This window comes from Flavobacterium suzhouense, assembly GCF_042684765.1.
GTDB lineage: Bacteria > Bacteroidota > Bacteroidia > Flavobacteriales > Flavobacteriaceae > Flavobacterium > Flavobacterium suzhouense.
This window is the reverse complement of sequence record NZ_JBHUMD010000027.1, coordinates 116,831-299,336: the sequence shown is the minus strand read 5'-3', so window position 1 is coordinate 299,336 and position 182,506 is coordinate 116,831. Positions and strand designations below refer to the sequence as shown.

The following is a 182,506-nucleotide window of genomic DNA, read 5'->3' as shown; positions in this document are numbered from 1 at the left end:
TCGGGGATAAACCGGTCCCCTTTAAATCCTGATTTTTCATAATATTGACATTTATTAGTCAACTTTTTTCAGGACGAGACAATTAAAATAAAAATCCCCGCAATTGCGGGGATTTCTGTATTTAGAAAGTACTGTTAACTTAAGACTGTTAACCGTAAACTTAATTAAGCTATTTTAAAACGCTTTCTGTCGTTCTCGTTAAGATAGATCTTACGAAGACGAAGGCTCTTAGGAGTTACCTCTACGTATTCATCTTTCTGGATGTACTCCAATGCCTCCTCAAGAGAGAATTTGATAGCAGGGATAATCCTTGCTTTATCATCAGCACCAGACGAACGAACGTTAGTAAGTTTTTTAGTTTTGGTTACGTTAACAACCATATCATCACCACGAGAGTTCTCACCGATTACCTGACCTTCGTAGATATCCTCGTTAGGATCAACGAAGAATTTACCACGATCCTGAAGTTTGTCAATTGAGTAAGGAATAGCTTTACCATTCTCCATAGAGATAAGCGATCCGCTCAAACGTCCAGGTATTTCTCCTTTAAACGGTTGGTACTCAAGGAAACGGTGTGCCATGATAGCCTCACCTGCAGTAGCAGTAAGCAACTGGTTTCTTAATCCGATGATACCTCTTGACGGGATATTGAACTTAACGATCATACGCTCACCTTTAGGCTCCATACTTAGCATTTCACCTTTACGCATAGTAACAAATTCTACTGCACGTCCTGAAAGGTTTTCAGGTAGGTCGATTGTAAGTTCTTCGACAGGCTCACATTTAACACCATCGATTTCTTTGATGATTACCTGTGGCTGACCGATCTGAAGCTCGTATCCTTCTCTTCTCATTGTTTCGATAAGAACTGATAAGTGAAGTACACCACGGCCAAATACCATGAATTTATCAGCACTGTCAGTCTCATTAACACGAAGCGCAAGGTTTTTCTCAAGCTCTTTGGTTAACCTGTCTTTAATGTGACGTGAAGTAACGAATTTACCTTCTTTACCAAAGAAAGGAGAGTCGTTGATAGTGAAAAGCATACTCATTGTAGGCTCATCGATAGCGATAGACTCAAGAGCTTCCGGATTTTCAAAATCAGCAACAGTATCACCAATTTCGAATCCTTCAAGACCTACGATAGCACAGATGTCACCAGCAGTTACTTCTTCTACTTTACGACGTCCAAGACCTTCGAAAGTGTGAAGTTCTTTAATTTTTGATTTTATGATCTTACCATCACGCTTAACAAGCGAAATGTTCATACCTTCTTTTAATACACCTCTTTGAAGACGTCCGATAGCGATACGACCTGTAAAGCTAGAGAAGTCAAGAGAAGTGATAAGCATTTGAGGCGTACCCTCAGATACTTTAGGAGCAGGGATGTGCTCAAGTACCATATCAAGAAGTGGCTCAATGTTTTCAGTCTGGTTTTTCCAGTCAGTACTCATCCAGTTGTTTTTAGCTGAACCATAAACTGACGGAAAGTCAAGCTGCCATTCTTCAGCACCAAGTTCAAACATAAGGTCGAATACTTTCTCATGAACTTCTTCAGGAGTACAGTTTTCTTTATCTACCTTATTGATAACCACACATGGCTTAAGGCCAAGGTCGATAGCTTTCTGAAGTACGAAACGTGTTTGCGGCATTGGTCCTTCAAAGGCGTCAACAAGTAGTAATACACCGTCTGCCATGTTAAGTACACGCTCTACCTCGCCACCAAAGTCGGCGTGGCCCGGAGTATCGATAATGTTGATTTTAGTTCCTTTGTAAGTAACCGAAACGTTTTTAGAAGTAATAGTAATACCTCTTTCACGCTCAAGGTCGTTGTTATCCAGGATAAGATCGCCTGTGTTTTCGTTCTCACGGAACAGTTGGCAATGGTACATGATTTTGTCAACCAATGTTGTTTTACCGTGGTCAACGTGGGCAATGATCGCAATGTTTCTAATTGACTGCATTATATATTTTTTTTGAAGCGGCAAAGGTACACATTATTTTGACAAAAAAAACATTAGTTATGAGCAAGTTAGGTTTTATTCACTAATGGTTTAAGGCTGATATTTCAACAATCGCATTATAACACACCCATTATAGCCAAATTACAAAACTATTCTCAGTAAAGTAACAGTATTACTGCGATTGTTACCAAAAGATTATTTAATTTGTTTTACAATAATATAATATCCAATTCCATATGAAAAGTATCAAATTTTAATAAAAAAATCCCCTCCAGTTTCCTGAAGGGGATTTTTCATCTAACTAATCTCAATTTAATTATTTCTTTTTCATTATATCCATAAAAGGCTTGAGTTTTCCGCTGTCTATCCCCCCTTTTTGAAGAATTCCGACAATGGTCATTACATTGTTTGGGGTCATATCATCACCCAAAACCCTTAGCACACCCATTCCGGTATCCTTGTTGTGCAGGAATACTACAAACTCTTCTATATGCTCGCCCTCGCCTTTAGTGTTTACTGAAATACCTCCACCGCCAAGACTCATTTTCATAAGCTCATCATAGTGATCTTCTTTCAGTACATTTTTAATATTCGCTTTTTCGGCATCATACGTTTTAGCATTATTGTCTGTAGATTTAAAAATCAACACATTTAGCTTATCGACAGACTCCAGGGCTTTTTGCTCATCTTCTGAAAGCTTAAGCTTATCGGTTTTAATGATGCTTTTACCAATGTCTATCGTTGAGAAGTTTTTCTCTTCAGACTTTTTTACAAAATACTTCTGTAACGTAGGTTTCTGATCGCATGATGCCAACACAAGCATCATAAGTACTGAGATATAAAAATAACGTTTCATACTCTTTATTTTTTAGACGCTTTTTTAAGTGATGGTCCACCGGGAAGCTGCATATAATCCGTCAGGAATGATATCTCACTAAGATCAAAGTTACCTGTAAGCGACATTAGTACAGTACTCTCTTTAGCATTACCGCCTTCCATAAACATTAGCAACTCTTTAACCTGAGAAGAAGTAGCACCCGATTTTACATAGATCTTAACCGTTCTGGTCCCTTCATTCATACGCATCAGCTCTTCAAGCGGGTACTTTTTAAGGTAACCGTCTACCGTACCTTTCATCTCAGACACGATCTTTGCATTGGTCGTAGAGAATACTTTAAGGTTATCAAGCTTCTTGATAAGGTTAAGATATTGCTGTGCTGATTTGTCCTTAGGGTCCATTTTAACGTTACCCATAAGTTCAAACATTTTCTTATTCACTATTACCGCATCTACACCATCTTTTTCAAACTTGTCAAACGCTGAAGTGGTTTGAGCAAGAAGGATAGAAGGCAAAACCGCCAGTAACATTGTGATTATAAACTTTCTCATTGTGATCTCTTTATTTTCGTTTGCTGTTGTTTTTGGTATTTGGGGTCTTACTTGGCTCCTTTTTCGCCTTTACTGCCTTTGCAGCCTTTCAGTCCCTTAAAATCTTTAATATCATTAAGGTCTATTTTACCGGTAAAAGATATAAGAACGGTTTCATCTTTTTTGTCGCCATTCTCAACAAACACAAGCCCCTCGGTAATAATATTCTCGGCACTGCCCTGTTTTACATATATCTTAACTTTAGATCCGCCTTCGGCAATAGACATTAATTCCTGAAGCGAATTGGCTTTAAGGTGATCGGAAACTGCTTCGCGCAACTGTTTCTTATATTTCTTTTCAGTAGTCGTAAGGACTTTTAAACGATCAATTCCTTTAGCAGTTTTAAGATACGAACCTGCATCTTCTCCCATTGACGAGCTATCAATACTCGAAACTAATTCAAACAATTCTTTATTCAAAGTAATATTTGCTATGCCCTCTACATTATCGAATTTAGAGAAAGCATTTGTTTGTGCAAAAGTTACAAACGGCATTGCTGCCAGTACTAAGGTTACTATAAACTTTTTCATGATGTTATTCTTTAGATTTTTGTTCTACGTGATGTTCTTTACGTTTTTCTTTGATGATTTCTTTGGTAGTTTTTTCATATTCTTTACCTACCTGATGTACACTCCCCATACCGATATTTACATTCGTAGAAAGCATCTGCAGTGCTTTTTGGGTCTCCCTGAAAGCTACTTCGGGATCGTCATAAGTACCAAGATCTTCCTCAGTTGGTTGGGTATTATAGAAGGTTAACAATCCTCCCAGAAGAACAACGCTTGCTGCCACCGACATCCATCGGCCATAATGCCTTTTAGTTTTTAATGGTAAGGTTTTATCAAACTTTTGTTCTTCCTGCTGCGAAAAATATCCAAACAAAGGCCTGTATTGTTCCAGATGCGGCGCCACATCCGGCGAAGAGAAGTAAAGCTTTAAATCCTTTTCTTCGGCAATAGTAGTCTCTGCGTTAAAATATTTCTCCAGTAGTTTTTCAATTACTCTTAATTCCATAGCTGTGTGTTTTTGCGAGTTGTTCCCTTAATGTTTTCCTTGCTCTCGATAGTGCCACCCTTACGGCGGTCTCGTTCATATCCATTATTTTGGCAATCTCTTCAAATTCATATTGTTCTATATCCCTCATCTGCAAAATCATTTTTTGCTGTTCGGGTAATGTTTCCATAATTTTTTCTACCCAGCTCCAGCTGTCACGGTCTTCCGCCTGTTGTTGTAGCCCTGCCTGCCTGTCGCTATAGTTATTATGTACTATGCGCATTTCAGTCGCTCTTTTCGATTTGAGCTGATCAAGGCAGTAATTTTTTGTCATGGTCATGGCAAGGGCTTCAACACTTGAATAAGATTCCAGCTTACCCTTGTTGTTCCAGAGCTTAACCAGCACTTCCTGCGTTGCGTCCTCTGCCTCCTCGGTGCTTACAAGCAACCTTTTTGCCAACCGGAAAACCCGGTCTTTAAACGGAGTGATGACTTTTATGAAATCTGACTGATTCATAATCGGCCTTTTGGTTTGTTAGTGGTTTATAAAAGGAAGACGATTAGCAACTATTTTTGTTACAAGCATATTAAAAATAATTACATTTACGTTTTAAAAGTAACTAAAAAACGCTGAATGAAAAAGATTAAAACCTTGCTGGCGTGCCTGTTTTTGGCCGCTTTTGCTTTTCAGGGATGTGAAGACATGGATGATAATGCCGTTCCTGTAAATGATTTTATCTGGAAAGGACTTAACCTTTATTATTTATGGCAGGCTGATGTACCTAACCTGGCCGATGACCGTTTTGCTAACCAGGAACAGCTTAATAATTTCTTAGAAGGCTATGGTTCACCGGAAAGCCTTTTTGAAAGCCTATTGTACAGGCATTATCCGGATGGATCTAAAGCCGATCGTTTTAGCGTAATCTTCTCTGACTTCAGGGTTCTTGAAAATACACTACAAGGAGTATCTACAAGCAACGGTGTTGAATTTGGCCTTGTTTATGCAGATGAAGGCATGACTAATATCTTTGGTTACGTACGCTATATCCTTCCGGGTACAGATGCAAGCAATAAAAACATACAGCGTGGTGATATCTTTTATGCCGTAAATGGCGAACAGTTAACTGTAAACAATTATAGTGACCTTTTAGCCCAGCAAGCCTATACACTTTATCTTGCTGATTATGTAGACGGAAACATCGTTCCAAACGGGGAAACTGTCAGTCTTTCTAAAGCTGAGTATGCTGAAGATCCTGTGTATAGTGTTAAAGTTGTTGAAAATGGCGCTAACAAAATAGGCTACCTTATGTATAATGGGTTTTATGCCAATTATGATGCTACCTTAAATAATGCTTTCGGAGAGCTAAAAGCTGCCGGTGTAACCGACCTCGTTCTGGATCTTCGTTATAACGGAGGCGGATCTATCCGAACTGCTACTTACCTTGCAAGTATGATAACGGGCCAGTTTAATGGAGAAATGTTTGCTAAACAACAATGGAATAGTAAACTTCAGGCGTATTATGAAAGTAACAATCCGCAGGCACTGGTAAATAACTTTACTGATAAACTTAGTAACGGAACAGTTATCAACAGCCTTAATCTTAACAGGGTATACATTATTACTACCGCATCAACAGCATCGGCTAGTGAACTTGTTGTAAACTGTTTAAAACCGTATATATCCGTTACACAGATAGGTGATACTACAATAGGAAAAAATGTAGGTTCTGTTACCTTGTATGACTCGCCGGACTTCACTAAAAAAGATGTAGATGGAAGCCACCGCTATGCAATGCAGCCTATTGTGTTAAGAACTGTAAACAAAGCCGGTTTTGGTGAATACAGCTCTGGTATAGTACCGGACATTCAGCACAAAGAAAGCTATGGTAACCTTGGTGTTATTGGTGATCCTGCTGAACCATTATTTGCAGAAGCTATTGGCCTAATAACAGGAACAGGCAGCCCTGACCGCAGAAGACCTTCTAAAGAATTCAAAAGTTTTAAAGGCACAAAAGAATTGCGCCGCTTTGGCACCGAAATGTACCTTGAAGAAATGCCGGAAAGTTCTTTAGGTCTTATGAAACAACTACAATAAATAGAGTATAACTGAAAAAGGCTTTCACAATGTGAAAGCCTTTTTTGTTTCAGACAGAATTGTAAATCTTTCTGATAGCAATTATTATGAAGTTTTCTGTTTCGAGCCGGCAGCTAAACCCTCTGCCGGCTCATTTAACTAAACAGAAAAATCAGAACATTCTTAGTCGTTAAAATAGAAACCTGAAGGTATAACTCCAACTACAAAGTCATTTTGAAGTACTCCTGCAGCAGAGTAAATATAAACTTTACCGGCAGCATTATAATCACCTGCATCAGCAACGTAAATACGTCCATCTTCTACAGCAAATCCATAAATTCCATAAACGCCCTGATCAGCAGTTGTGAATAATGGAGAAGCAGGAAGTGAACCTGAAGCTATTGGAGTTGAATATACACCGTTATCAATAGTATAGAAAATGTTATTATCTTCTATAACAAGGTTAGACGGGTGTGTAGCCGCTGCAAAATCAAGAGTTTTGGTTACTGTATTGTTGTTAAGGCTGATAACATTAAGTTCTCCTGCTGTTTCAACCTCTCCCCATGAAGGAACACCTCCACATAATACATAAAGATTACCATTTTCTACCTCTAATGAATTTGGCACATCACCAACAGTGATTGATTTTGTAACCGTATTGCTTGAAGCATCGATTACGCTAACAGTATTACCGTAGTTGTATCCACCTGAGTGAGCAACATAAAGTTTACCATTCTCTTCTACAATGCTTTCAGGGCCTTCAGCTACAGGAATTGTAGCACCCACAGTATTTAAAGCAAGGTTTATAACCGCCACATAATCATCTGTAGCTACAGTAGCATCACCCCAACAGGTAACATAAGCTTTACCGTTAGCAAAAGCAATATATCTTGGGTTTACAAGTCCTGTTGAAATAGTTGTTTCCCCTGCAAAAGTGTAACGATTTACAACTTCAATTTTGTTAGATCCGTTAAGAACGATGTAAGCAAGATCACCGTTAAAGCCCATATCCTGTGCTGTATCGCCAAGAAGACCACCACCGTTTACCAATGAAAAGATATCATTCTCAACCTGAGCACCTGCTGCTTCAGAAAGGAAAGATACCGAAGCGTTACCTTTAAGGAATCCGCCCTCGTTAAGGATAAGCACTCCATTGTCATAAGCTCCAGATGGTACATCTTTATTATCATCATCGCTACATGACACGAACAATAGCGAACCCGCTACAGCTGTTAAGATTAGTTTGTGTAGTTTCATGTTATTTAAAATTTAAAATTAAGATACATAGTATAGTTGCGTCCGGGCATAGGTCTTACTTCATAGGCGAGGTATTCCTCATCCCATACATTATTAACCTGAACCCCCACATCAATGCCTTTCAATGCTTTTATAGTATATTCGGCACCTGCACTCCCAACATTATAAGGATCAAGGCTATATTTATTATCCGAAGACGTAAACACTTCTCCATTAAATAAATGACGGTAATATACCGATGCATTTTTATAGCTATAAGCTACTGAGGCAGTGGCTTTATGCAATGGCACATAAATAAGCTGCTTATCAGTTTCATCCTTACGGGAAATGGTATAGGCATACGTTCCGGTTACAGCAACATGTCCGGCGCCAAGCTTTTTATTCCAGTTAAGTATCGATTCAACGCCATAGCTTTTAGACTTACCAACATTTCCCGGTGACCAGATACCGTTAGTTCCCGGTGTCCATTGCAGCATATCACGCATTTTTATGTAATATCCGGTAACGCTTAAGGTTAGTCCTTTAAATCTGAATTCGTTCCCCAACTCGGCTTGATAGGAACTTTCAGGTTTCAGGTTAGGATTACCACTACCCGACCAATACAGATCATTGTATGTTGGTATTCTGAAGTTACGGGAAGCATTTAGCTTTATAGTATAAAAACGATTTATCAGCGTATTTATACCTAAAGAAAACAGCACCGGGCTCTCATAACTATCGGTTATTTCCTTACGAACACCCAGTTCATATTTAAACCTCTTTGTCAGTTCATGCTTCATCAACAGGCTGGCAGACCCTATATCCCTTTTTTTATGGATGATATCCGAGCCTTCGCCGTTGTTATGGGTATAATCCAGTATGGTATTCAGCTTTATCGTTTCAGAAACATCATAAGTAAGGTCATATCGGGCGATATAAGTCTTTACGTTACCGTTCGTATAAAGATCATTCTTGTAATTCTCGTAATACTTATATTTTTCATAAAGGTATGCTCCTTTCAATCTGGAAGTAAATTTGCCAAAATAACCGCTCAACTCTACAAGGTTTCTGGAGTCAGTCGATTGATATTTGCTTCGTGAAGGCGCCGCAAGCGTTCCTGAAAAATGCCTTTCACCATCAAACAGGTAACCATAAAAGCGTAATATATTCTTTTGATTCAGCTTGTAGGCCATACCGATATTCAGACTGGTATTATAGTACTGCCCGTTCTCGTTTGTTTTATTGGTCCCCGGATAATCATAATCATTATCGGAACTGTTATGGCTGATACCGGCATTGGCTGTAAAATCTTCTGTTGCGGCATCTACGTGATAATTTACCCCTACGGTATTGAAACTACCATAATCCGTACGCAAACTGTTATTAAAGCGATTACCAAAAGAAAGATCGTTATTCAGGTGAATGCTCCCTCCTATTGCGCTGCTGCCATAAGCAACACTTCCTCCTCCTGCCCTTACACTGATGTTATTAAAATCACGAGTATTAAGAACATTAAAATCGGTTTGCCCATTAAGCTGCGAATTAATATTTATACCATTCCATACCACGGCAGTCTGAGAAGCTGTGGTACCACGGAACGATGGCGACGAAACCATTCCTAAACCATTTTCCTTAAAATAGATATTGGTATTGTAATTTAAAAGTGAAGTAAGCGAAGTAGCATTCCTGCCAATAACCGAATCACTTAGCTTTTGTACCGATTGAGAATCTGAGAAATTGTTTAACTGGGTATCAGATATTATAATCCCTTTTAGGATAATAGTATCATTTTGCGCCGTTAAATACTGGCACAGGAAAAGTAAAATGAATAATGTGGATCTTTTCAGTATCATAATCCGTAAGCCTTTTTTCCCGAAGGCCCGATATTGGTTATTCCTAAGGCAGGTCTCCTGGCTTGCGTACTGTTGTTTACCTTCCCGTCACGCCGCAGCGCGCAGTGGTTTGCAGTTAACAACAGCCTCCGCCGCAGCGGATAAGCTTACAGTTGCGGGAACAGCTCAGGCATTAAACCTGATTCCCTTTTAATGTGATGCTCAACAAAAAACACCACAACCTTAAGTCGTGCAAATATAGTATTATTGTTGAAATATTTAATTTATACATTTGCATTCACTGAATATTTTTTATGAGAAACGCATATTACCTCTTTCTTTTTGTAGTATTGGCAATAGCCGGCTGTAAAAATAATACTGAAAAAAGTGTCACAAAAAATGCTGCTACCGTAAATTCTGTAACGCATGCACAAGGACTACAGCTTTATCGCTATGATGGTTATACAGTGGTTAAAGTAACCAATCCGTGGCCGGAAGCTAAAGATGTTTTTACCTATGTAATGCTAAAAAAAGGAGGCATAGTTCCTGATAGCCTTAAGCAGTATACCACCGTTCAGGTTCCGCTTAAAACAGTGGTGGTAACCTCAACAACCCACATACCATCTTTGGAAGCATTAGGTGTAGAAAACACCCTTGTTGGCTTCCCAAGCACCGACTTTATATCATCTGAAAAAGTAAGGGCGCGCATTGATGCCGGAAAAGTAAAAGAGGCCGGAGCCAATGAAAGCCTGAATACCGAAGTAATGATCGACCTTGCCCCCGATGCCGTAGTGGGCTTTAGTATAAGCAGTAATAACAAATCGCTTACAACGCTTGAGAAAAGCGGCCTTAAAGTATTGTATAACGGCGACTGGACAGAGCAGACTCCTTTGGGTAAAGCGGAATGGATAAAATTCTTTGGGGCACTATATGATCAGGAAGATAAGGCAGATAAACTCTTCGCAGACATTGAAAAAGGTTATAACGAAGCTCTTGTTTTAGCTAAAAAAGCTACATCAAAACCAACGGTATTAAGTGGTGCTATGTTTCAGGATCACTGGTATTTGCCGCAAGGCGGAAGCTGGGCTGCTTTATTTCTGAAAGATGCTAAATCAGACTATCTCTGGGCTGACTCTGAAGGAACAGGAAGTCTTAATCTTGCTTTTGAAACCGTACTGGATAAAGCTGAAAATGCCGACTACTGGATTGGCCCAAGCCAGTTTACTACTTTTAAGGAAATGACCGATGCTAATCCTCATTATGCTCAGTTTAAAGCTTTCAAGACAAAAAACGTATATTCGTACAGCAGCAAAAAAGGCGCTAAAGGCGGACTTATTTATTATGAGCTTGCTCCTAACCGTCCTGATCTTGTACTGAAAGACCTGATAGCTATATTTCATCCTGATTTGCTACCCGGATATCAGACTTACTTTTTTGAAAAATTAAAATAATACCCTTTGTACAGTCAGAAGAGGAACATACCAATTTTCATTATACTGGGCATTGCCCTTGTTATGGCATTTTTACTCAACCTAAGCCTGGGTTCAGTAAAGATTCCATTTATCGATGTTGTGCATAGCCTTACAGGTGGTGAAGCTTCAAAATCTACCTGGGAATATATTATACTGCATTATCGGTTACCTAAAGCCTTAACAGCATTGCTGGCAGGAATGGGACTGTCCGTCAGTGGATTATTAATGCAGACACTTTTCCGTAATCCTCTTGCGGGTCCCGACGTGTTGGGACTAAGTTCCGGCGCAAGTCTTGGCGTTGCTTTTGTAATATTGGGAGCCGGATTTTTACCGGGAATCCTTGCCGGTTTCTTTCTTTCGCCTTACGGAATTGTATTAGCCTCTACTGCCGGAAGCTTTATGGTATTACTTGCCATACTGGTAGTTTCACAGCGCCTTAGAGATACTATGGCCATACTTATTATTGGGCTTATGTTCTCAAGTTTTACAGGAGCCATAGTAGGCGTACTTACCTTTTTTAGCACTTCAGAGCAATTGCAGAAATTTACGTTCTGGTCGTTAGGAAGCCTTGGAAACCTCCCTTGGGAACATATTATTATACTCGCCGTGGTGTGTATCGCAGGATTACTTCTTTCTGCAATCTGTATTAAACCACTGGATGCACTACTATTGGGCGAACGCTACGCTAAAAGTATGGGCATCAACTTTAAAAGAACACGATTCATCATCATACTGGCAGCCAGCCTGCTGACCGGAACAATTACAGCGTTCACCGGGCCTATTGCCTTTGTGGGGCTTGTGGTTCCGCACATTGCAAAACTTGTATTTAAAACAAGTAGTCATCTGATTTTGTATGTAGGAACCATACTGTCAGGTGCCATCATATTACTTGTATGTGATACCTTTACACAAATGCCCGGCAGTGAATATGTATTACCTATCAATGCCATAACATCAATTATTGGCGCGCCAATCGTAATATGGCTACTGATGCGAAAACACAAACCGGTATAACTATGGAAAAGAAAATCGTATTATCGGCACAAGACCTCAGCATTGGCTATCAGCATAAAAAACAAAATGAAACTATTGCACAGGCTATAAATCTGGCATTTGAGGAATCAAACCTGATAGCACTGATTGGAGCCAATGGTATTGGTAAATCTACACTATTGCGAACGCTTACTGGCATACAAAAACCACTTCTGGGCGAAGTACAGCTCAACTACAAAAATATTAACGGTTATAGTTCTTCTGAACTGGCACAAAATCTTGCTGTCGTACTTACAGAAAGCCTTCCGCCAAGCAACCTCACCGTTTTTGAATTGGTCGCATTAGGAAGACAGCCCTACACCAATTGGTTGGGCAAACTGAGTCCCGAAGATCTTGACAGCGTAAACAAAGCTATATCACTTACCCAGATTGAAGATATATCCCACAAAAAACATTTTGAAATTAGTGATGGCCAGCTACAAAAGGTGCTTATTGCACGCGCACTGGCACAAGACACACCTCTAATAGTTCTCGACGAGCCTACAACCCATCTCGACCTTCAACATAAGGTAAACCTTATCAGACTGCTTAAAAAACTGGCTTCAGAAACCGGTAAATGCATTCTATACTCTACCCACGACCTTGATCTTGCATTGCAGCTAAGTGACCAGATTGTTGTTATGACAAGTAATGATGTGGTTCAGGGAACTCCTGAATACCTCATAGAAAATCATGCTTTTGACAAATTATTCAACGACAAAAGTATCCGTTTCGATACTGGTAAAGGAGGGTTTATTGTAAACGATTTTCAGCTTTAACAAAAGCTAAACATAAAGTAGGTTTTGTAATGTTTAAATTTACATGTAATATAAAACCTATTATAATGGCTAATCAGTTTTCACTTAATTATCCGGGAGATAAAAAACAGCTTCTGGAAAAAATAAAAAATGCTGCAGGAAGCAAAGGACAGTTTGCCGGCAATGAATCACAGGGCAGTTTTGAAGGCGATACTCCGCTTGGAAAATTTGCAGGTTCCTATTCTATAGAAGGGGATACTATAAATGTAATCATAGATAAGAAGCCTTTTCTTTTATCCAACGGAATGATAAAAGATGAGTTTGAAAAAGCGCTTAAAAAGGCTTAATCATGCAAAAGCTATTCTGTTTATTATGTTTTTTTATAATATTTACCGGTCATGCCCAGGCACCGGTCCTTGAACTCACCCCAAAAGGTTTTGATGCAGTTGAAGGCACAATACCTACTACCGCAAATGAAAAATTAATTGAACTTTCTAAGATGTGGGCAGCCGAAACTAATTTGAGGATTAAAGGGTATGATGCCAGTAATGTTACCTCAAATAGTATGGTTATAAGCGCCTTTAAAAAAAATGCTTTTTTTCTTAGAAATAAAGGAGAGACTTTTAATTACAACATTGCATATTCTATGAAATTGAGTTTTCACGGTAATTATTATTCACTTCATTTTGTTGTGAATGATATTTATACAGCTAATGATGTAATTGTAAAATATAAGTTACCGGACTACTTTGATAATGATGGTGACCTTAAAGATGGTTATGATACGCTGAAACCGTCGTTAGAACGCTCTGTAAATGAGATTGTGAGATCGTATCATAACTTCCTTGTGAATTACAGATAAAACCTAAAATCAATTGCTATGATATCAGGAACCGACGACCCGAAAGACCTGGGTTCTAAAAAAATGAACAATCAGGAAAAGAAAAGTAAACGAAACGAAGGCTTTAGTGGCGAAAACCTACCTAAGGATTATAATCCTTCTAAAGGAAAACTTACGCCGGAAGTCGAAAAGGACACAGATGGCGATACTGAAGTTGTAAAACGCGCCCGCGATGTGGATGAAAAGAAAGCGGCTCCGGTAAGCCAAAACGACAAGACTTCACGTGATGATGGTAAAGTTGTGAGCAAAAGCCGCGGTACAACTAATGAGAAAGAAGACATGGAAACGGCCGAAAACCGTGATTATAATTCAGACACGCATAAGCCTAAAAGAAAATAGATAAAGAGCCACAAATTTTAATAATTCGTGGCTCTTTATTTTTTACTCTGTCTCGTTAGTAAACTGTATATTGGCAAGTAGCTTTATATCTTCACCAAGTACAAGGCCTCCCGCTTCAGTCACATCAGGAGCATGAATATCAAAATCATTTCTGTTTATAAGGCCTGTAACCTCAAAACCGACTCTGTTTATTCCAAAACCGTCTTTAGCTTCTCCACCAAAAAGAACATCAAGCCTTACATTTTTGGTAATTCCTTTTATCGTCAGGTCTCCGTTAAGTACATATTTATCGCCCATCAGATGCTTAAACGAAGTAGATTTAAAATCGATTTGCGGATAGATATCAGCATTAAAAAAGTCATCCGACTTAAGATGCTCATCCCTTGTTGTATTGTTTGTGTCGATGCTGTACACATCTATCGAAAATTTAATATCGGCATTATCAAAATTGTCGTGCTCTTTTGTTGTTAATGTGCCGGAAAAGATATTAAAAGCACCAGTAATCGTAGAAATTACAAGATGCTTTATCTTGAAATGAACTTCAGAATGTGCCAGATCCAGCACCCATTTGTTTGTTGCCATAGTTTTAATATTGGTTTAGTTACTACCTAAAGTACGAATAAAAGTCGTTTTGAAAAAACTTTTACCAGTAATCACCTGTTAATCACATTCTAATTTAAAGATTACACCATATCTTTTGTGCTAAACACCCGTGAATGCTTTGTTAAACTTTACTAATAAAAAAGAAAAATACATTTGTAAATCTCCCTATTTGCTACGTAACCAACAGATTGTTAAAGCTTTTTATAACGTTTCGGATAAAAGATAACGTTAATTAATATCCCTGCCTGTTTTGTCGTGGCGAACTTTGTAATACAACCTCAAGCAACTAAAACTATGAAAGATAAAAATCAGACACCGGCACCAAAAGTATCAAGCAAGCCTAAAGATCATGATGTAGAACCAAAAGATTCTGTCCTGAAGAAAAAAATGGCAGAGGCAGAAAAAGGAGCAGCTAAAATGGCTTCGGCAACTAAAACGCCTCAGAAAATAGCTACCGGTAAAACAGCAACAAACAAACGGGAATATTAATACCAAAATATATAATTATGCAAACAAACAACAACGACAACCGCGATTGGAATAATCGCGATCGTCAGGACGAAAACAGAGAGCAAAACGAATCAAAACGTATGGGTAGCCGCAACAACGAATGGAATGAAAGTGACCTTGACCAAAATGAAATGAGGGAAAGGGAAAGATCAAATACTTTCGACGCAAATGCCCGCGACAGAGCTTCAAAAACCAACAATGAAGACCAGGAAAACTGGGAAGAAGAAAGAAGAATGGGTAGCACATCATCTAACCGCGGTACAGAAAACAATGACTGGAACCAAAACGACCAGATGCAGCGCAGCCCGGGAAGATCCCATAGTGAAGAAGAAAGAGATGTTTCATCTAGCGATTACTACAAAGGCCGAGATGAAGAGCGACGTGAATATAATGACGGACGAAACCCTCACAACGATGACTTTTAAATACGGGATTAGAGGTAAGAATAATGTAGAATATTTTCCCAACCTAATCCAAAAAAAGCGGGACAAATTAAATTTGTCCCGCTTTTATATTTATACTCTATTATCATCGGCTTTCCAGTTTTGTATGGAACGCTTAATAGCATCAGGTGAAAGCTCTTCATTAATTGCTTTCCGTATCAGGTCAAGCAACTGATCATCCTGTGCAAATCGCAAGGCAAACAACTGCCCTTCGCTTAACATGCCTTCGTACATTTCAAGTCGCTCACCGGTAGTAGCAAAAAAGCGATAGCGAAGTTCCAGCAATACGATCCTGTTTTGCAACGTAAGCGCATAATGCTGACGAAGCATAAAACTTAATATCGTAATAGCAAAAAATGCTGCAGACAGAAATAGCCACAATAGTGTATTGGCTTTATCGCAAAAAGCAAAACATACCGGAGCTATGATAAACACCAGCATAACCGGATAAAAAACAAAATGATGTGGTGTATAAAAGCGGATATGGTTCTTATAGTTTTGCTCTGCCATTTTTTAGATAATTATTTTATTTCATTAAGAAATTCGGTCACAATTCCTGCTATTTCATTTTGAGAAGCAACACTGGTAAGGTATCCCCTGTCAATTTCATTAGAAAGGAAACCTAACTCTACATGAACAGCAGGTACTTCTGACTTTGTAAGCGTCCAAAAAGGTGCGGTTTTTACCCCTCTTACCTTAAATCCTTTATCTTTAAATTTATCCGATAATCGGGTAGCATACATATCCGACTTCTCCCCGTTTACTCCATTTTTATTTACATAAAACTCCATCCCTGAGGCTTCATCATGTTTTGTGTAATTTACATGCAATGACAGCATCAAATCAGGTTTTATGGTATTTACAGTCGCTACACGTTTACTAAGATCTGTGAATTCGTCGCCTTGACGTGTAAAATGCAATACAACTTCTTTATCGTTATTTAATACCTTAATTTTTGAAGTAATTGCATCGGTAATTTGCTTTTCAGCAAACTCATTATATGTCGCTCCGTGGTCTTTGCCACCGTGCCCCGCATCAATAACTACATTAATAACACGTTTAGGCTCTCCTTTATTAGGCAATGAAAATGCAAAACATACTCCTATTGCCAAAAGCGCTAAAATTTGAAACGTTTTTTTCATGTCCGGTTGGGTTTAAGGTTTATATAGATAAACTCAAATATAATCAAAAAAGTGTAATCCTATACCTATAAATCAGGTAATCCGCTTCCCTTCCATACTCGCATTCAGCAGTTTTTCAAAACGGGACTGTCTGGTCTTTTCCTGTTTTGCCGAAACAATAAGGTGCAGCATTACCTTACGGTAACCGGGTGGCTGCGCCATGAAAAAATCCCATGCAACTTTGTTGGCTTTAAACTGTTTTTCCATTTCAATGGGCAATACAGCGTCTTCTGTGCGTTCGTGCGAATATACTCTTGATTTATGTTCCTTACGTTTCTCATAAGCTGCAAGTCCGGCAGGTTTTACCAGGCCCTGTTTTAAAAGGCTTTCCATTTTATCGATGTTAATCGCGCTCCAGATACTTGTAGGCTTTCTTGGCGTAAAACGTATGGTATAACTCTCCTCTCCTAATGATTTTCGAACCCCGTCTATCCAGCCATAACACAATGCCTGATCTACCGATTCGGGCCAGGTAATACTTGGCTTGCCACTATTAGTTTTATAAAAACCAACAAGCAGTTCGGTTTCCTTTTCAGAATTTGCATCAAGCCAGTTGCGGAAATCTTCCGCTGTTGCAAAAAAATGAGGCTCCATCTATTTCATTAAAAGCTGTAATAACTCTGCGATATTCTCTGCTTCCCTGAAATTAGGATGTTCGATAGTATGGTCTATCTGTTCATGCAGCCAGGTAGTGTGAAAAGGAATATGACAGGCATGCCCACCTATTTGGAGCACCGGTAACACATCAGATTTAAGGGAGTTCCCTATCATTAAAAACTCCGAAGGTTCTACTTCAAGTCGTTTCAGCATCTTTTCATAATCTATCTTCTGCTTGTCAGACATCACCTCGATATGGTGAAAATAATGTCCAAGTCCTGAATCGTGTAACTTTCTGTGCTGATCTTTAAGATCGCCTTTAGTAGCCACAACCAGTTTGTATTTTCCGTGCAATGTTTTCAACGCTTCATCAACACCTTCTATTAAGTCTACAGGCTTTTCAAGCATCTCCTTACCATATTCAATGATCTTGGCAATTGCTTCGATACTGATTGTATTTTCCGAAATCTTTATTGCCGCCTCAATCATGCTCAGTATGTAAGCCTTAATGCCATAACCATATACATCGAGGTTATCGATCTCTATCTTAAAAAGCTCTTTGGCAATGCTGTGCTGCGGAAGGTAATCCGCCATCAGTTCATAGAATTTGTGTTCGGTTTCCTGAAAGAAGGGTTCGTTTACCCAAAGGGTATCATCGGCATCGAAAGCGATTACTTTAATATTCATGAGAGGCAATTTTCTTCAAATTTAAGCATTAGTAATTACTTAATCTAATTGCACCTGTTCTCTTACCGCCTGTGTAGAATGCGCCGCGATAATTTGCAATTTATCGCCATGCTCTTTCCAGATACGGGTGAATCTAAAGAAACCTACTTCGGTACTGCCAAAAAAGGAGCCGCTGATTTCAAGAAGAACCGAAACAATAGCAACGTCGGCCTCGATCCTTATTTTTTGTTCTGACGGAATAATGTCAAAGATTTCAATATTCCCTGAAGCATGGGCATCAAGATCATCCTGTTTGGTAAAGAGCTGTCCGGTATGTGAAGTAAACATAAGATCATCGGCAATCAGAATGTCAAGTTCATTAACATTGCTTGTTTTCATAGCTTCAATAAGCCTGTTTTCTAACGATTGTATCTGTTGTATATCCATAAAAGGTTATTTGGTTTGAATCATATTGAACAATCCGGGGTAGTGTGTTACAAAGCCATCATCATCCACCTGAATATCAGCAGAGAAATTGCCTGCACCATTCTCAAATGTGTAATGGTGATGTCCGGATTTTGTATACTTCTGTTGGTCTTTTCGTATTACATTCGCAAGTATGTCTATGTAAACAACATCTATCTGCTCACTTTCGCCATGCGGAAGAAACAGCCCGTTTATGGGTAGTGAATTGGTAAAAGGTGAAAGCGAGATATCTATATAACTGCATCCTTTAAATTCAGGATAGGCCTTCCCTGAAACATCAGTCCAGTTACTTTCTCCGTCACGAAAGAAATGATAATGATGCTGCGTATCACGATCATGAAAACGGATATCAAATTCCAGTACATTCCATTGCAAATCGAGTTTCAGAGTGTAATCAGCATACACGGGAATACTATGCGCCCAGCCTTCAATTTCAGAGCGCACCATAATGGCATTACTCAAAAAATTAATGGCGCAATGTTCATCGGTATCATTTTCTATTCCGCTCCAAAGAATACTCTTTTGCATGACTGATTTTTACTGCAATTTACTTAAAATTCAGATTGCTAATCAGAACAATATGTTAAGAGTGAGGTTCAATTATTTACTTTTTTGTACCGCAGAGATATACTAAGTTAACCGGAGATACACCAAGTTTTAATTATAGAGGCCTCAGAGGTATTCTGCCTATGGCAGAAAATTTGTGCGCTCAAAAACCTAAAGAGCTTTGTGGTACTCTGGGATATCTTTACGTATCTCTGCGATATAACTAAAAAAGCCTCGCTACAGCGAGGCAAATCTTTTACGGCTCAGTCGTTTAATGAGCAGTAGTGTCAAAACAATAAGCATTTTATTTTCTTGTTTTAAGGTAACCTATTTTCTTCCCGTAGTTGTTTACCAACATTCCTCCTGAACCGATATAAATCGTATTTAAATCGGTATCTGTCCACATCATTTTGTAACCGGGCTTGTTTGACTGCGTGAGGCTGCCAATAAGATATACCTTATCCCTGTCTACCTGTACCAGGTTTCCTTTTGAGGTAACATAGTACTTTCCGTTGGGATCTGAAGCAAAATAAGCTTCCGATACCACATTTTTGTCATACTTTGCGCTTTGGGCAATTTTTTCAGCGCGGGTTAAACTTTTTGTTTCTGTTCTCTGCGGTGCAGGTGCAGGTACGGCAGCTATAGTTTTAGGAGTTGCAGGCTGACTGGCCGCAACTGCCGTAGTAGTAATTTTTCCTCCTGCCCTGCTCCACCCTGTAGCAATGGCTGTCAGGCGTTGTTGTTTGGGCGGATGCGTATGTGAACCCTTAATCGAAGCGATGGCAGCCATAGCGGCCTGTGCATCGGTAAGTGAGGCACCCATTTTCTGAAGTACGAATCCAGAGAACTCATCAGCTTCCAGTTCGGTGGCAGGTTTACTCGTTTCATTATCCAGCGTATGTCCGTTTAGGTGATGCCCTATCTCGTGCGCCATAATGCTCACAGCAGTCCATTGGTTTCCTGTTGCCGAAACGATATTTCCCATAAACTTCGGATTGTACAATATATATCGACTCCCCTTTTTAATTACGGCAGCGGCTGTAGGTATATCGGATGAAGCACGCAACTCAAAATTAGCACGAAGCCCAATAACCGACATAATATCCTGCACCACTTTCTCCGCTACCGGGCTTGCCGGTTTTATGTATATGGCTTTGGCCGAAGTCTCACCATAATAGTTGCACATTGCTGTGTATTTATCCGACCCAAATGTTTTTTGTGCCAAAGCAGGCAGTGTGCAGCCCCATGCTGCAAGAACCAAAAAGATCCTGATGCTTTCCATATAGATTAGGCGAAATTTTTAAAGTTATAAGAACCATATTCACATTTATTTAACGCAAATGCCCTGCCAAAAAGTGCATCACTTCATTGGCAGGGCATGTTAAATATTTTTTTACGAAAGCTTTTCTGAATAATCTGTTATTCCTTTGGCCAAAAACGAAGGGTAATATAAATCAAAGCCATTACAATAGACAGAATAAATATATTTTTCCCGCTTTTACGATCCTTTTTGCTATAAGTATAGACCATCTCGCCATTAGGAAGTGTTTTTTGAGAAGTCCACAAAACATAACCAGTAACTATCCCTAAAAATGCTCCCAGAAGCGCTAAAACATAACCAGCTATAACCCATCCTTTTTGATCTTTTTCAGGCTTAGCCAATTGATTGAGTTCTTCCATCCTCATGCTTTTAATATGTGCATCATCAATCCCGTGGCCTCGCTCAGCCAGAAGCTTACGGGCAAGCATATAATCAAATTCGCTCCATTCATAATGCTTTACTACAACATCATGCAATTCTTCATTGGTAAAAGAAAGCAAATAATAATCTTCCGGCAGATTAGCTATCATACCTTCGGCTTCCTTTTCAAGCAGTGTTTGTGCCTGTTCAAAATTATCAGGGTGCAACTGCAATTCATATTCCTTAGATAATTCGCCAGCCATAGCGCTTCCCATTACTGACCCGCCATCTATAAAAGTGCATTCTATACCATTATCAATAAGTAATTGCTGTATGGCACGAGCCTCTTTGGCATCAGGATATTTTTTAAAGGATACGTAGTTTTGTGACATGGTTATATGTTTTGAATTTGGGGTTTTTTAATTAATCTTCTTTTGATTTCTGAGTAGTAAAATCCTGCTTCCCATTTTTCCACCACCAGTTATGTACAGCCTTACCATTTATCCATTCATACTGATTACCTCCGATTATATGAAAAATCTCCCCGGTAAGTTTTTTCTTTTCTGAATATCTATGTTTTTTAGTCGCAACTGTAAACTTTGCCTTCAATGTATCGCCAGACTTAAAAATGGTATCATTTATTTCAAGTTTATAATTTGCATTTTCAAGCTCAACACTCGATTTACCATCATATGAATTTGTATCTGTCCACTTAACAACTTTTGGAATGACTTTTCCATTAACCATAATTAATTTAAACGTGTCCCCAGCTAGCCCAACTTTACTAACATAAATAGTTATGGTATCATTTTTTATAATATCATAGCAATAAAGCCTACCATTACTAGGATATTTTTCCTTTATTAAAATTTCTGTTTCGGTAACTTTTATATCCTTATTGACAATTATTTTTTGCCCATAGCCACTACTAAAGACAAAACTAATAATTAGATATATTAATAATTTCAAATTCATTTTGCCGATGTTTGATTCCCAAAGATAGAAGTATTTTCATTATTTTTACCTCTTACAAATTTTACATCAATGCCCGATACTATTTCCATTTTACTTGCCTTTATTATTGCCCTTGCCATAGGTACTTACGTTGGCAAGATCGTATTTTCATCTAAAGCCGCTGCCGATAAAAAAGTGTCTGAAGAGCGCACTAACAGTCTTCAGCAGCAGATAGAACAGCTAAAACAGCAATCGCAAAACGAGCTATTAGGCATCGAGAAACAACTCGTTCAGGCGCATGCCGAGCGTGACAGCCTGCGTCAGGCCAAAGATGTCCTTGCCATACAACTTACCAAAAAGGAAACCGATTTTGATAACCTGCTTGAGCGTATGCGCGAGCAACGTCAGGAGACCGATGAACTTCGCGAGAAATTCACCAAAGAATTTGAAAATCTTGCCAACAAAATACTTGAAGAGAAATCGGTTAAGTTTACCGAACAAAATAAAGAGAACCTTAAGAATATACTTTCTCCGCTTCAGGAAAAGATACACCTTTTCGAAAAGAAAGTAGAAGATACCCACAAAGAAAGTATTGACTACCATGCCGCACTACGCCAACAGATTCTTGGCCTGCGTGATATGAACGAGCAGATGAGCAAAGAAACCCTGAACCTTACCCGTGCACTTAAGGGTGATACCAAAATGCAGGGTAACTGGGGCGAACTTATACTGGAGCGCGTACTTCAGAAATCAGGACTTGAAAAAGACCGCGAGTATTATGTACAGCAAAGCCATGTAAATGATGAAGGCAGCCGTATACAGCCCGATGTGGTTATCAACCTTCCGGATGGCAAAAAAATGATAGTCGATTCTAAAGTGTCGCTTGTGGCCTATGAGCGTTACGTGAATGAAGAAGACGAACTGCTTAAAACAGCACGCCTGAAAGAGCACATTAACTCTATAAAAAGACACGTAGACCAGCTTAGCGATAAAAACTATCATGATCTTTACAAAATAGAAAGCCCTGACTTTGTATTGCTTTTCATCCCTATGGAGCCGGCTTTTGCCATTGCGCTCAACGACGACGCTACACTATACAACAAGGCATTTGAACGTAATATAGTTATCGTTACTCCTACTACCCTATTAGCCACGCTTCGTACCATCGACAGTATGTGGACCAACCAGAAACAACAGGAGAATGCCTATGAGATTGCCCGTCAGGCTGGAGCTCTTTATGATAAATTTGAAGGTTTTGTGAGCGACCTGACCAAAGTAGGCAATAAAATGAAGGATGCCCAAAGCGAATACCAGAACGCTATGGGCAAACTGGTAGACGGTCGTGGTAACATCATTACAAGTATTGAAAAGCTTAAAAAAATGGGCGCGAAAGCCAAGAAGTCGCTTCCGGAAAACATCCTTAACCGTGCATTACAACAGGAGGAAGAGGCTGCCGAAAATGATACTAACCTATTAAATCCGTAAGCAATGTCTGAAATCAAATACAGAAAGGTAAGCACCTCTAAAGTTACCATTTCCGAGCTTATGCTGCCTTCGCACCAAAACTTCAGCGGTAAGATACACGGAGGTTACATCCTTATGCTTATGGACCAGATTGCTTTTGCGGCAGCATCTAAATATTCTGGAACTTATTGCGTAACTGCTTCGGTAGACACTGTAGACTTTCTGAACCCTATTGAGGTTGGCGAACTTGTTACCATGAAAGCATCGGTAAACTATGTGGGTAACAGTTCTATGATCGTTGGTATACGCGTAGAGTCTGAAAATATTCAGACAGGCAAGGTAAAGCACTGTAATTCATCTTACTTTACGATGGTTGCCAAAGATTCGGAAGGTAAAAATATAAAAGTACCACACCTGATACTGGGTAATGGAGATGAGATACGCCGTTTTTGCAAGGCGGTAATACTCATCAATCAGAAAAAAGAGCATGACAAGCACTCTAAAACATTCGACTATACTTCACCTCAGGCTTTGGAAGAACTTAAGAATTATAACATCAGACTGGATTTTAAATAATCCGGTCTTTTTTTTGATACTTCGTTAATTACTATATATTTGCGGTTAAACAAAAACTACTTACCAACCGCATGAAAAAACATTACTTAGCTGCCGCCTTACTGGTTTTATCTGTATTTACAATCTTTTTATCATGTGGATCGGATGATTCAACAGAATATAAGGAGGTATCTCCTGTAGTAATGGATCTTACTACCGTACCCTATCCTAAACTTTCTGACTATAAGTTCTTTGTTGGCGAACTAAAAAATCTTGAACCTGCTTATAAAGTACTGCCCTACGACCTGAACAGCTCACTTTTTACGGACTATGCGCTTAAAAAGCGTTTTGTGTGGATGCCGGAAAATACAAAAGCTACCTATACTTCAGACGGTGAAATACTTAATTTCCCAGTTGGTGCAGCCCTCATTAAAAACTTTTACTATGAAAATGTGTTACCTGATAATGTAACAAAGATTATAGAAACACGTATACTCATAAAAAAAGCAAGCGGCTGGATATTTGCTAATTATAAATGGAATGATGAACAAACTGAAGCCTTCCTTGACATGAACGCAAGCACAGTTAACGTTAGCTGGATGCACAATGGTAAAGAAAAATCGATTGCTTATAAAATACCCGGCAATCTGGATTGTGTAACCTGCCATTCAAGTCATACTGTTTATACCCCTATTGGTCCTAAACCACAAAATCTTTTTAAGGATTTTAGTTATACTGGCGGCGCAGAAAATCAGCTTGAAAAATGGAAACAGGAAGGCTATCTGGATACTTATTCGCAAAACACACTGGCAACAGTAGACTGGCGTGATACTACCAAATCACTTGATTTAAGGGTACGCTCCTATCTTGATATTAATTGCGCCCATTGTCATAAGCCGGGAGGAGCCTGTGATATTATGCCCGAAAACTTTTCATTTACAGCAGAGGCAAATCGTACTGCTCTTGGAATATGCGTTGAACCACATGACTTCGTGCCAAATGGCGAAAAATATATTATTGAAGTTCAAAATAGCAATAATTCGCTTATGTATACTAAAATGATATCTATAAAAAAAGAAGAAATGATGCCTACAATAGGAAGGACCATAGTTGACAGAGAAGGTTCGGGACTTATAGCCGAATGGATAGACACTATGGAAACACCTTGTCCTTAACTATTTAACACAAAACAACAATTATTAATTAACAAGTATTATTAGCATAAAAAAGCGTTAAAAAAAGTGTAAATTTTATACCTTGCGGTTTTAAAAACCAACCATGAAACGCGTCCTAATCCATTTATTGGTGCTGGTGGCTACTTATCAGTATGCTATAGCACAAAAAGGTGTTGATCCAACTCCCGAAGACATTACCCATGCAAAAAATTTAAGGGAAAAATACAGCAAAGATGATGTAGTCATACTTTCGGGTGATGAAAAAGTAACGTTTGGACTTTCTAATACTGTTACGGTTCAGCACACTATTGAAGAAAAAATGATGAATATCAACCACAGGGCTGATATTCAAAAATATGAATTTTACGATAGTGAATCGGAGCTTGAAGGTTTTTCCATGAAGTTTAGGAACGATAAAACTGCAAACTTTCCTGTAAAAGATGAGTTTTACAAAAGTGAAGACTTATTTTTTTACGATTACAGGGTGAAGTACATGAATGTAGATTTTCCTGTACAGGGCTACACTTATAATTACGAGCTTAAAAAAAAATATAAAGATGTAAAGTATTTTACCACTTTGTATTTTCATGATACCTATCCTACGCTAAAAAAACAATTTACAATAACAGTTCCCAGCTGGCTTGAAATAGATATAAGAGAGTTCAACTTTGCAGGCTATACCATTAAAAAAGACAAGAAACCGGATCCTAAGACTAAAAGCACCATTTACACCTATTCCATTGAAAATTTAGACGGTATTGCTAAAGATGATAATGCTCCGGGAATGAGCTACAATTATCCTCACATCCTTATTATTGCAAAATCATTTACTAAAGATGGTAAACAAACAACACTATTTAACAGCACCGCCGATTTATACAAATGGTATAAATCGCTTGTTGATAGTATGGATGAAAAACCTTCAACCCTGAAAGCGAAGGTTGATGAACTTACTGCTAATGCTAAAACCGATGAAGAAAAAATAAAGAATATTTATTACTGGGTACAGGATAACATCCGTTATATTGCTTTTGAAGATGGTATTGCTGGATTTAAACCTGACGCTTCTCAAAATGTTTTCCAAAAACGTTATGGCGATTGTAAGGGTATGGCCAACCTTACACGACAAATGCTGAAAGAAGCCGGTTTTGATGCAAGGCTTACCTGGATTGGAACAAAACATATCGCCTATAATTATAGTATTCCTTCGCTTGTGGTAGACAATCATATGATATGTACTCTTTTTAAAGATGGTAAAAAATACTTTCTTGACGGAACTGAAAAATACAACTCATTTGGTGAATATGCAGAAAGGATTCAGGGTAAAGAGGTGATGATTGAAGACGGAGACAAGTTCATAATTGAAAAAGTCCCTGTAATGACCGCCTCGACAAATAAAGAAGTTTATACCTCAAACTTCCGCATTGAAAATGAAGCCCTTGTTGGTAAAATTCAGGGAACAATGAAAGGTGAAAGCCGTTCAGGATTTTTATATGGATATAACAACATTAGAAAAGATAAAAAAGAAAATGCTCTTCAGTACTATATTTCAGGGGGCAATAAAAACTTCTCCGTATCTAATATTGTAACATCTGACCTTACAAACAGGGACAAAACCCTTACGATGGAATATAACGCAAACCTAAAGAACAGGGTGTCGTCATTTGATAATGAAATGTATGTCAATCTTGACTATATGGAAGAGTTTAGCAATCTTGATTTTAAAGAACGTAAATCTGACTATGAATTTGCTCATAAAAGAGATTATGAGTCTGTAATAACATTAGAAATACCTGAAGGATACAAAGTATCAAGGCTACCTGAATCATTTAAAGTTGCCAATGACACATACACCATGAGTGTTTCGTATGAACAGAAAGGAAACACTGTTATTTACAAAAAGCATTTTGTTGTTAATGATTGTACAATAAAAAAAGGCGACTTCCAGAACTGGAATCAATCAATTGCTTCTCTTAAGAAAATATATAACGACCAAATCACCCTAACCAAAAACTAAATGAAAACCAGAATTTTAATTGCATTCGTATCCCTCTGGGCATCTTTTACTTTTGCACAAAAAAAAGAAGAAATAAGAGATTTATTCTGGGGGGCTAATGACCCTTATAAATCAGTAATCGAAATTCCTGAAAAATGGAAAAACGAATCGGCTGTCGTTATCTATAAAAATGAAAACTACGATTTTCATAAGTTTGGAGTAAATGTAACTTACACCTCATCAACCCGAAAAAGGGTTAAACTTCTGGATCAGGCAGCAATCAAAGAATTTTCTGAATTCTCATTTAAAGACCGTTTCTATTCTACAAAAGGTTTTGCTGTAAAAAAAGGAACCAACTTTGTGGGTATTAAAGTTGTAAAACCAGATGGTTCTGAAAAGATAATAAATGTAGATGAAGAGGCAGTAACCGCTGATGACAGAAAAAAAATTGCCATTTCAGGACTTGAAACAGGTGATATTATCGATTATTATTTCTACTCTGTAGAACCTTTCAAAACATCCCTGGAATACGGATTTGAACCTGTTGAAAATACTTTAGGTGATGAATACCCTATCATGAACCTAAAACTAAAATTTAATACTGAAAATGACTTTTTTGTAAACTTCAATACTTATAACGGTGCTCCTGAACTAAAACAACTAACCACTAAGGGAAGCGATCGTCAGTATGAACTTACTGCCGAGAACATAGAAAAGAATGATTTCCCAAGATGGTATTATCCGTTAGTGGAATTGCCTTGTTATAAATTCCAGGTATACTTTGCACGTAGCGGTGCTTTCGAGGAAAGAGCTAATGCTTTTCTTCCTGAGAAAGAAAGCATAATCAAGAAAACTGTTTCTCCTGATGAAGTGCTTACCTACTACCAAAATAAATTCAGGCCATTTGGAGATCTGGGAGAAATAGAACGCTTTTTAAAAGGAAAGACCTTTAAAAACAATGAAGAAAAAGTAAAGGAGGTATATTACTACACAAGACATCAATATTATACCCGTTATGTAGAAGCTTTTGTTGCCAATGAAGCAAAAATCATGGAGCCATTTGCACTGTATGGCTACTATCCCACTTTCTTTAGTACGGAATACCAATTTATCAATCACTTTATGGCTTTCTTAAAAGACAATAAAATTGATTATGATATTATTGTCGCCACACCTAGAGTAAACGGCCCTATCAAAGATTTACTGATAGAGAATAACGCTTTGGTATTACTAAAAATAAATACTGAAAATCCGGTATATCTGCAGTTTTTCACTCCTTTCAAAAATGCGGATCAGATTCCTTTTACTATCGAAAATAGTGATGCGTATGTGATTGAGGTGACAAAGCAGAAGAAAATAACCAAAATTGAAACATTAAAACTGCCATCATCAACCTATGAAGAGAATCAGACTGCACAAAAAATAAATGTTAGCCTTAATCCAGACCTGACCGAAGTTAAACTTCAAAGAGAATCTTCGTTTTTTGGACATAACAAAGACGGCGAACAACCGGATAAAATGTACTTTTTTGACTATGTAGATGAAGACTATACAAAATATGGAACCAGCCCGTTGCTTTCTCTTGTAAAAAACAAAAAGAAACAGGAACAATACACGAAAGAATTTGATGCTCTTAAAAACAAGCTAAAAGACAAACAGAAAGAAGAGTTTAAGAAATCAGCGGAATCAGAATTTGGCTTCACTATCGATGACCATTCATTAAATATTACCAATACAGGTCGTTTTGGAAAAAGTGATCCGTTTACCTTTACTGAAAACTTTACCGTAAAAAACCATCTTCTTAAAAAAGCTGGTGCAAACTATGTGTTTGAAATTGGAAAACTTATAAGCCAACAGGCTGAAATTGAAGAGAAAGAAAACAAAAGAACCGATAACATTTACATGCCTTATCCACGTTCATACAAAGAGGAGATAATATTTGATATCCCCGAAGGTTATACCGTTACAGGTCTTGATAAACTGAACAAGAACATAAAAAACACAACCGGCGGTTTTGAAAGTTCAGCTAAAACAGAAGGTAATAAACTGGTTATTAAAACTTTTAAATATTATACAAACTACTACGAACCTAATGCTAACTGGAAAGATATGGTTTCTTTTCTGGACGCGGCATACCAGTTCACACAGGAAAAAATACTTATAAAGAAAAGCTAATAACTATATAATAAGACTCCGGCATAAAGCCGGAGTCTTTTGTTTAACAACACTATCAATTGTTTAACAACTCAATTAGTTTTTAATCACTTTAATGCCTTTAGCATTTTCTCCTGCAAAAACCTTTACATAATAAATACCGGCAGGATAATTATCCATATAGATCTTACTTGTAGTATTACCTGATTTAGAATTCATAATTTCTTTACCATTCATATCATAAATCTGTATGCTGTCAATAACTTCTTCAGAGTTTATTGTAAGCACATCTGTCGCAGGATTGGGATAAAACTCCAATCCTTTTTTACTAATCTCACCTATCCCCGCTACAGCACTAACTGTAATTGTACCCGTCATCATAGAGTGAATATTACACTTATAAGTTGTTGAACCTTCATTCACAAACGTATGGGAAAAAGTTTGCCCGTTTCCTGTGACGTTTCCACTATTGAAACTTTCTGCACCCCCGGCATTACTGGTTACTGTGTGTGGTAATGCATCTGTCCAGGTCCACTCAACGGTGTCTCCCTGATTAATTGTAAGACTTGCCTCTGTTGATGATACTCCCATAAACCAATTGATATGGTGAGTTTCCTGTGCTGTTACTATCAATGTAGCAAACAGCATTGCTAATAGTAATTTTCCTTTCATAATGTTTGATTTGATTTTATGCAAAGGTCAATCCTAAAAGCACAACAAAATGTTACTGATTAGCAATGTGTGGCTACGAATTAGTATTTAGCATATACCATTTAGTATTTGCTGAAGAGAATTAATCTAATTTAACCTTATTGAAGGAATTGAGCCTGTCAAGATGAAGAATTGTCTTTGTGTCTTCATCATTCTCAGAATACATAAGATTAAATTTTGCACCATAAACAATTTCATCGAAAGTATAAGAAGTACTAGAAGTTACCGTAGCACTAAACAGATCATCAAAAGCTTTTACATACACTATGATTTCGCCGTCTCCATTAGCAAAATCTTCTTCTGTAAACCCATAAAAAGGACTACTCTCATCTATTTTATGCACCAGTGTCCAGCTTAGTGTTAATGCACTAATATTGACAATCTCCAAATCGAGAGTGTAAAACTTATTAATGAGCTGCCCATTCTCCTCAACACTCATACCTACAGTTATCCTGGCATGTGCATCGATAATATTAGTATTCTTGTAGGGGGCCATACGCAGCATAAGTCCTCTTCCTTCTTTATAAGGAGATATAAGCGCGTTGTGCGAAAATTTAATATAAGCTACAGGCCTGCTGAACCTTCCGTAAAAAAGACCTGTCGCAATTGCAAAACTCAGTAATCCCGTTAGCGCTTCTGTGGCCGCAAGGGCACTGGTCATAAATCCATTTGGGCTAATGTGGCCATAACCAACTGTCGTAAACGTTTGGGCACTAAAAAAATAAGCCTTCCCAAACTTTAGCAATTCAGATCCTGTTGCATCAATCCCGCTTAGATATTCAATACCTATTAAATAGTATAAAACAGCAAAAAACAGATTTGCAATGCTATAAAAAGCCAACAGAACTCCCATGAATTTCCAACCTGACATGGTTATCATAGTATGATACCAACTGGTTCTCGTAAAAAAAGACAGCCCTCGCTTTTCTACATTAGCGGAACCGTCTTTATTTATAAACCGGCCTCCGTAACCCGATGGATTACTGCCAAAGCCGGTATTATCACTTGATTTTGCTTTTTCGTTTATCTTCCTTAACAGGTTCATAAATTAGTTATTGCTTTACAATTTTCTGTGTCAGGATACCTGTCTCTCCTGTAATTTTGACAAGATAGATACCTGATGAGTATTTTGCAAAGTTAATAACAATTGTGTTTGAATCTGGAGATAAAGCAGTAAGCTGTTTGCCAGTCATGTCATACACCTCTATATTCCTGATAAGATTTACAGAATCTATTGTAACCAAATCATTTGCAGGGTTAGGATATATTTTCACAGTGCCCGCCGTAAATGTTTTTACAGAAAGCGTAGCATCCTCATTTGCTGACCAGCTTGACGCAAGACTGTTATCAAGTCCGTTATCTGTCAGGTGAAGATATTTACCGTTACCATCGGCATCAGGCCACGGAGATGAATCAGTATACTGAACCTCATCAATCTTATTTCCAAAAGCATCCGAAAGTACCAGCTTCTGACTTTTATTAGACATATGACGTAGATATTCTCCAAAAGCGGTGATATCATGCTTTTGCTCAAACACAACAGCATTGCTAACTATGTATATTTTTTCTCCGGCAGAAATGGTTGATGCCACAGGAAACTGATAGGACAAACCAAGTTCACTCAGATAAACACCTGTAAGATCAACATTTTCAGATCCCGTATTTGTGATTTCAATAAACTCCTGGTCGTCAGATTCAGGAAATTCAGTGTCTTCTCCCGGATTATAGTTTATTCCACTTATCACCAATGAAGGCATCTCCACATCACTACAAGCTGTAAACGTACCTATATTGTTATTTATCCAGTCTATACGTTCAGCTATAAAATCTTTTACATTATCAAGCTCATTTTGCAAATTGGCTACAGTTCCCCAACGTTGGTTTTCCCTTGCTGCAGCATCTGCAATAAGTAAAGCGGTTGCATCAATAAAATCTTCAATACTATCATAATTTAATGGCTGACCTAATGAAGTAACCTGATTCCAACGTTTGGCGAAGTAGCATTTATAAGTATCGTTATCAAACAGGTCTTTCCAGAACTTGGCTCCTGTATTGTCTCCATTATCAAATTGCCATACATCAGGATGACTTCTGTCATACCCAAACTCATCGTGCCCAAGGCTAAGATTAAAATCCCAAACCGGTCCTGCTCTAAGTTTCCCTCCACGATCTTTATGAAAGAATGTGCTCACCTGATAGGCATCAACGTTAGATGATAACTCATTGATTACCATAAAATCTATAAAAGTAGGCACATCAATAACCGAGGGATAACCGTTTCCTATATTATCATTATCAGCCCCGGCAAGTGTTTCAAGAGATATAAATTGTGAATGAATATAGTCGTTCTGTTCTGTGGTTACATCATCAGGTTTAGGCATTTCATGAATAAAATCAGTCCAGCCATTATACGAATCCATAGTCCAGGCAACAGGATCACCCCCGGTAGTTTTATCCGCTTTGGTGATATATCCTCCCGTAAGATTTACTCCTGAATTATCATCCTCCGTAATTTCTTCGATATTAACGCGGTTAGAGTCATCCTTAATCTTTTCCTGAAGGATGTAAAGTCCCCGATAATCCCCATTAATTATCACTTCACAATATTGGGTTCTTGAAGCATACTGGCCAATAGCCCTGGCAAGATTATAGTTGATATAATCCCTCATTAATGAAGGATCAAAAGCAAGGCCATTAAGTATCCAGTCATTTTCACTAGGCATACCTAAAAGGCTTACATTTTGTTTTGCTCCACCAGCATCATAGGTTGTCCATCCATATTGTTTCTTCTCCAGCATTTGAGAAGAGGAACCACGGGTTTCGATCTTTATACGTCCGTTATAATTTAAGTATTCCGGTGTATCCTGATCTGTTAGGTAGTTTTGAGATCCATCTGCATGATAAATAATCTTAAGACTTGCCCAAACTTTTGGATCATCCGGAATTACAGCAGGCTGTCCTGTATCAGGATCTTCATCAGTGGTAATAATAAAAATTGGAAGGTTACTATCTGTAAAGTTAACCTGCCCATAAGAAACAGCTCCCAAAAACAATGTGATGGAAAGCATACTTTTGCGTGCGATAAGTAAAATGTTTTTCATAGTAGTTTTAAGATGTTTTTAACAAATATAATAGTATTTTATTTACATAAACATAACATTTTCAAAACATTGAAATCAATTTAGCATTTTTATGAAAAACAAAACACGAAAACGTTTTACAACAGCCTCAAGCACACTAAAACATTGATTTACAACAAATAAAACAAAAAAAAGCCCTGTAATGATTATTACAGGGCTTTTTTAATATATCAGAAATATTACTTACTCAGGTACATTTTTCTTCTTGAGTACAGTTCGTAGAACTGATCGTCTTTCAGGTCGTCTATGAACAGGATGCTCTCACCTGTAGATTTCATCTCAGGTCCAAGTTTCTTGTTTACACCGTGGAACTTGCTGAAAGAGAATACCGGTTGTTTGATAGCAAAACCTTTAAGCTGTGGGTTAAAGTTAAAGTCAGTCACTTTGTTGTGTCCAAGCATTACTTTAGTAGCATAGTTTACATATGGCTCTCCGTATGCTTTTGCGATAAAAGGAACCGTACGTGATGCTCTTGGGTTTGCTTCGATGATGTATACAATATCGTCTTTAACCGCAAACTGTATGTTGATAAGACCTACTGTTTTAAGCGCAATTGCGATTTTCTTAGTGTGGTCTTTTATTTGCTGCATTACAAACTCCCCAAGGTTGAATGGAGGTAGCGTAGCGTTACTGTCACCAGAGTGTACACCACATGGCTCGATGTGTTCCATGATACCTATGATGTAAACATTCTCTCCGTCACAGATCGCATCAGCTTCAGCTTCGATAGCACCATCAAGATAGTGGTCAAGAAGCAGCTTGTTACCCGGGATACTCTTAAGCAGGTCAATTACATGCTCTTCAAGTTCCTGTTTATTGATAACAATCTTCATCCCCTGCCCACCAAGTACGTATGATGGCCTAACCAGTAGCGGGAAGTCAAGTGAGTCAGCAAGTTTAGATGCTTCGTCAGCACTTTCGGCGATACCAAATTTAGGGAAAGGAATGTTAAGCTCTGTTAGAAGGTCAGAGAAACGTCCTCTGTCTTCTGCAAGGTCAAGCGCATCAAAGCTTGTTCCTAATATTTTTATGCCATACCTGTCAAGTTTTTCGGCAAGCTTAAGAGCAGTCTGCCCTCCAAGCTGCACGATAACACCTTCAGGCTTCTCATGGCGGATAATGTCGTATATATGTTCCCAGAATACAGGCTCAAAGTAAAGCTTATCTGCCGTATCAAAGTCAGTTGATACTGTTTCAGGGTTACAGTTGATCATGATGGTTTCGTAACCACACTCGGCAGCAGCAAGTACACCGTGTACACAAGAGTAGTCAAACTCGATACCCTGTCCGATCCTGTTAGGACCTGAACCAAGTACCACCACTTTTTTCCTGTCAGAAACGATACTTTCGTTGCTTACATATCTTGTACCGTCAGCTTTCTCAATCTCAGCTTCAAATGTTGAGTAGTAGTAAGGTGTTTTCGCCTGGAATTCAGCCGCACAGGTATCAACCAGTTTGTAAACACGCTTAACACCCATCTCCTCACGTTTATTGTATACCTGGCTTTCAAGGCAACCCATCATGTGAGCAATCTGCCTGTCGGCAAAACCTTTCTGTTTAGCCTCAAGAAGTAATTCTTTAGGAAGATCATCCACTTTGTAAGTAGAGATTTCTTTCTCAAGGATATAAAGATCTTCGTATTGCTTAAGGAACCACATATCGATTCTTGTGATCTCGTGGATTCTGCTCAATGGGATTCCCATTGCAATTGCATCGTAAATTACGAATACCCTGTCCCAGCTTGCGTTGGTAAGCTTATCAATGATCTGTTCATAGTTAGTGTAACCTTTTCCGTCAGCACCAAGTCCGTTACGTTTTATCTCAAGAGATTGTGTCGCTTTGTGAAGTGCTTCCTGGAATGAACGTCCTATCCCCATTACCTCACCTACCGATTTCATCTGTAGTCCTAGAGTTCTGTCAGCTCCTTCAAATTTATCAAAGTTCCAGCGTGGTATTTTCACGATTACGTAGTCAAGCGTAGGCTCGAATAAAGCCGACGTTGATTTCGTAATCTGGTTTTGTAGTTCGTCAAGGTTGTACCCTAAAGCCAGCTTAGAAGCGATTTTTGCGATTGGGTAACCTGTAGCTTTAGAAGCAAGAGCCGAAGAGCGCGATACCCTTGGGTTGATCTCGATAGCTACGATATCTTCTTTTTCATCCGGGCTTACGGCAAACTGTACGTTACATCCTCCGGCAAAGTTTCCGATGCTGCGCATCATCTTGATTGCCATATCCCTCATTTTCTGGAAAGTCTTATCCGAAAGCGTCATTGCCGGCGCAACCGTGATACTGTCTCCTGTGTGGATACCCATTGGGTCCATATTCTCAATAGAACAGATGATAACCACGTTATCATTTTTATCGCGGAGTAGCTCAAGCTCATACTCTTTCCATCCGAAAAGAGCCTTATCGATAAGCACTTCATGTATAGGTGATGCTTCAAGACCTCGGGTAAGAAGCTCATCAAAATCTTCTGCTTTGTGCACAAAAGCTGCCCCTGTACCACCCAGCGTAAACGAAGGACGAATTACAAGCGGAAAGCCAAACTCCTGAGCGATTTCTTTTCCTTTAAGGAAAGAGTTAGCTGTTTTAGCCGGTGCAGCAGGAATATCTATTCTTTCAAGAAGCTGTTTAAACTGCTCCCTGTCTTCAGTAATGTTGATTGCGTTAACATCAACCCCAATAAGTCTTACATTAAAGTCTGCCCAGATACCTTTTTCCTCTGCCTCAAGACAAAGGTTAAGTGCAGTCTGCCCTCCCATTGTAGGAAGTACCGCATCAATATTTGGGTGAGCCTTCAAAATCTCCACAATAGATTTTGTGGTAAGCGGTTTCAGGTACACATGATCAGCCATCGAAGGGTCTGTCATAATGGTAGCCGGGTTAGAGTTTATCAGGATAACCTCTATACCTTCTTCCCTGATTGAACGTGCGGACTGCGATCCGGCGTAGTCAAATTCACAAGCCTGCCCAATAACGATTGGACCAGAGCCGATGATAAGAACCGATTTAATTGAAGTGTCTTTAGGCATTGTATCTTTTCTGAAGTTGTATAAAAAATTGCTCTTTCGAGCGTTTGCAAATTTAGTGTTTTATTTTCAAAAAAAGGCCCCTGTAAAAGCGGGGCTATTTTTCGATTAGGTATAAAAAAAGGCGTTACCTACAAATAGTAACACCTTTATGTATGTTTTTTCAAACATTATTTTTTATGTCTTGGCTCACTAGAAACCGTTAGTTTGTGCCTTCCTTTAGCTCTTCTGCGAGCAAGCACTTTTCTTCCGTTGGCAGATGCCATTCTTTCCATAAAACCGTGTTTGTTTCTTCTTTTTCTTTTCGATGGTTGAAATGTTCTCTTGCTCATTGCTTTGTATCTTTAAATCTTATTTGAATATCTTTACGTAGGCATTAGAAAACCGTCTTTCCAAAACCGAGTGCAAATATACAAAGGTTTTTTTTGTCTGCAAGAAGTTTTTAAAAAAAATTTCGCATAAATAAACCCTCTGTTATAACACAAAGATTCTCTGAGGGACAAACACAGAGATTCGCCGAGTCTTTGCATACATTGAGAGTACACAGAGTTAATTATTCTGCCAAAGGCAGAATTCTTAGCGAACTCAAAAAGCTGATTGTCCTGAAACTTAAAAAACTCCGTGAATCTCTGAGACTTCTCTGTGTATCTCTGCGGTATGACTTTTGTTTAAGTAGTCGAAAAGTCATTTTGCAGCCAATTGAAAAAAGTCAGAAGGAGTTCAACTCCTTTTATTACGTTTTCATACCTTTGCATTCGCAAAAATAAAACAACACTATGTTCAATAAAAATATCAAGCTTGTAATTGCAGCTTTATTAGTTATAACAGCCGTTTGGCAGTTTACCGAAGGAAACATCGGTAACGGTATATTCTTACTCCTTATTACTGCATTAGTAGTATTGCTGTACTTTAAAAACGAATACATCCTTCTGGCCTTCCTTAAATTAAGGAAACAGGATTTTGAAGGAGCTACCCAGATACTTAATAAGATTAAGAACCCTGAAACTGCTCTCGTACGTAAACAACAGGGCTACTATAACTACCTTAACGGACTTATGCTCTCTCAGACAAACCTGAATGCAGCAGAAAAGTACCTTAAAAAAGCGATAGAGCTTGGTCTAAACATGGATCAGGATCTTGCAATGGCTAAACTGAACCTTGCCGGTATTGCGATGACAAAAAACAAAAAGATGGAAGCAGAGAAGCTTCTAGCCGAAGCCAAGAAACTTGACAAACAGGGAATGCTGAAAGACCAGATCACAATGATGAAGGCTCAGCTTAAAAAAGGCCCACAGGTTCAACAGAGAAGATATTAAAACAAGCCGCCTCACAAGGGCGGTTTTTTGTTTTTAGTATATTTGACGTATGATATCAAACAACTCAATACAATTACCACTTAGCGAAAAAAATAAGCAAGAACTAAAATCACTAGTTAGTTTAGGCAAGCGATTAGCTAAAAGAACAGGAACCAGTTGTTGTGCATTCATTACATTATATCTCGTATATATCTATTTCAATAAAAACAATCTATATTTTATTGAAACATGTATAATAGCCTTAATTAGCTTCACTTTGGTTTTTATTTTATTATATCAAAAGTATTACAGAATATATCTAGATCTAAAATCGAAAACAAAAACAAGATATGTAGTGACAGAATATGAAATAGTAAGCAATAAAAAAGATGTTTTTCTTAAATCAAAAGAACCAAAATTAAAAATAGAACTTTATAATGATATAGCTCCATATATTTCTATTAACCAATCACTGATTATCGAAATAACCAACCACAGCAAGACATTACTCTTCATATCCCACAGCGAGAACAATCTGCTTGACGAAAATTAATTACAAATCATCAATCAATATAATTATGACAATTACAAGACCTGCCGTTAAACTTATAGGCGTATCACTTGGCTTTAAAACCACTAACGAAAACGGAAAAGCAGCCGAAGACTGCGGCTCGCTTTGGCAAACCTTTAGTGGTGGCTTTATGGCACCGCGCATTAAAGGCAAACTGAATAAAGACACCTATGCTGTTTATTACGATTACGATGGCGACTATACCAAACCCTATGCTTACTTTATAGGATGTCCCGTAGCCGACGATGCTGAAGTTCCTGCCGGAATGGAAACCATTACCATTCCCGAACAAACTTATGAAGTTGTTACCGCAAAAGGGCAAATGCCTAAATGTATAAGCGATGCATGGCACGAAATATGGAAACAGGAAAACCGAAACCGTGCTTACGGCTATGATTTTGAAATCTATTCTGAAAAGGCAGCCGACTGGAACAATGCCGAAGTGGATATTTTTCTTTCCGTAAGTTAATACATCAATGCTGATTACTTCAAAAAGAATCATTTTTTATATAAGCCATCTAAAAGATGGCTTTTTATTTATCCTTTGAGTAATCAAATCGATAAAATACACTGATAGCAGGTCACAAACATCGTTCTTTAATAAGAAATATTATACGATTTACAGAAATTTTAACTAAATTTACTCATCTATTTATCCAAATATGATGAGAAATTTATTAACCCTCATAATAATGTTCTTGTTTTCATTAACGGTATTTTCTCAAATACCGGATAGTCTTTATTTTTCCAATGCTATAAAAATCAATTTTGCCCAATACAAGAAAGAGAGTACCCTCGCTTTTGTTACCGGCGATCTTGAACGTGGACAATTTCTTTTTGACTCACTGGTACAACACAGACTTATAGGAACCACCTTTGATAATATCACACTAAAAAAATCGTCAGGTGCACGACTAAAGCTAAGTTCAGTAAAGCAACCTCTATTCCTGTTAACTTATGCATCGTGGTGCGTGCCTAATCAGGGAGAGATTCCGGCTTTAAACAAGCTGGCACGTAAGTATGGTAAAGACGTTAAAATAATTGTACTCTTTTGGGACCGAAAGGATAAAATGAAAAAACTGGCGCGCAAGTTCAGTAGCAGAATAACGGTTTGTTATGCACATGAGTATTATAAAACCGATACCCGAACCGTAGCAGCACTAAAACATACATTAGGCTTCCCTACCTCCTATTTTCTGGATGCCGAACGTAAGATTGTAGACATTCGCCGCTGTGGCGTATACACTGGCTTATCAAAAGAACAGTCGCAACAGGCACTGGCAGCTAATTATAAATCGTTCCTTGATGGACTTTTAACCATAACTGTAAATAAAGATATTTCTAAAGAACATATAGCCGATAGTGATTAGATCTTTAGATTTTAGTATTGAGAATGAGATTCTAGAAAATAAAAATCCGCTTTTACATTTGTAGAAGCGGATTTTTTATTATCGTAGGTAGCCGGATTAATAATCTAGCATCTTAGTACTAAGATCTCAATTCTCATGTCTATTAATACCCCTTCAAAGGAATCTCTATTATATATCCCTTTCCGCTGGCAACATCAAGTTTCCTGTCGCGAAGCCATGGATTATGTATCTTCAGTATCTTATAATTAATACCCTGTTCCTTAGCAAATACAGCCAAATCAGGAATTGAACTTGTAACATCAACTGTTTTTACAGGAAGAACCTGATACATTTCGTTTTGCGGCACTACAAAATTATATCGTTCAGGGTGCTGCATAATTTCTTTAAGCGCTAATATCCTGAATACGTAACGGGCTGTTTCATCCGTCAGGAGTAAGTCATAGTAATTGCTTACCCCCTGAAAAGTGATCTGCTTATTAACCCCTGTTACGCCTCCATTATATGAAGCAGCAGCCAAAGTCCACGATCCGAATTTTTTATATGCATTCAGCAAATAAGTACATGCTGCCTCAGTAGATTTTTTAAGATCATAGCGTTCATCTACAATGTCATTAACTTCAAGGCCACGTTCACGGGCTGTATCCGGCATAAACTGCCACACTCCCTTTGCTCCTGCCGGAGAAGTTACGTTTACCAAACCGCTTTCAATAACCGCAAGATATTTAAAATCGTCCGGCACCCCATTTTTCTTTAATATGGGCTCAATAACCGGAAATGCACGGTTAGCACGTTTTATAATAATTTTCGTAGTAGCGTCAAGATTGGCATTAACCAATAGCTCACGATCAAAACGCTCCGCAACATCTGATATAGCAAGAGGTGTCTTTTCACCTGCAAAATCAATTTCCGATGGAACGTAATGCTCCTTTTTAGCCGTTTCATCCGTCGGTTTTTCATAAGCCGAATGTATCAGCACTCCACTCATCAGTATTGCCGAAGCAATAACTCCTGTTTTCTTGATTAGTTCCATTGTATTTCTATAGTTTAGTGTTCTCTTGTAATATTATCTGTGGCAAATTCTCATTCAGCCACTTATACTTATTGATTATCATAATGTGTGTTCCTCCCTTTACCGGAATATAATCTTTTACATACTTCGTCGGAAAAACCTCATCAGCATCACCATGAATGTGTACAACAGAGGTATCAGGCTCGCATCTGTCCCAGTTTATTATAGTTTTAAACGCCCAGTCAAGATATTTCTTATCGCGAACAGAAAGAAATTTTTCATAAAGGTTCAGCCTTTTGGAGATCATATTATTACCTACAGCCATCTTACCCAGCCAGTCTACCTTAACCATAAGTCCGGTAGGGAAAAACCTGTAGGCTCTGGTCATTTTGGCGAACTTCATTCTCCTGGGAAACTCCGTGTTACATTTCACACTGGATATGATTATCACCTTACGCGTTTTTATCAGTTTAGCCATTTCCTGAACCAGCACCCCACCAAAAGAAACTCCGATAAGTACCGGATTTTCGTGTTTAATATCCTTAACGATGCGGGCAGCATAATCGACTATGGACTCATTATTCTCCGGCAGGCACCATTCAAGATAAAACATTTCAAACTTATCTTCGGGTAACTTTATGTTCTCAAATATCTTTGGACTTGCAGCCAGTCCGGGCATAAAATAAACGGGAATCCTGTCCATTCGCTGTGTTTTAACGCTTTGAAAGCGGAATAATCGATTTTTATTACGAAATTTGTATAAAATTAAAACTTTCCGCACAAAAAGAAACAAGACGGGATTTTAATTTACAAATAAATTATGAGGACAAGGCTATTCACTAAAAACGAAAGAGGCACTGCAAATCACGGTTGGCTTCAGGCTAATTTTTCTTTTTCATTTGCCAATTATTATAATCCTGACATGGTACAGTTTGGTATGCTTCGTGTACTGAATGACGATACTATTGCTGCCGGTATGGGCTTTGGTACCCACCCTCACGATAATATGGAAATTATTACCATACCTCTTGAAGGCGGATTGACACACCGTGACAGCATGGGGAATCAGGAAACAGTACGTTTTGGTGAAGTACAGGTTATGAGTGCGGGAACAGGAATTCAGCACAGCGAAATGAACGCCAGCCAAACCGAAAAGGCAAAAACACTACAGCTGTGGATATTCCCTGACAGACAGAATGTAGTGCCCCGATATGACCAGAAAGGATTTGATCTTGAGAATAATCGCAACAGCCTTGTAAACATTGTTTCTCCTGAAGATAAAAATGATGGCAACGCCCTTTGGATACACCAACAGGCATTTTTACATCTTGGTGTGTTTGACGCAGATAAAACCTTTGCCTATGACATAAAGATTCCTGATAATGGGATTTATCTTTTCCTTATCGAGGGCGAACTTGAAATTAACGGGCAAACTGTAAATGAGCGTGACGCTTATGGTGCAATAGAGTTTGACAGTATAGAAATAAAAACCAAAAGTGCTTCTAAAATTCTGATTATAGAAGTACCAATGAAGTTTAATGATTAGCTATGGAAATAAAAGACAACGAATTTTCAAGACAGTTTGAAACAACAGCGGATGGAAAGCTGCTTACAATAGAGTACTCTGTACAGGAACGCAAACTTTTCCTTACCAAAGTAAACCTTCCTGAAGGTTTTGATAATGAAGAGCTTTTATCTGAATTCATAAAAAACATTCTTGATACAGCTGAAGAAAAAAGGCTACGTGTAGTACCTACACACCCTAAAGTTGCAGCTTTTTTCAGGAAAAACCCTAAATACAAAGAGATGCTCCCTCCGGGCATCCGACTGTAATTAATTTCAATAAACATCTATAATGCAAAGTTTAAAAAACAAAAACGCGCTTATTACAGGCGCCGGGAAAGGTATTGGTAAAGCAATAGCCCTTGCTCTTGCCGAAGAAGGCACTAACGTAATACTTTTAGCACGAACTACTGCCGACCTTGAACAAACAGCAGCCCATGCTCAGGCGTTTGGTGTAAAAACGCTGGTGCTTACTGCAGATATCGCCGACATCAACTCGGTTAATCAGGCTGTAGAAAAAGCAATCGCTGAATTTAAAACTATTGATATCCTGATCAATAATGCCGGTGTGGGCAAATTTGGCAAGTTCCTTGATCTTACTCCTGAAGAATTTGAAAACATTATCAAAGTAAACCTGTTCGGTATTTATTATGCTACCAGAGCAGTATTACCGGGCATGATTGAGCAACAAAGCGGAGATATCATTAATATATCTTCTACTGCCGGATTGAGAGGTGCTGCATTGACAAGCGCTTACAGTGCTTCTAAATTTGCTGTTTTGGGTCTTACCGAATCACTAATGCAGGAAGTTCGCAAACATAATATCAGGGTTACGGCACTAACACCAAGCACTGTCGCTACCGATATGGCTTTGGACCTGAACCTTACCGATGGAAATCCTGAAAAGGTAATGCAGGCTGAAGACGTTGCCGAACTTATTATTGCCCAACTGAAATTGAATAAAAGGGTATTTATCAAAGAAAGTGGCATCTGGTCTACAAATCCATAAAAAATGAAATTAGTTGACTGTCCGTTATGCAACGGAACATCAAAACATTACCATACTAAACGGCAAAGGGAGTTTTTACAATGCTCCCTTTGTCTTTCTGTTTTTACACATCCTGATTGTTTTCTTACTCCCGAAGAAGAGAAAGCACATTACCTGTGTCATAACAATGATCCGGAAGATGTTCGTTACCAAAACTTTCTTAGCCCGGTTACCAATCTTATACTGAATGATTTCAATAAAAACCACAAGGGCCTTGACTTTGGAGCCGGTACCGGATCGCCCATTGTAAAAGTACTTACTGATAATAGTTATGATATAAACCAGTATGACCTGTTCTTTTACAACGATCCTGAAAAGCTTAACCAAAAATACGACTATATAGCCTGTACCGAAGTAGCAGAACATTTTAAAGAACCTCATAAAGAGTTTGCCCAATTAAGGGATATGCTTTTGCCTGGCGGAAAATTATATATTATGACTGATATGTTCGATGAGAACAGGGATTTTGCATCATGGTTCTATAAAACAGATCCTACACATGTATTCCTGTATCATCCTAAGGCATTCGAATGGATTGCATCGGCTTTCGATTTTAAAAACGTACATATCAATGGGCGTGTTATAACCTTACAGGCATAATATTATTTGTAATTTTGTAAACACAATATAAAACAACACCATGAAACTTGACAAAATAATCGTTTCTGAAAACTCATTTAAGAGTACAGAAACTCAGGATATAATCAACTCAAATATTGCGGTAATAAATCTTTTGCGTGAAGAAGGCGTAAAAGACGAAAACATCCACGAAGATGCCCTTACCAGTTATTACCTGGATTATTACACTACCCATGTTAACAGCGATGGGTTCGCCAAGTTCGTTCATGCTTCAGGATGGACTGATGAGCTTAACACGCTGCTGGAAAAGGCTTTCGAAAAAGTAGGCTCTCAGGAGCATCTTGATTACTTCCTTGCCCAGACTGAAAAGATCGATGCACTTACCCGCAAAGAGTTTGATGGCTTTATGGAGCAGGAATTCGGTAAAAGCCCTGTAAAAGAAAGAATAGATGATGATACTTATTTTGAAATCCCTGAAGCTTTGGTAAAACTAAATGCTGATTTTCTAAGAAATCACCCGGATCTTAAAGTGCTATCTATAGATGATATGTATACCGAACTTGAAAAGTTTACCGGAAAAAAACTAGAGCGATAAATCCTCTATTGAAGAGAAAACTTAAGGCCAAGAAATTCAATTTTCTTGGCTTTTTTTATTTAAAATACGCTTCTATAAACAAATTTTCATTATCACAAAATACAGTGTTTTTGTGATAGCCATTTTTTGAATTTGTTAAAATATGTTAAACCTTACAAAATTCAAGTATTCATTATAACTTAAATATTGACTAATTAAATTTTTAGTTAAAAGATAAATGGTAAGAAAAAAAGCACATAAAAAAATATAACATCTGATTAATTAAGTTTGGATATTATTAATCATCCAACTATTTAATCATGAAAAAACAACTTTTTACATTGTCTTTTGCACTATGTGCAGCTTTCGGGTATTCTCAGTTTCAATCGCCTAACTCATCAGCTTGGCCAACAACAGGAAAAGTAGGATTAGGAACAACATCACCAGCCTATAAACTACAGGTTTTAACTAATGAGACCCTTGCACCAATAAGCACATATAGTGAAACAATTGCAAGCATTGGTTATTTTGCGAATAGTTCACTATTTTTTGATGCGCAGGGAACTGTGGCAGGTCGTGTGAGCCCTACCGAATACCATACTATGAAAATTCAGATGAAAGATGTAGGCAATAAAGTAGGATATATAGAATTTAACGGACAGCCAACCACCAATACCACTAAAGCTGCCATGTCTTTTGGCACAAACAGTGTAGAGGCCATGCGTATTAACCAGAATGGAAAAGTCAGGATTGGATCTAGTGACCGCGCAACACCGGATGGCTACAAACTTTTTGTTGAGCAGGGTATACTTACCGAAAAGGTAAAAGTAGCCGTAAGCACTACAGCTGACTGGGCTGATTATGTTTTTGCATCTGATTATAAACTTATGCCTCTTGAAGAAGTAGAAAAATTCACAAAAGAGAACAATCACCTTCCTAATGTACCATCTGCTGCTGATATGGTAAATAATGGTCTTGATGTTGCTAAAATGGATGCAAAACTTTTAGAAAAAATAGAAGAACTTACTTTATATGCTGTGCAGCAAAATAAAGAAAATAAAGATCTGAAGGCAGAGCTTGAAAACCAAAAAAGAGAAATCGAAGAACTGAAAGGAATGCTTAAAGATCTTTTAACTAAGAAATAGTATTCATCAATGACAAAGTTTTTTATATCCGCGGCTTTGCTAGCCACGCTAGCTAGTTATGCCCAAGAGTTTCATAATGCCAATTGGTATTTTGGTTATAATGCAGGTCTTAGTTTTTTTCCGGACCCTTCAAATCCTACAAGTATTTCTACAGCATTACAAACCATGGAGGCTCCGTCTTCCTATTCTAATGCTGCCGGACAATTAATGTTTTATACTAATGGCAGGGATGTGTACAATGGAAACCATACTCCCATGACAAACGGAACCGGACTGAAGGCACACAATTCCAGTGGTCAGGGGTCTATGATCGTAAAAAAACCTAAAAACATCAGCTCAACTCAGACTATGGCAATTGGAGAAAATGAAACTCTATATATTGTAACCCTGGATGGATTGTCTGGAGAAAAAAAGGGGTTTTATTATTCAGAAGTTGATTTAAATGAATCAACTGGTATTGGTACCATTACAAATAAAAATGTACAACTTAATGACCATGAGAACATTCCCATAGGCCTAAATTATAAAGTATACGGAAACTTTTCTGAAAAACTCACTTCTGCATCGCATTGTAATGGTAGGGACTATTGGATTATTACTCAGATTGGCGAGTTTATTTACTCTTATCTTGTAAGCCCTAATGGCATTTCAACCACCCCAACAGCTGTAAGTAACGCGCCTATTAACATACAAAACTATCTTGCCAGCGGAGCTGCTATAGGTCAGATAAAAGTTAACTTAAAAAACGAACGTTTAGCTGTAATATATTATGCTACTGGTCCTAGTGGGGTCCCTTCAGGTTCTTTAGCCATGGCAAATTTTAACAGTAATACAGGCGAAGTAATATTTGATGATAATCTGATCGAAATTCCTGTTTCTCCTGAACCAAGTGATGATGGTCATCCCTGGGGAACTTTAATGAATGGTGTTGAATTTTCTCCAGATAGCCAGCAGGTATATTTTTCAACAACATACCAAATGTTTAAAGGTGATGCATATAATGCAACTTCGGCCAATGTTGAATTAGTGGAAGCTATCAACAATGTACCGCAAACAAGATTTATGAGCTATATGCAGCTTGGCATGGATGGAAAAATATATGTAATTACTGAGGATATTAATGACGTAACTCATATCGGTAGAATAAATGACCCTAATAGTATTAATAATCCTGACTTTAGGATAAATGATGTCACATTACAATATGGTGCTGTTGGGGTAGGTTTTCCCGGGTGGATTCATTCACAATTAGGGGGTTGTGACGCTTCTCTTGAGCTATACAAACCGGAGTTGAGCCCTATCTCTCACGAATATAAAGTGGGTCAGGTTATTAACACCAACCAAAACTATACCGTTGGTCCGGGTAAGGACATTACCCTGAAAGCTGGTCATGCTATATATTTATTTCCAAATACAAGTATACAGACAGGAAGCAAATTCTTAGCAGAGATCGAAGAATGTGATTGCATTGCAACATCAGACTTGAATGGTAGCGGAACACAAACCTTGAGGAAAACTATCAGTACTGAAGAATTGGAACTTTATCCTAACCCAGCGAGTGAATATGTAAAAATTAGTAATACCCAGGATATTATTATTTCTATAACCGCCACAGCCATGAATGGTCAGATAGTGTTTAGAGGCAATAATGATGGTAACGATATTACGCTGGATACAAGCACATACCAAAAAGGCATCTACATCCTCACAATACAAACCAAAAACGGTAAAGTATATAATGAAAAACTAATTATTAAATAATAAATCATCTAACTAATTAATCATGAAAAAACAACTTTTTACATTGTCTTTTGCACTATGTGCAGCTTTTGGGTATTCTCAAAATAGTAACCCTTGGCCTACTACAGGGTCAGTAGGCATAGGGACTTCAACACCAAGTTCTACGGTTAAACTTGATGTGGTAACTACTTCAACAATTGGTGGCCTTGGTACTAAACTAGCCTATTTTGGCTCTAGAACCTCCTCTGGCGATGTTAGCAGAGGTTTGTATCTTGGATCTAAAGCAGTCTCTTATCCTTTAGGAGAATACAATGTTGCTGCTGTATGCAGCAGTATCATGTCAGCCGTAGGCACAAGCACTAATGGTGCTTTTATTGATTTTAATATTCCTATTGCTTCAGGTGTATCGGCTGCATTGCGTTTTGGCTATGGAACAACAGATTTTATGCGCATAGGTACTGATGGTAAAGTAAGAATTGGAGCTAGTACTCTTACAACCCCAGATGGTTACAAACTATTTGTAGAAGAAGGTATCCTAACAGAAAAAGTAAAAGTAGCTGTGAAAACAACTACAGATTGGGCCGATTATGTTTTTGCTCCGGATTACGGGCTTATGCCTCTTGCAGAAGTAGAAAAATTCACAAAAGAAAACAATCACCTGCCAAATGTGCCATCAGCTGCCGACATGGTAAACAATGGACTTGATGTTGCAAAAATGGATGCAAAGCTTTTAGAAAAAATAGAAGAGCTTACACTTTATATTATCGAACAAAACAAAACTAACGATAAGCAGGCTAAAGAAATAGAAGAGCTTAAAATCATGGTAAATGCATTATTATCAGAAAAAAAATAATGCATGAAAAAACATATCTTAACCATAGCACTGATGTCCACATTGGGCAGCTTTGCCCAGCAAGTACAAAATACCAACTGGTATTTTGGCGAACAGGCCGGTTTTCATTTTAATGGAGCAGGCTTAGATCCATCAATTATAACAACATCATTAAATACGCTGGATGCCTGTGCTTCGTATACCGACCAGTCAGGCCAGTTTAGATTTTACAGTAATAGTATAGCTGTAGTAAGAGCGAATGGATCACCTATGCCTAATGCTAATAACCTATTAGGAGGTGAATCTAACGCCCAGGGTGTGGTATTAGTACCTCGTCCCGACAACAACAACCGTGTATTTATTGTAACTATAGATGGAGCTTCCGGAACTCAGAGAGGACTTCATTTTTCTGAAATCGACCTGGGTGGTACAACTCCAGGCAGCGAAACGCTTATTGCTAGTACTCTTAATACAACTCTTCTGGATGGCTCAGGGGCTCCAATTGGTCAGGGAAACTTATCGGAAAAGCTTACTACTGCTCCGCATTGCAATGGAACCGACTACTGGATTATTGCACAGATAGGAAGCAATATATGTGCCTATCTTGTTAATAGCAATGGTGTATCATTAAATCCTGTTGTAAGTCAGGCTCCTGTAAATGCACAGAGCACTTCGGGTGGTTTAGGTCAGATAAAAATAAGTCCCGATAATCAACGGGTAGCTATATGTTATTATTTCAATGTAAATTCTTCGGGAGCGCTTGCCTTAGGTACATTTGACAGCAATAATGGATCATTTATTGTAAGCAACCAAATGGTATCAATTCCATCTGGCGTAGACAGTGAAGGGAATATCATCCCTAAAGGACTCTATGGTGTTGAATTCTCTCCTGATAGCGAGTCTGTTTATTTTAGTGTAGCAGATGATATTTATGTGGGCGATGCAGCATCTGCTACATCGGCAAATGTAAATCAGGTTATAGTTTCAAGTACAGGAACTGGCCCTGACTCTTCAATTCCAATAGCATATAGATTGTGCCTTCAGCGTGGAATAAATGGCCATATTTATATTGCCAATACAGACAATGATGGAAATTCTACTGTTTCTGTGATAAGAAATCCTAATGTACCTACCAATGCTGATATGGAGGATTATGCATTTGATTTTCCAAACAATAACCCTAAGTATGGTTTTCCTGCATGGGTACATTGGCAAATGGGTAATTGTATCGATTCATATACATTGTCAACACCTGATCTTAATTTAGCCCCTTATACCTATCGTGTTGCCGATTTTATCAGAACAAATGGGACTTACTCTGTTGGAGCCAATCAGGTAATAAATATGAGAGCCGGAAACTTTATTGAAATAATGCCGAATACAACAATTAACACCGGAAGCGTTTATACTGCCGTAATCACCCCTTGTATTCCTACAGAATGTAATTCTAATGCATCTTCACAAAGGGTAAACCCATACTCTCTGGATGAAACCATCAAGGAGCTACAGCTATATCCTAACCCATCGAGTGACTATGTAAATCTGAATATTGCAAATGAAACCATCACTAACATTAAAATAACTTCTCTTGAAGGAAAAACAATGTTTGTGACATCTAACGCATCATCAGATTTTACTTTGGATGTAACCGGATATTCAAAGGGTATGTATATTGTTACAATAGTAACTCAGGAAGGAAACACTTTTACCAAAAAACTATTGGTTAAATAATAAGACTCTTTTTACTTGAAAACACTACTTATGTAGTGTTTTCTCTTTACATTTTTAATGTCGTACTAATTAAATCCAATTATTATAAATTCAACTAAATCAAATCATGAAAAAACAAATTTTTACATTGTCTTTTGTACTATGTGCAGCTTTTGGGTATTCACAGATTCAGACTGAATCATCAAATTCTGCTACATGGCCCGCTACAGGAAAAGTTGGTATAGGAACGACTTCTCCAACTTATAAATTACATGTTGCAACTAATCTAAATCTTGTACCAATTGGAGCTGCATACTCAGAAACAACTGCTCAAATCGGAAGATTTTCAACTATGGGATTACGCTTTCAATCGATTGGATACAACTTAACTCCAGGGGGGCAATTCCCTCTTACTATTGGTGAAGCTTACAAATTACAATTTGCTTCGGGAACAAATCTATATGGGTTTATTGAATATAGTAATCCGGCTACGTCAAATACTACTGTTGGCGCAGTTTCATTTGGTTACGGTACAACTGAACTTATGCGTATAAACCAAAATGGTAAAGTAAGAATAGGTAATGTGTTAACTCCAGATGGCTACAAACTTTTCGTTGAACAGGGTATACTTACCGAAAAAGTAAAAGTAGCCGTAAGCACTACGGCAGACTGGGCAGATTATGTTTTTGCACCTGATTATAAACTTATGCCTCTTGAAGAAGTAGAAAAATTCACAAAAGAGAACAATCACCTTCCTAATGTACCGTCTGCCGCAGAAATGGTAGATACTGGGCTTGATGTTGCTAAAATGGATGCCAAGCTTTTAGAAAAAGTAGAAGAGCTTACTTTATACCTAATTGAACAAAATAAACAAATTGAAGCGCTTAAAGCTGAAATCAGTTCGCTAAAAGAGCAAAAAAAATAATATAAGTTTAATTCTAAACCAGACAATTTATGAAGAACTTATATTTAATCATAGTAGCAATACTTTTGTATTGCAGCGCAGGATATTCACAAAACAATGAATATCTGGAAGTTGAGAAAGTCAGGCTGGAAAAAGCAAGAAAAGTAGAAGATGATATCGAAAAATTCATTTCTCTTAACTTAAATAACTATAGACTTCCGGTAGATAAAGAGGTATTAATTAAAGAGGTATTAATTAACGAAAGTCATGAGCATGGTGAAACTTTAAATGAAACGGAAATACAGGATGCACTTACAGATGCCAAGAAAGGGCAATTAAGAAGGCTCTATTTTAAAAATAATCCGGAAAAAGAAGCTATAATGAAGGCCACTCCGAGGCCGATAACCCAAAAAGATGGGGGTGTAGCATTAACCGTTCCGGCAGATTGCGTTAATGGTGATTTTGAGCAGGGTTTGGCAGGCTACTCATTTTCTTTAAATGATTTAGGACAATTTCAAATATTAAACTGTGTTATATCCACAGATCCTGATACTGATCTTAATCCTGGCTTTCAGGATTTCATTCCTTCAACAGACAATTTCAATACCGAAGGAGGAACATTAGTAACGCAACAAGGGATTGATGCAAGCTTATTACCTTTTGGCCCCTTTCCTGCGGGAGTAAATGTGAACATGATACATGGCGGTAATGCTTCAATGAAACTAAACAGAAGCACCGGGGGAACTCACGTTACAGCCATGAAAAAAACAGTTCATCCCTCAACAAATGATATCGGTTTTCATTTCTCTTTGATTGTACAAAATCCGCATTCAGCTAATCCTGAACTCCAACCTTTTTTCACAGTAAGAGTATATCGTGGGGATGAAATTGTAAGCACCAACAACATATGTATCACAGCTGACACAAATAATACAATATTCACAGGGGTTAATAATAATTCACTTTTGTATACAGGATGGGTGTGTGACAGGATGAAAATTCCGGATGAATTAGTTAACACAGATCTAACGATGGAATTCATAATTACAGATTGTGGTCTAACTGCACACTTTGGAACAGTATATGTAGACGATATCTGTGATGTTTGTGAACGTCCTGCATTTGGATCTATCGAGATGGATGATACAGGATTCAATTGTCCGACTGCTCCGTTTCAGGTATGCGGCGTAATAACAATGCCTAATGAAAATAATGGCAATCCAAATGGCATGGTATTAAATGTAGAAGACAGTAATGGAAATATTGTGCAGACATATACTAACGCTGTTATTACAAATCCTACTAATTCGTTGTTTGAAAGAAGATTCTGTTTTACTGTTGACCCTTCCGTTTTCAGTGCTGGTAACTATACATTTGTAGCAATCGCAGACTTTGGCACACATACAGTATCAGATTTTGGTGCAACAGGTAGCGTAGATTTAAGTTTTAACAGCAACGGAACGGTTTTAGACTCCTATGTTGTTAGAAATGAATTATACTGGACCGATTCAGAAGACAGTTATGACCTTGAGTTTGTTGTTGATTCTGTGTGCTGCCCTGACAATGAGGTTATCGACCCAATACCTGCATATTATGCCACAACTGTAACCGAAAACCATATTAATATATATGATGTGACAAGTCATATTCAATTTGAATGTTTCAGATGGCGAGTAAGGACAAGCTGCGGATGGTCTGAATGGTGTTGTATCACAACTTCACAGGGTAACGATTTCCCTCCACAGGCTTATTGGGGTAACGTGTATGAACCCGGATGTTATGACGGAACCATAGATTTATGTGATCCATTTTTAGAAGAAGGTGACCCGGTTGCTGCAAATGGGTCACAGTTTGAACAGCGTGAACATTATATTAAAGCTTTTAACACTATTAATAATAATGCCCGTGTTACTTATCAGGCAGGAAATTATGTAGAATTAGCTCCCGGTTTTAGTGCAGCTAAAACTTCTGTATTTACTGCAAGGATTGAAGAGTGTATTCCACAGACTGTATTTACAACCGTTGCTAATACATCGAGAACGGGCGAACCCAATATTGTGTCGGTTACACAATCTGAACAACCAGATAATGGATTTAAAGTATACCCTAATCCAACTGATGAAATAGTATATGTAGCGTCTCAAACTCAGGTTAAGGTATATATAGTTACTGATATAACCGGTAAAGAAGTAATGAGGGTTAATGCTGAGAAAGATCAAACCAGTGTTAATCTTTCAAATCTGGAATCGGGCATATATATGCTCATGGCCGAAGGAAAACTAATTCAGAAAATTATTAAAAAGTAATTGTATTCTTTATAATTTAAAAGGGACTCATATGAGTCCCTTTTTTATGATTTTTAAGCCGATATATCTTTAAACACGCTTGTAGTAATTTCTCCCTCCTGAGGATTTACAAACTCCATTCTTACGATACCATCTTCATCAATAGTAGTAAGTTTAATTTCATGAAGCGTATTTACCAATTCAGGATTCCATGGAGTTTTTACTTTTACATAGTTCTCCGTAAATCCGTGAATATAGCCTTCTTTATTTTCTCCTTCAAACAATACCGTTCTTGTAGTACCTAACTGGCTTTCATAAAAAGCGCGACGCTTTTTAACCGAAAGTCCCCTTAGCATTTTGCTTCGTTTAGCACGAACGTTATGAGGTACTTCGCCCTCCATAGTCGCTGCAGGTGTATTATCCCTTTCTGAATAAGTAAACACGTGCAGGTATGAAATATCAAGTTCGTTAAGATAATTATACGTTTCAAGGAAATGTTCATCTGTCTCCCCCGGGAAACCTACAATCACATCTACTCCAATACAGGCATGCGGCATAACCTCCCTTATTTTTGCAACACGTTCGGTATATACCTCACGTAGGTAACGACGACGCATTAACTTCAGTATATCATTGCTTCCTGATTGTAAGGGAATATGGAAATGCGGCACAAAAGTGCGGCTTTGTGAAACAAATTGTATGGTCTCGTTCTTAAGCAGGTTCGGCTCAATAGAAGAGATACGTAAACGCTCTATTCCTTCAACTTTATCCAATTCCTGAACCAACTCATAAAAAGTATGTTCGTGCTTTTTGTTTCCGAATTCTCCTTTACCATAGTCACCTATATTCACACCGGTAAGTACAATCTCTTTGATGTTTTGTTGGGAAATCTCCTTAGCATTTTTAAGTACATTCTCAAGAGTATCACTACGAGAGATTCCTCGAGCCAACGGAATGGTACAATAAGTACATTTATAGTCGCAGCCGTCCTGAACTTTCAGAAATGCACGGGTACGATCACCTATAGAATAACTGCCTACATAAAAATCAGCCTCTGATATTTCGCAAGAATGTACCTCACCCATATCATTTTTAGACAGGTCGTTGATGTAATCGGTAATCTTGAATTTTTCGGTAGCACCAAGCACCAGGTCAACGCCATCTACAGCGGCAAGCTCTTCCGGCTTAAGCTGGGCATAACAGCCAACTGCTGCTACAAAAGCTTTATCATTATTCTTAAGTGCTTTTTTTACTATCTGTTTAAACTGCTTATCGGCATTTTCGGTAACCGAGCAGGTATTGATAACATAGATATCCGCTACATCTTCAAAATCAACACGGTCAAAACCGTCATCCTGAAAACTGCGGGCAATTGTAGATGTCTCTGAAAAGTTCAGTTTGCATCCTAATGTATAAAAAGCGACTTTTTTCCTGTTTTCCATTCTCGAAGCTACTTGTAAAGTAGTAACTTTAATTATATTTACCCTCTTTAAAAAGAGTTTGCAAATTTACACACAAAAATCGACTTGATGAAATCAATAATATACTATATATCAATTTGTTGCTTAATATTATTTTTCTCTTCTTGCGCTAAAACCAATTCTGAAAAGCAGGATAACCTTGTTTTTCGCTACAATGAAAATGCCGCCGTTAACTCTTTAGACCCGGCATTCGCTAAAATACGCCCTTCTATCTGGGTATGTAATCAGTTGTTTAACGGACTTGTACAGCTTGATGACAGCCTGAACATAAGACCTGATATCGCAAAATCATGGACAATATCGCCGGATGGCAAAACCTATACCTTTACACTTCGCAACGATGTGTATTTTCATAAAAACATCCTTTTTGGGGCAGACAGTACACGCACTGTAAAAGCTGCCGATTTTGCCTATAGCCTTAACCGACTTCGCAGCGAAAAGGTAGCAGCTCCCGGAGGATGGATACTTCAAAATGTAGACAACTTCAAAGCGGTTAACGATACTATCTTTGAAATAAAACTCACCAAGACCTTCCCGGCTTTCCTTGGTTTACTTACCATGAAATATGCATCGGTTGTACCTATTGAAGCCTTTAGTACAAATGGTTATGACTTTAGGTCTAAGCCAATTGGCACAGGGCCGTTCCAATTAAAAATATGGGAAGAGAATGTGAAAATGGTACTTCGCAAAAACCCATTATATTATGAAAAAGATGACAAAGGAATGCAACTTCCATACATGGAAGCCGTAGCAATTACTTTCCTTCCCGATAAACAAAGTGGCTTCCTCCAATTTGTACAGGGTAAGCTTGATTTTGTTTCAGGTCTTGATCCTTCATATAAGGACGAGATACTGACTCCAAAAGGACAGCTTCAGCCTAAATACAGTAAGGATGTAAAAATGATTACCGGTCCTTACCTGAACACCGAATATATGGGCTTCCGACTTGATGGGACCGACAAGGCCGCAAAAGACAAGCGTATCCGACAGGCACTTAACTATGGATTTGACCGTGCCAAAATGATACTATTCCTTCGTAACGGTATGGGTACAGCTGCAACAAACGGTATGATTCCTAATGGTCTTGGTGGCTTTGGCGCTAAAGGGTATGATTTTGACATTACCAAAGCAAAACAGCTTGTTGAAGAATATAAAAAACAAACCGGCGACAGCAAACCTAAAATACAAATGAGCACCACTGCTTCTTATCTTGACATTGCTGAATACCTACAGCGCGAATGGCAAAAAATAGGACTCGATGTTCAGGTAGATGTAAACCCTCCTTCTACCCTTACGCAGTCCATATCCACCGGAAAGGTTTCGTTCTTTAAGGCCAGCTGGATCGCTGATTATCCTGATGCCGAGAATTACCTTTCTTTGTTTTACAGCAAAAACTTCTCTCCGGGCGGACCTAATTATACTCATTTTAAAAATGATAAATTTGACAGGCTGTACGAAGCTGCCTTCCTGGAAACTGACGACTTAAAAAGGCATGAACTTTATAAACAAATGGACGCCCTAATGATGGAAGAAGCCCCGGTTGTACCATTATTCTATGATAAGGTATCACGATTTACACGTAACAATGTATCCGGACTTGGTATAAACCCACTGAATTTGCTTGTTTTAAAGAGGGTGAAAAAAAGTTAATGAATCTTTTCAATAACAAATACAGAATTGAATCTCCCAGATTTTCTGAATGGGATTATTCATCAAATGGAATATACTTTATAACGATATGCACAAATCGTAAAGAGCATTTCTTTGGAAAAATACAAAATGAGAAAATGGAATTTTCGTCGATTGGATTAATTACCAAACAATTTTTAATTGATGTTCCTAAACATTTCGAGTATGTAAAATTGAATGCTTCTGTTGTTATGCCCAATCATGTTCATGTCTTGCTTACAATAAATACTCCTAAAAACGAAATCTTTAAAAATAACCATAAATGTATTCAGGACGAAGACATTTTTATAGATGTACGTAAGACATTGCAGTGCAACTTCTCTACGGACAATATAGATCAACGGATGTCTAAAATATCGCCCAAAAAAGGTTCAATTCCTACAATAATAAGATCGTACAAATCTGCAGTAACACGTGAAGCCAGAAAAATTGATCTGGATTTTGCATGGCAGGAAAGATTTCATGATCATATTGTCCGCGATAAAACTACCTACCACAAAATAAAACGATATATACTCGATAATCCTAAAAATTGGGAATCAGATAAATTCTATTGATTCATTTGGTATAGAGTTAGACGTTGCAATGCAACGTCTCTACCGAAGACTTAGATGAATATGTATACACTTAAATTATATTCTTTTGTAGAGACGTTGCATTGCAACGTCTACCACAACGACAATCATATCTGGCATAAACCCACTGAATTTGCTTGTTTTAAAGAGGGTTAAAAAAAATTAACGCTTTTTTTGCGCAAAAAAATCATAAAGAGTTAACAGTAGCGTTTTTTTTATTTAACTTAGGAATACCAAAAAACGCTGAAATATGAAATCATTATTATCTGCCGCCGCGTTATTCATATTGTTGTCTGCCAAAGGACAGGAAAAGGAAACTGTTTACAGATCGGAGCTACCATCACCGGTACGTTCATTCCTGACTCATTTTAAAAGTCCGCTACATCATGCAATGAGAATATATGATGAAACCAAAACAACATATGGTATCGTTCTGAATGATAATACGGAGATTCAATTTTCAGACAAGGGATTCTGGACTATAATAGACGGCAAAGGAAAACCGGTTCAGTATAAATTTTTAGGTAAAACATTTACCGAATATTTTAAAACCAACTTTGCCAACACCATCGTTAACCGCATAGAACGATCCGAGTCGCGCTGCAAAGTAATGCTCAGTAACGGAAGCGCATTTAGCTTTGCTCTTGATGCCAAAGGCAGTGCAATACTCAATTAAAATTCCAAAATGTTTCCAAAATCACGTTTTACCTTGGCTGCCTAATCAGTATATTTGATATACCAAAAGCGATTTGTGCATGAAAATCTTAATTATTGAAGATGAACAAGGCCTTAGGGAAGTAATTAAGGAATCTCTCGAAAAAGAAAAATACATTATCGAAACCGCGAACGACTATTTATCCGGAATGGATAAAATAGGCGCATACGATTATGATTGCATACTAATAGACATTATGTTACCGAATGGTAGTGGTCTCGACTTACTTCAGGAGCTTAAGAGACTTAAAAAAAAGGAAGCGGTAATTATTATTTCTGCAAAAGATGCTGTAGACGATAAAGTTGCCGGACTGGATCTTGGTGCCGATGACTATCTTGCCAAACCTTTTCACCTAGCCGAGCTTCATGCACGCATTAAATCTGCTATCCGTAGAAAAAACCACGATGGTGATACATCTGTTAACTGGAATAACCTGAAGCTTTCCCCTGAACAGCGTACCGTCAGTATTAATGGAAATGAGCTGATGCTTAATCGAAAAGAATTTGACCTTTTGTATTATTTCATGATTAACCCCAACAGGTTAATCAACAAAACAGCATTAGCTGAAGCCGTTTGGGGTGATTATATCGATCAGGCAGATAATCTCGACTTTGTATATTCTCAGATAAAAAACCTCCGCAAAAAACTTAAAGATGCCCAGGCTGAAGCCGACATACAGGCAGTTTATGGAATGGGGTATAAAATGAGCTGATGAAATTACGTAATTACACACTCCGTTATCTTATTATTGCCCTATTGTTTGTGATAGCATTATGGGCAGGCTTGTTCTATGCCGTGATTCTGGAAGAGGTATATGATAATATTGACGACGGACTAAAGAACTCCAAAATACTTATAATCCGTGAGGCATACGCCAATGAAAAAGTACTTGAAGTAAGGGAATTTGGGATCAATCAATACAAGGTAGCACCACTAGCTAAAGGTAAGCTTTATGATTTCTCGGACAAGTTCATCAGCACATTCGAATTTATGGAGTACGATGACGACAACGAACCAGTACGCCTGTTGGAAACCGTTTTTAACGACAAGAACGGAAATCCATACAAACTTACTATCCGGGCATCAATGGTGGAAGAAGACGAACTGCTTGAAGACCTGCTTACTGCACTTGTTGCCTTATATATCATGCTGGTTGTTAGTATTGCCCTAATAAACCACATTATATTAAGAAAGGCATGGAAATCATTTTATGAAATGCTGAACGGACTTAAAAATTTCAGGTTAGGTACAGGAAATTCGTTTACAGCACCCCACTCCCCTATTGCAGAATTCAAAACCCTGGGCATCGAACTGGAAGACCTGCTTAAGCGCAATGAAGCGATTTATGCAAGCCAGAAACATTTTATCGAAAATGCATCGCACGAATTACAGACCCCTTTAGCGATAAGCCTTAATAAACTTGAACTGTTCGTAGAAAAGAATGAACTTTCAGAAGACCAAATGATGGAAATCGGACGTGTTAGTGACACGCTCAACAGGCTGGTTCGCCTGAACAAATCATTACTGATGCTCTCTAAAATAGAAAACAGGCAGTATGCCGACGAAGAAACTGTAAGCTTTAACCAGCTTACCGAACAGCTCGTTGAAGATTTTCAGGATCTCGCCGACTATAAAAACATTACGCTTAGCATTGATACAAAACAACTGCTTACCTTTAATATGAACAAAGGACTTGCAGCAACATTAGTAAGCAACCTGCTTAAAAATGCTATAGTGCACAACCATAACGAAGGAAAGGTAAATATCATAATAAGTCCCGACAGCCTTACTATAAGTAATACAGGCAATAAAACCGCCCTTGATAAAGATGCCATTTTCAGAAGGTTTTACAGGGATATTACAAATGAACAATCAACCGGCCTTGGGCTTTCCATTGTAAACTCGATTCTTACCAATTACAGGCTTAAAGCCGATTACAGTTTTAATGGACTGCACACATTTACCATAACCTTTCCTGTAAAAGAAAGTTAATTTTTAATTTTCCCAATTGTTTCCAGATTCAGATAATAGGTTTGTATAAGAAATTTAAAACATACCTATCATGAAAACGAAATTCAGCTTATTACCTACAATTGTAATTACCCTTTTATTTACTATATCGGCATGTGCACAAAAGCGTAACATTACAATTAAACAGCTTCCCGCACCGGCACAAACGTATCTGGCAAAACATTTTCCAAATCAGGCACCATCCTACATCAAAGAAGATAAAGACCTTATGAAAACTGACTATAAAGTAGTGCTAACAGGTGGTGCAGAAATAGAATTTGACGGAAAAGGAAATTTTGATGAAGCCGACGGCAATAAGACAGCTTTACCTGTTAGTATACTGCCTCCACCAATAGCTTCTTACATTGCAGCAAACTACAAAGGACAACAGGTAGAAAAATTTGAAAAAGAACGTTGGGGCTACAAACTAGAGTTTATGAATGACCTTGAACTGGAATTTGACAACAATGGTAAATTTTTAAGAGTAGACGACTAAAGGCAAGGTTTTTGTTTTGAAATACTTAACAGAATAATTGATTAATTTTATGTTCTAACCAGGAACTATCCATTATGAAAAAACAATTAACGGTTCTCCTTACCTTATTAATATTAACCACAGTATCCCTTTCATCTGCTCAGGAGAAAAAGATAACTACTGCACAGTTACCCGCTACTGCCCAAAACTTTATAAAGCAAAACTTTAAAGGCGCAACGGTTACCTCAGCTAAACTGGACAAGGAAATGTTTGATACAGATTATGATGCAACACTTTCCAATGGAGTACGAATCAATTTTGATTCAAAGGGCAACTGGGATGAGATAGAAAGCCGTAACGGGTTACCCTCATCGGTAATACCAAAAGCAATCAGCAGTTATGTAGTTGCTAATTTTAAAGGACAGAATATTGTTCAGATAGATAAAAAAATAGCCGGTTATGATATTGAACTTTCAAACGGAACCGAACTTGAATTTGACACAGCAGGTAAATTTTTAAGAATAGACGATTAACACAAAGAGGAGCAAATGCTCCTCTTTTGTTTATTAATAATTCGTGTGTCGTTGCTTTTGTTCTTTTCTCCATTGCCACGGATTTACAGGATCCTCATCAGCCCATAAACCAACACGGCGTTCACGCGCTTCCTGTTGCCATGCTCCATATTCCTTATTTTTAGAATACTTATACCTCCATGCATAACCCGCTTTTATCATCTCAGCATTTACATTAACCGAATCATCTACATAAATAGTTGCTAATATGCGTCCATACTGATCCCTCTTTTTCTTCGGCTCAACCCTTACTGTTTTACCAAAGCATAAATCAGAGGCATATTTCTTGGCAGCCTTCCCAAAGGCTTGTTGACTTTCAGGGGAATCGACATCCACAAGGCGGACCCTTTCCGGCTCACCATTGCGCAACACCTCAAAAGTATCGCCATCTTTAATTCCGGTCACTTTACCTTCAAAAGAAGTCAGCGAATCGGTAGCCTCATGGCTTTCAACCTTATGCCTTTTTGTCCTTTGCCTCTCCTGTCTTTTATCAGGATTGCAGGCCATATAAAAAGAGAAAGCCAGCAATAACAGCAGGCTTCCTATGGTATATTTTGATTTTGATCTATGTCTTCTCAATTGTGAAATTGCTACATTAAAAAATTAAACAATTGATGCATTAATCTTCTTTTCTCCATTTTTTGCTTTCCTCAAAAATATGCTCCATGATAGCAGCATCCTGCTCAGTAAACTCAACATTACGGCGTGACATTACAATTTTAGCAGTTTCAAAAGCCTTTTTGGTAACATAAGTAGTAAAGCCCGAAGCACCTCCCCATGAGAAACTCGGCACAAAATTACGCGGGAAGCCACTACCAAAAATATTGGCGCTTACTCCTACTACAGTACCGGTATTGAACATGGTGTTAATACCTGATTTACTATGATCACCCATCATCAGTCCGCAGAATTGCAGTCCGGTTTTAACAAAACATTCTTTCTCGTAACTCCAAAGTTTAACCTCTTCATAGTTATTTTTCAGGTTAGAATTATTAGTATCAGCACCAAGGTTGCACCATTCACCAAGAACAGAATTTCCAAGGAAACCATCATGCCCTTTATTAGAATAGCCAAACAGTACCGAATTGCTTACCTCTCCCCCAATCCTGCTGTGAGGACCCACGGTAGTAGCACCGTACACTTTGGTTGCCAGTTTTACCTGAGCTTCTTCGCAAAGCGCGAATGGCCCACGGATAACTGAATTCTCCATTATCTCTGAATTCTTACCAATATAGATAGGCCCTGTTGAAGCGTTCAGTGTAACGAATTCAAGCTTGGCGCCTTCTTCAATAAAGATATTTTCGGCAGCAATCACGTTAACACTTGACGGTATAGGCTGAGAAACACGTCCTTCGGTCAGCAATTCAAAATCTTCGCGGATTGCAGCATCATTCTTTTTAAAGATATCCCACGGATTCTCTATTGTAAGACAATCTTCTGTAAAATCAATAATTTCGTATGTATCAAAGTCAACCTCTTCCTGTGTATCCTGCGAATAAAACGCGATAACATCGTCCCCTTTAAAGATTGCCTGATTAGGCTCAAGAGCCATAACCATCTCGGCTAATACCTCATTAGGTAAAAAAGAAGCGTTTATCATTACATTTTCTTCCATCTCTACCATCGGAAACTTCTCCATAAGATACTCCTCCGTAAGTGTTGTGGTAGTATAGCCAAGGTATTTTTCCCATTTTTCGCGAATGGTAAGAATACCTACGCGAATATCAGCTACAGGACGTGTATAGGTAAATGGAAGCAGGGCATTGCGCACGGTTCCGTCAAAAAGGATATAATTCATCGTGATAGATTGTCGGTTTACAAAGTCTCAAAGTTACAAAGTTTCGACGCAATACAAAGTACTGCGGAAAATAAAAAAGCCTTCCGTTTCGGGAAGGCTTCTGTATATCTGAAATCCAAATATTACTTTTGGAATTTAGCGTATTTGTTTTTGAATTTGTCGATACGACCAGCAGTATCGATAAGTTTAGATTTACCAGTGTAAAAAGGGTGAGAAGTTCTTGAGATCTCCATTTTCACTACAGGGTACTCAACACCTTCGTGAATGATTGTTTCTTTTGTGTCAGCAGTAGATTTAGTGATAAAAACTTCGTCGTTAGACATGTCTTTAAAAGCAACTAATCTGTAATTTTCCGGGTGAATACCTTTTTTCATCTTGATAAATTTTTATTGTTTTGGCTATACCTCACTTTGAAGCTTTCTTTACGAAAGGTGTAAATGATTTACAGCTTTTTGTTTTTAAACTTTTTATTTGAGTGTGCAAAATTACAATTATATTTTAAATATCAAACAAGAATTATATTTTTTTTCGCTGTAACTCAAATGCAAATGTAGCGACTCATTATCGTAGAATTAGTATATTTGTAGATTATTTTAACCAATCAATTAAAAACAATAAATCATGGAAAACAAAAACGTTGTTCAGAAACCTACATTAGCAAAGTCGACTTTACCATACGGTATCATTTTTGGAACTATACTGGTTCTTGAATTCGTTGTTTCATACACTTTACAACTTAATGCCGCAGAAAATAAGATGATTGGTGTTCTTATGAGCCTTATGAATTATCTTGTTTTACCTTTTGTTTTCATACTACTTGCATGCAACAATTTTAAAAATAAATTAAACAAAGGATATATCAGTTTTAGCCAAAGTATTAAAGCAGGTGTTGCTGTATCGGTGGTAGCCGCTTTAGTTTCATCAGTTATAACTTCAATTTTCTATGTGGCTGTACCTGATGCAAAAGCGCAAATACTTGAACAGACAAAAATCTCATTAGCATCTCAACCCGGAATGACATCTGAAGCTGTTAATGCCGCTATAAAAATGACTGAAGTATTTATGGCTCCTTATATAGCAATTCCTGTTACAGTTTTAATATTTGCCTTTGTAGGCCTTATCATATCGCTAATAGTTGGCGCTATAGTTAAAAAAGAAAACCCTTATGGTGACTATACACCTAATGAAAACTCAGAAGGGAACGAATAATAATCAATGAATATATCAATAGTCATCCCTCTTTTAAATGAAGAGGAATCGTTACAGGAACTGCATCAATGGATCGTAAAGGTCATGGCTGAAAATAATTTTAGCTATGAAGTTATATTTATAGATGACGGAAGTACTGACAATTCCTGGAACATTATAGAGCAGCTCGCTGCTCAAAACCCGAATATAAAAGGTATCCGTTTCCAGAAGAACTACGGAAAGTCGCAGGCGTTACACGCCGGCTTTGCAAAAGCACAGGGTGATGTTATCATTACCATGGATGCCGACCTGCAGGACAGCCCCGACGAAATTCCGGAACTGTACAACATGGTTACAAGTGGCGGTTTTGACCTGGTTTCGGGCTGGAAGAAAAAACGCTATGATTCAGTTGTAGCAAAAAACCTTCCATCTAAACTATTTAACTGGGCTGCACGAAAAACATCGGGCGTTACTCTTAATGACTTTAACTGCGGACTTAAAGCTTACAAAAACATCGTTGTAAAGAACATCGAAGTTTCGGGCGAAATGCACCGTTACATCCCTGTATTGGCCAAGAATGCCGGTTTTGCTAAAATTGGCGAGAAAGTAGTAATCCATCAGGCGAGAAAATATGGCACATCAAAATTCGGCATGAGCCGTTTTGTAAACGGCTTCCTTGACCTTATTACCATCTGGTTTCTTTCCCGCTTCGGTAAAAGGCCAATGCACCTGTTTGGTGCACTTGGAGCTGTGATGTTCATGATTGGATTTGGCTCTGCACTATATATAGGTATCGCAAAACTTATTCATCTTGCTAAAAACGAAAAGGCCATACTGATTACCGACAATCCGTGGTTTTATATTGCTTTGGCAACCATGATTATAGGAACACAATTGTTTTTAGCCGGATTTTTGGGCGAAATAATCCTTCGCACAAAAAATAACGAGGAGCGTTATAAAATTAGCAAAACCTTATAATTTCTATTTTGTAACTTGAAATCCTTTAGACCAACTAATTTTTAATATAAAATGGATATCAAACAAGACATTCTCGATAAAGTAAATATCTGGTTAACCCCTGCATTTGACACCGCAACGCAAGATGCAGTAAAAGAAATAATGACCTCTTCTCCAAAAGAACTTGAAGAGTGTTTTTACAAAAATCTGGAATTCGGAACAGGTGGTATGCGTGGTATAATGGGACCCGGCACTAACCGAATTAATAAATATACCCTGGGAAAAGCAACTCAGGGACTTTCAGATTACCTGAAAACATCATTCCCGGGTGAAGAGCTTAAAGTTGCTATTGCTTATGACTGCCGTCATAATAGCGACACGCTGGCAAAAGTAGTTGCCGACGTATTTTCGGCTAATGGCATTAAAGTATATCTTTTCTCAGAGCTTCGCCCTACCCCGGAATTATCATTTGCCGTAAGGCATCTGAATTGCCATGCTGGTATTGTACTTACTGCATCACACAATCCACCGGAATATAACGGATATAAAGTGTACTGGCAGGATGGCGGACAACTTGTACCCCCTCAGGACAAAGAGCTTATTGATGTAATTGAAGCCATTGATTACAATCAGATCAATTTCCAGCCGAATGAAAATCTGATCGAATACATTAGTAACGATATTGACACAGCCTTTATACGTTCATCACTACAGGCTGCCACGTTTAACACAGCGCAGGAAGCCAAAGATGAGCTGAAAGTAGTATTCACACCACTTCACGGAACATCTGTTACACTTATCCCCGATCTTCTTGAAGATGCAGGATATAGTAATATACATATTGTCTCCGATCAGGCGAAACCTGACGGTAACTTCCCTACGGTCAAATCACCAAACCCGGAAGAACCTGAAGCCTTATCCATGGCTATTGCACTTGCCGATGAGATTGGCGCTGATATCGTTGTGGGTACTGACCCTGACAGTGACCGCCTTGGTGTAGCAGTTCGCAACGGAAACGGCATAATGACACTGCTGAACGGAAACCAGACCATGGTACTTATGACGCATTTCCTTTTAGAGCAATGGAAACAGAAAGGATTGTTTAAAGGGAATGAATTTATTGCCTCAACAATTGTTTCTACCCCTATGATCATGGAGCTGGCATCGGCTTATAATGTAGGTTTTAAAGTAGGACTTACCGGCTTTAAATGGATTGCAAAAATGATCAAGGACTTCCCTAACGAGAAATTCATTGGAGGTGGCGAAGAAAGCTTTGGTTACATGGTAGGCGACGAAGTACGCGATAAAGACGCCGTTACCTCTACCCTGCTGCTTTGCGAAATGGCAGCACAGGCAAAATCTAAAGGCAGTTCACTATACCAGGAAATGCTTAAGCTGTATGAGCAATATGGTTTCTACAAAGAATACCTTATCTCATTAACCAAAAAAGGCATTGATGGTGCTGCCGAGATCCAGCAGATGATGCTTGACCTGCGTAACAATCCGCTTAAAGAAATAAACGGTGAAAGCGTTGTTATGGTTGAGGACTACAAAGCCTCTACTGCGTTGAACATGTTTACCAACGAGGTTGAAGAACTTACATTACCTAAATCGGATGTACTTATCTACTACCTTGCTGACGGAACTAAAATATGTGCCCGCCCTAGTGGTACAGAACCAAAAATCAAATTTTACTTCAGCGTAAACGAACCGCTGGATAGCATTAATAACTTTAAAGAAGTTGAAGCATCATTAGATGCCAAGATTAAAAACATCATCGAGGAGATGAACCTTATTTAATGAGTAATTTCAAGAAAATTTTTCGTTTTGCCTTACCGTATAAAAAATACGCTTACCTAAACATTCTTTTTAATGTTTTATATGCCGTTTTTAGTACACTTTCTTTTATGGCATTGATACCGATGATTTCGGTAATATTTGACGACACGAAAAAAGTATACACAAAACCGGTTTATACCGGAATAGGAGATTTAAAAGACTACTTAGGCAATTATCTTAACTATTATGTAACTATTACCAATGAAACCAAAGGTGTTGAGTTTACATTGGCCACTATGGTTGCAATAATAATAAGTATATTCCTTTTAAAGAACCTTTTTAATTATCTGGCTTTGTTCTTTGCAACCTACCTTCGAAACGGTGTATTAAGAGATTTGCGTAATGCCATGTATAAAAAGGTTATCGAGTTGCCTTTATCTTTTTATTCCGAAAAGCGCAAAGGAGATGTAATAGCGCGTATGTCTTCGGATGTAAATGAAGTACAACAATCTTATCTGTCAATCCTTGAATTGATCGTAAAAGAACCGCTCAGTATTATTTTTGCCATCGTTGTTATGGCAATGATAAGTCTGAAACTGACTTTGTTTGTTTTTATCTTTATTCCCGTATCAGGATTCATCATTTCTAAAATAGGTAAATCATTAAAGAAAAAATCCGGCAGAGCACAGACAGAGCAAGGTATGTTCCTTTCTATTATTGAGGAAACACTGGGAGGATTAAAAGTTATTAAAAGCTTTACCGCAGAAGGTTTTTTTTCAAAAAAATTCTACGACTCAACTAACAGGCACTACAATTTATCAAATAAAATCCTTAACCGACAAAACCTTGCTTCCCCTTTAAGTGAATTCATGGGAATTACTGTTATCGCTATCTTATTATGGTATGGCGGGCACATGGTTTTGGTTGAGCATACTTTAAAAGGTGCCTCTTTTATTGGATACATGGGATTAGCATATCAAATCCTTACTCCGGCAAAAGCAATATCTAAAGCATCGTATGACATTAAAAAAGGTAATGCAGCCGCAGACAGACTTATGGAAGTATTGGAACAGGAAAACCCTATTACAAGTAAGACTGATGCTATTGAAAAAACAACATTTGACAGCAACATATCAATAGAGAACATTAACTTTAGTTACGAAAAAGAAAACGTACTTAAAGATTTCTCTTTAGTTGTTCCAAAAGGACAAACCGTTGCCCTTGTAGGACAATCCGGAAGCGGCAAGAGTACCATAGCTAACCTGCTTACACGTTTTTATGATGTACAGGAAGGTGCTATTAAAATTGACGGCAACGATGTTCGCGACCTGAAACTGGAATCGTTACGCGGACTTATGGGACTTGTAACTCAGGACAGTATTCTGTTTAATGACACTGTAAGAAATAACGTATCTCTGGGTAAACCGGAAGCTTCTGATGATGAGATTATTGAAGCGCTAAAAGTTGCCAATGCCTATGAGTTTGTAATCGGGCTCCCTGATGGTCTTGACACCAACATTGGTGATAGCGGAAACAAGCTTTCAGGCGGTCAAAAACAACGCCTTAGCATTGCCCGTGCAGTGCTTAAAAACCCTCCTATCATGATTCTTGATGAGGCCACTTCTGCACTTGACACAGAAAGCGAAAGACTGGTACAGGAAGCCTTAGAGAACATGATGCAGAACAGGACATCGGTAGTTATTGCCCATAGACTGTCTACCATCCAGAAAGCCGATAAGATCGTGGTAATGAAAAAAGGACGTATCGTTGAACAGGGAACACATGATGAGCTTATCACTCTTGACGGCACCTACAAAAAATTAGTAATGATGCAGTCGTTTGAATAGATTATTCTATTGTTAGACATCATTAAACAACATAGTATTAATAGCTGCAGTTTTGCAGCTATTTTTTTATGCCGTAACTTTAGACTTCCAAAAAACTCTTATATGCCTGTAAAAGCAATTATCTACGACCTGGACAATACTATTTTTCCCGTAAGTTCTATTGGCGACAAACTATTCAAACCTGTATTCGACCTCATTGCCGAAAGCGGTCAGCACAATGATAATCTTGAAAACATCAAAAAAGCTATAATGCGCACGCCTTTCAGGATCGTTGCCCAACGCAATGGCTTTAGTGATGAACTTACCCAAAAAGGCATCGATATTCAGGACACCATCGATTATCAGGGTGAAATAATCCCTTTCGAAGATTATCCCGAAATAAGAAACATAAACTCAGAGCGTTTTCTCGTAACTACGGGTTTCAGAACGATGCAGTTAAGCAAAATAAGACAACTGGGAATTACGGAAGACTTTAAAGAAATTCATGTTGTAAATCCTGTTGTAACTTCTAAAAAAGAGGTTTTCGCAGATATATTAAAGCGTTTTGATTATAGTCCCCAGGAGGTTCTTGTTATTGGCGACGATCCTGAAAGCGAAATTGCTGCCGCCAAAGCTTTAGGTATCCCAACAGTATTATATGACAAAACAGATGCATTTGAAGCCAAAGAGGCCGATTATAAAATAAAGCACTTCGCTGAGCTTGCTGAAATTGTTACGTTAAAAAACAATTTATAACAAAAACATAAATTAAATCCCGATGATTACCCGTAACTTTAAGTTACATTCGATGAAAATCCCAACCCATGTACGTACCCAACGAAGACATAAAAATTCCATCACCTGACACTATTGTCTGGAAATATCTCGATCTGTCTAAATTTCTCGACCTGTTGCTTTGCCGCCAACTTTTTATGGCCCGTTCAGATAAATTTGAGGATCAATACGAGGGTACGTTTAGCGAACCGACTTACGAAGAACTGAAAAAGGTATCTGAAAACAATCCCGGATTCCTGCTTTATCACAAGAGCCATCGTAAGAATGTAGTGATCAGTAGCTGGCACATCAACGAATACGAATCATTTGCCATGTGGCAGATATTTACCAAAAACAACGAAGGACTTGCCATACAATCGACTATTGGACGAATGCAGGAAGCACTGGCTCCCGAATTGCGTTATGAGCAACATATAGGTGCTGTAAAATACATCGACTATAAAAGGGAGTATGTTCCGCTAGACAACAGCTTTTTCCCTTACCTTTTTAAAAGAAAGAGCTTTCAGTATGAGGGGGAAGTAAGGATAATATCAGATCTTTCGGATCAAAACATTTACATAAACGAGGGTATAAAGGCTAATGTAGACATCAATAAGCTTATTGATAAGATTTACATTCACCCTAAATCTGAGAACTGGTATAAAAACCTTGTAATTCAGCTAATGCAACAACTTGGATTTGATTTCACTATCGAAAAATCAGATCTGGAAAGCGATATTTTTCTTTAAACATAAACAAAACACCATGCCATTTAATGATGAAACCGTATTGCGGATAAGGGAATTTTTTCTTGATAAAGGAGCCAATTTCTATGAAAAGAAAATGTTTAGCGGCGTATGTTTTATGGTAAATGATAAAATGTGCTGCGGAACACATATCAATAAAAAAACAGGCGAAGACATGCTTATGTGCAGAATCGGCCCGGATGCTCATGAAACGGCTCTTGAAAAAGATTATGTAGTACCCATGGAATTTACTGGCAAACCTATGATTGGCTATATATATGTATACGAAGGAGGATTCACTACTGCAAGAGACCTTGCGTACTGGTTACAGTTATGCCTTGATTTCAATCCCATTGCAAAAGCCTCTAAAAAGTAAACTAATTTACAGGCTCATAAGTCACCGGCTCCCAGGTATCCTGAAGAAGATCTACATAATGATAGTGTACCTTATCATTTTTATCGAAAGCACCATTTTTATTGATATCCTCAATAGTTCGGAAATAAATCCTTCCCTGCGCTTCGATCAGATTCCAGTCGATCAGTTCCTGAGAGTCCTGAGATAATTTTTTGAATTCTCTCCCTGAAGCATCGCTAATATAAAGCGATTTAATATCATTCACATCTACCTTCCCATCCTGATTGGTATCGGCATCCACAAGCGTGTACAGCAATACATTCTTCTTATATCGTGCAGCTAGCGTGTTAAGGTATGTGGCTGTCTGAATTTGAATTTTTTTATCGGTGAGCGGTCTTAAAGCCGTTGAATCGACGTGCTGAAATTTAAGATTTTCAAAGTAACCGGTTATCTCAAAACGATTGTAATTAGAGATCGCATAACTAACACCATTAGTTCGGCTAGAGCCATAACTCCTGTTACTGTCATCATACACCCTTATATCTCCTATCGGATGAATAAGATATTTGGTTCCTTCCATTTGTACCGGAAGATCGGCAACCTTAATCTCTGTTGAGTCAATTTTCTTTACCTGGCCTTTAGCTCCGGCTTCATCATAAATTACTTTAGGCTTTTGCTGTTCCTCTTTACAGGCAACAAAAAACATTGATGATAAGGTGATGATTGCTATAAGGACTTTTCTCATTTTAAAAGGATATATATCAAAAATAAGCAAAATGTTTCAATAAATTAAATGCTTACATTCAGCTTAAGGCTAAATACACGACTCGTAAGATAGTTAGGCACTCCATACTGATTCTTGGTATACACATCACGCACCCATGTATTTGTAATAGCATTCTGATTGTTGAACAGGTTAAATATCTCTAATCCCAGTGACAAATCCCTGAAAACAGAAAGCCAGTGACCTTTAGGATAATCTGATTTAGAATCAACAAAAACATAGGCAAAACCGGCATCTACCCTACGGTAATCGTTAAGGCGTGACTGATACAGATAAGGATCGGCATAAGAAGGCGAACCTCCCGGAAGACCTGTATTGTAAACCATATTAAGATACACCTTAAGGCTTGGTATGTTGGGCACATAATCCTGGAAAAGGATGGCAAACTTAAGCCTTTGATCCGTTGGACGCGCGATATACCCCCTGTCATTCAGATTTTCTTCCGTTTTCATGTATCCTACACTAACCCATGACTCCGTGCCGGGAACGAATTCGCCATTCATCCGCATATCTAGTCCGTAAGCATAGGCAACAGCATCATTGTTGGCGCGGTAACGCATACGCACATTTTCAAGCGTATAGGTATTTACATCATCCATTTTTTTATACCAAAGCTCAGAAACAAGTTTGAATGGTCTTTCCCAAAGCCTGAAGCTGTAATCATTACCTGCAACTATATGTATAGATTTCTGTGCTTTTACATCCGGCCTTACCTGACCCAGTGAATCACGCAATTCGCGATAGAATGGCGGCTGATTGTAAAAACCTCCCGAAAGACGGAAAAGCATATCCATATCCCAGGCCGGCTTTAAGGTTAGCTGTGCTCTTGGACTGATGGTAGTCTGGCCTTTACCTTCTACATTTCCGCCAACTTTCCAGTATTGTGCTCTTGCTCCAGCATTGATAAACAGATCGGCCTGACCTACTTTCGTTCTGTGACTCCATTGTGCAAATCCTGAAAAACGGTTTATTTGCGTAAAATTAGTGGCCCTTACGTCCTGATAAGGTACAAGCGGTCCTGTGAATGGTTCATAAGGCTGATCATTTTTAATATCAGCAACAGGAGGCCTTATAGAGAAACCGGCAGAATCGATAACCTCCCACTCCAACAATCTGTCACGGATATCTTCATGAGTGTATTTTACACCCCACTCCAATCGGTTATTATTAATAACATGGTATCCTTTAATCTCTGCATTAGCTATAAGTGCATCAAGATTGTTACGAGCATGGTTTAACTGAGAGCCAACACCACGTGCATTTTTTACTTGTCCAAAAGTATCTGAACCAATATTGGTATCAACCTCACCTAAATTATACTGTGCAAGGATGTCGAAATACTCCTGCTCCATCGTATGATAAATGGATCCAATAACCTTGAACTGGAAATTTTCAGAAACAGTATATGTCGATTTTAATGCTCCAAAGTAAGTTGTATACTGGTCTTTTTCCTTACCGTCATAATAGATAACCAATGCCACAGGTTCATCTACAGTACCAAAATTGGTTTGGCGATAAAGGGGCTCATAGTTGTATTTGTTTTGGGAGATATTCCCTAAAAAGTTAAGTTCCCATTTTGACGAAGGTGTAAAATTAACCATAGCCTGCACATCGGTAAACGTAGGCTTGTAGTTTGATTCTGTCTGTTGGCTATTAACCAGCAGACTGTTATCGCGATAACGGGCACCAACAATACCACTCCATTTTTGGTTTTTAGAGATGGCATCAGCTGTTACACTACCTCCAAGAAAGCTTGCCTCTGCCTGAACACCAAATCTTGTTGGTCTTCTGTAGCTAATATCCAATACCGATGACATTTTATCGCCATACTTCGCCTGAAAACCTCCTGCTGAAAACTCTACATTCTCAACCATTGATGTATTGGTAAAGCTAAGCCCTTCCTGCTGCCCTGAACGGATCAGGAACGGACGGTATATTTCAATATCTTCAACATATACTAGATTTTCATCATAACTACCCCCACGAACGGCATATTGGGTACTCATTTCATTATTTGAGTTACCTCCCAATAACTTTACTATATTCTCAACTCCCGCATTAGCCCCCGGAATATTCCTGATTACTTCAGGAGATATTCTTGTAAGCCCAATAATCCTCTGGCGGCTTGTTTCTCCTGTAATTGTAACTCCCTGGAGTTGTTTACTTGAAGACTCAAGAATCGCGTTAATCTCACCTTTTTTCCCCGGAGGTAATGTAATTGGCACCGAAGCCGGTATAAAACTTACGTGATTATAGGAAATAATGATTTCTCTCCCTGCCGGTATCTCAAGCTTATAAGCTCCTGTCTTATCCGATACCGCATGGCCTTTCTCGCCATTATCATCAAAGGAAATACTAACACCTTCCACAGGCTGACGGCTTTCATCTAAAAGCACACCATATATAAGAGCTTTATTCTGGGCAAAAGCATTGGCACTGCATACTAAGAACAACAGCGCAAAAAGTTTATTTATTGTTTTCAACAGAGGTTGGGTTTTGTGTTCTGAAAAAATGCGTCTCAAAGGTAGCAGAATTTCCCACATTATCAGTAACCGTGACCTTTAAATCATTTCGCCCCTCACTAACTACACCATCACTGAAATTATGGAAGATAACCCTGGTCTTATAATCATAATGCATAAGTATCCATTTACCATTCAGCCAGGCATCTATTGTTGCAATGCCTGAACGGTCGTCGCTAACCTTCAAATTAAACTGCTTATTTTTAGTAAGCCACTTGCCCGGCGTAAAACTCGGACTGTATATTTTTGGAGGATTATAATCCTGCGCCAGTTTATAATTACCTAATGTTTTTACTTTTGCCGACATCCTGCCATCTTCAACCACACTTGCATTATACGAGAGCTTCTTTTCGTTAAATGTGGCAATGAATGTTTTTTGGAGTACTTCTTTCGACATTCCTTTAACATCAAACGAAACCGTGATTGGGGTATGTACCGGAACCGACTCGTTGTTAATGTATAGTATAGAATCTTTTGCATCAAGATCCATGTAAAAATCCTCATAAAAAGAATTCGCCGGAACAAATACCGATATATTGTTCTTCGAATAATTATTATCGTTGGCAGCTTTTACCAGATAAGGTGTAATATTTTTTACCTCCGTTACCTCTGCAGGTTTATCGGAATATTCTATACTCCCGTTTATTGTTGTCTTATTACCATGATAATCACTCACTACTATCCTGTAATTTTGAGTTTCTCCGGGTTTAACTTCAATCTGTCCATTGGTAGTATTACCTTTTATCATTGAAAAAGGATAAGGCGTTCGGTAAAACAATTTTTGAAAACGCTGACCCGTATAATAATACTTAGGATAGTCGATAAAATTATTAATATAACGCCCTTCGTTGAAGGCAAATGTATTGAAAGTATAACCAAATCCCGGAGTGCCGTTATAAAACGTCTCCATCTTGTAAATACCATTGTTGCCTACACTACCAGTAGATTTATCGGTGGCACTGATCTCAATGCCGACTTTTCCTTTTGCAAGAATCTTATCGGCAAGATAAGTCCCGTCGGCCTGCATCTTTACATTCACAGTTACCGGCTTAGCCGACTCATCCACAACAGCATCGCTGCTCAAAGGATAAGCCAGCAATCCGTGAAAAGATGGCGCTTTTTTATCTTCCATTTTTTTATCCAGGCCAAAAAGCAACGGATTGATAACCCATTCCGTTTTGGTATCACGAACTTCAAAATGTAGGTGTGGCCCTCCTGAGCCTCCTGTATTTCCGGAAAGTCCAACAAGTTCACCTTTAGTCACCTTAATCTCGTCCCTTTTTGGAAATAACTCTATTTCAAAGGATTTCTTTTCATATTGTTTAGCCCTTACGTAAGATTCAATCTTATCTGCATAAGCACTAAGATGCCCATATACAGTGGTATATCCATTAGGGTGATCGATATACAATACCGTTCCATAACCGTATGACGATACTTTTATACGCGACACATAACCATCCGCAGCAGCAAAAACCGAGAGCCCTTCGCGCTGTTCAGTACGAAAGTCAAGTCCTGCATGAAAGTGATTAGTACGCAATTCCCCAAAAGTACCCGACGGATGGATAGGTATATCCATTGGCGAACGGAAATAGTCTTGCGGATAAGGGTTTTGTGCCCAAAGAGTAACGGTAAACAGTAAGGATAAAAGAAGTAATCTCATAGGGCTAAAATATAAAAAAGCACAAAAAAAACCTCGGGCTTTGGGATAATCTTATAACTCTTTACCCTCCAATTTATTACACGTTTACGAAATTTTTCGCATAATTTTTTCCTAAACTATTGTTTCTAATTAAAGTAATATTAACTTTGTAAAATCATGTAATGAAAGTTGACTGTTATGAACGGATTATCCGAAATAGTTGATGCTCTTGAGGTTAAACTCGAAAAGCTTGCCCAAAAACTGGAGCAGCTTCAGGCAGAAAATCAGGGGTTGGAAAACGAGGTTTCCCGGTCAGCTTTGGCCTTAAGCAGGCAAAGTGAGGAGATTGCATTGCTTAAACAGCAAAATGAATCTCTTAGGATGGCCAACTCATTACTGGGCAGTGACGACAATAAAAGAGAAACAAAACTCAAAATAAATTCATTGATCCGCGAAATTGATTATTGCATAGCGCAGCTCTCTGATTAAGACAGAAGATGGACGATAAGCTGAAGATCAAAATATCAATTGCCGACAGGGTTTACCCTTTAAATGTAGATCCGGCGCAGGAAGAAGGCTTACGAAGCGCTTCTAAGAAGATTGATGCCATGATCAGGCAGTTTGAAGAAAACTATGCAGTTCGCGATAAACAGGACGTTTTAGCCATGTGTGCATTACAATTTGCATCTCAGGCAGAACAAAAGCAGATCGATAAATCTGCCGACCTGGAAGAAGCCTTTGAAAGGCTAAAAAAAATGAATGAAAGAGCTGATGAGCTTCTCTCTAAATAATAAAATACGTTCTTTACATACGTCAAAAATACTGCCTACATTAGTACAAATTTGATAAACTCAACGCCAATTCTTTAAAATGGGTGAATCGTCGCTACTATAGCATGCTGCCTTGAGCAGATCCTAGAACAGCTTGTTAGCCCAAAACTTGTCAATACGAGTTTATACAATTCTTCTGATGTGGGCTTTTTTTATATTTAAAAACAACCAAACAAAATCTAAATGGATATAGCTTTAATAATAATTATCGGGATTGTAGGAGTAGCGGCAGGATTTGGGGTCGCGAAGTTCCTGGAGAAGAAAAATGTGTCAACCCTGATAAAAAATGCGAAAAAAGAGGCCTCAAACATCATAAAAGATGCTACCAAAGAGGGTGACAACATAAAAAAAGACAAAGAGCTTAGGGCTAAGGAAAAATTCCTTGAGCTAAAAGCCGAGCACGAGCAGGTTATCTTGGCCAAAGACAGAAAAATCGCTGAAGCTGAGAAAAGAACAAGAGATAAAGAATCGCAGGTATCTAACGAACTTGCCAAGACTAAAAAAGTAAACGATGAGGCTGAAGCTAAAATAGCTGACTACAACTCACGTATCGAATATCTTGACAAAAAGCAACACGAAATAGACAAGCTTCACAAAAGCCAGGTAGAGCAACTTGAGGTAATCTCAGGCCTTTCTGCTGACGAAGCTAAAAACCAACTTGTGGAAAGCCTAAGAGCTGAAGCAAAAACGGCTGCTATGTCTCACATTCAGGAGACTATCGAAGAGGCTAAACTTACTGCACAGCAGGAAGCCAAAAAAATCATCATCAGCACTATTCAGCGTGTAGGTACTGAAGAAGCAGTAGAAAACTGTGTATCGGTGTTCAACATCGAATCGGATGATGTAAAAGGACGTATTATTGGCCGTGAAGGACGTAACATCCGTGCGCTTGAAGCTGCTACAGGTGTAGAGATCATCGTTGACGATACGCCGGAGGCAATTATCCTTTCATGCTTTGACCCTGTAAGAAGGGAAATTGCACGCCTTTCGCTTCACAAACTTGTAACCGATGGCAGGATTCACCCTGCACGTATCGAAGAGGTAGTTGCTAAAACTACTAAACAAATCGAAGACGAGATCATCGAAGTTGGTAAACGTGCCGTTATCGATCTTGGTATCCACGGGCTACATCCTGAGCTTATCAAAATCGTTGGACGTATGAAATACCGTTCGTCTTACGGACAGAACTTACTACAACACTCAAGAGAGGTTGCTAAGCTTTGTGGTATCATGGCTGCTGAACTTGGACTTAACGTTAAGCTTGCTAAAAGAGCAGGTCTGCTACACGATATCGGTAAAGTGCCGGATGCTGAAAGCGACCTTCCACACGCACTACTTGGTATGCAGTGGGCTGAGAAATATGGTGAGAAAGAAGAGGTTTGCAACGCGATTGGTGCTCACCACGACGAAATAGAAATGAAATCATTATTATCACCTATCGTTCAGGTGTGTGATGCTATCTCAGGTGCCAGACCGGGTGCAAGGAGACAGGTTCTTGACTCATACATACAGCGTCTTAAAGACCTTGAAGATATCGCTTACGGATTCCAGGGCGTTAAGAGTGCTTATGCTATCCAGGCAGGACGTGAGCTTCGTGTTATCGTAGAAAGCGAAAAAGTAACCGACGATATGGCGGCTAATCTTTCTTTCGAGATATCTCACAAGATCCAAACCGAAATGACGTATCCTGGTCAGGTAAAAATTACCGTTATCAGGGAAACGAGAGCAGTTAATATTGCGAAGTAAGAAGCTAATGCTTTAGAAATATAAAACTCCGGAGGAAACTTCGGAGTTTTTTTGTGGGTATTTATGCCGCTCCTCCGGAGCTCATTTTGATCATCCATAATATTTTCTATAAATATATCGCACCTCCGGAGCTAACATTCAACAAGTCCCGGAGGGACGGCATATTTGTAGTATTAGGCATAACGATACCGCATGAGCTCCTGAGGAGCGCCATATAATGTATTCCCTACGGGAAATTCTCATCATTAAATCTTCTCTTTTCTACCAATATTATTTCCCTAACGGGAAATCACTCCTGCTGGTTGTCGCGTAGCTATAAAAATAAATTATCATAAATTTGATATAACAATCTATAATAGAAATGCAGGATACTAACACAAAGAGTATAATCAAATTAATCGCTAAATATTGTTCTCCCAAAGACATTTTAAATCAAGACACCCGAATTTACCATGATTTAAACATATACGGGGATGATGCAGATGAACTGTTAGAAGAATATTCGAAATTATTTAATGTTAGAATCAGCTCTTTCAAATTCACAGATTATTTTCCTGAAGAAGGAGACATAATAACTTCTACTATTATCAGAATTTTATCTTTAAAGCCAACTAAGAAATATAAAGAATTAAAAATAGTTGATTTAACTCTCGGTATACAAACAGGTTCTTTGGATTTATCGTAGTTCAAATAAACCACAAACCCCCCCCTGCAATGCAGAGAAGGGTTTCTTCCACTTAAAACAATAACACCATTATCTCCAGCCCCCGCCAAGTGACCTGTATAACTGGGCCACAGCGTTAAGCTGGTCTCTTTTTAATACTGCCAGATCCAGTTCGCTTTGCAGCACATTTCCCTGTGCTGTAATCACTTCCAGATAATTGGCCATGCCGCTTTTAAACAGCATATCGGCATTTGTTGTCGCTTTTTGCAGGTTGGCCACTCTATCCGCCGCAAACTCCTGCTCCTGTTTAAACTTCTCTACTTTTACTAAAGCATCAGATACCTCTCCTACAGCATTCAGCACCGACTGCCTGAAGGCAATCACCGCTTTTTCACGCTCTACTTTGGCTATCTCGTACTGTGTGCGAAGCTGCTTTCTTTGCAACAGTGGCTGCGTAACGCTACCGGCCACCATACCAAATAAAGAGGCAGGCATATTAAACCAGTTATTTGATTTAAATGAATTTACCCCACCCGCAGCTGTAATATTCAATGCCGGGTACATTGATGCTTTAGTTATACCTACTCTTGCATTGGCAGATGCAAGTTCATATTCTGATGCCTTTATATCAGGCCTGTGACTGATGATTGATGATGGAACTCCCGAAGATAATTCAGTAAGTAATGGCGTCAGGTCAAGCGTACTGCTTCGCGAAATCTCAGCCGGAAGCGCACCGGTCAGTATGCTTAAACCGTTTTCCTGAATAATGATCTCTTTTTCAAGCATTGGCACTATCTGTGCTGCTTTCAGGCGTTGTGTTTCTGTCTGCTGCACTGCCAGCGATGTAACCTGACCTGATTCGAACTGCATTTTTACGATGCGTAGCGTATGTTCATTCAGTTCAAGGTTCTTTTTGGCAACAGCCAGTTGCTGATCCAGCATCAGCAGGTTATAATACCCCTGCGCCACTCCGGCAACAAGATTAGTCTGTAGCAGTTTTTTAGCCTCTTCCGATTTAAGGTACTGGTTCAACGCTTCTTTTTTACGGCCTTTTAGTTTACCCCAGATGTCAGCTTCCCATGAAAGGTTACCTCCGGCGTTATAATCTTCAATATGGCTTGTGTTCAAAAAGTTGTTAAGGCTGATACCGTTAAGGCTGTTTTGTGACGGAATAGATGTATTAGCAGTCACGCCAAGGCTAAGCTGTGGTACATTATTCCATTTTGTCTGCCTGAACTGCAATTGGGCTGCCTCAATATTCTTAAGGGCCGTCTGCATATCATAATTGTTCTTAATGGCTTTGTCAATAAGCCCCTGAAGTGTTATATCAGGAAAGAATTGTTTCCACTCAATCGTGGCGATACTGGTAGTATCAGTACTTGCCGCCGCATTCCTGTATTGCTGCGGAAGCTCAGGCTGCGGTGTTTCAATATCTTTAGACACTTTACAGCCTGTAAGTATCAGTAATGCTGTAAAGAGCAGATAAATATTATACGTTCTCATTTTTAAATGGTGGTATATTTTAAGTTATCCTCATTGGCACTGCCTACAGACTCCCTCCCATTAGTGGTGAGAGGGAGCGGGCAGCTTTATAAAACAAACAATAAAGGATTTTTGATTTTTTATTTGGCTAATTCTAACTCTTCTTTAAGGTGTTCTACAGCTTCAGCTCCATGAGCTTTAGCAGGAACACCGCTAATTTTTTCATGAAGGTACTGGAACAGTATGAACAATACCGGAATAATGAATAACCCCAGTACAACACCGGTAACCATACCACCCGCAGCACCAATACTGATGGAGTGGTTACCTTGTGCTGATGGTCCTATAGCTCCCATCATTGGAATCAATCCAACGATGAATGCCAATGAGGTCATTATAATTGGTCTTAACCTTAGCTTGGCAGCCTCGAGCGATGCCGACAGCAATGACTTACCTGCCCTTCTGCGCTGTACGGCAAACTCAACGATAAGGATGGCATTCTTGGCAAGAAGTCCGATAAGCATTACAAGTGCTACCTGCACATAAATATTGTTAGATATATTGGTCATGCCAATAGCCGCGAATACTCCAAATACTCCTGTTGGGATTGAAAGGATTACAGCCATAGGAAGGATATAACTTTCATACTGTGCCGCAAGCAGGAAGTACACGAACAATAAGCTCAGTACAAATACAACTGCCGACTGGCCTCCTGAAATAATTTCTTCTCTTGTCATACCTGAGAATTCATAAGAATATCCAGGCGGAAGGTGTTTGGCAGCAACTTCTTCTACTGCTTTAATCGCAGCACCTGAGCTGTAACCCGGTTTAGGGATTGCATTCACCGTCATCGAGTTGAACAGGTTATAACGTGACGCATTTTCAGGACCGTAAACTCTTTCCAGTTTTACAAGTGTATTTACAGGAACCATTTCGCCGGTTTTGTTTTTTACAAATACGCCTCCAAGCGATTCCGGGTTAGCCCTTGTATCTTTATCAGCCTGAACCATTACACGGTAATATTTACCGAATCGGTTAAAGTCAGACACCTGGGCACTACCATAATAAGCCTGTATGGTTTGTAATAACTCTTTTACGCTAACACCAAGCTGTTCGGCCTTAACATCGTCAACAACCATTTCATATTGCGGATAATCGGCTCTAAACGGAGTAAACGCTACTGCAATTTCAGGGCGTTTCATCAGTTCCATTATAAAGTTGTTACCAATCCCGCTGAATTTATCCAGTCTTCCGCCTGTACGATCCTGAAGTACAAAGTCAAGTCCGTCGATATTACTGAAACCGGGAACGGTTGGGAAGGTAAACACAAAGAAGTTAGCTCCTTTGATGGCAGACAATCTACCTCTCACATCGTTCATAATCTCGTCGATGTTCTTAACATCACCACGCTCGTTGTTTTCTTTAAGCAGGATGAAGGCAACACCAAACGACGGACTCGACGATTGTGTAAGCATATTAAAACCTGAAAGTATGTTTATAGTACGTTGGTAAGGTGCAGCACCAAGAACTTTTTCCACCTCAGCCAATGCTTCTGTAGTACGCTCAAGGGATGTACCCGCAGGCATTGATGCCGATATGGCAATAAAGCCCTGGTCTTCTGAAGGAATAAATCCTGAAGGTGTTGTTTTTACCATCCACGCGGTTGCAAGTACAACAACTGCCAGACCTCCCATGCTCCACCATCTGTATTTTATAAGGAATCGGATACTACCTATATAACGGTTCGTCACCTTATCAAAACCTACATTAAAGGCTTTAAAGAATCTCGTTTTAAATGTAGATTTTTCAACCAGTGCATGAGTGTCATGTCCGTGATCGTGACGTGTATCATGTGGTTTAAGAAATAAAGCCGCCAAAGCAGGACTCAACGTTAAGGCATTTACAGCCGATATTACAATTGCAATAGCCAGTGTTAATGCAAACTGCCTGTAGAATACTCCTGTTGAACCTTCCATGAAACCTACCGGAAGGAATACCGCCGACATTACAAGCGTAATGGAAATAATTGCACCGGTAATTTCGCTCATTGCAGAAATTGTAGCCTGTTTAGGCTGATAGCCCCGCTCCAGTTTGGCATGTACCGCCTCGACGACGACGATGGCGTCATCCACCACGATACCGATAGCCAGTACTAACGCGAACAGGGTTAGCAGGTTGATGGAAAAACCGAACAGGGACATGAAAAAGAACGTACCCAATATAGCTACCGGAACCGCAATGGCTGGAATAAGCGTTGACCTGAAATCCTGAAGGAAGAGATAAACCACAATAAATACCAGGATGAACGCTTCTAAAAGCGTATGCTCTACCTGTGCGATAGACGCATCAAGGTTTCTCTTCGTATTATAAAGGATAAGGTATTTTACATCTTTAGGGAAGTTTTTCGAAGCTTTTTCCATCAGCTTCGCTATCTCCACCTGTATATCATTAGCGTTAGAGCCCGGAAGCTGTATAACCGCGATATTAACCCCCGGTTTACCATTTACCCTGGTAAAGTTACCGTAGGTATAAGCACCAAACTCTATACGAGCCACATCTTTTAAGCGAAGTAATGAACCATCAGGATTCGTGCGAACTATGATGTTTTCATAATCGGCAGGCTTATTAAGCTTACCTTTATATTTAATTACATATTCAAATGATTCGGTACTATTCTCACCAAATTTACCGGGAGCTGCTTCAAGGTTTTTGTCCTGAATAGCTGCCATAACTTCTCTTGGTGAAATGTTGTAGGTGCTCATCTGGGCAGGCTTAAGCCAAACCCTCATCGAATAATCCTTATTACCTCCAAAGATCATCGCCTGTCCTACCCCCGGAATCCTTTTGATATCGGGAATAATATTAATCTGTGAGTAGTTAGCCAAAAAGGTCTGATCATATGATTCAGGATTATCCGAATACATGGATACCACCATGATAAGGCTGTTTTGCTGTTTTGCTGTGGTTACCCCGGCCTGTACAACTTCGGCAGGAAGCTGGCTTGTAGCCTGGGATACCCTGTTTTGAACGTTTACCGCAGCCTGATCGGGATTGGTTCCCAGCTTAAAGTAAACCGTAATTACAAGCGAACCGTCATTACTGGCAGTAGAAGTCATATAACTCATATTCTCTACCCCGTTTATAGATTCCTCAAGTGATGGCGCTACCGATCTCAATACGGTTTCAGCATTCGCTCCGGGATATAGTGCTGTTACCTGCACCGCCGGAGGAGCAATGTCCGGGAACTGCTGCAGGGGTAATTTTGTAAGTCCGAGAACCCCTAAAATTACCAATAGGATGGATATGACCGTAGCCAAAACCGGCCGGTCTATAAATCTTTTTAACATGTTTCGTTTTGCTTAAGTGATTATATAGTAATTATTTAGAGACAACTTCTTCCTGTACTTTCTCAGGAACTACTACTGTGCCATCGGCAAGTGTTTCAAAGCCTTTATAAACAATTCTGTCGCCTGCTTTCAGACCTTCTTTTATAAGATAATCAGTACCTGTTTTACCTGAAATAGTTATTGGAGTTCTGGTTACTTTGTTGTCTTTATCAACAATATAAACAAATACTTTATCCTGAATTTCGGCAGTAGCTGCCTGTGGTACTACTATAGCATTAGCATGGCTGATACCCAGCTTAACCCTTCCTGTATTTCCTGAACGTAAAAGTCCTTTAGCATTAGGAAAACTGGCTCTTAAGGTAATCGCACCTGTGGTCCTGTCAAACTGACCGTCTACCATATCGATTTTACCTTTTTGCTCATATTCGCTGTTATCAGCCATTACAAGAGTAACAGGAGGTAGTTTTTTAAGCTTATCGCTAAGGGTGTTGCCTTCGTATTTTTCTTTGAATGCGATAAAATCAGCTTCTCCTATAGAGAAGTAAGCATATACCTCATCAATATCCGAAAGCAATGTAAGTGGTGTAGGGTCTGCAGCCGATACCAGGTTACCTTGTTTTTTAGGTAGTCTTGTAATATATCCGTTTACAGGAGCCGTAATAAGCGTGTAACCAAGGTTTATCTTAGCGGATGCTACAGCTGCTTCGGCTTGCCTTTTATTAGCCTCAGCTATTTTTACTGATGCTTTTGCATTTTTTAGCTGGTATTCCGATACGACTTTACCTTCAACAAGCGGCGTCATTTTTTCCACCTCAAGTTTAGCGTTCATAAGAGCACCCTCAGCAGCATTTAGCGAACCCTGAGCATTATTCAGTAATTCTCTGTATCGGTTTTCGTTGATTTTGAAGATAGGTTGCCCTGCTTTTACAAAAGCACCTTCATCTACAAATACCTTATCAAGGTAACCGTCAACCTGAGGGCGTATTTCTACGTTTACCCTTCCTTCAACAGTAACAGGGTACTCCTGATAGGTAACTGCCTGCCCCTGCCCGATTGTAAGAACCGGAACCGAAACAGCCTGAGGTGCAGGAACCTGCCCCTCTCCGCTACCGGAAAATCCATAAAAGGCAAGACCGGCAACAAGTACTATAGCTACAATTATTATTATACGTTTCATAATAGAGTTAAATAATTTAATGATGTTAAGTGATAGTCCAAAAAAATTTAAAATAATGATTGATGATACGACTTTATGCTTTTAAACTATTTAACAGCGTTAAGTAGTTTCGCAAAAAAAAGCCATTGAGCTAGAAAAGAGTTTTCATGATATATAGATATTAAATGATTTAACGGTGTTAAGTGAAATGCTAAATTTTTTTATTCTTTTATATAGCGGACAATGCCGCTTATCGCGTCTTTCAGTATTTGCTTGTTGATTTCATCAGAAAGCCCATTACCAACAATATTGATGGAGATAAGACCATGGATTACTGAAAAGAACGTAAAATATTTTTGCTTTATAACTTCCGGTTTCGGATTTTCCTGATCCATCAGTTTTGCAATAACATTTGCAATTAAAGTGTAGGGAGCATCAGTCTCGGTATTACGCTGTGCGCAACACGTCATTTCCACTCCATACATAAGCTGGTACATTTCTTTGTTCTTTAAGGCAAAGTTCCAGTAGGCCAGCCACATCCCTTCTAACTGAACCGCAGGATCATCCGATTCTGCTTTTGCAGCTTCCAGGTCTTTGGTAAGAATCCCGAACCCTTTACAGGTAAGCTCCTGTAAAATGGCTTCTTTGTTAGAAAAATATTCGTAAATTATAGGAGCGGTATATTCAATCTTATCAGCGATCTTTCGCATGCTAAGGCCTTGCCATCCCTCTTCCTTTACAATCTCTCTCGCAGCTATAAGTATATTTGAACGGGTTTCTTCTTTCTGTCTTAATATTCTTTCTTTACTTCCCATTTTATAGCTTTTAAATTACTTAACAGCGTTAAGCAAAGGTAATATGTTATAGTTTACGATTACAATTTTTCTTTATCATTTTTATTTATAGCAGCCATAATAAAAATTTATACTGCTTCTAAACAAAGATTAAATCAAGGTCTTCCTTGCATATAGGCTTTAAAAAATATCCTTTTACAGCCCCATCAAACTCTTTAGATTTATTAATATCTACTTCATTATTAGATGAACTAATCATATAAATGGTAGGTTTTTTTATCAGCCCGGACGAAATTTTACCAAATTCTTCTAAAAACTGCCATCCATTCATAATTGGCATATTTACATCCAATAATATCAAATCAGGAAGCGTTTCCTCATTATTATTGCTCTTAATATGATCTATCGCATCTGAACCATTTACAAAAAATGTCGAGGCAACGTCAATCCCATTCTGTTTGAACAGATTTTTCAGAAGAAAATGATAAATCTTATCATCATCTATAACATAAAGGTTGCTAATTTTCTTCATCAAAATACACTTTAAATGTAGTTCCTTTATTTAGTTCGCTGCTCACTTCTATCTTTCCTCCCATCGCCTCTACCTGGTTCTTGGTAATAAAAAGACCAATACCCCTTGCATTCTGGTTTTTATGAAACGTTTTATACATTCCAAAAAGGGAGTTCTTATGTTTTTTAAGGTCAATTCCAAGTCCGTTATCCGAAATTGAAAGCACCTTTTGCCCTTCAACTATCTCAAAATCATACGAAAGCATAGGCTTTCTCTCGGGGCTTGAGTATTTAATTGCATTTGTTGTAAAATTAAGCAATATACTCTCAAGATATGCAGGATTATAATCTACAGTAACATCAAGAGGTATATTTATCTCAATATCAACATTATGCTTCTTTATTTCGTTGTGTAAAATATTAAGAATGTTCTTCAAATAGTGTCTTAAGTTAAGCTTTTCTCTTACAGTTTTAATTTCAGTTTGTATTTCTACCAACTCTTTAAGATGGCTTATAGTAATACTAAGTCCGTCTGATATCGCTTCAAGATGCTGTAGCATTTCTTCTCTTTCAGCTTCGTCTGCGGTTTTAAAAAGATCGAGCAACATCTTTAGGTTACTTGCGTGTGATCGGAGGTTATGCGATACAATATGAGCAAAGTTATTCAGCCGGTTGTTCTGGCTAACTATAATATTAATAGTATTACCAAGCTCTACTTCTTTTTCCTTAAGCTGGTTAATATCCTTTAATGTCCCTATAGACCTCTCCGGATTACCGTGCTCATCATAACTTACAACCCTACCCCTGCTCAGTACCCATCGGTATTTTCCATTATCCGTAAGAATCCTGTAAATACTCTCATAAGAAGCATTTTTCTTTTTAAAATAATCGGTTTTGCTTTTATCATAGGTGTAAGCATCATCGGGATGTATGCGGCTCAGCCAAAAAGTATTAGGAAAATAAGCCTCAACTTCTTTCTTACCAAGTATTTTCATAAGTTGGGCAGAAAAATAGACAACATTAGTTTTCATATCCCAGTCCCATATACCTTCTGAAGCAGCTCTCAGGGCATAATTAAAGCGTTCCTCAGATATGTGCAACCTTGCTTCTTTTTCTTTATGCTCGGTAATATCGGTAGCCCTGCCGTAAAAAACTACGGAACCATTGGCGGTAAGTTCAGGATTAGCGGTTACCCGCATCCAACGCAAGCCTTTTTCAGGAAGCTGTAACCTGTAGGTATGATCCCATTTCGCAAGCTTTTCCCTTGACTCCTGCAAAGTTGCTATAAAATCAGCAGCATCTTCGGGAAACATGCGGTCATAAAAAAAATGATGAGGATCGGTAAGGAATACATCCTGTGGAATTTCATAAAGATCTTTAATACTCTCACTCAGGAAAATTATGGAGAACTTCTCGGTTTCAACATCCCATCTTATTTTGAAAATGAGATCCGGAACCTGATCGAGCAGTTTTTTATAAAAAACATTCGGACTTTCGCCATCATACAAGTCCGGATTATCAAAAATCTTCATCCACTTTAAAAATTATAGCCTACGTGTTAAAATTAATAACTTTTATCAATTAATAAAGCGTTTTCAGCTTTAATTTATCGTCGCGGATGATAAGTGTTTAAAATATTATTAAGAAATTTTCTATCAACATGCATGTAAATCTCTGTTGTAGTGATAGATTCATGCCCCAACATTAACTGTATTGAGCGCAAATCGGCGCCGTTTTCAAGCAAATGCGTAGCAAACGAATGACGAAAAGTATGAGGACTTATTGTTTTATGTAACCCTATCTTAACAGCCAGATCTTTTATAATTGTAAAAACCATGGCACGGGTAAGTGCTTTTCCCCTTCTGTTTAAAAAAAGCGTATCCTCAAAACCTTTCTGGATATTAAGTTTATTCCGGTCGGTTTCAATATAAATAGTAATATACTTTTGCGTAGAACTACCAATAGGCACAAAACGTTGCTTGTTACCTTTACCGGTTACCTTGATGAATCCTTCCTCAAAAAAAAGGTCGGACAACTTAAGCTCTACCAATTCCGACACCCTCAATCCGCAACTGTAAAGCGTTTCAAGCATAGCCCTGTTACGTTCACCCTGTGATTTGCCTTCCCTGTCAATTTTATTGAGCTCAATTGCTCCTATCAGAGCATCAATTTCTCCTACAGAAAGTGTATCAGGAAGTTTCCTGCCAATTTTTGGCACCTCGATTAGCTCCATTGGAGTCTCTTTTCGATAGTTTTCAAACACCAAAAAGTTAAAAAAACTCTTAAGGCCGGAAATAATCCTTGCACGAGAACGAGGATTTAATTCGGTTGCAATATGGTAAATGAACTGCTGAATAATTTCTTCATCAACTGCAATTGGCGATACATCCATATTGTTAGCAATAAGGTAATCTACAAGCTTTTGCACGTCAAAACCGTAATTTTCAACAGAATTTGCAGCCAAACCACGCTCAATTTTCAGGTACGATTTATAGTCATTTATAAATTTAATCCAACTTTTCATACGCGGTTAAAGTTATGTGAATTAAGAATCCTTTCAGAATAGTGCCAATTTTAATGAGATAATTTTGAAATACAAAACTAAAACTTATAAAGTGATGAAACTATTTAAAATGTTATCAGTAGGTGCACTATTACTTGCGGGAGCAGTAACGCATGCACAAAACCCTAATGGGACAACACCAAGCTTTGGTGTAAAAGGTGGTGTAAACTTTGCAACAGTAACAGGAGACGATTTTGACAGTCCTGATTCAAGAACAAGCTTTCACGTAGGTGCTCTGGTAGAACTTCCATTAAACGAAATGATATCAATTCAGGGAGAAGCGCTGTACTCGGGGCAGGGATTTAAAACAGACATTCCGGGTGGACTTTTAGGAGGAGATGAAAAAGTAGAATATCAGCTTGACTACATTAATGTACCTGTATTGGTAAAGGCATATGTGTTTCAAGGATTAAGTCTTGAAGCCGGTCCTCAATTCAGCTTTAAAGTAAACGAAGAGTTTGATTCGGATGCAGATGCTGATTCTGGAGATTTTGATGTAAACGAAGCGAAAGACTTTGAATTTGGTCTGGCAGCTGGTATTACATTCCAAACTCAAATGGGACTATTCGCATCGGGAAGATATAATCTTGGGCTAACCGATATTTTTGAAAACAGTGATGCTAAAAACTCTGTTTTTCAAATAGGTGTAGGATATAAATTTTAAGCGTGCCATTTTGCTTAAAACAACAAAGCCTCCGCGTAGCGGAGGCTTTTGTAATATAACTAAGAACAAATATTAGAATTTGTAAACCATACCAAAGTTGATATCGCTAAAGTTAGCGCCAAGGTTGAAAGTGTTTGTAGATTCAGCACCATCAACATCCGGTTTTAGAGTTCTGTAACCCAAAATACCGAAAGTAGCTTCAAAAGCGATGTGCTCAGAAACAAAGTAGCTAACACCCGGAGCAAGAGCGATGTTTACACCGTTCTCTTTGTACTCAGGATCACCATCGTTTTCTACTTTGTTAGACACATAACCTGCTGAAAGCTGTCCGAAGAAAGAAAAGTTTCTTGTTGGAGTGAAGTAGTATCTACCAAAAGCACCAATTTCAAGAGCAGTTTGCTTATCTTCAACATCTCCTAGTGGAGTTTCAACTTTATCAGTTTCGCTAGATAGACCAACCTGAAGACCAACAGCAATATTACTAGTTACAAAGTAACCTGCTTTTGGAGAAAAGTTGAAAGAGTTAGTTTTAGCATCGCCTGTTTTTTCACTTCCAAATCCTACAGAACCTGTAATGAATACATCTCCCTGAGAGAAACCTGTTGTAGTTGCAGTTTCCTGAGCGTTTGTAAAGGCAAAAGCCATAACAGCCGCAGCTGATAATAATAATTTTTTCATTTTTAATTGATTTGATTATTTGATGACAAAACTATGGAAAATTTTTAATAGGAAAATACCCTTTGATGGTGATTTTTCATTCCTAACATTATAGTAACCTCATAGTCAAAGATTAATCATTTTATAAATAAACCCTTTACATTATAATGTTTTTCTATTTAAAGCTAAGATTTAGTATCTGTAGCTGATCCCTCCTCCGAGCGTGGCAATATTATATCCATCTCCCGGCAAACCTTTATAGCTAACATAAACATCGAGCGCATCAATGATATGATATCCCAGCTTAGGCTGGTAATAAACACCGCTCTTTCCTAAATCACTATCGCCGGAATAAAAAGCAAAACCAACATCGGCGGCAGCAAAAAGTTTACCAAAAGAATACTGGGCCGAACCGGCAAAATAGATATAATTAAAACCATCAAGTTTTACAGAGCTAAATTCGTTATCTATTTCCTTACCTACAAAATGAGTAAATCCACCGGCCGCTCCAACATAAAGTTCATCTGTGACATAAAACAAAAACGCTGCATCAACACCAAAATTAAATGTTGATATATCGGCAGCGTCACCTACCGGTGCGCCAAAATGCACACCCAACAAGCGATCGGTCTGTGCCTGCACGTTGCAAGCGAAAAATATAATAGCAAATAGTAATAGTTTTTTCATATTCTGGATTGAGTTAAGATTCATAAACCTATTAGATGGTTAACAGGAACCATGTATTAATTAAACTTTCGAAATAAAAAACCCCTGCAATAATGCAGAGGTTCTTATAGTTTAAAACTTATTCTGTTAGAATTTATAAGCAGCTCCCACAGAAATTGCAGATACAGTAGCACCATCAACTGCAATACCTTTGTAACCTACATAAACATCAAGTTGCTCAGCAATGTGGTAACCTACTTTTGGCTGATAGTAAAAACCACCATCTCCATCTCCGCTTCCGGCATAGATAGCATAACCAAGATCTGCTGCTACAAAGAACTGATCAAAAGAATACTGCCCTGTAGCTGCTACAGGAATATACCCAAAGTCATCAGCTTTAACTGATCCAAATCCGGGAACATCATAATCTTTACCTAAAAAATGCGTATAACCTGTTGTAACACCGGCAGAAAAATTGTCTGCCACAGACCATAGATAAGATACATCTGCACCAAAATTAAAAGATGAAACATCGCCTGCATCACCAATAGGAGCACCTACGTGAATACCTGCCTGAAAACCACTTTCCTGTGCCTGTGCCGCATAACCAAAGGCCATAACAGCTACAGCTGATAATAAGATTTTTTTCATGATTGGTCTAAATTTTAGTTATTGTATCTAACAAAAATATCAAAATATTTAACAAAATAAACCCCTATAAACAGGGATTATCACCAATTTTATTAACAATATCACAAATAAATAATAAGTAAAAGCTTTACAGATTTGAAACAAAAAACACAAAATATTATAAATCAACATCTTAAAATAAAAAAAGGAACACAAAACAGCATCATTGAATAATTATCAGTTTTAAGGCTGTTTTTCAATTAAATTAAAACAAATTTAACATTTTAAAAAAGCCAAAATAGGGTTAAAAAAATCGCTGTTAGTACTACTTTTCTTTACTTTTGCAAGGAATATAAAGGTACAAGCACCTTTTGATCACTTTAATTCGTAACCAATTTTAATTAATCTAAACTATGAAAAAGATCATTTTTTTATTTGCAATGCTAACAGCAGGTGTTACATCACAGGCTCAGGGCATAGACTTTGGTATAAAAGCGGGTGCTAACTTCGCTAACTTTTCAGGAGATCTTGACTCAGACGGAATCACTAATTTTCATGCCGGTGCAGTATTAGAACTAAACATTGTACCTATGTTCTCTGTACAGGCAGAAGGATTATTCTCTTCTCAGGGTGGTAAAGCTAAATATGATGATGGTGGCGTTGTAGGTGTTGCCGAAGATATTAACCTTGATTATATTGCTGTGCCTGTCCTTGCTAAGTTTTATGTATTACCGGACAGACTAAGCATCACAGCAGGACCGCAATTCTCTTTCCTTGTAAGCGATGCAAAAGACGCATGGGAAACTAAGAAATTTGACCTTGCCGCGTCTGGAGGTGTTGAGCTTAAAATTATCGCAGGACTTTTTGCTCAGGCACGTTACAACGTCGGACTAAGCAACATTAATGATGGTGATGGTGAAGGCAGCTTTGACGTTAAAAACAACGTATTCCAGCTTTCTGTAGGATACTTTTTCTAAAAAATTAAATAATATGCAAAAGCCGGTATGTCTTTTAAGACATAACCGGCTTTTTTATAGGTATATATGTTAAAAAAAATATTAAATCGCATACATTCTCCAAGCCTTATACTTAAATTTACAAAAACATACTAATGAACATTATAATTATAAACGGCCCTAATCTTAACCTGCTTGGCATACGCGAACCTGAAGTATACGGAGGCAGAACTTTTGAAGACTACCTTGCCGAATTGCAACAAAAATTTCCGGGCATAAAACTGGAATATTACCAAAGCAATATCGAAGGTGAAATTATAACTAAAATACAGGAAACCGGATTTAATCATGATGGGATCATATTAAATGCCGGAGCCTACACCCATACTTCAATAGGTATTGCCGATGCCGTAAAAGCTGTTACATCACCTGTGATCGAGGTACACATATCAAATACCTTTTCACGTGAGACCTTCAGACACCAGTCGTACCTGTCTCCTGTTTCAGCAGGAGTAATAGTAGGTTTTGGACTTAAAGGCTATGAGCTGGCCTTACAAGCGCTGCTTCCTTAAAAAAAACGCTATGAAACATGTCCTTTTACTTTTATTGCTGTTAACCGGCACGATTTCTTTTGCACAGGTAAAAGGACGAATTACCAGAAAAAACGGTGAGCCTGTTTCTTTTGCCGGAATTACTGTAAAAGGAACCTACAACAGCACTTCATCAAATGAAGATGGCAGTTATTCCCTTAATGTAAGCAAAGGTCACCACACATTACTTTTTCAATCACTGGGTTATAAGACCAGGGAAATTGAAACCGACGCATCGTCACAACCTGTTACCCTGAATGTGATTCTTGAAGAAGAGCAATTCATTCTGAAAGAAGTTGTAATAACCAATGAAAATAATCCCGGAGAGCAAATAATGCGATTTGCAATTGCGCACCGAAAAGATAACAGTGAACGCACTAAGGCGTTTGAAGCTGACTTTTATTCACGAGGCATTTTCAGACTGCAAAATGTTCCTGAGAAAATTTTGGGGCAAAAAGTTGGTGATATGGGGGCCTCGCTCGACAAATCCGGTAATGGTATACTGTACCTTTCTGAAACGGTATCACATATTAAATATGAAAAGCCGGGAAAGATGTATGAACGCGTTATTGCATCAAAAGTAAGCGGCGAAGATAACGGCATGAGCTATAATAATGCTCAGGCTGCCGAATTTGATTTTTATGACAACTACCTGCCCTTTAATGTAAATGCGGTTTCGCCAATAGCAGAAAACGCTTTTAATTACTACAAATATCAGCTTGAAAGTACTTTTTATACCAACGACCGTCATCTCATTAATAAAATAAAAGTTACTTCTAAAAGAGAAAAGGAACCTGCTTTTAATGGCTACATCTATATAGTAGATGACAGCTGGCAGTTATATGGCGTTGACCTCAGCATAAAAGGAAGCCAGATTGGAAAGGATCTGCTGAACACCCTTAACATAAAGCAAAACTTTGGCTATAACAGCAAAGAAAAAACTTGGACTAAAAACACACAAATACTGGATTTTGATGCCGGATTATTTGGCGTGGGCTTTAATGGCAGATTCTCATCAGTATATAGTAATTATGTTTTAAATCCCGATTTTGGTCCCAAAACTTTCACTGCGGAAATTCAGCGTTTTGAAGACGGCGCCAACAACCTGCCTGATAGTTATTGGAATAAAAACCGCCCGATACCGCTTACCAGCGAGGAAATTACCGATTATCGCCGCAAAGACAGCCTACAGGAAGTGACTGGAAGAAAATCGCATATTAATGCTCTTGATCGTCAGCGTAACCGCTTTAAATGGCTTTCGACACCTATAGGTTACGTATATTATAACACCGAAAAGAACTGGCAGATAAGCTATACCGGAATTGTACGCAGGCTTGGTTTTAATACAGTTCAGGCTTATAACCTTGCACCCGGATTTTATTTTACAAAACACAATCCCGACAAACAAACATACACTACCATAGGCACCGACATGAACTATGGCTTTGCCGAACAGCGGTTCAGGGCTACGGGTACGATTTCACGTAAGTTTAATAATTTCAGCAAAAGGATAATCACGCTGAAAGGAGGCAGCAGCATTGAGCAATTTAATCCTGAAAACCCTATAAACAGGATTGTAAATAGTATCAGCACGCTTTTCTTCAAGGATAATTACATGAAACTGTATGACAATAATTTTTTACGCCTTAGCTATGAGGAAGAGGTTATTAACGGGCTTTATCTTTATGGAACCGCGGAATACACCCGCAAGAAATCGCTTTTCAATAATACTAAGTTTTCAACACTTAAAGATGCTTATAAACCTTATACATCTAACAATCCATTGTTGCTGTATGACGATGACTCCCGTTATGATAATGAGACTCCTTCCTTTGAAAAGCATCACATGTATAAGGTATCCCTTGCAACACGCATAAGTTTCGGGCAAAAATACAGGACGCGACCTAACGGCAGGGAAACTATCGCTAACGATAAATATCCGCGCATATTCCTGAAATACGAGAAAGGGTTTGCCTCAAGTATTGACGATTATAATTTTGACCATCTTTCTGCCAAAGTAAATTATGATCTGACAGTGGGCAACAAAGGAGAACTGGGAGTTAGTTTCAGAACAGGAAAATTCTTCAATTCAGAAAACATAGCCTTTACCGATTACAGGCATTTTAACGGGAACGAGACGCATGTGGGTAAATCAGAACGGTACCTTAATGTATTTAACTTCCTTCCATACTATTCGCACAGTACAAATGATCAGTATTTCGAAGGGCATTTGGAACACAATTTCAAAGGATTCCTTACCAATTCAATTCCGTTATTCAACAAACTGAATTATCATTTGGTAGCAGGTTATCATATACTTGCCACACCGGAACGTAACCCGTATTCGGAATTTACAATTGGACTTGATAATGTAGGATGGGGAAAAGCGCGCTTTTTCAGGATAGACTACATCAGGTCATACGAAAGCGGTTTTGTAAATGACGGTGTAATATTCGGATTGACCTTTTTAGATATATTGGAGTAATTGTTATCGGTAGATGGTTGTCAGTTGTCGGATAAAATCTGTACTGCCTACTCTTTTTTCCTGTTTTTAAGTACACTCCCCCTAAAACTTTCTACCGGGTCTCTGTGCAGGAATCGTTCAAGGTCTTCCCATGTAGTACACTGAATGGGATATTTTACGCCATCAAAGTCCAACGGCAGCGTAACTGACTCTATTCCGGTAAGATCTTCTTTCAGGTAATCTTCAAGATCTTCTACTGAATAGAACCATTCCTTATCAAACTGCGTTTTGTTTACGCTTTTGTCTTTTCGCAGTATGGCTTCGGTAAGTTTCTTTATTTCTTTCATTTTATTTATTCCTTACATATACGTGCTTAATTTTGCTTTTGCCCGTATCCCTTTCATCAACAACAAATTTATCAATACTTTTTATAAGTGCCAGCATTTTTGGATAACCATAATTTCTGGAGTCAAAATCAGGCTGTTTTTTCAGGATGAAATTACCCAGATCACCCAAAAAGGCCCATCCATTTTCATCTGCAAGATCGTTTATACTCTGACTAAGAAGCTTTATAAGCCCTCTGTCTACTTTACTTATAGGATGTTTGACTACAGGAGTTACTTTTTCTTCTTTCGCATCATCTTCAATATCAGCATCAGTATCATTTTTACCAAGTATCTCGATATAGATAAACTTATCACAGGCTGATATGAACGGAATAAGCGTCTTTTTCTCCCCTATGCCTATTACCTTCATACCGGCTTCGCGAAGACGGGTAGCAAGACGTGTAAAATCACTATCGGAAGAAACAATGCAAAATCCGTCAACCTTACCCGTATAAAGTATATCCATGGCATCGATGATCATAGCGCTATCGGTAGCATTTTTTCCGCTTGAATAGCTGTATTGCTGTATGGGCGTAATGGCATTTTCGAGCAGTACCTTTTTCCATCCTGATACAGTTGGCTTAGTCCAGTCGGCATAAATCCGCTTGAATGTAGGTGTGCCATACTTGGCGATTTCCTCAAACATTTCCTTTACATTGGCATAGGGAACATTATCGGCATCGATTAAAACGGCAAGCCTTAGATCCTGTATTGTACTACTCATAAGTGATAAGATTTACTCAAAGGTAGCGCAAAACCTCACAGGATGACGTTATTTATTGTATAATAATATAAATAATCAATCCTAATAAAAAATATATCAACAAAGACAACAGGACATTTATACCAAAATAACGCTCTTCAATTTCTTTGAACGGCATTTTCTTCCTTTCAGAAGCCAATGAAGATATGTTCCAGGCAACTCGACAAGCATAAAAATTGTTTCTCCAATAATTTCAACTATAACTTCAAGTCCCATGTTGAAATTTTAAACTATAATGGCTTATCCCCACTTATAATTTTAGAGATAATCCCTCTTTCCTTTCCTGCATCGGCGATAAGAACACCGGCAGTATGAAGCACTATGAAAGTTACTGAATAATATAGAGAAAGTACATGGATATCTTCCATAGTATGCTCAAGGCTTTCGGGACCAAATTCCATCATCAACCCTGTAAACAGCGAAGCTCCTAAAAAGATATAGAAAATCACATAAACCCATGATTTGAATCTTTCATATTGTGTAATACCTTTCTTTAACGGACTTACAAAGCCTGCACCCTGTACCCAGGTAAGAATAATACGCAATACAAATAACCCAACCAAAACATAACCGGCGATAATATGAGTATCCCACATAGGCCTACGCACTTTTTTAGCTAAACCAATAGCATCATCCTGGGAAATGGCAATATTTTGTTCGGTAAGACCATCATGTATTATTGTTCCCATACTGCCCTTGTTCATCCACCCCATACGAAGCAGCACAGTTAGCATTATATATAAAAAAGTAAAAGCAATAGCCCAATGTAGAAGTCTGCTGGCAAGGTTGAATCGTTTTTCTCTCATACTACAAATGTAAACGGTATTTGTTATTTTCAAAAGCTTATCTTTATTGCTAATGTTTTTTTAATCAAACATTGTAAGAAAATAAAAACAAAATCGTTATAAGAGCATATTTTTAAAAAATTTAGCCGCGGCGATACAACCATTATAACCGGGAACACGTCTTACTTTATATATACCCGATTGCCTAACTATAACCATAAACCAATGCACAAATTATTGACTACTTGTTTCCTTTTGCTTAGTGCTGCATCTTTTGCACAGATAAAAGGAAAAATTACTTCTGCTGACGGACAGGGAATCCCTTTTGTGAGCATAACCATTGAAAATACTTATAATGGTACCACTGCCAATGAGCAGGGCCAGTATGAACTCGCTGTAAAAACAACGGGAAAATATACCGTTATCTTTCAGTCGATAGGCTTTAAGACCCAAAAACTATCGGTCGACGTAAAATCGCTACCGCATGTGCTTAACGTTATGATGCCCGATGAAAACTATCAACTTAATGAAGTAGTGATATCGAATGCTGAAGATCCTGCCTATGAAGTGATCCGCCAGGCGATTGCCCACCGAAAAGAAAACTCTGCCAAAACAGGACGTTTTGAATCGGATTTCTATTCTAAAGGTATCTTCAGGATTAAAAACCTGCCTAAAAAATTTCTGGGCCAAACCGTAGAAGTTCCTGATGGCATGGTAGATTCAACAGGAAGCGGCATCCTTTATCTTTCCGAAACCGTTTCGCACATTACGTTCGAGCAGCCCAACAATCTGAAAGAACGCATTATTGCCTCTAAAGTAAGCGGAAACGACAATGGTTTCAGCTTTAATACCGCCATGAATACCTATTACAACTTCTATGACAATTATGTAGACATGAGTGAAGTTCAGGTAATCTCCCCTATTGGTTCGGGCGCTTTAACGTACTATAAATACAAACTGGAGGGTACTTTTTTTGACGAGAACAATAACCAGATTAATAAAATAAAGGTTACGCCACGCCGCGACAAAGAAGCTGTTGTTGAGGGTTACATTTATATTGTAGACAACAGTTGGGCTATCTATGCCACCGATTTTGACATGAAAGGCTACAGGTTACAGACACCATTCCTGAATAACCTGAACCTGAAACAAAACTACACTTATAATAGCCAGAATGGCATTTGGGCTAAAAACTCACAGGTATTTGATATTGACGCAGGAGGTTTCGGAATAACCTTTAGCGGCTCCTTTACCCACGTATATACCAATTATATATTCCACGACAAGTTTGATAAGAAAACCTTTGGTAAGGAGATGATCGTTATCGAAGATGAAGCAAACAAAAAAGATTCTGTTTACTGGAATGCCATGAGGCCAATTCCGCTTACCGAAGAAGAAACTATTGATTACATCAAAAAAGACAGCATACAAACGCTGCACGAATCGGTAGCTTACAAGGATTCCATCAATAAAAAATATAATAAGTTCAACTGGAAAGACCCTATAACAGGCTACAATTATAAAAATTCAAAAGACACCCGTTTTAATTATGACGGAATACTGCATATTCCATCATATAATACCGTACAGGGCTGGGTACTGAATACCGGCATGAATGCAAGTTTTGCTCTTAATCCTGAAGAAAAGTATGATTTTAAAAAGAGGCGACTTTATACTGGAGTTAAAGCCGAATATGGTATCGCTGAAGACAGGGTAAGGTTTAGCGGATCGGCAAGTGCCTACAACTTTTATCTTAGCGGAGGTAATACCGTAGAACAATTCAACGCTTCTAACATTTCTCCTTTTGTCAATGCGATAAGTACACTTTTCTTTGAGCGCAACTATATGAAACTTTATGACAAGACCTTTGCCAAAATAGCCTATTCCAACAGGATTGCTGATGGTATTACTGCTACAGGTAGTGTGGAATATTTACGCCGTAGGGCATTGTACAATAATGCGCCTTGGGTTTTCATCAAGGACGACAATCACAGCTATACATCAAACGACCCATTGCAACCTTACAACTATTCCTCGGCTCCGTTCGAAAAACACACACTTTATAAAGCTAGTATAGGTGCTAATTTTAATTTCGGACTAAAATACAAGGTGTATCCGGGAGGTGAAAAGAGAGCCATGAATTATGGCCAGTACCCAACTCTTGGCATTAAGTATGAAAAGGGCTTTGCAGGAAGCATAAAAGAATACGAATACGATTTTATCGCAGCCGGAGCACAGTACAGAACAACTTTTGGCAATAAGGGTGATTTTGCTATCAGTCTTAAGGGTGGTAAATTCTTTAATGCCGATGGTATTGCCTTTACCGATTACAAACACTTTAATGCCAATGAGACTCACGTAAACTCAGGAGGTACTAACATAAGCAGCTTTAACCTGCTACCCTACTACAGCCTGTATACCAATGACGCGTATTTTGAATCGCACATTGAACATAACTTTAAAGGTTACATCATGAATAAGATTCCGCTACTGAATGTACTGCAATGGAACTTAGTAGTAGGCTACCATGCCGCTGCAACACCGGATAGCAAACCGTATCAGGAATTCACAGCCGGATTTGACAACATCGGTTGGGGTAACTTCAGGATGCTGCGCGTAGACTACGTTCGTGCCTACCAGGGAAGCGGCTTTGCCACCGATGGTGTAATGTTCGGACTTAAATTTTTAGATATTCTTGATTAATTCAAAAAACAACAAACCCCATTCGATAGCGGACGGGGTATGTTGTTTTTATAATGAATTATATAAAATTGAAGCTTTACGATTTCAAAGGTTTGGACACAAAATCTGAAATGCCTGACTTTACTGCCGATGGCTCTAAATAATGTTTATTTTTTGAAATTTTTCCATTTTTGATGACATAAGGATGGGTAAGCAATACTTCAGTAAGCGTATCCTCACTAAAACTACTGACATCATACATACAAATCAGAGAACAGGAATGTTTCGGCGTAAGCACATTTAAGCTGGCCTCATAAGCCAGAAGCTCGTCCGTACCGGGAAGATTCTTCAGCGCCCAAACCATATCTCCGCACGCCCTTACACTTTCATACCCTGCCCTTGATGCCGATAATAAATTTCGTTCGAGCATATCATACATTTTATCAGCAGCAAACTCGCCACCCTTAATGTAGGTGTCTTCAGAGGCCAATATTTCCAACTGCCCACTCGCCATTGTTTCGGCTATGGATATCCCATTGTCAGCCAGGCAACGGCAATGTTCACCGTGGCGGTTTCCTTCCAATATATTAATTACCTTGTCATTGGCTGCCAGACCCTCCATAATATAGGGAATGATAACTTCATATTGCTGTTCTCTCGAATCAAAAAAACCGCATATATGCATCGGAGACATTAATGATTCTCCACATACCGAAAAAGGTGTCTGCTTACTCATAGACCAAATTTACATAATTATTTTTCTATTGGAGAGAATCAGTTTTGTGATAATTTTGTCTTATAATTATATGTATCCAGGCTAATTTATCCCAACCCTTCAGGTTCTTATTAGAGCTGAGCAATCCGAAACTCTAAACTCTAAACCCGAAACCCAACAATTTACTTGCTTTTTATTCCTGCTACAATGTTATCGCTCTTCTCGGTATAGTATAAAACATTACGTTGTTTAGGCAATTGGCCATCAAGCTCTGAACCCAACAAGTAGCAGCATACCTTCTCAGTAACAGCGGCATCATCCGGTCCCTGCACATACATGCTTACTTTATCTTTGTCTTTATAAAAAATCCTCATCCCTATCTGCTGTGCACCCCCCGTCAACGTATCAATATGGTTAACAAGTTTTTGGTTTAGCGCCTCATCTGCTGCCGAAACAGGCACCTGGTTTTTCATCACATTCTTAAGATCAAGAACCTCAAATCCGGTAAGTTCTACACCGCAGTATTTCTCTTTGGGAGCAAACTCCTCTTTCTTTTTCTCATTCTGCCCACAGGCAATAAAAGCAAGACAGGCTAAAACCGACATCCCTTTAATAATCGTATTTTTCATGATTGATTTTTTTAATTTGATATACTCTCAAATATACTAATTATCTTACTATCGGAGATTTTATTTTTCGAACCTCACCCATAATTCCGTAGGCGTTGCCTCCGGCTACTATATCTGAACCTTTCAGGTTCATCATAAAACTGTAAACCGGAAACTGTAAACTTTAAACTATTTTTTACCTTTGCAACCCTCATGGAAAACGACACCTACAAAACACTGGCAGCACCGGGAGAAGAAACACTCTTTAAAGAAAAGAACAGCAAGTTCTTTGGCTACGCCTATCCGGTAACCAGTGAGGACGAGATAAAAATCATACTTGAAGACCTTCGCAAACAACATCATTCGGCACGCCACTGGTGTTATGCTTTTCAGTTAGGCACCGATAAAATATACTACCGCGCCAATGACGACGGCGAACCCAACAACTCAGCGGGTATGCCCATATACGGTCAGATACAAAGTTTTGGAGTAACCAATGTATTAGTAGTATCGGTACGTTATTTTGGCGGTGTAAAACTTGGCGTTGGCGGACTCATTACAGCCTACAAGACTTCGGCACAAATGGCACTGGAAGCATCCGAAATCATTGAAAAGACAATCGACGTACATTATACCCTTAAATTTGGGTATCAGAATATGAACAAAGTAATGCGTGTGATAAAGGAAAAAAACCTTGATATTGTTTCTCAAAAAATGGAAATGGATTGTGAGATTGTAATTTCAACGCGTAAAAAAAATGCCCCCATGGTATTGGAAGCATTTACTAATTTATACGAAATAGTTATTAAATAGTGTCTGAAGTCCGAGGTCCGAAGCTATCAGAAACATCCGACTTTAGAGAAACAGTTAAATGTTAAAGAAAAATACGGCAATCTGCATTGTTTTCACGACAAAAAACACACTAAATTAAAGCATTTAAACGTTCTGTAATGTATGCAGGAGGTGCTGTTGGACGACCGGTTTTCCCATCAACAAATACCAAAACTGAGTTACCTGTTGTTAATAACTCACCAGCCTCATTTAATATCTCGTAGTCAAATTCTATCTTAACCGAACGCTGTTCTTTGAATATTGTCCTTACTGTTAATAAATCGTCATAACGGGCAGGTTTTTTGTAGTTCATTGTTAAGCTAACAACAGGAAGCATCACACCATCCTCTTCCATAGACTTATAGCTAACTCCCAGATTACGAAGCCATTCAACCCGTCCCATTTCGAAGTATTGTGCGTAATTTCCGTGATAAACCACTCCCATTTGGTCGGTTTCCGCATATCGCACTCTTACTCTAAATTCATGAAAAATCATATTTTATTTTTGTTAATTTTTTATTAAATCTTTACTTTGATGCTTACAATATTTTTTTTATAAAATCAATATACAAACCGTTTTTTTTTACAAAAAAATGTGTTCATATTTGTTCCTCCAAACAAGAGCATTCTGTATACTCTTTCCATAGTTGGACAACCAATTAATAAACATCTAATATTCAGGATTTATGACTAAAACTGCGCAATCGGTATGGGAGAACTGTCTTGTTTTCATAAAAGACAATATTCAGGATCAGGCTTACAAAACCTGGTTCGAACCGATTAGAGCCGTTGAGTTAACTGATAACGCTCTTTACATCCAGGTTCCGAGTAAATTCTTTTACGAATGGCTCGAGGAACACTATGTAAAACTATTAAAGGTTGCTCTTACAAAAGAACTTGGTAACAGCGCGAAGTTACTATATAAAATTAAGATGGAAAACACTTATGGCAATAAGCAGCCTTTTACAGAGCAGCTGCCAAGTGCCCATCGCGCGCCTGTTAAACCTCAGGAAGTTGACGTTCCGCTACAGAACAAAAACCCTGAACTTAAAAACCCATTTGTTATACCGGGAATCCGTAACCTTAAAATTGAATCCCAGCTGAATGCAAATTACAGCTTCGACAATTTTTTTGAAGGTGATTCTAACAGGCTTGCCCGCTCTGCAGGTATGGCTGTTGCCAACAAACCGGGAGGAACTTCTTTCAACCCATTATTAATATTCGGTGGTGTAGGTTTGGGTAAAACCCACCTTGCACATGCTATTGGTGTTGAAATTAAAGACAAATACCCTGAAAAAACCGTACTATATATTTCTGCCGAAATTTTCACACAGCAGTATATCGACTCGGTTAAAAGGAATACAAGAAATGACTTTATTCATTTCTACCAGCTTATCGATGTGCTGATCATTGACGACGTACAGTTCCTATCGGGAAAAACAGGTACGCAGGACGTGTTCTTCCACATCTTTAACCACCTGCACCAAAATGGCAAGCAGGTTATCCTTACCTCAGACAAGGCTCCTGTAGACATGCAGGATATTGAGCAAAGGCTATTGTCCCGTTTTAAATGGGGTCTTTCTGCCGAGCTTCACCAGCCTGACTATGAGACAAGGATATCTATCCTTAACAACATCCTTTACCGTGATGGTGTAGTGATGCCTGACGAAATCGTAGAATATGTTGCCAAGAATATTAAAAGCAACGTTCGTGAACTTGAGGGCGCTATCATTTCACTTATCGCACAGTCGTCGTTCAACCACCGCGAGGTAACAATTGAACTGGCTAAACAGGTAGTAGAGAAGTTTGTTAAGAATGTAAAACGCGAAATATCTATCGACTACATCCAAAAAGTAGTGTCAGATTATTTTCAGCTTGACGTTGATACGCTTCAGTCTAAAACAAGAAAGCGCCACGTGGTACAGGCAAGACAGCTGGCAATGTTCTTCGCTAAGAAGTTCACTAAAGCTTCACTGGCCAACATCGGTTCGCAAATTGGTGACCGTGACCACGCTACCGTGCTTCACGCTTGTAAGACTGTTGATAACCTTGTAACTACCGACAAGCAATTCCGCAAATTTGTTGACGACATCAACAAAAAATTATCGATATAATGCCCGTTAAGATTTTAATGGTTTGCCTGGGAAACATTTGTCGTTCTCCATTGGCAGAAGGTATCCTGCAGTCTAAATTGCCTGCGGGCGATTTTATCGTGGATTCTGCCGGGACAGGCAACTGGCACGCCGGCGAAGGTCCGGACAGAAGATCAGTTGCTACCGCAAAGAATCGCGGGCTCGACATCAGTTGCCAGAAAGCACGCCAGATAAAAGTTTCCGACTTCGATACTTTCGACCATATTTATGTAATGGACACTTCTAACCTGAGTGATGTACAAAAGCTGGCTCCGAATGCTTCGGCGAAAGCCAAAGTAAAACTAATGATGAACGAAGTACATCCGGGTAAAAACGTTAATGTACCTGACCCTTACTACGGTGGCCCCGAAGGTTTTGACAATGTATATGATATGCTTGACGAAGCCTGCGAAATTGTAGCCCGAAAACTTTTGAAAGAGCATTCATAATGCTTACTTTTTGTCATTGCGAGCGCAATGCAATGAAACGCTGCAATCTCATTCATACTCTAAAATTCTTCGACTCCGTTGCACTTCGCTCAGAATGACAAAAACCCGACTGAATAACCTACCTTTGCACACATATTAATTCATACAAAATTTCAGAATTATGAACCCAACAGGCAAGCTATACCTATTACCCGTACCCCTTGGCGATGACGCCGACCCAAAACTGGTTTTACCCGATACCATAGCACGATCTATTGAGTTCATAGACCATTATATTGTAGAGAACGAGAAAACGGCGCGCCGTTTCATCAAGGCGATCCTTCCCACCAAAAAACAGCCTGATCTAAAATTATCTGTCCTTAATAAGCATACCGATGCCTCAGACCACCTGTCATTTATACAACCCTGTATGGAAGGCAAGAATGTTGGACTGATGAGTGAGGCCGGATGCCCCGGTGTTGCCGACCCGGGTGCGGCTATTGTGAAAATTGCACACGAACGCAATATTCAGGTAGTACCGTTGGTTGGCCCTTCTTCTATCCTGTTAGCTATTATGGCAAGCGGAATGAATGGGCAGAGTTTTGCGTTTAATGGTTACCTCCCTATCGATAAATCGGACAAAAAAAGTGCATTGAAGAATTTCGAAAAGCTTTCACACGATAAGAGCCAGTCGCAATTGTTTATCGAGACGCCATACCGCAACAACAAACTGATGGAGGATATCCTGAACACGCTTCAGCCGAACACCCATCTATGCATTGCTGCAGATATTACCCTGCCTACCGAATACATCAAAACCAAAACCATTGCCCAATGGAAAAAAGAAAAGGTAGACCTGCATAACAGGCCGTGTATTTTTATAGTACACAGGTTCTAAGTTGATAAGGTTTTATATGTATCTAAAAATACATTAATAAATACCCAAAGATACTGCCAAACAATATAATATAAGCACTGTTTAGTGATGGCCTAAACCACAAAATAAGAAAGCTTAAAACCGCTATCGCTATTGTTCGCCAGTCCGTTAATGCCTCTTGTCCCATTTTAAGACAAACTACAGCTATGATGGCAACCGATGCCACATTTATTGCATCTAAAAATGCCTTAAAAAGAATTGATCTCAGCAACTTACCTTTGAAGTAACCTATAAGACTTACAAAAATAAAGGAAGGTATAAATACACCAAGTGTGGACAACATTGCCCCCATCAATCCATTTATTTGGTAACCGATAAAGGTAACGGATGAAAATACAGGTCCCGGTGTAATTTGCCCAACGGAAATAGCATCCATTAGCTGTTCACGTGACAAAAGTCCTTTGGCAACCAATTCATCTTCTATAAAGGCAAAAAGTACGTAGCCGCTACCATACAATATCGCTCCTATTTTTAAAAACACCCAAAATAGTCCTGAATTGCTAGCCGCTTTTACCGGAGCAAAAAAAAGCACCGGAAAAACAGAAACCACTACCTTTTTAGCTTTTATAAAATTGTAGATTAGATATAAAAGCCCCACTCCAAACATTACAAAAACTTCATTAATCCCAATAAAAGCAAGTACTAAAGCTGCAATACCAACAACTATGAGTCCGTTACTTTTTAGCGATGCCCTAGCTAATGGATACACCGCCACAAGTATCACAGGAATAACAACAGCCCTCACACCATAAATAAAAGGTTCTGCCTGAGGCAATGTCCCATATTCCTTATACATCCAGGCAAAAGCAATAGTAATAAGTACAGCCGGCAATATAAAACATATACCCGCAATCACTAAACCTTTTGCACCCCCTTTTTCTTTACCAATGTGTATAGCAAGCTCTGTACTGTTAGGTCCGGGAATCAGATTTGTAAGCCCTAACAGATTCAGGAACTGGCCATCGTCCATCCATTGTTTTTTGGTAACTACTTCACGGCGCATCATCGCAATGTGTGCTGCAGGGCCGCCAAAAGCTGTAAAACCAAGTCTAATGAACAAGCTGAGTATTTCATTTACTATTTGCATACAACAAATATATACAACGTCAAGGTTTTATTTTATATCCATACTTCTACTTTGTAACTTTGCAATTCTAAAAAACTTTGAGACTTAGCTTCTCTGCAACTTTGCAACTTCTAAAAAATGAAACTATTCGACTTCTCCCAAAAAGTAAACTATAAAAACGAAATACTTGCCGGGCTTACCGTAGCCATGACCATGATACCCGAATCGCTTTCTTTTGCGATACTGGCGGGATTTCCACCATTAGTTGGATTATATGCTGCTTTCATTATGGGACTGGTCACTGCTGTTTTAGGTGGAAGACCGGGACTGGTATCGGGAGGTGCAGGTGCAACAGTTATTACCCTTATCGCCCTGATGAAATCGCACGGCATGGAATATGTTTTTGCTGCTGTAGCATTAGCCGGAATAATTCAGATCTTAGTTGGAGTATTTAAGTTTGGGAAGTTCATTCGCCTGGTTCCGCAACCGGTAATGTATGGTTTTGTAAACGGGCTGGCGGTTGTAATATTCATGTCGCAATTAGAGCAGTTAAAAGGAGCAGATGGCAGTTGGCTAACAGGCTCAGCTTTATACACCATGTTAGGGCTTATTGCCCTGACAATTGCAATTGTTGTAGGTTTCCCTAAGATTACAAAGGCAGTTCCGGCATCGTTGGTAGCTATTATAGTAGTGTTTTTGGTCGTGCTTGGCTTTGGTATCGAAACCAAGACAGTTGCAGATATCGCTTCGGTACAGGGAGGCTTCCCTCCTTTTCATGTACCTGATATCGCTTTTAATTTTGACACTTTTCAAATTATTGCTCCCTACGCATTAATTATGGCAGCGGTCGGTTTAACCGAAGGACTGCTTACCCTTAACCTTGTAGACGAAATTACCGGAACACGCGGCAATAGTAATCGTGAATGCATCGCACAGGGAACTGCAAACATCGCCAACGGATTCTTTTTCGGGATGGGTGGCTGTCCTATGATAGCCCAAACGCTGGTTAACCTTTCGGCAGGATCAAGAGCAAGACTATCGGGTATAATTGCTGCCCTGACCATACTACTTATCATATTAGTCGGTGCTCCTGTAATAGGAATGGTTCCCATGGCAGCCTTAGTAGGTGTAATGGGCATGGTAGCTTTTGGCACATTTGAGTGGGCAAGCTTCAGGATCATTAACAAAATGCCAAAGTCGGATATTTTTACAGGTATGTTAGTGGCTGTTATCACTATAGTGCTTCATAATTTGGCTCTTGCTGTATTGATTGGCGTTATAATCTCTGCCCTTGTATTTGCATGGGAAAGTGCCAAACGCATCAGGGCAAGGCACTATATTGATGAAAACGGAGTAAAACATTACGAAATATACGGCCCGCTGTTCTTTGGTTCGGTTACGGCATTCAATGAGAAATTTACCATTGAAAACGATCCACAGGAAGTGGTGATTGACTTCAAGGAAAGCCGTGTATCAGATATGTCTGCTATAGAAGCACTAAACACACTGGCTTCTAAGTATCGAAAAGCAGGGAAAAAATTAAGGCTTCAACACCTTAGCCCTGACTGCATACAACTATTAAAAACAGCCGAAACGATTATAGAAATTAACACTCCGGAAGACCCGGCATACAAGGTAGCTATAGAGAACTTATAACCAATTTAACTAGGCCAAAACGCCTATTTTTGGTATATTTGTAGTTATGGCAAAACTCATCAACCTTAAAATATTCAAACGCTTTTCGGAATCTTCTTCTTTTGGAGGTATTTTGCTTATAGTATGCGTTATAATTTCTCTATTAATAGCTAACACCAGTTTCGCTACAGGATTTCAAAATTTCCTAAATACAGAAATTGGCTTCTCTACTACAGGCATACATTTGGATTATTCCATCCTGACATGGATAAATGACGGACTTATGGCGGTATTTTTCCTGTTGGTAGGGCTTGAAATTAAAAGGGAAATCGTTGAAGGTGAGCTTTCTTCAATAAAACATGCTACTTTGCCTGTATTGGCAGCTATAGGTGGTGTTATTGTACCTGCTATAATTTATACTTTATTTAATGAAGGTACAGCTACCGCAAACGGATGGGGGATACCTATGGCAACTGATATTGCTTTTGCTCTGGGAATATTATCCTTATTGGGCAGCAGGGTTCCAACAGGGTTAAAAATATTTTTGGCGGCATTAGCTATCGTAGACGACCTTATGGCAATTATTGTAATAGCAATCTTCTACTCTACCGAACTACACTTAAATTACCTGGCATTCGCCGGAGCAATGTTTGCATTACAAATAGCTTTTAATCGTTTCGGGGTTAAAAATATCTGGCTTTATATACTACCGGGAATGGTTATGTGGTATTTCATTCACCACTCCGGCATACATGCCACTATTGCCGGTGTACTTACTGCACTTACACTTCCCACTACCGAAGATGATGTAGAATCTCCACTTGAAAAGCTGGAACACGCTCTTTCTAATCCCGTGAATTATGTTATTATGCCCATATTTGCCATAGCAAATACTAATATTACTTTTCAGGAAGGAATGGTAAATGGCTTAACCAGTAATCTTGGATTAGGTATAGTATTAGGTTTATTCTTAGGAAAACCAATTGGCATATTCCTCATGTCATGGCTTTCCGTTAAATTGAAAGTTGCGGAATTACCCGAGGAAACCACCTGGAAGCACATTGCCGGACTGGGTTTATTGGGAGGCATCGGCTTTACGATGTCAATTTTTATAGCTCTTTTATCTTTCAGTGATGCTACTTTACAGCAGGAAGCAAAGTTTGCTATCCTTATCGCTTCAGTGCTATCAGGAATTGTGGGATATACACTTTTAAGCAGTTACAATAAAAAGAAAAAACAAGCCGCTTAATCAGTTACCCTTATTAGTTTAACATCCTTTACGCCTATTCTTTGCTCAAGCCATTTTTTAAGGCGTTCGTTATCTGCCTGGATCAATACCTTATTGCTGTTGTACAGAGCAACATTAATAGGTAAAATACTGTCTTTAGTTTCCAGTCTTTGCCTTGACACAGACAATGAGGTTATGTCCGGAAACAATATTGATGCTTCTTTAAAAAGGCCGTCATAGCTCAACCTGTATTCTTTTAACCTGTTTTCAAGCTGCAGGATTTTAAGGTCTTTTTCATTAAGCTGGCTTTCACCTGTTTTAATCTGATCCATTATATCCTTGCGTAAAGCTGTAAACCTGTCGGTGCTATCTTGCCTGATATGAAGATACACTCCTTTTAAATAACTATTCTTCTCCTTATCCGCCTGAAGTGATTTGAGCTCTTCTTTTGTAAATCGTTTACTAAGAAGTGCTACTTCAATTCTTTTTGGAGCAGACTTAAAATCTGTTTTCTTATACACTACAGTATAACCTTTTTCGGTAAACTCACTGTTTATAAAAGCCTCAACATTCTTTTTAAACTGTTGTTCGCGATAGAGCGAATAAGCTAACCATGCGCTAGGAACCAACATAATAAGCGTAAGAGTTGTAATAGACAACCTTAGCCTCTTTTGCCAGCTTTTATCTACCTGCTCTTTAGCAGGATACCTTAGGTATTTTACAATCAGAAAAGTCGCAATACCTATAAAGGTACAGTTGATGCAATACAGGTAAAAAGCACCCAGCATAAACGACCACTGCCCTGTTGCTATACCGTAGCCTGCAGTACACAACGGCGGCATTAACGCTGTTGCTATGGCAACCCCGGGAATAGGATTTCCTTTTTCAGTACGGGTAACCGCAATAACACCAACCAATCCTCCAAAAAAAGCAATGAGTATATCGTAAATATTAGGAGAGGTACGTGCTAAAAGTTCCGACTGGACATCTTTAAACGGACTAAGGTAAAAGTAAAGTGAAGACACCACAAGACTAACAACTGTAGCAATAAGAAGATTTCTAAGAGATTTTTTCAGCAAATCGAAATCATAAATCCCCAGGGCAAATCCGGCTCCGACTATTGGCCCCATAAGTGGTGAAATAAGCATTGCGCCAATAATTACCGCGGTAGAATTTACATTAAGACCAACCGATGCAATAATAATGGCACAAGCCAGTGTCCAGAGATTAGCACCTTTAAATGAAATATTATTTTTTACTTCTTCGAGTGTCTTCACCCTGTTACCTTCTCCTTCACGAAGGTTAAAGATTTCACTAAACTTTGCCATATAATTACGTTATACTACCAATTTACTAATTAAAAGGTTTCAGCACAAGCAAAGCCATAAAAAAAGCCGCTGTAAAAGCGGCTTTTTCATTATTTGTTTGTTTGTTGCTTTATATTTTACATTACCTTTGGTTGTTGCTGTGCAACAATGTTTGAAGTATCATAACCACCAAATTTTTTGATGTATGTTTTAAGCGAAGTACCGAAACCGTCTTTAAAAGCTTTATTTCCATTACTGTGCAAAAAACTTTTAACAGAGCCCGCTCCTGCAAGGTGAGCTGCAGCCAAAAGGCCTGATTCTGTAATTTTTACACCTTTGATAACCCTACCATCAAAACGATGAATCTCTTTACGAAGTTCCCATTTGTTTTTAGCAAGAAGCGCTTTAAAAGCTTTTTCCTGAAGCGCAGGATTGTTTAAAAATGCCTTGGTATCTTTAATACCTATAGCACGAAGGGCGCTTTTACCAAATTGGTATTTACCCATGTAACCAAAACGGTTTACAAGCTTGTAGAGTCCCTGAGACTCTTTAAAGGCTACTGCCTGTTTAAATCCTACGTAAGACTTTCCAGTGAACGGAAAGTTAAAATCGACCTTTGCAGTCTCGTCGATGGTTGGTACTGTGTAATTCGTGATCTCGTCTTCAGCAAGGTGAAATCCTTCGATCTTTCCAAATTGTTTTGCTTCTGTCTTTTTAAAGCCCGAGCTTACAATCGTGATGAATAGGGCTAACCCTAAAAAGTATGACCATTTTTTTATCATGTATTTTGTTTTCTCATAAGCTGTCACCTTAATGAAATTACCGAGGCAAATATACGACAAAAAACACAGTTGATAATCAATTAGTTATAAACACCCCTAACTTTAACATAACCTTAAGGTCACAATTTAAGAAGAAGAATCTTCCCTAACTACTGCAACCAAAGGGAGTTACAAAGATTACCTTACAAAGTATTTTAACGGGAAAAATGTGCAATTTATCGAGGATAAAATTTATAAAACAGTGGAAAAAACTTTAAATTTAAGTAAGAAAATAAATACGATTTAAGTTTTCAAACATCAAATTTTGATCGTTTTGATATGCATGCAGAATAAAAAAGAGTATTCTGTAAGATAATATTTCGTTTTAAGTGTTAATTCTCGGCTAATCTACATATATCACAGGATGTGGTATTAATGCGTACGGAAAAATTATAAATAGATTTATAAAAACTTATTTAATTTAAATTACTTCCTTTTCTTGATGCTATAGGATATGGATTGATTTTCCAAACACGATACCCCTTCCTTACCAATTTATATAATGGTATGGCATAACTTACAGTAAGAAAGGTTCTTGATTGATTATCACCTACAGTTCCTAATTCATACCCTAAACCTATTTGAAAATCTAATAAGGCCATATTTAAAGTTGGGGCAAAAACATTCTTAGTATCTTCTCCTGTTCCGGAGCTAAATAATACTCCTATATGAAAGCCAATAGTATTTGAATACTCTTCATTTGTTATCTGACCAGTATCATCCCTTGTAATTTCCATTCTACCCCAACTCAATCCTACACCCGCTCCTATCGATGTAAAAAGAGTCACATTTCCCAAAGCATTATCTGTGGAAGTATCATTAAAGTTAAATCTTGCAATAGGAATACTAAAATTAGTATTTGATATTGTTGCTTTATAAATAAGTATAGAATTTTTTAAAGCTTCATTCTTCTTATTTAGAAATTCAACTGCCATACTCGACGCTGTAGGTACTACACCAAGGCTATTTTTATCCTGAATAATTAATGTAAGAGGCTTAGATTCATTGGCTTTTCCATTTTTCACAATACTTGATTTAATTCTAATTACGCTACCTACTGCTAACACAGTAGCAAAAGTGTGTCTAAAGAATCCTTTATCATCAACGACCACACTAACATCTGAATAATCACCATCATTGTTAGTATCAATTCTTACAGTGGTTCCTACTTTGCCTGTTCCTGATATTGATGTTCCACTTAACGATTCAATATTAGGCAGCGTTTGAGCACTCAGTCCGAAACAGATTAAGAACAATAAAAAAAATAGTTTTGTTTTCATAGTAAGATGCTTTAAATATTATGCTTTAAAAGTAAAGCATCTGCACTACGACAAAAATGGATAAATCCTTATTTTGAATAGGTTTTTACCCATAAAAAAAGGATAGTCAAATAACTATCCTTAAATATCCTTTAGAAACGATTTTATCTCGTTATTCCCATTTTATTAACCCAAGCCACATATTTCTGACGGTTTACTTCGTGCTGAGCAGGAGTAACTGCAAACTCATGGTAACCAAAGTTGGTTACGCTCGCGCAGAAGTAAATGTAGTTATGTTTTTCAGGGTTCAGTACGGCATCAATAGCAGTGATATCAGGCATTGCAATAGGTCCCGGAGGTAAGCCCTCATATTTGTACATATTATAAGGAGAATCGATTACAAGGTCTTTAAACAGTACGCGTTTAATTACCTGGTCAAAATCACCCGATTGTTTTTTCATGGCATAGATAACCGTCGGATCGGCTTCCAGCTTCATGCCTTTGTTAAGACGGTTAAGATATACACCTGCCACGCGCGGACGCTCATCTGTTTTCACAGTCTCTTTGTGTACGATAGAAGCCAGTGCAGATACCTGTAGCGGTGTAAGGTTAAGTGCTTTGGCTTTAGCCAATCTGTCCTCATTCCAGAACTTCCTGTATTCCTTAGCCATTTTCTCCCTTACTTTGTTAGGCGTAGTGTTCCAGAAGAACTCATAGCTGTTCGGGATAAACATGCTTAGTACGTTATCTTTATTAAAACCGTTATCGGCAAGGAATTTCTCATCGGTAAAAGCTTCAAGCAGCGAAAGGCTGTCAGGCTCTATCTGGTGCGAAAGACGTCCAGCTAATCTTTCTATAGTCTCCTGATTGTTAAAAGCAACATTAACCGTTACCGGCTGACGCAATGAGTTGATGATGTCATTGCTGTTCATTCCGTTTTTCAGAATGAATTTACCTGCTTTTACATTGGCAGGGTATTCTTTTTTCTCAGCAACCGAGTTAAGCTTGTCCATATCCTCAACATAAGGAGCAACAAGTTTCTTTACGGCTTCATAATCCGATCCTGTTGGAATGAATACTGCAACTCTCTCGTCTCCAAACTTTGTGTTAGGCGAAAAGATCTGTTGATACATCCTGTAACCGATAACAGTTCCTCCAATCACTACAATAAGGGAAACTATCCCTACGATTCTTCTAAGTTTCAATGTAATTAGTTGTTATTGCTGACGAATAAGCTGGTACAGCCCCTCGTCGTGATAGTTATTATTTTTTTTAATCCAGTCTTTTTTCTGACCTATCAATTCAAAGCCAAAATTAGTAAAAAGGCTCACACTTGCAACATTACCCGAATCGATATTCGCATACAACTGATGTAACTGTAACCTACTGAAAGCGTAATCAATAAGAAGCTGCAAAGCTTCTGTACCTATACCTTTGTTTCTTTCTTCAGTATCCTGTATAATGATGCCCACACCTGCCCTGTTATTCACAGGGTCAAAATCGAAAAGATCGATAAGCCCAATAGCATCAAAAGAGTTCTTTTTACAGATGGCAAGGCGAAGCTGTTTAGCCTCATAGATATCCTGATGTGCATTCTCTAAATACTGGCGTATAAGGAAACGGCTGTAAGGGGTTTGCGTATTGCTTACCTCCCAGATGGCCTCATTATTTTCCAGCCTGTAGATGAACTCCAGGTCGTCGGGCTCGAGTGCCCTTAAATAAATAGTATTTCCGGTTAGGGTTACCATTCTATTTCTCCGGTGAAAACATATTTTGCAGGCCCTGTAAGATACACTTCGGTAAACTGCTTGTCATTTTGTTTGAAAGACACTTTCAGTTCGCCGCCCGGTGTTTCAAGCTTTACCTCATTGGCATCAGTATTGCCCAGTACTTTCATAGCGATCGCCACGGCAGTTACACCTGTACCACATGATAAAGTTTCATCTTCTACTCCACGCTCATAGGTACGTACTGAAAATTTGTCAGCACCGGCCTTAGAAACGAAGTTTACATTAGAGCCTTTATCGCCATACAGTCCGCTGTAGCGGATATTAGCACCTATATTTTTCACATCAAAGTTTGCAAGGTCCTCTACGATCTCAACGTGGTGCGGAGAGCCTGTATCCATAAATACATAGTTCTCATAAACCGAAACGGTATGCACATCTTTCATATGCAACGATACGGTGCCATCCGGAGCCACAATAGCATGATGACGTCCGTCAATAGCGGTAAATTCGGTTTCGTCGTCTATAATTTCAAGTTGTTTGGCAAACGCAACAAGGCATCGGCCTCCATTTCCGCACATGGTACTCTCATTTCCATCAGAATTGTAATAGACCATACGAAAATCCGTAGCATTGTCGTTCTCTAATAATATAAGCCCATCTGCACCGATGCCAAATTTACGGTCACATAAATGCCCGATAAGTTTGGTATCATTTTTGGGAAATAAATTATCGCGATTGTCTACCATAACAAAGTCGTTTCCTGTGCCCTGGTATTTGTAAAAAGTGTGTTTCATCATTACTATATTACCGCAAAAGTACAAATATAAATGACATGTAAAATGCATAATACAGTTGTAAAAACAACGAATTTGTTATAATCGGAAATGTAAAGACGTAGCATTGCTACGTCTCTACCTAAGAAAGTTTTTTATGGCTGACAATCGCACAAAAAACAAAAATCATTAATCGATAAATTAAAATTAAATACTGTTTAAATTATGAAGAGAATTTCTGGTTTATTCTTAGTGGCGCTAATGAGCGGCGCTACGACTCTGGGAGCTTACAAACTGGTATTTGATAACGACACACCATCATCTGCCTTATCAATAGCTCCAACTAATTATTCAAGGACTGTAGGTTTTAACGGTGCAGAACCGGCCGACTTTACAGCTGCCGCCGATCAGGCCGTGCATACGGTGGTTCACGTGAAGAATGTTACCTATTCGAACCAGCCCCGTAACATGATGGAATATATTTATGGTTATCGTAGCGCAGAGCCTACCCCACAAGTAGGAACGGGTTCGGGGGTAATTATTACTGAAGACGGTTACATCGTTACCAACAACCACGTGGTGGAAAATGCTTCAGAACTTGAAGTTACCCTGAACAACAACAAGACCTACAAAGCTAAACTTGTTGGTACCGATTCAAAGATGGATATCGCACTATTGAAAGTTGACACTAAAGACAAACTACCGTTTGCCACTTTTGGTAACTCAGACGATATTAAAGTAGGCGAATGGGTGTTGGCGGTGGGTAACCCTTATAACCTTACCAGTACTGTTACCGCAGGTATCGTTTCGGCGAAAGCCAGAAACCTGAGCAAAGACGGAATTCAGTCGTTCATCCAGACGGATGCGGCAGTAAATCCGGGTAATAGTGGTGGTGCATTGGTTAACACTAAAGGCCAACTAATAGGTATCAATACCATGATTACCTCTATGACCGGATCGTATGTAGGTTATTCTTTTGCCGTTCCTTCTAACATTACACGCAAGATTATTGAAGATCTTATGGAATATGGTAATGTACAACGAGGTATCCTTGGTGTACAGGGTGGTGAACTTAACAGCGCTATGGCAAACGATCTTGGTGTTACCGAAACACAAGGCTTTTATGTAAATGATGTAACTGCCGACTCTGGTGCTAAAAAAGCCGGCATTAAAAAAGGAGATATAATTGTTGATATTGATGGTAAGCCTATAAATGGTTATGCCGATCTTAACGCCGCAATAGTTACAAAACGCCCTAATGATGTGGTAAGAGTTAAAATACATCGTGACGGAGATGTGCTTACTATTCCGGTTAAGCTTACCAAAAATGAGGTTAATACCTTTACCTATAGCGGACTTGAACTTGAAGACCTAAGCGCAGCCGAGAAGAAAAAGCTAAACATTACCTACGGTATCAGGATCAAAGAGATTACCGATGAACAATACATGCCTTACTACGACGAATTAAAAGACGGAGTGATACTAAGCATAGGCAACATAAAAGCTAAAGATATTGAAACCGTATCTAAGCTGCTTTCCAACAAAGGTCCTAACGACCGCGTAAGGGTACAGATGATAACTAAAAATGGCGAGTTGGTACGTTTTATAATGTAAAATCAGTTTTAAGTAATCAGTTAACGGTTTGACTAGTCCTAAAATAGGTTGACTATTTTAGGACTAGTCATATATTTGTTAAAAATAAAATTATGCCTACTAACTATAGCCTCGACTGGTTAACCGATCGATATGAAAATGGTGACTCACTGAAATTCATCTACTTTTGGGGAAATACCAATAACAGAAATGAAATTAGTAAAGCGTGTTTTAGCCAATGGTATGAGAGTTCATTTATAGTTAATGACATTAAATATAAAACGGCAGAACACTGGATGATGGCTCAAAAAGCACTACTCTTTAATGATGAGGAATTGTTTGAGAAAATAGTTAACTGTGAAAAACCCGGTGAAGCAAAAGACCTTGGACGTGAGATTAAAAACTTTAATGAGGAAATCTGGATCAACGAAAGGTTTGACATCGTAAAAAACGGCAATATTCATAAGTTTAATCAAAATTGCGAGCTTGGCAATTTCCTTCTCACTACTAAAGATAGAATACTTGTTGAAGCAAGCCCATTGGATACAATCTGGGGTGTAGGTCTCTCTGCCGACAACGAAAACATAAACAATATTTATTTATGGAAAGGAACTAACCTACTAGGTTTCGCATTAATGGAAGCAAGAGACTTTTTATCAAAATATGGTTTCTTTAATCCTTTTGAAACTACTTTTTTACCACCATGGCTAAAATATCAAGGAGAATCTCCTGAAAGTATTTTTTGGAGAATGGGAAATGGTGAAGAGTATATAATTCAATTAGTCAATTATTTAGATAAACTCACCGAAACAGAAGAACAACTTTATAAGCTTACATACCCAGAACCCTACGAATGGAAGGGCTGGTACAACAGTTAACAACCTAATCATAACCTTTATTAAATAGTAAAACAACGTACGCTCTTTACTTTTGCAGAAATATCCCCTAAAAATGAAGAAAAAGACTTTCCGAAAACTGGAAGTGCTGTTGCATTTTGTTACTGCTTTCATCCTTATCATCAAAGGCGTTGACGAGATGAGCAGACGATTGTATTTTCCGGGGTGCATTATTTTAGGGCTGGCCATTACCATACTTATCATTACCATATTCTGGAAAACACTCTATATTTCCCCAAAAAATGCAAGACAGATATGTTATTATCTCGAAGCTCCCGCACTACTCATCACCTCCTATGTATTATATCTTGAAGACAAGCCTTTTTTGCCGCATCTTTTTTTAACCGCAGCATTGCTCTATCCTATGGTTGGTTTTTTATCTTCAAAAAAACCAAAAGACCTTAAAAAACATGGTTTTTAAATTATAAATCAGATCGTTAACATAAAATAACATTCAATAGCATAAGCTAACCATCTTAGCTGATTGGCCATTATACATTTGTCTTATAAACGTTAAAAAATAAGACAATGAAAACCAATACAATTATCAGGCAAACTCTTTTGGTAACCGCTTTGGTGTTTACATGCTACACAAATGCACAGCAACCTAAAGGTTTTGGTAAAACAATCGAAAATCCATGTTCAGCCACACAGTATGACAACTATTTAAAAACAGCTAAAGGAAGAACACAAACCGAAGCCCAATTTGAACAATGGCTTGCTCCAAAAATTGAAGACCTGCGTCGTAACAAAACGCTTCAGAAATCAGGCAATAATGTAGTAACGCTCCCTATTGTAGTTCACGTGATTCATGATGGAGACGCTATTGGTGAGAATGAAAACATTAGTGACGAGCAGGTATTATCACAAATTACTGTTTTCAACAACGACTTCAGAAGATTATTAGACTCTCCGGGATATGTAGAAGGCAATGCCGGAACAGACACTGAAATTGAATTCTGCCTCGCCCAACGCGATCCTGATGGCAACCCTACTAATGGTATTGACCGTATATACCGTAATAAAGCCAGCTGGGGAATGACAGCTATAGAAACGCAACTGAAACCTGAAACACAATGGGATCCTGAAAAATACATCAACATTTGGGTTTGTAATTTTGGTGGTGATCTTTATGGTGTTGGCGGCTATGCATTCTTTCCGGAAGGATCGGGTCTTGAAGGTCTTGAAGGCGCAGAATCGTATGCTGAGAACGACGGTGTAACCATGTACTACAAGTGTTTTGGATCATCCGACCTTGCGCCTGAAGGTATTTACATTCCGGGAATGGACAAAGGCCGTGCAGCAGTTCACGAAATGGGACACTTTTTTGGACTAAGACATATTTGGGGGGATGGCGAAGACTGTACAGCCACTGATTATTGCGAAGACACCCCTAATGCTATTGCTATGAATATAAGCTGCGGACCTGTAGATTCCTGTCCGGATGATCCCGGTTTTGACATGATTGAGAATTACATGGACTATACGCCAGATGAATGTAAAAGCATATTTACACAAAACCAGAAAGAAAGAATGTGGGCTACACTCCAAAATGCGCAACGCAGAGGAACACTTATAACATCCGATGCTTGCCAGGCACCAACCGCAGGATTGAACAACAACCAATTACAGGGAATTAATATATATCCGAACCCCGCAAGAGATATTCTTAACATAACGTCCGATATAACAGGCGTAACAGGAAGTTATGAGATTTACAACACGCTTGGACAATCAATTATTAGTAAAAACATAACTTTTGAAGATGCGTTAAGTATTGATATTTCAGCATTAAGCCAGGGAATCTATATTTTAAAACTAAACAGGGAAGGAAAAACCAAAACCCTGAAATTCATTAAAGAATAAAAGCAAACAGGGTTCGTGTTTTAGCAGCAAATATTGATGGATACAGACTGTTAAAATCCTGTTGGTGATTAATTGATGGAGGGCGGCAGCAATGCCGCTCTTTTTTGTGCTTACTTTATTACTTAAACATATAAATGAGAAACCCCGATAGTGGCGCTACCGGGGTCTCTACTGTTCAAATCAATTAATTAACTATTTACTCTCTTATTACTTTTATTGTTTTAGAAGCATTTTCAGTATTTACCTTAACCATGTAAGTGCCTGATGCCAATTGTGAAAGATTTACTGTCACAGCATTACTGTTATAATTACCTGAAAGTACTTTTTGACCAATAAGGCTGTATACCTCTACTCCTGTGATGTTTTCAGAATAACTTAGGTTAAGCACATCTTTAACAGGGTTTGGATGATAGCTGAAGTTAGCCATATTGAAATTCTCTCTGTCAAGTATAATTTCAACCGTTACCTCAAAAGGTTCTGATGTACATGTACCCACAGTTACAGTAGCATAATAAACAGTATCATCAGTAACTTCTGTAGATGGGCTAAGCGGATTAGTACCCGCTTCGGCATCATCTTCAGTTGCATATACCATTACTGTTCCCTGAACATCAGTGTAGATCTCAAGATCTTCTAAAGTTGCAGTATTTTCAAGAATTATTACAACATCCTCCGGAGTTTCAAGAGTTTCCACAGTTACCATAAATGAAGTCTCATCTGTACAAGATACAGTAGCGGCACTATCCTGTGCATATACATAAATTGTCATTGATGAGTTAATCACACTTCCGGCAGGTAGCGTTGTTCCGGCACCGCCTGTTTGTGTATGATAAGTATTATTAGCTGATAGTTCCGGTAATGTATATAAATCACACACCTCTACATCTTCAAATTCATCAGCAACTGCATTAAGAACTGTTACTGTGAACGATGTCTCTGCAACACATGCATCATTATCCTCCGAAACACCATAAACATAAATTGTTTGTGTACTTGTAATGACATCTCCCTCAGCAAGCATATCTCCCATTCCCGAAACCTCAGTATAATAAGAACCACTTGTTAAAGCAGGAAGAGCATATTCAGAACATACTACAACATCATCAAGCTGATCTACCTCATAAGGGTTAATCGTAACTGTAAATGAATTTTCTGCACTACAATCACCGTCTGCACTATATACAAATAATGTAGTAGTTGCATTTACAGAAGTACCTGCGGCAAGCATATCACCCTGACCTCCCTGTTGTGTATAATACGCACCATTAGTAAGTGCCGGAAGTACATAATCAGTACATGTTACAACATCATCCGGAGCATCAGCCACAGGATTGTATATAGTAACTGTAAAACTGTTCTCATCAAAACATATTGGAGTACCAACAAACGCATATAAAGTCGTTGTTTGCGATATAACAGTACCTGCAGGAAGCGTATCACCTCCTCCACCGGCAGCCGTATGATATGAACCACTTGTTAATGCAGGCAAGGTATAAGAACCACAAGCATCTACATCATCCGGTTCAGCAGCAACAGGGTTACTCACAGTTATTAGGAAGGAGTTTTCAGCACTACATCCGTTTGCAGTATTATATACATATAGTGTAGTTGTAGCGTTTATTACAGTACCTGCTGCGACAACAGTACCTCCACCGCCGGTAGCCGTACGGTAAACACCATTTGTTAATGCAGGAAGTGTATAAGACACACATGCAGTAACATCCGCAGGATCATCTACTGGTACTACTGTAAAGTTAACCATAACTGCTACCCTTGCAGTACCTTCACATACGTTAGTTTGTGAAGCATAATAAGTTGTGTTGTTAGTTAAAGCAGTAGTTGAAGCAAGCTGAGTACCTCCTGAAGCAACATTATACCATTTAACTCCTGTTCCGGTAGCAACAAGATTAGCAACAGTAGCATTAGAGCAAACAGTTTGCGTAGCTGCTGCTGTTGGAGCCGCTGTTGTACATTGTGTTATATTAACTAAATAGTCCTCAACCTGTCCATAACCACCATTGGCGCACGGACCACTAGGATAAGCAGCATACAATTTATACACCCTCATTAAGGTTAAACCTGTAGCCGCATTGGTTGGTATAAAGATAGAAGAAGTAGCTGTTACACCATCTGTTCCCGTTGAGTTAGTAACAGTTCCGATATTAAAAGATTCACCTGGGTCGTTTAGGTTACCGTTTTTATTAAAATCAATATATACCTTAATGTAAGTTGTAAAGCTTCCATCAGTGTTTCCCTGAGCAGAGAAGCTATAAGCCTGGCCTGTTGTAACGTTTGCAGGTGGAAGTGCTGTAAAATCCTGCATTGCAGGAGCGCCAACCGCTGATGCATCGGTAACATTTGTTAAGTTAGAGAAAACAACTGAAGTGATAGGCTCAACATTATTCGTAAATGAAACAGCACAAGTTGTACAGTTAGTACCACTGCTGGTAGCCTGAACAGCGGCACTGGTGGTAGACAGTCCGCTTCCTGAACATGTTACAACTGCTCTAAACCAAGGTCCGGCCGAAACGGGCGCACTTAATGTGGCACTCGTAGCGCCAGCAATATTTGTATAGGTAGTTCCATTTGCAGACCCTTGCCATTGATAAGTAAGTCCCGAAGCACCATAGGCAGGTAATAAACTAATAGAAGCATTTTGCTGATTACAAACAGGTCCGTTTAGCAACGTTGCAGTTGATGCAGCAGGTGTTCCTGTACAACTAGGTAGCTGTTGTACAAGGCTAACATTATCCATAGAAAAAAGAACATCAATAATGTCTGAAGATTGAGCAGCCACACCCGTAACTTTTAAATATACCGGAGAACCAGCTGCAGGTGTGAAAGTTGCCGTTTTAACAGCACAATCAGCAGATACAACATGATTTGCAGAGTTAATAGTGTGAATAGTTGTCCATGGACCTGACAATGAAGTCGCATAAGCAATCGTAACACTTCCCCATTCAAAATTACCAAGCGGTATATAGTCCCAGTAATCAAAAAGTTTATAACTGTAAGTAAGCGTAACAGGCAAACCATTAGAAACGCCTAATGAAGGTGAAGTAGTTACAGCATCGCCGGTATAAAGATCACCATCACCAAAATCCATATAATAAAACTCTCCAACTAAGCTTTGCCCTTCGCAAGACTGAAAGGTATCAGCATAGAAGTCAAGGTCATCCCAGCCTCCTTCATCGACATTAAAATTTTGTGTGTAATTAATTTGTGAGTGTCCCGTGACGGAACATAAAAACGTGCCGAGCAGCACTAAAAGACAGCGTAATTGTGTTTTCATAGGTAATAGGTGATTTAAGTTTTAGCAAGTCATAAACTTAAAAATTTTTTAACACAAAAAACAACCAAAAGAGGATATATTTGTTTTTTTTAACAAAATTTTCACATAAATAAGCTTAAAATTTCACAAAATACGCAAAAATAAGATTGCTTTTCATTGAAATATTAACAACTGAATATCAAATAAATAACATATTCAGAATAAAAACCTGACAAAAGCCCCTTTTTTATGAATAACTCTCAATAATCCAGTCAAATAAGAAAAACCATGAATAAAAACAACTAATCTTAATTTCATCAGACCATTATTATCACTGTTTTAACTGATAAACAGCTATTTTCAAAATAAAGAAAAAAACTTGCTAAAAAACTTTTACGAAAACGTTTGAAATCAATACTTTTGCACCACTAAACAACACCCTTTAAAACATTATCTTCATGAACAACAATGTATTATACGAAAAAGAGCTTTCTTTTCAAGCTGACAGGCGAAGAGCCGGTGTAGAATTCATTAAAATCGTAAGCGATCTATGGTACGATAAGTCAATCGAGCTTGTACTTTTCAGGAACCAACTGATAGACAGGAACGTAAGCGACATCATCAACCTGCACGAGTATGCCGGTGAGTTTGTACAGAAACCAATAAACGTATTTGATTCTGTAGAGATCGCACGCGCTATCGAGGCCCTTGATTTGCCGCCTTCACGTATCGATATCGGGAAGCTAACGTATGAGTATCACCTTGAAGATGACAAATATAACGACGCTACAGCTTTCGTTATCGACAAGCTGAAAGACGCTAAGGAAAGCAAGAACATCCAGCCTAAAGACGTGGTTCTTTACGGTTTCGGACGTATCGGAAGGCTACTGGCACGTGAGATGATGCACAAAATTGGCAAAGGTAACCAGTTAAGGCTTAGAGCGATAGTAGTTCGTGATAAGGCCGACGCTACCCTACTTGAAAAACGTGCTTCACTACTACGTTACGATTCGATCCATGGGGATTTTGAAGGCTCGGTAACTGCTGACCCTGAGAACAACGCACTGATAATCAACGGAACTACTGTTCACATTATCACTGCCAGCAACCCTGAAGAGATCGACTATACTAAGTATGGCATCAACAATGCCCTGCTTATAGACAACACAGGTGCATTCACTACAGAAGAGGCGCTACGTCGTCACATGAGCTCACAAGGTGTTGAAAAAGTGCTACTTACAGCTCCTGGTAAGGGTGTTCCAAACATCGTATACGGTGTAAACCACAACGAGTACAACCCTGAAGAAGTAGACATCTACTCTGCTGCTTCGTGTACCACTAACGCTATTACCCCTATCCTTAAGGCAGTTGAGGACACTTTAGGCGTTGTAAAAGGCCACCTGGAGACCATCCACGCCTATACTAACGACCAGAACCTGGTTGACAACATGCACAAGAAATACCGCCGCGGACGTGCTGCTGCCCTTAATATGGTTATCACCGAAACAGGTGCAGGAAGCGCTGTAGCTAAGGCATTACCTTCATTATCAGGTAAGTTAACGTCTAACGCTATCCGTGTACCGGTGCCAAACGGATCGCTTGTAGTGCTTAACCTTGAGGTAGAAAGAGCTACAACAGTAGAGGAAATCAACGAGATCATGAAGCACTACGCCCTTGAGGGTGAACTAGTTGAGCAAATTAAATACTCTATGAACAACGAGCTTGTATCGAGCGATATCGTAGGAACGGCACAGCCTTCAATCTACGACAGCAATGCTACGATTGTGAGCGCAGATGGCAGAAACATAGTACTTTACGTATGGTATGACAACGAATATGGCTATAGCCACCAGGTTATCCGCCTTGCTAAATATATCGCTAAAGTTAGAAGATATACTTACTATTAGTAGATACAAACCAACCAATCTTTATCTCTTAAATCCGCGGGCTACAACCGCGGATTTTTTTATGCTTTTTTTCGAAAATTTGATGTCATTCTGAACGGCGCGAAGCAAAGTGAAGAATCTCTTAATTGCGTAAACTTACACCTACAAAAAAGTGTTAATATTACGCTTTTTGCTCTCAAAACGCCATTTTCGTGCGTAATATTAGCACCCCTTAAAACACTAATAACCAACAAACTAATTTTTAATATTACTTTTCGCGACACTAAAAAGTCAGACGTTTTTTTGAGTGTTAACGCGATTGCATTTTCCGTAATTCGTTAACATTTGCCTCTCTCGTAATGTAGCCTTTCCGGGAATAAATTTACTGCAACCTCTTTTTCAGTAACAATTTTAACTGCAAAACCGGCTTCAGTAAAGTTGTTGTGGGATGGGGTAATTTTGCATCGTTCCTATCCGGCATGAGTGAAGCTCGTTCCCCTCTTGAGCCTGTGCGCCGCGGCGGAAGGGGCTAGGGGTGTGTTATAATTGAACGCGGATCCCGATAGCTATCGGGACGGATTTGAGCAGATAACCACAGATTTCTCACTCAGCCTTTAAGAACACGAGTGAAGCTGCTGAAAACTGAGCACTGCTACTGCCTACTTTCTTTTGAAGCGAATGGCAAGCGCAACCCGGCAAGTGGTAATTCCTGCTATCGCCCTTTACTACGCCTGCGGCTAGGTATCGGCTCTATCAGGGCTAAGGAGAGCCTAATCGCAATCTTGTGTCATTTCGACCGAAGCGTAGCGAAGTGGAGAAATCTCAAAATAAACCATCCTGTAAGAAAATTAATTTTTATTTTTAGCCTACCAAATCCAGACCATGACAATTCAAGATTACCTTACCAAACTAAATACCCTTTATCAAACAGGAAACGCCCGTGAACACAGTTACCGTGGTGATTTACAAAACCTGTTATCCTCTATATTACCGGATATTTTAGTAACCAATGAACCTGCACGTGTTGCCTGCGGAGCACCTGACTATGTACTTACAAAAAAAGATATCCCTGTAGGCTACATAGAAGCAAAAGATATTGGTGTGGATTTGGGAAGCAAAACCCTTAAGGAACAATTTGACAGGTATAAGTCTGGATTAAGCAATCTGATTTTTACTGACTATCTTGAATTTCATTTTTACAAAGATGGTTTAATAACGACCAAAATCACCATTGGTAAACTGGAAGAAGGTAAAATTGTTGCTATCCCTGAAAACTTTGACCAGTTTATTCAACTCATAAAAAACTTCGCCTTAACCATATCGCAAACCATTAAATCACCAACAAAACTGGCTGAAATGATGGCAGGCAAAGCAAGGCTGATGGCAGATGTGATTGAGAAGTCTTTGAAAATTGATGATGAAAACGACACTATCTCAAACCTAAAGACACAGATGCTATCCTTCCAGGATATGCTGATACATGATATAGACAATAAAGCATTTGCTGATATTTATGCGCAGACTATTGCCTACGGAATGTTTGCTGCACGATACCACGACCCTACCCTACCAACATTTAGCCGTGAAGAAGCCGCGACCCTGATACCAAAAAGCAATCCTTTTTTACGAAAGTTGTTTCAGGACATTGCCGGTTATGACCTTGACGACCGTTTGGTATGGATTGTAGAAGAACTGGTTGGCATTTTTCTCGCTACTGATGTAAGCGATATTATGAAGAACTTTGGCCGCAGTACGAAACAAGAAGATCCTGTAGTCCATTTTTACGAAACTTTCCTTGCCAGTTACAGCCCTGCGTTACGAAAAGCACGCGGTGTTTGGTATACCCCGCAACCAGTAGTAAACTTTATAGTACGTGCTGTTGATGATATCCTTAAAACTGAATTTGGACTGAAAGATGGCCTTGCTGACCGAAGCAAGATAAAAGTAAAGGTGAAAGCGCCAAAACTTGATAACCGTTCAAAGAATACCTCTAAAATCATTGGTGAACAGGAAATAGAAAAAGAATACCACAAAGTACAGATACTTGATCCTGCAACGGGAACAGGAACCTTTTTGGCTGAAGTAGTACGCCATATCCATAAAAAATTTGAAGAACAGCAAGGTATTTGGAGCAAATATGTAAACAATGACCTTATACCCCGCCTTAATGGCTTTGAGCTATTGATGGCCAGTTACGCTATGGCGCACCTTAAAATGGATATGTTATTGACTGAGACAGGCTACAAGCCGGAAAACGACCAGCGTTTCAGGATATTCCTTACCAACTCTTTAGAAGAACATCATAAAGACACCGGTACATTATTTAGCCATTGGCTTGCTGATGAAGCCAATCAGGCCAATGCCATTAAACGGGATGCCCCTGTTATGGTAGTTATAGGCAATCCTCCTTATAGTGTAAGTAGTACAAATAAATCTCCATGGATTGAAAAACTTACTGCCGATTATAAAAAAGATTTAAAAGAGAGAAATATACAGCCTCTGTCAGATGATTATATAAAATTCATTCGATTTGGCCAGCATTTCATCGATAAGAATGGAGAGGGCATCTTAGCTTACATTTCCAATAACAGTTTTATAGATGGAATAATTCACCGCCAAATGCGAAAACATTTAGCAGAAAGTTTTGATAAAATTTATATTATCGATTTACATGGCAATACCCGAATAAAAGAAATTGCACCAGATGGAACAAAAGATGAGAATGTTTTTGATATAATGGCGGGAGTATCTATAAATATATTCATAAAATCAGGAAAGAAAAATAAAGATGAATTTGCAGAAATCTATAATTACGACCTTTTTGGAAAGAGAAAAAACAAATATAACTTCCTGCATTATAACGAATTAAAAACAATAAAATGGAATAAAATATCCCTTTTGGAACCAGAATTTTTAATGGTTCACAAAGACTTTTCAAGTAAATCCACATATGATTTAGGTTTTCCAATCAATCAATTATTTTTAAACAATAATTCTGGACTAGCTACTGAATTTGATGAACTAGTTATTCATCATAATAGAATACAAGCTGAAGACATAATTGTTGATCTAAGAAACTTAGATGTAAAAACTATCAAAGAAAAATACTATTTTAAAGATAAACAACAATCTAAAATTGATAATGCAAAAAAAGACATTTCGCAACACATCCCTAATATTTACCCCATAAATTATAGACCATTTGATAAGCAATACTGTATATATACAGGTATATCAAATGGTATTATGGGTCGACCAAGAAATTCAACAATGCAACATTTTATAAAAGGTAAAAATATTGGAATTATAGTATCTCGTACTGTTTACGGAAATTATGGATGGCATGATATTCAAATTACCGATTCAATTACAGAGAAAGGTATTATGGCAATGAGAGTGGGTAATGCTGCAATTGTTTGTCCTTTATATATCTATATTGATAATGTTGGAAAAATGGATATTGATTTAATTAATCGTCTACCCAATTTAAGTCCTGAAATTGTAAAACAAATTTCCAAAGGTTTGGGTTTAGATTTTGTTCCTGAAAAAGAAGAGAATACCACAACATTTGCTCCGATAGATTTGTTGGATTATATCTATGCAGTGTTGCACTCACCATCATACAGAGAAAAATACAAAGAGTTTTTAAAAATAGATTTTCCGAGAGTACCTTATCCTACAGATGCAGAAAAATTCTGGCAGCTTGTTACGCTAGGTGGTGAGATACGTCAAATCCATTTATTAGAAAGTGATGTTGTCGAGAAGTACATTACGAAGTATCCGGAAGATGGCGATAATATTATAACCAAGCCTCTATATAAAGATGGGAATGTATACATCAATGATACGCAATATTTCAGTAATGTGCCTGAAGTAGCCTGGAATTTTTATATTGGCGGTTATCAGCCAGCCCAGAAATGGATTAAAGACCGTAAAGGCCGTGAGTTAAGCTATGAGGATATTTTCCATTATCAAAAGATTATTGTTGCGCTTACTGAAACAGACAGGATTATGACAGAGATTAATAAAATTGAAATATAACATAGGTTTTGTCATTTCGACTGAAGCGACAGCGAAATGATAAAAAAAAGTCTTCTTATATTGAAATGTAAATTAGAGTCGGTGTCATTTCGACCGCAATGAAATGGAGTGGAGAAATCTTAGATTTGATTCTGAGATTTCTCCATTCCGCTACGCTTCAGTCGAAATGACATGATATCCACGTTAACAACAATATATGTACAAAACATTAGGAACACATAACTACTACGTTTATATCTTAACCAATAAGGCTAAGACAGTTTTGTATATAGGCTTTACTAATAATCTCTCCGAACGAATATACGCTCACCAAAACCCTGAAGCTCATTCCAAACACTTTACTACAAGATATAAATGTTATTATCTTGTCTATTATGAGCGTTACGGCGAATCCGAAACAGGTATTGATAGAGAGACCCAACTTAAAAAATGGAATCGAAGTAAAAAGGATGCTCTTATTACAGGCTTTAATCCTGAATGGAGATTTCTAAATGATGATGTTTCCGATTTAATCTGAGTTAACTCGGTGTCATTTCGACCGGAATGAAATGGAGCGGAGAAATCTCAAGGCTAAAAACATAATAGAGATTTCTCCATTCCGCTGCGCTTCAGTCGAATGACAGAATATTTACGATATTATAAAATATAAATGAGTGCCGTTTGTCATTTGCTTCGCCTGTCGGTCGGAGACCTCGAGTCGACCGGAATGAAATGGAGTGGAGAAATCTCAAGGGTAAAAACATAATAGAGATTTCTCCATTCCGCTGTCGCTTCAGTCGAAATGACAGAACTTCTACAATGACATAACGGTATAAAACCAAAAAAACTCCCCCGCCGCGGCGGGGGAGTTTTCTATATATAAAACTTATAAAATCTTAAGCTTTTGCGTCTGCGGCGATAAGGTTTAGCGCAGATCCAGCAACGAACCAGCCAATCTGACCTTCGTTGTACGAGTGGTTTGCCATGATGATGTCTTTTGTACCATCTGCATGGATAAACTCAAGCGTAAGCGGTTTGCCCGGTGCGAACTCTTTAAGGTCAGGGAAGTTGATGGTATCATCCTCCTGAATCTTGTCGTAATCCGCCTCGTTAGCAAACGTAAGTGCCAGCATACCCTGTTTCTTAAGGTTGGTTTCGTGGATACGTGCAAACGATTTTACAAGTACCGCCTTAACTCCTAAGAAACGTGGCTCCATTGCCGCGTGCTCACGGGATGAACCTTCACCGTAGTTATGGTCACCCACAACGATAGAAGGGATATTAGCCGCTTTGTAAGCGCGCTGTACCGCAGGAACTGCATCATACGCACCTGTAAGCTGGTTTTTAACCGAGTTTGTTTTTTGGTTGTACGCATTCACCGCACCGATAAGCATATTGTTAGAGATGTTATCAAGGTGGCCACGGAAACGTAACCACGGACCTGCCATAGAAATGTGATCGGTAGTACATTTTCCAAACGCTTTAATAAGTAGCTTGGCACCCATGATGTTCTCGCCATCCCATGCCGGGAACGGTGCAAGAAGCTGTAAACGCTCTGATGTAGGGCTAACAGCAACCTGTACGTTAGAACCGTCAGCAGCCGGCGCCTGGTAGCCAGGGTCTTCTGCATCAAATCCTTTTGGAGGCAGCTCGTGGCCTGTAGGCTCATCCAGCATTACTTCTTCGCCATTCTCGTTGATCAGCTTGTCGGTAAGCGGGTTAAAGCCAAGGTCACCTGCAATAGCAAGAGCCGTTACAAGCTCCGGCGAACCTACAAAGGCAAGCGTGTTAGGGTTACCGTCGGCACGCTTAGAGAAGTTACGGTTAAACGAGTGAACGATAGTGTTACGCTCCTCTTTCTCCGCTCCTTCACGATCCCACATACCAATACATGGTCCGCAGGCATTAGCGAATACCGTACCGCCAATTTTATGGAATACATCGATAAAACCGTCACGCTCTATAGTATAACGCACCACTTCAGACCCCGGAGTGATCGTGAACTGTGCTTTTGTTTTAAGGTTTTTCTCAGCTACCTGCTTAGCAAGTGAAGCCGAACGCGAAATATCTTCGTATGAAGAGTTCGTACACGAACCGATAAGACCTACCTGAACCTGTAGCGGCCAGTTGTTCTTAGCAGCTTCTTCTTTCATTTTAGAGATAGGCGTAGCTAAATCCGGAGTGAAAGGCCCGTTAAGGTGTGGCTCAAGCTCAGAAAGGTTGATTTCGATAACCTGGTCAAAATATTGCTCAGGGTTAGCGTAAACCTCTGCATCACCCGTAAGGTAAGAAGCAATTTCGTTAGCAGCATCAGCTACATCAGCACGGTTGGTTGCACGCAGGTAACGGTCCATAGACTCGTCATACCCAAAGGTAGAAGTCGTAGCGCCGATCTCTGCACCCATGTTACAGATAGTACCTTTACCGGTACACGACATAGATGTTGCACCTTCACCAAAGTATTCTACAACCGCACCGGTACCACCTTTTACAGTAAGGATACCCGCCACTTTAAGGATAACGTCTTTTGGAGCTGTCCAGCCTGATAGTTTACCCGTAAGTTTTACACCTATCAGTTTAGGGAATTTAAGTTCCCAAGCCATTCCGCTCATTACGTCAACCGCATCAGCACCACCCACACCGATAGCAAGCATACCAAGTCCGCCCGCATTTACCGTGTGAGAGTCAGTACCAATCATCATACCACCCGGAAAAGCGTAGTTCTCAAGAACTACCTGGTGGATAATACCGGCTCCCGGTTTCCAGAAACCAATACCATATTTGTTAGATATAGAAGAAAGGAAGTCAAAAACTTCGTTGCTTTGTTCTTTAGCACGGGCTAAGTCGGTCTTAGCGTCTACTTTAGCCTGGATAAGGTGATCACAGTGTACCGTTGTAGGCACTGCTACCTTAGGTTTTCCGGCGTGCATGAACTGAAGAAGCGCCATCTGTGCCGTAGCATCCTGACACGCAACTCTATCCGGAGCAAAATCCACATAGTCTTTACCCCTTGTAAACTTTTGAGAAGGATTTCCTTCCCAAAGGTGTGAATATAAAATCTTTTCAGAAAGTGTAAGAGGACGTCCTACCAGCTCACGTGCTTTATCTACACGCTCTGCCATAGTCCCGTATACCTTTTTGATCATTTCAATATCAAAAGCCATATCTCTATATTTTAATATTATACGTTTATTTTCCTGAAAACCTGAGCGACTGAATTATCCTACCAACTGCTTGTGAGCCGGAGAGAATTTCGTAAGGTCGATACCTTCTACCGCTGTTTTGTACTCCTCAATTGATGGAATACGTCCTAAAATTGCTGACAATACAACAACCGGTGTAGAAGCCAGTAATGACTCTCCTTTTTTGCGCTCGGTATCTTCCACAACGCGTCCCTGGAACAAACGTGTAGAAGTTGCCATTACCGTATCACCTTTAGCCGCTTTTTCCTGGTTACCCATACAAAGGTTACACCCCGGACGCTCAAGGTACATCATGTTTTCGTATGTTGTACGTGCTTCGTTTTTAGGTAAAAGGTCGCTAAACTCAAATCCTGAATATTTCTGTAGTAAATCCCAGTCACCTTCAGCTTTAAGTTCGTCGATGATATTATAAGTAGGCGCAGCAACAACAAGCGGAGCGTTAAACTTCACTTCACCCTGCTGCTCTTCAAGGTTTCTAAGCATCTGAGAAACGATTTTTAAATCCCCTTTGTGAACCATACATGATCCAACAAAACCAAGATCTACTTTTTTATCGCCTCCGTAGTATGAAATAGCACGGATAGTATCGTGAGTATAACGTTTAGAAACGTCGTCGTTGTTTACATCCGGGTCAGCGATCATTGGCTCAGCAATTACGTCAAGGTCGATTACGACTTCAGCGTAGTATTTTGCATTGTTGTCCGGAGTAAGTGCCGGCTTCGTGCCTGTTTGTATCTCAGTGATCCTGTTGTTTGCTCTGTCGATAAGGCCTTGTAGCACCTGGTTGTGGTTATCCATACCTTTATCGATCATGATCTGGATTCTGCTCTTAGCAATTTCCAATGATTCAATCAGAGTATTGTCTTGTGAAATACAGATTGAAGCTTTCGCTTTCATTTCTGCAGTCCAGTCAGTAAATGTAAATGCCTGATCCGCAAGAAGCGTACCAATATGAACCTCAATGATTCTACCCTGGAATACGTTTTCACCATCAAATTGCTGAAGCATTTGCGCCTGAGTAGCATGCACAACATCACGGAAATCCATGTGAGGTTTCATCTCACCTTTGAAAGTAACTTTTACTGACTCCGGAATTGGCATTGAAGCCTCTCCTGTTGCCAGTGCCAGTGCTACCGTACCAGAATCGGCACCAAAAGCAACACCTTTCGACATTCTTGTATGTGAGTCACCACCAATGATGATTGCCCATTCGTCAACAGTAATATCGTTAAGTACTTTGTGGATAACGTCGGTCATTGAATGGTAAACCCCTTTAGGGTCGCGTGCGGTAATAACACCGAAATCATTCATGAATTTCATTAGTTTCGGGATGTTAGCCTGTGCTTTTTTGTCCCAAACCGAAGCCGTGTGACATCCTGACTGGTAAGCACCATCAACGCTTGGCGAAATAACAGTTGCCGCCATAGACTCAAGTTCCTGTGCGGTCATTAAACCTGTTGTATCCTGAGAACCAACAATGTTTACTTTAACACGAACGTCAGAACCTGCATATAACAATTTGCCCGGCGTTACACCAACAGCATTTTTGTTGAATATTTTTTCTACCGCAGTAAGCCCCTGCCCTTCAACAGAAACCTCTCTTGACGGAGCAAATACTGAAGGAATAGCAATTCCTAAAGTCTGTGCAGCGAATGTTTGTATTTTTTTACCAAACACTACCGCATAAGAACCTCCGGCTTTAATGAATTCTAACTTTTGCGGCGTGAACGATTTTGAAAGATCAATCAGTTCCTTATCGCCGTTATATAGTTTTTTCTTCTTTGTATTGATTGTTAAAACTGTTCCTGTAGCAACAGAGTAAACTTCCTCTAAAACAGGCTCACCTTTTTCGTTACGAACAAGGCTTCCGTCTTCATTTTGCTTTTTAACCCAGTTTTTAAGATCGATCCCTATACCACCTGTAACGTCGACAGTAGTAAGGAAAATTGGAGAAATACCATTTGTACCACCCACGATAGGTGCGATATTCACAAATGGAATGTACGGACTTGCCTGTCTTCCTGTCCAAAGCGCAACGTTGTTCACACCCGACATACGCGATGATCCCACACCCATTGTACCTTTTTCAGCAATAAGCATTACGCTGGCATCAGGGAACTTCGTTTGAAAATCTATGATTTCCTGTTGTTGCTGAGGAGTCATCATACATAAACCGTGAAGCTCACGGTCAGAACGCGAGTGCGCCTGATTACCCGGTGAAAGCAAATCGGTAGAGATATCCCCTTCAGCAGCCACATAAGTAACCACTTTAATTTCTTCAGGCACCTCAGGAAGCTTTGTAAAAAACTCAGCCTGAGCGTAACTTTCTAAAATTTCTTTAGCGATCGTATTTCCACTCTCATAAGCAGCTTTTAAACGATCTGTATCCGCTTCGTAAAGGAAAACCTGAGTTTTCAATACATCAGCAGCATCTTTAGCGATAGCAGCATCAGCACCAAGAGCTAAATCAAGCAATACCTCGATTGATTTACCACCTTTCATGTGCGACAATAATTCAAAAGCAAATGCAGGCGAGATCTCTTCAACTACAGCTTCGCCTAGAATAATTTCTTTTAAAAACTGTGCTTTTACACCTGCAGCAGGAGTTGTCCCCGGTAAAGTATTATAAATAAAGAACTTAACAGAATCTGTTCTATTTGGATTATCAGTATCCTTTATCTGAGTGATAATCTCACTTAATAATTCAGCTCCGTCAATCGGTTTTGGGTGAAGTCCCAAGGCTTTTCTTTCTTCAATCTCTTTGATATAATCTTTATAAATATTATCAAAAGCCATAAAATAAGTATATTAATGTTCGTTTGTAAAAAGTCTGTAAATTTACTCAATATTGGATGAATTAAAAAATTTTTATTGATTCTTTACTTTCAGGGAATTATTATTTATAAAGATTCTATTTTACTGAAAAAACATCAATAAATTTAAGGATTCCAACCCTTCTTTAAGAAATTGACAACATTTTAATTTTATATTGTCAAATCGTAAACAAACTACTTAAAAAACAAATAAAGCTGTACGCAAACATTTGCGTACAGCCAGCGCTTCTTAAGTATTTTTGATTTTTAAGCAGTTAAAGGTTGCTCTCCCCGCATTTCATTTTGTAATGCTGTTACAAATTTATAAACCATTGCGGTTGCAAATATCACACCCGATCCAAATATCCCGATTCCGACACTAAGTAATTCAAATGCCTGATCATAAAACCTGAACTCCCTGAATTCAGAAAGCACAGCAAACATCATATAAGCACTGATAAGCCCAAGCACTAAACCCAAAGCCATACCAATGATACGCTGCTGCACAAAAAGCTGAATGATTAAAATCGCAACAAAAGTCACAGCAATCCAGTTAACAGTATTACTGGCTATAAAATTTTCAAGAACCCAGTACGTACCGAGTCCAACAAAGAACAGCTCCGGAAGCCGTTGAAGAATTGATTTCATATTTTTGATTGATTGGTTAACTATAAAACTGATAATCAACTATTTTAGTATGAATCAAAAATAAAAAAAACCGCATGCAAATACAGGCGGTTTTAAACTTTTAATGTGATTTTAGAATTTTTAATACGTTACAGTAAGCACACTTTCGTCATAATCTACTTTAGTGGTAACATATTTGTAAACCATCGCTACAGACATAATTATACCTACAGCAAACAAAACTGAATCCACAGCGTTTATGTTGGTAACATAGAGCGGAGAAACAGCCTCACCATTATCCGCGATAAGCGACAGCAACATATACACCGAGAATGAACCAAAAGCAATACCGTAGATAAGTCCTGCAAGGCGGTTCTTATAAAAGAACTGCACAAACAATAACCAGGTAACGAGTATAGCGAAATAGTTTATACTTCCCACTGTAAAGTAACTTTCAGCTATCCAGAACAGACCTACTCCCATAAAGAATAGCTCGGGGAATGTTCCAAATGTTTTTCTCATATTTTTTCCTGTTGTTATTTAAAGATATAACAATAATATAACTGTTTCTTTGCAAAAACAAATAAAAAATAAACATTTTATTAACACTCTCACAAAATGAAGAATATTTACTAAAAAAGCTTTTCGATTATCATTTCTTCAGTAATTCCTTCTGCATCAGCCTTATAATTTTTAATTATACGGTGTCTGAGTATACCGGTAGCTACAGCCTGTACATCTTCAATATCAGGAGAATACTTACCATTTAGTGCAGCATGGGTCTTGGCAGCAAGAATAAGGTTCTGAGAAGCACGCGGGCCCGCTCCCCAATCAAGATAGGTATTCACATAAGCATCCGCCAACGGACTTCCCGGCCTTGTCTTACCCACTAGTGTCACAGCATACTCGATTACGTTATCTGCAACAGGTATCCTTCTGATAAGATGCTGGAAATCGAGAATTTCCTGAGCTGTAAACAAAGGCGTTATTTTCACAGTATTGTCAGTTGTAGTGCTTTTTACCACCTGTACTTCTTCAGCAAATGTAGGATACTCTAATTTTATCGCAAACATAAAACGGTCAAGCTGTGCTTCAGGAAGCGGATAGGTTCCCTCCTGCTCTATAGGGTTTTGCGTAGCCAATACAAAGTATGGCAGTGACAACTTATGATGATGCCCTGCAATGGTAACCGCTTTTTCCTGCATCGCCTCAAGAAGGGCTGCCTGAGTTTTAGGCGGCGTACGGTTTATCTCGTCTGCAAGGATGATATTCGAAAATATTGGCCCTTTTATAAATTTAAACTGACGGTTCTCATCCAGTATCTCACTACCCAATATATCACTAGGCATCAGATCGGGCGTAAACTGAATACGTTTAAAGTCAAGCCCAAGTGCCTGAGATATGGTGTTTACCATAAGTGTTTTAGCAAGCCCCGGAACACCCACAAGTAATGCGTGGCCACCTGCAAATATACTAAGCACGATTTGTGATACAACCTCGTCCTGACCTACAATTATTTTTGCAATTTCCTGTTTTAATTCTTTTTGTTTCTGAACCAGATTTTGAATGGCTGCTACGTCTGACATATGTATTAGTATTGGATTTAAAAAAGCCACGCTAAAGGGCGTGGCTCAAACTTATAAATATTTTTACTCTTTACCTAAAAGTTTACGACGATAAATCTTATTTATTTTTCAGCCAGTCGTTAGCAAACTGACATTTTCTGTACTCGCCATTTACTTTTATGTAAGTATCTTTTATTTTAGCCTTACTCCATTTAGAGATAGCTTTCATTTGCTTCTCTTTCAGGGCAAGCTCTTTGATTTTTGTATAATCCTGGGCGTAGTCCGCCTGATGCGCATCATAACGCGATACAATCTGCATTAGCTTATAGCTTTTCTCACCTCTGTCACCCTGGGTCAATATCGGCTGAGAAACCTCTTTATCCTTAAGATCTGATACATCATTATAAATATCCGGAGATAATTTTGTAAGCTCAAAACGACTCTCCAGTGTTCTTGGATTCAATAGTAATCCTCCGCTGTTTTTTGTTTCCTTCTCATCTGATTCCGAGCGTGCTGCATCCGCAAAAGAGATTTCACCACTCATAATCTTATTTCTTATCGCTTCAGCTTTTTCTTTAGCTTTCTTTAAAGCTTCAGGAGTAACTTTTGGCGACATTAGTATGTGCCTCACCTCAAGCTCCTGACCTCTCACTTTCTCAATATAAATAAGGTGATAACCAAATTCAGTTTCTACAGGATCTGAAATCTCACCCTCCTGAAGGCTAAATGCAGCTTCCTTAAATTCTTTTACAAAAGCAGTTTTCCTGTTCATTTTCAGGAAACCACCGCTTTGTCCGGACGCCCTGTCTTCTGAGTAAAGTACCGCCTTACTATAAAAACTGGCCCCCTCCTGAATATCTTTCTTAATCTGTTTAAGCCTGTCTATCACCTTCTGTTTTTCTTCCTGAGATATTTCAGGTTTTATTACAATCTGGGCAATTTCCATCTCAGCGCCAAACATTGGCAGATCCTCTTTTTTAAAGCTTGAATAGAACTGTCTTACTTCTTCCGGAGTAATTGTAACCTCATCAATGATCTTTTTCTGCATTTGCTCCGTAAGCTTCTGATTCTTTATCATCTCAAAAAGCTCAGTTCTAAAAGTTTCAATATTCTTCTTTTTAAAGTAAGCCACCATTTTTTGCTCATCACCCAAATGCTCCACAAAATAGTCAATCTGCTTATTCATGGTTTCATTCACTTCTGCATCGCTCACAATAATACTATCCTGAATGGCATGGTGCGCATAAAGTTTGTCTTCCATAAGCTTACCCAAAAGTTCACAACGCGGAATATCTTTAACAGGCACATTTTGCGCCTGAAGCTCACGGTACATAAGATCTATATCCGAATCCAGCACAACAAAATCACCCACTACAGCAACTACACCATCCACCTTAGACCTGCCGGTTTTAGGCTGAGGCTTTACAGTATCTTTGGGTGTATCAGGTATTATCTCCTGTGCAACAGCCATATTCATTCCTAAAACTGCAATGGCAAGAAACAGCATAAACCTGTTATTTATAAATCTCATATTCATCGTTTTTAATCGCGTCATCCGTTATCTCTTTTTGAAACTTCTTTATTAACTCCAGTTTCCTGTTATTTATTATCAATTGCTGTAAAGTTGGCCTTATATATTCAAAAGGCGAAACCTGGTTCTTCTCCAGCACCCTTGCCACTTTTACAATATATACGTCGGTAGAATCAGGATACTGGTATGATATTCCACCACTTATATACTTATCGCGATTATCAGGGGTAATAAAAGGCAATTTCGAATACACCTGATTCATATCTACCCAGGTTGTATCATTAAAAGCGAAACTCTTAAACTGAATTGACATGTCATTAAGTGCTTTCAGGTCTTTTTTATTACCACTCAAAAATCTGCTTCTGATTGCACCAAACTTTGGATGTTCTTTATCAAGCTTAATATATTTAAGCCGTACTAACGTACCCGTAGTCTTAAAATTTTCCTTATTGGCATTGTAATAGGTTGCTAACTCCTCTTTGGTAACAACAGTATCTACCGTCCTTTTTACAACTTCTTCCAGATAAGCTTCGGTGTATAAATCAATCTCATACTGACGTATAAGTTTTTCATACTCGGCTTGTTTATCCTTACTGAGGTTTACCTGTGCTGCATTGTACAGTAGCTTCTGCGAAGCCCAACGATCAATAAAGCTTTTCACTATAGCAATACTATCCTGCCTGGAAGTACCCGCAGGCACCAGTCCATTAAGTTCTGAAATATCCAGATATTCCTCTCCTACGCGCGCTACTGCATGCGGCTTTTGCTCTTTTTTAAAAAAACTGCAGGAACTTATGCCCAGCACAAGCAATAACAGTATCGCCCTGTTAATCATTATTGATTAAGTTGTTTTTTTATTCCTGCGAAAACATCCTGATTTACCTGAACTTTAAACTCTTTTTCAAGATCATTAGTCCATGTGCTTTCAAGCTGAACCTGATAGTCATTTATTACTCGCCCTTTACACTCATCCAGTGTTTTAGGCCCTGCCGGTAAAACTTTATTCGTTTTTACCACATAAAAATATTTTCCATCCTTAACGACATCAGATATACCAACTTTCCATTCCGGTAGTTTTGGCAACGCATCGCTTTCCTGTTCAAACACTCCTACTTTCTCGAGAACCTCAACTTTACCGTCTTTGTTAAGTTCAGCCTTAATATAATTTGCGTCTTTACCTTTTTTCAGGAACTTTCTTGCCTTAGCCGTGATATCTTCTTTAGTAGATGAATATACTTCAGCATCTACTCTTTGTTTCCATTGGTATTTGTTTATGTTCGCTTTGTAATAAGTTTCAAGTCCAAGAGTATCTTTTTTGGCTTTTTCCCATATCTCTTTTTCCATCAGGTCAAACAAGAGCAAACCGTCACGGTATTCGTTCATCGTCATGCCAAATTCAGGGAACTCTTTCTCAAGATTATCATCATAATAAGCATTTACTTTTTCATCAGTAAATTTTTCAAACAAAAGGCTCGCCTGCTGAGAAACTGGCTTCACATATAGTTTTTCAGCCCTTTGCTGAGCGTTAACATACGTTAGAAAATCTTTTGCAGTATATTTTTTATCCTTATTGATAGTTAATACCGTCTCAGTATAGGTGTCAATATTTGCAGGCAATTCCCAAACTCTGGTATAGATATTATCATTAATTGCTTTTACAGCTTTAGCATAGGCTTTAGCATCTTTAGAAACAGTATATTTCTTTTTAAGGTTTTCTGTTACCGTAGAAGCAATAAGCTTAGAGCGCTCATCTTTCTTGATTCTGGTTTCAAGTTCAGTTTTAGCCTCATCAAGCGGCTTTAGCTCAATTTTCTCTGTAAGCTTAACAATGTGCCATCCAAACTGTGTTTCAAACGGCTGTGAAAAATCTCCCGGCTTTTTTAATGAAAAAGCATTATCTTCAAACTCAGTAGAGCTCAACTCACCTGAACTGAAACCGTTTAGTTTACCTCCAATAGCAGCAGTTGCCTTATCCTGAGAGAATTGTTTTGCCAGTTCAGCAAAATCTTCCCCCTGCTGTAATTTTGTATAAATATCCTGAATCGTCGATTTAGCTTTGGCAGCTTCTTCTGCGTTATCATTCTTAGGCTTCATGATCATGATATGTGATACAATAACAGTACCTCTGTTATCTCTGATATCATTAACCTTTATAACGTGGTAACCAAAACGAGTCCTCGCTATTTTAGAAATTCCGCCTTTTGGCGTATTGTAAGCAGCAGTTTCGAACGGATAAACCATTCTGAACACTGTAAAATAACCAAGGTCGCCATTATTTTCTTTAGCTGAAGGATCCTGAGAGTATTCTTTAGCCAGTTTCCCAAAGTCTTCACCTGCAAGTGCCCTTTTACGTGCTTCAAGAGCTTTGTTGTACGCTTTCAGTGTATCTGCAGGAACTGCATTTTCATCTACTTTTATAAGTATGTGTGCAGCCTTAATTTCCTTTTTCGCACGCGCATAAGCCTCATCAACAAGCTCATCAGTTACTTTAGTATCTGTAAAATAATTTTTAGACAACTGGGTACGGTAAGACTTAAGTTCTCCCTGATATTTTTTATTATTCTGAAGTCCAAGTTTATTGGCTTTATTAACCTTTAGCTTGTAACCAATATATAATTTCAGGTAATTGTCAAGGTCTTTTTGAGAGTCGTCTTTGACAAGGTCTAGATTTTTCTTGTAAACTCTTACAAACTCATCAGTGTAGTAGGGATTGCCATCAATGGTAAATAATACTTCTTTTTTTACTTCCTGGGCAAAAGTCAGTGCCGAAATACATAGGCAAAGACCTAAAAGAACCTTTTTGAATTTCATTATAAAACTAATTTATATGCTTTAATCGGTTAAGTAAACGCAGGGAAACTTAAAAAATTATGCCTCCTTATTTTTTTGCGACCAACAAAAGTAACAATTCAGAAAGATTATACAAGATTTTTTAATGATAGTTATCAGCTAACAATTGACAGTTTTGTTTTTTTCAGCGTGAGAAAAAACAAAGCATCTATAAAAAGTAGGGAGGCGTTCCCCTTCAGAACGCCTCCCCGGTAAAAAAAACTGGTAATCCAAAAATTTTTTACTTCTTCACAATTATAAAATCAGACCTTCTGTTATAACTATGTTGTTCTTCAGTACATTTTACACCATTTGAACATTTATTTCTCAATCTGGTTTCACCATACCCTTTTACACTTTCAATGCGGGAAGGATCAATACCTCTTGCAATAATATAATCATATGTTGCTTTAGCCCTGTTTTGCGAAAGCACAAGGTTATACTGGTCTTTACCTCTCGAATCGGTATGTGATTCGATCTTAATCACTATCGAAGGAAAGTTTTTCATAACATACACCACTTTGTCAAGCTCCATAGAAGCCTGCTCGGTAATAGCATATTTATCATAATCAAAGTAAATCGGATTAATATCCACTTTCTCCACATTATCTTCTTTCCTTACCAGATCAGCATAGTTAGAAAGCTCAAAGTTTACATCTTTGGTTTCTTCTCCATTCCTTTTAGAAGTCTGAAGTTCCCTGTCGGCCTTAGTATGATTTTCTTTAGAAGCTTCCACCTTAATCTTACTTCCGCAAGGCACCTTAACCTTATAGCTTCCGTCTTCACCGGTTTTAGCCGTAGCAATCACGTCGCCATACTGGTCATACACTTTGATATCCGCCTGATTTATAGCTATTTTATACTTCTGATTGGTAACCCTACCCGACACCCACTGTTCACACGGAGGTTCCTGTCTTGTAAAGTAATAAATATCATCATCTCCCTTGCCTCCTGCCCTGTTCGATGAAAAATAACCATATTTATTATCCTTATCGATGATAAATGAAAAATCATCTTTTACGCTGTTTACCTGTGCTCCAAGATTTTTAGGTTCGGAGTAATCCGAATCATTTACCCATCGGCTTTCAAATACATCCAGTCCTCCCATGCCATAATGCCCGTCAGACGAAAAGTACAGTATAGAGTCATTCACAAAAGGAAACATTTCCCTGCCCGAAGTATTAATCTTAGGCCCAAGATTTTTAGGCTCACCAACTTTACCGTTAGCAAATACCTCTGCAACATAAATATCACTATCCCCATAACCTCCCGGCATATCCGATGCAAAATATAAACGTTTCCCATCTGCTGATAAAGAAGGATGGCCAACTGAATAATCTTTGCTGTTAAACGGAAGCTTCTCAACATCGGTAAGCTTATCTCCGTCTACAGTCCCTTTAATAATCTCAAAATTATTTGTCCCTGCCTTGTCGTTAATGAGCTTATCATTTTTCTTTACCACATTAGCGCTGTAATATATTGTCTTCAGGTCGGATGAAAAAGTAAGCGTAGCATTATGATACTGCGACTGCTGATCCGGAATAAACTTTTTATCGTTAAAGAAAGAGCCATCTGCTGCATTTCTGTCGGCGACATAAAGCTCCAGAAAAGGCTGATCATTCCACGCATATACCTTATTTCCTAAATTAGTATCCTTACTTGATGAATACACTATCTGGTTACCATAAAAAGCAGCACCAAAATCAGACTTATCACTGTTAGCCGCCAGATTAGACACTTTAAAGTTAGATGGTGCTTTGTTCAGGCTATCCAGATATTTCTTCTGACTTATAAGAGTGTTTATCGCCGCCTGATCACCTTTAGCTTCAAGCCTTTTCTTCAGGAGTTCATCTGCCTTTACAGCTTTGCCTTCGGCACGCAATGATTGTACATATCGATTAAACGTAACATCATCCATCGCACCGGCAGTGACACCATCAAGTTTTGCATACCAACGAAGAGCATCTGCCGTATTACCGGTATAGTAATAGGCATTAGCTACATTTGCAATAGTCTCTATACCGGGTTCCTTTTCTTTTTCCAGGTACTTCTCATACTCTTTAGCCGCATCTACATAAGCAAATTCGGCATATAACCTGTCAGCCTTTTTAGGCTTTGACTGAGCAAAACCGACAGTAATAAATAGTAACAGGCTGAATAAAATTAAATTTCTCTTCATGATGTAAATGTTTTAGAAAAACCTCGGCGATTTAATTCGGGCTGATTTTGGCACTGACTGAAATCTCAGGATAATCTCATGAGAACCATCATTGTATTTGTTCAGCTCTGTTACAGAATAGTCGTAAGAGTAACCTACAAAAAATGCTTTCGAAATCTGGAAGCCTACCAGTCCGCTTACAGAATCGTCAAAACGGTAAGCAGCACCCAGCGTAAGTCTTTCCTGCAACAGGAAGTTAGCAGAAAGATCAGCTGTAATTGGGGCTCCCGACACAATTTTTGCCATAAATGCAGGCTTAAATTTCAGGTTATCCGAAATATCGAACACATAACCTCCAATAACATAATAATGGAGCCTGTGCGAAACCTCGGCTTCTTTTACATCATCATAATAATCAGATCGGATAAAGTTTGGCACCGATAATCCTGCATACCATTTCTCTGCATAATAATAAGCCCCGGCTCCCACCGATGGTGCTATTTTATTATTAATATTGGTATTCAGCAGCGGGTCTCCTCCCTGATAATATGTTCCTTTAGACCAGTCGATATTAAGCACTTTTGCTCCGGCTTTTAAACCAAAAGCAATTTTAGAATTAGCACTTACCGGTATGGTATACGAAAAGTTTCCGTCAAGGTAAACCTCTTTAGAAGGACCTATCTCATCATTAACGGCACTAAAGCCAAGTCCTACTTTGTCGTTCACGGGCGAATGTATCGTTAATGCCTGTGTTGTTGGAGCTCCGTCTATACCCACCCATTGCGAACGATGCTGCAATGTGGCTTCAAGAAAACCCGGAGATCCTGTATAGCCCGGATTCACAGTCAGTGTGTTGTACATATACTGTGTGTACTGGGGTTCCTGCTGTGCCTTAGCGCTAATAGCAGTAAGGATGATACATATCAGGAAATATCTATTTAGAATTGTTGAAGTGATTTTCATACTAAAATATATTTTTTGTTGATAATCAGGGACAGCAGCACAACTGCCGTCCCTTATTTATCTTCGTTTTATCTCGCAATATATAACCATCCTGTTTTCGTCTTACCATCTACCTCAAAAACGTAGAAGTATGTTCCTGCCGGAAGCTGCTCACCTTTTCTCACAACACCATCCACATTGGCTGTTCCGTCAAAATCATTAGCATAAGCACCTTTGGTATAAACCAGCGATCCGTACCTGTTATATATCTCAAGCTTGTTGTTAGCGTAAAACTCTATACAATCAATCCTGAAATAATCATTCATACCGTCGTTATTAGGCGAAAACTCGTTATAAACAGTCAGACATGAAGGTTCCAGTGTTACTCTTGCTTCATTGTTAGCAAGATTACTGTCTATCGGAGAAGAATCTAATATGTAAACTATGTTTTCATAATTTCCTCCAAACAGCACTTTAGCCTCAAGATCCATAACTGCCGACGCTCCTGCCTCAAGTACAGGTATTGTCCATATACCGGTTGCCACGTCATAATTACCTGCACTCACTACTACATTTACATACTCATAACCGTCCGGAAGTACCTCACTAACAATTATATCTGCAAATTGTGCAGTACCGTCATTTGTCACTGTGATGGTAAAAATAACATTTTCGTTAATATTTGGAGCAACTATGTTAACAGTTTTCGCAATTCGAAGATCAGAACAACTTGTAATGTTAATCTCACGTTGAGCAGAAGCCTCTCCCTCACAACCATTAACACCTGTGTAAGAAACACTTACAAGCGCAGCTCCTACCTCATTCCAGCGGATTGTTATACTGTTATCTGTCGCAGTTCCTCCTGCAATTATTTCGCCTCCAATAACTTCCCAAACATAATTGGTGTTACCGGATTCTGTAGTATAAGTCACTTGCTGATCAAAACATGCTGTATCGCCGCCGCCATTTATTGTAGCATCATTACCGCTATGAATCACTATGGTAATTTCAAGCCTCACAAGACTTTCACATCCTCCAACAGTAATCGAAGCATAGTATATACCACTTTGCAGCACAGTATCATTACTTAATGGGATGCCCCCTGTAGCCGATGTATACCATACAACACCTGTTGCATTCACCTGGATGTCAGCAACTGTTGCATTTTCACCTTCACAGAATTCCTGTGTCAGCTCTGTAGCAGTAGGTGTAACACCGGTATTTACTGTTACCGTAATAGCTAAGCGAACCATGCTCTCACAACCCGTTGCCGGATCGGTATAAGATGCATAATAAGTAGTACCGCTTACCAGTGGAGTATTAGCAGTCACTACACTTCCTCCCGTTGCGGAGGTATAGAACACAACGCCCGTCTCATTTACCTGAATATTTGCTACTGTAGGGCTATCAACAGCACAGAAATCCTGAGTTGTATCGCCGGTCGTTGGCGTAATACCATTGCTAACCGTTACAGTTACTGCAAGGCGAACAGCGCTGTCACAACCTCCGGGAGAAGTAATCGATCCATAGTAAGTAGCACCTGACACCAAAGCATCAGTAGATGCTACCGCTGTTCCTCCAGTTGGAGTAGTATACCAGGTAACACCCGGCTCATTTACCTGAAGATTTGCTACGGTTGGGTTATCAACTGCACAGAAATCCTGAGTAGTATCGCCTGTTGTTGGCGTTGTACCATCCTGAATGTTTACTGTTACAGCAAGCCTTACCGCACTCGGACATCCGTTAGCATTTATGATACTTGCATAATAAACTGCATTGTTAACAAGCGGTGTCGTATCCGGAACCACAGCTCCTCCCGTTTGAGCATCATACCATGTAACAGGATCTGAACCTATCATTGCTATATCGCCAACTGTAGGGCTATTTGCCGCACAGAATAGCTGCGATGTACTTGTGGTTGCAGGAGTTGTTCCGTTATCCACACTAACCTGAATAGCAAGACGCACTGTACTTTCGCATCCTGTTGCAGGATCAGTATAAGAGGCATAATAGGTTGTTCCGCTTACAAGTGGTGTTGTAGCCGGTAATGCCATACCTCCTGTTGCAAGGGTATAATATACTACACCACTCTGGTCTACCTGAATGCTTGCCAGTGTAGGCTGATCAGCACCACAAAAATCCTGAGTAGTATCACTTGTTGTTGGCGTAACGCCGTTATTTAAGCTAACTGTCACGGCAAGGCGGGTTGCGCTCTGGCAGTTGCCTACGGTAATGCTTCCGTAGTATGTAATGCCATCTCCTAACAATGTATCCGATGGTATTACAGTACCTGCCGTTGCTGCCGAGTACCAAACCACTCCCGTCTCATTTACCTGAAGATTTGCTACCGTAGGCATTGCTGCTGTACAGAAATCCTGAGTAGCATCAAGCGTTGTAGGTGTTGGCGCATCCAGTACTGTTACCGTTACTGCTAGCCTTACCGAACTCTGACATCCGCTTGCAGCATCGGTTTGCGCGGCATAATAAGTAGTACCGCTTACTAATACTGTCGTAGAAGCTACAGCCGTTCCTCCTGTTGGAGCCGTATACCATGTTATACCCGCTTCATTCACCTGAATATTGGCTACAGTAGGGTTGTTTTGTAAACAGAATTCCTGAGTAGTATCTAAAGTTGTTGGCGTTGGTGCATCACCCACTGTTACTGCTACTGCCAGCCTTACCGAACTTATACATCCGGTTGCTGCATTGGTAAGGGAAGCATAATAAGTTGTACCATTTACAAGTGCTGTAGTTGCTGCTAGTGGTGTTCCCCCTGTTGCTGCCGTATACCAGGTTACTCCTGCCTCATTAGTTAGGATATTGGCTACCGTAGGGGCAGCGGCAGCACAAAAATCCTGAGTCATATCTGAAGTAGTTGGGGTTGGCGCATCGGTTACGGTTACGGTCACAGCAAGTCGCGTTGCGCTTTGGCAACCATTTGCTGCATTCGTAAGTGCTCCGTAATAAGTTGTTCCGGACACTAACGGAGTGGTTGCCGGTACAACACTACCGCCGGTAGCGGCTGTATACCATGTCACTCCTGTTTCGTTAGTCTGGATATTAGCTACTGTAGGTGTATTTACCACACAGAAATCCTGAGTACTATCTGTGGTTGTTGGTGTAGCTGCGTTGTTAACCGTTACGGTTACTGCCAGCCTTACCGAACTTATACAGCCTGTAGCAGCATCGGTTAATGATGCATAATAGGTTGTGCCCGATGCAAGTACTGTAGTATTTGAAACTATAGTACCTCCGGTCATGGCATTGTACCATGTAACACCTGTCTCATTTACCTGAATATTAGCTACCGTAGGATTATTTATCAAACAGAAATCCTGAGTAGCATCCAGTGTAGTTGGTGTTGGCGCATTGCCTACAGTAACTGTTATTGCTAATCTTACTCCGCTGGTACAGCCACTTGCTGCGTCAAGTAAAGCTCCGTAGTAAGTCGCTCCGTTTACCAATGGGGTATTAGCCGCTATTATAGTTGTTCCTGTAGCAGTGCTGTACCATATCACACCTGTTTCATTTACCTGAATATTAGCTACCGTAGGATTGTTAAGCAAACAGAAATCCTGAGTAGTATCTAATGTTGTTGGTGTTGGAGCCGTACCCACAGTTACGGTTATCGCAAGGCGCACTGCACTTTGACATCCTGAAACCGCATCGGTAAGCGACGCATAATAGGTGGTTCCTGTCACCAGTGCCGTACTGGCAGGAACCACTGTTCCGCCCGTAGCCGCATTGTACCACGTTACACCTGTTTCGTTTACCTGTATATTACTTACTGTCGGACTGTTTATCTGACAGAAATCCTGAGTAGTATCTAATGTAGTTGGCGTTGGTGCATTACCTACCGTTACGGTCACTGCAAGCCTTATCGAGCTTATACAGCCTGTAACACCATCGGTTAACACACCATAATACGTAGAACCCGATACCAATGCCGTTGCCGGTGGAACAATCACTCCTCCTGTTGGGGCAGAGTACCATATCACCCCAGGCTCGTTTGCCTGAATGTTAGCAACAGTAGGACTATTTATCAAGCAGAAGCTTTGCATACTAGCAAGTGTTGTTGGCGTTGGCGCATCACCTACAGTTACAGCCACCGCTAGACGCACTGCGCTTTGACATGTACCGTTTGTAAGCGATCCATAATAAGTTAGCCCAGACACCAGCGATTCTGATGCAGCTACCACATTTCCTCCCGTTGCAGCGTCATACCATATTACGCCTCCCTCATTCACCTGAATATTGGCTACTGTAGGGTTATTAGCTCTACAAAAATCCTGAGTAGTATCAAGCGTTGTTGGCGTTGGTGCATTACCCACGGTAACTGTTACCGCAAGCCTTACCGAACTTTCACAACCATTAGCGCCCGTTTGGGCTGCATAATATGTTGTACCATTTACAAGAGCTGTTGTACCAGGTATGGCTATACCTCCTGTTGGGGCAGAGTACCATACTACCGATGTTCCGCTTACCTGTATGTTTGCAATAGTAGGATTATTAATTAAACAGAAGCTTTGTGAAGCATTAGTAGTTGTTGGCGGAAGCGTATCATTCAATGTTACGGTTATTGCCAGCCTTACAGGGCTTTCACAGCTATCTGCTGTTCTTAACTGAGCAGCATAATATGTTGTATTATTTGCCAATGCAGTTGTTAACGGTAATGCGGTTCCGCCTGTAGCAGCAGCATACCATACTATACTGGTTTCATTTACCTGTAAGCTTGCCAGCGTAGGAGCAGTTACCACACAGAACTCCTGCGTAGGATCTAATGTAGTTGGCGTTGCTACCGGATTAATCAGACATGGGTCACACACTGTTCCTGTATTAGCATAGTTACCTGTATAGTCATTAGTTAATACAAATACATTGGCTATGTAGTTATTAAAGTCACCATTTGCCATTCCTGTATCTGTAGACTGAGGGTCTGATCCGTTGTCGAATAATCGTATTCCTACTGCACAACACTGACTGTTAGGCAGAACAAACGTGAACAACAACAGTTCCTGACCCGCCTGGAAATTTACCCCACCACCCGAAGTAGCAATCGCGTGGAAATCATTTGCCGGCTGAGCACCCGGAGCAAAAACCATAGAACTATCTGTCCACAGGCCTCCGTTTACACTAGTTATTGCTAATGCCACATTATCTATTGTTGCCGGAAGCAGCACCGAAACCTGGCTACCCCCCGCTATGTTATAATTGGTAATAGTAAAGTTTGGCCTTGCATATACCTCATAAGTACAGGTCGCCGGATTGAATCGAACTGTAAGCTCAATTTCCGGAGTCACCGTACAATTAGGATTGCCCGGGTTAGGATCACAAGGGTTAAGTGGATTACTGCCGCCTGTAACCTCTGCTCCATCATTTAATCCATCACCATCACTATCAGGGTTTGTTGGGTTTGTACCTAAAGAGGCCTCAACAGAATTCACCAGTCCGTCATTATCCTGATCACAATTAGGAGAAGCCGGGTTTGGAGAACAAGGATCAAGCGGATCAGATCCGTTAGTTACCTCATCACCATCGTTTACCCCATCACCATCACTATCGGGATTTGTCGGATTTGTAGACAATGTAGCTTCCTGAGCATTTGTAAGTCCGTCACCATCGCGATCGCAGGTAGCAAAATTTAGATTCGGGCTACATGGGCTAAGCGGATCACTGCCGTTAGTAACCTCAGCACCGTCATTTATTCCATCACCATCAGTATCAGCAACCGTTGGGTTTGTACCATTGGCTGTTTCCTGACTTGCGTTTAGTCCGTCGCCATCCTGATCACAGGTCGCAAAATTCACATTTGGCGAACAAGGGCTTAACGGATCGCTTGAAGCCGTTACCTCAGTACCGTCATTTATACCATCGCCGTCGGTATCGGCAACCGTTGGGTTTGTTCCCAAAGTTGCCTCCTGTTGGTTAGTAAGCCCGTCGCCATCCTGATCACAGGTTGGGTAATTTACATTAGGGCTACATGGGCTAAGCGGATTGGTTCCGTTAGCCACCTCAGTACCATCATTTATTCCGTCGCCATCAGTATCAGGGTTTATAGGGCTTGTACCGTTTGCTGTTTCCTGAGCATTGGTCAATCCGTCATTATCCTGATCACAGGTAGGGAAATTACCGTTAGGACTACACGGACTAAGCGGATCGCTACCATTAGCAACCTCAGTACCGTCATTTATGCCATCGCCATCGGTATCCGGATTCGTTGGATTCGTACCGGCAGTAGTTTCCTGCGCATTGGTTAATCCGTCGTTATCCTGGTCACATAAAGGCGAACTTGCATTTGGAGAACATGCATTCAGCGGATTAGTACCATTAGTCACTTCAGTACCATCATTTATAGTATCGCCATCAGTATCCGCTATCGTAGGATTTGTACCGTTTGCAGCCTCCTGCGTATTATTAAGACCATCACCATCCTGATCACATGGCCCTGCAGAAGGATTTGGCACACATGGGTTATTATCATCCGGATCTGATGCTGCCGGAGTTCCATCATGATCAGCATCAGTAGGACAACCTAATGTTGGCACAGGACTACAAGGATCTAATGGATTACTGCCATTAGCTACTTCAGTTCCGTCATTAACCCCGTCACCATCGGTATCCGGATTGGTTGGGTTGGTAGTAAGGTTTGCCTCCTGAGTATTGGTTAGTCCGTCGCTATCCTGATCACACTGCCCTGCATTTACGTTAGGACTACATGGGTTTAACGGATTGCTACCATTAGTAATTTCTGTACCATCATTAATGCCATCACCATCGGTATCAGGGTTGGTTGGGTTAGTACCTGCGGTAGTCTCCTGAGTATTGGTTAAACCATCTCCATCCTGATCACATGGACCTGCACTAGCATTTGGTGAACATGGGTTTAACGGATCACTGCCATTGGTAACCTCAGTACCATCGTTTATTCCGTCGCCATCGGTATCAGCAACTGTCGGGTTAGTACCCGCAGATGCCTCCTGAGTATTGGTTAATCCGTCGCTGTCCTGATCACATAGGCCTGCGCTTGCATTTGGCGAACATGGATTTAGCGGATCGCTTGAATTGGTAACCTCAGTACCATCATTTATACCGTCGCCATCAGTATCAGCAACCGTAGGATTAGTACCTGCAGTAGCTTCCTGAGCATTCGTTAACCCATCACCGTCCTGATCGCACAACGGCGAACTCGCATTAGGTGAACAGGCGCTTAACGGATTACTTCCGGCGGTAACCTCAGCACCATCATTTATACCATCTCCATCGGTATCGGCAACAGTAGGATTAGTACCTAAGGTTGCTTCCTGGGCATTGGTAAGTCCGTCGCTGTCCTGATCACAGGTTGCGAAGGCTGCGTTGGGTACGCAGGGATTGTTATCGTCCGGATCGGTAGTTGCACCTACCCCATCCCCATCAGCATCTATAATAGTACATACCGTACCGGTATTACTGTAATTGGTTCCGTAGTAATCCTGAAGATCGAATACATTACTCAGGTAGTTCCTGAAATCGGCACCGTTCATCCCGGTAGCTGCCGAAAGAGGATCGGATGCATTATTAAATATTCTTGCTCCGTTTACACATCCCTCGGATATAGTAAATCTGAAAAGCAACAGCTCAGTAGCTGCTGTAAAGTTTACCATTGAGCCATTGGTAGCTATACCGTGAAAATCGTGTGTTGCATCTGCAGCCGGTGCATATACCTGTGAGTTATCCACCCACGGGCCACCATTAACCGAGGTTATGCCTATACCTGCATTTGTTACCGCTGCCGGAAGTACTACCGTTATCTGGCTACCACCCCCAAAAAAGAAGTTATTTTGGGTAAAGGTTGGCCTGGCATATACTTCGTACGTATTTGTAGCGGAAACATATTTCAGGGTAAGGTCAATTTGCTGCGAAAAGAGGTATTGGGCAGGCATAAAGAGCCCCACCAATACTAGTATCTTAAGTATAAAACTTTTCATACGCTAATTGTATATGGTTTTTAATAGGATTGTAAATAAAATGTAGTCTTTTAGGATTGCATTTTATTGTTGTACCTGCTCAGACATTCCGTTATAGTTGGACAGAGTGTTGGTATTCAGTGCATAGGTTACAATAATGTTCAGTATTAGCTGTCTGTCATTGTTTGCACCGTCATACAACACCTTGCCGTCCATATTAACATCTCCCGAGAAATAACCGGTAGCGTTAGAATAGTTTAGTATCTGGGAAGCATTGCCCGGAAACGAAAGCACTTGCGATGCCGCTACCTGCCTGTCATTGGCCGAACCATCATATTTTACCTGACTGTCAAAGTTGGTGTTCCCGGCATAAAGTGCCCTGACACCTCCAACGGTAGCCATAGCCTGCTGGCCTGTAAAACCAGGAGCTGCATAAAGATTAGCATCTGTAAGTGTGGTAAAGTCAAGTGCTACTGCCTGATTTGTAGCCGTAAGCACCTGATTATATAAAGCCCCAAAGTGATTTCTGTGCTTGATAGACACCCTGAAAGCAGAAGGAAGATTTAATACCAATGGTCCTCCGTTAGCAGCAACAATGTCACCATCTCTCTGAATTAGTGCAGCAGCTGTTTTTACAACCGTTTGTGGTGCCGAAGCATCACGTATCTCTACAAAAACCCAGTCTACAACAGCATTCCCAGTTCCGGCATTTGCCTGAATTACGGCATTAGTAGTAACTTCCGATCCGCCACCTCCTACATGGGTAAACCTTGCGTTTAGCGCACTGCTGTAAGGCTGGTTGAGCGGAATGTACCCACCTTCTCTCAAGTTATCGCGCATAAGGCCACCTGTTGAATTAAACAGGGCCCCCTGCAGCATAGCTTTTAGGCTTAGTGTAACATCACAGGTAGCGGTAAGCGTTACCGTAATGGCAAGACGTGTTGTACTTTGGCATCCTGTTACTGCATCAGTAAGTGTAGCATAGTAAATTGCATTGTTAGCCAGTGGTGTGGTCGAAGCCAGTAAATTTCCGTTTACTGCCGCGTCATAAAAAGTAACTCCAGGCTCATTTACCTGAAGGCTTGCAACAGTAGGCGAAGCAAAACTACAGAACTGCTGTGATGCATTATTAGTAGTTGGTGTAGCCACAGTGGTTACCGTAACCGGTACTGCAACCCTCGAAGATTCTTCCGGACAGCCTATTTTGGCAGCCGCTACATAAAATGTAGTTGTTGCTGTAAGAGCAGCCGTTACATAAGGAGCTCCCGACGCTAATGTTGTTGCGGTACCTCCTGTTGCGGTAGTATACCAACGAAGCTCATTACCCGCCGCGGTAGTAGCTATAAGCGAAGCTGTCCCCCCGGAGCAGGCGAAATAGCTACCCCCCACAGGCGGTGTGATTGTTGGTGGCGCCACCGTTCTTGTTACACCATAAAACTCTAAATTTTGCGCTACCGATGCACCGACAAGAGAATTGAAGCTAACCACAATTCTGTCTACAGGAGCACCGGGATTAATTGGTATTGTAGTAATAACGCCGCCCTGCATATTAAGTAGGTTTAGCGTTAACAAACTTGAAAGTGTCTGGTTGGTAACCTGAGTACCGCCGTTGTACGACATAATATTTACATTGTTAGCCAGATTTAGATCCAGCAGGGTTCCTACAGCACGCAGTCGTACATTGAACTGATCGGTAGCTCCCGACAGCCCCTCAAAATAAACGGTCTGGCTAATAGTAGAACCAACACCTAAGAGTCCAAGACTCAATACCGAGAAGTTAGTGGTATTGGCATCTATGGCAAACTGAGGATTTTGAACACCTGCCGAACCAAGCTGAAGTGCATCAAGGGTTATACCTGAACCGGAAAAGCTTGTAAATGCCGGAGACCCGCAATTGGCAGGTGCCGAATCATAAAAAGCTTCGAAAACATTAAGCGTTTTTACATTGTTTAACCCTAATAAAGAACCTACTCTGTTAGTAAGTCTTATGCGGTTATAAGCTGATGCCGGAGTAATGGCAACAAAATATTCGCCGGCTGCATTGATTACAATTCGTAATCTGTCGCCTGCGAAATCTCCTGCAACATTACTGTCACCATCTAATACCACCGTAGTATTATTCTTGGCTTCAACAGTAAATTCCTGGTTGCCGATAAGCACAGCCCCAAGCACATTAGCAAGAAGACCTCCAAGGCTTCCACCTAATAAGGATGGTAACAGGTTATCATCGGTAGTAATTTTTACATAGCTTGTTGTATTAGCAGGAACAAGGCCCGGATACTGTAACTCGACATAGCCAGAATACTGACCTACACCTACAAGTATTCCTGTACTGGCCCTAACCTGTGCAGCCGTTGTCATGTTCTGATCATACGACTGTGGAACATTGTCTGACTGAAATGAAGTAGCAGACGAAGCGTAGACTCTTGTTTGCGAAATTCCTTTGTAAGGGATCAGGAAAATCGCTACTGCAAAAAGCAGGAAAAGAATCTGATTTTTGGGAGTAGTTTTTAATACCATAAACTTTAAGATTAATTGAATAATTCATTGGTTCACGGAATTAAATTACCCACATACTACATAATAGCCTTAAATTATTGACAATTTCACATAAGTATCGACAAAATAGCATTTTTTATCGACAAATTACGCAATAAAATTCTTACTAAATTTTAATGTAAATTTAACACGTATTTATAGTTTTTTTGATTAAATTAATATGCCTTAAATTCCAGAAAAAGCTGTCTAAGTCCCGCTTTTAATGCGTTGACGCACCATTGGATTTGCATATACCATACAGTTTTTTGTTGTAACCTTAACAGAAGACGTAGGAGTTGACTCACAAATGATTCCGCTTTGGGTATTTATGGTAATTCTCCTGTAAAAAGTGTTTTTTAGGAGCACCGGAGGCTGATAGGTTACACCCGTTTCACCCGAAATAACCGCCCAGCTTACATCATCAAGAGACGATTCCCAACGGTAAGTAATTGTACCTCCCGCATCTGCTGAAACAGAACTTAAAGAAGCTGGTTGTTTATTAAGACATATTGTTTGTTCTCCGGCTATAACTCCGGCGATAGGTTTAGCCACTACCGTAACAGGAACGGCTAATCTTATCCCGGTACAGGAACCATTGAACTGCTCTGCATAGTATGTTGTGTTTGATGTAAGCACAGGTGTAACAAAAGCCACTCCGCTATTTGTTGTGGCCACGGCAGTTCCACCCGATGCCACAGTATACCATCGAATTTGGGTACCGGTAGTTACTGTAGCCGTAAGCGACACAGTACTACCCGAACAAATGGCAGTATAGGCATTAATTCCAGGAACAGACAGCGTTTTGGTAACTCCATAAAAATTGAGGCTTTGCGCAACACCTGCGAAAGAGGAAAGCCTCACTGTTATCCTGTCTACTGCAGAACCCGGGCTCATATATAATGTTGTTATAGCGCCGCCAGTCATAGTGAGAGCATTCAAAGTTATCAATTCCGCGAGTGTCTTTGTTTGCACAACAGCACCCTGATAGGAGGCAACAACACTTACATTTGAAGCTATACCTGCACTTAACAAGGATGCCGAAGTGCTTAGCCGAACACCAAAGGTGTCACTTGCATTTGAAGGACCTTCAAAATATACAATCTGCTCAATCGACGGACCTACTCCCAATAAACCTATACTTAATACTGAAAAATCTGTTGTGCTTGCCGTTAATACATTTTTTGGGTCAGTTACACCGGCATCTCCAATATTTACTATACTGGTAGCAGATGTTGATGTATAAGTTGCTTCACCGCAAAGTGCAGAGCCGGAAATATAATAAGCTTCAAAAACATTAAGCTTTTTTGTAATTCCAAGCGCAATTGCTACAGATAATTTATTGGTTATTTTTATACTTTTATAATTTTGGTCGGGTGTTATCCTTAAAAAATAATCTCCCGCATCGTTAATAACCACTCTAAGCTTAGCGGTAGCAAAACTATTAGCAACTGAACTATCTCCTGTAAGCACAACATTACCAAGACTGTTTTTAACATCAACAGTAAAAATCTGATTCCCGGTAAGTAAAGTACCCAAAAGAGAGCTTAAAGCACCACCCAATAATCCTCCAAGAATAGGGTCGTCTGCAGATATTTTTACCAATGAAGTAGTATAAGCAGGAAGTTCAGATGAAAACTGAAGTTCGATATCACTAGTATAAGCACCTCCCAGAATAGCTACTCCTGAATAAGCAGACAATTCTGCTGAAGTACTTATATTTTGATCGTAAGAGTTCGAAAGTGAAGCAACATGGGTGGGTGTTGTAGTTACTGCATTAGAGGCATACACCTTTGTTTGTGCATATCCTGCCATTGCAGTGCACAAAAAAAACATAACGCAACATAAGCGCACTATAATCCCCGATATTGGATATCCCCCGATAATCAATTGGTTTTCAGTTTAATTAAACAACTACTGGCTGGTTTAAGTAAATCTAAAACCTTCCTCACGCGCGCGAAAGAACATTCGGAAAAGCATCGATTAAAAACACATTTTTATCTATGAAATGAACATACTATCTTTGCAGCCGTAAAAAAGGAAAAACCTATTTTTGCATAATTCTAAGAAACAGAGGCCGTGAGCATGAATTTTAATAAAGAGATTGAGAGAAGACGTACTTTTGGTATTATTTCCCACCCGGATGCCGGTAAAACAACATTGACCGAAAAGCTCCTTTTATTCGGAGGTGCTATTCAGGAAGCCGGTGCCGTAAAGAGCAACAAAATCAAAAAAGGCGCAACCAGTGACTTTATGGAAATTGAAAGGCAAAGGGGAATCTCTGTTGCTACCTCTGTACTTGCTTTTAATTATAAAGACAAGAAAATAAACATCCTGGATACTCCCGGACACAAAGATTTTGCTGAAGATACTTTCAGGACACTAACTGCCGTAGACAGCGTTATCGTAGTAATAGACGTTGCAAAAGGGGTTGAGGAACAAACCGAAAAACTGGTACAGGTATGTCGTATGCGTAACATTCCTATGCTGGTATTCATCAACAAACTTGACCGTGAAGGTAAAGATGCCTTTGACCTTATGGACGAGGTGGAACAAAAACTTGGCCTTACGGTAACTCCTTTAAGCTTCCCTATAGGCATGGGCTATGATTTTCAGGGTATTTATAATATCTGGGAAAAAAACATTAACCTGTTTAGCGGAGACAGCCGTAAAAATATTGAAGAAACCATTGCTTTCAGCGACATCAACAATCCTGAACTTGAAAAAATAATTGGTGAAAAACCGGCCGGCAAGCTAAGGGAAGAACTTGAACTTATTGAAGAGGTTTATCCCGCTTTTGACAGAGAAGCTTACCTTAACGGAAAACAACAACCTGTATTCTTTGGTTCTGCATTAAATAACTTTGGTGTTCGCGAGCTATTAGATTGCTTTATAGATATCGCGCCTTCTCCAAGACCAAAAGATTCTGACACAAGAACGGTTGAGCCGGATGAAGCTAAGTTTGCAGGATTTGTATTCAAGATTCACGCAAACATGGATCCTAAGCACCGTGACAGGATAGCATTCGTAAAAATTGTTTCGGGTGTTTTTGAGAGAAACAAACCATACCTGCATGTACGCCTTGGCAAGAACCTGAAGTTCTCAAGTCCAAATGCATTCTTTGCTGAGAAGAAAGAAATTGTAGATATCTCTTACCCTGGTGATATTGTAGGTTTACACGATACCGGAAACTTTAAGATTGGCGACACCCTTACCGAAGGCGAACTTATGAGCTTTAAAGGTATCCCAAGCTTCTCGCCTGAGCATTTCCGCTACATCAATAATGCTGATCCTCTAAAAGCCAAACAGCTTGAAAAAGGTATCGACCAGCTTATGGACGAAGGTGTAGCTCAGCTATTTACCCTTGAAATGAATAACCGTAAGGTTATTGGTACGGTAGGTGCACTTCAATATGAAGTAATCCAATACAGACTTGAGCACGAATATGGAGCAAAATGTTCTTATGAGAACTTCCCTGCTTTTAAGGCATGCTGGGTAAAGCCTGATGATGCTAAAAATGAAGAATTTGCCGAATTTAAAAGGATCAAGCAAAAATTCCTTGCAAAGGATAAATACGGGCAACTTGTATTCCTGGCGGATTCAGATTTCTCTATCCAGATGACTCAGTCTAAATATCCGACTGTAAAGCTTTTCTTTACTTCCGAATTTGACTAATGCAATTCAACTGATAAATTTACCTTTAATCGCTTAACTTAAAGTTAACCCAAAAAAAGTAATTATTTTTATTGGGAATACACTACGTTTTATTTTTTAACCTGGTCGGATTCTAAAACTTCCTGCATTACAGGATGGTTAGCCTTGCTTATCTTACTCATTTGCAATGCACAGAACCTGCCAAGATCATTTCGTATGTGCAGTATTTTCTGTGCCCCCAAACCAATGCTATTTGGTTTAACTGAATGATATTTAAAAAAACGTATGTTTGAACCAACTAAAAAATTAATCATATCGCTGCTCCTACTGGCAGCCCTCTTTAACACTTCAATCGGCATTGCAAATGACCGACATGAAAGAGCTATACTCTACACCAACAGCCAAAACGAAGAAAAAACAACCGATGACTCTTCAAATACCGAAGCAATAACTTCTTATGACAATTTATTAGAGAAACTTGATAATTACAAGCTTCTAATTTTTACAAATCTCACTTTTACAGTTTGTTGTTCGCTTCTGATATATTTTCTTTTAAAAGCAAAATACAAAAGAGAGCGTTTCATGGAAAGCTACATTACCGAAACAAGAATAGCAAAAAAAGTACATGACGAAATAGCCAATGAACTTTACGAAACAGTAAATTATCTTGACTCAGAAAAGAAAATTTCTGATGAAAACAGAAGAAAACTAATTCTAAAGCTTGACAACGTTTATGTCATGACAAAAAATATATCCAGGGAAACAGCAAACATTGAAACCGGATATAATTTTCCTGAACACTTAAAACTCATGCTTACAAGCTATTCAGGAGATAAGGTAAATGTCATTATAAAGGGAATGGGAGACATTAAATGGAATAAGATTAACACCTTAAAAAAAATAGCTTTATACCGCTCGTTACAGGAATTAATGGTAAACATGAAAAAACACAGCGGGGCTTCGCTGGTAATCTTAGATTTTTCTGTCACCGGAAAAAAAATGGAGATTTCTTACATTGACAATGGCTGTGGAATTAGCAAAGAAAAAACACTCTATAAAAGCGGCCTGATGAATATTGAGCGCCGCATGCATTCTGTTGGCGGACAAGTAAATTTAAATACCGATACCGAAAAAGGATTTCATATCATACTTACCTACCCTCCTTATTCAAAATAATAACCCATCCCCCATGTTCTCAAAAATTTTAATTATAGAAGACATAGACAGTATTAGTCTAGGTATTATCACAGTTCTTAAAAAAAATTTTGATTCAGAAATACACTCAGTCAAATATTGTGATGAAGGGTATTTAAAAATCAAAAAAGCCATATCAGAGAGCAAGCCTTATGATTTAATCATTACAGATCTATCCTTTAAAGATGACCATAAAAAGAAAATACATCTTGCTACTGGCGAGGAACTTATAGCGAAACTTAGAAAAGAAAGCATACATCCAAAAATAATAGTATACGCTATGGACGAAAAGCCTTTCATCATAAAGTCTCTATTATCTGATCATTTTATTAATGCATATGTAATAAAAGGACGTGAAAGTACCTCAGAGCTTATTGATGCAATCAACTCAACAATTAAGGGCTTTACGTACATTTCGCCGGCTTTCGAAAAAACATTTAAACAGCAATCGCTGTTTGAAATGGATAGCTATGATATATTAATTCTAAGATTTTTATCGGAGGGCCATACACAGGACGACATAAGCAAATTATTTAAAGAGAAGAGATACCCTTCTGCAAGTATGAGCAGCATCGAAAAAAGAATAAATAAACTAAAGTTAGTACTTAAAGCTAACAACAGTATTCAACTTGTCGCTATTGCTAAAGACATGAAAATCATTTAGAAACGAAAACGCATTTCATCGATTATAACTTTTTTTTAACATTTGTTTACGGTTTCCCGTAAACAAATGTTAAAAAAACTTTATAATTTTAAACGAAAACGTAGAATTGTTCGCGTTAAACCTTAAGCAATTATTTAAAACATAATAGCTTCTTTTGACCATTTTATTTAACACGATAATAATTTTACGTGTTAAAATTTATTTTAAATTTGCCCATTATTAACATCAAATCTTAACAAAACAGACAAATAACAATTAAAATCACAAATAAATAAACATATAATAATTAAACTTATTTTTCATTTATTTAATTTTTAAATACAGCAGTAACCCCCACTGTATTCCTTTAAACATCCCAACCACAACATTAAACAAACCACACGCTTATGAAGTACATTATCATTAAAGGAGCAAGGAGTTCAGGCAAGGCCGAAACCATTAATGCCGTATGCAAAAAATTAAAACCGGAAGCGATCCGTAAAGTCTATTTTTCAGAATCCGGACAGGTATCACTGGAAAGTATTGCCCCGGCAGCAGGAATTTCAGACGGGACGTATATTGTTACGGTACGCAAAAAGAACATCCTGATGGTATCAGGTGCTCCAACAGAACAAAAGAAAAAAATAAGTTCTATTATGGAATCTGTCTTTAATTTAAATTTAAAACCAGATTTCGCCATTGTTGCTATGAGAGGGCTTGAAAAACTCAAAGATTTCTCTACATCAAAAGAACTTGAAAAATTTGGCAAGTGTATTTACGAAACCAAAATATGGAGAATACCGTCATACACTTTCCATCTTACCGAAGAATGGAATAAACGTATATCATATATTACAGCCATAACGCTGCACAACTTATAACTTTAGGCTCCCAGGTGGAGCCTAAAGTATTTTAAAAAGATATGCCGTTCAAATTATTTTTAGTAATTTTAACACCCAATCATTTACATCCCAAACAATTACAAATAAAAACAACAACCAATTAATCTCTAAAACAGTAAAGCCTATGGTAAAATAACAACAACTTCTAAAACCCGTTTACTTCAAAATCCACACCTGTATTATCAACCAAATTCAACCGGAATTATGAAGTATATAGTAATTAAGGGTGCTAAAAGTGCCGGCAAAGCCGCTACCATAAGGGAGGTTTGCACAAGGCTTAAACCCGATGCCGTTAAACGCATCTATATTTCTGAGTCAGGATCTGTAGCAGCAGAAAATGTACAATCTGCCAAAATAACTGAAGGAAATTTTGTAGTTACTGTAAGGAAAAAAAACATCCTTATTGTTTCCGCCTCACCTACAGAACAGAAAAAAAGGATTACATCAATAATGGAATCGGTTTCGAAACTAAACATTAAGCCCGACTTTGCGATCGTATCAATGTGCGGACTTGAAAAACTAAAAGACTTCTCTACCTCAAAAGAGCTTGAAAGCTACGGTAAATGCATTTATGAGACCAAAATATGGCGAATACCTTCTTATACCTTTAATCTCACAGATGAATGGAACAGACGGGTATCTTATCTCACAGCAATTACGCTTCACAACCTCTGACGGTATTCAATAAAAAAGGCAGGATATTCTCCTGCCTTTTGATTATAAATTATATGTCCAGACCTGAACTGCATAAGGTTGCATTATCAATGCCCTGGCCCCTCTGCCGAAAGTTGAATTAGGAGACCCGAATATCAGTTTCATACTATCCAGTCTAATGGTTACATCATCACTTAGCCTGGTAAACTCTTCTTTACCCGATAAATTTATCATTACCAACACCTTTTTTTCTCCGTTTACACGGGTAAAGGAAACAACATTATCATTGTTGTTAGATATTGACGCATATTTCCCCTCAGCAACAGCCGATTGCATTTTTTTCATTCTTATAAGCTCTTTATAATAGGCCCATAAAGAGTTTTTATCACCCTGCTGCTCTTCCTGAGAAACACCATCATTAGGCTTGGCGCTACTGTTTTCAAAATAAGGTTTAAAATCCCTGTACCATAATGCCATTCCATTGCCCTGTCCTGAAGCATACCATTCGAAAGCCTCCCTTGACGGAATACCATCGGCATCTGTACCGGTGTTTAACGGTTTACTCATCATTCCTATCTCCTGTCCGTAATAAATACATGGAACGCCTCCAAGTAAAAAATTAAGCCCCGCAGCAACTTTTAATGCCCCTAAATTCATTCCCTGCATTGAGGCAACCCTTTGTACCTTTTCTTTCTCAATATAAGGTACCGGAACCTTGCCATCAGGAAGATTCATAAAAGTACTGTCGGCAGCCTTCATTATCTTATTCTTATCGAATGAAACTATAGCATCCCTTAACTTAGATGATTGTACCCTGTCGAAACCTGCCTTGGTATAAAGGTCATTCCCGAAAGAAGTTCCATCTGCAGCAGCGAGTATCTGTATCGCGGGATTTACTTTTTTAAGCCCTGCGATTAAAGGCGCATAAAAAGCTTTAAGCTGATTATTTGTTTTCCCTGAATTATCAAGTTTATCTTTTATATCAACAATCCTAAAACCGTCAACACCATCATAAAAACTACCATCACCATCCGGATCGGTCCAGTATTTAAGGGCTTTAGCATAATAAGCCGCCACCTTTTCATTTTTAAGATTAACAGCCACGACTTGTTCTTTTAAACCTTTTAGAGTTGTTATTTCAGGCAATTGATAAGGCTTTTCATTTTTTGTATCGGTATAATAAATGTAACCGCTATAAGCCGATTTGGTATTTTTAAAGGAATCTGTAAACCATAAATGTTTAGCACTGATATATTGCAGGTCTACCTCCTGATACAACTTCATTTTCCTTAAGTGTATATTTTGAATAAGGTCACGGTATTCTTTAAAAGCGCCGTATGCCTCATCAATTTTTTCAATATTACCTGCATAGAGATTATGGTAAAAATCCGACTGGTATATCGGTGACAGTGTTATGGTAGTTACCCCCAACTGCTGAAGATACCCAAGCTTGTCCTCAATACCTTTAAGGTCTCCCTGGCCATCGCCGTCACTATCAAAAAAACTGCGGGTGTTTATATGGTACATTACTTCATGCTGCGCAAATGCAGGTGTAATGCATAAAGAAAAGAAAGCGAATACTAACGAACGTATCATAGATTTAAGTTTGTTTCAAATATAAGAGATTTACGTAAAGATTTATTGTAATGATAACAGCTAATCAGCAATAACTCCTACTAATAATTACTATTTTTGCTTAAATTAATATAAAACAAATGCTTATAATAGGAATTGCCGGAGGCACCGGAAGCGGTAAAACCACCGTTGTACAACAGATAATGAACGAACTGCCTTCTGAAGAGGTAGGCATTATTTCTCAGGATTCTTATTACAGGCAAACAACCGGGCTTACATACGAAGACAGGGCTAAAATTAACTTTGACCACCCTAACTCTATCGACTTTGAACTGCTGGCTGAACATCTGGCCGCATTAAAAGCAGGGCAAACGATTGAACAGCCTGTCTATTCTTTTATTACACATAACAGGACAAGTGATACTATTATTACCCATCCACGAAAGGTAATGATTGTTGAAGGCATTCTGATATTGGCTGATGCCAGGCTAAGGGATATGTTTGATATTAAGATCTTCGTATATGCTGATGCCGATGAAAGGCTTATCCGTCGCCTGAAACGCGATATCGCCGAACGTGGAAGAGATATGGAAGAGGTACTTAACCGCTATCAGAATACCCTGAAACCTATGCACGAGCAATTCATCGAACCCACTAAAGCACATGCCGATATTATTATTCCGCACGACAGATACAATACAGTAGCTATTGATGTGGTCAGGGCTGTAATCCATCAGCGTTTAAAATAATACACTATGCCTTTGTCAGCAGATATCTGAGAGTTTCCAGCACTTTAGGTATTTCTTTTACCCTTGCCTCTGTCCAGAAATACTTATCCGGAAACATGGAATTATTCAGTTGTACCGAAAAAACCTGTTTATTATCATAGATCTCGAATTTTAGGGTTAGCTCATTCGAATTGAAAATATACTTTACTGCTTTCTTTTTGCCGGTAGTATTGTTCAGATTAGGAATTACATATTCTTCCAGCCAAACAACCATATCCCCTATTTCTTCCATTCCTATCCATGCATCCTCTTTTACCCTAAAGTTGTCTGCATTTTGTTGGGTCACTAAATATTCTGCCGTAACATTAAGCCCATACATTTTTGTATTTTGTTTAAGATCTATTATTTCCGCAGGATAAAACTGTACGGTTTCATTCCATCCCGATTTAAAAACAGCCGATTCATTCTCGTCAAGATTGATCTGGATAAAGCTTGACCGGTCGATAAACTCCGATGCTGAGGATAGCTTTTCGTTTTGTGCACTTACTGTTGCCGAAAGAAACAGCAAAAAAAGAAGGTATATTTTTTTCATAGAGACGATTGTTTAGGTTTATACTACTGAAACAAAAGTTATTCCAATAATTAAGTTATGTGGACAAAAGTTTATAATTTAAAATCTGTCTTTTCTTATTTTGATGTAATTTAGCAGCATGAAATTCTTCAAAAAACTAACCAAACGCTTTCCAATCCTTAAAATACTGGGGAACAGATATGTATTGGTCATTATTTTTGTAGGGGTATGGCTTACCTTCCTGGATAACTATTCTTATTTTGAAAACCGTATCCTCGACAAAAAGATTGAAGAACTTGAAGCCAACAAACGTTACTACATTCAGGAGATAAAAAAAGACAGTACCAGTATAAAGCAACTGAACAATCCTGACCAGACAGAAAAATATGCGCGTGAGAAGTACTACATGAAACGCGACAATGAAGATGTTTATATCATAGAATTTGAAGATAGTATCCAGGCAGAAGAACAGGGTACAAAATCTCTTTAACATATTCCGCATGAGCGAAAAGCTATTTAATGAATTTGAACCGGTTTCTTCCAAACAATGGAAGCAACAGATACAGTATGAGCTTAAGGGCGCAGACTATAATGAAACCCTTGTTTGGGAAAGCCCGGAAGGCATTAAGGTAAAACCTTTTTACCATATTGATGAGTTTAAACAAGGTCCTGCAGTTGCCGGAAAAGCTGCTGAATTCAGTATTTGCCAGAACATATATGTACACGATACTGAAAAATCGGCAGGAAGGGCTATATCTACTTTAAAACGTGGTGCCGAAAGCCTTCGCTTTACCATTGAGAACGAAAGTACTGATGTAAAGGCATTGCTTTCTAAAGTTCCTAACGATACCCCCGTGTATTTTTATTTACCTTTTCTATCAATCGATTTCGTAAAGAGTCTTGACGTTATAGCAAAGGAGAGAAATGCACAGTTTTATGTTCAGCTTGACCCGGTTGGTCAACTGGCAAAAGAAGGAAACTGGCATACTAACCTTGAAATCGATATTGAGGCTTTAAATACCATTGCTATTGCATGCAGCAATATTCATTTCCTTAGCGTGGATGGCAGCCTGTACCAAAACGCAGGAGCCAACATCGTTCAGCAGATTGCCTATACTTTAGCACATGCGAATGAATACTTTAACCGCGTTGCAACTGTAAATAAACCTATAGTGCTTCAGGTAGCAGTAGGAACTAACTATTTCTTTGAGATTGCAAAATTACGTGCAATGCGTACGCTTTTCAACCTCATCGCAGCAGAATATGATCATAATTTTGATTGCCATATCATCGCTACACCAACAAAACGTAACAAAACTCTTTACGATTATAATGTAAACATGCTTCGTACAACAACCGAGTGCATGAGTGCAATTCTTGGTGGCGCAAACAGCGTAGCTAATCTTGCCTATGACGCCATTTACCATAAAGACAACGAGTTTGGCGACCGTATAGCACGTAATCAGTTATTGGTACTGAAACACGAAAGCTATTTTGATAAAGTGAATAACCCTTCAGACGGGGCTTATTATATCGAAGAACTAACACAACAGCTTGCCGAAAAGGCGTTGGCATTGTTTAAAGATATCGAAGCTAATGGCGGTTTGATAACTCAACTGATGGAGGGAACAATTCAGCGTAAGATTCAGGAAAGCGCTACCAAAGAGCAGGAACTTTTTGACTCAGGAAAAGAAGTGTTGTTAGGAACTAACAAATACCCTAACAAGAACGACAAAATGAGTCACGACCTTGAGTTATACCCATTCGTAAAAGCCAATCCGAGAAAAACGCTTGTGGCGCCAATCATAGAAAAAAGACTGGCGGAGAAAATGGAGCTGGAAAGGCTGGATCAGGAAAAAGTAACTGAATAAGTTAAATAGTTAAACTGTCACGACCCTGAAAGGGTCAAACAAAATAGCCTTTGACGCAGTCATAGGATAGAGCAATGAGAAAAAACATACAACATATACAACTTAAGCCTGAGGCAGAGAATCAATCTGTAAATACGGAACAAAATTCGTTTCTTACTGCCGAAGGTATTGAAGTAAAAGAAAACTATTCTGAAAAGGATATTGAGAATCTGGAGCATCTTGAATTTGGTGCCGGTTTCGCACCAAACTTACGTGGACCCTATGCTACTATGTACGTGCGTCGTCCGTGGACCGTACGTCAGTATGCGGGTTTCTCAACGGCTGAAGAAAGTAACGCCTTTTACCGCCGTAACCTTGCCGCGGGACAAAAAGGACTTTCGGTAGCCTTTGACCTTGCTACCCACAGAGGTTACGACAGTGACCACGAACGAGTAGTAGGTGATGTAGGTAAGGCCGGTGTTGCCATAGACAGTGTTGAGGACATGAAAGTCCTTTTCGATCAGATACCTTTAAACGAGATGTCGGTTTCGATGACCATGAATGGGGCTGTTTTACCTATTATGGCTTTTTATATTGTAGCAGCCGAAGAACAGGGCGTTGCCCCTGAACTGCTTTCGGGAACTATTCAGAACGACATCCTTAAGGAGTTCATGGTACGTAATACGTACATCTACCCTCCTGCTCCATCAATGAAGATCATTGCTGATATTTTTGAATATACCAGCCGTAAGATGCGAAAGTTCAACTCTATCAGTATCTCGGGCTACCACATGCAGGAAGCCGGTGCTACTGCCGATATTGAGCTGGCTTATACCCTTGCCGACGGGCTGGAATACATCCGTACCGGACTTGCCGCAGGAATGAAGATCGATGAGTTCGCTCCTCGCCTTTCGTTCTTCTGGGCTATCGGGATGAACCACTTTATGGAGATTGCCAAAATGCGTGCAGGGCGTATGCTTTGGGCTAAACTATTGAAACAGTTTGACCCTAAAGACGACAAATCCCTTGCATTGCGTACCCACTGCCAGACCAGCGGATGGAGCTTGACGGAACAGGATCCTTTTAACAATGTGGCGCGTACGGCTATCGAGGCTGCCGCTGCTGCTTTTGGAGGAACGCAATCGCTGCACACCAATGCATTGGATGAGGCTATTGCCCTGCCAACAGATTTCTCGGCACGTATAGCCCGTAATACACAGATCTTCCTTCAGGAAGAAACCAAAATAACCAAGACAGTTGACCCTTGGGCAGGAAGCTACTATGTAGAAAGCCTGACTGATGAAATTGCTAAAAAAGCATGGGCACTTATCGAAGAGGTTGAAGAGCTTGGCGGTATGACCAAAGCTATCGAAGCAGGTATACCAAAACTTCGTATTGAAGAAGCCGCAGCACGCAAACAGGCACGTATCGACAGCGGTCAGGATATAATCGTAGGGGTAAACAAATACCGTCTTGAGAAAGAAGATCCGCTTCATATATTAGATGTAGACAACCAAATGGTGCGCCGTCAGCAGATTGAGCGTCTTGACCAGATAAAAGCCACACGCGATACCCAAAAGGTTAAGGAATGCCTTGCAAAGCTAACTGAGTCTGCTAAATCAGGTGAAGGCAACCTGCTTGAACTTGCGGTTGATGCAGCACGCAACAGGGCAACCCTGGGTGAGATAAGCGATGCGCTTGAAACGATTTTCGGAAGGTATAAAGCACAAATTAAATCATTTAGCGGAGTGTACAGCAAAGAGATCAAAAACGATGAAAGCTTTAAAAAAGCAAAACAGCTTGCCGACGAGTTCGCCAAACTGGAAGGCCGACGCCCAAGGATAATGATTGCCAAAATGGGTCAGGATGGCCACGACCGCGGTGCTAAAGTAGTAGCTACCGGTTATGCCGACGTAGGTTTTGACGTGGACATTGGCCCACTGTTCCAAACTCCTGCCGAGGCTGCTAAACAGGCCGTTGAGAACGACGTTCACATTCTTGGGGTATCTTCATTAGCTGCAGGGCATAAAACACTTGTCCCACAGGTTATTGAAGAGCTCAAGAAATACGGCCGTGAAGATATTATGGTTATTGTGGGTGGGGTTATCCCGGCACAAGATTACCAGTATCTGTTTGACAGCGGAGCCGTAGCCGTTTTTGGTCCGGGAACTAAAATTAGCGATGCCGCGATAAAAATACTTGAGGTATTGATCAAAGGATTTGAGGAGTAATACAAACTCCGTTAACTTTAGTGGTTAGCGGAGTTTTTTTTGCTTTATTGTTTTGTATTACCTTTATATTCCCAAAATAGAACAAAAGAAACACTAATAAAACAGATACAATGGATATTAAAAAAGTATTTGATAACAACAGAGAATGGGTAAAAGCCCAACTTGAAAAACCCGATTATTTCAAAAACCTGGCAGCAGGGCAAGCACCTGAAATATTATACATAGGTTGTTCTGATAGCCGCGTTACTGCGGAAGAGCTTATGGGGCTTCAGCCGGGCGATGTATTCGTACACCGTAATATTGCTAACATGGTACCTAATACCGACCTGAATGTGCTTTCCGTTATTAACTATGCGGTACAGCACCTAAAAGTAAATCACGTAGTGGTTTGTGGGCATTATAACTGTGGTGGTGTTAAAGCGGCGATGGAACAATCTGATCTTGGCATCCTTAATCCATGGTTAAAGAATGTTCGGGACGTATACAGGATTCACCGTAAAGAGCTTAATGCGATTGAAGATCCGGCAGTGCGTTATGACCGATTTGTTGAACTTAACGTACAGGAACAATGTATCAACGTTATCAAAGCGGTAGAGGTACAAAGAGCTATTATTGAAAGGAATCTTACCGTACACGGCTGGATTTTTGATGTAAGGAGCGGAAAACTGATAGACCTTGCCATCGACTTCGAGAACATCACTAAAAACATCTCCGATATTTACAGAATAGAGTAATAAGCAAAAAACCCTTCCGCAATCAAACGGAAGGGTTTTTAAATTTATAGTGTGCTTCTTTCGTGTTTTACATATCAGTAATAATAAATTCACTTCGCCTGTTGGCCTGATGTTCCTTTTCGGTACATTTCACCCAGTCGGCGCATTTGTTAACCAGTTGTGACTCACCATATCCTTTTGCTGTTAGACGTTTTGAATCGATACCCTTTCTAATGATATAGGCCATAATCTCACGTGCCCTGTTTTCAGACAGCAACTGGTTTTGTTTTTCCGGACCTCTGGAATCGGTATGTGACCTGATATCAATCTTTATAGATGGATGTTCTTTCATGAATATAACAATTTTATCCAGCTGTTTTGCAGCATCAGGACGTATGTTGTAACGGCCCGTATTAAAATAAATTTGTTCAATCCTGAATTTTTTAGCAAGGTCAAGTCCCACCACCGGAGCAGCATTCTCATACATATTAGGGGCTTCAGGCTCAACTATTTTCTCCGGTTTTTCCATAACTGCAGGAAGTACCACATCACCTTCTTTCTCTGTAACCTCCGTTGGCAATTCTTTAGGAAGATAATCCAGTGCCTGTATCTTAACGGTATAAGCCTTTTCACAATCAACACCAAAATAGTATACACCATCTTCAGCCGTTACCATTTCTTCCATAAGGTTTTCATCGGCATCATATAAGGCAACCTTAGCCCCTGTAATTGCTTTTTTAGTTTCCTTATCCGAAACTATACCTGATATAAATTGCCTGCAGGTAAAATCAAGAGCAATATATTCAGTAAGGCTGTAAACATCATCATAACCAATACCACTTGTTCGGTTAGATGTAAAATAGCCCATCCTGCTTTCTTCGTTTATGATAAAACCAAAATCATCAAAGTGTGTATTAATAGGCTCACCAACATTTATGGCCTTTACATAGGTTCCGTTTGGCTGTAGCTCTGCAACAAAAACATCAAGACCTCCAAGACCTGGATGTCCGTCGGAAGCAAAATAAAGTTTGGTTTCGGTTACAAAAGGAAATGTTTCCCTTGCTTCAGTATTAATACCTGGGCCAAGATTTTCCGGATTACCAAACGTACCGTCTTCGTTAATGCTTACGCTGTAAATATCAGACATACCATATCCGCCCGGCATATCGGAAGCAAAGAATAATGTCTTTTCGTCCGGACTAAGACAAGGATGCGCCGTGTTGTAGCTATTGCTCGTAAACGGAAGCTCTTTAATATTCTTCCATTTATCACCATCCGCTTCAGCGCGGTATATTTTTAAAAGAATGCGATCTTTATCATCTTTTTGCAGCTTACCATCGTTCAGGTTATTCTTTGTAAAATACATAACCTGTTTATCTTTAGTAAACACAGGTGTAGACTCATGCAGTTTGGTCTGCACTCTGCTTGAAAACTTTTGAGGACGTACCAAATCTCCTTTGGGTCCAATTTCAGCAATATATAAGGCGGTAAATGCCTTATTTGTCCATCTGTCTTTTCTGGCTGTAACGCCAAGACTATCCCTGTTAGAAGTAAAAACAATCTTGTCGGTGCCGTAAAAAGCAGCTCCGTAATCCGAAACAGTACTGCTAGCAGTAGTAATCTTAACTTTATACCTTCCCGAATTACTTTCTATGGAATTTATATAGTTCCTGTTCTTGTCAAACAAATCTCCTCGCTGGTCATCAGATTTAATCGTATGGAGTTCATCCAGAAGTTTGTTGGCATCATCATACTTTCCAACTGTTTTTAAGGACTGTGCCAAACGATAATAATATTCGGGCTCGATAACTTCTTTTTTAAGTTTAAAAAGCTCTCTGTACCAACGAATAGCCTGGCCGGCATCATTATTAGCATAATATGCATCGCCAAGTTTTTTATACAATGAAGCCGTCCTGAAACCTTTTTCCTCAATTTTCAGGTATGTTTTTATAGCTTCGTCATAGTTGTATTTTTCTGTAAGGAGTTCGGCTTTATCCATTTTAGCCATTCCTTCCTTCATTACTTTCTCCCTGGCTTTTTGCTGTTTAGGCGTCTCCCTGATCTTTTTCTCCTGAGTACCTGTTGTCTTTTCCTGTGCAAAAGATGCTGCAGAAAATAACAACATGAAAATGAAAAGTGCTATGTGGTTGATTTTTTTCATGATATTAGAAGAAACGTGGATTCATAACCTTCTCATACTTTTTAAACAGTTCAAAACGAAGGAATATTTCATGCGAACCGGAATTGTAATCAGCCAAAGCTGTAGTCTCTGTATCGTATGTATAACCTATAAACAGTTTATCGCTAACCTGGAAACCGGCAAGTGCACTTACTGCAGCATCCCAACGATAGGCAACACCAACCGTAAATTTATCATTATACAATACATTAGCCGTAAGGTCTAATTGTACCGGAGCACCCTGAACTACCTTTGCTAAAGCTGCCGGTTTAAATTTCCAGTTATAAGCAAGGTCAAACACATGACCTCCCATAGCATACACGTGGAATCTTTCTTTAGCCACCGATACCTCATTGTGCTCATAGTGCTGTGTTTCCAGAATATTAGGCACGGATAATCCAAAGTAGGTAGCATCAGAATAAAGAAAAGCTCCTGCTCCTACATTTGGCGTAAGCTGATTATTGATATTTGTCTGGAATCTCGGATCGCTCGGATCATATATGTTCAGTTTGGTAAAATCAACGTTGAAAAGCTGCAACGATCCTTTAATACCCAAACCAACTTTATAATCATCATTTACTTTTAGTGTATAAGAGAAATCTGCCGAAAATAAATTAGTATCAGTGGGACCAATCTTATCATTAACGAATGTTAAACCCAATCCTACATTGCGGCCTACCGGCGCATTAAGCGAAGCGGTATTGGTAACGGGAGCCCCATCCAGGCCAACCCATTGTGCCCTGTGAAGAAGGAAAAAACTCGTTGTTCCACGGCTTCCCGCATAACCCGGATTGATATTAATAGGATTGTACATGTATTGAGTATACTGAGGGTCCTGTTGTGCCATAGCTTCATTACTGCAAACTAATCCAACAAGGAGTATAATAATACATTTAAACTGTTGCATTCTCATTATATAGTATTTCTTTTAGTCTGAACTTAAATATAGGTAACCTGCTTTTTTAATTTCCCTTGCAGGAATACCAGGCATCTCATAAACATATTTAATTATATAAAAGTAAGTTCCTGTTGGTAGTATTTTCGATCCTGTAACAGTGGCTCTTCCTTCAGAAGTACCATTAAAAACGTTACCTCTTGTATCGTATGCAGCCGTTTCAAAAACCTTAACTCCCCATCTGTTGTAAATCTCAACCGTATTTTTTGGGAAATTTTTCAGGTTATCAATTACAAAATAATCATTTTGACCATCGCCGTCCGGAGTCACACCATTATAGATTACGATATCCCCGGGAAGCATAATATCGGACTTCACTCTTGCTAATGCAAAAATACCATATCCTTCAACATTTACCACACCGGTCACCGTGCCCTGAGTGGCGTTTACCTCATTTGCAACGCCTCCTTCATCAACCCACACATTTTCCTGCTCATCCCAGCGTACAATATGTATCTCTTCATAAGGCTGAACCAAAATTGCGGGATCTGTTGTTGCCTTGTCCCAGCTTAGTGTAACCATTATATCGGTTTGGCTGCCTGCTTTATCTATTCTCCAATACTCTTTGGTATCTATAATATCAATCACACCTCTTTTAAGACTGTGAGGGTGTATATCATTAGAGTTTTGCAGATAGTATTTGCCATTAAAGCTACTGGCCTGATCTCCTGAAGCAGAAATAGCAGCATACCTGTAATAACGTGCTTTGCTAATAGAATCCTGATCACCTATAGGATAGGTAAATTCGGTACTTCCATTTTTAATTACAAAACCGTCTACGTGGCTGTCGTTACCCACATTGCTGTGTGTTGCATTGTTCTCAAATACAATGATTCCCCCAAATACATCATCCTTGATTACTCCATTAAAAAAGTCTGCATTGCCGCTAACCGAAATATCCCCAAATAAACGGAAAGCTGCTTCTGTTGCAGTATTGTTTGGATTATTGAACAATACGTTGTAAAACTCTGCCGGCATGCTGCCTGTTATGTTCTGCTGCAAGAAACCTTCGAAGCGGGTATATCCCTCGCCTCTATTTAAATTATAAGTTGTTACTCCGTCGTTATTAAAATTACCGTGAAAAATAACCTCACCATTATTTTCATATTCGCCCAGATCCTGATTGTCAAAATCCGACATTATGGTCATAACAGTATTAGGGCTTACATAAAGTTTTCCCTGATTCGTGGTCTGCCCGGTATTTTGGGCAAATGAAGCTGCCCAAAACAACATAAACGCGATAATTATTATACTTCTTTTCATTTTCTTTTGCATTGGGGTGCATTAATTAACTTTCGAACGTATCATAGGGTTTGTTATAACCTTACAGTTTCTGGTCACTACAGTTACTGCACTTGTCGGTGCAGATTGACACTGAACCGTATTACCACTTACTGTAGATGTGGCAACTGTTGTACGTCTGTAATATGTTGTTGAATGTATAACAGGTGGCTGGTATGAAGCCGAAGTCGCACCGGCAATCACTGTCCATCCTGTTGTTCCATTAAGTGATGATTCCCATATGTATGTTACCGTACCAGAACCTGTACCAGCAGTACCCGGACCTATTACCGCCGGAGCATTGTCCATACAAATGTTTTGGTTTGCTGTAAGCGAACCTGCCGTTGGTGCAGCAGATACTGTAATAACTACGGCTGTTGTTGCCACTGAACGACAAATTGCTGAACCATTAGTAGCTATAGTGAACCTTTGGTATCTTGTTGTTTGCGTAAGTGCGCCCGGTGCATAGGTTGCGCCTGTAGCACCTGCAATATCAGCACTCCATGTAGCACCACCATCAGTTGATGACTGCCATGCATAAGTGATAGTTCCGGTACCAGTACCTGCAGTTGTAGAAGTTAAGGCACTTGGCGTACTACCACTACATATATTCTGATTCGCTGCAATAGCACCAGCTGTAGGCACTGCTGAAACTGTAATGATTACCGCTGTTGTTGCTACCGAACGACACGTTGCCGAACCATTAGTAGCTATAGTGAACCTTTGGTATCTTGTTGTTTGCGTAAGTGCGCCCGGTGCATAGGTTGCGCCTGTAGCACCTGCAATATCAGCACTCCATGTAACTCCGCCATCGGTGGAAGACTGCCATGCATAAGTAATAGCTCCTGTACCGGTACCCGCAGTAGTTGAAGTTAATGCTGCCGGAGTAGCACCACTACAAATACTTTGGTTAGCTGCTATAGCACCTGCTGTAGGAACTGCTGAAACTGTAATGATTACAATCGTTGAAAATCCTTCACAAGAACCTGAAATAGTTGCTCTTCTGTAATAACGTGTAGCTGTTAGCGATCCAGGGCTATAATTTGCTGTTGTAACTCCTGTAGAACTCCATGTAGAACCATCTGTTGATACTTCCCAACGATATGTTCCTGCGCTTGCTCCGGTAACAGTAAGAGCTGTTGCCGTTCCTCCATTACAGATACTTTGGTCTGCAGCAGCGGTACCTCCATTAATAACCGGTTGCACTGTAATAGTTACCGTAGTAGAATAAGCTTCACCTGTACAAGATCCTGATATAATAGCACGTCTGTAATAACGTGTAGCTGTCAATGCTCCCGGAGCATATCCTGCAGTTGTTACACCCGTACTTGTCCAGTTAACGTTATCTGTAGATACATCCCAACGGTAAGTTCCGGCACTGCTTCCTGTCACTGTAAGTGCAGCAGGCGTTGCACCATTACAAATAGTTTGGTTAGCCGCAGCTGTACCTCCTACCGGACCGGGTACTACTGTAATCGTTACGGTATTAGTATATACTTCACCATAACAAGGGCTTGAAGTTAATCCTCTTCTATAGTATGTTGTCGAAGCCAAAGCTGCCGAAAAAGTATAATTTTGAGTTGTAACACCTGTAAATGTCCATGTAGCATTATCAGTTGAACTATACCAGCGATAGCTTCCTGTGCCGCCACCTGCCCATCCTGTACCGCCTGTTATTGTCGCTGGTATTGAACCGCTACAAACTGTCTGGTCAGCAGCAATACTATCAGGGTTAGGATAAACATTTACAGTAATAAGTACAACATTTGATGGTGCAGATGCACAACCGTTATTCATGTAAAGCCTTCTGTAATAACGTGTAGAAGACAAGGCCGGTGGCTGGAAAGTAGCCGATGTAGCTCCTGTAATATTAGCCCAATAGCTATTATCATACGATTCCTGCCATTGGTAACTTGTACCACCTGTACCGGCTGAAGATGACGTAAGTAAAGCAGGAACTGCATTTCCACAAACGTTTTGGTTACTACCAATAGTTCCCGGTGTTGGTACCGAAGGAACTGTCATCGTAACAACATTTGAAGGAGATGTACCCGTACACACGTTACCACCATTGTTAGATCTTCCTAATCTTCTGTAATATGTTGTCTGTGTTATAGTTCCGGGTTGATAATCTGCATTATTTGCACCTGATATATCTGTCCATGTTACATTGTCTGTAGACGACTGCCACTGATAACCACCATTCGTGTTGTTACCGCTGGTAACATTACTAATTTGAGTCGGAGCAGTTCCGCTACAAACGGTTTGATCTGAACCAATCTGACCACCTGTCGCGATTGCATTAATATTTATTGCAATCTGAGGCCCCCAGCCTGAACGACACTGTGTTCCATTATATGTTCCAACAATAAGCCTTCTGAACAACGTATTTTGAGTCATTGGTCCCGGTGGCGTATAGTTAGCGCCTGTTGCACCTGCAATATCAGAGCTCCAGGTAACACCATTATCGGTAGAGGACTGCCATACATAACTTATTGTTCCCGGTGCAGGTACTGAGCCCGCATTCTGAGATGTAATCTGAGCAGGATTAGCTCCTGAACATATATACTGGTTACTTGCTGTAAAGCTTCCCGGATCATTAACCTGACCCGCAACTGTTACTGTAATAACATTTGTATAAGGAGACTGACAAGTAGTTCCGTTAGTGTTCGATTTGGTATACCTTCTATAATATTTTGTAGCCGTTAACGTACTAGGCTCCTGATATGTTTCTGACGTAGCACCTCCAATATCATTCCAGTTAGAAGTACCGTTATCCGATGACTGCCATTGGTAAGTAAATGTGCCCGGTCCTGTACCTGCACCACCTGTTGCAGAAGTAAATTGTGAGGGCTGAGTTCCAAAACATATAGTCTGGTTTGCAGCGATACTTCCTGCTGTTGGTGTAACCACATTAATAGCTATAGTTCCTGAAGGTGATTCACATGACCTGCTATTTGCAGTAACTACAGCTACCCTGCGGTAAAGTCTGCTTGCAGATATACCTCCCGGGAAAGAATAGGTTGCATTTGTACCGGTACCCGGTGCAGTAGTCCATGTAGTTCCGCCATCTGTAGAATATTCCCATCTGTAAGCTATAGTAGTACCTGATAAACTTGGACTTACAGTAGCTGCAGATCCGCTGGTTAAAGTACTTGGTGTAGCACCACTACATATCGACTGGTCACTTCCTATAGTACCTGCGTTTATTTGTCCCTGAACGTTTATTGTAACTGCATTTGTAGCTACGGATTCACAGGCTACAGTATTAACAGTGGACACTGTGTATCTACGATACATAGTAGAAACAGTAGGGTTTACTGTAAGCGTTGCTCCTGTTTGTCCTGCAATAGTTGAATATGATACCGGAGATATCGCACTGGATTCCCAACGATAGGTAATCACTCCATCTCCTGTCCCTGTTCCTCCTGAAGCAATAGTTACTGAACTACCATAACATATTGTATTAGGCGATGGCGCTGTAATACTTGCAGCTACAGGCGTTGTCTGAACTGTAACCAATATATCTACATAACCATCACAGGTTACACCATTTGATGTATTAGTACTAATACGACGGTAACGTATTGTAGCTGTAAGGTTACCGGGAGCATATGTTGCTCCGGTCTGTCCGGCAATAGTAGTAAATGTTCCTCCTGTTGCTCCGGGAGCAGACTGCCATGTATATGACACTGTACCTGTAGAAGACGAACCATTTGATGTACCCGTTCCCGAGCCTAAAGTTCCCGGAGAAGTATTATAACAAATCGTTTTATCTGCACCAAGGCTACCCGGGTTGATAGTAGTTACATCAACATTTATATCACCTGTTGTTCCGGTAACACATGGATTAACTGCTAAACGTCTAAACCATGTTCTCGCAGTTAAAGGCCCTGTTGTATAACTTGCACTTGTAGCACCCGGAATATCTACCCAGTTAAAAGGGCTACCAATAGTAGATGACTGCCATTGATAGTTAACCGTATCATCACCACCATTCAAATCATTATTCAGCGTAGCTGTACTTCCTGAACAAACTCTTCCAGGACCAGAGATTACACCTCCGGTAAGATTGTTGCCATATACTTTTACAGTAACCACGTTTGTTGGAGCCGACTGACATTGGTAAGATCCTCCATTGGTTGTGTTTGTAGATACAGTAATCCTTCTGTAATATCTTGTAGCAGTAATTGCCGGTGGATCATAAGTAGCATTGGTAGCACCGCTAATATTAGTCCATGTGGCATTATTTGTCGAAATCTGCCATTGATAAGTACGGGTAAGTGTTAATCCCGAAGCCGAACCTATAGTACCTGCTGTTACCGATGTTAATAACGCCGGATCTCCACCCCCTGAACAAAAATACTGGTCTGAACCAATAGATCCCGGTGTAGGTGTAGGAGCAGTATAAACATTTATTTGTCTACGCGGACTTTCACAAGTACCTCTGGTTTGAGTTACCCAATAGCTTTGTACACCTGCTACATCTGTAAGAGGTGTCGGAGCATAATCAGAAGAAAAACCTCCTGTAGCCGAGAAATACCATTTTAATACATTACCTGAAGAAGCCGTAGCTGTTAAAGGTGAAGCAGTTTCTCCAAGACAGTAATAAACATTATTAGCAGTTGGAGCATTAGGGATTGTAACAATCGAAACACTGGCTGTATTGTTATTTCTTGCAGCAACTGGTTCTAAATTGGTATTTCCATTATTGTTAGTATATCTGGCTTCAGCAGTAGTCGTATAGGCTGTTGCAGCACCTGTTTTAGTTATTGTATATACAATTGGATAATTATAGGCCTGTCCAGAAGCTATAGTAGCAGAATTACTCGAGCGATATTCATAAGTAGTATTACCCGCTGCATTAGTAGTATTTTGCAATGTCCATCCGTTTGTATTATCCCATGTTATACCGTATCCATTTACGTTAGGCTGAGGCACAGTAATGAAAACACGTAATCTATTAGAACTACCACCTGTGGTTATTGATGCATCTTGTACACCAACGTTAGAAACGTTCACTGTAAAAGTATTGCTGCCATCAGCACAGTTTTCATCTAGTGTATGCGTAGGTACTATATCAATACCCTCTGCCAAAACCGGAGTTTCAACTATAGAAGTATTATTATTTAAGTCATCATCATAAGGCGGAGTCGCTGTCGCTGTATTAACAACTACATTACCGCTTGGTGTATAATTTCTTAGCGTACCTGTTACCGTAATAGTTGCAACAGAATTAGCTGGCATGGCAAAAGTACCCGTAATAGTATTTGACAAAAGTGCCACCGTAGGTGTTCCTGATGTAAAACCGGAAGCCGAAACCGATGTTATTTCAAATCCATTAGGAGTTGTTATATTGTTATATTTAGGTATTAAGTTTCCATCAGCATCAGTAATCCTGTCAACAAAATCGATATTATATACCGGTTCCGGAGTATCATTAGTAATTTCGATTGTATAGATTATCTGGTTTTCACTGCCCGATCCTGCAACTGTACGGATAAAGTCTTTATTAGCGGTCTTTTTAACGCGCATGTTATTTGGTGTAGTAACCAATAGATTTCGAATCTCATGATAGTTCACACCTCCACCGGTAGATGCCGCAAAACCAAGTTTTAATAAAGCCGGAGGAACATCTGTAGTAGTATAAGATGTTACATCTACAAAAGCACCGGTAGGAGTCGTCTTCCATCTAACTGTGATCTTATATTGTCCACCCGTTGTAAGTCTTTCGATTTTAATCTGAATCCTCCTGTAAAATTGGGAGTCAGTCGGCCTTGTAGAGGTTACTGTATTATAGTCTAGTGCATTTTGGCTTGTCACCCCTGTTGCTGTCGTAGAATAGGTAAACGTAGCGCCACCATCAGTTGTTCTGATAGTAGTACCTGCTAAATACGGATTCGTTGTACCTGAATTTGAAGTTGTAGGACCACGTAACACTATGGCATTAGGTCGTTCACCCGGACCACCATTTCTACCCTCAGTAGGATTCGAAAAGTTACCATATTCGTCAAGACCAATACCTACATAACCGCCATTAAGACCTCCAACACCATTAGGTGCATATCCTAACGAACCTCCATAACCTCCAAGCGAAAAAGTATTTGAGCTATCTCCATTAAAAAGGAATACCCCAATACCATCAGCACCGTTATAACCATCATTTACATCTCTCCAGGTCTTATATTCAAAATCAACAAGAACCCCCAGTGTTGAAGGAAATGATCTGTCTACATAAGCAAAACCCTTTTGGTAAGTGGCAGCACTTGTAAGCCTTAACCAGCCTCCATTTACAGGGTCACCATTACCCGATGTAAGGTAAGCATTGTCTCCAATAATAATGTCAGGATTACCTGCTCCACGAAAATCTTCGCTTACAGCAAACTGCGCCATAGCTTTTGTGGTTCCTAAAGCAACTAATATACCCAGGCATAAAATCGCTTTAAGAAGTAAACCAATACTATATGTATGTAATTTTTTAATCATAACTGATTTATTGATTGGAAACAGGCATAAAGATAGTTGTTATGCCTGCCCCAATAATAATTATTTTACCACAAATACGATGTTCATGTAAGAAGCTTCTGTTCCTGATCCAATGATATCATAAGTCAATATACCATTAGCATCTATACTAAGGTTTGCAAATACTGTAGGATCAAAATATGTAATATAATACATTAATCCGTTTGCAGGAACCGTAATAGGTATAGTTGCATCTGCACCTGCACTTTTGATGAAACCTGCATTTGCTCCTCCAAGTGAACCACCTGTTGCATTATCTGGTATAAATATCTGACCCGTAAACTGTGCCTGATATTCCATATACAGATTTCGTTTAATTCCGGTACCATTTGATGACGTATCAAAAATCACTGCCGGCATGTAGAACACTTTTGGCATTGCTGAATTAACCGATCTTAGAACACCATTTGTATCTGCCACAACAACTTTATCAGTAGTTGCTTGTGTATATGTATTTCTAATTTCTCCAACTCTCACAGTACCTGTATTTACATCAAGTGTATTTGTTGATGTTGTTCCTGAGAAGTTACCTATCGCTACTCTACCATTCTGATAGATATTATCAGTATTAGCTTTAGCAGGATTAGTACTGTTCTGTATTCTCCATGGTTCGCTTACGAATGTATCATTACTAGTCCACTGTACAGCTCCTGATCCGCTGGTAGTCATCACCGAGTTATTAGCGCCCGGAGTAACACTCAATACGTATGGAGTTGCAACTGTACCAGATCCGCTAACAGTAACGGTAGAACTTCCTGTGGTAACTCCACCTACACCGTCTGCTCCGGTCGCACCTTGTGGACCCTGAGCACCGGTTGCACCTGTAGCTCCTGTTGCACCCTGAGCACCTGTTGCGCCTTGAGCTCCAGTAGCACCCTGAGCACCTGTAGCACCCTGAGCACCTGTAGCACCTGTTGCGCCAGTAGCACCCTGAGCACCTGTAGCACCTGTTGCGCCAGTAGCACCCTGAGCACCTGTTGCGCCTTGGGCACCTGTAGCACCCTGAGCACCTGTTGCGCCTTGAGCACCTGTTGCGCCAGTAGCACCCTGAGCACCTGTTGCGCCTTGGGCACCTGTAGCACCCTGAGCACCTGTTGCACCCTGAGCACCTGTTGCACCCTGAGCTCCTGTTGCACCCTGAGCTCCTGTTGCGCCTTGAGCACCTGTTGCACCCTGAGCTCCTGTAGCACCTTGAGCACCTGTAGCACCTTGGGCACCTGTTGCACCCTGAGCTCCTGTTGCACCCTGAGCACCTGTTGCACCTTGGGCTCCAGTAGCACCTGTATTTCCTTGTAGACCTTGTGGTCCTTGTATTCCGTCAGCACCTGTTGCACCTTGAGCACCTGTAGCACCTTGGGCACCTGTTGCACCCTGAGCACCTGTTGCACCCTGAGCACCTGTTGCGCCTTGAGCTCCTGTAGCACCCTGAGCTCCTGTTGCGCCTTGGGCACCTGTTGCACCCTGAGCACCTGTTGCACCCTGAGCTCCTGTTGCGCCTTGGGCACCTGTTGCACCCTGAGCTCCTGTAGCACCTGTTGCGCCCTGAGCACCTGTTGCACCTTGAGCACCTGTTGCGCCCTGAGCACCTGTTGCACCTTGAGCACCAGTAGCGCCTTGAGCTCCAGTAGCACCCTGAGCACCTGTTGCACCTTGGGCTCCTGTTGCGCCCTGAGCACCTGTTGCACCTTGGGCTCCAGTAGCACCCTGAGCTCCTGTAGCACCTTGGGCACCTGTTGCGCCCTGAGCTCCAGTAGCACCTGTATTTCCTTGTAGACCTTGTGGTCCTTGTATTCCGTCAGCACCTGTTGCACCTTGGGCTCCAGTAGCACCATGAGCACCTGTTGCACCCTGAGCACCTGTTGCACCCTGAGCACCTGTTGCGCCTTGAGCTCCAGTAGCACCCTGAGCACCTGTTGCGCCTTGGGCACCTGTTGCACCCTGAGCTCCTGTTGCACCCTGAGCTCCTGTTGCGCCTTGGGCACCTGTTGCACCCTGAGCTCCTGTAGCACCTTGGGCACCTGTTGCGCCCTGAGCTCCAGTAGCACCCTGAGCTCCAGTAGCACCTGTATTTCCTTGTAGACCTTGTGGTCCTTGTATTCCGTCAGCACCTGTTGCACCTTGGGCTCCAGTAGCACCCTGAGCACCTGTTGCACCCTGAGCACCTGTTGCACCCTGAGCACCTGTTGCGCCCTGAGCACCTGTTGCGCCTTGAGCTCCAGTAGCACCTTGGGCTCCAGTAGCACCAGTTAAGTTTGAAGTGGTAAATGAAGTACCATCTGTATAATTGATCGTGAATGTACCGTTGTTGTTGTCAACTGTGCTTGCAATACCTTTCCCGTCAACTCCTGTTGCTCCCTGAGGACCAGCAACACCATCGTTTCCGGTAGCTCCTTGTGGACCCTGGATACCTTGTGTTCCGGTTGCTCCCTGAGGACCTGTCAGATTTGAAGTGGTAAATGAAGTACCGTCTGTAAAGTTGATCGTGAATGTACCGTTTCCGTTATCTGTTGTACTAGCAATACCCTTTCCGTCGGCTCCCGTTGCTCCGGCAACACCTTGCGTTCCTGTTGCTCCTTGTGGACCTGTCAGGTTTGAAGTGGTAAATGAAGTACCGTCTGTAAAGTTGATCGTGAATGTACCGTTGTTGTTGTCAATTGTACTTGCAATACCTTTTCCATCAGCTCCCGTTGCTCCCTGAGGACCAGCAACACCATCGTTTCCGGTTGCGCCTTGCGGACCTTGGATACCTTGTGTTCCTGTTGCTCCCTGAGCTCCTGTAGCACCAGTTAGGTTTGAAGTGGTAAATGAAGTACCGTCTGTATAGTTGATCGTGAATGTACCGTTGTTGTTGTCAACTGTGCTTGCAATACCTTTCCCGTCAGCTCCTGTTGCTCCGGCAACACCTTGCGTTCCGGTAGCTCCTTGTGGACCTGTC

151 protein-coding genes, 1 other RNA gene and 1 riboswitch are annotated in these 182,506 nt (G+C 39.4%); of the genes, 76 read left to right on the top strand and 76 right to left on the bottom strand.

All coding sequences use genetic code 11. From position 1 onward, the window contains the following. Positions 1-164 precede the first annotated feature (164 nt). The 6 genes from typA to ACFSR3_RS14540 all read right to left on the bottom strand — a co-directional run bounded on the left by typA (position 165) and on the right by ACFSR3_RS14540 (position 4,902). Complete coding sequence (gene typA, locus ACFSR3_RS14565) at positions 165-1,964, bottom strand: translational GTPase TypA (protein WP_379822002.1); 1,800 nt, start codon at positions 1,962-1,964, stop codon at positions 165-167. Between the two features lie 316 nt (positions 1,965-2,280). Then, positions 2,281-2,820: a DUF4252 domain-containing protein gene (locus ACFSR3_RS14560; RefSeq protein WP_379822000.1), complete on the bottom strand. Its 540-nt coding sequence runs from the start codon at positions 2,818-2,820 to the stop codon at positions 2,281-2,283. A 5-nt stretch (positions 2,821-2,825) separates the two neighbouring features. Beyond that, positions 2,826-3,353 carry a DUF4252 domain-containing protein gene (locus ACFSR3_RS14555; RefSeq protein WP_169519961.1) on the bottom strand — a complete coding sequence of 176 codons (528 nt, stop codon included), beginning with the start codon at positions 3,351-3,353 and terminating at the stop codon, positions 2,826-2,828. Between the two features lie 47 nt (positions 3,354-3,400). Further along, the gene (locus ACFSR3_RS14550) at positions 3,401-3,922 is read right to left on the bottom strand and encodes a DUF4252 domain-containing protein (protein WP_379821998.1); all 522 of its coding nucleotides are present in this window, start codon (positions 3,920-3,922) and stop codon (positions 3,401-3,403) included. A 4-nt stretch (positions 3,923-3,926) separates the two neighbouring features. Further along, positions 3,927-4,406 (bottom strand): hypothetical protein, encoded by a 480-nt coding sequence (locus ACFSR3_RS14545; protein WP_379821995.1) that lies wholly within the window; start codon positions 4,404-4,406, stop codon positions 3,927-3,929. After that, positions 4,387-4,902, bottom strand: a complete 516-nt coding sequence (locus ACFSR3_RS14540) for an RNA polymerase sigma factor (RefSeq protein WP_114758381.1) — start codon at positions 4,900-4,902, stop codon at positions 4,387-4,389. The genes ACFSR3_RS14545 and ACFSR3_RS14540 overlap by 20 nt, the downstream gene beginning before the upstream one ends. A 117-nt stretch (positions 4,903-5,019) precedes the next feature. Between ACFSR3_RS14540 and ACFSR3_RS14535 the strand changes: the two genes are divergently transcribed. Continuing rightward, on the top strand, positions 5,020-6,480 hold the full coding sequence (locus ACFSR3_RS14535; RefSeq protein ID WP_379821993.1) for a S41 family peptidase: 1,461 nt from the start codon (positions 5,020-5,022) through the stop codon (positions 6,478-6,480). A gap of 162 nt (positions 6,481-6,642) precedes the next feature. Here the strand turns inward: ACFSR3_RS14535 and ACFSR3_RS14530 are convergent, their stop codons facing one another. Both ACFSR3_RS14530 and ACFSR3_RS14525 read right to left on the bottom strand, forming a co-directional pair. Beyond that, positions 6,643-7,716: a YncE family protein gene (locus tag ACFSR3_RS14530; protein WP_379821991.1), complete on the bottom strand. Its 1,074-nt coding sequence runs from the start codon at positions 7,714-7,716 to the stop codon at positions 6,643-6,645. 5 nt (positions 7,717-7,721) lie between these two features. Then, a complete protein-coding gene (locus ACFSR3_RS14525) occupies positions 7,722-9,548 on the bottom strand; it encodes a TonB-dependent receptor plug domain-containing protein (RefSeq protein WP_379821989.1) in 1,827 nt (608 codons plus the stop codon). Positions 9,549-9,578: 30 nt separating this feature from the next. After that, a riboswitch (cobalamin riboswitch) is annotated at positions 9,579-9,788 on the bottom strand. A 53-nt stretch (positions 9,789-9,841) separates the two neighbouring features. Between ACFSR3_RS14525 and ACFSR3_RS14520 the strand changes: the two genes are divergently transcribed. The 6 genes from ACFSR3_RS14520 to ACFSR3_RS14495 all read left to right on the top strand — a co-directional run bounded on the left by ACFSR3_RS14520 (position 9,842) and on the right by ACFSR3_RS14495 (position 14,029). Beyond that, a complete protein-coding gene (locus tag ACFSR3_RS14520) occupies positions 9,842-10,978 on the top strand; it encodes an ABC transporter substrate-binding protein (RefSeq protein WP_379821987.1) in 1,137 nt (378 codons plus the stop codon). A 63-nt stretch (positions 10,979-11,041) separates the two neighbouring features. Beyond that, positions 11,042-12,013 (top strand): iron chelate uptake ABC transporter family permease subunit, encoded by a 972-nt coding sequence (locus ACFSR3_RS14515; protein WP_379821986.1) that lies wholly within the window; start codon positions 11,042-11,044, stop codon positions 12,011-12,013. 2 nt (positions 12,014-12,015) lie between these two features. After that, the gene (locus ACFSR3_RS14510; RefSeq protein WP_379821984.1) at positions 12,016-12,810 is read left to right on the top strand and encodes an ABC transporter ATP-binding protein; all 795 of its coding nucleotides are present in this window, start codon (positions 12,016-12,018) and stop codon (positions 12,808-12,810) included. A gap of 65 nt (positions 12,811-12,875) precedes the next feature. Next, the gene (locus ACFSR3_RS14505; RefSeq protein WP_379821983.1) at positions 12,876-13,136 is read left to right on the top strand and encodes a hypothetical protein; all 261 of its coding nucleotides are present in this window, start codon (positions 12,876-12,878) and stop codon (positions 13,134-13,136) included. 2 nt (positions 13,137-13,138) lie between these two features. Beyond that, a complete protein-coding gene (locus ACFSR3_RS14500) occupies positions 13,139-13,651 on the top strand; it encodes a hypothetical protein (RefSeq protein WP_379821982.1) in 513 nt (170 codons plus the stop codon). A gap of 18 nt (positions 13,652-13,669) precedes the next feature. Continuing rightward, positions 13,670-14,029: a hypothetical protein gene (locus tag ACFSR3_RS14495; RefSeq protein WP_379821980.1), complete on the top strand. Its 360-nt coding sequence runs from the start codon at positions 13,670-13,672 to the stop codon at positions 14,027-14,029. A 42-nt stretch (positions 14,030-14,071) separates the two neighbouring features. Here ACFSR3_RS14495 and ACFSR3_RS14490 read toward each other — a convergent pair whose 3' ends face one another. Continuing rightward, complete coding sequence (locus tag ACFSR3_RS14490; RefSeq protein WP_379821979.1) at positions 14,072-14,611, bottom strand: YceI family protein; 540 nt, start codon at positions 14,609-14,611, stop codon at positions 14,072-14,074. Between the two features lie 315 nt (positions 14,612-14,926). Here ACFSR3_RS14490 and ACFSR3_RS14485 point away from each other — a divergent pair, with 315 nt between their 5' ends. Both ACFSR3_RS14485 and ACFSR3_RS14480 read left to right on the top strand, forming a co-directional pair. Continuing rightward, positions 14,927-15,121: a hypothetical protein gene (locus tag ACFSR3_RS14485; RefSeq protein ID WP_379821976.1), complete on the top strand. Its 195-nt coding sequence runs from the start codon at positions 14,927-14,929 to the stop codon at positions 15,119-15,121. A gap of 17 nt (positions 15,122-15,138) precedes the next feature. Further along, on the top strand, positions 15,139-15,567 hold the full coding sequence (locus ACFSR3_RS14480; protein ID WP_379821975.1) for a hypothetical protein: 429 nt from the start codon (positions 15,139-15,141) through the stop codon (positions 15,565-15,567). Between the two features lie 90 nt (positions 15,568-15,657). Here ACFSR3_RS14480 and ACFSR3_RS14475 read toward each other — a convergent pair whose 3' ends face one another. The 9 genes from ACFSR3_RS14475 to ACFSR3_RS14435 all read right to left on the bottom strand — a co-directional run bounded on the left by ACFSR3_RS14475 (position 15,658) and on the right by ACFSR3_RS14435 (position 21,717). Continuing rightward, positions 15,658-16,095, bottom strand: a complete 438-nt coding sequence (locus ACFSR3_RS14475; protein ID WP_379821973.1) for a DUF6526 family protein — start codon at positions 16,093-16,095, stop codon at positions 15,658-15,660. Positions 16,096-16,106: 11 nt separating this feature from the next. Next, a complete protein-coding gene (locus ACFSR3_RS14470) occupies positions 16,107-16,727 on the bottom strand; it encodes an N-acetylmuramoyl-L-alanine amidase family protein (RefSeq protein WP_379821971.1) in 621 nt (206 codons plus the stop codon). Between the two features lie 72 nt (positions 16,728-16,799). Further along, positions 16,800-17,360, bottom strand: coding sequence for a YdeI/OmpD-associated family protein (locus ACFSR3_RS14465; protein WP_379821969.1), 561 nt, complete (start codon positions 17,358-17,360; stop codon positions 16,800-16,802). Next, entirely contained in the window at positions 17,361-18,050 is a 690-nt protein-coding gene (locus ACFSR3_RS14460) for an HAD family hydrolase (RefSeq protein ID WP_379821968.1), read from the bottom strand. 39 nt (positions 18,051-18,089) lie between these two features. Further along, positions 18,090-18,476, bottom strand: coding sequence for a nuclear transport factor 2 family protein (locus ACFSR3_RS14455; protein WP_379821966.1), 387 nt, complete (start codon positions 18,474-18,476; stop codon positions 18,090-18,092). A gap of 6 nt (positions 18,477-18,482) precedes the next feature. After that, positions 18,483-19,043: a putative glycolipid-binding domain-containing protein gene (locus ACFSR3_RS14450; protein ID WP_379821964.1), complete on the bottom strand. Its 561-nt coding sequence runs from the start codon at positions 19,041-19,043 to the stop codon at positions 18,483-18,485. Between the two features lie 322 nt (positions 19,044-19,365). Then, complete coding sequence (locus ACFSR3_RS14445; protein WP_379821962.1) at positions 19,366-20,343, bottom strand: hypothetical protein; 978 nt, start codon at positions 20,341-20,343, stop codon at positions 19,366-19,368. A 137-nt stretch (positions 20,344-20,480) separates the two neighbouring features. Beyond that, entirely contained in the window at positions 20,481-21,134 is a 654-nt protein-coding gene (locus ACFSR3_RS14440) for a hypothetical protein (RefSeq protein ID WP_379821960.1), read from the bottom strand. 31 nt (positions 21,135-21,165) lie between these two features. Then, the gene (locus ACFSR3_RS14435; RefSeq protein WP_379821959.1) at positions 21,166-21,717 is read right to left on the bottom strand and encodes a hypothetical protein; all 552 of its coding nucleotides are present in this window, start codon (positions 21,715-21,717) and stop codon (positions 21,166-21,168) included. Positions 21,718-21,786: 69 nt separating this feature from the next. Between ACFSR3_RS14435 and ACFSR3_RS14430 the strand changes: the two genes are divergently transcribed. The 5 genes from ACFSR3_RS14430 (at position 21,787) to ACFSR3_RS14410 (ending at position 29,061) form a co-directional block, all read left to right on the top strand. Further along, positions 21,787-23,181, top strand: coding sequence for a DNA recombination protein RmuC (locus ACFSR3_RS14430; protein ID WP_379821957.1), 1,395 nt, complete (start codon positions 21,787-21,789; stop codon positions 23,179-23,181). Positions 23,182-23,184: 3 nt separating this feature from the next. After that, positions 23,185-23,736 carry an acyl-CoA thioesterase gene (locus ACFSR3_RS14425; protein ID WP_379821954.1) on the top strand — a complete coding sequence of 184 codons (552 nt, stop codon included), beginning with the start codon at positions 23,185-23,187 and terminating at the stop codon, positions 23,734-23,736. A gap of 71 nt (positions 23,737-23,807) precedes the next feature. After that, positions 23,808-24,890 carry a hypothetical protein gene (locus tag ACFSR3_RS14420; RefSeq protein ID WP_379821953.1) on the top strand — a complete coding sequence of 361 codons (1,083 nt, stop codon included), beginning with the start codon at positions 23,808-23,810 and terminating at the stop codon, positions 24,888-24,890. Between the two features lie 103 nt (positions 24,891-24,993). Then, positions 24,994-26,907 carry a transglutaminase-like domain-containing protein gene (locus tag ACFSR3_RS14415; protein WP_379821951.1) on the top strand — a complete coding sequence of 638 codons (1,914 nt, stop codon included), beginning with the start codon at positions 24,994-24,996 and terminating at the stop codon, positions 26,905-26,907. Further along, entirely contained in the window at positions 26,908-29,061 is a 2,154-nt protein-coding gene (locus ACFSR3_RS14410) for a hypothetical protein (RefSeq protein WP_379821950.1), read from the top strand. Between the two features lie 75 nt (positions 29,062-29,136). Here the strand turns inward: ACFSR3_RS14410 and ACFSR3_RS14405 are convergent, their stop codons facing one another. The 5 genes from ACFSR3_RS14405 to rpmH all read right to left on the bottom strand — a co-directional run bounded on the left by ACFSR3_RS14405 (position 29,137) and on the right by rpmH (position 36,252). Beyond that, positions 29,137-29,712 carry a T9SS type A sorting domain-containing protein gene (locus ACFSR3_RS14405; protein WP_379821949.1) on the bottom strand — a complete coding sequence of 192 codons (576 nt, stop codon included), beginning with the start codon at positions 29,710-29,712 and terminating at the stop codon, positions 29,137-29,139. Positions 29,713-29,833: 121 nt separating this feature from the next. After that, positions 29,834-30,796, bottom strand: coding sequence for an ion channel (locus ACFSR3_RS14400; protein WP_379821947.1), 963 nt, complete (start codon positions 30,794-30,796; stop codon positions 29,834-29,836). A 7-nt stretch (positions 30,797-30,803) separates the two neighbouring features. Then, positions 30,804-32,852, bottom strand: a complete 2,049-nt coding sequence (locus tag ACFSR3_RS14395; RefSeq protein ID WP_379821945.1) for a CotH kinase family protein — start codon at positions 32,850-32,852, stop codon at positions 30,804-30,806. Between the two features lie 218 nt (positions 32,853-33,070). After that, entirely contained in the window at positions 33,071-35,923 is a 2,853-nt protein-coding gene (gene carB / locus ACFSR3_RS14390) for a carbamoyl-phosphate synthase large subunit (protein ID WP_379821943.1), read from the bottom strand. A gap of 167 nt (positions 35,924-36,090) precedes the next feature. Then, the gene (gene rpmH, locus ACFSR3_RS14385; RefSeq protein ID WP_026979292.1) at positions 36,091-36,252 is read right to left on the bottom strand and encodes a 50S ribosomal protein L34; all 162 of its coding nucleotides are present in this window, start codon (positions 36,250-36,252) and stop codon (positions 36,091-36,093) included. A gap of 444 nt (positions 36,253-36,696) precedes the next feature. Here rpmH and ACFSR3_RS14380 point away from each other — a divergent pair, with 444 nt between their 5' ends. The 4 genes from ACFSR3_RS14380 (at position 36,697) to ACFSR3_RS14365 (ending at position 39,156) form a co-directional block, all read left to right on the top strand. After that, positions 36,697-37,236, top strand: a complete 540-nt coding sequence (locus ACFSR3_RS14380; protein ID WP_379821939.1) for a DUF2892 domain-containing protein — start codon at positions 36,697-36,699, stop codon at positions 37,234-37,236. A gap of 334 nt (positions 37,237-37,570) precedes the next feature. Beyond that, a complete protein-coding gene (locus ACFSR3_RS14375; protein ID WP_379821938.1) occupies positions 37,571-37,768 on the top strand; it encodes a hypothetical protein in 198 nt (65 codons plus the stop codon). A gap of 25 nt (positions 37,769-37,793) precedes the next feature. After that, the gene (locus ACFSR3_RS14370) at positions 37,794-38,255 is read left to right on the top strand and encodes a GyrI-like domain-containing protein (RefSeq protein ID WP_379821937.1); all 462 of its coding nucleotides are present in this window, start codon (positions 37,794-37,796) and stop codon (positions 38,253-38,255) included. A 223-nt stretch (positions 38,256-38,478) separates the two neighbouring features. Then, positions 38,479-39,156, top strand: a complete 678-nt coding sequence (locus ACFSR3_RS14365; protein WP_379821936.1) for a TlpA family protein disulfide reductase — start codon at positions 38,479-38,481, stop codon at positions 39,154-39,156. 142 nt (positions 39,157-39,298) lie between these two features. Here ACFSR3_RS14365 and ACFSR3_RS14360 read toward each other — a convergent pair whose 3' ends face one another. Together ACFSR3_RS14360 and ACFSR3_RS14355 are read right to left on the bottom strand one after the other, a co-directional pair. Then, positions 39,299-40,186, bottom strand: a complete 888-nt coding sequence (locus ACFSR3_RS14360; protein ID WP_379821934.1) for a lytic transglycosylase domain-containing protein — start codon at positions 40,184-40,186, stop codon at positions 39,299-39,301. A 7-nt stretch (positions 40,187-40,193) separates the two neighbouring features. Further along, entirely contained in the window at positions 40,194-40,868 is a 675-nt protein-coding gene (locus ACFSR3_RS14355; RefSeq protein WP_379821933.1) for an alpha/beta hydrolase, read from the bottom strand. Positions 40,869-40,985: 117 nt separating this feature from the next. On the opposite strand from ACFSR3_RS14355, the gene ACFSR3_RS14350 reads away from it, so the two are divergent. The 11 genes from ACFSR3_RS14350 to ACFSR3_RS14300 all read left to right on the top strand — a co-directional run bounded on the left by ACFSR3_RS14350 (position 40,986) and on the right by ACFSR3_RS14300 (position 52,566). After that, positions 40,986-41,711, top strand: coding sequence for a pirin family protein (locus ACFSR3_RS14350; RefSeq protein ID WP_379821932.1), 726 nt, complete (start codon positions 40,986-40,988; stop codon positions 41,709-41,711). A gap of 2 nt (positions 41,712-41,713) precedes the next feature. Next, positions 41,714-41,998, top strand: a complete 285-nt coding sequence (locus ACFSR3_RS14345) for a GNAT family N-acetyltransferase (RefSeq protein WP_379821931.1) — start codon at positions 41,714-41,716, stop codon at positions 41,996-41,998. 22 nt (positions 41,999-42,020) lie between these two features. Continuing rightward, on the top strand, positions 42,021-42,737 hold the full coding sequence (locus ACFSR3_RS14340; protein WP_379821930.1) for a 3-ketoacyl-ACP reductase: 717 nt from the start codon (positions 42,021-42,023) through the stop codon (positions 42,735-42,737). A 3-nt stretch (positions 42,738-42,740) separates the two neighbouring features. Continuing rightward, a complete protein-coding gene (locus ACFSR3_RS14335; protein WP_379821929.1) occupies positions 42,741-43,376 on the top strand; it encodes a class I SAM-dependent methyltransferase in 636 nt (211 codons plus the stop codon). A gap of 40 nt (positions 43,377-43,416) precedes the next feature. Beyond that, positions 43,417-43,950: a DMP19 family protein gene (locus tag ACFSR3_RS14330; RefSeq protein WP_379821927.1), complete on the top strand. Its 534-nt coding sequence runs from the start codon at positions 43,417-43,419 to the stop codon at positions 43,948-43,950. Positions 43,951-44,249: 299 nt separating this feature from the next. Next, positions 44,250-45,074, top strand: a complete 825-nt coding sequence (locus tag ACFSR3_RS14325) for a hypothetical protein (RefSeq protein WP_379821925.1) — start codon at positions 44,250-44,252, stop codon at positions 45,072-45,074. A gap of 36 nt (positions 45,075-45,110) precedes the next feature. Beyond that, positions 45,111-46,835: a T9SS type A sorting domain-containing protein gene (locus tag ACFSR3_RS14320; RefSeq protein WP_379821924.1), complete on the top strand. Its 1,725-nt coding sequence runs from the start codon at positions 45,111-45,113 to the stop codon at positions 46,833-46,835. 22 nt (positions 46,836-46,857) lie between these two features. Further along, positions 46,858-47,667 (top strand): hypothetical protein, encoded by an 810-nt coding sequence (locus ACFSR3_RS14315; protein ID WP_379821922.1) that lies wholly within the window; start codon positions 46,858-46,860, stop codon positions 47,665-47,667. Between the two features lie 3 nt (positions 47,668-47,670). Beyond that, positions 47,671-49,377: a T9SS type A sorting domain-containing protein gene (locus ACFSR3_RS14310; RefSeq protein ID WP_379821920.1), complete on the top strand. Its 1,707-nt coding sequence runs from the start codon at positions 47,671-47,673 to the stop codon at positions 49,375-49,377. A 106-nt stretch (positions 49,378-49,483) separates the two neighbouring features. Then, the gene (locus tag ACFSR3_RS14305) at positions 49,484-50,281 is read left to right on the top strand and encodes a hypothetical protein (RefSeq protein ID WP_379821918.1); all 798 of its coding nucleotides are present in this window, start codon (positions 49,484-49,486) and stop codon (positions 50,279-50,281) included. 29 nt (positions 50,282-50,310) lie between these two features. Further along, positions 50,311-52,566 carry a T9SS type A sorting domain-containing protein gene (locus tag ACFSR3_RS14300; protein ID WP_379821916.1) on the top strand — a complete coding sequence of 752 codons (2,256 nt, stop codon included), beginning with the start codon at positions 50,311-50,313 and terminating at the stop codon, positions 52,564-52,566. A gap of 53 nt (positions 52,567-52,619) precedes the next feature. Here the strand turns inward: ACFSR3_RS14300 and mtaB are convergent, their stop codons facing one another. Next, a complete protein-coding gene (gene mtaB, locus ACFSR3_RS14295) occupies positions 52,620-53,987 on the bottom strand; it encodes a tRNA (N(6)-L-threonylcarbamoyladenosine(37)-C(2))-methylthiotransferase MtaB (protein WP_379821914.1) in 1,368 nt (455 codons plus the stop codon). A gap of 87 nt (positions 53,988-54,074) precedes the next feature. On the opposite strand from mtaB, the gene ACFSR3_RS14290 reads away from it, so the two are divergent. The 7 genes from ACFSR3_RS14290 (at position 54,075) to ACFSR3_RS14260 (ending at position 60,023) form a co-directional block, all read left to right on the top strand. Beyond that, a complete protein-coding gene (locus tag ACFSR3_RS14290; RefSeq protein ID WP_379821912.1) occupies positions 54,075-55,676 on the top strand; it encodes an ABC transporter substrate-binding protein in 1,602 nt (533 codons plus the stop codon). Then, positions 55,676-56,272 (top strand): transposase, encoded by a 597-nt coding sequence (locus ACFSR3_RS14285; protein ID WP_379821909.1) that lies wholly within the window; start codon positions 55,676-55,678, stop codon positions 56,270-56,272. The genes ACFSR3_RS14290 and ACFSR3_RS14285 overlap by 1 nt, the downstream gene beginning before the upstream one ends. A gap of 268 nt (positions 56,273-56,540) precedes the next feature. Beyond that, positions 56,541-56,966, top strand: a complete 426-nt coding sequence (locus tag ACFSR3_RS14280) for a PepSY-like domain-containing protein (protein WP_379821908.1) — start codon at positions 56,541-56,543, stop codon at positions 56,964-56,966. Positions 56,967-57,045: 79 nt separating this feature from the next. Further along, complete coding sequence (locus ACFSR3_RS14275) at positions 57,046-57,717, top strand: response regulator transcription factor (protein ID WP_379821906.1); 672 nt, start codon at positions 57,046-57,048, stop codon at positions 57,715-57,717. Continuing rightward, positions 57,717-58,997, top strand: a complete 1,281-nt coding sequence (locus tag ACFSR3_RS14270; RefSeq protein ID WP_379821904.1) for a sensor histidine kinase — start codon at positions 57,717-57,719, stop codon at positions 58,995-58,997. Before ACFSR3_RS14275 ends, ACFSR3_RS14270 begins: the two co-directional genes overlap by 1 nt. A gap of 70 nt (positions 58,998-59,067) precedes the next feature. Beyond that, positions 59,068-59,511, top strand: coding sequence for a PepSY-like domain-containing protein (locus ACFSR3_RS14265; protein WP_379821903.1), 444 nt, complete (start codon positions 59,068-59,070; stop codon positions 59,509-59,511). A 74-nt stretch (positions 59,512-59,585) separates the two neighbouring features. Beyond that, on the top strand, positions 59,586-60,023 hold the full coding sequence (locus ACFSR3_RS14260; protein ID WP_379821901.1) for a PepSY-like domain-containing protein: 438 nt from the start codon (positions 59,586-59,588) through the stop codon (positions 60,021-60,023). A gap of 33 nt (positions 60,024-60,056) precedes the next feature. On the opposite strand, the gene ACFSR3_RS14255 is transcribed toward ACFSR3_RS14260, so the two are convergent. The 3 genes from ACFSR3_RS14255 to ACFSR3_RS14245 all read right to left on the bottom strand — a co-directional run bounded on the left by ACFSR3_RS14255 (position 60,057) and on the right by ACFSR3_RS14245 (position 62,234). Further along, the gene (locus ACFSR3_RS14255; protein WP_379821899.1) at positions 60,057-60,641 is read right to left on the bottom strand and encodes a thermonuclease family protein; all 585 of its coding nucleotides are present in this window, start codon (positions 60,639-60,641) and stop codon (positions 60,057-60,059) included. A 40-nt stretch (positions 60,642-60,681) separates the two neighbouring features. Then, on the bottom strand, positions 60,682-61,860 hold the full coding sequence (locus ACFSR3_RS14250) for a GlmU family protein (protein ID WP_379821897.1): 1,179 nt from the start codon (positions 61,858-61,860) through the stop codon (positions 60,682-60,684). A 122-nt stretch (positions 61,861-61,982) separates the two neighbouring features. Further along, positions 61,983-62,234: a type B 50S ribosomal protein L31 gene (locus ACFSR3_RS14245; RefSeq protein ID WP_108778043.1), complete on the bottom strand. Its 252-nt coding sequence runs from the start codon at positions 62,232-62,234 to the stop codon at positions 61,983-61,985. A 247-nt stretch (positions 62,235-62,481) separates the two neighbouring features. Between ACFSR3_RS14245 and ACFSR3_RS14240 the strand changes: the two genes are divergently transcribed. From ACFSR3_RS14240 to ACFSR3_RS14210, 7 genes are all read left to right on the top strand, one after another. Continuing rightward, positions 62,482-63,069, top strand: coding sequence for a DUF4199 domain-containing protein (locus tag ACFSR3_RS14240; protein ID WP_114758329.1), 588 nt, complete (start codon positions 62,482-62,484; stop codon positions 63,067-63,069). Positions 63,070-63,075: 6 nt separating this feature from the next. Then, positions 63,076-64,026 (top strand): glycosyltransferase family 2 protein, encoded by a 951-nt coding sequence (locus tag ACFSR3_RS14235; RefSeq protein WP_114758328.1) that lies wholly within the window; start codon positions 63,076-63,078, stop codon positions 64,024-64,026. Between the two features lie 51 nt (positions 64,027-64,077). Beyond that, positions 64,078-65,805, top strand: coding sequence for a phospho-sugar mutase (locus ACFSR3_RS14230; protein ID WP_379821895.1), 1,728 nt, complete (start codon positions 64,078-64,080; stop codon positions 65,803-65,805). Next, complete coding sequence (locus tag ACFSR3_RS14225) at positions 65,805-67,631, top strand: ABC transporter ATP-binding protein (RefSeq protein ID WP_379821893.1); 1,827 nt, start codon at positions 65,805-65,807, stop codon at positions 67,629-67,631. Before ACFSR3_RS14230 ends, ACFSR3_RS14225 begins: the two co-directional genes overlap by 1 nt. Positions 67,632-67,733: 102 nt before the next feature. Further along, a complete protein-coding gene (locus ACFSR3_RS14220) occupies positions 67,734-68,366 on the top strand; it encodes an HAD family hydrolase (RefSeq protein WP_379821891.1) in 633 nt (210 codons plus the stop codon). A gap of 68 nt (positions 68,367-68,434) precedes the next feature. After that, the gene (locus tag ACFSR3_RS14215; RefSeq protein WP_379821889.1) at positions 68,435-69,133 is read left to right on the top strand and encodes a hypothetical protein; all 699 of its coding nucleotides are present in this window, start codon (positions 68,435-68,437) and stop codon (positions 69,131-69,133) included. Between the two features lie 16 nt (positions 69,134-69,149). Next, positions 69,150-69,506, top strand: coding sequence for a TfoX/Sxy family protein (locus ACFSR3_RS14210; RefSeq protein WP_379821888.1), 357 nt, complete (start codon positions 69,150-69,152; stop codon positions 69,504-69,506). Position 69,507: 1 nt separating this feature from the next. On the opposite strand, the gene ACFSR3_RS14205 is transcribed toward ACFSR3_RS14210, so the two are convergent. Genes ACFSR3_RS14205 through ACFSR3_RS14195 form a run of 3 tightly spaced genes read right to left on the bottom strand, consistent with a single transcriptional unit; the run spans position 69,508 to position 74,454 of the window. Further along, complete coding sequence (locus tag ACFSR3_RS14205) at positions 69,508-70,230, bottom strand: hypothetical protein (protein ID WP_379821886.1); 723 nt, start codon at positions 70,228-70,230, stop codon at positions 69,508-69,510. Between the two features lie 44 nt (positions 70,231-70,274). Then, a complete protein-coding gene (locus tag ACFSR3_RS14200; RefSeq protein ID WP_379821883.1) occupies positions 70,275-72,752 on the bottom strand; it encodes a TonB-dependent receptor in 2,478 nt (825 codons plus the stop codon). Next, a complete protein-coding gene (locus ACFSR3_RS14195; protein WP_379821881.1) occupies positions 72,736-74,454 on the bottom strand; it encodes a M23 family metallopeptidase in 1,719 nt (572 codons plus the stop codon). The genes ACFSR3_RS14200 and ACFSR3_RS14195 overlap by 17 nt, the downstream gene beginning before the upstream one ends. A 177-nt stretch (positions 74,455-74,631) precedes the next feature. Here ACFSR3_RS14195 and ACFSR3_RS14190 point away from each other — a divergent pair, with 177 nt between their 5' ends. The 5 genes from ACFSR3_RS14190 to ACFSR3_RS14170 all read left to right on the top strand — a co-directional run bounded on the left by ACFSR3_RS14190 (position 74,632) and on the right by ACFSR3_RS14170 (position 77,694). Then, positions 74,632-74,922 (top strand): hypothetical protein, encoded by a 291-nt coding sequence (locus ACFSR3_RS14190; protein WP_114758319.1) that lies wholly within the window; start codon positions 74,632-74,634, stop codon positions 74,920-74,922. A gap of 8 nt (positions 74,923-74,930) precedes the next feature. Continuing rightward, positions 74,931-75,224 carry a cell division protein ZapA gene (locus ACFSR3_RS14185; protein WP_114758318.1) on the top strand — a complete coding sequence of 98 codons (294 nt, stop codon included), beginning with the start codon at positions 74,931-74,933 and terminating at the stop codon, positions 75,222-75,224. 58 nt (positions 75,225-75,282) lie between these two features. Beyond that, positions 75,283-75,388: non-coding RNA, 6S RNA (gene ssrS, locus ACFSR3_RS14180), on the top strand. Between the two features lie 58 nt (positions 75,389-75,446). Beyond that, a complete protein-coding gene (gene rny, locus ACFSR3_RS14175) occupies positions 75,447-77,009 on the top strand; it encodes a ribonuclease Y (RefSeq protein WP_114758317.1) in 1,563 nt (520 codons plus the stop codon). Positions 77,010-77,370: 361 nt separating this feature from the next. Next, a complete protein-coding gene (locus ACFSR3_RS14170) occupies positions 77,371-77,694 on the top strand; it encodes a DUF1493 family protein (RefSeq protein ID WP_379821878.1) in 324 nt (107 codons plus the stop codon). A 69-nt stretch (positions 77,695-77,763) separates the two neighbouring features. On the opposite strand, the gene ACFSR3_RS14165 is transcribed toward ACFSR3_RS14170, so the two are convergent. The 7 genes from ACFSR3_RS14165 to ACFSR3_RS14135 form a co-directional block, all read right to left on the bottom strand. Continuing rightward, positions 77,764-79,176, bottom strand: coding sequence for a TolC family protein (locus ACFSR3_RS14165; RefSeq protein ID WP_379821877.1), 1,413 nt, complete (start codon positions 79,174-79,176; stop codon positions 77,764-77,766). 119 nt (positions 79,177-79,295) lie between these two features. After that, positions 79,296-82,502, bottom strand: a complete 3,207-nt coding sequence (locus tag ACFSR3_RS14160; protein WP_379821876.1) for an efflux RND transporter permease subunit — start codon at positions 82,500-82,502, stop codon at positions 79,296-79,298. 31 nt (positions 82,503-82,533) lie between these two features. Continuing rightward, complete coding sequence (locus ACFSR3_RS14155) at positions 82,534-83,679, bottom strand: efflux RND transporter periplasmic adaptor subunit (RefSeq protein ID WP_379821875.1); 1,146 nt, start codon at positions 83,677-83,679, stop codon at positions 82,534-82,536. 200 nt (positions 83,680-83,879) lie between these two features. Then, positions 83,880-84,473, bottom strand: coding sequence for a TetR/AcrR family transcriptional regulator (locus tag ACFSR3_RS14150; RefSeq protein ID WP_379821873.1), 594 nt, complete (start codon positions 84,471-84,473; stop codon positions 83,880-83,882). 118 nt (positions 84,474-84,591) lie between these two features. Further along, complete coding sequence (locus ACFSR3_RS14145) at positions 84,592-84,984, bottom strand: response regulator (RefSeq protein ID WP_379821871.1); 393 nt, start codon at positions 84,982-84,984, stop codon at positions 84,592-84,594. Then, positions 84,971-86,494, bottom strand: a complete 1,524-nt coding sequence (locus ACFSR3_RS14140) for a sensor histidine kinase (RefSeq protein WP_379821869.1) — start codon at positions 86,492-86,494, stop codon at positions 84,971-84,973. The genes ACFSR3_RS14145 and ACFSR3_RS14140 overlap by 14 nt, the downstream gene beginning before the upstream one ends. 74 nt (positions 86,495-86,568) lie before the next feature. Then, positions 86,569-87,486, bottom strand: coding sequence for a site-specific tyrosine recombinase (locus tag ACFSR3_RS14135; RefSeq protein WP_379821867.1), 918 nt, complete (start codon positions 87,484-87,486; stop codon positions 86,569-86,571). Between the two features lie 94 nt (positions 87,487-87,580). Between ACFSR3_RS14135 and ACFSR3_RS14130 the strand changes: the two genes are divergently transcribed. Then, positions 87,581-88,189 (top strand): porin family protein, encoded by a 609-nt coding sequence (locus ACFSR3_RS14130; protein ID WP_114758308.1) that lies wholly within the window; start codon positions 87,581-87,583, stop codon positions 88,187-88,189. A gap of 72 nt (positions 88,190-88,261) precedes the next feature. Here the strand turns inward: ACFSR3_RS14130 and ACFSR3_RS14125 are convergent, their stop codons facing one another. From ACFSR3_RS14125 to ACFSR3_RS14115, 3 genes are all read right to left on the bottom strand, one after another. After that, complete coding sequence (locus ACFSR3_RS14125) at positions 88,262-88,867, bottom strand: porin family protein (RefSeq protein ID WP_169520046.1); 606 nt, start codon at positions 88,865-88,867, stop codon at positions 88,262-88,264. 171 nt (positions 88,868-89,038) lie between these two features. After that, the gene (locus ACFSR3_RS14120; protein WP_379821864.1) at positions 89,039-89,533 is read right to left on the bottom strand and encodes a hypothetical protein; all 495 of its coding nucleotides are present in this window, start codon (positions 89,531-89,533) and stop codon (positions 89,039-89,041) included. 126 nt (positions 89,534-89,659) lie between these two features. After that, positions 89,660-90,163: an outer membrane beta-barrel protein gene (locus tag ACFSR3_RS14115; RefSeq protein WP_379821862.1), complete on the bottom strand. Its 504-nt coding sequence runs from the start codon at positions 90,161-90,163 to the stop codon at positions 89,660-89,662. 392 nt (positions 90,164-90,555) lie between these two features. Here ACFSR3_RS14115 and ACFSR3_RS14110 point away from each other — a divergent pair, with 392 nt between their 5' ends. The 3 genes from ACFSR3_RS14110 (at position 90,556) to ACFSR3_RS14100 (ending at position 94,173) form a co-directional block, all read left to right on the top strand. Continuing rightward, the gene (locus ACFSR3_RS14110; protein ID WP_379821859.1) at positions 90,556-91,119 is read left to right on the top strand and encodes a porin family protein; all 564 of its coding nucleotides are present in this window, start codon (positions 90,556-90,558) and stop codon (positions 91,117-91,119) included. 134 nt (positions 91,120-91,253) lie between these two features. Then, complete coding sequence (gene aroQ, locus ACFSR3_RS14105; RefSeq protein ID WP_379821856.1) at positions 91,254-91,670, top strand: type II 3-dehydroquinate dehydratase; 417 nt, start codon at positions 91,254-91,256, stop codon at positions 91,668-91,670. A gap of 10 nt (positions 91,671-91,680) precedes the next feature. After that, positions 91,681-94,173 carry a DUF5686 and carboxypeptidase regulatory-like domain-containing protein gene (locus ACFSR3_RS14100; RefSeq protein ID WP_379821853.1) on the top strand — a complete coding sequence of 831 codons (2,493 nt, stop codon included), beginning with the start codon at positions 91,681-91,683 and terminating at the stop codon, positions 94,171-94,173. 47 nt (positions 94,174-94,220) lie between these two features. Here ACFSR3_RS14100 and ACFSR3_RS14095 read toward each other — a convergent pair whose 3' ends face one another. The 3 genes from ACFSR3_RS14095 to ACFSR3_RS14085 all read right to left on the bottom strand — a co-directional run bounded on the left by ACFSR3_RS14095 (position 94,221) and on the right by ACFSR3_RS14085 (position 96,107). Further along, the gene (locus ACFSR3_RS14095; RefSeq protein WP_114758301.1) at positions 94,221-94,499 is read right to left on the bottom strand and encodes a hypothetical protein; all 279 of its coding nucleotides are present in this window, start codon (positions 94,497-94,499) and stop codon (positions 94,221-94,223) included. Position 94,500: 1 nt separating this feature from the next. Further along, entirely contained in the window at positions 94,501-95,262 is a 762-nt protein-coding gene (locus ACFSR3_RS14090) for an NYN domain-containing protein (protein ID WP_379821851.1), read from the bottom strand. A 269-nt stretch (positions 95,263-95,531) separates the two neighbouring features. After that, the gene (locus ACFSR3_RS14085; protein ID WP_379821849.1) at positions 95,532-96,107 is read right to left on the bottom strand and encodes a cytochrome b/b6 domain-containing protein; all 576 of its coding nucleotides are present in this window, start codon (positions 96,105-96,107) and stop codon (positions 95,532-95,534) included. Positions 96,108-96,311: 204 nt separating this feature from the next. Here ACFSR3_RS14085 and ACFSR3_RS14080 point away from each other — a divergent pair, with 204 nt between their 5' ends. Continuing rightward, positions 96,312-98,789, top strand: a complete 2,478-nt coding sequence (locus ACFSR3_RS14080; RefSeq protein WP_379821847.1) for a DUF5686 and carboxypeptidase regulatory-like domain-containing protein — start codon at positions 96,312-96,314, stop codon at positions 98,787-98,789. Positions 98,790-98,865: 76 nt separating this feature from the next. Here the strand turns inward: ACFSR3_RS14080 and ACFSR3_RS14075 are convergent, their stop codons facing one another. Further along, positions 98,866-99,504: an MEDS domain-containing protein gene (locus ACFSR3_RS14075; protein WP_379821845.1), complete on the bottom strand. Its 639-nt coding sequence runs from the start codon at positions 99,502-99,504 to the stop codon at positions 98,866-98,868. Positions 99,505-99,665: 161 nt separating this feature from the next. Continuing rightward, a complete protein-coding gene (locus tag ACFSR3_RS14070; protein WP_379821843.1) occupies positions 99,666-100,112 on the bottom strand; it encodes a hypothetical protein in 447 nt (148 codons plus the stop codon). Between the two features lie 192 nt (positions 100,113-100,304). Here ACFSR3_RS14070 and ACFSR3_RS14065 point away from each other — a divergent pair, with 192 nt between their 5' ends. After that, the gene (locus ACFSR3_RS14065) at positions 100,305-100,904 is read left to right on the top strand and encodes an IMPACT family protein (protein WP_379821841.1); all 600 of its coding nucleotides are present in this window, start codon (positions 100,305-100,307) and stop codon (positions 100,902-100,904) included. Between the two features lie 109 nt (positions 100,905-101,013). On the opposite strand, the gene ACFSR3_RS14060 is transcribed toward ACFSR3_RS14065, so the two are convergent. Continuing rightward, complete coding sequence (locus ACFSR3_RS14060) at positions 101,014-101,418, bottom strand: acyl-CoA thioesterase (protein WP_379821839.1); 405 nt, start codon at positions 101,416-101,418, stop codon at positions 101,014-101,016. A gap of 190 nt (positions 101,419-101,608) precedes the next feature. Between ACFSR3_RS14060 and dnaA the strand changes: the two genes are divergently transcribed. From dnaA to ACFSR3_RS14045, 3 genes are all read left to right on the top strand, one after another. Next, on the top strand, positions 101,609-103,036 hold the full coding sequence (gene dnaA, locus ACFSR3_RS14055) for a chromosomal replication initiator protein DnaA (protein WP_379821837.1): 1,428 nt from the start codon (positions 101,609-101,611) through the stop codon (positions 103,034-103,036). After that, positions 103,036-103,503 (top strand): low molecular weight protein-tyrosine-phosphatase, encoded by a 468-nt coding sequence (locus ACFSR3_RS14050; protein ID WP_379821834.1) that lies wholly within the window; start codon positions 103,036-103,038, stop codon positions 103,501-103,503. Before dnaA ends, ACFSR3_RS14050 begins: the two co-directional genes overlap by 1 nt. Positions 103,504-103,663: 160 nt before the next feature. After that, entirely contained in the window at positions 103,664-104,380 is a 717-nt protein-coding gene (locus ACFSR3_RS14045; RefSeq protein ID WP_379821832.1) for an SAM-dependent methyltransferase, read from the top strand. A 22-nt stretch (positions 104,381-104,402) separates the two neighbouring features. Here ACFSR3_RS14045 and chrA read toward each other — a convergent pair whose 3' ends face one another. Then, positions 104,403-105,506, bottom strand: a complete 1,104-nt coding sequence (gene chrA, locus ACFSR3_RS14040; RefSeq protein ID WP_379821830.1) for a chromate efflux transporter — start codon at positions 105,504-105,506, stop codon at positions 104,403-104,405. Between the two features lie 117 nt (positions 105,507-105,623). Between chrA and ACFSR3_RS14035 the strand changes: the two genes are divergently transcribed. Together ACFSR3_RS14035 and nhaA are read left to right on the top strand one after the other, a co-directional pair. Continuing rightward, positions 105,624-107,141, top strand: coding sequence for a SulP family inorganic anion transporter (locus tag ACFSR3_RS14035; protein WP_379821827.1), 1,518 nt, complete (start codon positions 105,624-105,626; stop codon positions 107,139-107,141). A 46-nt stretch (positions 107,142-107,187) separates the two neighbouring features. Continuing rightward, positions 107,188-108,369, top strand: a complete 1,182-nt coding sequence (gene nhaA / locus ACFSR3_RS14030) for a Na+/H+ antiporter NhaA (RefSeq protein WP_379821824.1) — start codon at positions 107,188-107,190, stop codon at positions 108,367-108,369. Here the strand turns inward: nhaA and ACFSR3_RS14025 are convergent. The 6 genes from ACFSR3_RS14025 to dapF form a co-directional block, all read right to left on the bottom strand. Next, positions 108,366-109,676: a DUF389 domain-containing protein gene (locus tag ACFSR3_RS14025; RefSeq protein ID WP_379821821.1), complete on the bottom strand. Its 1,311-nt coding sequence runs from the start codon at positions 109,674-109,676 to the stop codon at positions 108,366-108,368. The genes nhaA and ACFSR3_RS14025 overlap by 4 nt on opposite strands. 116 nt (positions 109,677-109,792) lie before the next feature. Next, a complete protein-coding gene (locus ACFSR3_RS14020) occupies positions 109,793-110,437 on the bottom strand; it encodes a peptidoglycan-binding protein LysM (protein ID WP_114758392.1) in 645 nt (214 codons plus the stop codon). Between the two features lie 455 nt (positions 110,438-110,892). Beyond that, positions 110,893-111,756, bottom strand: coding sequence for a hypothetical protein (locus ACFSR3_RS14015; protein ID WP_379821819.1), 864 nt, complete (start codon positions 111,754-111,756; stop codon positions 110,893-110,895). Positions 111,757-111,899: 143 nt separating this feature from the next. Next, entirely contained in the window at positions 111,900-112,940 is a 1,041-nt protein-coding gene (gene mltG, locus ACFSR3_RS14010) for an endolytic transglycosylase MltG (protein WP_379821817.1), read from the bottom strand. Positions 112,941-112,952: 12 nt separating this feature from the next. Continuing rightward, positions 112,953-113,483 carry a GNAT family N-acetyltransferase gene (locus ACFSR3_RS14005; RefSeq protein ID WP_379821815.1) on the bottom strand — a complete coding sequence of 177 codons (531 nt, stop codon included), beginning with the start codon at positions 113,481-113,483 and terminating at the stop codon, positions 112,953-112,955. Then, positions 113,477-114,259 carry a diaminopimelate epimerase gene (dapF, locus tag ACFSR3_RS14000; RefSeq protein WP_379822004.1) on the bottom strand — a complete coding sequence of 261 codons (783 nt, stop codon included), beginning with the start codon at positions 114,257-114,259 and terminating at the stop codon, positions 113,477-113,479. The genes ACFSR3_RS14005 and dapF overlap by 7 nt, the downstream gene beginning before the upstream one ends. A gap of 204 nt (positions 114,260-114,463) precedes the next feature. Here dapF and ACFSR3_RS13995 point away from each other — a divergent pair, with 204 nt between their 5' ends. From ACFSR3_RS13995 to ACFSR3_RS13980, 4 genes are all read left to right on the top strand, one after another. Then, positions 114,464-115,852: a S1C family serine protease gene (locus ACFSR3_RS13995; protein ID WP_379821814.1), complete on the top strand. Its 1,389-nt coding sequence runs from the start codon at positions 114,464-114,466 to the stop codon at positions 115,850-115,852. 92 nt (positions 115,853-115,944) lie between these two features. Then, complete coding sequence (locus ACFSR3_RS13990) at positions 115,945-116,709, top strand: NADAR family protein (protein ID WP_379821813.1); 765 nt, start codon at positions 115,945-115,947, stop codon at positions 116,707-116,709. Positions 116,710-116,782: 73 nt separating this feature from the next. Next, positions 116,783-117,148 (top strand): hypothetical protein, encoded by a 366-nt coding sequence (locus ACFSR3_RS13985; protein WP_379821811.1) that lies wholly within the window; start codon positions 116,783-116,785, stop codon positions 117,146-117,148. 107 nt (positions 117,149-117,255) lie between these two features. Next, positions 117,256-118,593 carry a T9SS type A sorting domain-containing protein gene (locus ACFSR3_RS13980; RefSeq protein ID WP_379821810.1) on the top strand — a complete coding sequence of 446 codons (1,338 nt, stop codon included), beginning with the start codon at positions 117,256-117,258 and terminating at the stop codon, positions 118,591-118,593. A gap of 196 nt (positions 118,594-118,789) precedes the next feature. Here ACFSR3_RS13980 and ACFSR3_RS13975 read toward each other — a convergent pair whose 3' ends face one another. Further along, positions 118,790-121,885 (bottom strand): GEVED domain-containing protein, encoded by a 3,096-nt coding sequence (locus tag ACFSR3_RS13975; RefSeq protein WP_379821809.1) that lies wholly within the window; start codon positions 121,883-121,885, stop codon positions 118,790-118,792. A gap of 437 nt (positions 121,886-122,322) precedes the next feature. Between ACFSR3_RS13975 and ACFSR3_RS13970 the strand changes: the two genes are divergently transcribed. The 3 genes from ACFSR3_RS13970 to ACFSR3_RS13960 all read left to right on the top strand — a co-directional run bounded on the left by ACFSR3_RS13970 (position 122,323) and on the right by ACFSR3_RS13960 (position 128,308). Next, on the top strand, positions 122,323-123,771 hold the full coding sequence (locus tag ACFSR3_RS13970) for a glyceraldehyde-3-phosphate dehydrogenase (protein WP_114758272.1): 1,449 nt from the start codon (positions 122,323-122,325) through the stop codon (positions 123,769-123,771). A gap of 861 nt (positions 123,772-124,632) precedes the next feature. Further along, complete coding sequence (locus tag ACFSR3_RS13965) at positions 124,633-127,791, top strand: type ISP restriction/modification enzyme (protein WP_379821806.1); 3,159 nt, start codon at positions 124,633-124,635, stop codon at positions 127,789-127,791. A gap of 196 nt (positions 127,792-127,987) precedes the next feature. After that, positions 127,988-128,308 carry a GIY-YIG nuclease family protein gene (locus ACFSR3_RS13960; protein ID WP_379821805.1) on the top strand — a complete coding sequence of 107 codons (321 nt, stop codon included), beginning with the start codon at positions 127,988-127,990 and terminating at the stop codon, positions 128,306-128,308. 358 nt (positions 128,309-128,666) lie between these two features. Here the strand turns inward: ACFSR3_RS13960 and ACFSR3_RS13955 are convergent, their stop codons facing one another. The 13 genes from ACFSR3_RS13955 to ACFSR3_RS13895 all read right to left on the bottom strand — a co-directional run bounded on the left by ACFSR3_RS13955 (position 128,667) and on the right by ACFSR3_RS13895 (position 155,731). Further along, positions 128,667-130,934: an aconitate hydratase gene (locus ACFSR3_RS13955; protein WP_379821804.1), complete on the bottom strand. Its 2,268-nt coding sequence runs from the start codon at positions 130,932-130,934 to the stop codon at positions 128,667-128,669. A gap of 54 nt (positions 130,935-130,988) precedes the next feature. Then, entirely contained in the window at positions 130,989-133,769 is a 2,781-nt protein-coding gene (locus ACFSR3_RS13950; protein WP_379821802.1) for a bifunctional aconitate hydratase 2/2-methylisocitrate dehydratase, read from the bottom strand. Positions 133,770-134,053: 284 nt separating this feature from the next. Continuing rightward, on the bottom strand, positions 134,054-134,434 hold the full coding sequence (locus ACFSR3_RS13945; protein WP_379821800.1) for a hypothetical protein: 381 nt from the start codon (positions 134,432-134,434) through the stop codon (positions 134,054-134,056). A 120-nt stretch (positions 134,435-134,554) separates the two neighbouring features. Then, on the bottom strand, positions 134,555-134,935 hold the full coding sequence (locus ACFSR3_RS13940) for a hypothetical protein (protein ID WP_114758265.1): 381 nt from the start codon (positions 134,933-134,935) through the stop codon (positions 134,555-134,557). Between the two features lie 110 nt (positions 134,936-135,045). Next, positions 135,046-135,999 carry an AAA family ATPase gene (locus ACFSR3_RS13935; protein WP_379821798.1) on the bottom strand — a complete coding sequence of 318 codons (954 nt, stop codon included), beginning with the start codon at positions 135,997-135,999 and terminating at the stop codon, positions 135,046-135,048. A gap of 97 nt (positions 136,000-136,096) precedes the next feature. Beyond that, a complete protein-coding gene (locus tag ACFSR3_RS13930; RefSeq protein ID WP_114758391.1) occupies positions 136,097-137,509 on the bottom strand; it encodes a peptidylprolyl isomerase in 1,413 nt (470 codons plus the stop codon). After that, the gene (locus tag ACFSR3_RS13925) at positions 137,493-138,344 is read right to left on the bottom strand and encodes a peptidylprolyl isomerase (RefSeq protein ID WP_379821795.1); all 852 of its coding nucleotides are present in this window, start codon (positions 138,342-138,344) and stop codon (positions 137,493-137,495) included. Before ACFSR3_RS13925 ends, ACFSR3_RS13930 begins: the two co-directional genes overlap by 17 nt. Continuing rightward, entirely contained in the window at positions 138,344-140,320 is a 1,977-nt protein-coding gene (locus tag ACFSR3_RS13920) for a peptidylprolyl isomerase (RefSeq protein ID WP_379821794.1), read from the bottom strand. The genes ACFSR3_RS13925 and ACFSR3_RS13920 overlap by 1 nt, the downstream gene beginning before the upstream one ends. A 259-nt stretch (positions 140,321-140,579) precedes the next feature. Further along, a complete protein-coding gene (locus ACFSR3_RS13915; protein ID WP_379821792.1) occupies positions 140,580-142,517 on the bottom strand; it encodes an OmpA family protein in 1,938 nt (645 codons plus the stop codon). 12 nt (positions 142,518-142,529) lie between these two features. Then, positions 142,530-143,459 carry a PorP/SprF family type IX secretion system membrane protein gene (locus ACFSR3_RS13910; RefSeq protein WP_379821791.1) on the bottom strand — a complete coding sequence of 310 codons (930 nt, stop codon included), beginning with the start codon at positions 143,457-143,459 and terminating at the stop codon, positions 142,530-142,532. 68 nt (positions 143,460-143,527) lie between these two features. After that, positions 143,528-151,402 (bottom strand): Ig-like domain-containing protein, encoded by a 7,875-nt coding sequence (locus ACFSR3_RS13905; RefSeq protein ID WP_379821788.1) that lies wholly within the window; start codon positions 151,400-151,402, stop codon positions 143,528-143,530. Positions 151,403-151,465: 63 nt separating this feature from the next. Next, the gene (locus tag ACFSR3_RS13900) at positions 151,466-153,901 is read right to left on the bottom strand and encodes an immunoglobulin domain-containing protein (RefSeq protein ID WP_379821786.1); all 2,436 of its coding nucleotides are present in this window, start codon (positions 153,899-153,901) and stop codon (positions 151,466-151,468) included. 225 nt (positions 153,902-154,126) lie between these two features. Then, on the bottom strand, positions 154,127-155,731 hold the full coding sequence (locus ACFSR3_RS13895) for an immunoglobulin domain-containing protein (RefSeq protein WP_379821784.1): 1,605 nt from the start codon (positions 155,729-155,731) through the stop codon (positions 154,127-154,129). 270 nt (positions 155,732-156,001) lie between these two features. Here ACFSR3_RS13895 and ACFSR3_RS13890 point away from each other — a divergent pair, with 270 nt between their 5' ends. The 5 genes from ACFSR3_RS13890 (at position 156,002) to ACFSR3_RS13870 (ending at position 160,984) form a co-directional block, all read left to right on the top strand. Then, positions 156,002-157,591, top strand: a complete 1,590-nt coding sequence (locus tag ACFSR3_RS13890) for a peptide chain release factor 3 (RefSeq protein WP_114758256.1) — start codon at positions 156,002-156,004, stop codon at positions 157,589-157,591. Between the two features lie 264 nt (positions 157,592-157,855). After that, positions 157,856-158,746 carry a sensor histidine kinase gene (locus ACFSR3_RS13885; protein WP_379821782.1) on the top strand — a complete coding sequence of 297 codons (891 nt, stop codon included), beginning with the start codon at positions 157,856-157,858 and terminating at the stop codon, positions 158,744-158,746. Positions 158,747-158,759: 13 nt separating this feature from the next. Beyond that, positions 158,760-159,428: a response regulator gene (locus tag ACFSR3_RS13880; protein ID WP_379821780.1), complete on the top strand. Its 669-nt coding sequence runs from the start codon at positions 158,760-158,762 to the stop codon at positions 159,426-159,428. 386 nt (positions 159,429-159,814) lie between these two features. Further along, positions 159,815-160,288 (top strand): hypothetical protein, encoded by a 474-nt coding sequence (locus tag ACFSR3_RS13875; protein ID WP_379821778.1) that lies wholly within the window; start codon positions 159,815-159,817, stop codon positions 160,286-160,288. A gap of 225 nt (positions 160,289-160,513) precedes the next feature. Continuing rightward, a complete protein-coding gene (locus ACFSR3_RS13870) occupies positions 160,514-160,984 on the top strand; it encodes a hypothetical protein (RefSeq protein WP_379821775.1) in 471 nt (156 codons plus the stop codon). Between the two features lie 42 nt (positions 160,985-161,026). Here the strand turns inward: ACFSR3_RS13870 and ACFSR3_RS13865 are convergent, their stop codons facing one another. After that, positions 161,027-162,559, bottom strand: a complete 1,533-nt coding sequence (locus ACFSR3_RS13865) for an alpha-amylase family glycosyl hydrolase (RefSeq protein WP_379821772.1) — start codon at positions 162,557-162,559, stop codon at positions 161,027-161,029. A gap of 119 nt (positions 162,560-162,678) precedes the next feature. Here ACFSR3_RS13865 and udk point away from each other — a divergent pair, with 119 nt between their 5' ends. Then, complete coding sequence (gene udk, locus ACFSR3_RS13860) at positions 162,679-163,287, top strand: uridine kinase (RefSeq protein ID WP_379821771.1); 609 nt, start codon at positions 162,679-162,681, stop codon at positions 163,285-163,287. Positions 163,288-163,291: 4 nt separating this feature from the next. Here the strand turns inward: udk and ACFSR3_RS13855 are convergent, their stop codons facing one another. Next, positions 163,292-163,858: a hypothetical protein gene (locus ACFSR3_RS13855; protein WP_379821770.1), complete on the bottom strand. Its 567-nt coding sequence runs from the start codon at positions 163,856-163,858 to the stop codon at positions 163,292-163,294. Positions 163,859-163,976: 118 nt separating this feature from the next. Here ACFSR3_RS13855 and ACFSR3_RS13850 point away from each other — a divergent pair, with 118 nt between their 5' ends. The 4 genes from ACFSR3_RS13850 to ACFSR3_RS13835 all read left to right on the top strand — a co-directional run bounded on the left by ACFSR3_RS13850 (position 163,977) and on the right by ACFSR3_RS13835 (position 168,652). Continuing rightward, on the top strand, positions 163,977-164,327 hold the full coding sequence (locus ACFSR3_RS13850) for an FtsB family cell division protein (protein WP_169521597.1): 351 nt from the start codon (positions 163,977-163,979) through the stop codon (positions 164,325-164,327). Positions 164,328-164,337: 10 nt separating this feature from the next. Then, positions 164,338-165,708: a methylmalonyl-CoA mutase subunit beta gene (locus ACFSR3_RS13845; protein ID WP_379821769.1), complete on the top strand. Its 1,371-nt coding sequence runs from the start codon at positions 164,338-164,340 to the stop codon at positions 165,706-165,708. Positions 165,709-165,782: 74 nt separating this feature from the next. After that, positions 165,783-167,918, top strand: a complete 2,136-nt coding sequence (scpA, locus tag ACFSR3_RS13840) for a methylmalonyl-CoA mutase (RefSeq protein ID WP_379821767.1) — start codon at positions 165,783-165,785, stop codon at positions 167,916-167,918. 110 nt (positions 167,919-168,028) lie between these two features. Then, on the top strand, positions 168,029-168,652 hold the full coding sequence (locus tag ACFSR3_RS13835; RefSeq protein WP_114758243.1) for a carbonic anhydrase: 624 nt from the start codon (positions 168,029-168,031) through the stop codon (positions 168,650-168,652). Between the two features lie 67 nt (positions 168,653-168,719). Here ACFSR3_RS13835 and ACFSR3_RS13830 read toward each other — a convergent pair whose 3' ends face one another. The 5 genes from ACFSR3_RS13830 to ACFSR3_RS13810 form a co-directional block, all read right to left on the bottom strand. Continuing rightward, complete coding sequence (locus ACFSR3_RS13830) at positions 168,720-170,792, bottom strand: OmpA family protein (RefSeq protein ID WP_379821765.1); 2,073 nt, start codon at positions 170,790-170,792, stop codon at positions 168,720-168,722. 4 nt (positions 170,793-170,796) lie between these two features. Then, positions 170,797-171,723: a PorP/SprF family type IX secretion system membrane protein gene (locus tag ACFSR3_RS13825; protein WP_379821762.1), complete on the bottom strand. Its 927-nt coding sequence runs from the start codon at positions 171,721-171,723 to the stop codon at positions 170,797-170,799. A 15-nt stretch (positions 171,724-171,738) separates the two neighbouring features. Then, positions 171,739-173,028: a gliding motility-associated C-terminal domain-containing protein gene (locus ACFSR3_RS13820; protein WP_379821759.1), complete on the bottom strand. Its 1,290-nt coding sequence runs from the start codon at positions 173,026-173,028 to the stop codon at positions 171,739-171,741. A 21-nt stretch (positions 173,029-173,049) separates the two neighbouring features. Continuing rightward, positions 173,050-179,532 carry an Ig-like domain-containing protein gene (locus tag ACFSR3_RS13815; protein ID WP_379821757.1) on the bottom strand — a complete coding sequence of 2,161 codons (6,483 nt, stop codon included), beginning with the start codon at positions 179,530-179,532 and terminating at the stop codon, positions 173,050-173,052. 60 nt (positions 179,533-179,592) lie between these two features. Further along, the coding region (locus ACFSR3_RS13810; protein ID WP_379821755.1) for a beta strand repeat-containing protein at positions 179,593-182,506 on the bottom strand (2,914 nt) is incomplete at its 5' end.

Coding starts and splice junctions, on each gene's coding strand:
- typA (WP_379822002.1), bottom strand. CDS start 1,964: ATGCAGTCAATTAGAAACATTGCGATCATTGCCCACGTTGACCACGGT.
- ACFSR3_RS14560 (WP_379822000.1), bottom strand. CDS start 2,820: ATGAAACGTTATTTTTATATCTCAGTACTTATGATGCTTGTGTTGGCA.
- ACFSR3_RS14555 (WP_169519961.1), bottom strand. CDS start 3,353: ATGAGAAAGTTTATAATCACAATGTTACTGGCGGTTTTGCCTTCTATC.
- ACFSR3_RS14550 (WP_379821998.1), bottom strand. CDS start 3,922: ATGAAAAAGTTTATAGTAACCTTAGTACTGGCAGCAATGCCGTTTGTA.
- ACFSR3_RS14545 (WP_379821995.1), bottom strand. CDS start 4,406: ATGGAATTAAGAGTAATTGAAAAACTACTGGAGAAATATTTTAACGCA.
- ACFSR3_RS14540 (WP_114758381.1), bottom strand. CDS start 4,902: ATGAATCAGTCAGATTTCATAAAAGTCATCACTCCGTTTAAAGACCGG.
- ACFSR3_RS14535 (WP_379821993.1), top strand. CDS start 5,020: ATGAAAAAGATTAAAACCTTGCTGGCGTGCCTGTTTTTGGCCGCTTTT.
- ACFSR3_RS14530 (WP_379821991.1), bottom strand. CDS start 7,716: ATGAAACTACACAAACTAATCTTAACAGCTGTAGCGGGTTCGCTATTG.
- ACFSR3_RS14525 (WP_379821989.1), bottom strand. CDS start 9,548: ATGATACTGAAAAGATCCACATTATTCATTTTACTTTTCCTGTGCCAG.
- ACFSR3_RS14520 (WP_379821987.1), top strand. CDS start 9,842: ATGAGAAACGCATATTACCTCTTTCTTTTTGTAGTATTGGCAATAGCC.
- ACFSR3_RS14515 (WP_379821986.1), top strand. CDS start 11,042: ATGGCATTTTTACTCAACCTAAGCCTGGGTTCAGTAAAGATTCCATTT.
- ACFSR3_RS14510 (WP_379821984.1), top strand. CDS start 12,016: ATGGAAAAGAAAATCGTATTATCGGCACAAGACCTCAGCATTGGCTAT.
- ACFSR3_RS14505 (WP_379821983.1), top strand. CDS start 12,876: ATGGCTAATCAGTTTTCACTTAATTATCCGGGAGATAAAAAACAGCTT.
- ACFSR3_RS14500 (WP_379821982.1), top strand. CDS start 13,139: ATGCAAAAGCTATTCTGTTTATTATGTTTTTTTATAATATTTACCGGT.
- ACFSR3_RS14495 (WP_379821980.1), top strand. CDS start 13,670: ATGATATCAGGAACCGACGACCCGAAAGACCTGGGTTCTAAAAAAATG.
- ACFSR3_RS14490 (WP_379821979.1), bottom strand. CDS start 14,611: ATGGCAACAAACAAATGGGTGCTGGATCTGGCACATTCTGAAGTTCAT.
- ACFSR3_RS14485 (WP_379821976.1), top strand. CDS start 14,927: ATGAAAGATAAAAATCAGACACCGGCACCAAAAGTATCAAGCAAGCCT.
- ACFSR3_RS14480 (WP_379821975.1), top strand. CDS start 15,139: ATGCAAACAAACAACAACGACAACCGCGATTGGAATAATCGCGATCGT.
- ACFSR3_RS14475 (WP_379821973.1), bottom strand. CDS start 16,095: ATGGCAGAGCAAAACTATAAGAACCATATCCGCTTTTATACACCACAT.
- ACFSR3_RS14470 (WP_379821971.1), bottom strand. CDS start 16,727: ATGAAAAAAACGTTTCAAATTTTAGCGCTTTTGGCAATAGGAGTATGT.
- ACFSR3_RS14465 (WP_379821969.1), bottom strand. CDS start 17,360: ATGGAGCCTCATTTTTTTGCAACAGCGGAAGATTTCCGCAACTGGCTT.
- ACFSR3_RS14460 (WP_379821968.1), bottom strand. CDS start 18,050: ATGAATATTAAAGTAATCGCTTTCGATGCCGATGATACCCTTTGGGTA.
- ACFSR3_RS14455 (WP_379821966.1), bottom strand. CDS start 18,476: ATGGATATACAACAGATACAATCGTTAGAAAACAGGCTTATTGAAGCT.
- ACFSR3_RS14450 (WP_379821964.1), bottom strand. CDS start 19,043: ATGCAAAAGAGTATTCTTTGGAGCGGAATAGAAAATGATACCGATGAA.
- ACFSR3_RS14445 (WP_379821962.1), bottom strand. CDS start 20,343: ATGGAAAGCATCAGGATCTTTTTGGTTCTTGCAGCATGGGGCTGCACA.
- ACFSR3_RS14440 (WP_379821960.1), bottom strand. CDS start 21,134: ATGTCACAAAACTACGTATCCTTTAAAAAATATCCTGATGCCAAAGAG.
- ACFSR3_RS14435 (WP_379821959.1), bottom strand. CDS start 21,717: ATGAATTTGAAATTATTAATATATCTAATTATTAGTTTTGTCTTTAGT.
- ACFSR3_RS14430 (WP_379821957.1), top strand. CDS start 21,787: ATGCCCGATACTATTTCCATTTTACTTGCCTTTATTATTGCCCTTGCC.
- ACFSR3_RS14425 (WP_379821954.1), top strand. CDS start 23,185: ATGTCTGAAATCAAATACAGAAAGGTAAGCACCTCTAAAGTTACCATT.
- ACFSR3_RS14420 (WP_379821953.1), top strand. CDS start 23,808: ATGAAAAAACATTACTTAGCTGCCGCCTTACTGGTTTTATCTGTATTT.
- ACFSR3_RS14415 (WP_379821951.1), top strand. CDS start 24,994: ATGAAACGCGTCCTAATCCATTTATTGGTGCTGGTGGCTACTTATCAG.
- ACFSR3_RS14410 (WP_379821950.1), top strand. CDS start 26,908: ATGAAAACCAGAATTTTAATTGCATTCGTATCCCTCTGGGCATCTTTT.
- ACFSR3_RS14405 (WP_379821949.1), bottom strand. CDS start 29,712: ATGAAAGGAAAATTACTATTAGCAATGCTGTTTGCTACATTGATAGTA.
- ACFSR3_RS14400 (WP_379821947.1), bottom strand. CDS start 30,796: ATGAACCTGTTAAGGAAGATAAACGAAAAAGCAAAATCAAGTGATAAT.
- ACFSR3_RS14395 (WP_379821945.1), bottom strand. CDS start 32,852: ATGAAAAACATTTTACTTATCGCACGCAAAAGTATGCTTTCCATCACA.
- carB (WP_379821943.1), bottom strand. CDS start 35,923: ATGCCTAAAGACACTTCAATTAAATCGGTTCTTATCATCGGCTCTGGT.
- rpmH (WP_026979292.1), bottom strand. CDS start 36,252: ATGAGCAAGAGAACATTTCAACCATCGAAAAGAAAAAGAAGAAACAAA.
- ACFSR3_RS14380 (WP_379821939.1), top strand. CDS start 36,697: ATGTTCAATAAAAATATCAAGCTTGTAATTGCAGCTTTATTAGTTATA.
- ACFSR3_RS14370 (WP_379821937.1), top strand. CDS start 37,794: ATGACAATTACAAGACCTGCCGTTAAACTTATAGGCGTATCACTTGGC.
- ACFSR3_RS14365 (WP_379821936.1), top strand. CDS start 38,479: ATGTTCTTGTTTTCATTAACGGTATTTTCTCAAATACCGGATAGTCTT.
- ACFSR3_RS14360 (WP_379821934.1), bottom strand. CDS start 40,186: ATGGAACTAATCAAGAAAACAGGAGTTATTGCTTCGGCAATACTGATG.
- ACFSR3_RS14355 (WP_379821933.1), bottom strand. CDS start 40,868: ATGGACAGGATTCCCGTTTATTTTATGCCCGGACTGGCTGCAAGTCCA.
- ACFSR3_RS14350 (WP_379821932.1), top strand. CDS start 40,986: ATGAGGACAAGGCTATTCACTAAAAACGAAAGAGGCACTGCAAATCAC.
- ACFSR3_RS14345 (WP_379821931.1), top strand. CDS start 41,714: ATGGAAATAAAAGACAACGAATTTTCAAGACAGTTTGAAACAACAGCG.
- ACFSR3_RS14340 (WP_379821930.1), top strand. CDS start 42,021: ATGCAAAGTTTAAAAAACAAAAACGCGCTTATTACAGGCGCCGGGAAA.
- ACFSR3_RS14335 (WP_379821929.1), top strand. CDS start 42,741: ATGAAATTAGTTGACTGTCCGTTATGCAACGGAACATCAAAACATTAC.
- ACFSR3_RS14330 (WP_379821927.1), top strand. CDS start 43,417: ATGAAACTTGACAAAATAATCGTTTCTGAAAACTCATTTAAGAGTACA.
- ACFSR3_RS14325 (WP_379821925.1), top strand. CDS start 44,250: ATGAAAAAACAACTTTTTACATTGTCTTTTGCACTATGTGCAGCTTTC.
- ACFSR3_RS14315 (WP_379821922.1), top strand. CDS start 46,858: ATGAAAAAACAACTTTTTACATTGTCTTTTGCACTATGTGCAGCTTTT.
- ACFSR3_RS14310 (WP_379821920.1), top strand. CDS start 47,671: ATGAAAAAACATATCTTAACCATAGCACTGATGTCCACATTGGGCAGC.
- ACFSR3_RS14305 (WP_379821918.1), top strand. CDS start 49,484: ATGAAAAAACAAATTTTTACATTGTCTTTTGTACTATGTGCAGCTTTT.
- ACFSR3_RS14300 (WP_379821916.1), top strand. CDS start 50,311: ATGAAGAACTTATATTTAATCATAGTAGCAATACTTTTGTATTGCAGC.
- mtaB (WP_379821914.1), bottom strand. CDS start 53,987: ATGGAAAACAGGAAAAAAGTCGCTTTTTATACATTAGGATGCAAACTG.
- ACFSR3_RS14290 (WP_379821912.1), top strand. CDS start 54,075: ATGAAATCAATAATATACTATATATCAATTTGTTGCTTAATATTATTT.
- ACFSR3_RS14285 (WP_379821909.1), top strand. CDS start 55,676: ATGAATCTTTTCAATAACAAATACAGAATTGAATCTCCCAGATTTTCT.
- ACFSR3_RS14280 (WP_379821908.1), top strand. CDS start 56,541: ATGAAATCATTATTATCTGCCGCCGCGTTATTCATATTGTTGTCTGCC.
- ACFSR3_RS14275 (WP_379821906.1), top strand. CDS start 57,046: ATGAAAATCTTAATTATTGAAGATGAACAAGGCCTTAGGGAAGTAATT.
- ACFSR3_RS14270 (WP_379821904.1), top strand. CDS start 57,717: ATGAAATTACGTAATTACACACTCCGTTATCTTATTATTGCCCTATTG.
- ACFSR3_RS14265 (WP_379821903.1), top strand. CDS start 59,068: ATGAAAACGAAATTCAGCTTATTACCTACAATTGTAATTACCCTTTTA.
- ACFSR3_RS14260 (WP_379821901.1), top strand. CDS start 59,586: ATGAAAAAACAATTAACGGTTCTCCTTACCTTATTAATATTAACCACA.
- ACFSR3_RS14250 (WP_379821897.1), bottom strand. CDS start 61,860: ATGAATTATATCCTTTTTGACGGAACCGTGCGCAATGCCCTGCTTCCA.
- ACFSR3_RS14245 (WP_108778043.1), bottom strand. CDS start 62,234: ATGAAAAAAGGTATTCACCCGGAAAATTACAGATTAGTTGCTTTTAAA.
- ACFSR3_RS14240 (WP_114758329.1), top strand. CDS start 62,482: ATGGAAAACAAAAACGTTGTTCAGAAACCTACATTAGCAAAGTCGACT.
- ACFSR3_RS14235 (WP_114758328.1), top strand. CDS start 63,076: ATGAATATATCAATAGTCATCCCTCTTTTAAATGAAGAGGAATCGTTA.
- ACFSR3_RS14230 (WP_379821895.1), top strand. CDS start 64,078: ATGGATATCAAACAAGACATTCTCGATAAAGTAAATATCTGGTTAACC.
- ACFSR3_RS14225 (WP_379821893.1), top strand. CDS start 65,805: ATGAGTAATTTCAAGAAAATTTTTCGTTTTGCCTTACCGTATAAAAAA.
- ACFSR3_RS14220 (WP_379821891.1), top strand. CDS start 67,734: ATGCCTGTAAAAGCAATTATCTACGACCTGGACAATACTATTTTTCCC.
- ACFSR3_RS14215 (WP_379821889.1), top strand. CDS start 68,435: ATGTACGTACCCAACGAAGACATAAAAATTCCATCACCTGACACTATT.
- ACFSR3_RS14210 (WP_379821888.1), top strand. CDS start 69,150: ATGCCATTTAATGATGAAACCGTATTGCGGATAAGGGAATTTTTTCTT.
- ACFSR3_RS14205 (WP_379821886.1), bottom strand. CDS start 70,230: ATGAGAAAAGTCCTTATAGCAATCATCACCTTATCATCAATGTTTTTT.
- ACFSR3_RS14195 (WP_379821881.1), bottom strand. CDS start 74,454: ATGAGATTACTTCTTTTATCCTTACTGTTTACCGTTACTCTTTGGGCA.
- ACFSR3_RS14190 (WP_114758319.1), top strand. CDS start 74,632: ATGAACGGATTATCCGAAATAGTTGATGCTCTTGAGGTTAAACTCGAA.
- ACFSR3_RS14185 (WP_114758318.1), top strand. CDS start 74,931: ATGGACGATAAGCTGAAGATCAAAATATCAATTGCCGACAGGGTTTAC.
- rny (WP_114758317.1), top strand. CDS start 75,447: ATGGATATAGCTTTAATAATAATTATCGGGATTGTAGGAGTAGCGGCA.
- ACFSR3_RS14170 (WP_379821878.1), top strand. CDS start 77,371: ATGCAGGATACTAACACAAAGAGTATAATCAAATTAATCGCTAAATAT.
- ACFSR3_RS14165 (WP_379821877.1), bottom strand. CDS start 79,176: ATGAGAACGTATAATATTTATCTGCTCTTTACAGCATTACTGATACTT.
- ACFSR3_RS14160 (WP_379821876.1), bottom strand. CDS start 82,502: ATGTTAAAAAGATTTATAGACCGGCCGGTTTTGGCTACGGTCATATCC.
- ACFSR3_RS14155 (WP_379821875.1), bottom strand. CDS start 83,679: ATGAAACGTATAATAATAATTGTAGCTATAGTACTTGTTGCCGGTCTT.
- ACFSR3_RS14150 (WP_379821873.1), bottom strand. CDS start 84,473: ATGGGAAGTAAAGAAAGAATATTAAGACAGAAAGAAGAAACCCGTTCA.
- ACFSR3_RS14145 (WP_379821871.1), bottom strand. CDS start 84,984: ATGAAGAAAATTAGCAACCTTTATGTTATAGATGATGATAAGATTTAT.
- ACFSR3_RS14140 (WP_379821869.1), bottom strand. CDS start 86,494: ATGAAGATTTTTGATAATCCGGACTTGTATGATGGCGAAAGTCCGAAT.
- ACFSR3_RS14135 (WP_379821867.1), bottom strand. CDS start 87,486: ATGAAAAGTTGGATTAAATTTATAAATGACTATAAATCGTACCTGAAA.
- ACFSR3_RS14130 (WP_114758308.1), top strand. CDS start 87,581: ATGAAACTATTTAAAATGTTATCAGTAGGTGCACTATTACTTGCGGGA.
- ACFSR3_RS14125 (WP_169520046.1), bottom strand. CDS start 88,867: ATGAAAAAATTATTATTATCAGCTGCGGCTGTTATGGCTTTTGCCTTT.
- ACFSR3_RS14120 (WP_379821864.1), bottom strand. CDS start 89,533: ATGAAAAAACTATTACTATTTGCTATTATATTTTTCGCTTGCAACGTG.
- ACFSR3_RS14115 (WP_379821862.1), bottom strand. CDS start 90,163: ATGAAAAAAATCTTATTATCAGCTGTAGCTGTTATGGCCTTTGGTTAT.
- ACFSR3_RS14110 (WP_379821859.1), top strand. CDS start 90,556: ATGAAAAAGATCATTTTTTTATTTGCAATGCTAACAGCAGGTGTTACA.
- aroQ (WP_379821856.1), top strand. CDS start 91,254: ATGAACATTATAATTATAAACGGCCCTAATCTTAACCTGCTTGGCATA.
- ACFSR3_RS14100 (WP_379821853.1), top strand. CDS start 91,681: ATGAAACATGTCCTTTTACTTTTATTGCTGTTAACCGGCACGATTTCT.
- ACFSR3_RS14095 (WP_114758301.1), bottom strand. CDS start 94,499: ATGAAAGAAATAAAGAAACTTACCGAAGCCATACTGCGAAAAGACAAA.
- ACFSR3_RS14090 (WP_379821851.1), bottom strand. CDS start 95,262: ATGAGTAGTACAATACAGGATCTAAGGCTTGCCGTTTTAATCGATGCC.
- ACFSR3_RS14085 (WP_379821849.1), bottom strand. CDS start 96,107: ATGAGAGAAAAACGATTCAACCTTGCCAGCAGACTTCTACATTGGGCT.
- ACFSR3_RS14080 (WP_379821847.1), top strand. CDS start 96,312: ATGCACAAATTATTGACTACTTGTTTCCTTTTGCTTAGTGCTGCATCT.
- ACFSR3_RS14075 (WP_379821845.1), bottom strand. CDS start 99,504: ATGAGTAAGCAGACACCTTTTTCGGTATGTGGAGAATCATTAATGTCT.
- ACFSR3_RS14070 (WP_379821843.1), bottom strand. CDS start 100,112: ATGAAAAATACGATTATTAAAGGGATGTCGGTTTTAGCCTGTCTTGCT.
- ACFSR3_RS14065 (WP_379821841.1), top strand. CDS start 100,305: ATGGAAAACGACACCTACAAAACACTGGCAGCACCGGGAGAAGAAACA.
- ACFSR3_RS14060 (WP_379821839.1), bottom strand. CDS start 101,418: ATGATTTTTCATGAATTTAGAGTAAGAGTGCGATATGCGGAAACCGAC.
- dnaA (WP_379821837.1), top strand. CDS start 101,609: ATGACTAAAACTGCGCAATCGGTATGGGAGAACTGTCTTGTTTTCATA.
- ACFSR3_RS14050 (WP_379821834.1), top strand. CDS start 103,036: ATGCCCGTTAAGATTTTAATGGTTTGCCTGGGAAACATTTGTCGTTCT.
- ACFSR3_RS14045 (WP_379821832.1), top strand. CDS start 103,664: ATGAACCCAACAGGCAAGCTATACCTATTACCCGTACCCCTTGGCGAT.
- chrA (WP_379821830.1), bottom strand. CDS start 105,506: ATGCAAATAGTAAATGAAATACTCAGCTTGTTCATTAGACTTGGTTTT.
- ACFSR3_RS14035 (WP_379821827.1), top strand. CDS start 105,624: ATGAAACTATTCGACTTCTCCCAAAAAGTAAACTATAAAAACGAAATA.
- nhaA (WP_379821824.1), top strand. CDS start 107,188: ATGGCAAAACTCATCAACCTTAAAATATTCAAACGCTTTTCGGAATCT.
- ACFSR3_RS14025 (WP_379821821.1), bottom strand. CDS start 109,676: ATGGCAAAGTTTAGTGAAATCTTTAACCTTCGTGAAGGAGAAGGTAAC.
- ACFSR3_RS14020 (WP_114758392.1), bottom strand. CDS start 110,437: ATGATAAAAAAATGGTCATACTTTTTAGGGTTAGCCCTATTCATCACG.
- ACFSR3_RS14015 (WP_379821819.1), bottom strand. CDS start 111,756: ATGAAAACAAAACTATTTTTTTTATTGTTCTTAATCTGTTTCGGACTG.
- ACFSR3_RS14005 (WP_379821815.1), bottom strand. CDS start 113,483: ATGGTAACCCTAACCGGAAATACTATTTATTTAAGGGCACTCGAGCCC.
- dapF (WP_379822004.1), bottom strand. CDS start 114,259: ATGAAACACACTTTTTACAAATACCAGGGCACAGGAAACGACTTTGTT.
- ACFSR3_RS13995 (WP_379821814.1), top strand. CDS start 114,464: ATGAAGAGAATTTCTGGTTTATTCTTAGTGGCGCTAATGAGCGGCGCT.
- ACFSR3_RS13990 (WP_379821813.1), top strand. CDS start 115,945: ATGCCTACTAACTATAGCCTCGACTGGTTAACCGATCGATATGAAAAT.
- ACFSR3_RS13985 (WP_379821811.1), top strand. CDS start 116,783: ATGAAGAAAAAGACTTTCCGAAAACTGGAAGTGCTGTTGCATTTTGTT.
- ACFSR3_RS13980 (WP_379821810.1), top strand. CDS start 117,256: ATGAAAACCAATACAATTATCAGGCAAACTCTTTTGGTAACCGCTTTG.
- ACFSR3_RS13975 (WP_379821809.1), bottom strand. CDS start 121,885: ATGAAAACACAATTACGCTGTCTTTTAGTGCTGCTCGGCACGTTTTTA.
- ACFSR3_RS13970 (WP_114758272.1), top strand. CDS start 122,323: ATGAACAACAATGTATTATACGAAAAAGAGCTTTCTTTTCAAGCTGAC.
- ACFSR3_RS13965 (WP_379821806.1), top strand. CDS start 124,633: ATGACAATTCAAGATTACCTTACCAAACTAAATACCCTTTATCAAACA.
- ACFSR3_RS13960 (WP_379821805.1), top strand. CDS start 127,988: ATGTACAAAACATTAGGAACACATAACTACTACGTTTATATCTTAACC.
- ACFSR3_RS13955 (WP_379821804.1), bottom strand. CDS start 130,934: ATGGCTTTTGATATTGAAATGATCAAAAAGGTATACGGGACTATGGCA.
- ACFSR3_RS13950 (WP_379821802.1), bottom strand. CDS start 133,769: ATGGCTTTTGATAATATTTATAAAGATTATATCAAAGAGATTGAAGAA.
- ACFSR3_RS13945 (WP_379821800.1), bottom strand. CDS start 134,434: ATGAAATCAATTCTTCAACGGCTTCCGGAGCTGTTCTTTGTTGGACTC.
- ACFSR3_RS13940 (WP_114758265.1), bottom strand. CDS start 134,935: ATGAGAAAAACATTTGGAACATTCCCCGAGCTATTCTTTATGGGAGTA.
- ACFSR3_RS13935 (WP_379821798.1), bottom strand. CDS start 135,999: ATGTCAGACGTAGCAGCCATTCAAAATCTGGTTCAGAAACAAAAAGAA.
- ACFSR3_RS13930 (WP_114758391.1), bottom strand. CDS start 137,509: ATGAGATTTATAAATAACAGGTTTATGCTGTTTCTTGCCATTGCAGTT.
- ACFSR3_RS13925 (WP_379821795.1), bottom strand. CDS start 138,344: ATGATTAACAGGGCGATACTGTTATTGCTTGTGCTGGGCATAAGTTCC.
- ACFSR3_RS13920 (WP_379821794.1), bottom strand. CDS start 140,320: ATGAAATTCAAAAAGGTTCTTTTAGGTCTTTGCCTATGTATTTCGGCA.
- ACFSR3_RS13915 (WP_379821792.1), bottom strand. CDS start 142,517: ATGAAGAGAAATTTAATTTTATTCAGCCTGTTACTATTTATTACTGTC.
- ACFSR3_RS13910 (WP_379821791.1), bottom strand. CDS start 143,459: ATGAAAATCACTTCAACAATTCTAAATAGATATTTCCTGATATGTATC.
- ACFSR3_RS13905 (WP_379821788.1), bottom strand. CDS start 151,402: ATGAAAAGTTTTATACTTAAGATACTAGTATTGGTGGGGCTCTTTATG.
- ACFSR3_RS13900 (WP_379821786.1), bottom strand. CDS start 153,901: ATGGTATTAAAAACTACTCCCAAAAATCAGATTCTTTTCCTGCTTTTT.
- ACFSR3_RS13895 (WP_379821784.1), bottom strand. CDS start 155,731: ATGGCAGGATATGCACAAACAAAGGTGTATGCCTCTAATGCAGTAACT.
- ACFSR3_RS13890 (WP_114758256.1), top strand. CDS start 156,002: ATGAATTTTAATAAAGAGATTGAGAGAAGACGTACTTTTGGTATTATT.
- ACFSR3_RS13885 (WP_379821782.1), top strand. CDS start 157,856: ATGTTTGAACCAACTAAAAAATTAATCATATCGCTGCTCCTACTGGCA.
- ACFSR3_RS13880 (WP_379821780.1), top strand. CDS start 158,760: ATGTTCTCAAAAATTTTAATTATAGAAGACATAGACAGTATTAGTCTA.
- ACFSR3_RS13875 (WP_379821778.1), top strand. CDS start 159,815: ATGAAGTACATTATCATTAAAGGAGCAAGGAGTTCAGGCAAGGCCGAA.
- ACFSR3_RS13870 (WP_379821775.1), top strand. CDS start 160,514: ATGAAGTATATAGTAATTAAGGGTGCTAAAAGTGCCGGCAAAGCCGCT.
- ACFSR3_RS13865 (WP_379821772.1), bottom strand. CDS start 162,559: ATGATACGTTCGTTAGTATTCGCTTTCTTTTCTTTATGCATTACACCT.
- udk (WP_379821771.1), top strand. CDS start 162,679: ATGCTTATAATAGGAATTGCCGGAGGCACCGGAAGCGGTAAAACCACC.
- ACFSR3_RS13855 (WP_379821770.1), bottom strand. CDS start 163,858: ATGAAAAAAATATACCTTCTTTTTTTGCTGTTTCTTTCGGCAACAGTA.
- ACFSR3_RS13850 (WP_169521597.1), top strand. CDS start 163,977: ATGAAATTCTTCAAAAAACTAACCAAACGCTTTCCAATCCTTAAAATA.
- ACFSR3_RS13845 (WP_379821769.1), top strand. CDS start 164,338: ATGAGCGAAAAGCTATTTAATGAATTTGAACCGGTTTCTTCCAAACAA.
- scpA (WP_379821767.1), top strand. CDS start 165,783: ATGAGAAAAAACATACAACATATACAACTTAAGCCTGAGGCAGAGAAT.
- ACFSR3_RS13835 (WP_114758243.1), top strand. CDS start 168,029: ATGGATATTAAAAAAGTATTTGATAACAACAGAGAATGGGTAAAAGCC.
- ACFSR3_RS13830 (WP_379821765.1), bottom strand. CDS start 170,792: ATGAAAAAAATCAACCACATAGCACTTTTCATTTTCATGTTGTTATTT.
- ACFSR3_RS13825 (WP_379821762.1), bottom strand. CDS start 171,723: ATGAGAATGCAACAGTTTAAATGTATTATTATACTCCTTGTTGGATTA.
- ACFSR3_RS13820 (WP_379821759.1), bottom strand. CDS start 173,028: ATGAAAAGAAGTATAATAATTATCGCGTTTATGTTGTTTTGGGCAGCT.
- ACFSR3_RS13815 (WP_379821757.1), bottom strand. CDS start 179,532: ATGATTAAAAAATTACATACATATAGTATTGGTTTACTTCTTAAAGCG.